Here is a 197,018-nt window from a genome sequence, read left to right on the forward strand (position 1 = left end):
CCCGGGAATCGGCATTTCCATCGGCGTCGCCGCTGCTACTCGCGGGGCGGTGACGACGTGGAACACGGCCTGGGTCCCCTGACCGGGGACTTCGCGCATCGGCGTGGCCTGCATCGAAGGCCTCCGGACGCAGGCGGAAGTGGTGGTCCGGGTGCTGTGCCGTCACTTGTAGGACGGGGCAGGGGTGGGGCCAAGGTGTTCTCGCTCATCCGGACAGTCGCGTCGGGCGTGGTGAGTGTCTGGGCGTCAGTTTCGAGCGGCGAGGCAAGCTTGACGAGACCGACGGGCACGAGAAACCCCGGCGGGCGCGGTGTGCGCGAGCTCGGCGGAGGTGGCGGAGAACGGTCCGGGCGTCGGGTTCGTCAGGCAGGTCCGGTCGAGGCGGTGGTGCCGGAGGGGTCGGTGGAGTCGGCGGAGTCGGCGGGGTCGGCGACGAAGAGGACGGCGCCGAGAGGCGGGATCCGCACCGCTGCGGAATACGGCCGGCTGTAGTGCGGCTGCGCCTCGGCGTGGATCTCACCGAGGTTGCCGACCCCCGAGCCGCCGTAGGCGACGGCGTCGGAGTTGTACGCCTCCCGCCAGCGGCCGCCGCTCGGCAGCGCCAGGCGGTAGGCCTCGTGCGGGATGCCGGAGAAGTTGACGACGACGGCGACGTCGGGGACGTCGACCCCCTTGCGCAGGTACGCGAGGAGGTTGTGGTCGGCGTCGTCCGAGTCGATCCACTCGAAGCCGTCGGGTGTGTGGTCCAGCTGCCAGAGGGCGGGCGTCTCGCGGTAGAGCGCGTTGAGGTCGCGGAGCGCGTCCCAGACACCGTGGTGGCTGGCGTCGAAGTCGAGGGCGCCCCAGTCGATCGACTGGCCCTCGGCCCACTCCGTGCGCTGCGCGAACTCGCTGCCCATGAAGAGCAGCTGCTTGCCGGGGTGGGTCCACTGGTAGGCGAGCAGGAGCCGGACGCCGGCGAGCTTCTGCCAGTGGTCCCCGGGCATGCGGCCGTACAGCGATCCCTTCCCATGGACCACCTCGTCGTGGCTGATGGGCAGGATGAAGCGCTCGGAGTAGGCGTAGACCATCGAGAACGTGATCTCGTGGTGGTGGTAGCGGCGGTGGATCGGCTGCTCGGCGAGGTAGCGGAGCGTGTCGTTCATCCAGCCCATGTTCCACTTCAGGCCGAAGCCGAGGCCGTCGGTGTCGGTGGGGGCGGTGACGCCGGGCCACGCGGTGGACTCCTCGGCGATCATCATCGTGCCGGGGGCGCGACGGTAGGCCGTGGCGTTGGCCTCCTGGAGGAACGAGATGGCCTCGAGGTTCTCGCGGCCGCCGTACTTGTTCGGGCGCCACTGGCCGGGCCGGCGGGAGTAGTCGAGGTAGAGCATCGAGGCGACGGCGTCGACCCGCAGGGCGTCGACGTGGAACACCTCGAGCCAGTAGATGGCGTTGGCGACGAGGAAGTTGCGGACCTCGACGCGGCCGAAGTTGAAGACATACGTGCCCCAGTCGGGGTGCTCACCGAGCAGCGGGTCCGGGTGCTCGTACAGCGAGGTGCCGTCGAAGTGGGCCAGCGACCACTCGTCCTTCGGGAAGTGCGCGGGCACCCAGTCGACGATGACGCCGATGCCTGCGCGGTGCAGGGTGTCGACGAGGTAGCGGAAGTCGTCGGGGTGGCCGAACCGGGACGTCGGCGCGAAGTACGACGAGACCTGGTACCCCCAGGAGCCGCCGAACGGGTGCTCGGCGACGGGCAGGAACTCGACGTGCGTGAACCCGAGGGCCAGGACGTACTCGGTGAGCTGGCTGGCGAGCTCGCGGTAGGACAGGCCCTGCCGCCACGACCCGAGGTGCACCTCGTAGATGCTCATGGGGCCGGTGTGCGGGTCGCGTTGCGCCCGGGCGGTCATCCATTCGTCGTCCGACCACTCGAAACGGGACTCGATGACGACCGAGGCGGTGGCGGGCGGTACCTCCGTGCCCTGCGCGAGCGGGTCGGCCTTCTGCCGCCACGAGCCGTCCTGACCGAGGACCTCGAACTTGTACCGGGCCCCGGCGGTCACGTCGGGCGCGAAGACCTCCCAGACGCCGCTGTCGCCGAGCGAGCGCATCGCGTGGACGGCGCCCTGCCAGTGGTTGAAGTCGCCGACGACCCGGACCGCGCGGGCGCTCGGCGCCCAGACGGCGAACGACGTGCCGTGCACCTCGCCGAGCACACCGGCGTAGGAGCGGACGTTCGCGCCGAGCACCGTCCAGAGCTGCTCGTGGCGGCCCTCGCGGATGAGGTGACGGTCGAGCTCCTGCACCGTGGGCAGGAAGCGGTACGGGTCGTCGACGAGGGTCGCGTGGCCGCCGTACGTGACCTCGATGCGGTAGTCAGGGACGTCGGTGCCGGAGAGGACCGCGACCCAGATGCCGTCCTGCTCGTGCCGTGCGGCGACGCGCGTGTCGGGCGTGATGACGACGACCTTCTCCGCGAGCGGGCGCAGCGTGCGGATCGTCACGCCGCCGTCGCCGACATGCGGCCCGAGGATGCCGTGCGGGTCGTAGTGGGCGCCCTCGGCGACGGTGCGCAGGGTGTCGGGATCGACGGGGACCGGGGAGGGCGCGGCCTGGTTCATCCCCCTACCCAACCACCCGGAGGGGGACCGTGCAGTCGGACCTGCCGACGAATGCGCCGGTCATCGCGCGCGAGGGCCGCGGGAGGGCCGGGTGGGAGGGCCGGGTGCGAGGTCGCGTGCGAGGTCGGGTTCGAGGGCGCGTGCGAGGGCCGCGTGACAGGGGTGCACGCCAGGGCCGGCCGAGAGGTCGGCGCGCGGGTCTGGGCGTGAGGCGACGACGAAGCCGGGGCGCGGGCCGGCACGCGGGCATGGGCGGGAGGCGGTGACGAGGCCGGGCGCGGGCGGGCACGTGCGCGCACGAGGCCGGGTGCGCGGCGCGCGAGGAGCAGGTGCTGTCAGGCGGGCGGGCGCTGGGCCGGGGCGGTGCTGCCGCGCGAGATGAGGCGGGGGAGAGGAGCGGTCGACGACACGACCGTTCCGGACGCGAGGAGGTTGAGCACCGAGTCGGCGACCTGCACGCCCATGCCGTGCACGTCGAGGCTCATGGCCGACAGCTGTGGGTGGGACAGGCGGCACAGCGCGGAGTCGTCCCACGCCAGCAGGGACAGCTGATCGGGGACGGCGATGCCGAGCTCGGCGGCGACCCGCAGCCCTGCGACGGCCATCACGTCGTTGTCGTAGATGATGGCGGACGGTGCGGAGCCGCGGCCGAGGAGGGTCCGGGTCGCCCGGACGGCGGACTCCTCGCCGTAGTCGCCCTCGAGCACGCTGCCCTGCGCGCCCAGGCGGGTGCACTCGGTGACGAAGGCCTCGGTGCGGGCCTGGGTGTGTGCGAGCGAGTGGGGTCCGGAGACGCGGCCGAGCCGGACGTGCCCGAGCCCGACGAGATGGCCGACCGCGTCGCGCATCGCCTGGGCGTTGTCGATCCACACGTTGGACACGGGCATCTCGCGGGTCGGCCCGCCGACGACGACCGTCGGGATGCCGAGCTCGAGGAGGACGTCGAGGCGGGCGTCCTCGACCTCGAGGTTCACGACGACGACGGCGTCGACGAGCTTGCCCTCGCCCCACCGGCGGTATGCGCGGATCTCCGCCTCGTGGTCCGGCACGACGTGCAGGAGCAGCGAGCGGCCCTCGGTGGCGATGGACTCCTCGATGCCGGCGATGAGCTCCATGAAGAAGGGCTCGAGCCCCAGCATGCGGGCAGGCCGGGCGAGGACCAGGCCGACCGCGTCCATCCCTTGCGTCACGTCCGCCAGCGTAGTGGCGGGGTGTCGCAGGTCAGCGCGGAGACTGGGTGAGGTCACGCGCGGCGCCGGTGGGCGGGGACGGCGGGGTCGACGACGGGGTCGACGACGGTGTGGGCGACGGCGTGGACGACGGGCTCGGCGTCGGCTCGGCCGCGACGACGACGTCGTTCGCCGTGCGCAGGACGGGGTACCGGGTGAGCGCGTCCGGGTCGAACCGGCCCTGCGTGCGGACGTGGAAGCTCACCGACGTCCCCGCCGGGACGTCGACGACCGCGTCGTCGACGACGGCGGACGGGTCGAGCCGGTCCACGAGCAGCGTGACCGCGCGGGCGAGCGACGTGGCGTGCACGTCGACCCGGAAGCCGTCCTGCACCGGGCTGACCGTGGCGCGCACGGGCTGCGGGTCGAGCCGCAGGTCGACGTCCTCGACCCACGTGTGCACGGTCGTCACGTCGCCGAGCCGGGCGACGAGAGCCTCGCCCGCCACGTCGTCCGGGACGGCCACGCCGTCGGGCAGCGCGAACAGCCCGACCGACCAGGCACCGACCGCGAGGCCGAGGTCCACGCCGGAGACGACGGCGCCGTCGAGCCGCTGCCGGGACACGTGGACGACGCCCTGCCAGATGGCGGCCGTGTCGTTGACGACGGCGAGCATGAGCCGGCCGTCGCGCGGCTGCACGGTGATCGTCCGCGGCCGGTAGGCGTGCTCGAGGGCGTACCAGAGCGGCTTGGGTCGCTCGTCGCCGTCGATCGCGGCCCACGACGTCACGGGCCAGCAGTCGTTGAGCTGCCACACGATCGAGCCCGCCGTCCGCGGCCACCACGAGCGGTAGTGCTCGATCGCGAACTGCACGGCACGCGCCTGGTTGAGCTGCGTGGCCCAGTGCCAGTCGACGAAGGCGTCGGGCACGCCGAGGTGCGGGGTGAGCCCCCGGTCGAGCTTGCCGTTGCCGTCGTCCGCCTTCTGGTGCAGGAGGAACGCCGGGTCCGTCTTGGTCAGCTCGTCCCCGGCGACCGGGTGCACCGCGCGGGTGAGCGTGGCCCACGTCGGCGGGCCCTGGAAGCCGAACTCCGAGCAGAACCGCGGCACCTCGTCGCCGTACACGGTCCAGTCGACGCGGTTCCACACCTCCCACTGGTGGTGAGTGCCGTGGTCGGGGTCGTTGGGGTGGACCTCGTCGAGCGCGAAGCCGGGGGAGTACGGCGACCCGTCGGCGTACGGGCGGGTCGGGTCGAGCTCGGCGACCACGTCGCGCAGCAGCTCGGTCGCGTACCGCAGGCCCCACGTGCGGCCGTCGAGCTCCTGCGGCCAGCCCCAGTCCATGAAGCCCCACAGGTTCTCGTTGCCGCCGTTCCACAGCACGAGCGACGGGTGCGGGGTGAGCCGGCCGACGTGCTCGCGGGCCTCGGCCTCCAGCTCGTCCCAGATCGGCTGCTCCTCGGGGTACGCGGCGCACGCGAGCAGGAAGTCCTGCCAGACGAGGACGCCGCGCTCGTCGCACAGCTCGTAGAAGTCCTCCGACTCGTAGATGCCGCCGCCCCACACGCGCAGGAGGTTGAGGTGGGCGTCGACCGCCTGGTCGATGCGGTGCGCGAGCCGTTCGCGGGTGATCCGGGTGAGCAGGTGGTCGTCGGGGATCCAGTTGGCGCCCTTGACGAAGATCGGCCGGCCGTTGACGCGGAACGTGAACGGGGTGCCGTCGTCGTCGGGGGTCGTGTCGAGCTCGACCGTGCGGAAGCCGATGCGCCGCGTCCACGTGTCCAGGGCGGCGGCCGGCCGCTCGGCTGCGGGGTCGACGAGCGTCACCGCGAGCTCGGACAGCGGCTGCGCGCCGTGCCCGACGGGCCACCACAGCTCGGCGTGGGGGACCTCGAGGGCGAGCACACCGGTCGAGGTCCCCGCGCTCAGCGTCACCGCGGCCTCGGCGCCCGCGACCCTCGCACGTACCACGAGCGGCACGTCCGACCCGGGGAGCCCCGAGCGCTCCACGTCGACGTGCACGGCGACATGACCGGTGCCCTCGCCGTCGACCGTCACGCGCGGACGCACCGCCGCGAGGCGGGCCACCCGCCAGCGCTCCACCCGGGCGGGCCGCCACAGCCCCGCCGTCTGCAGGTCCGGTCCCCAGTCCCAGCCGAACGAGCACGCCATCTTGCGGACCATGTTGTACGGCTGCGGGTAGGGCGACGGGCGGGAGCCGAGGCGCGCGGCCTCCTCCTCGGCGTGCTCCAGGGCCGATCGCAGGGCGACGCGGAGCCGCTGCGTGGTCGGGCGGACGAGGTCGCGCACGTCGAACCGGTACGACCGGTGCATGTTCGCGGTCCGGCCGAGCACGTGGTCGTCGAGCGTGATCGTCGCGACCGTGTCGACGCCGTCGAGCACCAGGTCGACGCGCTCGTCGGGTGCGGGTGCCGCGAGGTGGAGGTCACGCTCGTACACCCAGTCGGTGCGGCGCATCCACGCCAGCGCCTCCTCGTGCCGGTCGACGTACGGGTCCGGGATCAGGCCGGCGTCCAGGAGGGCGGTGTGGCTGGTGCCCGGCACGTGGGTGCGGATCCGGCGGCCGAGGAGGTCGGCCGGGACCGGCCCGGCGACGGCCGCGACCGTCCAGCCGTCGTACAGGTCCTGCGTGTTCATGGGAGGTGCTCCAGCTTCGTGGGGCCGAGGTGCTGTGCCGATGACGTCGTGGACTACTTCGTGGCCCCTTGCGTGAACCCGTTGTAGATGTACCGCTGCAGGAACAGGAAGAGCACGAGGATCGGGATGATCGTGATCACGACGCACGCGCAGATGGCTTCCCACTGCGAGCCGTACGGTCCCTTGAACGCGAACAGCGCCGTGGAGATCGGCAGCTTGTCCGGGTCGTTGAGGTAGAGGTACGGCAGGAAGAACTCGTTGTAGATGCCGATGCCCTTGATGATCACCACGGTGGCGATCGCGGGCCTCAGGTTGGGCAGGATGATCTGGAAGAAGATCCGCAGGTGCCCGGCGCCCTCGATCATCGCGGCCTCGTCGAGCGAGCGCGGGATGCTGCGCATGAACTGCAGGAAGATGTAGATCGAGACGATGTCCGTGCCCATGAACAGCAGGATCAGCGCCCAGCGCGAGCCGTAGAGCCCGAGGCCGTTGATGATCTGGAACGTCGCGACCTGCGTCGTCACGCCCGGGACGAGCGTCGCCAGCAGGAAGAGCAGGAGCACGATGGTGCGGCCCTTGAACCGGAAGCGGTCGAGCGCGTACGCCGTCGCCGCCCCGATGAGGATCGTGCCGGCGATGGCCGCGACGAAGATCAGCGCGGTGTTGAAGAAGGCCAGCGCCATGCCGCCCTTCGTGAACGCCAGGACGTAGTTGTCGACGTTGAACCAGTCGGCGGGCGGCTGGAACGGGTTCGTCGAGAGGAACTCCTGGTTCGTCTTGAACGACCCGAACAGGATGAGCCCGAGCGGCAGCAGCGTGACGATCGAGGCGACGACGAGGGTCGTGTACTTGGCGGTGACCGCGGCGACCTTCACGTGAGATCCACCTCCTCCTCGGGGACGAGCCTGCGCTGGATCCAGGTGACCAGCAGGACGAAGACCAGCAGCACGACGGCCATGGCGGACGCGAGCCCGACGGTGTTGCGCTGGAAGGCCATCCAGACGGTCCGGATGACGAACGTCTCCGTCCCGTTGGCGCCGTTCGTCATGACGAAGGGGATCTCGAAGACCGACAGGGAGCCGGAGATGCCGAGGATGAAGGCGAGTCCGACGATCGGCCGGATGGACGGCAGGATGATCGACCAGAACTCGTGCCAGCGGTTCGCGCCGTCGAGCGCCGCCGCCTCGTAGATCTCGGAGTTGATGGACTGGATCGCGCCCAGGAACATCACGAACGTGAGACCCGTGTACCGCCAGACGGAGACGGCCGCGAGCGAGTAGTTCGCGATGTCCGGGTCGCCCGTCCACTGGTGGACGAGGCTCTCCAGACCGGTCTTCATCAGGACGGTGTCCAGGCCGCCGCCCGGCTTGAGGAAGTTGAGGAAGATCAGGCCGATCGCGACGCCGTTGATGAGGTACGGGAAGAACAGGATGCCCTTCCACATGTTCTTGAACCGGACCTTGAACGACAGGATCGTCGCGAAGTAGAGCGCGAGCGCCATCTGCACCAACGAGCCGACGACGTAGTACAGCGAGACGTAGAAGACCCGCAGGTTGTCGGGGTCGGTGAAGACCTCGACGTAGTTGTCCAGCCCGACGAAGGCTTTGTGCTTGTCCAAACCGTCCCAGTCGGTCACCGAGTACCAGAACATGTTGACGACGGGCGTGTACGTCAGGAGCAGCAGCAGGCCGACCGGGACGAGCAGGAACAGGTAGGGCGTGAGCCGGCGGTACCACGCCGAGCGGCGGCCCGCCCCACCCGGGGTACGGGTGGGGCGGGCCACGTCAGGCTCGGACGCGGCCGCGATCATCGGGCCGAGGCCCGTGGGTGCGGACGTCATGGCGCGTGACCTCAGGCGCCGGCGTCCGCGCGGCCCTCGGCCCACTTGCCGTTGAGGTCGTCGAAGATCTGCTCCTTCGTGCGGGCACCGGAGCGGGCGTCGTCGATGATCTGCAGGCGGTACTTCGGGTCGGTCGTGACGATGCCGGACGCGGTGTCGATGTCCGCGAACAGCGACTCCTTGCCCGCGGGCGCGGGGTTCATCGTGATCATCTCGACCTGCGACATGAAGCTCTCGAGCGCGGCCGGGACGGCGCCGTCGATGAGCGGGGACAGGCCGACCTGCGACTCGGAGTAGCCCGAGTCGTGGTTGAACCAGTCGATCCACGCACGCGCGGTCGCCTTGTTCTTCGAGTGCACGTTGATGCCGAGGTTGTAGTCGCCGCCGGCCACGGTGTGGAACTTGCCGTCGACCTGGACCGGGACGGGCATGTAGGCGATGTCCGCCGGGTCGGCACCCGCGTCCTTCGCGGCCGCGGCCATCTGCGGGATCGCCCACGAGCCGAGCGCCATGGTGGCGATGTCGCCGACGCCGATCTGGCGCTTGGACCCCTCCCAGTCGGTGGTGGTCGGGTCCGCCTCGGTGAGGCCCTGCTTGACGGCGTCGTAGATCGTGCCGTCGATGACGCCGTAGTCGGAGTCCGGGGTCCACGGGGTGTCCGTCTGCGTCATCTCGTTGAGGGCGTCGGGGTCGGCCGTGACCGCTCCCCGCCAGCCGTCCCACTGCGACAGCGCCCAGGAGTCCTTGTAGTTCGTGTAGAGCGGCGCGACCTTGGCGACGCCCTTGTCCTTGATGGTCTGCAGGTCGTCGAGGAACTCCTGCGGGGTGGTCGGGAACTCGGTGATCCCGGCCTCCTCCCACACGCGCTTGTTGTAGAGGATGCCCTGGACGTTGCCGACGACGGGGATGCCGTAGGACTTGCCGTCGAAGGACTTGTCGTTGAGCCAGCGGTAGTCCTTCTCCATCTCGGCCTGGTCGCCGAGCGGCTCGAAGAAGTCGGGGAGCTGGTCGGGGGTGACCGAGCCGGGGATGGCGAGGACGTCGCCGTAGTCGTCGGTGTTCATCCGGGTCTTGACGGTGCCCTCGTAGTCCTTGACGCCCTCGACCTTGACGTCCGTGACTTCGGGGTACTTCTTCTTGAACTCCGTGACGTACGTGTCGAACGTGCCGTCCTCGACGAGGTCGGTGCGCCACGTCAGGACGGAGATCTTCCCCGAGGGGGTGCCGTCGGCGTTGCCGCTGCTGTCGTCGCCGCTGCCGCTGCCGCCCGAGCACGCTGCGGTGAGGGCGAGGACCGTGCCTGCCGCGGCGAGCGCGAGCAGTCGTCGCTTCTGAGGGAACATCTGTGATCCTCTCGTCGTCCCGGCACCTCCGCGTGCCGGCCGGGTGGAGGGGCGTCGTTGCCGGTGGGTCGGGGACCCTGCTCCGTGTGGCATTCTTAAGCAAGTGAACAAAGTAAGTCAACGGGCGTGTCGTGCCAGAAGCGGCCCGTGCCCGGATCGTTATGGTGAGCGCGGCCCGTGCACCGACCGGAGGGAGCACCCGTGAGCCACTCGCAGGCCGGGCTGGGCGCCGCCCACGCGTCGAGCCGCGCCGCGATCCTCGACCTGATCCGCGCCTCCGGCACGATCAGCCGGGTCGAGCTCACCCGTGCGACCGGACTCACGGCAGCCACCATCTCGACGGTGGTCCGGCGGCTCATCGACGACGGCCTCGTCCTCGAGGTCGGTCGCGCCGAGTCGACCGGCGGCAAGCCCCGCATGCTGCTCGAGCTCGACCCGCTGGCCCGCTACGCCGTCGGCGTCCACCTCGACCACGCCGGCATCACCTACGTCATCGCGAACCTCGGCGGCGCGATCGTCGCGCGCTGGAAGCGACCCGGCGCCGGCTCGGACGACCCGCGCGAGGTCGTCGCCCGCATCGGCGGCGAGATCGCCGCGACCGTCGCGCGCGTCGGCGTCGACCCCGCCCGGCTGCTCGGCCTGGGCGTCGTGTCACCCGGACCGATCTCGGCGTTCACCGGCATGACGCTCACGCCGCCCGTCATGCAGGCCTGGACCGAGTTCCCCCTCGCGGCCGCGCTCGAGGACGCCGTCGGGCTGCCCGTGCTGCTCGACAACGACGCCACCGCCGCGGCGATCGGGGAGTACTGGTCCGGCGGCATCACGTCGGGCGCCGCGTTCGCCGCGCTCTACATGGGCACCGGCATCGGCGCGGGCATCATCGTCGACGGCACCGTCTACCGGGGTTCCAGCTCGAACGCCGGCGAGGTCGGCCACATCTGCGTCGACCTCGACGGGCCGCCGTGCTGGTGCGGCAGCGTCGGGTGCGTCGAGGCGCTCGCCGGCCCCGCCGCCGTCGTCGCCGCCGCCCGGGACGCGGGCGTGGAGCTCCCCGGCCGCGGGGTGTCCGAGGACTTCGCCGTGCTCGCGCGGGCCGCCGCGCGCGGTGAGGAGCAGCCCATGCGGATCCTGCGACGGTCCGCCCGCTACGTCGGGGTCGCCGCGCAGACCCTGGCCAACGTGCTCGACCTCGAGCTCGTCGTGCTCACCGGGCCCGCGTTCGCGCTCGCCGGCTCGCTGTACGTCCCGGAGGTCGAACGCCGGCTGGCGCAGTCGTTCTTCGCGCGTGGCAGCCATCCCGTGCGGGTCGCCATCTCGACGAACGCGCCCGAGGCCGCCGCCGTCGGTGCCGCCGCGCTGGTGCTGCAGAGCGAGCTGGCCCCCCGGCAGGCGGGGATGCGGATGCCCGAACGGTCGCTCGAGGTGCCGACCGGGACCTGAGCCGCGCGACGGCTCGCGACGGTGTGGTCTCAGACCGCGCCGAGCAGGCGGTCGAGCCCGGCGAGCGGGATCGGCACCCACGACGGACGGTTGCGCGACTCGTACACGACCTCGTACAGCGTCTTGTCGAGCTCGAGCGCGCGCAGCAGCACCGGGACCTGCTCCTCGTCGGACCCCGCGGCGTAGCCGTCGAGCAGGGCGGCCCGTGCCTCGCCGGTCCAGCGGGTGGCGGCCTCGCCGGTGAGGCCGCCGACCGCGGCCGCGTAGTCGAACGAGCGCAGCATCCCCGCGACGTCCCGCACCGCGAGGTCCGGCCGGGTCCGCTGCTCCAGCGGCGCCGACGGCTCACCCTCGAAGTCCGTGACGAACCAGCGGTCCGTCGAGCGCAGCACCTGGCCGAGGTGCAGGTCGCCGTGCACCCGCTGCCGCGGCGGGGCCGTCGGCAGCGCCCGGACCTGCGCGAGCACCCCGTCCACGGCCGGCGCGAACCGGGCGAGCGACGGGACCGCGGACGTCGCCCACGCGAACCGGCCGGCGAGCGACGCGGCCACCGCGGCCGGGCCGTCCTCGGCGCGCGTCGTCGCGTCCGTGCCGAAGCCGCGCACGAGGGCGGTGTGCATCGTGGCCACCACCTCGCCGAGCTCGGCGGCGAGCGCCGCGAACGACTCCTCGCGCTCGGCGTACCCGCACGCCAGGACGAAGCCGTCCTGCGCCTGCGGCACGAACGCGCTCAGCACGCCGAGGTACCCGTGGGCCGTCGTGCCGTCCGGCGCCGGCCAGTCCGCCTCGACCCAGGCCAGGGGCTCGGGCACGTGCGTCCAGCCGACCTCGACGAGCCGCCGGGGGACCTCGACGTCCGGGTTCTCGCCGGGCTGCAGCGCGCGCAGCACCTTGAGGATCGCGACCGGGCGCTCCGACCCGAGGACCACCGACGTGTTGGACTGCTCGCCGGACACCGCCCGGGCCGTGGCCGGGTCCGCGCCGGTGCCCGGACCGTCGGCGGCCGCGAGCCACGCCTGCACGAACGCCGGGTGCGCGGCGCCGTCCAGCACCACGCGGTCGCCGAGCACGCCCAGCGCGTCGTCGGGCACGTCCGCGCCCACCGGGACGAGCACCAGCGGCACCTGGAGCAGCGCGTCGATCGAGCCGGCCCGCACCCGGACGAGCACGTCCTCGACGCCGTCCGCGAGGGCGCGCCGCTCGACGACCGACAGCGTCGCCTCCGCCCCCTTCGCCGGGTACCAGCGCCGGGCGGGCAGCCACGCGCGCAGCAGCTCGACGAGACCGTCGTCGTCCGCGCGCGCCTGACCGGCCGTCACGGTGCCGTCAGCTCGAGCCAGTAGAAGTCGCGCGAGCCGAGCGTGAAGAACGCCGTGCCCGCGTCGGACACCGTCGCGAACTCCGCGCCGCCGAACACGTCCCGCATCGACCAGCCCGCGAGCTCGGGGAGCTTGAGGGTCGCCGCCCGGGCCGTCGACGCGAGGTTCGCGACGCACAGCAGCTGCTCGTCGCCCGTCGTGCGCAGGAACGCGAGCACCGCGTCGTTGTCCGACGACACCACCTGGAAGTCGCCCCTGCCGAGCGCGGGGTGCCGGCGCCGCACGGTGAGCATGCCGCGGACCCAGTGCAGCAGCGACGTCGGCTGGGCGAGCTGCGCCTCGACGTTCGTGTGGCTGTAGTGGTGCACCAGCGACTGGACGAGCGGCAGGTACAGCTTGCCGGGGTCGGCCGTGGAGAAGCCCGCGTTGCGGTCCGGGGTCCACTGCATCGGGGTGCGGACCGAGTCGCGGTCCGGCAGCCAGATGTTGTCGCCCATGCCGATCTCGTCGCCGTAGTACAGGCAGGGGCTCCCGGGCAGCGAGAGCAGCAGGGCGTGCGCGAGCTCGATCTCCTTGCGGGAGTTGTCGAGCAGCGGGGCCAGCCGGCGGCGGATCCCGACGTTCGCGCGCATCCGGGAGTCCGGCGCGTACCACCCGTACATCGACGCGCGCTCCTCGGTGGACACCATCTCGAGCGTGAGCTCGTCGTGGTTGCGCAGGAAGGTGCTCCACTGGGCGCCGTTGTTCGGGATCGCCGGGGTGTCGGCGAGGATGTCGATGATCTGCGTCGCCCGCTGGTCCCGGATCGCGTAGTAGATGCGCGGCATCACGGGGAAGTGGAAGCACATGTGGCACTCGGGCTCGTCCTCGGTGCCGAAGTAGTGCACCACGTCCTCGGGCCACTGGTTCGCCTCGGCCAGCATGATCCGGCCGGGGAACTCGGCGTCGATCATCGCGCGCAGGTCCCGCAGGAACGCGTGCGTCTCCGGGAGGTTCTCGCAGTTCGTGCCCTCGGCCTCGAACAGGTACGGCACCGCGTCGAGGCGGAACCCGTCGATGCCGAGGCGCAGCCAGAACCGGGTGACGTCCTTCATCGCCTCGACCACGCGCGGGTTCTCGAAGTTGAGGTCCGGCTGGTGGCTGAAGAAGCGGTGCCAGAAGTACTGGCGACGCACGGGGTCGAACGTCCAGTTCGACGTCTCGGTGTCGACGAAGATGATCCGCGCGTCCTGGTAGCGCGTGTTGTCGTCGCTCCACACGTAGAAGTCGCCGTACGGACCCTCCGGGTCGGAGCGCGACGCCTGGAACCACGGGTGCTGGTCGCTCGTGTGGTTCATCACGCAGTCGATGACGATCCGGATGCCGCGCGCGTGCGCCTTCTCGATGAGCTCGGAGAAGTCGGCCACCGTGCCGTACTGCCCGGCGATCGCCGTGTAGTCCGCGACGTCGTAGCCGCCGTCACGCAGGGGGCTCGGGAAGAACGGTGGCAGCCACAGGCAGTCGATGCCCAGCCACTGCAGGTAGTCCAGCCGGTCGATGAGGCCCCGCAGGTCGCCGCTGCCCGCGCCCGTCGCGTCCGAGAAGCAGCGCAGCATGACCTCGTAGAACACGGCCGTGCGGTACCACTCGCGGTCGTCGACGAGGCCGGGGCTCGGCGTGTCCGCGGGGACGGCCGGCTGCCGGCGCGGCGGCAGCGCGGTCAGGGCGATCTGCCCGGTCGTGGGCGCGGGCTCGCGCACGCGCACCGCCGGGAAGGGTGGCTGCTCGGTGCTCACGGCGCGTCCAGCGACACGACGTGGGCCTGGCGCACGCTCGGGTCGAACCGCACGTACACCTGCGACCCCCACGCGTACGTGTCGCCGGACAGCACGTCGCGGGCCACGACGGGCCGGTCGGTCGGCAGGCCGAACGCGGCCAGGTCGAGCTCGACGCCCGCCTCGCGCGTGTTCCACGTGTCGAGGTTCACCACGACGACGACCGTGTCCGGGCGCCCCGTCGGGGAGTGCGCGGCGTCGAGGTGCCGGGAGAACGCGAGCACCGCGGGGTCCGTCGTCGGGTGCACCCGCAGGTTGCGCAGCTGCTGCAGCGCCGGGTGCGCGCGGCGGATGCCGTTGAGCTTGCCCAGCAGCATCGCGATGCCGAACTGGTCGCCGTGCGACCAGTCGCGGGGCTTGAACTCGTACTTCTCGTTGTCGATCTGCTCGTCGACGCCGGGGCGCGGCACGTCCTCGACGAGCTCGTAGCCCGAGTAGACGCCCCACGTCGGCGAGCCCGTCGCCGCGAGCACCGCCCGCACCGCGAAGCCGCGCACACCGGTGGCCTGCAGGTACGGCGGCAGGATGTCGTGCGTCGTCGGCCAGAAGCTCGGCCGCATCCACGCCGCCTGGTCGCCCGAGACCTCCGTGAGGTACTCGGTGATCTCGTCCTTCGTGTTGCGCCACGTGAAGTACGTGTACGACTGGTGGAACCCGATCTTCGCGAGCGTCTGCATCATCGCCGGCTTCGTGAACGCCTCCGACAGGAAGATCACGTCCGGGTGCGCGGCACGCACGTCGGCCAGGAGCCAGGACCAGAAGTCCAGCGGCTTGGTGTGCGGGTTGTCGACGCGGAACAGGGTGACCCCGTGGTCGATCCACACCTGCAGCACGCGCCGGATCTCGTGCGCGATGCCCTCGGGGTCGTTGTCGAAGTTGAGCGGGTAGATGTCCTGGTACTTCTTCGGCGGGTTCTCGGCGTACGCGATCGTGCCGTCCGCGCGCGTCGTGAACCACTCCGGGTGCTGCGTGACCCACGGGTGGTCCGGCGAGCACTGCAGCGCGACGTCGAGCGCCACCTCCAGGCCGAGCCCGCGCGCCGACGCGACGAACGCGTCGAAGTCGTCGAACGTGCCCAGGCTCGGCTCGATCGCGTCGTGGCCGCCCGCCTCCGAGCCGATCGCGTACGGCGAGCCCGGGTCGCCGGGCTGCGCGTCGAGCGAGTTGTTGCGGCCCTTGCGGTACGTGGTCCCGATGGGGTGGATGGGCGTCAGGTAGACGACGTCGAAGCCCATCTCCGCGATCCGGGGCAGCTCCTCGGCCGCCGTGCGCAGCGTCCCGCTCGCCCACCGGCCCGTGTCCGGGTCGAGCCGGGCGCCCTGCGACCGCGGGAACAGCTCGTACCACGCGCCCGCCAGGGCGAGCGGGCGGTCGACGACCAGCGGGTACCGCTCGGACGCCGTCACCATGTCACGCAGGGGCTGCTGCGCGAGCGCGGCACGGACCTCGGCCGACAGCCCGGCCGCGAGTCGGGCGAGCGGGGGGCGCTTCGTGTCGCGCAGCGCGCTCGCCGCGTCGACGAGCACCTGGGCGGCCGTCGGGCCCATCGTCTCCGCGCCCGTCCGGGTCGCCGCCCGGGTCAGCACGCGCGCGCCCTCGGTGAGCATCAGCTCGACGTCGATGCCCGCCTCGACCTTGATCGCCGCGTCGTGCGCCCATGTGCCGAACGGGTCGGACCAGCCCTCCACGCGGAACGTCCACGTGCCCGTCCGGTCCGGGACGACCCAGCCCTCGAAGCGGTCGAGGCCGGGCGCGACGTCGACCATCCGGGTCCGGGCCTGGTCCACGCCGTCCGGGTCGGTCAGCACGGCGGTCGCCGCGACCGCGTCGTGGCCCTCGCGGAACACCGTGGCGCGGACCGGCACGGCCTCGCCGACCACGGCCTTCGCCGGGAAGCGGCCCTCCTCGGCGACGGGGGAGACGTCGACGACCGGGATGCGGCCGATCCGGGGGGCGGCGACGGGGGCCGAGGCGGGGGCGGGGGTCGCGGGCGTCGCAGCGGGCGCCGGAGCGGGTGCCGGACCTGGTGCCGGAGCGGGTGTCGGGGCGTCCGCGGCGGCCTGCGCAGCGGCGTCGGCCGGCACCGACGACGTCGCGCGGCCGGGGGTGGGCTGCGCGGCGCTCGTCCGGCGGGCGGACGTGCCGCGGGCTCGGGACGGAGGGGGAGTCGTCACGTTCCTGAACCTATCCGCACGTCCACCCCCCGGGCATCCGGTGCGCCTGCGCGCCACCTCCCGGCCATCCGGCGCACGCGCGATCTGCGTACTGTCAGGGGGCGTGAGAGCTATCCGCCGGTTCATCGTCCGCACCGTGCTCCCGGACGAGCTCGCGCCCCTCGACGAGCTCGCGCACAACCTGCGCTGGTCGTGGCACGCGCCCACGCGCGACCTGTTCGCCGCGATCGACGCCGAACGGTGGGCGGCCGTCGGCGGCGACCCCGTGGCCCTGCTCGGCGCCCTCGAGCCGGGACGTCTCGCGGCGCTCGCGGCGGACGCGGCGTTCGTCGGCCGCGTCCGCGAGGCCGCGCACGACCTGCACGTCTACCTCACGGCACCGCGGTGGTACCAGCAGCAGCAGTCGGCGCAGCTGCCGCGGGCGGTCGCGTACTTCTCGCCCGAGTACGGCATCACGTCCGTCCTGCCGCAGTACTCGGGCGGGCTCGGCATCCTCGCGGGCGACCACCTCAAGAGCGCGTCCGACCTCGGCGTGCCGCTCGTGGGCGTCGGGCTGCTGTACGGCTCGGGCTACTTCAAGCAGTCGCTCACCCGGGACGGCTGGCAGGTGGAGACGTACCCGGTGCTCGACCCGGACGGCATGCCGCTCACGCTGCTGCGCGAACCGGACGGGTCACCCGCGGTCGTCACCGTCGAGCTGCCCGGCGGCGGCGCCCTGCACGCGCACGTGTGGCGGGCCGCCGTCGGCCGGGTGCCGCTGCTGCTGCTCGACTCGGACGTCCCGGAGAACGACGACGCGGTCCGGCACGTCACCGACCGGCTCTACGGCGGCGGCGGGGAGCACCGGCTGCGTCAGGAGCTGCTGCTCGGCGTCGGTGGCGTGCGGGCGCTGCGTGTGTGGTCGCGCCTGAGCGGTGCCCCGGAGCCGGAGGTCTTCCACACGAACGAGGGCCACGCGGGCTTCCTCGGGGTCGAGCGGATCCGGGAGCTCGTCGCGACCGGTCTCACGTTCGACGAGGCGCTCGAGGCGGTCCGCGCCGCGACGGTCTTCACGACCCACACCCCCGTCCCGGCGGGCATCGACCGGTTCGAGGCGAAGCTCGTCGCGCAGTACTTCGGCGGCGACAACGAGACGCCCGGCGTCCCGGTCGAGCGCGTCCTCGCGCTCGGGGCCGAGGACCACGAGGGCGGCGACCCGCTCGTGTTCAACATGGCCGTCATGGGCCTGCGGCTCGGTGGCCGGGCGAACGGGGTGTCGCTGCTGCACGGCCAGGTGTCCCGGGGCATGTTCGCCGGGCTGTGGCCCGGGTTCGACGACGTCGAGGTGCCGATCGGGTCCGTGACGAACGGCGTGCACGCCCCCACGTGGGTGCACCGGTCGCTCGTCGAGCTCGTGCAGCGGCGGCTGCGGCCGGACGAGGTCGCGTCGGGCAGCGGGTGGCTGCGCACCGGCGCGATCGGCGACGACGAGCTGTGGTCGCTGCGCGGCGCCCTGCGGGCCGAGCTCGTCGCCGAGGCGCGGGTGCGGCTGCGGCGGTCGTGGCTGCGCCGGGGCGCCAGCGCGGCCGAGCTCGGCTGGGTGGACGACGTGCTGTCGCCCGACGTCCTCACCCTCGGGTTCGCCCGGCGCGTGCCCACGTACAAGCGGCTCACGCTCATGCTGCGCGACCCCGACCGGCTGCGCGCCCTGCTCCTGCACCCCGAGCGTCCCGTGCAGCTCGTCGTCGCCGGCAAGTCCCACCCCGACGACGACCAGGGCAAGCGGCTCATCCAGCAGCTCGTGCGGTTCGCGGATGCGCCGGACGTCCGCCACCGCATCGTGTTCCTGCCGAACTACGACATCGCGATGGCCCAGGCGCTGTACCCGGGCTGCGACGTGTGGCTGAACAACCCGCTGCGGCCGCTCGAGGCGTGCGGCACGTCCGGCATGAAGTCGGCGCTCAACGGCGGCCTCAACCTCTCGGTGCTCGACGGCTGGTGGGACGAGTGGTTCGACGGGGAGAACGGCTGGGCCATCCCGACGGCCGACGGCGTCGACGACGTCGACCGCCGCGACGACCTCGAGGCCGCCGCGCTGTACGACCTCGTCGAGCACCAGGTCGCGGCCCGGTTCTACGACCGGGACGACCGAGGGCTGCCCACGCGCTGGCTCGAGATGGTGCGGCACACGCTCGCGACGCTCGGGCCGAAGGTGCAGGCCACCCGCATGGTCGCCGACTACACGCGCTACCTGTACGTGCCGGCGACGGCCGCGGGCCGGGCGCTGGCGGCGTCCGACCACGAGGGTGCCCGCGCGCTCGCGGCATGGAAGGCCCGGGTGCGGGACGCGTGGGAGCACGTGCACGTCGACCACGTGGAGACCGGCGGCATCGGGGAGGTGCCGCAGGTCGGGGACGAGCTGCACGTCAAGGCGTACGTCTCCCTCGGCTCCCTGGACCCGTCCGAGGTCCAGGTGCAGGTCGTGCACGGCCGGGTGACGGAGGCCGACGAGCTCGACGGGTACGCGGTCGACGCGCTGGTGCTCGCCGAGACGTTCGAGGCAGGACGGCACGCGTTCGCCGGGGACGTGCCGCTGCAGCGGTCCGGTCCGTTCGGGTACACCGTCCGGGTGGTGCCACGGCGGGACGGGCTGTCGTCGGCGGCCGAGCTGGCGCTCGTCGCGAACGCGCCCGCCTGACCTCTTCTTGGACGCGCGTCCAACGACGTACAGTCGGCCGCATGACGCACACCCACGACGTCGTGGTCGTCGGCGCGGGCCTCGCCGGCCTGGTCGCCACCGCCGAGCTGCTCGCCGCCGGCCGGCGGGTCACGCTCCTCGACGCGGAGCCCGCGGCCTCCCTCGGCGGTCAGGCCTTCTGGTCGTTCGGGGGCCTGTTCCTCGTCGACTCGCCCGAGCAGCGCCGCCTCGGCATCACGGACTCGGCCGAGCTCGCGCTCGCGGACTGGTTCGGCTCGGCCGCGTTCTCCGACGACGGGTCCGACCGCTGGGGACGCGCGTGGGCCGAGGTGTTCGTCGACTTCGCGGCGGGGGAGCTGCGGCCGTGGCTGCACGGCCAGGGCGTGCGCTGGTTCCCGTTCGTCCAGTGGGCGGAGCGCGGCGGCTACCTCGCGGACGGCCACGGCAACTCGGTGCCCCGGTTCCACGTCACGTGGGGCACCGGCCCGGGGATCCTCGAGCCGTTCGTGCGGGCGCTGCTCGACGCGCGTCGGGCCGGGCTCGCCGACGTGCGGTTCCGGCACCGCGTCACCTCGCTGGTCACCACCGACGGACGGGTCACCGGGGTGCGCGGCGAGGTCCTCGCGCCGTCCGACGTCGAGCGGGCCGTGCCGAGCTCCCGCGAGGTCGTCGAGCCGTTCGAGATCTCCGCGTCCCACGTCGTCGTCGCGACCGGCGGCATCGGCGCGAACCACGACCTCGTCCGCGCGACGTGGCCGGCGGAGGCCGGTCGCCTGCCGCAGCGGATGCTCTCGGGCGTCCCGGACCACGTGGACGGCTCCGGCATCGCCGCGGCCCGGACGGCCGGCGCCGCCGTCGTCCACGAGGACCGCATGTGGCACTACCCCGAGGGCATCACCAACCACTCGCCCGTGTGGTCGCAGCACGGCATCCGGATCCTCGCCGGACCGTCGTCGCTCTGGCTCGACGCCGACGGTCACCGCCTGCCCGTGCCGCTGTTCCCCGGCTTCGACTCCCTCGGCGCCCTTCAGCACATCACCACCCGGGGCGACGACCACTCGTGGTTCGTGCTCGACAAGACGATCCTCGGCTCGGAGTTCGCGCTCTCGGGGTCGGAGCAGAACCCCGACCTCACCGGCCGGAGCGTGCCCCAGCTGCTGCAGCGGGTGCTCCCCGGCGCCGTCGGCCCGGTCGAGGCGTTCGCGGAGCAGTCGGACGAGTTCATCTGGGCCGACACGCCCGCCGAGCTCGCCGCCCGGATGAACGCCCTCACGGGCACGGACCGGATCGACGCGGCCGAGCTCGAGCGGACGATCGTCGCGCGTGACCGGCAGGTCGCCTCCGGCCTCGGCAAGGACCTGCAGGTCACCGCGACCGCGATGTCCCGCAGGTTCGTCGTCGACCGGCTGATCCGCGTCGCGAAGCCGCACCGGCTGCTCGACCCCGCGCACGGGCCGCTGCTCGCGGTCCGGCTGTCCGTGCTCACCCGCAAGACGCTCGGGGGCCTGCACACCGACCTCGAAGGGCGCGTCCTGCGTCCCGACGGCCAGGTGCTGCCGGGCCTGTGGGCGGTCGGCGAGGCGGCCGGCTTCGGCGGCGGCGGCGTGCACGGCCACCGCGCGCTCGAGGGGACGTTCCTCGGCGGCTGCCTGTTCACCGGGCGGACCACCGGCAGGGCGGTCGCGGCGACGCTGTGAACCGGGCCGGCGCGTGGCTCAGCTCTCGAGCACGTAGACGCGCATGCTCAGCGGCTCCATCACGGCCGGGTCGCCGGACTCGGCGTGCAGCCCGTTCGCGATCGCCGCGGCCCGCTCGTCGCCGGGGCTCTCCCACACGGAGTCCCACGCCAGCCGCCAGCGGCCCGGGTGCCCGTCGCCGAGCACCACGTCGACCGCGTCGAGCGCCCCGTTGATGACCAGGAGCACGGTGTCGACGTCGGGGGGAGCCGCGGTCCGCACCATCTGCAGCGTCCGCACCGACGGGTCGTGCCAGCGCGCGTGGTCGAACGGCGCACCGTCGGCGTCGAACCACGCGAGGTCCTCACGGCGGCCCGGCAGCACCGGCCGGCCCGCGTAGAAGTGCTCGGTGCGCAGCGCGGGGTGCTCCCGGCGCAGCGTGAGCAGCCACCGGGCGGTCGCGAGCAGGTCGTGCCGCCACGTCGACAGGTCCCAGCTCACCCACGACAGCTCGTTGTCCTGGCAGTACGCGTTGTTGTTCCCGCGCTGCGTGCGTCCCATCTCGTCGCCCGCGGTGATCATCGGGGTCCCGGCGGCCAGGACGAGCGTCGCGAGCAGGTTCCGGATCGAGCGCCGACGCAGCGGCACGATGTCCGCGCCCGGCGAGTCCCGGGCGACGGGACCCTCGAGGCCGTGGTTCCACGACCGGTTGTCGTCGCTGCCGTCCCGGTTCTGCTCGCCGTTCGCGGCGTTGTGCTTGTGGTCGTACGCGACGAGGTCGGCGAGCGTGAAGCCGTCGTGCGCCGTCACGTAGTTGACGCTCGCGACGGGTCCGCGGGCCAGCGGCGGGTCCGAGTGCCCGAACAGGTCGACGGACCCCGACAGCCGCGTCGCGAGGTCCCGGACCCGGTGACCGGGCAGGCCGTGCGCCGCCCGCGCCGGGTCGGCCAGCCAGAACGACCGGGCGGCGTTGCGGAACCGGTCGTTCCACTCGCCCCACGGCAGCCCGAACTGCCCCGTCCGCCACCCGCCCGGACCCACGTCCCAGGGCTCGGCGATGAGCTTGAGCGCGTGCAGGCTCGGGTCGGTGCGGGCCGCGACGAGCACAGGGTGGTGCGGGTTGAACCCCGCCGCGTCCCGGCCGAGCGTCACCGCCAGGTCGAACCGGAAGCCGTCGACACCGACGACGTCGGCCCAGTACCGCAGCGAGTCGAGGGTGAGCCGGGTGACCTCGCTGCGGCGGAAGTCGAGCGAGTTGCCCGTGCCGGTGACGTCCGCGAGCGCGGCCGGCACGGACCCGTCGTGCGCGTAGTACAGCGGGTTGTCGAGGCCGCGGAACGCCACGTGCTGGCCGGGGAGGCCCCCTTCGCACGTGTGGTTGTAGACGACGTCGAGCAGCACCTCGATGCCCGCCTCGTGCAGCGTGTGCACCGCGGCCCGGACCTCGTCGAGCACCGCCGCCGGCCCGCCGTCCTGAGCCAGCCTCGTCGCGTAGGCGGCGTGCGGCGCGAAGAAGCCGAGCGTGCTGTAGCCCCAGTAGTTGGTCAGCCCCTTCGCGACGAGGTGCGGCTCGGAGGCGAACGCGTGCACGGGCAGCAGCTCGATCGCGGTGACGCCGAGCCCGAGCAGGTGGTCGATGACGGCCCGGTGCGCGAGGCCCGCGTACGTGCCGCGGAGCCGGGGCGGGACACCGGGGTGCAGCTGCGTGAGGCCGCGCACGTGCGCCTCGTAGACCACGGTCCGCGACCACGGGTGCCACGGCCGGTTCGCGGCCGGGTCGGGGCCGGGCAGCGCGCGCGTGTCGACGACGACCGAGTACGGCACGTGCCCGGCGGAGTCGCGCGGGTCGGCGGGCCCGTACGGGTCGCCCGCGAGGTCGGGGCCGACGACGTGCCCGTACGTCTCGGGTCCGTACGCCACCTCGCCGTCGAGCCCGCGCGCGTACGGGTCGACGAGCAGCTTGGCCGGGTTGTACCGCAGCCCCTGCTCCGGCTTCCACGGCCCGTGCGCGCGGAAGCCGTACCGCTGGCCGGGCCGGATGCCCGGGACGGACGCGCTGAAGACGCCGTGCGCGGGTCCGTGCAGCGTGATGCTCCGCTCGCGCGGTGCGTCCGCCGGTCCGTCGAACAGGCACAGCTCGACCGCGGTGGCGTGCGAGGCGAGGACGGCGACGTCCACGCCCTCGTCCGTGACGTGGACGCCGAGCCGCGGCGGTCGTCTGCGGGCGGGGGTCGCGTTCACCCCGTCATTGTGGAGGACGGGCGGGCCGCGCGTGGGTCGAGAGCGTTTCCGGCAGGCGACACGGCGGTCCGGACGGGGCCTGCCGGGCGGTAACGTTCCGCGCGTGAGGATCGTCGTCTGTGTGAAGCACGTCCCGGACATCCAGTCGGAGCGGGCCCTCGGCCCCGACCGTCGCGTGGTGCGCGACGGCGGTGACGGGACCCTCAACGAGCTGGACGAGAACGCGCTCGAGGCCGCGCTGTCGATCGCCGAGACGGCGGGCGACGCGGAGGTCGTCGTGCTCACCGTCGGGCCGCAGGACGCGGTCGACGCGGTCCGCAAGGGCCTGCAGATGGGCGCCGACGAGGCCGTGCACGTCGTCGACGACGCGATCGCCGGCTCGGACGTGATCGGCACGGCCCGGGTGCTCGCCGCCGCCGTGACGCACCTCGGGTCCGTCGACCTGGTCGTGACCGGCATGGCGGGCCTCGACGGGCTCACGTCGCTGCTGCCGACCGCGCTGGCCCAGCTGCTCGACGTGCCGGCCCTGCCGCTCGCGGCGGAGCTCACCGTCGAGGGCACCACGGTGCGGGTGCGCCGCAACCTCGACCACGCGACCGAGGTGCTCGAGGCGACGCTGCCCGCGCTGGTGTCCGTCACGGACCAGGCGAACGAGCCGCGCTACCCGAACTTCAAGGGCATCATGGCCGCCCGCAAGAAGCAGGTCACGACGCTCACGCTCGCCGACCTCGGGGTCGACGCGTCGTCCGTCGGCGCCGCGGGCGCCCGCACGGAGGTCCTCGAGGCCGCCGCCCGTCCGCCGCGCGAGAACCGGGTGCTGCTCACCGACGAGGGGGACGCGGGTCTGCGGCTCGCCGCGTACCTCGTCGAGCACAAGCTCGTCTGAGCCCCGACCCGCGCCACCGCCGCCCGCGCCACTGCCGTCCCGCGCCACCGCGAAGGAACTGAGAACCGTGACCACCACCGCACCCGTGCTCGTCCTGCTGGACCACACGCCCGACGGCGCCCTGCGCGGGCCCGTCCGCGAGGTCGTCACCCTCGCCCGTGAGCTCGCCGGCGACGCCGGTGTGCACGGCGCGTGGGCGGCCGACGCCGAGCTGGGCGCCGACGTGCTGGCCGACCTCGGGGCGCTCGGCGTCACGCGGGTGCACCGCCTCGTCGCCGACGCCGACACGCACCTGTCGGCCGTCCTGGCCGAGTCGCTGGACGCGGTCCTCACGGCCACGGGCGCCGGCCTGCTGCTGGCGGTCTCGTCGTTCGAGAACAAGGAGGTCGCCGCCCGCCTCGCGCTCAGCGCCGGTGCGGGCGTCGTCACCGACGCGGACGGCCTCGCCGTCGTCGACGGGCGCTACGTCGCGTCGAAGACCGTGTTCGCCGGCACCTGGAACACCCGGTGCGCCGTGACGGCGCCGCTCGCCGTCGTCACCGTCAAGGCGAACGCCGTGCCGGCGAGCCCGGCCGCCGCACCCGTGGCGACCGAGGTCGTCGACCACGCGGTGACGGTCAGCGACGCCGCCCGGCGGGTCGCGCTCGTCGAGCGGGTCGAGCGGCCCGCGAGCGGGCGGCCCGACCTGGGCAGCGCCAACGTCGTCGTCGCCGGCGGCCGCGGGACCGAGGGCGACTTCTCGCCCGTCGAGGACCTCGCCGACGCGCTCGGCGCCGCCGTCGGTGCCACGCGTGTCGCGACGGACGAGGGGTGGATCGGCCACGACGCGCAGATCGGCCAGACGGGCGTGACGATCTCGCCGCGGCTGTACGTCGGCGCGGGAGTCTCGGGTGCCGTGCACCACCGGGGCGGCATGCAGGCGTCCGGCACGATCGTCGCCGTGAACTCCGACCCCGACGCGCCGATCTTCGAGATCGCGGACTTCGGGGTGGTCGGCGACCTGTTCACGGTGCTGCCGCAGGCCGCGGCGGAGCTGCGCCGGCTCAAGGGCTGACGGTCCGGCGGGTGGGCTTCCGCCCGTCAGGACAGGTCGCGCAACCAGCGCAGCGTGGCGACCCCCTGGGCCGCCTGGAAGCGGCGCAGGTTCGGGATGCCGGGCGGCGGCGGCTGCAGCGAGCTCGCGACGAAGTAGCCGGACAGCCCGGCGAGCCCCGCGCGCAGGTCGTCGTCGGAGACGCCCTCCGACACGGCGTGCGACCGGAACACGGCCGCCGGGTCGCCGCCGCCCTGCAGGGCCACGCTCGGCAGCATGAACGCGAGGTCGAGCCACGGTGCGCCGACGCTCGCGTGCGGCCAGTCGATGAGCCACACCCGGCGGTGGTCCTCGTCGATCATCACGTTGTCGGCCCGCAGGTCGCCGTGCACGAGCGAGTCGCCCGCGCACACCCGCAGCGCCTCCTGCTCCCAGCGGACGAGCTGCTCGTGGTGCGCGTCCGCCCAGCGGCCCACGTCGCCGGTGCGGGCGACGATCGTCTCGCGCGTCGCCTCGTCGACGTCGAGCAGCCGCCGCCACCCGGTGAAGTCCTCGGCGAGCTGGTCGTCCGTGCGGGGCAGCCCGTGCCCGGGCAGGGGCTCGACGTCCGCAAGCGCTCCCACGGCGTCCGCGACGAGCACCAGGTCGTCAGGACGCCACGGCAGCTCGGGGGAGCGCCCGTGGACCACCTCGAAGCCGAGCAGCACCCACTCGCCGTCGTCGCTCGACCAGAGCAGCGGCGGGGCCGGGACCTCGGGCGGGAGGGCGGCGGCGACGCGGATCTCGTTGCGGGCGAGGTGCGGGGACACGGGGTTCTGCTCGGCGGACACCGCCTTGACGAACACGCCACGGCCGTCCTGGAGCTCGAGGACCGCCGCGAAGCCCGGGCTGAACCCGGAGGTGGCGCTGATCTCCGCCGTGACCTGCGCACCTGCGAGCTCGGCGATGCGGGTCCGGACGTGCCGGGGGAGGTCACGCCAGTCGAGCCGCTGGCCGCTGAACGCGGGCGGCAGGGCGATGACGTCGTCGGCAGTCACGCGCACATCCTGCCAGGTGCGGCGGTGATCACGGACGGGTGATTCCAGGTGGTGGCCGTCTGCTTCGTAGACTGCTGCGGGTGAGCGTCTACCTGGATCATGCGGCGACCACGCCGATGGTCCCCGAGGCGGCGCGGGTGCTGGCCGACCAGCTGTTCCGCACGGGCAACCCGTCGTCGCTGCACGCGTCCGGCCGGGCGGCCCGTCGCGTCGTCGAGGAGTCGCGCGAGCGCACCGCCGCCGCGCTCGGCGCCCGGCCCAGCGAGGTCGTGTGGACGGCGGGCGGCACGGAGGCGGACAACCTCGCGGTCAAGGGCCTGTTCTGGTCCCGCCGGGCGCAGGACCCGTCGCGTCGCCGCATCCTCGTCTCGGCCGCGGAGCACCACGCGGTGCTGGACCCCGCGTTCTGGATGGCGGAGCACGCCGGTGCCGAGCTCGTCCTGCTGCCCGTCGACGCCGACGGCGTGCTCGTGGTCGACGCGCTGCGCCGCGAGCTCGAGGCGCACGGCGACCAGGCGGCGCTGATCTCGGTCATGTGGGCGAACAACGAGGTGGGCGCGCTGCAGCCGCTCGACGACGTCGTCGCGCTGGCCCGCAGGTTCGGCGTCCCGGTGCACGCCGACGCGGTGCAGGCCGTCGGGCAGGTGCCGGTCGACTTCGCGGCGTCGGGTCTCGACGCGCTCACCGTCAGCGCGCACAAGCTGGGCGGACCGGGCGGTGTCGGCGCGCTGCTGGCCCGCCGGGGGCTCGACCTGACGCCGGTGCTGCACGGCGGCGGGCAGGAGCGCGGCGTGCGCTCGGGGACGCTCGACGCGCCGCTGATCGCGTCGTTCGGCGTCGCCGCCGACCTCGCGGTGACGGGCCGGGCCGAGCACGCCGCACGGGTCGGTGCGCTGCGGGACGACCTCGTCGCGCGGGTGCTCGCGGCGGTGCCCGGGGCCGTGCTGCGCGGTCCGGCGGACACCGCGCGCCGGTTGCCCGCCAACGCGCACTTCACGTTCGCCGGCTGCGAGGGCGACTCGCTGCTCTACCTGCTCGACTCGGCGGGCGTCGAGGCGTCGACCGGGTCGGCGTGCCAGGCCGGGGTGCCGCGGCCGAGCCACGTGCTGCTCGCCATGGGCGTCGACGAGGACGTCGCGCGCGGCGCGCTGCGGTTCAGCCTGGGACGCACGAGCACCGCGGCCGACGTCGAGGCGCTCCTGACGGTGCTGCCCGGCGTCGTGGAGCGGGCCCGCGCGGCCGGTCTGGCCGGGCGCGGCACGGCGGTGCCGGTCTGATGCGGGTCCTCGCCGCCCTGTCCGGGGGTGTGGACTCGGCCGTCGCGGCGGCCCGCGCGGTCGACGCCGGGCACGACGTGGTCGGCGTGCACATGGCGCTGTCCCGCACGCGGGACCAGTTCCGCACCGGGTCCCGCGGGTGCTGCTCGATCGAGGACGCCGGTGACGCCCGCCGGGCGGCGGACGTGCTCGGCATCCCCTACTACGTGTGGGACCTGTCCGAGCGGTTCGAGGAGACCGTTGTCGCCGACTTCCTCGCCGAGTACGAGGCCGGCAGGACCCCCAACCCGTGCGTGCGCTGCAACGAGCACATCAAGTTCAGCGCCCTGCTCGACAAGGCGGTGGCGCTCGGGTTCGACGCGGTCTGCACCGGCCACTACGCGCGCATCGAGGTCGACGCCGACGGGTCGCGGGCGCTGCACCGGTCGGCGGACCCGGCCAAGGACCAGTCGTACGTGCTCGCCGTGATGGGCCCGGAGCGGCTGGCCCGCTCGATGTTCCCGCTCGGCGACGTGCCGTCGAAGGAGCAGACGCGGGCGGAGGCGGCCGCACGTGGGCTGTCGGTGTCCGCGAAGCCGGACTCCTACGACATCTGCTTCGTCGCCGACGGCGACACGCAGGGCTTCCTGCGGTCGCGGCTCGGCGAGCGGCCCGGGGAGATCGTCGACACCGCGGGCGAGGTCGTCGGGACGCACGACGGCGCCTACGCGTACACGGTCGGCCAGCGGCGCGGGCTGGCGCTCGGGCGTCCGGCGCCCGACGGGAAGCCGCGGTACGTCCTCGCGGTGGAGCCGGTGCGCAACCGGGTCGTGGTCGGGCCGGCCGACGAGCTCGAGGTGGCCGTCGTCGAGGCGGACCGGGCCGTCTGGTTCACGCCCGTCACCCGGGGGCCCCTCGCGTGCGCGGTGCAGGTCCGTGCCCACGGCGCGCCCGTCGAGGCGACCGCGTCGGTGCTCGACGACGGCAGCCTGTCGGTCGCCGTCGGGCCCGGGCTGCGCGGCGTCGCACCCGGCCAGTCGCTCGTGCTGTACGCCGGGACCCGGGTGCTCGGCCAGGCGACGGTCACCGGCACACGCCGGGGCGCGTCGCCCGTACGACCGGCACCCGCCGGCGGCCGGGCCTCGTGACGGGGGTCAGCGGCACCGGTGCCTGGCCCGGCGTCGACGCGCTCGACGCCGCGTCCGTGGTCGTCGGCGACCTCGCGGACGCGCCCACCGGCGTCACGGGGCTGCCGTTCACGGTGCTGCTGCCCGACCGGGGGCCGTGGGGCGACCGCACCGGCCACGCCGCCGCCGTGCTCACCGGGCTGCCGACGGAGCTCGGTCCGCACGGGTGGAAGCTCGCCGACCGGCCCGGCGGGGACCTGGCCCGCGCGCGGGCGTTCGTGCGGGAGGACGTCGACGCCGTCGCCGTCGGGGCGCACGGGTACGCCGGTCCGCTGGTCGTCCCCGTGCTCGGCCCGCTGTCGCTCGCCGCGTCCGTGTACCTCGCGCGCGGCGACCGCGTGCTCGCCGACACCGGGGCGGTGCGGGACCTCACCGAGTCCCTCGCGGCCGGCGTCGCCGAGCACCTCGCCGCGCTGCGCGTGGCCGTCCCCGGCGCGGAGCCCACCGTGCTGCTGCACGAGCCGCTCCTCGCACCGGTCGTCGCCGGCGTGCTGCCCACGTTCTCCGGCTACGCCGCGCTGCGTGCCGTGCCCGGACCGGTGGCCGCCGAGCGGATCGGCGCAGTCGCCGCCGGTGCCCGGCAGGGCGGCGCCACGGCCGTCGTCGTGCACGGCGGCGGCTCGTGGGCGTCCCTCCCGGCGATCCGGCACGCCGGCGTGGACGGGCTCGCGCTCGCGGTCGCCGGGTTCGACGAGCGCGCGTGGGAGCGTGTGGCGGAGGCGGTCGAGGGCGGGCTCACGCTGTGGGCGCAGCTCCCGCCGCAGGCGTCCTCGCAGTGCGCTGGCCCGGACGTCGTCGGGCAGGCGGACGTGCTGCTGCGACCCTGGCGGGCCGTGGGGCTGCCGGCTGCGGGGCTGCGCGACGTCGTGGTGCTCGCGGGGGACCAGGGCGGCACGCCCGACGACGCCCGCGCCGGGCTGGCCGGTGTGGTCAAGGCGGCGACGATCGTCGCCGAACGAGCGGAGGACTGACGTGACGAACGACCCCGTGGAAGGGCTGTCGCGGCCGCCGGTCCGGGCCTACCGGCGTGGCACGGGCGGTGCGTTCGCGCTGCTGGTCGCGTCGGGCGCCGCGATCGTCGGCATCGTGGCGCTGCTCGTGGCGTTCGTGTCGATCGGCGTGACGACGCTGAACGCGTCCCGCACCGGCGGGGAGCCGTGCCTCGAGGCCTACGCGGCGGACACGGACGGCGCGTACGTCCGCTACCAGGCGTTCCCGCCGAAGGCGGTGTGCGAGTGGGACGTCGACGGCACGCGCGAGACGGTGGTCGTCGCGAGCGCGTCCGGGCCGTGGGTGGCCGTCGGGGGCGTGCTCGCCGTCGCGGGGGTCGTCACGTCCGTGGCGCTGGTCGTCGTCCCGCGGGTCCGGCGTCGTCGAGCGGCAGCCGCATGATCGGCCGCTCGGGCGAGCGGCGCGTGACCTCGACGAACCCGGCCGCCGCGAACGTCGTCGCGTAGCCGGTGCTCGTCGCGCTGGGCGACCGTGCGGCGTCCAGGGGGTAGGCCTCGACGGCCGGGGCGCCCGCACGGCGCGCGAGGTCGACGGCCGCGTCGACCAGCGCTCGCATGACGCCCGCGCGGCGGCGGCCCGTGCGGACGTAGAAGCACGTGATCGCCCACACCGGGACGTCGTCGACCGGGCGCAGCCGCCACTGCCGGCCGAACTCCGGGACCTGCGCCCGGGGCGTCACCTGGCACCAGCCGACGGCGACGCCGTCGCCGTCGAACGCGAGCAGCCCGGGCGGGGGACCGCGACGGACGACGTCGCGCATGTCGGCCCGGTTCTCCTCGGCCGGCCGGCGGCGGTAGCCGGGGCCGATCCGCCAGGCCATGCACCAGCAGCGAGCGGCGGGGCCGCCGGCGTCCATCAGCTCCTCGAACACCGGCCAGCGCTCGGGTGTGAGCGGCTCGACGACGAGGTCGGTCCGTGTCGCGGCCATGCCTCAGGGAACCTCGTGCGCCGCGGGGCCGCCACGGGACCCGCCGCGGGGTGTCGGCGGCTGTGGGTGGTCCGCGCGATGATGTGCGGGTGACCGACGACGTCTCCGCGCTGGTGAGCGCCTCCGCCGAGCAAGAGATCCCCGCCGACGCGAGGCACCGCTGGACCGAGCTCGCCGACCTGATCCAGGCCGACCAGTTCGCGTACTACGTCCGCGACGCCCCCACGTCGTCGGACGCGGAGTACGACGCACGGCTGCGCGAGCTGCAGGCCCTGGAGGAGGCGCACCCCGGCCTGCGGACGCCGGACTCGCCGACGCAGCGGGTCGGCGGCACGTTCTCGACCGAGTTCGCGTCCGTCGAGCACGTCGAGCGGATGCTCTCGCTCGACAACGCGTTCTCCGACGAGGACATCGCGACCTGGGCCGGCCGCGCGCACCGGGACCTCGAGACGGAGATCGCCCTGCACTATCTCTGCGAGCTGAAGATCGACGGGCTCGCGATCGCGCTGCTGTACGAGAAGGGCCGGCTCGTGCGGGCCGCGACGCGCGGCGACGGACGCACGGGCGAGGACGTCACGCTCAACGTCCGCACGATCTCGACGATCCCCGACGTGCTGGCCGGCGACCCGGCCACGCACCCGGAGCGCATCGAGATCCGCGGCGAGGTGTTCCTGCCGGTCGCGGCGTTCGCGGAGCTCAACGCGTCGCAGGTCGAGGCGGGCAAGAGCCCGTTCGCGAACCCCCGCAACGCGGCGGCCGGGTCGCTGCGGCAGAAGGACCCGCGCGTCACGGCGTCGCGGGACCTGCGGATGTACGCGCACGGCATCGGCGCGCTCGTGTGGGGCGCCGGGCGGGGGACCGGGATCGAGCGGCAGTCCCAGGTGTACGACCTGCTCGCGTCGTGGGGCGTGCCGGTGTCGGGGCACACCCGCGTCGTCCAGGGGCTCGACGGGGTGCGGGAGATGATCGCCTACTACGGCGAGCACCGGCACGACGTCGAGCACGAGATCGACGGCATCGTGGTGAAGGTCGACGAGATCGCGCTGCAGCGCCGGCTCGGGTCGACCAGCCGGGCGCCGCGCTGGGCGATCGCGTACAAGTACCCGCCGGAGGAGGTGAACACCAAGCTCCTCGACATCCGGGTCAACGTCGGTCGCACCGGCCGGGTGACCCCGTTCGGCGTGATGGAGCCGGTGTTCGTGTCCGGGTCGACCGTCGAGATGGCGACGCTGCACAACGCGAGCGAGGTGGCGCGCAAGGGCGTGCTCATCGGCGACACCGTGGTGCTGCGCAAGGCCGGCGACGTGATCCCGGAGATCGTCGGCCCGGTGGTCGACCTGCGTGACGGCACCGAGCGGGCGTTCGTGATGCCGACGCAGTGCCCGTCGTGCGGCACGCCGCTCGCGCCCGCGAAGGAGGGCGACGTCGACATCCGCTGCCCCAACCAGCGGTCCTGCCCGTCGCAGCTGCGCGAGCGGCTGTTCCACGTCGCGTCGCGCGGGGCGTTCGACATCGAGGCGCTCGGCTGGGAGGCGGCGAGCGCGCTGCTCACCGCGGGCGTGGTGGCCGACGAGGGCGACCTGTTCGCGCTCGACGCCGACGCGCTGCGCCGCGTGCCGCTGTTCACGCTGTCGACGAGCTCGAAGGTCGGCGGGGTGGTCCGCGAGGCGGGGGACCTCAACGCCACGGGGACCGCGCTGCTGAGCAACCTCGAGAAGGTCAAGCAGGCGGCGCTGTGGCGTGTGATCGTCGCGCTGTCGATCCGGCACGTCGGGCCGACCGCCGCGCGGGCGCTCGCGCAGCACTTCGGGTCCGTGCCGGCGATCGCGCAGGCCACCGAGGAGGAGATCGCCGCCGCCGAGGGCGTCGGTCCCACCATCGCCGGGGCCGTGCGGGCCTGGTTCGACCAGCCGGGCGAGGACGACAGGTGGCACGCGGCGATCGTCGAGAAGTGGGCGAAGGCCGGGGTCCGGATGCAGGAGGAGCGCGACGAGTCGGTGCCGCGCACGCTCGAGGGCCTCACGGTCGTCGTGACGGGCGGGCTCGAGCGGTTCAGCCGTGACGGCGCGAAGGAGGCGATCCTGGCGCGCGGCGGGAAGTCGGCGGGCAGCGTGTCGAAGAAGACGGACTACGTGGTGGTCGGGGAGAACGCCGGGTCGAAGGAGGCGAAGGCCCGCGAGCTGGGCCTGCGGATCCTCGACGAGGCCGGGTTCGAGCGCCTGCTCGCCGAAGGTCCCGCGGGTGTGGCCGACGCCACCGACGGGGAGGCCTGACGTGTCGGGTGCCGTCGTCCGGGTCGCCCAGGGCCGCCAGGTCGCCGACGCCGGGGCGCTGACCGCGGAGGCGTACCTGGCCGACCGCCTGCTCGACGCCACCGACGCGTACGCCGACGAGCTGCGGGACGCCGCCCGGAGGTCGCGCGAGGCGACGCTGCTGGTCGCCCTGCTCCCGTCCGGCGCCGGGCACGCACCGGCCGACGACGCACCGGCCGACGACGCACCGGCCGACGACGACCGTGTCGTGGTCGGCACGGTGACGCTCGCGCCGTACGGGACGTCGTACGCGGAGGTCGCCGAGCCGGGTGAGCTCGAGATCCGGATGCTCGCGGTCGCACCCGAGGCGCGGGGGCACGGGATCGCCGAGCTGCTCGTCACGACGGCCCTGCGGGAGGCGGTCGCGAGCGGTGCGCGGCGCGTGGTGCTCTCGACCGTCGACTCGATGCACGCCGCCCAACGGCTGTACCGGCGGCTCGGGTTCGTGCCGGCGCCGGAGCGGGACTGGGGTCACGTCGACGTGCAGCTGCGGGTGCACACGTGGACCCCACCGGACGCGCCGGGTGCCCTCGTCGAGCAGGCGACGTGGCCGCCGTCCCGGGTGGTCGACGTCGACGGGTGGCGGGTGGGCCTGTCGGACGGGCTGACCCGACGCGCCAACAGCGTCCTGCCGCTCGGCTCCCCGGCCGACGTGGAGGCGTCGCTCGACCGGGTCGAGGCGCTGTACACCGAGGCCGGTCAGCCGACGGTCGTCCGGGTGTGCCGGGCGTCGACCCCGGGGCTGGAGGCGCGGCTCGACGCCCGTGGCTACACGACGCCCTCGGGGGCGGACGTGCTGGTCAGGCCCGTCGTCGATCCCGACGACGGGGTGAGGCGCGCGCCCGGCGGGGCGGCGCGGACGGAGGCCGGGCCTGTCCGGGTGTCCGTGTCCGACCGCCCGGACGACGCCTGGCTCACGCTGTGGTCGGGCGCGAAGACGCCGCTGCGCACCGGCGCCGCGGATGCGTCGGACGCCGCCGGCGCCCGCGTGAGGTTCGCCCGGGACGTCCTCGGCGGCGCGCCCGCGATCTACCTGCTCGCGACGGACGGCGAGGGTCCGGTCGCCGTGATCCGGGCGGCTTTCGCCGAGGACTGGGTCGCGCTGTCGTGCCTCGTCGTCGCGCCGCGCGCGCGTCGGCGTGGGCTGGGCCGCATGCTCACGGTGCGGGCGCTGGACGAGGCCGCCCGGCGGGGAGCCAGGCGGGCGTTCCTGCAGGTCGAGCCGGACAACACGGGTGCGGCGGCGCTGTACGTGGGGCTCGGCTTCCAGCCGGCCGAGCGGTACGTGTACCGGGAGCTGCGGCCGGTCGGCTGACGGGTGCCGTCAGCTCAGCAGGGCGTCGATCGCGACGGCGGACAGCACGTGGTCGGAGGCCATCGCGGACGCGCCGAGCACCCCGGCCCGTCCCAGGGTGCGTGAGGTGACGATGCGCAGGTGCTGGGTCGCGAGCGGCAGCGACCGGCGGTAGACGACCTCGCGGATGCCGGCGAGCAGGTGCTCCCCGGCCTCGGCGACGACGCCGCCGATGACGATGACCGACGGGTTGAGCATGCTCACGCACGCGGCGAGCACCTCGCCGATGTGCCGGCCGGCCTCGCGCACCTCGCGGCTGGCGGCGAGGTCGCCGGACCGGACGAGGGCGACGACGTCGGCGCTGGTGGTCGCGTCCGGCAGGGCGCTCGCGATGGCGGGCCCGCTCGCGACGGCCTCGAGGCAGCCGGTGTTGCCGCAGCGGCAGGGCCGGTCGGACCCGCCGGGGACGGCGATGTGGCCGAGGTCGCCGGCGGCACCCTGGGCGCCGCGGCGGATCCGGCCGTCGGAGATGATCCCGGCGCCGATGCCGGTGGCGACCTTGACGAACAGCAGGTGGTCGACGTCGGGCCACTGCGACGTGTGCTCGCCGAGGGCCATGAGGTTGACGTCGTTGTCGACGAGCACCGGGACGCCGAGCTTGCGGGCCAGCAGGCCGGGCACGTCGGCGTCGTCCCAGCCCGGCATGATCGGCGGGTTGATGGGGCGTCCGGTGGAGTGCTCGACGGGTCCTGGGAGCCCGACGCCGACGCTGGCGAGGTCGCTCGCGGGGCGGCCGGCGGTGCCGAGCAGGCCGAGGCCGAGCTCGACGACGCGGTCGAGCACGGGGCCGGGGCCTTCGGCGATGGCGATGGGCTCGGCGTGCTCGGCGAGGACCGTCCCGGCCAGGTCGGTGAGGGCCAGGCGGGAGTGGGTGGCGCCGAGGTCGACCGCGAGGACGACGCGTGCGGCCGGGTTGAACGCGAACGTGGCCGGTGGCCGTCCGCCCGTCGAGCTGGCCTCGCCGGCGGGGGAGACGAAGCCGGAGGACAGGAGCGCCTCGACGCGTGCGGCGATGGTCGAGCGGGCCTGGCCGGTGAGTGTGGCCAGGTCGGAGCGGGTGCGGGGCTGCCCGTCGCGGAGCAGCTGGAACATCTCCCCGGCGCCCGTCGGGCGGGCGGCGACCTTGAGGAGCTCGTCCATGCGCACAGTGAACCATCCGGCCTTGTGTAGGTCACGTTCGCGTAACCATGACACATTCGTAGCGGCTTTTGCTTGACCGTCGACAGAAGTGGGTCCTACGTTCGGCCCCATGGTCACCGTGGACCCGCCGCTGCTCCGGATGAGCGGGATCGTCAAGCAGTTCCCGGGCGCGAGAGCGCTCGACGGCGTCGACCTCGAGATCCGGGCCGGCGAGGTGCACTGCCTCCTCGGCCAGAACGGCGCCGGCAAGTCCACCCTCATCAAGGTGCTCGCGGGCGCCCACCAGCCCGACGAGGGCCAGATCCTCCTCGACGGCCGGCCCGTCACCATCCCGGACCCCGTCGCGGGCCTGCGGCTCGGCATCGCGACCATGTACCAGGAGCTCGACGTCGTCGACGGGCTGTCCGTCGCCGAGAACATCTACCTCGGCCACGAGCTCGCCACCGCCGGGTTCTCCCAGCGCCGGGCGGCGACCGCGAGCACCCGCGCGATCCTGCGGCGGCTCGGCCACGGCGACATCTCGCCGCACCGCGAGGTCGGGCGCCTGTCGGCCGCCGGCAAGCAGATCGTCAGCATGGCGCGCGCCCTCTCGCACGACGCGCGCGTCATCGTCATGGACGAGCCCTCCGCCGTCCTCGACGCCGAGGAGGTCGCCAACCTCTTCCGCGTGGTCCGCGAGCTGACCGCGTCCGGCGTCGCCGTCGTCTACATCTCGCACCGCCTGGAGGAGATCCGCCAGATCGGCGACCGGATCACCGTGCTCAAGGACGGCCGGACGGTCGCGACCGGCCTGCCCGCCGCGCAGACCCCGACCGCCGAGCTGATCCGCCTCATGACGGGCCGGACCGTCGAGTACGCGATCCCGCCCCGGCCGTCCGTGCCGGACGACGCCGCGACCGTGCTGCACGTGGACGGGCTCTCGTTGCGGGGCGCGTTCCACGATGTGTCTTTCCAGGTCCGGGCGGGCGAGGTCGTCGGCCTCGCCGGGCTCGTCGGCTCGGGCCGCACGGAGATCCTCGAGACCGTGTTCGGCGCCCGGCACGCGACGTCCGGCACCGTCCGGGTGGGCGACCGTCGGCTGCGTCCCGGCTCGGTGAGCGACGCCGTCCACGCCGGCATCGGGCTCTGCCCGGAGGAGCGCAAGAGCCAGGGCCTCCTGCTCGACGAGCCCGTGTACCGGAACATCACGCTCTCCACGTTCGGTCGCACCGCGAGGGCGTCGTTCCTCGACGAGGGTGCCGAGCGGACCGTCGCCCGGGAGCAGATCGAGGCGCTCGACGTGCGCCCGTCCGACCCCGAGCGCAGCGCGCGCACCCTGTCCGGCGGCAACCAGCAAAAGGTCCTGCTGGCCCGCTGGCTCGTGCACGGCTGCCGCGTGCTCCTGCTCGACGAGCCCACCCGCGGCGTCGACGTCGGCGCGCGCGCCGAGATCTACGCCCTGATCGCGGACCTCGCCGCGCAGGGCACCGCCGTGGTCGTCGTCTCCAGCGAGATCCCCGAGGTGCTCGGGCTCGCCGACCGGGTCCTCGTCGTCTCCGAGGGGCGCGTGGTCCACCACGGGCCCGCGACCGGCATCGACGAGCACCGGGTGCTCGACCTCGTCATGGAAGGAAGTGCCGCGTGAGCGACATCCCAGCAGCCGTGCCGGCCGACGAGTCGGCCCGGATCGAGAAGGCGTCGAGAAGCACCACGACGGCCCGCAAGGGGATCCTGCACGGCGCCACGGGCCGCAACCTCGGGCTCGTGATCGCTCTCGTCGCCCTGTGCGTCTTCGGCGTCATCACCGCCGGGGAGCGGTTCGCGAGCATCGACAACGTGCTCACGATCCTGCGGCTCGCGTCGGTGATCGGGGTGCTGAGCATCGGGATGACGTTCGTCATCACCGGCGGCGGCATCGACCTGTCCGTCGGGTCCGTCGTCGGGCTCGCCTCGGTGTGGGCGTCGACGCTGGCCACGCAGACGATGGCGCAGGACACCCACTGGATCGTCATGGTCGGGTGCGCGCTCGCGGTCGGTCTCGGGGCCGGGCTCGTCAACGGCGTGCTCATCGCGTACGGGAAGGTCGTCGCGTTCATCGCGACGCTCGCGATGCTCGTCTCCGCCCGAGGTCTCGCGGAGATCATCGCCAACCGGCAGACCCAGATCGTCAAGGTCCAGGGCTTCCTCGACTTCTTCCGGGACGACTTCATCGGCATCCCGACGCTCGTCTGGATCTTCGTCGTCGTCGCGGTGGCCGGCTGGATCCTGCTCAACCGCACCACGTTCGGTCGCCGCACCATCGCGGTCGGCGGCAACCCCGAGGCGGCCCGTCTCGCGGGCATCAAGGTCAAGCGCCACACGATGTACCTGTACGCGCTGTCCGGCCTCGCGGCGGGCATCGGCGGGGTGATGATGCTCGGCCGCACGACCGCCGGCAGCTCCACGAACGGCCAGCTCTACGAGCTCGACGCCATCGCCGCCGTGGTCGTCGGCGGCACGCTGCTCATCGGCGGTCGCGGCACCATCGTCGGCACCGTCCTGGGCGTCCTCATCTTCTCGACGCTCACCAACGTGTTCACGCAGAACAACCTGTCCATCTCGGCGCAGGCCATCGCCAAGGGCGTGATCATCGTCGTCGCCGTGCTGCTCCAGCAGCGCATCGCCGAGCGCTCCCGCGCCGGGACCTGACCCCGGACCCTCGTCGCCCCCACCCCGCACGTCCATCGATCAAGGAGGATCGTCATGACTGCTGTGTCGCACACCCTGCGCCGGCGCCGCTGGGCGCTCGCCGGTACCGCCACCGCCCTCGCGCTCGTCGTCGCGGGCTGCACGTCCAACACCCCGGAGGACGAGGGCACGGCCCAGGCCCCGGCCGTCGCCGCGACCGGCAACGACGAGCCCGGCGACAAGGTGACCATCGGGTTCTCCGCCCCGGCCGCGGACCACGGCTGGATGGGTGCCATCACGAAGGCTGCCGTCGCCGAGGCGGCGAAGTACCCGGACCTCGAGCTCGTGCAGGCCGAGGCCACCAACGACGTGAACCTGCAGATCAGCCAGATCGAGCAGTTCATCAACGACGGCGTCGACGCGATCGTGCTGCTCCCGTTCGACGGCGCCGCGCTGACCGAGGTCGCCACCAAGGCCATGCAGGCCGGCATCGCGGTCGTCAACGTCGACCGCGAGTTCTCCGACCCGAACGCGGCCCGCACCACGGTGCTCGGCGACAACTACGGCATGGGCGTCAGCGCCGGCACGTTCATCTGCGAGCAGCTCGGCGGCAAGACCGACGCGAAGGTCGCCGAGATCGCCGGGATCGACTCGCTGCCGCTCACGCAGGACCGCAGCCGCGGGTTCAAGGACGCGCTCGCGGCGTGCGGGCTGACGGTGAGCAACCGCGTCGCAGCCGACTTCACCGTCCAGGGCGGCGAGGCCGCCGCGGCGAACCTGCTGCAGGCCGCGCCGAAGCTCGACGCCATCTGGAACCACGACGACGACCAGGGCGTCGGCGTCCTGGCGGCGATCGAGAACGCGGGCCGCGACGAGTTCTTCATGGTCGGCGGCGCCGGCTCGAAGAACGTCATGGACGCCATCAAGGCCGACAACACCGTGCTCAAGGCGACGGTCATCTACCCGTCGACGCAGGCCGCCGACGGCATCAAGCTCGCCCGGCTGCTCGTGCAGGGCAAGTCGATGAGCGACCTCGTCGAGGTCGAGGTGCCGCGCACGATCCAGCTCTACGCGCCGGTCGTCACCAAGGAGAACGTCGACCAGTACCTGCCGACGGCATTCGAGTCCTGACCGGCCGCACCACCCGGGCGGGCCGTGCTCCGCACACGGCCCGCCCGGGGTCCTCGAAGGAGCTGCTCGTGACCCTCGCACCGCAACCGCGCCTCGGCGTAGGGATGGTCGGCTACGCCTTCATGGGCGTGGCGCACTCCCAGGCCTGGCGCACGGCCCCCCGGTTCTTCGACCTGCCGCTGACCCCGGACCTGACGGTCGTCGCCGGCCGGAACGCCGACGCCGTCCGCGCCGCCGCCGACCGGCTGGGCTGGCGCGACGTCGAGACGGACTGGAAGGCGCTCGTCGCACGCGACGACGTCGACCTCGTCGACATCTGCACACCCGGCGACACGCACGCGGACATCGCCCTCGCGGCGCTCGCGGCGGGCAAGCACGTGCTGTGCGAGAAGCCGCTGGCCAACACGGTCGCGGAGGCGGAGGCGATGGTCGCCGCCGCGACCGGCGCCACAGGGCTTGCGATGGTCGGCTTCACCTACCGGCGGGTGCCGGCCGTGCAGCTCGCCCGGACGCTCGTCGAGCAGGGCCGCATCGGCACCGTCCGGCACGTGCGCGCGCAGTACCTGCAGGACTGGATCGCCGACCCGGCCGTGCCGCTGTCGTGGCGGCTCGACAAGCAGAAGGCGGGCTCGGGTGCGCTCGGCGACATCGGGGCGCACGTCGTCGACCTCGCGCAGTTCGTCACGGGCGAGACCCTGACCGGGGTGTCCGCGATGCTCGAGACGTTCGTGCGGGAGCGCCCCGTCGCGGACCAGTTCAGCGGGCTGTCCGGCACCGGGTCGACGAGCGGCGCGACGGGACCGGTCACGGTGGACGACGCGGCGGTCTTCCTGGCGCGGCTGTCCGGGGGAGGGCTCGCGACGTTCGAGGCCACCCGGTTCGCGTCGGGCCGCAAGAACGCGATCCGCCTGGAGGTCAACGGCTCCGCGGGGTCTCTGGCGTTCGACTTCGAGGACATGAACGTCCTGCACTACTTCGACGCGTCGCAGCCCGCGTGGGAGGCGGGCTTCCGGCGCATCGTCGTCACGGAGCCCGAGCACGCGTACGTCGGCGCGTGGTGGCCGCCCGGCCACGGGCTCGGGTACGAGCACGCGTTCACGCACCAGGTCGTCGACCTCGTCGACGCCCTCGCCGCGAACCGCCAGCCGACGCCGAGCTTCGCCGACGGCCTCCAGGTACAACGGGTGCTCGACGCCGTGGAGCGCTCGGCGGCGGACGAGAGCCGATGGACCCCACTGAACGAGCCGGCCGAAGGAGCTGCACGATGACCCGCCCCGTGACCCTGTTCACCGGCCAGTGGGCCGACCTGCCGTTCGAGGAGGTGGCCCGGCTCGCCGCCGGGTGGGGCTACGACGGCCTGGAGATCGCCTGCTGGGGCGACCACCTGGACCCGTGGCGGTGGGACGACGACGCGTACGTCGACTCCCGCCGCGAGATCCTCGACCGGCACGGCCTGCAGGTCTGGGCCATCTCGAACCACCTCAAGGGCCAGGCGGTCTGCGACGACCCGATCGACCAGCGGCACCGCGACATCCTGTCCGACCGCGTGTGGGGCGACGGCGACCCGGAGGGCGTCCGGCAGCGGGCCGCCGAGGAGATGAAGCACACCGCCCGCCTCGCGGCGAAGCTCGGCGTCAAGACGGTCGTCGGGTTCACCGGGTCGAGCATCTGGAAGTACGTCGCGATGTTCCCGCCCGTCTCCCAGGAGGCCGTCGACGCCGGGTACCAGGACTTCGCCGACCGGTGGAACCCGATCCTCGACGTGTTCGACGAGGTCGGCGTCCGGTTCGCCCACGAGGTGCACCCCAGCGAGATCGCCTACGACTACTGGACCTGCGTGCGGACCCTCGAGGCCATCGGTCACCGCGAGGCGTTCGGCCTGAACTGGGACCCCAGCCACTTCATCTGGCAGCAGCTCGACCCCGTCGACTTCATCCTCGAGTTCCGCGACCGGATCTACCACGTGGACTGCAAGGACGTGAAGCTCCGCCTCGGCAACGGCCGCAACGGCCGGCTCGGGTCGCACCTCGCGTGGGCGGACCTGCGCCGCGGGTGGGACTTCGTCTCGACCGGGCGGGGGGACGTGCCGTGGGAGGCGTCGTTCCGGGCGCTCAACTCCATCGGGTACGACGGGCCGATCTCCGTGGAGTGGGAGGACGCCGGGATGGACCGGCTGCTGGGGGCTCCCGAGGCGCTCGACTTCGTGCGGCGCAACGCGTTCGACCCGCCGACGGCGGCGTTCGACGCGGCGTTCAGCACGCGCTGACCCCGGGGCACGGGGAGGGGCGGCACCGGGACGGCGAGGGGCGTCCCGGTGCCGCCGTCGTTCACTGCGTGCGCGGGCGTTCCCGGTGCGGCAGGACGACGAGCGCGGCGAGCGCGACGACCGCGCCCAGGACGGTGTCGAGCGCCCGGGTCAGCGTGAGGTCGGTCGGCCCGGCCGGTCCGCCGAGCGACGTCATGAGCAGCGCCATCGGCGTGATCGTCAGCATCGCGAGGCCGTAGTGCCGCATCACGATGGTCTCGGTGACGAGCTGCAGCGCGACGACGAGCGCCGCGACCGCCCAGAAGTCGAGGTGCGCCGCGAGCAGCGGCCACGCGACGAGCGCGCCGACAGCCGTCCCGGCGGCCCGCTGGGCACCCCGGACGACGGCGTGCCCGGTCGACGAGCCCTGCAGCGTGGCCGTCGAGCCCATGACCGCCCACGCGCTGTGCGACCAGCCGAGCCCGTGCGCGGCACCACCCGCGACCAGTCCCGCGACGAGGAGGCGCAGCAGCCCGCGCGCGTCGAGGACCCGGGCGCCGTCCCGGACGTCGGTGACCAGCGAACGCCGGCCGGGCAGCGGCTCGTCCGGCACGCCGAGCCGTGCCGTGAGCGGTGCGAGCTCGGCGACGAGGGCAGCGGTGGCGACCCGCCCGCGCGGGTGCGACGCGTCGTCGCCGAGCACCTCGCGGGCCCGGCCGAGCGCGGCGAGCGCCCGGGCGTGCGCGGCGGGGGTGTCGTCCGCCTGCTCGACGGCGCGGACCGCGCGCCGGAGCGCGACCCGCGCGGGACCTGCGGGGTGCAGGACCCGGCCCGCGCAGCACACGAGCCAGGCGAGCGCCGCCCCGACGAGCGCGGCGAGCGCGCGCCGGCCGACGTCGCCGCCCGTCGGCGCCCCGGCGAGCCCGGCACCGACGCAGAAGACGGCGATCGTCGCGCCTGGCGCACCGGTCCGCAGCACGCCGCACAGCACCGCGGTCGCGGTCGCGACGGCTGCCGCGAGCAGCACGGTCACCGCGGCGGGCGCGGCGAGGACGGCGACGGCGGAGCTCAGGACGACGACGGCGACGAGCCACGCCCCGACGACGGCCAGGAGCGTGCCGCGCCACCGGTACGGCTCCCAGCGTCCGTAGAGGGACACCAGCGCAGCCAGGGCGGCGAACCCCGCGACGTCGCGGTGCCCGGCGAGCGCGCACACGGCGAGCGCGAGCGCGACGGCCAGGCCGCAGCGGACGGCGGCGGCGAGCGTCGAGTCGGCGGGCGTGGTGCGGAGTGCGGTGCGCAGGTGGGCGGGGTCGAGGACGTCGCGGGCGGCGGTGGCGTAAGGGGCGAAGGTCGTCATCACCGTTCATGATAGTTCACAAGTAAATTATCGGTGAAGGGTTACGCTCCTCACATGGACGCCGTCGACCGGGCCCGCGCGCAGTGGGCCGCCCAGCGCCCGGACGTCGACACCTCCGGGATGGCCGTCGTCGCACGCGTGCTCCGCCTCGCCGGGCTCGTCGGCCACGGGCACGAGGCCGGCCTCGCCCGCCACGACCTCACGACCGGTGAGTTCGAGGTCCTCGCCGCCCTGCGCCGCGCCGACGAGCCGCTGCGTGCCCGCGAGATCGCGACCCTGACGTCGAGCCCCGGCGCAACCCTGACCAAGCGCCTCGACCGGCTCCACGGCGCCGGGCTCGTCGAGCGCCGCACGCTCGAGCGCGATCGTCGCGGGGTCCTCGTCTCGCTGTCCGACGAGGGCCGCGCGGTGATCGACGCGGCGCTGCCCGAGCAGGCGGCCCGTGAGCGCGACCTGCTCGCCGACCTCACCGACGACGAGCGGACCCGCCTCGCGGACCTCCTGGCCCGCGTCCTGGAGACGGCGGAAGCGCGAGTCCTCCGGGGCTGAAGGCGTCGACGGTTCCGACGCCTGGAGCTCGTGGGAGGAACGCGCCGGAAGCGGCGTTCAGCACTCGCCGACCAGTTGCCCCGGGTCGCCGTCAGCCGGGCGGCCCGGCATCATGCCGACATGAGGGGGCAAGGGGAGCCTCATCGATCGGGGGGCGTCCGGTGGGTGCGCCGGACGGCGGTCGCCGCTGCGCTGGTGCTCGTCGGCATCGTCCTCGGACCGGTGCAGGCGGCCATGGCGGTGCCGGGGATCGAGCTCTCGAAGTCGGCCCCGGGCCAGGCGCTGGCGGGCGAGCCGATCACGTTCACCCTCACGCTGACGAACCCCGACACGAACCCCGACGCGGTGCCGGAGTTCAACGCGAGCTTCCGGGACACCCTCCCGCCGGGGCTGACGTACGTGCCGGGGTCGACGACGCCGTCCGGCGCGGGCGACCCGGTGATCGTGACGGACCCGGTGACGGGTGCGCAGACCCTGACCTGGGCGAACGTCGCCGACATGGAGGTCGGCGGCTCGGTCACGCTGACGTTCCAGGCGCAGCCCGACCCCGCGGTGTACCCGGTCGGTTCGGTGGTGCCGAACACCGCCGACGGGTACGCGAGCACGGACCCGTTCGTCGCGCCGCAGTTCGACGCCGACGGGGCGCTCGTGCCGGGCACGGCGACGGAGACGTCGTCCGACTCGTCGACCACGACGACGATCTCCGCGCTGGAGGTCACGAAGTCCGAGCCGAGCCCCGAGGGCGAGCTGCTGCGCGGGGTGCACGACGAGACGACCGTGTACACCCTGACCGTCCGAGGGTCCGACGCCGGGCCGACGACCGGCCTGGTCCTCACCGACCACCTCCCCGCCCAGCTCGAGTTCCTCGGGTGCGGGGGCGTCGACAGCTCGAGCGCCCCGGAGTACCCGGGGGCGCCCTCGCTCGCCGCGACGCCCGCCGTCGCCGACTGCCCGACGCCCGTCTCGGTGACGACCGTGGTGAACCCTCCGCCCGACGGCACCACCACGTACCCGGCAGGGACGTACACCCGCGTGCAGTGGGCCGTGCCGGACCTGCCGGCGGGCGGCACGTTCACCGTGCGGTACGCGGCGGGCGTCCCGCTGTTCGCGAACGCCGCGTGGCCCGCCGGCACCGACCCCGCGGGCCTCGGGCAGGTCGCGAACCTCGACAACAACACGGGCCCGTCCACCCGCGAGACGACGACCGAGCAGGCCGCGACCAACACGGCCCGCGTGACCGGCACCTACGGCGGACCGCTGGCGCCCGGCGCGGACCCGGCGACCGCCGACGACACCACGCACACCGTGCAGGTCGAGGACGTCCGGATGCGCAAGGCGGTGTCGCCGACGGTGTTCACGGCCGGCAGGATCGCCACGTACACGGTGACCGTCGACTCCAGCGAGTACGTGAGCGCGGACGACGTGGTGCTGCACGACGTCGTCCCGGACGGCCTGTGCCCGCTCGGCGCGCCGGGCACCAACTACGAGAGCGGCGGGATCGCGGAGTGCGACGGCGTCGCGCCGGGCCCGTCCACGCCGTACGCGTCCGTCGCGGAGCACGCGGACGGCACGTTCGACCTGACGTTCGCACCGCTGGCCCTGGGGATCGACGACACGGCCGTCGTCACGTACCAGGCGCGGATGCTCTCGACGTACCTCGGCGGGCCGCTGGGCGGCGACCCGACGGCCGTCGGCGACGCGTTCACGAACCACGTCGACCTGACCGCGACCACGACACCCGACCCGGCGACGGGCCAGACGGGGACCGAGCAGGTGCTCGACGACTCCTCGGCGACGCTGAGCTCGTCGGGCGCGCTCGTCGACAAGCTCGTCGCCCCACGCTCGCTGAGCGGCGGCACCTGCCCGACGTCGCTGGCGGACTACGGCGAACCCGGGGACCCCGGCCTCCCGGCCGCCGAGACGTCGTACCGCGAGGGCGACCTCGCCTGCTTCGCGCTGCGGGTCGACTTCTCCGACGAGACGCAGACCCGCAACCCGGTGGTCGCGGACTTCCTGCCGCCCGCGATGGAGTACGTGGACGGCTCCGCGGTGGAGGCCGACGAGGCGAGCGGCGCGCCGTTCACGGTGCAGGCCACCCCGTCGACGGTGATCTTCGACATCGGGACGGTCGTCGGCGACGCGCGGTTCGCCGCCGCCGGTGCCGTGTTCGCCGTCGTGCTGCAGGCGCGGGTCGTCGAGTCGGCACCTGGCACCACGGCAGAGGTGCAACCCAATCTGCTCAAGGGCACCGGCGACAACTCGGCCGGGCAGTCGCAGGCGTTCCGCGACGAGCTCGACGTGCTGATCGGCCCCATCGCGCCGCTGTCGCTCGTCAAGGGCGTCGAGAGCGTGGACCAGCCCCCGAACGGCCCGAACGGTGTGAACAGCGACGTGGACGGCGTGGACGTGCGGCTCGGCTCCACGGCGACGTTCCGGATCGACGTGACGCACGACGGCACCCCGGGAGCGGCCGACGGGTACGCCGTCGACGGCGTCGACGTGTGGGACGTGCTGCCGCCGCAGGTCCGCTGCGCGCAGGTCTCGGACGTGGTGCCGGACCCGCGGATCCCGGTGCCGGCGGTGGTCACGTGCACCGACCCGGGCGATGCGGGGCACCCGACGTTCGCGGGCGGGTCGACGCACAGCCTGCTGCGCGTCGACTACGTCGTGGACCAGGGCGGTGACCTCGCGGCGCAGAGCACGCTGCCCGGTCAGACGCTCACCACGCTCTACGACCTGACGATCCCGCCGCCCGCCCGCGTGGGGACCGTCTACGACAACACCGCCTACGTGCACAGCTACCAGGCGACGACGAACGTCGACGCGACGCCGACCACGTTCTACCCGCAGGACAACATCGACGCGGACGTCCCGGCCGCCGACCAGACGGCCCCGGCCGCGTCGGACCCGTCGGACGTCGTGGTGCCCTCGCCGGTGGCCGACAAGTCCGTCGCCACCGGGATCGACGAGACGAACAACGACGCACCGTCGCAGGCCACCCTCGGTGAGGAGCTGGCGTACCGCTACGGCGTCACCATCCCGGCGTCCACGTCCGTGTACGACGGCAGCCTCACCGACCGGCTGCCGGCGGGCATCGTGCAGGACGGCCCCGCGACCCTGCTGTTCCACCCGGACGCGGGCAACTCGGCGACGGCGCCCGTGCCCGCCGGGATCACCATCGACACGTCCACCGGCACGGTGACGTTCCCGGAGCTGTACACGAACGGCACGACGGTCGACCAGCGGTTCGAGGTGGTGCTGCCCGTCCGCGTGACGACGGCCGCGCTGCAGCCGACCCAGAACGCGCTCGACGCCACGAACACGGCCCGGTTCGACAGCCTGGAGTCGCCCGGCGGCTCGGCCCTGGCCCCGGCGACCGCGTCCGCGACGGTGAACCTGCGCCAGCCGCAGCCCCTGCTCGCCAAGACCAACGACCAGAGCACGCCGGTCCCGGGCGGCACGCTCGTCACCTACACGCTGACCGCCCGCAACGCGAACACCGACGGCTCGGCGACGAACAGGCCGCCGCTGCACGACACGTTCCTCGTCGACTGCGTGCCGGAGGGCATGACGTTCGACGCCTACGGCGCCGACCCCGGCCGGGCACCGGCACCGGGCGGCGCGGCCAACGGCTGCCCGACGGGCACGACGGCGCTGGTGTGGGCGCTCGACACCCTCGCACCCGGTGCGACCGTCGCGCGGACGTACACGGCGTTCCTGCCGCCCGACGCCGTCGGCGGCACCGCGTACACGAACACCGCGACGCTCTCGGGCTCCACGCTCGACGACGGCAAGGCCGGGCCGACCGACGAGGACAACCCGCTCGAGCGGTCGATGTCGGCCACCGCGTCCTCGACGGTCCGGATCGTCGGCGCCGAGATGCAGAAGTCCGTCACCCCGGACCGGGCGACGATCGGCGAGGAGGTCACCTGGACCATCTCGTACGTGCACCCGCCGAACACGGTGTTCTACGACGGCAGCGTGATCGACCAGCTCCCGGCCGGGATCGAGGGTGCCGAGATCACCTCGGTGTCGTGCGAGATCCTCACGACCCCGACCACCCCGTGCACGCTGAACGCGACCCCGCTCGCCGACGCACCGGGACCGGGCGGCTCGACGCTCGTCGGCTGGACGTTCGGGGACGAGCCGGCGCTCGACGACCCCCGGCTCATCACGGTGACGTTCCGCAGCACGATCGCGGACATCGGCTCGAACGTCGCGGGCGCGGGCGTGACCAACACCGTGGTCGCGAAGTGGAACGTCACGCCGGACGGCCCGAACGACGCACCGACCAGCGCGGGCGACGAGTTCGACCTCACCGGCCCGTCCGGCTCGGCGACGGTGACGGTGCTGGAGCCGAACCTGACCATCGACAAGACGGTCGACGACGTGACGCCCGGCCCGACCGACCGGTTCCGCTACACGCTCACGGTGACGAACGCGATGTCGCCGACGGCCAGCGCCGCGTACGACGGCGTCGTCACGGACGCGGTCCCGACCGGGGTCGTCGTCGACCCGACGTCGATCACGTTCGGCGGCGAGCTCACGGGCGCGGACCCGGTGACGGGCGGCGGCCTGATCACGTGGGACGCGACCGATCTGTCGAACGCCCTGCCGCCCGGCGCGAGCATCGTCCTGTCGTACGAGGCCGTGCTCGCGCCGTCGTCCGGCCTGACGTCGGCCCCGCTGACCAACACGGCGACCGTCGAGTCGTACCGGTCGCTGGACGACGCCGGCCGCGTCTACGCCGGGCCCGACGACCAGGCCGTGGTGAACCCGGCGTTCCCGCACCTGGAGACGACGAAGACGGCGCTGTCGCCGAGCCCGGCGTACATCGGCGAACCCTTCCGCTGGCAGGTGTCGGTCACCAACACGGGTGGCGCACCGGCGTTCGGCATCGACGTGGTCGACACCCTGCCGCCCGGCTGGACGTACGTCCCCGGCTCCACGCTCATCACGGGACCGCGCGGCGGGACGGCCCGCATCGACCCGGTCACGCTGCTCGGGCGGCTCACCTGGTCCGACCTCGGCACGCTGCAGCCCGGCCAGTCCGCGACGGTCGCGTTCGACGCGGTCCCGGGCGACTCGGTCGTGACGAACCCCGGCGTCGGCTCGGGCGTCGCGCACGTCAACACCGGCCAGACGTTCGGTGAGGACGCCACGCAGGCCACCGGCAACGCCGACGGGTCGTACGCCGGGCCGCCCAGCACGGCGCAGACGTTCGTCGACTCGGCCGACGTGCGGATCGCGAAGACCCACACCGACCCCGTCGTCGCGGGCTCGACGGCGACGTGGTCCGTGGTCGTGACGAACGACGGCGGCGACCCCGCGGTCGGTCCGTGGACCGTGACGGACACGCTGCCCACGGGCGTCGGGCTGGTCTCCGCCGGCGGCACCGGCTGGGCGTGCACGAGCACGACGACGACGGTGACCTGCGCCCGCACGACGGCGGCCGAGACCCTCGCGTCCGGCGCTTCGTTCCCGCCGATCACGGTCGTCACGTCGGTCCCGGCCACGACCCCGTCGGGCACGGTCCTCACGAACGCGGTCACGGTCGGCGACCGCACGTTCGACCCGGACCTGGCGAACAACACCACGACGGACGACGCAACCGTGACGGCGTCCGCGGACCTGGCGGTGTCGAAGGCGCACGCCGGGCGGCTCGTCGCGGGCCAGCGCGCCGTGTGGACGGTCGGCGTGGTCAACAACGGACCGTCCGACTCGATCGCGCCCCTCACCCTCACGGACACGCTGCCCGCGGGGACGACATTCGTGTCGGCCCTCGGCATCGGCTGGTCGTGCTCGGCGACCGGGCAGGTCGTGACGTGCACGCGCGGCACCACATTGGCCGCGGGTGCGTCGGCGCCGCAGATCGTCCTGACGGCGGACATCGCCTCCGACGTGACGGGCACGCTCACCAACACCGCGGTGGTCGCCGGGACCACGCCGGACCCGGTGCCGGGGAACAACACGGCCGTCGACCCGGGCCCGGTGGTCACGATCGCCGACCTGGCGATCCAGAAGTCCCACGTCGGCGACTTCCTGGCCGGCACGGTCGGCACCTACCACCTCGTCGTGACGAACTTCGGCCCGTCGGACGCGGCGGCGCCCGTGGAGATCACCGACACCCTGCCGACCGGCCTGTCGTACGTGAGCTCCACCGACGTGACCGGCACCTGGACGTGCGGCGCGGCCGGCCAGGTCGTCACGTGCACCCTCGCGGGCGGCCTCGCGGTCGACGACACCGTCGAGGTCGCGATCGACGTGCTCGTGGACCCGGACCTCGGCACGGGCGAGTTCACGAACACCGCGACGGTCGACTCCGCGACCGACGACCCGAACCTCGCGAACAACACCGACACCGACGACACGGCGTTCGACTCCGAGGCCGACCTGCTCGTCGAGAAGACGCACACGGGCGTGGCGGTCGCGGGGGAGCAGCTCACGTGGACGCTCCAGGTGAGCAACGCCGGCCCGTCGTCCACCCCCGGGGACGTCGTGGTGAGCGACACGCTGCCACCCGGGACGACGTTCGTGTCCGCGACCGGCGCGGGGTGGGACTGCGTCGAGTCCGCCGGGACGGTGACCTGCACGGACGCCGACGGCATCGCCGCGCTGACGGACGCCGCACCGATCACGCTCGTCGTCCGCGTGGCGTCGGACGCGGGACCGTCCGTGATCCTCAACCACGTCTCGGTGGACGGGCCGCTCGTCGACCCGGTGCCCGCCAACAACACGGACGTCGACCTGGTCGTCGTCACCGACCAGGCCGACGTCGGCGTGCAGAAGGCCGTCGTCGGGTCCACCACGGTCGACGCGGGCGCGCGCGTGACGTACGAGATCACCGTGTCGAACGCGGGCCCGTCGGACGCCGACACCGTGGTCCTCACGGACGTGGTCCCGGCCGGCATGAGCCCGCTCACGGCGAGCGGACCCGCGGGCGACGGCTGGACGTGCACGGTCGCGGGCGCGACGGTGACCTGCCACCGCCCGACGTTCCCGGCACCTGCGGCCGGCGACCCGCCGACGACGAGCGTGATCACGGTCGTCGTCTTCGTGGCGACGGGCGTGCCGCCGGGCACCACGCTGACCAACACGGCCACGGTCTCGACCGCGACGCCGGGCGACGACCCCGCCGACAACACCGCGACGGCGACGGTGACGGTCCGGGCGGACGCGGACCTCCGCGTGACGAAGTCGCACGGGCCCGACGACGACCTGCTCGAGGCCGGCACGCAGATGACGTACACCGTCGACGTCGCGAACCTCGGCCCGTCGGACGCGGCGGCGCCCGTCACCGTCGTCGACACGCTGCCGCCGGGGATGACGTTCGTGTCGTCGTCCGGCCCCTGGCAGTGCACCGGCACGACGACCGTCACGTGCGTGCTCGACGGCAGCGGGCCGCTCGTCGCGCTCACGTCCGCGCCGCCGCTGGGCCTGACGGTCGCGCTCGACCCCGACGCGCCCGTCGGGACGCTGACCAACACGGCCGACGTGTCCTCGCCGACCCCGGACCCCGACACGTCGAACAACACGGCGACGGACGACGTCGTGGTCGTGCGGCTCGCCGACCTCGACGTCCGCAAGACGCACGAGGGCCGGGCGCGGATCGGCGACCAGGTGCCCTTCACCATCACCGTGTCGAACCTCGGCCCGTCGTCGGCCGCGAACGTCGGCGTCGTCGACACCCTGCCCGTCGGCCTCACGTTCGTGTCGGCGTCCGGGACCGGCTGGGACTGCCGGGGGCTGCTCCTCGTCGTGAGCTGCACCCGGTCCGACCCGACCGAGCTGCTCGCGCCGGGCGCCTCCGAGCCCGACATCACGGTCGTCGTGCTCGTCGGCCCCCGGGCGTTCTCGTCGGTCGAGAACGTGGTCACGGTCAGCACGACGACGCCCGACGGCGACCGCGGCGCCAAGGAGTGGGTCGACGACCTCGACATCCCGCCGCAGGTCGACCTGGAGATCGTCAAGACGCACGACCAGCCGTTCCTGGTCGGCGAGGACGCCGTCTGGACCCTCACGGTGACGAACCACGGCCCGACGGACGACCCCGTGCCGGTCGTCGTCCGCGACGTGCTGCCTGCGGGCGTCACCTACGTGTCCGCGTCGGGCGACGGCGTCCTGTGCGCCGCGAACGGCCAGACGGTCACGTGCACGCGGCTCGGCGGCCTCGGGCTCGACGAGACGCTGACCATCACGCTCGTGGTGCACGTCGAGGCGGCGGCCTACCCCGAGGTGGTCAACACCGCGACCGTCTCGACCCTCGCGGAGGACACGGACCCGGCGAACGACTCCTCGACCGACCCCGCCGAGATCCCGCCGGTGTCGCTGCTCGCGATCCGCAAGGACCTCGTCTCGCAGGTCGGCGCCGACGGCACGTTCCAGATCGTCGTGACCAACACCGGCCCGCAGGCGACGACGACCCCGGTCGTGGTCACGGACACCGTGCCCGAGGGGCTCACGGTGACCGGCGTGGAGTCCGCGCCCGCCGTGCCCGGCGGCCCCACCTGGTCGTGCGGCACGATCGGCGCGACGGTGACCTGCACGTACGCCTCCACGCTGGCGGTCGGGGCCCAGGCCCCGCCGATCCTCGTGCACACCGACTCCTCCGGCGTCGCACCGGGCACGTCCGTGCGCAACGTCGCGACGGCGTCCGGCGGCCAGCCGCCCGAGCTCTGCCCGGAGTGCGTCCCTGTCACCGACGACGCCGTGCTGGCCGTCCCCGCCGCCGCCGCGGGCGGGCTGAGCGCCACGGGTGCGGCGGCCGTCGCCGACCTGGCGCTGCTCGCGCTCGCCCTGCTGGTCCTCGGCTCGGCGCTGACGGTCGCCCGGCAGCGGTGGCACCGGCCGGACCTGCGCTGACGCATCCTCTGCAGCCCCGGTCGGACGGTCGGATACTGAGTCGATGATCTCCGTCGATCTCGCCCTGCTCCTGCGCAACGCCGGGCTGCGCTGGCACCCCACGTCCGGCGACCGGTTCGCGGTGCTGCAGCCGGAGATGGACGGCGAGGTCTTCACGATCAGCGAGATGACCATCGAGGCGCACACGTTCCCGACGGGCACGGTGCTGGGCTTCAACGGGACGACGGAGTGGGCGCTCGACTCGGTCGCCCAGGACGACGCCATCTGGCTGCCCCGCGAGGACCAGCTCCGCGACCTGCTCGGCGGCACGTTCCGCAGCCTGGCCCGCTCGACCACCGGCGCCTACCAGGTGGTCGTGGAGCGCCCCGGGCACTTCGAGGAGTCCTTCTGGGGCGACACGGCCGAGGAGGCGTACGCCCAGGCGGTGCTGGCCCTCGTCCACGCCGCCGTCGAGCACACGGCCTGAACGCGGCCGCGTCTGGGCCGTCAGCCGTTCTGCTCGTACGCGACCCGGAGCAGCCCGACGAGCTCGTCGTCCACCTCGGCCACGTCGGTGAGGACCAGCCGGTGCGTGGCCGATCCGGGGAACGACGAGACCACCAGGCGATCGCTCGACGGCGCGGACACGAACCGCAGCCCCACGTCGACCCGCGACGCGGTGGCCGCGACCGCCGCGAACTGCCGGGCCCGCACGAACGGCACGTACGTCGAGCGCCCCTCGCGGCGGACGTCGTCCCCGAGCCCGAGCAGGGCCGCCTCGACGGCGTCGTACACGGGTCGGAACGCCGCCTTGCGGCCCGTGTACTGGGAGTCGACGTACTCGTCGACGGTCGGCTGCACCCAGCCCGCACGGCGCGCGACCTCGAACGCGATGGCCCACTGGGTGTTCTGCGGGACGCCGTGCACGTCCCGCAGCCACCGCCGGACGGCCACCTGGTCGAGCGGGTCGACCCCGCTGGAGCGCAGGACGATCGTCGCCCAGCCGTCGAGGTCGCGGCCCGTCCTGTCGACCATGGACGCGGTGACGGCGGCCATCATGTCGTCGGGGCTGCTCATGCCGCCCAGCGTAGGCACGCGGCGCCCGGCGGCGACCTGCGCCCCGTCTAGACTCGTCGCCATGTCCACCCTCTCTCGCGACGAGGTCGCGCGCGTGGCGGGCCTGGCACGGATCGACCTCACGCCGGCGGAGATCGACCGCCTCGCGGGCGAGCTCGACGTCATCGTCGAGTCGGTCGCCCGCGTGAGCGAGATCGCCACGCCCGACGTGCCGGCCACCAGCCACCCCCTCCCGCTGACCAACGTGTTCCGCGCCGACGTGCCCGTGGCGCCGGTCGACCGCGACGCCGTGCTGGCCGCCGCCCCGGCGTCGCAGGACGGCAAGTTCCTCGTCCCGCAGATCCTGGGGGAGGACGCGTGAGCGACCTGACGCGGATCTCCGCCGCGACCCTCGCCGAGAAGCTGTCCGCCGGGGAGGTGTCCAGCGTCGAGGCGACGCAGGCGCACCTCGACCGGATCACCGCCGTCGACGGCGCCGTGCACGCGTTCCTGCACGTCAGCGCTGACGAGGCCCTGGCGACCGCAGCCGACGTCGACCAGCGCCGCGCGGCCGGCGAGGACCTGCACGCGCTCGCGGGCGTCCCGATCGCCGTCAAGGACGTCGTCGTGACGAAGGGCCTGCCGACGACGGCCGGCTCGAAGATCCTCGAGGGCTGGGTGCCGCCGTACGACGCGACGCTCGTCGAGCGGATCAAGGCCGCGGGCCTGCCGATCCTCGGCAAGACGAACATGGACGAGTTCGCGATGGGCTCGTCGACCGAGCACTCCGCGTACGGCAACACGCACAACCCGTGGGACCTCACGCGCATCCCCGGCGGGTCCGGTGGCGGGTCCGCCGCCGCGGTCGCCGCGTACGAGGCCCCGCTCGCCATCGGCACCGACACCGGCGGGTCCATCCGCCAGCCGGGCGCCGTCACAGGCACGGTCGGCGTGAAGCCGACGTACGGCTCGGTGTCCCGGTACGGGCTCATCGCGATGGCGTCGTCGCTCGACCAGGCCGGTCCGGTGACCCGCACGGTCCTCGACTCGGCGCTGCTGCACGAGCTCATCGGCGGGCACGACCCGCTCGACTCCACGTCGATCGCGGAGCCGCTGCCGGGCCTCGTCGCCGCGGCCCGTCAGGGCGCGACGGGCGACCTGACCGGCGTGCGCGTGGGCGTCATCCGCGAGCTGCAGGGCGAGGGCTACCAGGCGGGCGTGCTCGCACGCTTCCAGGAGTCGCTCGCGATCCTCGAGGCCGCGGGCGCGACGATCGTCGAGGTCTCCTGCCCGCACTTCGAGTACGCGCTCGGCGCGTACTACCTGATCATGCCGAGCGAGGCGTCGAGCAACCTCGCGAAGTTCGACGGCATGCGCTTCGGGCTCCGGGTCGTCCCCGAGGACAACCCCACGGCCGAGCGCGTCATGTCGGCGACCCGCGGGCAGGGCTTCGGCGACGAGGTCAAGCGCCGCATCATCCTCGGCACGTACGCGCTGTCGGCGGGCTACTACGACGCGTACTACGGCTCGGCGCAGAAGGTCCGCACGCTCATCCAGCGCGACTTCGACGCCGCGTTCGCGCAGGCCGACGTGCTCGTCTCGCCGACGGCGCCGACCACGGCGTTCAAGCTCGGCGAGAAGCTCGACGACCCGCTGGCGATGTACCTCAACGACGTCGCGACGATCCCCGCGAACCTGGCCGGCGTGCCGGGGCTCAGCCTGCCGAACGGCCTGAGCGACGACGGCCTGCCCGTCGGCTTCCAGGTGCTCGCCCCGGCCAAGGCCGACGACCGGCTGTACCGCGTCGGCGCCGCGCTGGAGGCCCTGCTGGAGAAGAACTGGGGCGGCCCGCTGCTGAGCCAGGCGCCCGAGCTGGAGGTGGCCCGATGAGCACGCTGGTCGACTACGACGACGCGGTGGCCCGGTTCGACCCGGTCATCGGCATCGAGGTCCACGTGGAGCTCGGCACCCGCACCAAGATGTTCGACGGCGCGCCCGCGGGCTTCGGCGAGGAGCCGAACACGTCCGTCACGCCGGTGTCGCTCGGCCTGCCGGGCTCGCTCCCGGTGGTCAACGGCACGGCCGTCGAGTACGCGATCCGCATCGGCCTGGCGCTGAACTGCCAGATCGCCGAGACGTGCCGGTTCGCGCGGAAGAACTACTTCTACCCGGACGTCCCGAAGAACTTCCAGACGTCGCAGTACGACGAGCCCATCGCGTTCGACGGCCACGTCGACGTCGAGCTCGAGGACGGGTCGATCTTCCGCGTGGAGATCGAGCGCGCACACATGGAGGAGGACGCCGGCAAGAACACGCACGTCGGCGGCTCCACCGGGCGCATCCACGGCGCCGAGTACTCGCTGGTCGACTACAACCGTGCGGGCATCCCGCTCGTCGAGATCGTCACGCGGCCCATCACGGGTGCCGGCGCCCGGGCCCCCGAGGTCGCGCGGGCGTACGTGCAGACGCTGCGGGACCTGTTCCGGGCGCTGGGCGTCTCGGAGGCCCGCATGGAGCGCGGCAACGTCCGCGCCGACGTCAACGTGTCGCTCCGGAACACCCCGCAGGACGCGCTCGGCACCCGCACGGAGACCAAGAACGTCAACTCGTTCCGCTCGGTCGAGCGTGCGGTCCGGTTCGAGATCGGCCGCCAGGCGGGCGTGCTCGACGAGGGCGGCAGCATCGTCCAGGAGACCCGGCACTGGCACGAGGACACCGGCACGACGACGTCGGGCCGCATCAAGTCCGACGCCGAGGACTACCGGTACTTCCCGGAGCCGGACCTCGTGCCGATCGCCCCGGACCGCGCGTGGGTCGAGGAGATCCGTGCGTCGCTGCCCGAGCTGCCCGCGGCCCGCCGCCGCCGGCTGCAGGGCGAGTGGGGCTACGCCGACGCCGAGATGCGCGACGTCGTCAACGCCGGTGCCGTCGAGCTCATCGAGGCGACCGTCGCCGGGGGCACCAGCCCGGCCGCCGCGCGCAAGTGGTGGATGGGCGAGCTGGCCCGCACGGCGAAGCAGCAGGAGGTCGAGCTCGAGGCGCTGCCGATCACGCCCGCGCAGATCGCCGCGCTGCAGAAGCTCGTCGACGACGGCCGGATCAACGACAAGCTCGCGCGCCAGGTGCTCGAGGGCGTGCTCGCGGGGGAGGGCGACCCGGAGGCGGTCGTCGTCGCCCGGGGCCTGGAGGTCGTGTCCGACGACGGCCCGCTGCTCGAGGCCATCGACGCCGCGCTCGCCGCCCAGCCGGACATCGCGGAGAAGATCCGCTCCGGCAACCTCGGCCCGGTCGGCGCGATCATCGGCGCCGTCATGAAGGCCACCCGCGGCCAGGCCGACGCCGGCCGCGTCCGCGAGCTCCTGCTGGAGCGCGTCGCCCAGGGCTGACGCACCATCGACGAGGGCCGGGGGCGCGGACCGCGCCGCCCGGCCCTCGTCGCAACATCCCGGTCACACGACGTCCCTACGATCGACGACGGCACCCCGCTGCGGGTGCCGGACGGGAGTGGTCCGATGCAGAAGCCGACGCTGCAGGGCGAGATGCTCGTGCTGCGACCGATCCGGGCCGACGACGCGGACGCGATGTGGGACATGCTCGCGGACCCCGACGGGCGGCGGCTCACCGGCACGACCGCGACGTTCACGCGACCGCAGGTCGACGCCTGGTGCGCGAGCCGTGGGACGGCGGAGGGCCGCTACGACTTCGCCGTGACGGCGAACGGGTCGGACGACTTCCTCGGCGAGATCGTGCTGAACGACATCGACGACGTGGTCCGCAAGGCCAACATGCGGCTCGTGATGCGGCCCGCCTACCGGGGCCGCGGGTACGGCACGGAGGGGATCGAGCTCGTGCTGGGCTTCGCGTTCGACGGGCTCGGCCTGCACCGCGTGGAGCTCGACGTGCTGGCGATCAACGCCCGCGCGAAGTCCCTGTACGAGAACATCGGCTTCCGGGTGGAGGGCCGCCGCCGGGACGCCTACCGCGACGGCGACGGCTGGTGCGACGCGATCGACATGGCGATGCTCGAGGACGAGTACCGGGCGACCCAGGTCGCGTCCTGACCCCGCTGCCGGCGGGTCAGCTCGGCAGGTTCCGCTCGACGGACGCGAGGTAGGCCTCGCCGTCGAACGCGGGCAGGAGCGACGACTGGATGACGTACCCCTGCACGGCGGCGAGCAGGAGCGGCACCTGGTCGGCGGCGATCGCGTCGGCCTCGTCGGGCGGCGTCCCGTGGGTCCGCTGGTGCCAGAGCGACGTGTAGTGCGTGCAGGTGTCGATCAGGCGGACCAGGACGGTCGACGCGAGCTCGGCGATGTCGGTCTCGGTCACGGCCTCGCCCCAGAGCTGGAGCATGACGGAGGGGCTGCCGAGCTCGCGGGTCATCGCCGTGACGAGCACCCGCACGAGTCCCGGCGGGGGCGTCATGGGCGTCGTGTCGACGAGCCGGCCGATCTCCTCGATGCGGCCGCCGACGACGCGGGCCGCGACGTCCACCACGAGCGCGGCCTTGCTGGGGTAGTGGCCGTAGATGGCCCCGGCGGACAGCCCGGACTCCTCGATGATCTCGGCCATCGACGTCGCCTGGAACCCCTTGCGCCGGAAGGCGCGCAGGGCGGCGTCGGCGATCTCGTCGCGGCGGGCCGCGCGGTAGTCCTCGGTGACCTTGGGCACGGCCCACCATAAAAACGAACGAACGTTCTTGACAAGTGGCGACGGCGGTCTACCCTGACAAAGAACGAACGTTCGGTTTAGGAGGCAACCGCCATGTCGCACGACCCTCGTCCCCACACCCCCTGGCGCCGCCTCCTCGGAGTCGGCGTCGCGCTCACGACGCTGGCGACCGTGCTCGTGCTGGCCTTCCTGTGGCCCGCGCACACGTCCGAGCCGCACGACCTGCCCGTCGCGGTCGCCGGCCCCGCCGCCGCCACCGCACCGGTCGCCGCCGCGCTCGAGGAGCGTGCCCCCGGCGCGCTGGACGTGGTCCCCGCCGACGACCGGCAGGCCGCGCTCGACCTCGTCGAGACCCGCGAGGTCTACGGCGCGATCGTCCTCGGCGCCGAACCCGAGGTGCTCGTCTCGACGGCCTCCAGCGCGGTCGTCGCCCAGCAGCTCTCCGCCCTCGCGCCCTTCCTGCAGGCGCAGCTCTCCGCCGCGACCGGCGCCCCCGTCACCGTCGCGGTCACGGACGTCGTGCCTCTCGGCGCGGGCGACCCGCGCGGCGCGGTCATCGGCGCCGTCACGCTCCCGCTCGTCATGGGCGGCATGATCGGCGGCATCGCCGTCTCGCTGACCGTCGTCGGCGTCTGGCGCCGGGTCACCGCCGTCACCGCCTACTCGGTGCTCGCCGGCCTCGCCGTCGCGGGCGTCCTGCAGGGCTGGTACGGCGCGCTCGCCGGCTCCTACGTCGTCGTCGCGGGCATCATCGGCCTCGCCGTCCTGGCGGTCGCCGGCGTGATCGTCGGGGTCGTGTCGATCGTCGGGCGGCCCGGCGTCGCGATCGGTCCCGTGCTGTTCCTGCTGGTCGCCAACCCGATCGCGTCCGCCGCCCAGCCGTGGCAGATGCTGCCCGCACCGTGGGGCGCGATCGGCCAGTGGATGCCGCCGGGCGCCGCCGCCGCGCTCCTGCGCGACGAGTCGTACTTCCCGCGGGCCGCCACCGGGCAGCTCTGGACGGCGCTCGTCGCCTGGGCCGTGCTCGGCCTGGTGCTCGCGACGGTCGGCCACTTCCGCGACGCCGGGGCCGCGTCCCGCGCCGCCCTCGCCGAGGCCGAGGCCGCCGAGCGCACGCACCACGAGCAGGACGTGCGCGAGCGGCCCGCCGTGCACGCCGTCGACGTCCAGGTCTGACCACCGGGACGTCGGCGGACGCCGCCGGCCACCGTGCGGAGGTCATGACTCCCGCGCCGTGACGACCCAGGCCGGACCCGCTCCTAGACTGGCCGAGCCGTCGGCCCGCCCCGCCGCGGACCCCCACCACCTGCGGAGGAGCACCATGCGCGCGACAGTCATCCACGGCGAGAGGGACGTCCGGGTCGAGGACGTCCCGGACCCTGAGCTGCTCGCGGGCGGCAGCGGGCGCGACGCCGTCGTGCGGGTCGTCGCCGCGTGCGTCTGCGGGTCGGACCTGTGGCCGTACCGCGGGGTGCAGCCCGTCCGCGAGCCGCGGCGGATCGGGCACGAGTTCATCGGGGTCGTCGAGCAGGTCGGCGACGCCGTCGAGCGGGTCGCGGTCGGCGACGCCGTGATCGCCCCGTTCTACGTGTGCGACGGCACGTGCACGAACTGCCGCAACGGCGTCAGCACCTCGTGCCAGCACGGCGGGTGGTGGGGCTCGACCACCGGTGAGGGGTCGTCGGCGGACGGCGGTCAGGGCGAGCGGGTGCGGGTGCCGCTGGCCGACGGGACGCTCGCCGCCGTCCCGGGCGTGGACCTCGAGTCCGACGAGGGGCGCGCCCTCGTGCCGCACCTGCTGACCCTGTCCGACGTGATGGGCACGGGTCACCACGCGGCCGTCCAGGGCGGCGTCGGGCCGGGCTCGACGGTCGCCGTCGTCGGCGACGGCGCGGTCGGGCTGTGCGCCGTGCTGGCGGCTCGCCGGCTCGGGGCGTCGCGCGTCGTCGCGATGTCGCGGCACCCGCAGCGCCAGGAGATCGCGCGGACCTTCGGCGCGACCGACGTGGTGCCCGAGCGGGGCGACGAGGGCGTCGCGCGGCTGAAGGAGCTGTTCGACGGCGTCGGGCCGGACGTCGTGCTCGAGTGCGTCGGCACGAAGGAGTCGATGGACCAGGCGCTGCGCTCGGCGCGGCCGGGCGGTCAGGTCGGCTTCGTCGGCGTCCCGGCCGGTGGGCCGGAGCTTCCCGTGCGGACGCTGTTCGACTCGAACGTCGGGGTCCGCGGCGGCGTCGCGTCGGTGCGCGGGTACATCGAGGAGCTGCTGCCCGAGGTGCTCGACGGCCGGCTGCGGCCGGGGGTGGTGTTCGACCTGGAGCTGCCGCTCGAGGAGGTCGCCGAGGCCTACGCGGCGATGGACGAGCGCCGCGCGACGAAGGTCCTCCTGCGCCCCTGACGCCTCAGCGGTCCCGCCGGCGGAAGTCCTCGAGCGCGACCCGGCGCTCCACGTCGTGGTCGACGAGCGGCGCGGGGTAGCCGTCGGGCGCGGCGAGGCCGAGCCGCCACGGCCGGTGCACCGCCGGCCCGGCGACCCCGCGCAGCTCGGGCACCCACCGCCGGACGTAGTCGCCGTCCGGGTCGAACCGCTCGCCCTGGCTCACGGGGTTGAAGACCCGGAAGTACGGCGCCGCGTCCCGCCCGGTCCCGGCGACCCACTGCCAGTTGAGCTGGTTCTGCGGCACGTCACCGTCCACGAGCCACGTCATGAAGTGCTCGGCGCCGCGCTGCCACCGCACGTGCAGGTCCTTGACCAGGAACGACGCGACGACCATCCGCACCCGGTTGTGCATCCAGCCGGTCGCCCGCAGCTGCCGCATCCCCGCGTCGACGAACGGGTACCCGGTGCGGCCCTCCGCCCACGCGGCGAACGCCGCGTCGGCCTGCGGCCCGGACGCCCACGCGTCGTCGGGAACGACGGCGCGCAGCGACCGGTGGGCGGCGCCGGGGTGGTGCCACAGCACGTCCGCGTGGAACTCGCGCCAGGCGAGCTCCGACCGGTAGGTCGCGACGGACTCGGCGCCGGCGCCGGCCGACCGTGCGGCGAGGTCGGCCAGGAGGGTCCTGGGGTGCAGCTCGCCGTACTTCAGGTGCACGGAGATCGCGGACGTGCCGTCGAGGTCGGGCCGGTCGCGGGCCCAGCGGTAGTCGTCGAGCCCGTCGCGCAGGAAGGCGCCCCACCGGCGGAGCGCGGCACGCTCTCCGGCCTCGGGCAGGTCCACGTCGGTCCGCGGCTCGTCGGGCACGCCGTCGGACCGCACGGACGCCCACGGCACCGCGTGCGGCGACCCGGGCGGCGACGCCCACCCGTGGTCCAGCCAGGCCGTCCGGAACGGCGTGAACACCTGGAACGGGGTGCCGCCGCGCGTGCGGAGCCGGCCGGGGGCGACGGCGTACGGGGAGCCCGTCCGCACCAGCGGCACCCCGAGCGCCTGCTCGACGGCGTCGTCGCGCCGCCGCCCGTACGGCTCGGTCGCCGCCGTCACGTGCACGGCCGGCGCGCCGACCTCGCGCACGAGGAGCGGGACGACGAGCGCCGGTGGTCCGTGCCGGACGACGAGCCGCCCGCCGGTCGCCTCGTCGAGCGCGCGCAACGACCGCACGAGGTAGGCGAGCCGCGGCGTCCCCGCGTGCCGCCAGAGCGCCGGGTCGGCGACGAACAGGGCGACGACCTCGTCGTCGGCGGCCCGCGCCTGCGTCACCGCGGCGTGCAGCGCCGGGTGGTCGGCCAGCCGCAGGTCCCGGCGGAACCACAGGACCACGGGCACCGGGCGACGCTACCCCGGCCGTCAGGCGTGCGCACCGGCGGGTGAGCCGCCACGATGGGGACCATGAGCGAGGGGGCTCAAGGAGCGAGCACCACCGACGAGCGCGTGCTGCCGCGCGACCGGGCGTTCTTCGGGCACCCGATGGGGCTGTTCACGCTCTTCAACACCGAGCTGTGGGAGCGGTTCAGCTACTACGGGATGCGCGCCATCCTGCTGTTCTACCTGACCGACACCGCGGCGAACGGCGGTCTCGGGCTCCCGGAGGCGACCGGCGAGGCCGTCGTGGCCGTGTACGGCGCGGCCGTCTACCTGCTGTCGGTGCTCGGCGGGTGGCTCGCGGACCGGTTCATCGGCGGCCGGCGCTCGGTGCTGTACGGCGGGATCGTCATCGCGGCCGGCCACGTCGCGCTCGCCGTCCCGAACCCGCGCTTCTCGTTCCTCGGGATCGTGCTGGTGGCGCTCGGCACCGGCCTGCTCAAGCCGAACGTGTCGAGCATGGTCGGCGAGCTCTACCACCGCGACGACCCGCGCCGGGACTCCGGGTTCTCGATCTACTACATGGGCATCAACATCGGCTCCCTGCTCGCGCCGCTGCTCGTCGGCCTCGCGCGCGACTGGGGCGGGTACCACGCCGGGTTCGCGGTCGCGGCCGTCGGCATGGGGATCTCGCTGGTCGTGTTCGTCATGGGCCGCCGACTGCTCGGCGGCGCGGGCGACGTCCCGCCGAACCCCATGACGGTCGCCGACAGGGCGGGCGCCGTGCGGATCGTCCTCGCCGTCGTGGTCGGCGTCCTGCTCGCCGTCGCGCTGGCCTGGGTGGTGGGCGGCGGGTTCACGGTGAGCACGTGGATCGACGCGCTGTCGTACCTGGCGTTCGCCGCGCCGATCGCGACGTTCTGGGTGATGTTCCGCTCACCGAAGGTCAGCGAGCACGAGAAGCAGCGGCTGCGCGCGTACATCCCTCTGTTCGTCGCGGCGATGCTGTTCTGGATGATCTTCGAGCAGGCGTCGAGCACCCTGTCGAGCTTCGCGAAGAACCGGACCGACCTCACGGTCGGCGGTTTCACGATCTCGCCGGAGTTCTACCAGACGGTCAACCCGGCCTCGATCGTCCTCCTCGCGCCCGTGTTCGCGTGGATCTGGACCAAGCTCGACGACCGGCCGCCGACCGCGGTGAAGTTCGCGCTGGGCCTGACGTTCGCCGCGCTGAGCTTCGTCTTCCTCGCCGGCATGTCGGCGGTGTTCGAGGGGGAGAAGGCGCCCTGGTGGGTGCTGGTCGTCGTGTACGTGATCCAGACGGTCGGTGAGCTGTGCCTCTCGCCGGTGGGTCTGGCGGCGACGACGCTGCTCGCGCCGCGGGCGTTCCGCGGGCAGGCGATGGCGCTGTGGTTCCTCGCGACGTCCGCCGGCAACGCGATCACCGCCCAGCTCGTGCAGGCGACGCAGGACGTCGGCGACACCGCGTACTTCGGGTGGATCGGCATCGTCGCGCTCGCCGTCGCGGGCGGCATGTTCGCGATCGCGCCGTGGGTGACCCGGCACATCAAGGCGGGCGCCGAGTCGGCGAGCGAGGCGGCGCTGCAGCACTGACGTCCGCGCGGGCAGGCGGGTCGCGCCGGCCGGCCGCGCGACGCACCATCGTGGGGTGACCACCACCGTCGAGCGCCGCTCGTCGCTGCGGCGCCGCGCCGGCGACGTGCTGTTCCTACGGGTGTCGGGCGCGGACGGGTTCGCGACGCGCGACCGCATCCACCACGCGCCCGGTCCACGCTGGTTCGCCCCGGGCTCGGCGGTGCAGGTGGTGCATGGGGACGCCGCGATGTTCGTCGGAGGTCTGCGTGCGCTGCTCCTGCAGGCGCTGCACCCGGTCGCGATGGCGGCCGTCGCGTCGTTCTCGGGCTTCCGTGAGGACCCGTGGGGTCGTCTGGCGCGCACGAGCACGTTTCTCGCGATGACGGCGTTCGGGCGGGCGGACGACGCCGAGGCGGCGGTGCAGCACGTGCGCCGGGTGCACGGGCACGTCCGCGGGGTGACCTCGGACGGTGTCCCGTACTCGGCGGACGACCCGCACCTGCTCGCGTGGATCCACGCGGCCGGCGTGGACAGCTTCGTCGCGGCGCACCGCCGGTTCGGCGAGCACCCGCTCGACGCGGCCGGGTACGACGAGTACGTCGCGCAGTCCGCGGTCGTCGCCCGGGGGCTGGGGGTGGTGCAGCCGCCGACGACGACGGGGGAGGTGGACGCGCTGATCCAGGCCTACCGGCCCGAGCTGCGGACCACCGACGAGTCCCGCGAGACGGTCGACTTCCTGCTGCGGACCCCGCCGCTCCCGCTCGCGCTGCGGCCGGCGTACCGAGGGCTCGCGGCGGGGGCGGCGGCGACCCTGCCGGGGTGGGCGCGGTCCGAGCTCGGCCTGCGGTCCCGGCCGGTGCTCGGCGGGGGGCCGTCGCGGGTGGCCGGCGACGTGGTGACCCGCACGGTCCGCTGGTTGATCCCCCCGGTCGACTGACCTCGTACGGGGATGATCCGGACACCGCCATGTTTCGATAGATAACGTTGTCGATAACGATTGAATTCTGGTCGCCAGACTGCCAGGATCCCCGCTGACCAGCACGTCGACGAGGACGACAAAGGGGAATGGACGCATGGCGATGAAGCGCCGGGTGAGCGTGATGGTGGCGCTCGCGACGACGACCGCACTGCTGGCCGCGTGCAGCGGCGGCGGGAACGACGAGGCGGCCGGTCCGAGCAACGACCACGTCACGCTCACGTGGTGGCACAACGGCACGGCCGAGCCGCTCAAGGGCTTCTGGGACTCCGTCGCCCGGGAGTTCGAGGAGGCCCACCCGAACGTCACCGTCGAGGTGAGCGCCGTGCAGAACGAGGAGCTGCAGAAGACGAAGATCCCCGTCGCCCTGCAGTCCGCCGACCCGCCGGACCTGTTCCAGCAGTGGGGCGGCGGCGACCTCGCCGACCAGGTCGTCGACGGCAAGGTCAAGGACATCAGCCGCGACGTGCTCGACGAGATCGGCCTCATCGGCGGGTCGGCGGCCGCCTGGCAGGTCGACGGGGAGACGTACGGGCTGCCGTACAGCGTCGGCGTCGAGGGCTTCTGGTACAACAAGGCGCTCTTCGCCCAGGCCGGCATCGAGACGCCGCCGGTGACGCTGGAGGACTTGGGCGACGCGGTCGGCAAGCTCAAGGAGGCCGGCATCACGCCGATCGCCGTCGGTGCCAAGGACACGTGGCCCGCCGCGCACTACTGGTACAACTTCGCGCTGCGCGAGTGCAGCACCGACACCATGAAGCGCGCCGGCGTCGAGCTCCGGTTCGAGGACCCGTGCTTCACGCAGGCCGGCGAGCAGCTCGCCGCGTTCCTCGCCACCGAGCCGTTCCAGCAGGACTTCCTCGGCACGCCGGCGCAGACGGGCCTGGCCAGCTCGGCCGGGCTCGTGGCGAACGGCAACGCCGCGATGGAGCTCATGGGCCACTGGGAGCCGGGCATCATGCGGGGCCTGACCGGCGGCGACGCCCTCGGCGAGAACCTCGGCTGGTTCCCGTTCCCGACCGTCGACGGGGGCCAGGGTGACCCGGCCGCGGCGCTCGGCGGCGGCGACGGGTTCTCGTGCTCGTACTCCGCGCCCCCGGAGTGCGTCGAGCTCCTGAAGTACATCGCCAGCGTCGACGTGCAGAAGCGGTACGCCGAGACCGGCTCCGGCCTGCCGGTGACGCTCGGGTCCGAGGCGGGCGTCTCCGACCCGAACATGCAGACGCTCCTGCAGTACCGGAACAACGCCACGTACGTGCAGGTCTGGCTCGACGTCGCGTACGGCGGCAGCATCGGCGGGGCGATGAACGACGGCATCGCGGCGATGTTCGCCGGCCAGGGCACGGCGCAGGACATCGTCGCCGGGATGATCGAGGCGTCGTCCGGCAGCAGGTGACCAGCGCGTCCGCCCCGTGGTCGTGGACCACGGGGCGGACGCTCCCCGGTTCGTGCCACGCGCGGACGTAGCCTGACGCGGCAGCCGCGCGGCGCGGCTGCTCTCGCGTGTCGAAGGAGCTGGAATGAGCCGCCCCCTGCGCTCTCGGACGTCCACCCATGGCCGCAACATGTCCGGCGCCCGCGCCCTGTGGCGCGCGACCGGCATGGGGTCGGAGGACTTCGGGAAGCCGATCATCGCGATCGCCAACTCCTACACGCAGTTCGTCCCCGGCCACGTGCACCTCAAGGACATGGGCGACCTGGTCGCGTCCGCGATCCGCGAGGCGGGCGGCGTGTCCAAGGAGTTCAACACCATCGCGGTCGACGACGGCATCGCGATGGGCCACGCGGGGATGCTCTACTCGCTGCCCAGCCGTGACCTCATCGCCGACTCGGTCGAGTACATGGTGAACGCGCACTGCGCGGACGCCCTCGTGTGCATCTCGAACTGCGACAAGATCACGCCGGGCATGCTCAACGCCGCGCTGCGCCTCAACATCCCGGTCGTGTTCGTCTCGGGCGGCCCGATGGAGGCCGGCAAGGCGGTCGTCGCGGACGGCATCGCGTCCACCCCGCTGAACCTCATCAACGCGATCAACTACTCGGCCGACGACAACGTCTCCGACGAGGCGCTGGCCGCCGTCGAGGAGTCCGCGTGCCCGACGTGCGGCTCGTGCTCCGGCATGTTCACGGCCAACTCGATGAACTGCCTCACCGAGGCCCTCGGCCTGTCGCTGCCCGGCAACGGCTCGACGCTCGCCACGCACGCGGCCCGCCGCGAGCTGTTCCTCGAGGCCGGCCGGACGATCGTCGAGCTGGCCCGCCGCTACTACGAGGACGAGGACGACACGGCCGCCCCCCGCGGGATCGCCACGAAGGCCGCGTTCGCCAACGCCATGGCGCTCGACGTCGCGATGGGCGGCTCCACGAACACGGTGCTGCACATCCTCGCCGCCGCCCAGGAGGCCGAGGTCGACTTCGACCTGTCCGACATCGAGGGCCTCAGCCGCCGCGTGCCGTGCCTGTCGAAGGTCGCGCCGAACCACCCGAGCTTCCACATGGAGGACGTCCACCGCGCCGGTGGCATCCCGGCGCTGCTCGGCGAGCTCGACCGCGCCGGGCTGCTCGACCACGACGTCACCTCCGTGCACACGCCGACGCTGCGCGCGTGGCTCGACGACTGGGACGTGCGCGGCGGCAAGGCGACCGAGAAGGCCGTCGAGCTGTTCCACGCGGCGCCCGGGGGAGTGCGCACGACCCAGGCGTTCTCGACGCAGAACCGCTGGAACCGCCTCGACACCGACGCGGCGCACGGCTGCATCCGCGACCTCGAGCACGCGTACACCGTCGAGGGGGGCCTGGCCGTCCTGCGCGGCAACCTGGCCGAGGACGGGGCGGTGCTCAAGACCGCCGGCATCGACCCCGACGTCTTCCACTTCGTCGGCCGTGCGCTGGTCTGCGAGTCGCAGGACGAGGCCGTCGAGAAGATCCTCACCAAGCAGGTGCAGCCCGGCCACGTGGTCGTCGTGCGCTACGAGGGCCCCGCGGGCGGCCCCGGCATGCAGGAGATGCTGTACCCGACCTCGTTCATCAAGGGCCGCGGGCTGGGCAAGGTCTGCGCGCTCATCACGGACGGCCGGTTCTCCGGCGGCTCGAGCGGCATCTCCGTCGGGCACATCTCGCCCGAGGCAGCGGCCGGCGGCACGATCGGCCTCGTCGAGGACGGTGACGAGATCGAGATCGACGTCGAGACGCGCCTCATCCGGGTCAACGTGCCCGACGAGGTGCTCGCGGAGCGGCGCGCCAAGATGGAGGCGTCCGAGCGTCCGTGGCAGCCGCTGAACCGCGACCGCGTCGTCTCGCCCGCGCTGCAGGCGTACGCGGCGATGGCGACGTCGGCCGACCGCGGTGCCGTGCGCGACGTCAGCCGCCTCCGCCGCGCCTGAGCGTCCGGCCGGTCACCGCGCGGGCGAGCGCTCCACCTCGGAGGGCCGGGTGCGCGGGCCCACCGGGGTGGGGATCACGGCCGCGGGGCGAGGTGCGCCGCCGAGCAGGGTGTCGATCTCGTCCCGCGGCACGGGGCGGCCGAACAGGTAGCCCTGGCCGTGCGGGCAGCCGAGCGCGCGCAGGGCGTCCGCCTCGTCGTCCGTCTCGATCTGCTCGGCGACCGCGGGCAGGTCGAGGCTCGCGCACAGGTCGACGATCGCGGCGGCGAGGGCACGACGTCGCCGCGCCTCGTCGCCCGGGTCGGCGGACAGCCGGGTGAACGCCCCGTCGATCTTCACGATGTCCACGGGCAGGTGCTGCAGGTAGGCGAGAGACGAGTAGCCCGTGCCGAAGTCGTCGATCGCGACCCGGACGCCGTGCTCGCGCAGCCGCGACAGCTGGGACACGACGAGCGCGTCGTCCGGCTGGCCTCCGGCGAGCAGGGCGGTCTCGGTGATCTCCAGCACGAGCGCCCGCCCCGGCAGCCCTGAGTCCTCGAGGGCGCTGAGCACCCGGTCGACGGCGTCGGGCTGCCGGAGCTGGCGGCCCGAGACGTTCACGTGCAGCCCGACGCCGTGCGCGTCGTACCAGCGCCGGGCGTCGGCGCACGCCCGGCGCAGGACGTGGTCGCCGACCGGGACGATGAGTCCGGTGTCCTCGGCGACGGGGATGAACCGGTCCGGCATGATCAGGCCGTCGGGCGACTCCCAGCGCAGCAGCGCCTCGACGGACAGCACCTCGCCCGTGTCGAGCGAGACGACCGGCTGGTAGTGCACGACGAGCTCGTCGCGGTTGAGCGCGGCCCGCAGGCCCTCGGCGAGCTGGGTGCGGCCCGTCTGCTCGAGCCGCATCCGCGGGTGGAAGACGCACACCTGGCTCTTGCCGGCGGCCTTGGCCGCGTAGAGCGCCAGGTCGGCGTCCCGCAGGGCCTCCTCGGTGCTGACGGGGCCGTCGACGACGCGGACGCCGACGCTCGCGCTGACCCGGACGACGTGCCCGTCGACGACGAACGGCTCGCCGAGCGCGCGGACGAGCTGCCACGCGCGGTCGCGCGCCCCGGCCTCGTCGGTCCGTTCGAGCACGAGCGCGAACTCGTCGCCACCGAGGCGCGCGAGCGTGTCCCGGTCGCCGACCATGCCGCGCAGCCGCCGCCCGGCCTGCGTGAGCAGGTCGTCGCCGGCGTGGTGCCCGTGGTCGTCGTTGACGCCCTTGAAGCCGTCGAGGTCGACCATGAGGACCGCCCGGTCGCCACCGCCGGCCCGGCCCGGGTCCGCGAGGCGGTCGGTGAACAGGGTGCGGTTGCCGAGCCCGGTCAGGGGGTCGTGGAGCGCCTGGTGGCTGAGGAGCTGCTGGAGGGAGCCCTGCTCGCGCAGGGCCTGCGAGAGCTGTGCCGCCTGCCGGTCGAGCTGGATGGCGCGACGCTGCGCGACGCTCGTCCCGACGACGAGACGGCCCACGAGGAACGCCGACAGCAGCACGACGGTGAGCAGCGGCACCGCCAGGTCGCTCCACGCGAGCGTCACCGTCGAGCCGGCCCGGAACGTGAACAGGAACGTGACGGGCCCGACGGTCGCGAGCACGAAGAAGACGACGCCGCGCACGAGGGTGAGGGCCGGGCTGGGCGTCGCGTCGGGCGAGCCGTCGACGCCGGGGTGCAGCGCGGCGGCCCCGAAGAGCACGAACCAGCAGAGCCAGGCCGCGCTGCCGAACCCCTCCGCGAGGGACGTGTCGAGCAGCGAGATGCCCGGGTTCCCGTCGCCGAGCAGCGTCACGGTGTAGAGCACGTCCCCGACGGTGGAGGCCGCGACGCCCCACCCGAGCAGCGTGTACGCGCCGTTGCGCCCGCCGTACCGGAACCACAGCCGTGACGTCAGGAGGACGACGGCGAGACCCATCGAGAGCGAGACGACCGCGAGGATGCGGGCGGGGTCCTCGAGCGCACGGTCCCCGAGGAACCCGCGGAAGACGAGCACCCAGTAGAGCAGCGCGGCACCGACGACCACGACGACGGCGTCCATGGTCGCGGTCTCGTGCCGTGCGCGCAGGGAGTTGCGGGGGAGCAGCGCCAGGCCGACGACCAGGAGGACGTACGTCGGCGTGTAGAAGCCGTCGAACCACCACGGGACGAGGTCGGCGTCCCCGCCGACGGCGACGTACCAGACCGTCCAGCTCACGTCCGCGACGGCCCACGCCGCCGTGCCGCCCGTGAGCCACCACCACGCCCGCGTCATGGTCGCCCGGTGCCGTCGGACGCCGACCACCATCGCGAGGACCGACACGACGGGGACGACGTCCCAGAGCACCTCCCCGGGCCAGCCGGGAACGACCATGACGAGGGCCGTGAGCAGCAGCCCGCCGACCAGGAAGGCCTGCCACGGGGCCACGCCGAGGCGTCGGCTGCGACCCGGCTGTGCGTCCGGCACGGCCACGGCCGCCTCCCTTCTCGCCGCGGTGTCGTGAAGGCGTGCGGCGGTCGGCCCCGCTGGGGGTCCGACCCACGAATCGGCACGGAAGCCCTCGGGATGAGGGATGCCGCCGGACTCCACGCGTCCGGCGCACCCGCGCACGGGGGTGCCGCGACGGTCGACGCCTCCTACTCTCGGCACATGACGACGACGCAGGACGGTGCCGCACCCGGGGTCGACATCAAGCCGCGGTCGCGGCAGGTCACGGACGGGCTGGAGGCGACGGCGTCGCGCGGGATGCTCCGGGCGATCGGTCTCGGTGACGACGACTTCGCGAAGCCGCAGATCGGCGTCGCGAGCTCGTGGAACGAGATCACCCCGTGCAACCTGTCGCTCGACCGGCTGGCCAAGGCCGCCAAGTCGGGCGTGCACGCCGCGGGCGGGTACCCGCTCGAGTTCGGCACGATCTCGGTGTCCGACGGGATCTCGATGGGCCACGAGGGCATGCACTTCTCGCTGGTGAGCCGCGACATCATCGCGGACTCGGTGGAGACGGTGATGCAGGCCGAGCGCCTCGACGGCTCGGTGCTGCTGGCCGGCTGCGACAAGTCGCTGCCCGGCATGCTCATGGCGGCCGCCCGGCTCGACCTGGCGAGCGTGTTCCTCTACGCCGGGTCGATCGCCCCGGGCTGGGTGAAGCTCGAGGACGGCACCGAGAAGGACGTCACGATCATCGACGCGTTCGAGGCGGTCGGCGCGTGCGCGCGGGGGCTGATGAGCCGCGAGGACGTCGACCGCATCGAGCGCGCGATCTGCCCGGGCGAGGGTGCCTGCGGCGGCATGTACACCGCGAACACGATGGCGTCGGTCGCCGAGGCCATCGGCATGTCGATCCCCGGCTCGGCCGCCCCGCCGTCGGCGGACCGCCGTCGTGACGCGTTCGCGCACAAGTCGGGCGAGGCCGTCGTCGAGCTGCTGCGGCGGGGCATCACGGCGCGCCAGATCATGACGAAGGAGGCGTTCGAGAACGCGATCGCCGTCGTCATGGCGTTCGGCGGCTCGACCAACGCGGTCCTGCACCTCCTGGCGATCGCGCACGAGGCCGAGGTCGACCTCACGCTCGACGACTTCTCCCGCGTCGCCGCGAGGGTGCCGCACCTCGGCGACCTCAAGCCGTTCGGCCGCTACGTGATGAACGACATCGACCGCATCGGCGGCGTGCCCGTGGTGATGAAGGCGCTGCTCGACGCGGGCCTGCTGCACGGCGACTGCCTCACGGTCACCGGGAAGACGGTCGCGGAGAACCTGGCCGACGTGAACCCGCCGGACCCGGACGGCAAGATCCTGCGGGCGCTGGACAACCCGATCCACCGGACGGGCGGCATCACGATCCTGCACGGCTCGCTCGCCCCCGAGGGTGCGGTCGTGAAGTCGGCGGGCTTCGACTCCGACGTGTTCGAGGGCACCGCCCGGGTGTTCGACCGGGAGCGCGCGGCGATGGACGCGCTGGAGGACGGCACGATCGTCGCGGGCGACGTCGTCGTCATCCGCTACGAGGGCCCGAAGGGCGGCCCGGGCATGCGCGAGATGCTCGCGATCACGGGGGCGATCAAGGGCGCCGGCCTGGGCAAGGACGTCCTCCTGCTCACCGACGGCCGTTTCTCGGGCGGCACGACGGGGCTGTGCGTCGGGCACGTGGCCCCCGAGGCCGTCGACGCGGGCCCGATCGCGTTCGTCCGCGACGGCGACCGCATCCGGCTCGACGTCGAGCACGCGACGCTCGACCTGCTGGTGGACGACGCCGAGCTCGAGTCCCGCACGGCCGGGTGGGCGCCGCTGCCGCCGACGTACACGCGCGGGGTCCTCGCCAAGTACGCCAAGCTCGTCCAGTCGGCGTCGAAGGGTGCCGTCCTGATCTGACCCGCGACCCTCAGGGTGCGCGGAGCACGAAGTCCTGCAGCGCGACGACGGCGGCACCGCGTGCCCACTGCCCGAAGTCGCCGGGCCGGACCACGAGGTCGACCGGTGACGCGAGCGGGTCGCGGTCGGCGTCGAGGCCGGCCCGCAGCGCCGCGTCGCCGACCCGGGCGAGCTCCACCCCCTCGCCCGTGATCACCACCCGGTCGGGCATCGTGAGGTTCGCGACCGCCGCGACGAGCCGGCCCAGGGCGCGGGCGCTGTCGTCAACGATCCGGCGGGCGGCGGGGTCGTCGGCGCCGGCGAGCGCGAGGAGCTCGTCGTACGTGACGGCTCGGCGCAGCGCGACGGTCGCCTGGGTCGCGAGCGACTCCTCCGTGAGCATCGCCGTCGCGCAGCCGCGGTGGCCGACGGGGCACGGTGGTCCGGCCGGGTCGAGGGGGAAGTGGCCGACGAGGCCGATGCCCATGTCGGGGTGGGTGACGAGCTGGTCGTGCACCACGAGCCCGTAGCCGACTCCTGCCCCGACGGTGAGCACCGCGAAGCTGCGGGTCCCGCGACCCTCCCCGAACCAGTGCTCGGCGGCGGTGAGGGCGGCGACGTCGTTCTCGACGACCACGGGCAGGCCGGTGCGGGCGGAGAGCAGGGGGCCGAGCGGCACGTCGTGCCAGCCGAGGAACGGGGCGACCCGCACGGTCGACCGGTCGGGGGAGTGGCCGCCGAGGCTCACCCCGACGCCGGTGAGCGTGGTGGCCGACGGGAGCGACCCGGCGGTCTGCTCGACGAGCGCGCCGACGGACTCGACGACGTCGGCCGGTGCGTGCCCGCCGATCGGCGCCGACCGGCCCGCCACGATCGAGCCGCGAAGGTCGACGAGCACCGCGTGCGCGGCGTCGCCCGTGAGCTTGACGCCGACGAAGTGGTGGGCGGCCGCGTCGACGTCCAGCGGCTGGCCGGGGCGGCCGGTGGCGGGGTCGGGCCGGACGGCGGAGTCCACGAGGAGGCCGCGCTCGACGAGGGGCTTGGTGAGCCGGGACAGGGTCGGCTGCGACAGGTCGAGCCGGCGGGCGAGGTCGGCGCGGGACAGCGGGCCGCGCAGGAGGACCTCGAGGGCGACCTGGTGGGCGGTGCCGCCCTCGGGCGACCACGTGCGGACCTGCGAGCTCATGCGCTCCCTCTCCCGACGCCTCGGACGGACCCGAGGCTGCGCTGCCATCCTCGCAGGCGGATAAGTTCCGTGACGGTTCAAACTATCGCACGAAGTGCGCCCGGAAGTGATCGGGGACACACTGTTGACGGTGACTTACTTCCGTGGTGACATGAATGCCTCGTGGAAGACGGGCCAAGCAAGGGCCCGATGCAGGCAGGGGCTCCGGACGGAGACCCCAGGGGGACCTGGAGGGACCACATGAGCTCACATCGGGCGCGCATCGCCGCGTGCCTCGCACTGGCCGGACTCGTCGTCCCGCTCGCGGCGTGCGCCGGAAGCGGCGACGGCCCCACCACGATCACGTTCTTCCAGTTCAAGTCGGAGGCCATCGACTACTTCGAAGGGCTCGCGGCGCAGTTCGAGAAGGAGAACCCCGACATCCGCGTCGTGGTCCAGAACGTGCCCGACCCCGAGACCGCGCTGCGGACCCGGCTGGTCAAGGACGACGTCCCGGACGTGATGACGCTCAACGGCAACGGCACGTTCGGCGAGCTCGCGTCCGCGGGGATCTTCACGGACTTCAGCAAGGACCCGGTGCTCGACGACATCAACCCGGGGTTCGTCAAGGTTCTCCAGAACCTCGGCCAGAGCGCACCGGGAGCGGTCAACGGCGTCCCGTTCGCCGCCAACGCCAGCGGCGTCCTCTACAACGAGGAGCTGTTCGCCCAGCAGGGCATCGACGTCCCGACCACCTGGGACGAGCTCATCGCCGACGCGAAGGCGTTCAAGGCGGCAGGCATCACCCCGTTCTACGGGATGCTCGGCGACTCGTGGACGCCGCAGTCGCCGCTCGCGCCGCTGAGCGCGCAGACGCAGCCGGCGGACTTCTTCCAGAAGCGGTTCGCGGCCCGGACGACGTTCCAGGACGGCTGGCGCACGGCGATCGACGAGCTCGGCGAGCTCTACGACTACACGCAGCCGGACCCGGTGTCGTCGAACTACCAGGACGGCACGCGCGCGTTCGCCGAGGGCAAGTCCGCGATGCTCCTGCTCGGCAGCTACGCCGTCCCGCAGATCCGCTCGTTCGAGCCGACGTTCACCATCGGCAGCTTCGCGCTGCCGGCCACGAACGACCCGTCGAAGACGACGCTCGTCTCGGGCGTCGACGTCCTGATCACCACCGGCGCCAAGGGCGCGCACCCGGAGGAGTCGAAGCGGTTCGTGGACTTCCTGATGCAGCCCGACGTCGTCCAGAAGTACAGCGAGGCCCAGGTCGCCATCCCGGCGATCAAGGGCGCCAGCAACGACGACCCCGCACTCGTCGGGGTCCAGCCCTACATCGACGACGGCAGGCTCGTGGGCTTCACCGACCACCAGTTCATCGCGGCGATCCCGCTCGCCCAGCTCCTGCAGGAGTACCTGCTGAACCACGACGCGTCGGCCATGCTCCGCAAGCTCGACAACAGCTGGGACAAGGTCGCGGCCCGCCGCACCTGGGGCCTGGGGAAGGTGCAGGAGTCATGACGACCACGACCCGCCCGCCGGTGCAGGCGCCGCCCGACCGGCCCGACCAGCCCGTGCGCAGGAAGGGCATCGCGTCCCGCACGCCGCGCGGCTTCTACTGGATGGTCCTGCCCGCGTTCGCGCTGTTCTTCCTGCTGCACACCGTCCCGGTCCTGCAGGGCGTCTTCTTCAGCTTCACCGACTCACCGGGCTACGGGCCGTGGAAGTTCGTCGGGCTCTCGAACTACGCGGCCCTGTTCACCGACAGCCGCGTGCTGCACTCGTACCTGTTCACGTTCCAGTTCGCGCTCGTGTCGACCGTGCTCGTGAACATCATCGCGCTCGCCGTGGCCGTCGCCCTCAACGCCCGGATCAGGTTCAAGTCGACGCTGCGCGGCGTGTACTTCATCCCGTACGTGCTCTCGATCCTCGTGGTCGGGTACGTGTTCCAGTACCTGTTCACGTTCTCGATCCCGGCCATCGCGCAGGCGGTCGGCAACGCGAAGTTCTCCACGTCGATCCTGTCCGACGAGGGCCTCGCGTGGATCGCGATCGTCGTCCTCGCCGTCTGGCAGGCCGCGGCGTTCAACATCGTGCTGTACCTCGCGGGCCTGCAGACGGTGCCCGCCGAGCTCTACGAGGCGGCGTCGCTCGACGGTGCGACGGCGTGGAAGAAGTTCTCGCACATCACGTTCCCGATGATCTGGGGCTTCTTCGTCATCAACATGGTGCTGTCCCTCAAGGGCTTCCTGCAGGTCTTCGACCACGTCGTCGCGATGACGGGCGGCGGGCCGGGGACCGCGACGGAGTCCGTCGGGCTCGTCATCTACAAGGGCGGCTTCCAGGGCGGCGAGTTCGGGTACCAGCTCGCCAACGCCGTGGTGTTCATGATCGTGATCATCGTGTTCGCCCTCGTCCAGTTCCGTGTCCTGCAGCGTGAGGATGTGAACGCATGAGCGCCCCCAGCATCGCCGCACCGGTCGCCGACCGGTCCGAGCAGGCCTTCGGCGCCGGCGAGCCCGACGCCCCCGCACCCCGCCGCCGGCGGATGCGCACGCCCGACCCGGAGGACACCGGCCACCACAACTGGTGGCTCACGGGCCTGATGATCTTCCTGTCCCTGAGCATCCTCGTGCCGATGTACCTCGTGGTCGTCACGGCCCTGAAGACCCCGGACCAGCTCACGGGCGCCGGGTTCAGCCTGCCGAGCCCGGCCCGGTGGCAGAACTTCGCCGACGCCTGGACGCTCACGAGCTTCCCGCGCTCCGCGCTCAACAGCGCGCTCATCACGGTCGGGGCGGTGACGCTCACGCTGCTGACGAACTCGATGGTCGCCTACGCGATCGCCCGGAACATGCACAAGAAGCTGTTCAAGGGCCTGTTCTTCTACTTCATCGCGGCGCTGTTCGTGCCGTTCCCGATCCTCATGCTCACGGTCGCCAAGCTCACCGCGCAGCTGCACCTCGACAACCAGCTCGGCCTGATCCTGCTGTACGTCGTGTTCGGCCTGTCGTTCAACATCTTCGTGTTCGTCGCGTACATCCGCTCGATCCCGCGCGAGCTCGAGGAGGCCGCGATCATCGACGGCGCGAACACGTGGACCGTGTTCTGGAAGGTCATCTTCCCGTTGCTGCGGCCCATGAACGCGACCGTCGGCATCATCACGTGCGTGTGGGCGTGGAACGACTTCATGCTCCCGCTGGTGATCCTGTCCGACCCCGGCGACGCGACGCTCCCGTTGCAGCAGTACATCTTCCAGAGCACCTTCAACACCAACTACACGCTGGCCTTCGCGTCGTACCTGCTCGCGATGATCCCGCTGCTCGTGGTGTACGTGGTCGCGCAGCGCTGGGTCATCTCGGGGGTGACCCGGGGCGCCATCAAGTGATCCGGAGGACCGCATGACGTGGACCGTCGACGACGCGCCGTGGTGGACGAAGGCCGTGGTCTACCAGATCTACCCCCGCTCGTTCGCCGACTCGGACGGCGACGGGATCGGCGACCTGCGGGGGATCCTGGGACGGCTCGACCACCTCGTCGAGCTCGGCGTCGACGTCGTCTGGCTGTCGCCCGTGTACGCGTCGCCGCAGGACGACAACGGGTACGACATCAGCGACTACCAGGACGTCGACCCGGTGTTCGGCACGCTCGACGACCTCGACGAGCTCATCGGTGCGCTGCACGCGCACGGCATGCGGCTCGTCATGGACCTCGTCGTCAACCACACCTCGGACGAGCACCCGTGGTTCGTGGACTCGCGTTCGTCGAAGGGGAGCGACAGGCGCGACTGGTACTGGTGGCGGCCGCCGCGCGCCGGGATGCAGCCCGGGCAGCCCGGCGCCGAGCCGACGAACTGGGGCTCGTTCTTCTCCGGCTCCGCGTGGGAGCTCGACGAGGAGTCGCAGGAGTACTACCTGCACCTGTTCAGCCGCAAGCAGCCCGACCTCAACTGGGAGAACCCGCAGGTCCGCGAGGCGGTCTACGCGATGATGCGCTGGTGGCTGGACCGCGGGGTCGACGGCTTCCGGATGGACGTCATCAACCTCGTCTCCAAGGAGGTGCCGCTGCGGGACGGCCTGGTGCACGGCGGCCTGTGGGGCGACGGCTCGGCGTTCTACACCTGCGGCCCGCGCATCCACGAGTTCCTCGCCGAGATGCACCGGGAGGTGTTCGCCGACCACCCCGAGCGGCTGCTGGCCGTGGGGGAGATGCCGGGCGTGACGATCGAGGACGCGCGCCTGTTCACCGACCCGGCCCGCGCCGAGGTCGACATGGTGTTCCAGTTCGAGCACGTCGGCCTGGACCACGGCCCGGGCGGCAAGTTCGACACGCGGCCGCTGCGGCTCACGGACCTCAAGACGTCGTTCGGACGCTGGCAGGCCGGGCTCGCCGACGCCGGCTGGAACAGCCTCTACTGGGACAACCACGACCAGCCCCGCGTGGTGTCCCGGTTCGGCGACGACGGCCGCTACCGCCGGGAGTCCGCGACGATGCTCGCGACCGTGCTGCACCTGCACCGGGGGACGCCGTACGTCTACCAGGGCGAGGAGCTCGGGATGACGAACGCGCACTTCACGCGGTTCGAGGACTACCAGGACATCGAGTCGCTCCGGCACATCTCGGAGGCCCGCGCCCGCGGCCACTCCAGCGACGACGAGCTGCTCGAGGGGCTCGCCCGGATGAGCCGCGACAACGCGCGGACCCCGGTGCAGTGGGACGCCTCCCCGCACGCGGGGTTCACGACGGGAACGCCGTGGCTGCCCGTCGACGCCAACTTCCTGACGGTGAACGCGGAGGCGGAGCGGGCCGACCCCCGGTCGGTGTTCCACCACCACCGCCGGCTGATCGCGCTGCGGCACGAGGACCCGGTGGTGGCGCTCGGCGACTTCACGATGCTGCTGCCCGACGACGAGCACGTGTACGCGTTCACCCGGCGCCTCGGGGACGAGTCGCTGCTGGTCCTGGGGAACTTCACGGGGGAGGAGCGCCCGTTCGACGTGGCGGACGCGTGGGCCTTCGACGACGGCAGCGCCCTCGTGCTGGGCAACTACGACGACGCCGGGTCGCCGTCGACGCTGCGCCCGTGGGAGGCGCGGGTCTACCGCCGTCCGGCGCCCTGAGCCGCCTGCGGGGCGGCGCCCACCGGGTCGACGATCCGCACCGACGGCAGCCCGCGCCGCCGGACCATCCACTCGGCGACGAGCACGTTCGGCACCCACGCCAGGAACGTCACGGCGTAGTACGCGTTCTGGAAGGCCGCGTCGACGTCGAACGCGCCGTCCCCGGCGGCGAACGCCTGCGCCGCGACCAGCACCCCGGTCCACGTCCGGAGCGTCACGGCGGCGTAGGTGAGCGCGAAGCTGCGGATCATCCACGCCTGGTGCGACCGGACGTCCCCGGAGCGGATGGACCGGTACGCGCGCCACCCGGTCCAGATCCACAGCACCCCGAGCGACCCGAACCCGAGGAACCCGATCATGCCCGCCGTGTTCCAGGGCGCCATGACCAGCGCCGCGAGCCCGCCGACGAGCACCCCCGACAGGTACGTCCGGCCCAGCCACCGGTGCAGGCGCGGGAACCGGCGCCGCGCCCCGGCCCAGAACTGGAACGGACCGGTGAGCAGCGCCACGGCGGCCCCCACCACGTGGACGACGAGCGCGACCTGCACCACGGGCGGCGTCTGCGAGTACGCCGACGCGAGCGGCGCCCGGTCGGGGTCGAGCTCCTCGAGCGAGCCCATCAGGTAGGGCACCGCCGAGTAGGCGACGATCGCGAGCGCGGTCAGCAGGACGGCGACCCACCCGACGCGACCGGTCGCGCGGCGACGTCGTCGGGCGACGGTGGGCGGTCGCTGCGGGCGGGCCGGGGCGTCGGTCGAGGTCGTCATGTCCGACAACGGTAGGTATGTCTCCCGCCGATGTCGGTGGGGCAGACCCACCCGTCCGTACGGTGGCCCGCCCGGTCGCGCGGGTCCGGGTCCACCGGTCGGTGGACCCGGACGCCGGTGTCCCGGTCGTCCCGGCGGGCCCCGCTCGGGAACGACGCTGGGCGCATGACGACGCACCCGAGCACCCCCGCGATCGAGGTCACCGGCCTGCGCAAGCGGTACGGCGACAAGCGGGCCGTCGACGGCCTCGACCTGCAGGTGGACCGCGGAGAGATCGTCGCGATCCTCGGCCCCAACGGCGCGGGCAAGACGACGACCGTCGAGATCCTCGAGGGCTACCGACGTCGCGACGACGGCGTGGTCCGCGTGCTCGGCGACGACCCCGCGACCGCAGGACGCGCCTGGCGGTCCCGGATCGGCGTGGTGCTGCAGGGCACCGACGACCTCGCCGAGGCGAGCGTCGGCGAGCTGGTCCGGCACTTCGCCCGGTTCTTCCCCTCGCCCCGGGACGCCGACGAGGTCATCGACGCGGTCGGTCTGCGCGAGAAGGTCCGCACCCGCGCCCGGCAGCTCTCCGGCGGGCAGCGCCGGCGCCTGGACGTCGCGCTCGGCATCGTCGGTCGGCCCGAGCTGCTGTTCCTGGACGAGCCGACGACCGGGTTCGACCCGCAGGCGCGACGCTCGTTCTGGGACCTCGTCGAGAGCCTGCGGTCGGACGGCACCACGATCCTGCTCACCACCCACTACCTCGAGGAGGCCGAGCGGCTCGCCGACCGGGTCGTGGTCGTCGCCGGCGGCACGGTCGTCGCCCAGGGGCCGCCGGACCAGCTCGGGGGGCGGACGGCCCGCCGCGCCGTCGTCCGGTGGGACGAGGACGGCCGCACGCACGAGGTCCGCACCGACGCGCCGACCCACGTGGTCGCCGGGCTGGCGGCCCGGCTCGACGAGATCCCCGGCCTGCAGGTGCTGCGCCCCACGCTCGAGGACGTCTACCTCGGCCTCCTCCAGGACGCGCACGTGCCGGCCACCGAGCGGCAGGAGGCCGTGCGATGACGACGACGACCACCACCAGGACGACCCCGACCGCACCCGTGGGCGCACTGCCGGGGCCGCTGCCGCTGGGTCTGACCCGCGCCGGGTACGAGCTGCGGCTGTTCTTCCGGGAGCGCGACGCGGTCGTGTTCGTCTTCGCCTACCCGGTGATCATGCTCGCGATCTTCGCGGCGGTGTTCGGGCAGGACGGCGCCACGGTGACGACCCAGGGCGGCGCCGAGATCCCGTTCGCGCAGTACTTCCTGCCCGGCATGGTCGCCACCGGGATCATGCTGTCGAGCTTCCAGTCGCTCGCGATCTCCATCGCCGTGGAGCGGGACGAGGGCGGGCTCAAACGCCTGCGGGGCACACCCCTGCCGGCGACGGCGTACTTCGCGGGCAAGGTCGGCCAGGTGCTGGGCGTGTCCCTGCTGCAGAACGCGGTGCTCCTGGTCGTCGCGGCGTCGGCGTTCGGGGTGACCCTGCCGACCACGGCGACGGCGTGGGCGACGTTCGTGTGGGTGTTCGTGCTGGGCACGGCGTGCGGCTCGGTGTGCGGGGTCGCGTTCTCGTCGGTGCCGCGTTCCGGGCGGTCCGCCAGCGCGGTCGTCACCCCGATCGTGCTCGTGCTGCAGTTCATCTCCGGCGTGTTCTTCCCGTTCGACCAGCTGCCGTCCTGGATGCAGGGGCTCGCCTCGGTGTTCCCGCTGCGCTGGCTCGTCGAGGGCATGAGCGCGGTGTTCGTGCCGACCGGGTCCGGGGCGTCGGGGCAGCACGGCACGACCGCGCTGGTGCTCGGGGCGTGGCTGGCCGCCGGACTCGTCGTGGGCGTCCGCACGTTCCGGTGGCGTCGGCGTGACGACGGCTGACACGCCCTCCGTCGCCGGTCATGGTCGTGGCAGGCTCACGACCATGACCGGCACCGACACGTCCGGCCCTCTGGACCGGCGGGCGTTCTGGTCGCGTGCGCTGCGCGGCTGGGACATCGGCTTCTCCGCGCTCGTCGCGGTGGCCGCGGTGTCCATGTCGCTCGACGCCGGCAGCGTCACCACCGCCGTCGCGGTGCTCGGCGCGCTCGCCGTCCTCGTCGTCGGCTACGTGACCGTCGGTCGTCGCGGGATCCTGCGCGGCGACACCCGGATGACGACGACGTACGTCGTCCTGCTGTGCGTGGTGGTGTGCGTCGAGGTCTGGCTCGTCGACCTCGGCCCGGTCCTGCTGTTCGTCGCGTACTCGCAGATCTGGTTCTTCAGCACCCGGCGGCTGCACGGGATCCTGTGGTCGGTCGCGCTCACGGCCGCGTTCGTCGCGGTGGTCATGCTCCGGGAGGAGCTGCCCGTCTCCGAGCTCCCGGTCGCGGTCGGCCAGGCGGTCGCCGGTCTGGTCTTCAGCATCGTGCTGGGGTTGTGGGTGACCTGGGTCTCGGAGCAGAGCGAGGAGCGGGCGGCGCTGCTGGAACGGCTCGAGGCCGTGCAGGACGAGCTCGCGCAGACGCACCATGCGACCGGTGTGCTCGCCGAGCGGGCGCGGGTCGCCCAGGAGATCCACGACACGCTCGCGCAGGGGTTCACCAGCGTGGTCATGCTCGCCCAGACGGCTGCCGCCGAGCTCGAGCGTGGGCGGCCGGAGGCGGTGCACGACCGGCTCACCCAGATCGAGCACGTGGCGCGCGACAACCTCGCCGAGGCCCGGGCGCTCGTCGCCGCGTTCGGCCCGCCGGGGCTCGAGCACGGCTCCCTCGCGGACGCCCTCGACCGGCTGGCGCGGCGGTTCGAGGCCGAGACGCACGTGCGCGTCGAGGTCGCCGCGCTCGACCCGGCGGCGACCGGGTCGCTCGCACCCGAGTCCGCGGTCGTGCTGCTGCGCGCCGCGCAGGAGGCGCTCGCGAACGTCCGCCGGCACGCGGGCGCCCGCCGCGTGCGTCTGGAGCTCACGGGACAGGACGAGCGCGTGCGCCTCGAGGTCACCGACGACGGCCGGGGGCTGCCGGAGGCGCTCGTCGAGGGGGTCGGGCTGCGCGGCATGCGGGAGCGGGCCGACGCGGGCGGCGGGTCCCTCGAGGTCGGTGCCGCACCGGGCGGCGGCACCCGGGTCCGGGTCACCCTGCCCGCTGGCGGTGCACGATGACGATCCGGGTGCTGCTCGCCGACGACCACCCCGTGGTCCGGTCCGGGCTGGCGGGCATGCTCGCGGTCGAGCCCGACATCGAGGTGGTGGGGGAGGCGGGCGACGGCGAGCAGGCGGTGTCGCTCGCGACGGCCCTGCGGCCGGCGCTCGTCCTGATGGACCTGCGGATGCCGGTGCTCGACGGCGCGGCCGCGACGGCCCGGATCGTCGGCGCCGTCCCGGGCGTGCGGGTGCTGGTCCTCACCACGTACGAGACGGACACCGACATCCTGCGTGCCGTGGAGGCGGGGGCCACGGGCTACCTGCTCAAGGACACGCCCCGGGACCAGCTCGTCGCGGGCGTGCGCGCGGCCGCCCGCGGGGAGTCGGCGCTGTCGCCGTCCGTCGCGCGGCGGCTCGTCGAGCAGGTGCGAGGTCCGGCGGAGCGGCTGACCGCCCGTGAGCAGCAGGTCCTGGCGGGGGTGGCGCGCGGGCTGTCCAACGCGGCCGTCGGGCGTGAGCTCTTCATCACCGAGGCGACCGTGAAGACGCACCTGCTGCGGGCGTTCGCCAAGCTGGGGGTCGACGACCGGACGCGCGCGGTCACGGTGGCGATCGAGCGGGGCATCCTGCCGGGCGCGTGAGCGGTGACCGGGCTCAGCCCGCGAGGAGGTCCGCCAGCCGGTCGAGCTGGCTGCCCCAGCCCCGCTCCGCGTCCGCCCGGAGGGTGTCGCCGAGGTCCGTGACGACGTGCACGTGCAGGATCGTCGTGGTGTCGGCCACGGCGGTGAACGTGACGGTGGTGGTGCCCTTGCCCGTGCCGTCCGGGAACCCGTTGTCGGACCACACGAGCCGCGCCGGCGGGTCGACCTCGAGCACCGTCCCGCTGTTCGGGTAGCGCGCCCCGGTGGCGTCGTCGACCATGTCGAACCGGATCCGACCGCCGGGACGCAGGTCGAGCTCGATGGACTCGCGCGGGGTGCTGACGCCTCGAGGGCCCCACCACTGCGCGAGTTGGTCGGGATCGGTCCACGCGTCCCAGACGAGCTGGCGGGGCGCGGGGTACGTGCGGACGAGGTGCAGCTCCACCACGGTCAGGGTCGCTCCGGCTCCGAAGGGGTGTCGGGCGGTGTCGCCTGCATGCGGGCGAGGTGCTCACCCAACCGGTCCAGAGAATCCTCGTAGAAGACCCGGTAGTGCGCGAGCCAGGCGGTCGCCTCGGCGATGGGCTCGGCGCGCAGGTGCGCGGGTCGCTCCCGGGCGTGCTGCCCCCGCGTCACCAGCGCCGCCCGCTCGAGGACCTTGAGGTGCTTGCTGACCGCCTGCAACGTGATCGAGGGGAACAGCGCGGCGAGCTCGCTGACGCTCGCGTCGCTCTGCGAGAGCCGGGCAAGGATGGCGCGGCGGGTCGGGTCGGCGAGCGCGCCGAACGTGAGGCTGAGGACGTCCTCCTGGGTCGCGACGGGCACGCGTCAGCCCGCGGTGAGCGTGAGCAGGGTGACGCCCGTGGGGGACGTGCGGCTGTCGGCCACGGTGAACGTGCTCGATGCGGACCCGGTGAACAGCCGGCGCCCCTCGCCGCGCACGACCGGGCAGACGAGCAGCCGGTACTCGTCGACGAGCCCGGCGGCACGCAGCGTCTCGGTGAGCTGCCCGCTGCCGTAGACGACGAGGTTCTCGTCGCCCGCCTTGAGGCCGGTGACGGCCTCGACGACGTCGCCGGACAGGAACGTCGTGTTCCACGTCGGCTCGGTGAGCGTCGACGTCGGAACGTACTTGCCGATCGAGTTCATGATGTCGCCGCCGGTCGAGGGGTCGTCGCCGGTCGCGGGCCAGGCCACGCTCATGCCGTCGTAGGTCACCCGCCCGAGCAGCAGCGCGTCGGCCCAGCGCATGGCCTCGCCCTGGAACGCGGCGACCGCGTCGTCGAAGTAGGGCTGCGTCCACGACGGGTCCTCGAAGACGCCGTCCAGGGTCAGGTACTCCACCGCCACGATCCGTCCCATGGTGCCCTCCTCACGAACGTTCAACCGTCGGGTTGAACGTAGTCCCGGGGCAGGACGAGGGTCAACCATCCGGTTGAGCGTCCGGTGCGCGAGAGGCGCCGACGACCACCGCGGTCCTGGTCCTAGGGTCGAGGGAGCGCGACGACGAGGAGGAGCCGATGGGCAAGGTCCACGAGCGGATCGACGAGAAGATCCGTGCGTTCATCGACAAGCAGCACCTGTTCTTCGTCGCGACGGCACCGAGCGGGCCCGAGGGCCACGTCAACGTGTCCCCGAAGGGCATCGGCGGCTCCTTCGTGGTGCTCGACGACCACACGGTCGCGTACGTCGACCTCACGGCCAGCGGCGCGGAGACGATCGCCCACCTGCGCGACAACGGCCGGATCACGCTGATGTTCTGCGCGTTCGAGGGGCCGCCCAACATCGTCCGTCTGCACGGCCACGGCCGGTTCGTCACGCTGTACGACGAGGGCTTCGACGAGCTCGTCGCCCTGTTCCCCGAGACGCGCGGCGCCCGCGCGGTCGTCGTCGTGGACGTGGAGCGGGTCAGCGACTCGTGCGGGTACGGCGTCCCGTTCATGGACTACGTGGGGGAGCGCGACCTGCTGCCGCCGTACATGGAGCGCAAGGGCGTCGAGGGCCAGGCGGACTACCGCCGGCTCAAGAACCGCCGCAGCATCGACGGCCTGCCCGCCTTCGACATGGACCCGGCCCCCGCCGACGAGGAGGCCGCTGTCCACACAGTGGTCTCGTGAACCACGATGTGAGACGGCGTGACATCCCTCGACTCGCGGCGTACTGTCGGCGACGTGCAGACGATCCTCGTAGTACTTCCTGAGCGCGCCGGCTGAGGCCACCCGTCCAGGTCTCGTCAGCGCGCTCACCCCTCGTCAGGCCGATCATGGCCTGGAGGGGTTTTCGTTTGTCCGGCACCTTCTCGCCAGCAGCACCACCCAGGGAGACAACGATGGTCCAGGGTCCCCACCCGGCACCGCCGCGCTCGACAGGACCGGCCGCCCCGCCGGCCACCCCGGCGGTCGTCGTCCCGGCCGCCCGCACGGCGCCGGCCGCCGCCGCGGGCAGCGTGTCCAGCGCCCCGGAGAAGGTCACGGGTGCGAAGTCGATCGTCCGGTCGCTCGAGGAGGCCGGCGTCGAGGTCGTCTTCGGCATCCCCGGCGGCGCGATCCTGCCGACCTACGACCCGCTGATGGACTCGACCCGCCTGCGCCACATCCTCGTGCGCCACGAGCAGGGCGGCGGGCACGCGGCCGCCGGCTACGCGTCCGCCACCGGCCGCGTCGGGGTCTGCATGGCGACGTCGGGCCCGGGCGCGACGAACCTCGTCACGCCGATCGCCGACGCCCACATGGACTCGGTGCCGCTCGTCGCGATCACCGGGCAGGTGGGTGCGTCGCTCATCGGGACGGACGCGTTCCAGGAGGCCGACATCGTCGGCATCACGCTCCCGATCACCAAGCACAACTACCTCGTCACCAACCCGGACGACATCCCGCGCGTCATCGCCGAGGCGTTCCACATCGCCTCGACCGGCCGCCCCGGCCCGGTGCTCGTCGACATCGCCAAGTCCGCGATGCAGAGCCAGACCACGTTCTCCTGGCCGCAGGAGCTCACGCTGCCCGGGTACCACCCGGTCACGAAGCCGCACGCCAAGCAGATCCGCGAGGCCGCCCGGCTGCTCGCGACCGCCCGCCGTCCCGTCCTGTACGTGGGCGGCGGCGTGATCCGGGCCCGCGCGGCCGCCGAGCTCCAGGCGCTCGTCGACGCGTCCGGCGCACCGGCCGTCACCACGCTGATGGCCCGTGGCGCGCTGCCCGACGCGCACCCGCAGAACCTCGGCATGCCCGGCATGCACGGCACCGTGGCCGCCGTCGCGGCCCTGCAGAAGGCCGACCTGGTCGTGGCGCTCGGCGCCCGCTTCGACGACCGTGTGACCGGCCAGCTGTCGAGCTTCGCCCCGAAGGCGACGATCGTGCACGCGGACATCGACCCGGCAGAGATCGGCAAGAACCGCGCGGTCGACGTCCCGATCGTCGGCGACCTGCGCGAGGTCCTCGCCGACCTGCTGCCGGAGCTGGCGCGCGAGCACGGCCAGCACGGCAAGCCGGACCTCGAGGAGTGGTGGACGCAGCTCGACGAGTGGCGCGGCACGTTCCCGCTCGGCTACGACGAGCCGTCGGACGGCCACCTCGCCCCGCAGCACGTCATCAGCCGCATCGGCGAGCTGTCCGGCCCCGAGGCGATCTACGTGGCCGGCGTCGGCCAGCACCAGATGTGGGCCGCGCAGTTCATCAAGTACCAGCGGCCGAACTCCTGGCTGAACTCGGGCGGCCTCGGCACGATGGGCTACTCGGTCCCGGCGGCGATGGGCGCGAAGGTCGGCCAGCCCGACCGGACCGTCTGGTCGATCGACGGCGACGGCTGCTTCCAGATGACCAACCAGGAGCTCGCCACCTGCACCATCAACGAGATCCCGATCAAGGTCGCGATCATCAACAACTCGTCGCTCGGCATGGTCCGGCAGTGGCAGACGCTGTTCTACGAGTCCCGCTACTCCAACACCGACCTCAACACGGGGCACGGCACCGCTCGCATCCCCGACTTCGTCAAGCTCGCCGACGCCTACGGCTGCGTGGGCCTGCGCTGCGAGACGAAGGCGGACGTGGACGCGACGATCAAGCGGGCGCTCGAGATCGACGACCAGCCCGTCGTGGTCGACTTCACCGTCTCGCGCGACTCGATGGTGTGGCCGATGGTCGCCGCCGGCGTGAGCAACGACGACATCCAGTACGCCCGGGGCATCAGCCCGGCGTGGGACCGGGAGGACTGACCCATGAGCCGCCACACGCTCTCGGTGCTCGTGGAGAACAAGCCCGGCGTGCTCACGCGCGTCGCGGGTCTCTTCGCGCGCCGCTCGTTCAACATCCACTCGCTCGCGGTGGGTCCGACGGAGCACGCGGAGATCTCCCGGATCACGGTCGTCGTCGACGTCGACGAGCTGCCCCTCGAGCAGGTCACCAAGCAGCTCAACAAGCTCATCAACGTCATCAAGATCGTCGAGCTCGAGGACGCCGCGTCCGTCCAGCGGGAGCTGCTGCTCGTCAAGGTCAAGGCCGACACCGCGCAGCGCACGAGCGTGCTCGAGGTCGTCCAGCTGTTCCGCGCGCACGTCGTCGACGTGGTCCCGGACACGGTCGTCATCGAGGCGACCGGCAGCCCCGGCAAGCTCGACGCGCTGCTGGCGGCCCTCGAGCCGTTCGGCATCCGCGAGATCGTCCAGTCCGGCACCGTCGCGATCGGCCGTGGCTCACGGTCGATCACGGACCGGGCGCTCGAGCGCGTCACGCGCGCGTCCTGACATCCTTCTTCCCGCACGACCCCACATCACCTGAGGAGATCCACCGTGGCTGAGCTGTTCTACGACGACGACGCCGACCTGTCGGTCATCCAGTCCAAGAAGGTCGCCGTCATCGGCTACGGCAGCCAGGGGCACGCGCACTCCCTCAACCTGCGCGACTCCGGCGTCGACGTGACCGTCGGCCTGCGCGAGGGCTCCGCGTCCCGCGAGAAGGCCGAGAACCAGGGCCTCAAGGTCGCCACGGTGGCCGACGCGGTCCGCGAGGCCGACGTCGTCGTCATCCTGGCGCCCGACCAGGTGCAGCGGATCGTGTACCGCGACGAGATCGAGCCCAACCTCAAGGACGGCGCCGCGCTCGTCTTCGGCCACGGCTTCAACATCCGGTTCGGCTACATCAAGCCGGCCGCGCAGCACGACGTGCTCATGGTCGCCCCGAAGGGCCCGGGCCACCTCGTGCGCCGCGAGTACGTCGACGGCCGTGGCGTGCCGGTGATCGTCGCCGTCGAGCAGGACGCGTCGGGCGCCGCCTGGGACCTCGCGCTGTCCTACGCCAAGGCGATCGGTGGTCTGCGGGCCGCCGGCATCAAGACGACGTTCACCGAGGAGACCGAGACCGACCTGTTCGGCGAGCAGGCCGTCCTGTGCGGTGGCGTGTCGCAGCTCATCCAGTACGGCTTCGAGACCCTGACCGAGGCCGGCTACCAGCCCGAGGTCGCGTACTTCGAGGTGCTGCACGAGCTCAAGCTCATCGTCGACCTCATCTTCGAGGGCGGCATCACCAAGCAGCGCTGGTCGGTCTCCGACACGGCCGAGTACGGCGACTACGTCTCGGGCCCGCGGGTCATCACGCCGGACGTCAAGGCGAACATGCAGGCCGTCCTCGGCGACATCCAGAACGGCGCCTTCGCGAAGCGGTTCATCGACGACCAGGACGCGGGCGCCCCGGAGTTCAAGGAGCTCCGCGAGAAGGGCCAGAACCACCCGATCGAGCCGGTCGGCCGCGAGCTGCGCAAGCTCTTCGCGTGGGTGAAGCCCTCGGACACGGACTACGTGGAGGGCTCGGCCGCGCGCTGACCTCCCGCCTCACGCGACGGGCGTGCGCCCTGGCCTCGGCCGGGTCGCACGCCCGTCGTGTTTGCCGACATGATGGGCCGCACCGACGACGGAGGGACCACGATGACGGACGACGTGCAGGGCGACGGGGTCGAGGACGAGCGGGTCGCCGCGTTCTGGCGGGCCGCCCGCGGGCACCTCGGGTTCGGCAACCTGAGCCCTGTCCTCGGGGAGTCGCCGAACGACGCCGTGCCGCCGCCGTCGTGGTCGTTCGGGGACAACCCGGCGCTCGCCGACCAGCTGCTCGGGCTCGTCCTGGACGGCACGAAGACGGCGACGTCGACCGCGCTGGTCGAGCTCGAGGACGCCGGTCTCGACGCCCCGCGGCCGGGGGACCTGTCGATCGTCGTCGACGCCGACGGCGAGCCGCGGGCGCTGCTGCGCACGACCGAGGTCGAGGTCGTGCCGTTCGACGCGGTGGGCGCGGAGCACGCCGAGGCGGAGGGCGAGGACGACCGCAGCCTGGAGTCGTGGCGGGTCGAGCACGAGAGGTACTGGCGCCGGGTGCTCGGCGACGACCGGTTCAGCACGGACCTGCAGGTGGTCGCGGAGCGGTTCGAGCTGATCTACCCGAAGGACGGCCCGACGCCCGCCGTCGACTGAGCGCGGTCATGACCGCACGGTGAGACGCGGGTCCCGCCAGGTGGGACAGGGTCTACGCTGGCGGACATGGTCGACAGCGCCTCCGCCCAGCACATCCGCCTCGCCGTCGTCGCCGGGGACGGCATCGGCACGGAGGTCGTCGAGCAGGGCCTCCTGGCCCTCGAGTCCGCGCTGCACGGCAGCGGGACCACGGTCGCCACCACCGACTTCGACCTGGGCGCGCGCCGCTGGCACGCGACGGGCGAGACGCTGACGGACACGGACCTCGACGCGATCCGCGCGCACGACGCGATCCTCCTCGGCGCGATCGGCGACCCGACGGTCCCGTCCGGCGTGCTCGAGCGCGGCCTGCTGCTCAAGCTCCGCTTCGCGCTGGACCACTACGTCAACCTGCGCCCCAGCAAGCTCTTCCCCGGCGTGGCCAGCCCGCTCGCGAACCCCGGCGACGTCGACTTCGTCGTCGTCCGCGAGGGCACCGAGGGCCCGTACGTCGGCAACGGCGGCGCGATCCGCGTCGGCACGCCGCACGAGGTCGCCAACGAGGTCAGCGTGAACACCGCGTTCGGCGTCGAGCGCGTGGTCCGCGACGCGTTCGCCCGGGCCGCGGCCCGCCCGCGCAAGAAGCTCACGCTGGTGCACAAGCACAACGTGCTCGTGCACGCCGGTCACCTGTGGCGCCGCACGGTCGAGGCCGTCAACGCCGAGTTCCCGGACGTCACGGTCGACTACCTGCACGTCGACGCCGCCACGATCTTCCTGGTCACGAACCCGAGCCGGTTCGACGTGATCGTCACCGACAACCTGTTCGGCGACATCCTCACGGACCTCGCCGCCGCGATCACGGGCGGCATCGGCCTGGCCGCGTCCGCGAACATCAACCCGGACCGCACCGCTCCGAGCATGTTCGAGCCCGTGCACGGCTCCGCGCCCGACATCGCCGGCCAGGGCAAGGCGGACCCCACCGCCACCGTCCTGTCCGTCGCGCTGCTGCTCGAGCACCTCGGTCACACCGACGCGGCGCGTCGCGTGGAGGCGGCGGTCGCGGCCGACATCGCCGAGCGTCGCGGTGCCGAGCGAGTACGGTCGACGGCCGAGGTGGGCAAGGACCTCGCCGCGCGCATCGCCGGCTGATCCTCCCGGCCGCCGTCCCGGACCTGCCGGGACGGCTCCCGTCGCTCCACCCCTCGGCCGTCGCACCGGACCCGCACGTGCACCGGCGGCGTCCAGGGTCGTACCGGTCCGCCGTGACCTGTCCACCCGGCCGCACGCCCAGGTAGCGTCTGACTCGACCCTGGTGAAAGGCCCCCGACCATGAGCACTCTCGCGACATCGACGTCCGCCGACCTCTTCGAGATCCACCGCACGGACACCCCCGTGCCCGACGCGGTCCGGGAGGCCGCCCTGGCCGCGCCGCGGTTCGGCACGGTCTTCACCGAGCACATGGCTCGGATCACGTACTCGCACGGCCAGGGCTGGCGCGACCGCCGCGTCGAGAAGTACGGGCCCCTGCAGCTCGACCCTGCGACGGCGGTGCTCCACTACGCCCAGGAGATCTTCGAGGGCCTCAAGGCGTACGCGCACGCCGACGGTTCCGTGTGGACGTTCCGGCCGCAGGCCAACGCGGCACGCTTCGCCCGGTCCGCGCACCGGCTCGCGCTCCCCGAGGTGTCCGAGGCCGACTTCCTCGGCGCCATCACGGCCCTCGTGCAGACGGACCGCGCGTGGGTGCCGACGGGCGGGGAGACCAGCCTGTACCTGCGGCCGTTCATGTACGCCTCCGAGAGCTTCCTCGGTGTGCGGCCCTCGCTCGAGGCCGAGTTCCTCGTCATCGCGTCGCCCGTCGGGCCGTACTTCGCGGGCGGGGTCAAGCCGGTGTCGATCTGGGTCGACCAGGAGTTCCACCGCGCCGGTGCGGGCGGCACGGGGGCGGCCAAGTGCGGCGGCAACTACGCCGCGAGCCTCCTGCCGCAGCAGCAGGCCTACGACAAGGGCTTCGAGCAGGTCTGCTTCCTCGACGCGTCCACCAACACCGAGCTCGAGGAGCTCGGCGGCATGAACGTGTTCGTCATCCGGGCCGACGGCAGCGCGGTCACGCCGCCCGTGTCCGGCTCGATCCTCGAGGGCGTCACCCGCGGCTCGATCCTCCAGCTGCTCACCGACGCGGGCCACGAGGTCAGCGAGCGGGCCCTGCCGCTCACCGAGGTGCGCGCCGGGCTGGCCGACGGGTCGATCCGTGAGGTGTTCGCGTGCGGGACGGCCGCCGTGATCACCCCGATCGGACGGCTGGCGAGCGACGACTTCGACCTCACGGTCGCCGACGGCGAGGCCGGGCCCGTGACCATGCGGATCCGCACCGAGCTGACGGACATCCAGTACGGCCGCGCCACCGACCGGCACGGCTGGCTGACCCGGCTCGTCTGACGGCACGCCCCGTCCGGCGGGCCACCCCGGCATCACGGAGACGGCCCCCGCGTTCCCGCGGGGCCGTCTCCGCGCTACGCCGTCAGGCCGCGTGCGAGGAAGTCGTAGGCGAGCTCACGCTCGGGCTGTCGGAACTCGTGCCCGCCGGGCACGTGGTGCACACGGACGTGCTCGACGCCCTTGCGCTGCAGCCGCCGCTCGATCTCCGCCGCGCCGCGGCTCCACCTGTCGTCCTGCGCCGCGATGAGCAGGACCTGGGACCCCGTGGAGAGGGCCAGGACGTCCTCGACGTCGTAGCGGGCGGCGATGCCGGGCACGACGAGCTCGGCCTGGAAACCGGCGTCGCGGGTGAAGGAGTCCCGGTAAGGGATGCATCCGCAGTTCGAGACGCTGGCACGGATCCGTCCGTCCCAGGCGGGGGCCCACATGGCCATCCGCCCACCGTACGAGTGGCCGACGAACCCGATGCGGTCCGGGTCGACCTCCGGCAGGCCGACCGCGTGGTCGAGGGCCAGCGAGACCTCCTGGAGGCAGTCCGCCAGCAGCGTGCGTCCGACGACCAGGCGAGAGGACAGCTCGAACCAGGTGATGTTCGCGGCACCGGCCCAGTTGCGGTCCTCGAACCCGATGGCGTCCGGCGCGATCGTCACGAACCCGCGCTGGGCGAGCTCGGCCGCGTACGCCAGGTCGGGGCTCCCGCGCAGCCCGCAGACCTCGCTCTTGCCGAGGTCGAACTGACCGGCGTGCTGGTGGTGGCAGAAGATCAGCGGCGCCGGGCCGTCGAGACCGTCCGGGACGCAGACGAACGCCGACGCGCGGCCCGAGGGGACGTCGTAGGCGACGTGCCGACGCACGTACCCGTCGCACGGGACCTCGTCGAGGACCTCGGCCGCCAGCGGGCCGGGCGTCGTGACGGGACCGAGCAGCGTGCGCAGGCCCTCCCGGGTGAGGGTCTCGGGCTCGGACACGGCTGTGGGAAGGCCTGAGTTCGACACGGCCCCATGGTGCCCCAGCCTGCGGGGCGCGTCAGACGATCGGGATCGTGCGCTGCGACGTGCGGGCGAGGACCCCCGTGAGCAGGGACCAGACCGCGATGCCGATGAGCAGGTTCACCAGGCCGCTGCACAGCGCGGACGTCGTGTCGTCGGTCCAGGTGAGGGGCAGCAGGGCCACGACGAGGATGCCCAGGCCCATGATCCAGCCGAAGAACGTCGACGGCTCGGGGGTGCTGAGCACGAGCACCTGGAGCAGGAGCGCCGCGACGACGGTCGTCGCCACGGCGCCGACCACGTACGCACCCATCGACGAGCCCGTGCCGAACGGGTCCTTGTTCACGAGCTCGATGTCGAAGATCCGCTCGAAGACCACGACGCCGACGACGCCCACGAGCGCCGCGACGACGGCGGTCGCGGCGGCGCCCGCCCAGTAGCGGCCGGCGTCCACGGCGATGCGTGGGCGCGGGGGTGGCGTCGCGACGGGGACACCGGCGGCGGGCACCTGGGCGACGGGCACCTGGGCGGCCGGTACCTGCGCGGCCGGGACGGCGGGCGGCACCGCCGGCGGCACGGCGGGCGGCGGGCTCTGCGGCACGGCGGGGGTCGCCTGTGGTGGGACAGGCGGCTGCTCGGGGCGGGGGTACTGCGAGTCACGGGGCGGGACGGTCATGCGACCTCCTCGACACGCGGGACGCCGGTCGGGCCGGCGTCGTGGGCCACTCGTCAACGTAGCGAAGCGACGGGAGGGGCGCCCGGGCTGCGGCCATCGCCGGTGTCCAGCACGTGGAACGGATGACCACGACCGGTCCCGTGTGTCACGATGACGGCGTGACCACCATCACGCTCATTATCGAGTAGCGCGTCGGGCAACCTACCGACGCGCAGACCTCCCGTACCCCGGGGGGTCTTTTTGTTGGTCGGGCACCACCCCCGTCCGGCCGGCCGCCACTCGATCTGTACGAGGATCAGCAGGACGCACCGCACGAGCACCACCGCAGCGAAGAGAGCTCATCGTGACCACGAGCCCCACCCCGTTCCACGTGTACGACACGACCCTGCGCGACGGCGCCCAGCAGGAGGGGATGAACCTCTCGGTCGCCGACAAGCTGGCGATCGCGCCGCTGCTCGACGAGCTGGGCGTGGGGTTCATCGAGGGCGGCTGGCCCGGGGCCGTCCCGAAGGACACGGAGTTCTTCAAGCGTGCCGCCAAGGAGCTCGACCTGCGCAACGCCGAGCTCGCCGCGTTCGGCAGCACGCGCAAGGCGGGCACCCGGGCGGTCGACGACCCGCAGGTCCGGGCCCTCGTCGACTCCGAGGCGCCGGTCGTCGCGCTCGTCGCGAAGCACGACCTGCGGCACGCGGAGAAGGCGCTGCGGACGACGGGTGCCGAGAACATCGCGATGATCGCGGACACCGTGCAGTTCCTGGTGCGCGAGGGGCGCCGGGTCGTCGTCGACGCGGAGCACTTCTTCGACGGCTACCGGTTCGACCCGTCGTACACGCGCGCGGCGGTGCTCGCGGGGTTCGAGGCGGGCGCCGAGGTCGTCGCGCTGTGCGACACGAACGGCGGCATGCTGCCGACCTGGGTGGCGGACATCGTGCACGAGATCCGCGGGGCCGTCGGGCCGCACGCGATCCTCGGCATCCACGCGCACAACGACTCGGGGTGCGCGGTCGCGAACTCGCTCGCGGCCGTCGAGGCGGGGTGCACGCACGTCCAGGGCACCGTCAACGGCTACGGGGAGCGGACCGGCAACGCCGACCTGCTGTCGATCGTCGCGAACCTCGAGCTCAAGCACGGGCTGAAGGTGCTGCGCACCGACGACGCCCACCCCGGCGGGCTGCCCGAGCTGACGCGGCTCGCGCACGCCATCGCCGAGATCACGAACATCTCGCCGTTCGCCCGGCAGCCGTACGTCGGCGCGAGCGCGTTCGCGCACAAGGCGGGGATCCACGCGTCGGCGATCAAGGTGGACCCGGACCTCTACCAGCACACCGACCCGGCCAACGTGGGCAACGACATGCGCATGCTCGTCTCCGACATGGCGGGTCGGGCGTCCATCGAGCTCAAGGGCCGCGAGCTCGGCTTCGACCTGTCGGGCCGCCCCGAGCTGCTCGGCCGCGTGACCGAGCGGGTCAAGGACGCCGAGGCCAACGGGTACACGTACGAAGCGGCGGACGCGTCGTTCGAGCTGCTCCTCGTCGAGGAGATCGACGGTCGTCGCCCGCAGTACTTCTCGGTCGAGTCGTGGCGGACCATCGTCGAGCGCGCCGGCGGCCGGGGCACCCCCGCGACCGCCGAGGCGACGGTCAAGCTGCACGCCGGCGGCGAGCGGATCGTCAGCACCGGGGAGGGGAACGGCCCGGTCAACGCGCTCGACCACGCGCTGCGCCAGGCGCTCGTGCGGGTGTACCCGGAGCTCGAGTCGTTCGAGCTCATCGACTTCAAGGTCCGCATCCTCGACTCGATGCACGGCACGGACGCGATCACGCGGGTGCTCATCGAGACGACGGACGGGCAGACGTCCTGGAGCACCGTCGGCGTCGGGCCCAACCTGCTGGAGGCCGCGTGGGAGGCCCTCACGGACTCGGCGATCTGGGGTCTGCGCAACCGGCGGGTGCCGCCGCGCTGACCCGGGCCGCGGCGCGCGCGGGTCGTCGCACGGGTCGCATAGGTTGGTGCGCGTGCACGGCGAGTACAAGGTCCCCGGTGGCAAGCTCGTCGTCGTCGACCTCGAGGTCGTCGACGACGCCCTGAAGGACGTCGTCGTCAGCGGCGACTTCTTCCTGGAGCCGGACGACGCGCTCGCGGTGGTCTCCGGTGCGCTCGACGGGCTGCCGGCCGACTCCACGACCATCGTGCTCGCGGACGCGATCACCTCCGCGCTGGCCGCGGCGCAGGCCGAGGGCACCCTGATCACGCCGGTCGCGATGGTCGGGTTCGACGCGCACGCCGTCGGCGTCGCGGTGCGCCGGGCGCTGGGCCGCTCGACGGCCTGGTCCGACCACACGTTCGAGCTGCTGCACCCGGGGCCGCTGCCGCCCGCGATGCACACCGCCCTGGACCAGGTCCTCACCGAGGAGCTCGCCGCGGGCCGCCGCGGCCCGACGCTGCGGTTCTGGGAGTGGGTCGAGCCGGCGGTGATCATCGGCTCGTTCCAGTCGCTGCGCAACGAGGTGGACCTCGAGGCGGCCGACCGCTACGGGATCACCGTGGTCCGCCGGATCTCCGGGGGCGGCGCGATGTTCATGGAGGCCGGCAACTGCATCACGTTCTCGCTGGTCGTGCCCGCCTCCCTCGTCGACGGCATGACGTTCGAGGAGTCCTACGCGTTCCTCAACCAGTGGGTGCTCGGGGCGCTCGCGGACGTGGGCGTCGAGGCGTTCGTCAGCGGTCTCAACGACATCGCCTCGCCGGCCGGCAAGCTCGCGGGCTCGGCGCAGAAGCGCATGGTCGGCGGTGCCGTGCTGCACCACGTGACGATGTCGTACGACATCGATGCCGACAAGATGCTGCAGGTGCTCCGGATCGGCCGCGAGAAGCTGTCCGACAAGGGCACCGCCAGCGCGAACAAGCGCGTCGACCCGGTCCGCTCGCAGACGCACCTGCCCCGCGAGGACGTCATCGCGGCGTTCGCAGCCCACTTCCGGCAGCGGTACACGACGGTCGACGGCGAGCTGCGTCCGGACGAGCTCGCGCGTGCCGCCGAGCTCATGGGGTCCAAGTTCACCGACCCGGCGTGGACCGCGCGCGTCCCGTAGCGAGGACGTCCCGGGCCGGTCAGAGGCCGCCGAGCACCATGACGACGGACGCGGCGCCGATGACCACCACGGTCGCCGCGCACACCGTGACGAGCCGCCCGCCACCCGCGAGCCCGCCGGTGTGCCGCTGGTAGGCCGCCACGAGCAGCGCCGCGCTCGCGGTGAGCCCGATCCCGCCGAGCGCCCACGCGACACCACCGACGACCTCCTGGAGGAGCCGCGCCGCCGCCACGCTCCCCGCGGCGAGGGCCAGGCCGGTGCGCCGCCACGCGAGCCGGGTCCGCTCGGCAGCGAGCCCGTCGACGGCATCGTCCGGGACGGTCACGCGAGCACCATGCCCACGAGCACGAGAGCGCCGGCGAGCACGACCCCGACGACGAGCAGCCCGAACGACGAGGGCGCGGGCAGGGGGTGCCGCAACCGCACCGCCCGCTCGGCGCGGGCCCAGCCGACCCACGCGAGCACGGGGGCGACGACCCCGACGGTCACGAGGACGAGCGCGGCCGCGAACCGCAGGCCGGCCTCGACGGGCAGGTCGAGGGCTTCGAGCGCGACGCCCGAGGCGAGCAGCGCGAGCGACGTGCGCACCCAGGCGAGGAACGTCCGCTCGTTGGCGAGCGAGAACCGGGCGTCGGGTTCCGAGCCCACGCCGTACACCCAGCGGGGGAAGCGGGGCGGGCGGGGCGGGGGAGCGTCGTCCATGGTGCCCATCCTGACGTCAGCCGCGCCGTTCCAGGACGACGAGCGACACGACCAGGGTCACGGCGAGTGCCAGGACGGTGAGCCCGAGGACGGCGCGGGCGTCGAGCCCCGCCATCACGCAGGCGAGGCCCACGGAGGCGAGCAGGAAGGACACGCCCCCGACGAGCGAGAGCGCGCCGCTGACGATGCTCTTGTCGCGCTCGTCCGGAACTCCCGCGCCGAGACGTGCCGCGGTGCTGACCTGGGCGGGCGAGCGGCGGGAGCGCCAGCGGGCGAGCGCCATGAGGAGCAGCACGACCGCACCGCCGGTGGCCGCACCGCTCGCGGTGTCCGGCTGGTCGAGTGCGACGAAGACGGCCACGACGATGCCGATCGCGACGGCACCGCTGACCAGCGCGACGAGGAACCGGGCTCTCGATGCGAGGCGGGGGGTGCGCGCGGGGGTGTCAGTCGTCGACATGGAAGATCTCCTCGATGGTCGTGCCGAAGTGGTGGGCGATGGCGAACGCGAGCGGGAGCGACGGGTCGTAGCGGCCCGTCTCGAGCGAGTTGACGGTCTGGCGGGAGACGCCGAGCGCCTCGGCGAGCGCGGCCTGCGAGAGACCTGCCTCGTCCCGGAGGCGGCGGATGTCGTTCCTCATCGCAGGGGTGCTCCCGTCGTCGGAGTGTCAAGCGACCTTGACGTGACAAGCGTGCTTGACATCCGACGGAGTGTCAAGTGTCCTTGTCTTCGGGGTGGGCAGAGAGTCCCGTGTATCTGGTGGACCGTCCAGGACTCCTGTGCAGCAACCGGAGGGGAAGCATGGACGAGGACCTGCACGGCACCGACCTTGACCGCACCGACCTTGACCGCACCGACCTTGACCGCACCGACCTTGACCGCACCGACCTGGACCGCGCGCTCCGCCGCATGAGCGTGCTCCACGAGCGCGAGCTCGCCGCGACCCGCCGTGCCCGCGCTGCGGGCGTGGTGCACCGGTCGTCCCGCGCCGCCCGGCTCGTCGCGCTGCGTCAGGCGGTGCGGCTGCCGAACACCGCCGTGCCGACCCGGACGATCGTGGCCCCCTCGGCGACCGCGGCCTCGAGGTCCCGGCTCATCCCCATCGACAGCTCGCGTGCCCCCGCCGTCCCCGGCGCGCCCGAGTCCAGCACCCTGTCGCGCACCTGGCGCAGGAGCGCGTAGCCGGTCCGCACGACGAGGTCGTCGGTCGAGTGCGCACCGACGGTCATGAACCCGACGAGCCGCACACCGTCCAGTGCCACCACACCCAGCGCGAGGTCCACCGCCTCCTCGGCCGGCACCCCGTGCTTCGTCGGCTCTCCCGACACGTTGACCTGCACGCACACGTCCACCGGCCGTTCGCCCGCGCGGGCGGCGATCCGCCGGGCGAGGTCCAGGCTCTCGACGGACTCGACGCACGTCGCCCAGCGCAGGGCTGCGTTGACCTTGTTCGACTGCAACGGGCCGATGAGGTGCGTGGCGGGGGAGAGGTCGACGAGGTCCGGGCCCTTGGCGACGAGCTCCTGGACGCGGTTCTCGCCGATCAGCACCGGTGCGAGCCGGTCGTCGTCCGCCCGCATGGCGGCGTCGGCGGCCAGCGCCGCACGGATCACGGTCGCGGGCATCGTCTTGGTCGCGAGCAGGAGCCGGACGTCGCCCGACGCCCGGCCCGCGGCCACGGCTGCACGGTCGATGCGTTCCCGGACGGCGGTGAGACGCGCGACGAGCACGTCTCGCTCCGGCACGTCGGTCATGGGCCCTGACGGTACCGGCGGTCAGTCGCGCGCGATGTCGGCGACCGTGGCGGCGGTGAGCCGGACCAGGTCGTCGGGGGCGAGCTCGACGTCGAGGCCGCGGCGGCCGCCCGAGACCAGGACCGTGTCGAACAGCCACACGGTCTCGTCGACCACCGTCGGGTGGGCCGTCTTCTGGCCCAGCGGAGAGATCCCGCCGACCACGTAGCCGGTGGCCCGCTCCGCGTCGGGCTTCGGCGCCATCGCCGCCTTCTTGCCGCCGACGGCCTGCGCGAGCGCCTTGAGGTCGAGCTTGCCCGTGACGGGCACGACGGCGACCGTGAGCGTCCCGTCCACGACCGTCATGAGCGTCTTGAAGACCTGCTCGGGCGGCACCCCGAGCACCTGCGCGGCCTCCAGGCCGTAGCCGACGTCGTTCGACGCGTCGTGCTCGTACGGGTGCGCGGTGTGCGGGACGCCGGCGGCCGCGAGCGCGACGAGCGCGGGGGTGCCGGTCGGGGCGTGCTTGGCCACGGCGCCAGGGTAGGCGTCAGACGAACAGGCCGACGAGGCTGCCCACGCCGTAGGTCACGGCCATCGCGATCCCGCCGCCGAGCACGTTGCGCAGCACGGCGCGCGGGACCGCCGCGTTGCCGATGCGGGCGCTGACCGCGCCGGTCGCGACGAGCGCGAGCACCACGGCGAGGACCACCGCCGGGACGCGCGCGGCGCCCCACGGCAGCAGGACGACCAGCAGCGGGACCAGGCCGCCGACGACGAAGGAGCCGAGCGACGCGACCGCCGCGTGCCACGGGTTCGTCTGCTCGTGCTCCGGGGTGCGGGCCGCCCGCTCGGCGTCGCGCTGCGAGCTCACCGACACGTACTCGCCGCTCGCCATCGACAGCGCACCCGCGACCAGGCCGGCCACCCCCGCGGTCACCAGGACCGACCGGGAGGACGACGCGCCCGCGACGCCGACGAGGATCGCCGCGACGGACACGATGCCGTCGTTGGCGCCGAGCACACCGGCCCGCAGCTGGTTGAGGGTGCCCGCCGACGGGGGTGCGTCGACCGGTCGAGGAGTGCCGACAAGGGCGTTCGAGAGCACGGTCATACGGCCACGTTAGGCCGCTCTCCGACGCTTGTCATCGCAGGAAAGGCTGCCCTGACCTGCGCAAACACAGGCAAGCCTTGCCTCAGACGACCCGTCAGAGCGGCCCCACGGCGACGACCCGGAGCTGCACCTCGCCGGTCTCGTCGGACCCCGCGAGGTCGACGACGGCGTCGATCCGCCAGTCGTGGTCGCCCTCGGGGTCGTCGAGGAGCTGACGCACCTCCCACGAGGCCGGGCCGGGCGTCACGAGGAACAGGCCGGGTCCGCGGGCCGGGGGACCGGTGAGCACCACGTCGTGGTCGTCGTAGTACGGGTCCATCGCGGACGCCCAGCGCTCGGACGTCCACGGCGCGTCGTCGGGGTCGCGGTCGCCGAGGGCGGCGAGGGCGCCGTACTGCTCGCGGGCGACGAGCTCCACGCGCTTGAACAGCGCCCCGCGCACGAGCGCCCGGAACACGCGGGGGCTCGCGGTGATCGGCTCGGGGGTGTCGTCGTCCGTGGCTCCGGGCGCGTCGGCACCGTGCTCGTCCAAGGGGTTGCTGAGACGCTCCCACTCGTCGAGCAGGCTCGAGTCCGTGCGGCGGACCAGGTCGCCGAGCCACTCGACGACCTCCCACAGCTCCTCGGTGCGGGCGTCCTCCGGGACCGTCTGCCGCAGTGCCCGGTAGGCGTCCGCGAGGTAGCGCAGCAGCACGCCCTCGGTGCGGTCGAGCTGGTAGTGCGAGACGTACTCGGCGAACGTCATCGCCTTCTCGTGCATCTCGCGGACCACCGACTTCGGGGCCAGCGCGAGGTCGGCGACCCACGGGTTCGTGGTGCGGTACGTCGCGAAGGCCGCCTCGAGCAGCTCGGACAGCGGGCGCGGGTAGGTGACGTCCTCCAGCAGGGCCATCCGCTGGTCGTACTCCAGGCCGTCCGCCTTCATCGCCGCGACCGCCTCGCCGCGGGCCCGGTTCTCCTGCGCGGCGAGCACCTGGCGGGGGTCGTCGAGCGTGGCCTCCAGGACGGAGACGACGTCGTGCGCGTACGCGGGGTCGTCGCGGTCGAGCAGGTCGAGCGCGGCGTACGCGAACGGGGACAGGGCCTGGTTGAGCGCGAAGTTGGGCGGCAGGTCGTGCGTCAGGCGGACCGCGCGGCGGCGGCCGTGGGGTGCCGACGGGTGCTCGACCCACACGCGCTCGACGACGCCCGCGGCGCGCAGCGACCGGTAGACCGCGACCGCCCGGCGCACGTGCCGGCCCCGGGCCGCCTCGGGCTCGTGGTTGTCGGTGAGCAGGCGGACCATGTGCGCCACGGGGTCGCCCGGGCGGGCCAGCACGTGCAGGACCATCGCGTGCGACACCTGGAAGCTCGACGTGAGCGGCTCGGGCGGGGCGTCGCGCAGCCGCTCGAACGTCTTGTCGGTCCAGTTCACGGCCCCCTCGGGGGCCTTCTTGCGGACGATCTTCTTGAGCTTGCGGGGGTCGTCGCCCGCCTTCTCGAGGAGCTTGCGGTTCTCGATGACGTGCTCGGGGGCCATCACGATGACCTCGCCGACCGTGTCGAAGCCCGCCCGGCCGGCGCGGCCCGCGATCTGGTGGAACTCGCGCGCGGACAGGTGCCGCATCCGCACGCCGTCGTACTTCACGAGGCTCGTCAGCACCACGGTGCGGATCGGGACGTTGATGCCCACGCCGAGCGTGTCCGTGCCGCACACCACCGGGAGCAGGCCGCGCTGGGTGAGCCGCTCGACGACCCGCCGGTACTTCGGGAGCATCCCCGCGTGGTGCACGCCGACCCCGTGCCGCAGCAGCCGGGACAGCGTCCGCCCGAACCCGGGTCCGAACCGGAACGCACCGAGCTCGGCGGCGATCGCGTCCCTCTGCTCGCGGCTGGCCAGCGGCGTCGACAGCAACGACTGCGCGCGCTCGACGGCGTCCTTCTGCGTGAAGTGCACGACGTACACGGGCGCCCGGCGGGTCTTCACGAGCTCGTCGAGCAGCTCGTGCAGCGGCTCGACGGCGTACGTGAACGTCAGCGGCACGGGGCGCTCGGCGTTCGCCACCACGGCGACGGACCGGTCCGTGCGACGCGTGAGGTCCTCGGCGAAGAACCCGACGTCACCGAGCGTCGCGGACATGAGCACGAACTGGACCGTGCTGAGCTCGAGGAGCGGGACCTGCCACGCCCAGCCGCGCTGCGGGTCGGCGTAGAAGTGGAACTCGTCCATGACGACCTGGCCGACGTCGGCGTCGTCCCCGTCCCGCAGGGCGAGGTTGGCGAGGATCTCCGCCGTGCAGCAGATGATCGGCGCGCCCGGGTTGACCGACGAGTCGCCGGTCATCATCCCGACGTTGGCCGACCCGAACGCCTCGACGAGCGCGAAGAACTTCTCGCTGACCAGGGCCTTGAGGGGCGCGGTGTAGAACGTGCGTCGGCCCTGGGCGAGCGCGACGAAGTGGGCGGCCGTGGCGACGAGCGACTTCCCCGACCCGGTCGGGGTGGACAGGATCACGTGCGAGCCCGTGACGAGCTCGAGGAGGGCCTCGTCCTGGTGCGGGTACAGCGACAGGCCGCGCTCGGAGGCCCAGCCGGTGAACGCCTCGTAGAGCGCGTCGGCGTCGGTCGGGTCGGCGGGGATCCGGTCGGCGAGGGTCGCGGTCGAGGTGGCGGGCACGCCCGATCCTCGCACGTGGGCACTCGTCGTCGGCGCGCTCGCACGGCCGGGACCCGGACCCTAGCCTCGGTCCATGAAGCCGTTCGTGCTGCTGGCTTCGCGCGCCGAGGACGAGGCCGCCGACGGGGAGTACGCGGCGATGCTGCGCTACGGCGGCCTGCAGCCGCACGAGCTGCGTCGGGTGCGGATGGAGGCGGGGCCGATCCCGCCGCTCGACCTCGACGCGATCTCAGGGATCCTCGTCGGCGGCAGCCCGTTCGACGCGAGCACGCCGGAGGCGGACAAGTCCCCGGCGCAGCGCCGGGTCGAGGAGGAGATGTCGGCGCTGCTCGACGTGCTCGTCGAGCGGGACCTGCCGTTCCTCGGCGCGTGCTACGGGGTCGGGACGCTCGGCGTGCACCAGGGCGGCGTCATCGACCGGACGTACCCGGAGCCCATCGGTGCCGTGACGATCACGCTCACGCCCGAGGGTCGCGCGGACCCGCTGCTGGCGCAGGTGCCGGACACGTTCGACGCGTTCGTCGGGCACAAGGAGGCGTGCACCGTCCTGCCCCCGACGGCGACCCTGCTGGCGTCGTCCGCGACGTGTCCCGTGCAGATGTTCCGGGTGCGGCGCAACCTCTACGCGACGCAGTTCCACCCCGAGCTCGACGTCGCGGGGATCCTCACCCGGATCGGCGTCTACCGCGGGTACGGGTACTTCCGCCCGGTCGAGCAGGAGGAGCTCCGCGAGCGGGTGCGGCACTCGCACGTGTGGGCCCCGCCGCTGGTGCTCGCGGCGTTCGTCCGGCGGTACGCCCTGGACGCGTGACCATCTCACGCCCGCCCGGATCCGACCCCGGGAATCGTTTCAGTCGTTGACGCCGCCGCCGCGGCCCGCCGAGAGTCCTCAACGTTTGGATAACGTTCTACACGCGTTCGTGCACCGTTCACCGGGCGGACCGCAGGGGGGTCGATCCGCATGAACCAGCTCGTGCTCTTCGGCGCGGACGTCGTCGCCGTCAGCGTCCTCGTGTTCGCGCTCTTCTTCCGCCGGCACCGCCGGCGCGACCTCGTCACCGCCTACCTCGGCGTGAACGTCGGGGTGCTCGCCGTGGCGTCCGCCCTCAGCACCGGCACCATGGGGGCCGGCCTCGGGCTCGGGCTGTTCGGGGTGCTGTCGATCATCCGGCTGAGGTCCACGGAGCTCGACCAGCTCGAGGTCGCCTACTACTTCTCGGCGCTCGCCCTCGGGCTCCTCGGCGGCCTCACCGGCGGGCCGCTGTGGCTGCCGCCGACGCTCATGGCGCTGATCCTCCTGGTGATGCTGGTCGCCGACCACCCGCGCCTGCTGCGCCGCTACCACCAGCAGCTCCTCGTGCTCGACGGGGCGATCACCGAACCGCTCGTGCTCGTCGCCCGCCTCGAACAGCTCCTCGGGGCCCGGGTGCACTCCACGTCCGTGCAGCGGCTGGACCTCGTGAACGACACCACGACCGTCGAGGTGCGCTACGAGCTGCGCGGCGGGCCGGCCGGCGCGACCCGGGCCACGCTGCGGACCAGCGCGCACGTCGCACCGCGGACGGGGGCGGCCCGGTGACCGCCGAGGCCGTCCGGACGGCGCCCGTGCTCGACCGGATCGCGCCGATCGGGCTGGACGAGCTCGTGGAGAAGGCCGGGCTGCAGACGCGCGTCGACCGCAAGTACCTCATGCACGTGAGCCACCTCGACGAGCTGGTCTCCGCGATGGCCCCGCACAGCCAGGTCCTCGACATCGACGGGCTGCGGCTCTTCGACTACGAGTCGGTGTACTTCGACACCCCCGACCTCCTGGCGTACCGGCTCGCGGCGCACCGGCGCCGACGCCGCTTCAAGGTCCGGACCCGCAGCTACGTCGACTCGGCGCAGTGCTGGCTCGAGGTCAAGACCCGCGGCCCGCGCGGCAGCACCGTCAAGCACCGGCTCCCGTACGACCCCGCCGACCGCGCGACGATCGCGCCGGGACGCTGGTTCGTCAGCGCCGTCCTCGCCGAGCGGTCCATCCACGGTGTCGACGACCTCGCGCTGAGCCCGACGCTCGTCACCCGGTACCTGCGGTCGACGTTCTTCCTGCCCCGCACGGCGAGCCGCGTCACGATCGACACGTCCCTGACCTGGCAGGGGACCCGCGCCCGCGTCGACCTGCCCGAGCTCGCGGTGGTCGAGACCAAGTCCGGCTCGACCGCGTCCGTGATGGACCGCCTGCTCTGGGCCTGCGGCCACCGGCCCGTCCGCGTCTCCAAGTACGCCACCGGCCTCGCCGCGCTCCATCCCGAGCTGCCCGCGACGCCCTGGCGGCACACCCTGCACCACCACGTGCTCCCGCACGGGCGCACGACCGCACCGACCGACGGACGTCGCTGACGAAGGAGTGGCCGATGCCCCGTACGACCAGCAGTTCCCCGAGGCGCCCGGCGACCGCGCTGCTCGTCGCGCTCGCCGTCGTGGGGGTGAGCGCCGCCGCCGCAGTGCCCGCCACCGCCGCGCCGACCCGGGCCCCCGTCGGCGCGGCGGTGGCCGCCGCCGTCGACACCGGACTGGCCGGTGACATCGTCTACTCGGCGCCGAGCGGGACGTTCCAGGGGCAGCTCTCGGTCAGCCTGAGCACCGCAGCGTCCGGAGCCCAGATCCGGTACACCACGGACGGCACGGCGCCCACCGCCTCGTCGACGCTCTACGGCGGGCCGATCCGGCTCACCCGCAGCACCGAGATCCGCGCGCAGGCCTACGTCGACGGCGCCGCCGCCGGAGCCGCCGGCTCCGCGCAGTACGTGGCCACGGCGGTCACCACCGCGCACGACCTGCCCGTCCTCGTCCTCGACGACTACGGCCAGGGCGCCGCCACCGACGACTGGAAGAACCTCGCCGTCGTGCAGCTCGACCCGAGCGGCGGCACGACGAACCTCGCCGCGACCCCGACGGTCGTCTCGCGCGCCGGGTTCCACCTGCGTGGACAGTCGAGCCGGATGTTCGCCAAGGTCCCGTACCGGCTGGAGCTGCGGGACAACACCGACGACGACCTCGACCTGTCCCTCGGCGGCATGCCGGCCGACTCCGACTGGGTGCTGCGCGGACCGTTCAGCGACAAGTCGCTCGTCCGCGAGGCGTTCACGCTCGACCTCGGCCGCGCGATGGGGATGCACGCGCCGCGCTACAGGCTCGTCGAGGTGTACGTGAACACCGACGCCCAGCCCGTCGCGGCCGACGACTACCAGGGCGTCTACATGCTCGAGGAGACCATCAAGAACTCGAAGGACCGCCTCGACCTCAAGAAGCTCAAGGCCGACGACCTCACCCCACCGAAGGTCGAGGGCGGGTACGTGTTCGCGTTCGAGTGGCAGGCCGCCGAGGAGCCGACGCTCACCTGCACGGGCGCCGCCGCGACGTGCTGGCGCGACCTCGAGGTGAAGGACCCCACCGACCTCGCACCCGCCCAGAAGGCGTACCTCACCCAGTACGTGCAGCAGCTCAACGACGCCCTGCACAGTCCCGGGTACGCCGACCCGGCCACCGGGTACGCGGCCTACCTCGACGTGCCGTCGTTCGTCGACCAGATCATCGTCAACGAGCTCAGCCGCGAGATGGACGCCTACATCCGCAGCCAGTACTTCTTCAAGGACCGCGGCGGCAAGGTCACCGCGGGCCCGCTGTGGGACCACGACCTGACGTACGGCGTCGGCGGGTACTTCAACAACGACCAGATCAGCGGCTGGCAGTACGAGCAGACCCGCACGCCCGTCGCCAACGACTGGTTCCAGGTCCTCATGAAGGACCCCGCGTTCGTGAACCGGGTGAAGGTGCGGTGGCAGGAGCTGCGGCGCGGGCCGCTGTCCGACGCTCAGATGACCTCCCGGGTCGCCGCGCTCACCACGCCGCTCAACGGGGCGGCGAACCGCAACTTCCAGAAGTTCCCCAACCTCACGACGCGGCTGATCGGCCCGTTCGTCACGTCGACGACTGGGACGTGGCAGGGGCAGGTCCAGGAGATGCAGAGCTGGCTGACCCGCCGGGCGGCCTGGCTCGACGGTACGCAGGCGTGGGGCGGGCCGACGACGCCGGTCCCGACGGCGACGCCGACCCCGACGCCGACGCCCACCCCGACGCCGACGCCAACGCCCACCCCGACGCCGACGCCGACTCCGACGCCCACCCCGACCCCGACGTCCTCGGGTCAGGGCTGCGCCGCGGCGTTGACCGTGGTGAGCCGGTGGCAGAACGGCTTCCAGGCGGACGTGAAGGTGACCGCCGGCTCCGCGCCGGTCTCGGCCTGGTCCGTGGCCGTGACCTTCCCGTCCGGCCAGGGCCTGACGCAGGCGTGGAACGTGACCGTGACGACGAGCGGGTCGACGTCGACCGCGACGAACGTCGCCTGGAACGGCGCGCTCGCCGGGGGAGCGAGCACGTCGTTCGGGTTCATCGGGTCGTCGACGGGCAGCACCGCTGCGCCGACGGTGACCTGCACCGCCCGCTGAGGCGACGGACGAGGCCCGCGGCGGGCGCGCCGCGGGCCTTCGCCGTCGGGCTATCGGCGGCCGTCGAGGTGCGCGGCGATCCCCGCGCACAGCAGGTCCACCCCGCGAGCGAACGTCGCGTCCTCGTCGTCGGGCCCGGCGCCCATGCTCTGGAACGTGAGCGGGAACGCGGCGGCGAGCCCCGCGAGGCCGTCGACGTCGGGCGGGCCGACGGGTGCGGCGGTCTGCTCCTGGAGCACGAAGCCGGTGACGTGGCTCAGCACGGCGTCGGCGGCGACCGCGCGCTCGCCGACCGGCACGCCGGCGCGGGCGAGGGTCGCGAGGAGGCGCTCCATGAGCTGCAGGGCTCCGGTGCTCGCCAGCGACGGCGCGGACGCGAGGAGGACGGCGCCCCCGGCGTGCTCCCGGATCGTCGTGCGCAGCGTGGTCGCCTGGACGCGGACGGCGGACCGCCAGTCGTCCGGGTCGGGGAGGTCCGCGAGCTCGCGGGTCCCGGCGTCGTAGGCCCGCTGGGCGACGCGGTCGGCCATGAGTCGCACGAGGTGGGCCCGGTCGGCGACGTGGTAGTAGAGCGAGCCGGCCTGTGCGTCGAGGCGTCGGGCGGTGGCTCGCATGGTCACGCCGGCGAGTCCGTCCTCGGCGAGCACCTCGAGGCCGGCATCGACGACGCGGTCGCGCGTGAGCTTCATGGGCGCAGCATATCGACTCTTTCTAACAGTGTTCGAATCCGCTACCGTCGGGAGGGCGACGACGGACGGAGGAGCCATGGGAGAGCTCGCGGCGACGGCGGTCGTGATGGTGCTGCTGCTCGTGTCGGGCCTCGTGCTCGTCGACGGCGACACCGTCCCGTACCGGCCCGTGCCGTGGTGCGCGGTCGGCCTCACGGCGCTCGCGGTCGCCGGCGTCGTGCTGCAGGCCGTGTGGCCCGCAGCGACCGCCGCGCTCGACGCGGACCCGGCGCGCACGGGCTGGTGGCGGCACGGCACGGCCGTCCTCCTCCAGAACGGGGGACCGGCTGGCATCGCGTTCAACCTGCTCACGCTCGCCGCCGTGGCGGCGCTCGCCGAGTGGTGCTGGGGGAGCCGGGTGCTCGTCGTGCTCGTCGCCTGCGCGGTCGCGGTGCCCGTCCTCGTCGGGTCGACGGCCGGCGGTGCACCGGCCGACGACCCGAGCACCTACGCGGGCAGCTCGGGCGTCACGTTCTTCCTCGGCGGCACCCTCGCCGGAGCGCTCGCCGTGGTCGGCCCGCGGTGGGGCCCACGGCTGCTCGGCCTGGTCACGCTCGTCGCGGCGCTGGCGGCGTGGACCCGGCTCGGGGACGCCCACGGGCTCGTCGCCGCCGAAGGGGTCGTCGTCGGCGCGCTCGCGGCGGTCACCCGACGCGGGACGGCGATCCCGTCGGCTCGTCGCGCGTCCCGACGTCCGCCGCCGCCGTCGACACCCGGTGCAGGAGCCACTCGAACGGTCCGCGCCCCACGGTCGACGCCCACAGCCAGCACAGGGCGACCGTCGTGACGAGGAACGCGAGCCAACTGCCGACCGTCGGGTCGCGGACGACCGCGGGCCCGAGGGCGGCGATCGCCACCAGGTGCACCGTGTAGGCGGACAGGGCCAGCGACCCCACCGCCGCGAGCGGCGCGAGGGCACGCGGCCACCGGTCCGCCGCGACCAGGGCACCGGCCAGCACGAGGAGCGCGACGCCGACGTTGCCGACGACCTCGAACGTGGTGGACGAGTGAGGTGCGGACGTCGCGAACCGCTCGGGCCAGCCGAGCACGTGCCGGGCGACCCACGAGCCGCCGTGGCCGAGCACCACGAGCCCGACGCCGACGAGCGCGCCCGCCGCCCGGAGCCGCGGCGAGCGCAGGTCGCAGCGCCCGACGGCCAGGCCGACCAGCAGGTACGCCGTCCACACGAGCGCCGGGTAGTAGTGCCCGACCGCGAGGTCGGTGACCCCGGCGAACGGCCATCCGTCCAGGGTCGTGGCGAGCGACTGCGCCAGGGGCGGCCCGACGACGGCGAACAGGGCCGCGCCCGCGAGGAGCGACGGCCGTGACCAGCGCAGGGCGACGCACCCGAACGTGAACATCAGCCCGTAGGTCGGCAGGATCACGGCGATCGGGGTGCCGAGCAGCACGAGGAGCTCGCCCAGGCCGAAGAGCAGGAGCGCCCGCACGAGGATCCGCACCCGGGCCTGCACGAGCCGGGTGCCGGTGGCGACCTCCTGCCCGCCCGACAGCAGCGCCAGCGACAGCCCGGCCAGCACGACGAACAGGGCCGCGGGCCGCCCGTCGGCGAGCTGCGCGAGGCCGCCGGGCGGGACCGGGCCGTGGTCGTCCGGGCCCACGTGCGCCGTCATCATCCCGAGGACGGCGAGCCCCCGTGCGGCGTCGACCCCGACGATGCGGCGCATGCCGGGATGCTATCCGCGGGCGTCCGTCGAGGTGCCGGCCGTCAGGGCGTGACGCCGACCGCCCGGCACGCGGCGAGCAGACGCGCCCGCACGGCGTCGGACCGGGCCGCGAAGTCGCGCTGCCGGCGCACGTACTCGGCCTTGCCCTCGGGCGTCTCGATCGCCACCGGGTCGAGGCCGTAGGAGCTCACGTCGTACGGCGACGCCTGCATGTCGAGGGTCCGGATCTCCCGCGCGAGCTCGAACGCGTCGAGCAGCACGTCGCCCGGCACGAGCGGGCCGAGCTTGGTCGCCCACTTGTAGACGTCCATCGCCGCGTGCAGGCACCCCGGCTGCTCGAGCGCGACCTGCGACTCGCGCGTCGGCTGCAGGGCGTTGAGCGGCGTCGCGGACGGGGTGAAGAAGCGGAACGCGTCGAAGTGCGAGCACCGGATGCGGTGCGTCTCGACGACCCGGTCGGTCCCGGCGTCGCCGAGCCGCAGCGGCAGCGGGTGGCGGTGCTCGTCCTGCCGGTAGACCATCGCCCACTCGTGCAGGCCGAAGCAGCCGGTGAACGCCGGCCGCGCCGCGGTCGCCGACAGCAGGCCGACGACGAACCGGACGGTGTCCCCCCGGTCGGCGAGGAACGCGTCGACGTCGAGCGTCACCGCGCCGTCGTCGTCCGTGCGGTACCAGCGCCACGCACCCTGCGCCGCGGGTCCGTCGCCGTCCGGCAGGAGCACGACGCCCGCGCCGGGGTGCCAGCGGCGCAGGGCCGCGGGCTTGGTGGGGTAGTACTCGAACAGGAAGTCCTCGACGGCGTGCTTCTCGCCCGCGGCGCGGCGTGCCCGGTGCGCGGCCGTGAGGGCGTCGGCCCGTGCCGCGTGGTCGGCGGCGAGGGGTGCCCAGGTCCGTGCGTCGAGCGCGCGCAGGCCCAGTGCCGTCGAGGTCATGCCTCCAGGGTAGGTCGGGGTCGTTGCCCGGCGGTCCGGGCACCGGGAGACTGTCCGCGTGCTCGCTGCCGCCCTCGTCCTGGCCGCCGTCGCCGCGGTCCTCCACGTCGTGATCTTCGTGCTGGAGGCGGTGCTGTTCACGCGCCCCGACGTGCACGCCCGGTTCCGGACCCGGCCGCAGGACGTGGCCGCGGTGCGGCCCTGGGCGCTGAACCAGGGCTTCTACAACCTGTTCCTCGCGGTCGGCGCGGTGGTCGGGGTGGTGCTCGCCGCGACCGGCGACGAGTCGGTCGGCCTCGCGCTCGTGCTGCTGGCGTGCGGGTCGATGCTGGCGGCGGCGCTGGTCCTGGTCGCGACCGACCGGCGGATGGCTCGCGCGGCCCTCACGCAGGGCCTCGTCCCGCTGCTCGCGGTGGCCTTCTCGGTGGCCGCGCTCGCCGGGTGACCGTCAGATCTCATCCATCGAAACAAACCGTCCCGGCCGTTGAAATCCACCGGTTCGAAATGGTTACAGTTCGATGTGAACACGCCGGCGAACCCCGATGTCTACACGCACGGGCACCACGAGTCGGTGCTGCGCTCCCACCGGTGGCGCACCGCCGAGAACTCCGCCGGCTACCTCCTGCCCGCGCTCGTGCCCGGCACGCGCCTGCTCGACGTGGGCTGCGGGCCGGGCTCGGTGACGATCGACCTCGCCGCCCGTCTCGAGCCCGGTGAGGTCATCGGCGTGGACACGTCCGAGGCGGTCGTGGAGATCGCGCGCGACGCCGCCAAGGAGGCCGGCGCCTCCAACGTGACGTTCGAGGTCGCCGACGCGTACGCGCTGCCGTTCGAGGACGACACGTTCGACGTGGTGCACGCGCACCAGGTGCTCCAGCACCTCACCGAGCCCATCTCGGCGCTGCGCGAGATGCGGCGCGTGACGCGGCCCGGCGGCCTCGTCGCCGTCCGTGACGCCGACTACTCGGGCATGACGTGGTACCCGCCGTCGCCCGGGCTCGACGAGTGGCTCGCGCTCTACCACGAGGTCACGCAGGCCAACCGTGCCGAGGCGAACGCCGGTCGCAAGCTGCTCGCCTGGGTGCGGGAGGCCGGCTTCGACCCCGCCGGGATCGTGCCGAGCGCCGGCGTGTGGTGCTACGCGACGCCCGAGGACCGGACCTGGTGGGCGGGCCTGTGGGCGGACCGCTCGGTCGCCTCCAACTTCGCGGCGCAGGCCATCGACCACGGTCTCGCCGACGAGGTCGGTCTCGAGCTGCTCGCGGACGCGTGGCGGGAGTGGGGCGAGCAGCCCGACGGCTGGTTCGCCGTGCTGCACGGCGAGGTCCTCGCCCGCGTCTGACCGGCTCCGAACGGGTGGTCGTCGGCACTGCGTGACCGGGACCGGTCAACACTGCCGGTCGGCGGCCGATGGGACCGGCAATGAGGTGCCTGCCGTCGCGCCTCCTTGTACCGGATCGGAATCCTTCATGCGTGGTTGGCGCGGACTGTCCATCGGCCGACGGATGTACTCCGTGTTCGGCGTGCTCACCGCCATGACCGGCCTGGCGATCGGCCTGGGGGTCATGGCGACGCACAGCCAGCACGGGTACGCCACCCGGATCGCCCAGCTCGTCGAGGACGACGCGGCGGTCGCAGCCCTCGCGACCCAGCAGGACGCCGCGCAGCGGCAGTGGTTCCTCGCGATGCTCGCCCTCGGCGTCGTGGCCGTGGGCTTCGCGACGTTCGCTGCGGGCAAGGTCACCCGCGACGTCTCCCGCCCGGCGGGCCGGATCCTCGACGTCGCCGTCGCGATCTCGCGCGGCGACCTGTCCCAGCGCACCGGGCTCGACGGCGGCGGCGAGATCTCGCGCGCCGGGGCGGCGCTCGACGGGGCGATCGCGTCGATGTCCGTCCTCGTCGGGCAGGTGACGCAGACCGCCTCGCACACGTCCGAGACGGCCGACAGCGTGCGCGACGCGTCGCGCGCCGGTGCGCGCGCCGCCGGTGAGACGTCCGCCGAGGCCGAGGCCGTCGCCGTCTCGGCCCAGGAGGTCTCCCGCACCGTGCGGACCGTCGCGGCGGGGGCCGAGCAGATGGGCGCGAGCATCCGGGAGATCGCGCAGAACGCGTCCGAGGCCGCCAAGGTCGCCGCGCACGCCACCGAGGTGGCCGTCGCGACGAACGACCAGGTCGCCAAGCTCGGGCTGTCCAGCCAGGAGATCGGCAAGTTCGTCAAGGTCATCACGTCCATCGCGGAGCAGACGAACCTGCTGGCCCTCAACGCGACGATCGAGGCGGCGCGCGCCGGGGAGGCCGGCAAGGGCTTCGCGGTCGTCGCCGGTGAGGTCAAGGAGCTCGCGTCCGAGACGGCCCGCGCCACCGAGGACATCGCCCGCCGGGTCGAGGCCATCCAGGACGACACGAAGGCCGCGGTCGCGGCGATCGCCGAGATCTCCCAGATCATCGAGCGCATCAACGACTACCAGCTCACCATCGCGTCGGCCGTCGAGGAGCAGACCGCCACGACGAACGAGATGTCCCGCGGTGCGGTCGACGCGGCCGGCCGGGCCGGCGAGATCGCCTCGAGCATCACGTCCGTCGCCACGAGCGCCTCGACGAGCGCCCACGCGCTGTCCACGGTGGACGAGAGCATGGACGGCATCGTGGCGCTCTCCCAGGAGATGGCGGGCACGATGGCGGCGCTGCGGGTCTAGGTCGTCCTCGGGTGGCCGGACGGCGCGGACGCCGGCGCGTCGAGGCCCGGGGGACGCCCTAGGCTTCGAGCGTGCGCATCGCGAGATTCACCACCGGAGGAGACCCCCGCTACGCCCTCGTCGAGGGGGAGCCCGGCGCGGAGGAGCTCGTGGTCATCACGGGCGACCCGCTCTACACGCCGGTGCAGCCCACGGGCGAGAGCATCCCGCTCGACGACGACGCCGTGCGGCTGCTAGCCCCGGTGATCCCGCGCTCGAAGATCATCGGCGTCGGCCGCAACTACGCGGACCACGCCAAGGAGATGGGCAACGAGGTCCCGACGGCGCCGCTGCTGTTCCTCAAGCCCAACACCTCGGTGATCGGCCCGGACGACCCGATCGTGCTGCCGGACTGGACCGAGCACGTCGAGCACGAGGCCGAGCTCGCCGTCGTCATCGGCAAGGTCACGAAGGACGTCAGCCCCGAGCGTGCGCTCGACCACGTGTTCGGCTTCACCGTCGCCAACGACGTCACCGCGCGCGACATCCAGCGGTCCGACCTGCAGTGGACCCGCGCCAAGGGCTTCGACGGCTCGTGCCCCATCGGTCCGTGGATCGTGCCGGGGCTCGACGTCGACGACCTCGGCGTGAGCGCGCGGGTCAACGGCGAGACGAAGCAGGACGGCCGGACGTCGCAGATGATCTTCGACACCGCGTACCTCGTGTCGTACGTGTCCGAGGTCTTCACGCTGCTCCCCGGCGACGTGATCCTCACGGGCACGCCCGCCGGGGTGAGCCCGATCGTGGACCGCGACATCGTCGAGGTCGAGGTCGAGGAGATCGGCGTGCTCCGCAACCCGGTGCTGCGCCGCAGCTGACGGGAGCGCGACGAGGTCGCGGACGAGCGAGCGTGCTCCGCAACCCGGTGCTGCGCCGCATCTGACCGGAGCTCGACGAGGTCGCGGACGAGCGAGCGTGCTCCGCAACCCGGTGCTGCGCCGCAGCTGACGTTCAGCCCTGGCGGCCTGCGGCGAGGACGGGCGACGAGGCGGCGCGCAGCATCCTCAGGTCCGGCGGGTCCCACGGGTCGACGGCGTCGTCGTCGGCGGGTGCCGGTGCGGGCAGCGGGGCGATGTCGGAGGGCAGGAGGACCTCGCGGAGCCACGGCGTCACGTGCGCCGTGGCGCGGGTCGCGCCCGGATGGCTGGACATGGTGCGGACCTCTCGTCGTCGAGCGGGTGTCGGTGACGCCCGTGTGGGAAAGGACCTCGCGGGGCGGCCCGTGATACGTCGACCGGGTCCTCCGCGGACGCAACTACCCTGGTCCCGTGACCACCCCCGCTCCTGCCGGCTCCGCCGTGCGCGTCCGCTTCTGCCCGTCGCCGACCGGGACGCCGCACGTCGGCATGATCCGCACGGCGTTGTTCAACTGGGCGTACGCCCGCCACACGGGCGGCGCGTTCGTGTTCCGCATCGAGGACACCGACGCGGCGCGCGACTCCGAGGAGAGCTACCTGCAGCTCCTCGACGCGCTGCGCTGGCTGGGCCTGGACTGGGACGAGGGCGTCGAGGTGGGGGGCCCGCACGAGCCGTACCGGCAGTCGCAGCGCTACGACCTGTACGCGGACGTGGTGCGGCGCCTGGTCGAGGGTGGGTACGCGTACGAGTCGTTCTCGACGCCCGAGGAGATCGAGGCCCGGCACAAGGCGGCGGGCCGCGACCCGAAGCTCGGCTACGACGGGTACGACCGCGACCTCACGGACGAGCAGAAGGCGTCCTACCGTGCCGAGGGCCGCGAGCCGGTGCTGCGCATCCGGATGCCCGACGAGGACATCACGTTCACGGACCTGGTCCGGGGCGACATCACGTTCAAGGCCGGCTCGGTGCCGGACTACGTGATCGTGCGCGCCAACGGCCACCCGCTGTACACGCTGGTCAACCCGGTGGACGACGCGTTCATGGGGATCACGCACGTGCTGCGCGGCGAGGACCTGCTGTCGTCGACCCCGCGTCAGGTCGTGCTGTACCGCGCCCTGCTGGACCTCGGGATCGCGAGCGTCGTCCCGCAGTTCGGGCACATGCCGTACGTGATGGGGGAGGGCAACAAGAAGCTCTCGAAGCGCGACCCGGAGTCGGACCTGTTCCTGCACCGCGAGCGCGGCTTCACGCCCGAGGGGCTCCTGAACTACCTGGCCCTGCTCGGCTGGGGCATCTCGCCGGACAACGACGTGTTCACGATGGCGGAGCTCGTCGCGGCGTTCGACATCGCCGACGTCAACCCGAACCCGGCGCGGTTCGACCTGAAGAAGGCCGAGGCGATCAACTCGGCGCACGTGCGCCTGCTCGCGGCCGACGACTTCCGCGACCGGCTCGTCCCGTACCTGCACCGCGGCGGCCTGGTCCCGGCGGACTCGTACGCGGACCTGGAGCCGGCGCACCGGGCGCTGCTCGACGCGGGCGCGCCGCTCGTCCAGGAGCGCATCACGCTGCTCGGCGAGGCCGTCCCGATGCTGGGCTTCCTGTTCGTCGCGGACGACGCGCTCACGATCGAGGACGACGCACGGGGTGCCCTGCGCGAGGACTCCGTCGCGGCGCTCGACGCCGCGCACGCCGCCCTCGCCGCGCTCCCCGAGGACGGCTTCACCACGGCGGCGACCCAGGAGGCCCTGCAGGCCGCGCTGATCGACGGTCTGGGCCTCAAGCCCCGGTTCGCGTTCACGCCGCTGCGTGTCGCACTGAGCGGCCGTCGGGTGTCGCCGCCGCTGTTCGAGTCCATGGAGATCCTCGGCAAGGCGTCGACGCTGGCTCGTCTCGCGACGCTGCGCGCCACGCTGTGACGGGGACGCCGCGGGTCGACGGTGTGCTGTTCGACATCGACGACACGCTGGTCGACACCCGGGGCGCGTTCGTCGCGGCGCTCGGGATCGTCACGCGGCGCTACCTGCCGACGCTGCCGCCCGAGCGCCACGACGAGGTCGTCGCCGTCTGGCGGGCGGACGTCAACGGGCACTACGCGGCCTACACGCGCGGCGAGGTCGGGTACACCGAGCAGCGGATGGCCCGCGCCAACGAGCTGCACGCCCGGTTCGGCGGGCCGGCGCTCGACGCCGACGCGTACACCGGGTGGAACGCGGTGTTCGAGGACGGGTTCTCGTCCGCCTGGGCGGCGCACCCGGACGTCGCCGAGGTCGTCGACCGGCTGCTCGGCGCCGGCGTCGCCGTCGGTGCGCTGTCGAACGCGTCGGTCGCGTACCAGACGTCGAAGCTCGAGCGCGTCGGGCTCGTCGACCGGGTCCCGATGCTCGTCGGCGTCGACACGCTCGGCTACGGCAAGCCGCACCCGGACGTGTTCGCGGAGGCGTGCCGCAGGCTCGGCACGGAGCCTGCGCGGACGGCGTACGTGGGCGACGAGCTCGACGTCGACGCGGAGGCCGCCCGTGCCGCAGGGCTGCTGGGGATCTGGCTGGACCGTCCCGGTGGACGGCGGCACCCGATCTCCGACGAGCGGGTCGTGCGGGCCGGCGTCACGGTCGTGCACGCCCTCGACGCGCTGCCGGACGTGCTCGGCCTCTGAGCCGCCGTCAGGCCAGCAGCGCCCGCCAGCACTCGGTGCGGTACGGCAGGTCGACGGTGTCGCGCCCCCGCAGGTCGGGGTGGGTCGCGACGAGCTCGTCGATCGCGTCGAGGAGCGCCTCGCGCTCGTCGTCGGGCAGCACCAGGAGGTGGCTGCGGCTCGCGGCGAGCAGCCGCAGGTCGGCCGGCCGCATGGGTGCCGCCCACCGGAACGTCGCGTGCTCGGGAGCCGTGAAGCGGTCGCCCAGCGCGGGTTCGGCGTACACGGTGGTCAGCGTGTCTCCCCGGTGCACGATCTCCGTCCACCGGCCCACCCAGTCGGTCTCGTCGTCCCGGATGTTCCACAGCACGGCCACCTGCCCGTGCGGCCGCAGCACGCGGGCGAGCTCCGCGGACGCCGTCGGCGGGTCGAACCAGTGCCACGCCTGCGCGACGGTCACGGCGTCGACGGAGGCGTCGGGCAGCCCCGTCGCGTCCGCGGTCCCAGCGCGGGCGTCGACGCCTGGAAGGCTCCCGACGAGCTCGGCGCGCATGGCGTCCGACGGCTCGACGGCCACGACGTGCAGGCCCAGCCCGACCAGCTCGGCGGTGAGCTTGCCCGTGCCGGCGGCGAGGTCGAGCACGTCCCGCGCACCCTCCGGCACGACCCACCGGACCACGTCGGTGGGGTACCCGGGCCGGGCCGCGTGGTAGGCGCCGGCACCGCGCTCGAACGACGCGGCGCGGTCCTCACGGTGCGGTTCGGTCATGCCTTCGATCGTGCCAGCCGACGGCGCCGACGCGACCGGTCAGTCCTCGGGCAGCGGGTCCAGGACCTCGAGCGCCGCCTCGTGCAGCAGCCCGTTCGACACGAGCGCGGACCCGCCGAACGGCCCCGGCACCCCGCGCACGGACGTGAACCGCCCGCCCGCCTCCGTGACGATCGGCACGAGGGCCGCCATGTCGTGCAGCGCGAGCTCGGGCTCGCACGAGACGTCCACGGCGCCCTCGGCGACGAGCACGTGCGACCAGAAGTCCCCGTACGCCCGCGACCGCCACACGGTCCGCTCGAGCGTCAGCAGGTTGTCGAGCTGCCCGTGCTGCCGCCATCCGGACAGGCTCGAGTACGACAACGACGCGTCCGACAGCCGGTCCACCGCGGACACCCGCAGGCGGGACGCCGCCGCGAGCGACTTCCCGGTCCACGCCCCGGACCCCTGCGCGGCCCACCAGCGGCGGCCCAGGGCAGGCGCACTGACGACCCCGACGACGACCTCGTCGCCGTCGAGCAGCGCGATGAGCGTGGCCCACACGGGCACGCCGCGGACGAAGTTCTTCGTGCCGTCGATCGGGTCCACGACCCAGCGGCGCGGCCCGTGGCCCGTGTCGGGCATCTCCTCGCCCTGCACGGCGTCCCGGGGGCGGGCCCGTGACAGCTGGCCGCGGATGAGCTCCTCCGCGGCCTTGTCCGCGTCGGACACGGGCGTGAGGTCCGGCTTGGTCTCGACGCGCAGGTCCTGAGCCTTGAACCGGGACATCGTCAGGCCGTCCACCTGGTCGGCCATCACGTGCGCGAGGCGCAGGTCGTCGTCGTACCCGGGGCGCAGGTTCATGCCGCTCACCGTAGCGGCTGGCGCCTCGCGGACAGGCAGGTCACGCCGGTCACGGACGGGACGGTTCGCGCGGGTCGTCCGCGGTGCCCAACCGGCTCGCCAGGAGACGCCGGAACGACTCGACCCGGGCCGCCCGGGCGGCCCGCGTGACGTCGTCGGGGGAGTCGGCGACCCAGTCGTCGAGCGCGCAGTCCGGGGAGTCGTCGCTGTGCGTGCAGCCGCGCGGGCACTCCTGCGACACCTCCGCGAGGTCCGCGAACGCACCGAGCAGGTGCTGCGGGTCGACGTGCGCGAGCCCGAACGACCGGACACCGGGCGTGTCGATGACCCACGTCGGGCCCGCCGTCGCCGGCACCCGCAGCGCGACCGCCGAGGTCGACGTGTGCCGCCCGCGACCGGTCACGTCGTTGACGACACCCACCGCGCGGTACGCGTCGGGGACCAGCGCGTTGACGAGCGTCGACTTGCCCACGCCGGAGTGCCCGACGAGCACCGACGTGCGGCCGTCGAGCGCCGCGCGCACGTCCTCCAGCCCGTGGATCGTGCGGCTCTCCTTCAGCCCTTCGGTCCGGGTGACCACGACCCGTACGCCGATCGGCGCGTACATCCCGACCAGGTCCGCGGGGTCGGCGAGGTCGGCCTTCGTCAGGGCCAGCAGCGCGTCCATCCCGGCGTCGTAGGCGGCCGCGACGCACCGGTCGATCATCCTCGTGCGGGGCTCGGGGTCGGCCAACGCGGTGACGATGACGAGCTGGTCGGCGTTCGCGACGATGACCCGCTCGACGGGGTCGGTGTCGTCGGCAGTCCGGCGCAGCACCGTGCGACGCTCGCCGATCCGCACGATCCGGGACAGCGACCCGTCGTCGCCCGTGGTGTCGCCCACGAGGTCCACCCGGTCGCCGGGGACCACCCGCTCGCGGCCCAGCTCGCGGGCCTTCATCGCGATGGCCCGGCGCTCGTCGGGCCCGTCGGGGTCCACCAGCACGGCGTACCGGCCGCGGTCGACGCCCGTGACCAGCGCGGTCTCGGCGTCGGCGTGCTCGGGGCGCTGCTTGGTGCGCGGTCGCGACCCACGGCCGGGACGCACGCGGACGTCCCGTTCGTCGTAGCGCCGCGTCGGCATCAGGCGGGCGCCGTCCCCGAGGTGGTGTCGGCACCGCCGGCGAGCATGCTCGTCCACATCCCGACGAAGTCGGGCAGCGTCTTGCCGGTGGTCGCGACGTCCTCGACCTCGAGCCCGGGCACGCGCAGCCCGACGAGCGCGCCGGCGGTCGCCATCCGGTGGTCCTCGTACGTCCGCCACGTGCCCGCGGCGAGCGGTCGCGGCGTGATGACGAGCCCGTCCGCGGTCTGCTCGGCCTGGCCGCCGACGCGCGTGATCTCGTTCGCCAGCGCCGCGAGGCGGTCGGTCTCGTGCCCGCGCAGGTGCGCGATGCCGCGCAGCCGGGTGGGGGAGCCGGCGAGGACCGCCAGCGCCGCGATCGTGGGCGCCAGCTCGCCGGCGGCGTGCAGGTCGAGATCGACGCCGCGGACGACGCCGGTGCCGGAGACGCTCAGGACGTCGCCGTCGAGGCTCGTCGTGCCGCCCATCCGCTCGAGGATGCCCGGCAGCAGGCCCCCCGGCTGCGTCGTCGACGACGGCCAGCCCGGCACCCGGACGGTCCCGCCCGCCACGAGCGCAGCGCACAGGAACGGCGCCGCGTTCGACAGGTCCGGCTCGACCCGCACGTCGCGCGCCGCGACCGGGCCGGGCGAGACGTGCCAGATCGCCGGCCGGGAGTCGTCCACCTCGACGCCGGCCGCCCGCAGCACCGCGACCGTCATCTCGATGTGGGGCAGGCTCGGCAGCGTCCGCCCGGTGTGCCGGACGGTGAGGCCCTGGGTGAACCGCGCGGCCGCCAGCAGCAGGCCCGAGACGAACTGGCTGGACCCCGACGCATCCACGTCGACCTGGCCCCCGAGCAGCCCGCCGCGTCCGTGCACCGTGAACGGCAGGTGGCCCGGCTCGCCGTGCTCGTCGACCCGGACGCCGAGCTGGCGCAGCGCGGCGAGCACGGGGCCCATGGGGCGCACGAGCGCGGTCGCGTCGCCGTCGAACCGGACCGGCCCGTCGGCGAGGGCCGCGACGGCGGGCAGGAACCGCATGACCGTGCCGGCGAGCCCGCAGTGGATCGTGGTCGCGCCCGTGAGCGAACCGGGCGTGACGACCCAGTCGGCGCCCTCGTCGTCGACGGCCACCCCGAGCGAGCCGAGCGCCTGTGCCATGAGCCGCGTGTCGCGCGAGCGCAGCGCCCCCCGGAGCCGGCCCGGGCCGTCGGCGAGCGCGGCCAGGACGAGGTAGCGGTTGGTCAGCGACTTCGACCCGGGCACGTCGACCAGCGCGTCGAGCGGCCCGAGCGCCTGCGGGGCGGGCCACAGGGCGGCGGCCGAAGGGGTCGCGGCGTCGAGGAGCGTCATGGCGCCCAGGTTAGTGCCCCGGCCCCCGGCGACCCCCGGCCGTCCATCGCGGTGCGGGCCGTCAGTCGGTGCTGGTCGCGGCCCGTTCCTCGAGCGCGTGCTGGACCCGCCAGCCGATCCCCGGACGCCCCTCACGGTCCGCGGCGACGAGGACGGCGCCCGCGGCGAACGCCAGCGCCCGGACGAGCCGGTCGCGGCGCTGACGGCGCAGCACCCGGTCGCCGGCGTCCGCGCGCTTGTCGGGGAGGTTGACGACCACGAGGGGCGCCGTCAGCGCGGCCAGGGCGAGCGCCGCGGTCCGCGGGGCCTTGCCGAGCGCGAGCAGCACACCCGCGCCGGCGAGGGCGGCGCCGTGGAGCTGGACGGCGGTCGTGAGCTGCCGGTCGGTGAGCTCCCGGCGCAGGACGCCGCCGGGCACCACGTCGATCGCGGCCTCGGGCAGCCGGGCGCGCCAGGCGGTGAGGGCCGCCGAGGCGTCCGCGGCGTGCGGCGCGGGGTGCCGGACGACCCCCAGGCCCTCCGAGATGAACCAGGAGGCGAACAGCGAGCGGGCGACTCGGCGCAGCAGCACGGGCTTCTCCTCCTCCGGCGCGCGGCGCGCGCCCTGCGGGTCACGCTAGTGCCGAGGTGGGGCCGCCGCACCGTCGCGGGACCGGGTGCTGGACCGGGTGCTGGACCGGGTGCGAGATCGGGCACGGGACCGGCCGCAGGGCCGACCGTGGGACGGCGTGCCGGGCGGGTGCGGGAATGGTCGTCGGTCGGTCGTGGTTGTGCTCCGCATGAGCTGCGCCGCCCCGACGCGACCCGAGACCCGACAGGCCGCCGTCGCGACGCTCGACGCCCTGTTCCGTCCGTGGACCCCGCCCTCAGGTGCCCCCCAGCAAGACGGACTAGGCTCGCGGGCGATGAGCGAGGACATCAACCGCGCCCCCGAGTCCGAGGACGACGCGGCACGCACCGAACGGTTCGAGGCCGAAGCGCTGGTCTACCTGGACCAGCTCTACGGCGCTGCCCTGCGCATGACGCGCAACCCCGCGGACGCGGAGGACCTGGTCCAGGAGACGTTCGCGAAGGCGTTCGCCGCGTTCCACCAGTACCGGCCCGGCACGAACCTCAAGGCGTGGCTCTACCGCATCCTCACCAACACGTACATCAACTCGTACCGCAAGAAGCAGCGCGAGCCGCAGCAGTCCCGGTCGGAGGAGATCGAGGACTGGCAGCTCGCGCGGGCCGAGTCGCACACGTCGAGCGGGCTGCGGTCCGCCGAGGCCGAGGCGCTCGACCACCTGCCCGACTCCGACGTCAAGGACGCCCTGCAGCGGATCCCCGAGGAGTTCCGGATCGCTGTGTACCTGGCCGACGTGGAGGGCTTCGCCTACAAGGAGATCGCCGAGATCATGGGCACGCCGATCGGGACGGTGATGTCCCGGCTGCACCGTGGCCGCGCCCAGCTGCGCGACCTGCTCGCGGACTACGCGCGCGGTCGTGGGCTGGTCGCCTCGGCGCCGACCGCACCGGAGGGTGCTCGATGAGCGAGTGGGAGGAGCCGGCAGAACAGCTCGCCGGCGGCTGCGGCAACAACTGCACCGACGCGTTGGACCGCCTGTGGGAGTACCTCGACTCCGAGCTCCCGGACCTCGACGCCCAGACCGTGCGCTCGCACCTCGCGGAGTGCCGGGGCTGCCTCGAGGAGTACGACGTCGACGTCGTGGTCAAGCACCTCGTGAAGCGGGGGTGCCAGGAGGTGGCCCCCGAGGCGCTGCGCCTGCGCATCCACGAGCAGCTGACGGTGATGCGGGTGACGGTCACCGACTGACCCGGTCGCGGTCGTCGGACCGGACGTGCCGGGGCCTGGTGCCCCAGGACTTGCCGAAGGTCCGGTGCCCAGGACGTGCCGAAGGCCCGGTGCCCAGGACGTGCCGAAGGCCCGGTGCGAGGCACCGGGCCTTCGTGCGTCCCGGTGGCGTGCACCGGGCGGGTCCTGCTCTGCGGATGACCGCCGGACGACTCAGGCGTTCGGGCGGTTGCCGTGGTTGGCGGAGTTGCCCTTGCGGGAACGACGCTTGCGGCCGCGCTTGCTCATCGATGTCTCCTCGGGTTCTGGCGCCCGTGCTGCGCGCCGGACTCGTCCCATGGTCCCACATCCGGCGGGCCCTCAAGTCCGCGTCCCGATCGGCCGATGTTCACTGACGTGACGAAGCCTGCGACGCAGTCCGTGATCCCGTTCCTGCACGCCCTCGCGAGCACGGGTGGCTCCGACCTGCACTGCAAGGTGGGGTCGGCCCCGCGGGTGCGCGTCGACGGGCGCCTGCGCAAGCTCCAGGTCCCGGACCTGAAGCCGGCGGACACCGAGCGGATGCTCGAGGAGGTGCTCCCGGACGACCTCGTGGAGGCCTTCCGCGAGTCGCGAGAGGCGGACTTCGCGTACTCGCTGTCGGGCGTCGGGCGGTTCCGCGTGAACGCCTACCAGGCGCGCGGCACGTACGGCCTGGTGTTCCGGCGGGTCGCCGTGGGCGCCGAGTCGCTCGGCGACCTCGGGATGCCCGAGGTGGTGGGGGAGCTCGCGCTCGAGCCCCGTGGCCTGGTGCTGGTCACGGGCCCGACGGGCTCCGGCAAGACGACGACGCTCGCGTCGATGGTCGACCTCATCAACACGTACCGCGAGGTCAACATCGTGACGATCGAGGACCCGATCGAGATCCTGCACCAGGACAAGAAGGCGATCGTCTCGCAGCGCGAGGTGCGTCAGGACACGGCCGACTTCACGGTCGCGCTGCGTGCCGCGATGCGGCAGGACCCGGACGTGATCCTGGTCGGCGAGATGCGTGACGTGGAGACGGTCCGGGCCGCCCTGTCGGCCGCGGAGACCGGTCACCTCGTCCTGTCGACGCTGCACACGATCGACGCGCCCGAGACGATCAACCGCATCATCGACTTCTTCCCGCCGCACGAGCAGAAGCAGGTCCGGGTCGCCCTGTCGCAGGCGCTGCGCGGGATCGTCTCGCAGCGCCTCGTGCGCAAGGCCGACGGCAACGGCCGCCAGCCCGCGGTGGAGGTGATGGTCAACACGGGCCGCACGGCCGAGGCGATCCTCGAGCCGCAGGACGCGCCGCCGCTGCTCGACCTCATCCGTGAGGGCGACTTCTACAAGATGCAGACGTTCGACCAGCACCTGTTCCGGCTGGTCCGGGACGACGTGGTCACCTACGAGGAGGCCATGGCGGCCTCGTCGAACCCGCACGACCTCACGGTCGAGCTGCGTCAGGCCGGCCTGGCGATGTGACGCCTCGCGACGGCCGCCCTGCGACGGGGCGGCCGTCGCGGCGTGCCCGGAAACGCGATATGACGCGTCACTTGCCTTGCCGCGCAACGCGATATAACGTGTCCGTCGGAACGAGATATATCGCGAAGAGGAGCGTGACATGGCAACCGAGACCTGGGTCGTCGCAGGCCCGCAGATCATCGAGGTCGAGCAGATCGACTCCCTGAGGGTGCAGCTCGTCGGCGGCCGTGTCGACGTCGTCGCGCACGACGAGGACGGCGCGCGCATCGAGGTCCACGACGTCGACGGCCGGCCCCTCGAGATCGGCCTCGCGAACGGGGAGCTCCGGGTGGGCTACGCGTTCACGCTGAGCGGCTGGGAGGGGTTCGTCGAGAAGTTCCTCAACTTCCGGGACAAGGACCGCGCCGACGTGCACATCGCCGTCCCGCGCCACGTCGCGGCCAAGCTCGGCACGGTCAGCGCCGAAGGGCTTCTCGTGGGCATCGCCGAGGACTCGTCGGTCTCCACCGTGACCGGCTCGCTCGTGGTGGACGGCACGCGCGGCCGGCTCGCCGCGAAGACGGTGTCCGGCGAGGTCGTCGTCCGTGACCACGCGGGCGACCTGCGCCTCAACTCGGTGTCGGGCGAGCTCGCCGCGTCCGGGCAGCTGACCCTCGTGCAGGCGAACACCGTCTCGGGCTCGCTCACGCTCGACGTCACGGCCGGCACGTCGTCCGTGACCGCCTCGACGGTCTCCGGCGACGTCACCGTCCGGCTGCCCCAGGGGCACGGCGTGCAGGTCAAGGCGCAGTCCGTCTCGGGGCGCATCGTGATCGACGGCGAGGACTACAAGGGCTCCGGGCCGGGCCAGCGCAAGGTCGACCTCCGCACCGGCGACGGGGCGTGCTTCGTGCAGGCCAGCACCGTGTCCGGGCATGTCACCGTGCTGCGCGGTGCGGGGACGGGGGTCGGCTGATGATGGCTCCGGTGTTCGCGCACGGTCAGCTCCGGCTGTACCTGCTGTCCCTGCTCGAGTCGGGGCCCAAGCACGGCTACGAGCTCATCACGGCGCTCTCCGACCGCTTCGGCGGCACCTACCGCCCCAGCCCCGGCACGGTCTACCCCCGGCTCGCGAGGCTCGAGGAGGAGGGGCTGGTCCGCCGGGTCGACGAGGACCGCAAGAGCACGTACTCGCTCACCGACGCCGGGCGTGCCGAGCTCGCCGCCCGCAGCGACGACCTCGCCCATCTCGAGGAGGGCATCGCCGAGACGGTCCGCGAGCGGGCCGAGGAGGTCCGTGCCGACGTCCGCGGGTCCATGCGCGGCCTGCGCGCCGACCTCGCCGCCGCCGCCCAGCAGGCCCGCGCCTCCGCGGTCCCGCACACCCCGACACCGTCGGACGACCCGCGGCTCGCGTCCCACCTGCGGACGGCCGACGCCGAGGCGATGATCCAGCGGTTCCGGGACGAGATCCGGGCCGACCTGCGACGCGCCGACGCGCGCGGCGCCGTGGAGCAGCTGACGGTCGACACCCTGCGCACCGTGCTGGACACCGCCCTCACGGCGGTGCGCGCCACGCTGCGCTGAGGGTCACCATGCTTCCGTGGCGCTGGCGCAGGCTCCTCCTGCCGGGCGGCCCTGCGGGGTCGTCCGCCGGGCCGCTCGTGCTGAGCGGTCAGGCGCCGTCCTCGGGCAGCCCCAGCCAGGAGTGCCAACCCGTGTGCAGCACGAGCCAGGCCATCAGCCCGTACCCCGCCTGACCGGGCAGCACGCCGTTCCCGGCCGCCAGGTCGCCGAGCCACTGGTCGTGCGCCGCGAGCGGGCTGTACGTGTCGACGAACGGCACGCGGCGACGGTTCGCGACGTCGGCGAACGCCGCCGACAGGTCGGCGAGCTTGTCCGCCTCGGCCGTGCTGCCCGGCGGCGGCCCCACGACGAACGCGGGGATCCGCCGCTGCTCGGCGACGTCGAGGATGTTCGCGAGGTTGAGCCTGCTGCGGGCCAGCGACAGGCCGGCGGCGACGTCGGCCCGGCCGAGCGCCACGACGAGCCGGTTGTCCGCCTCGGGGGAGAGGCGGCGGGCGACCTCGTCCTCCCAGCGGGCGCCGAGGCCGGTGCTCGTCTCGCCGGGGACGGCGAGCGTCAGCACCGTCAGGGGGTCGGGTGTCGGTGTGCGCGCCGACACGCGACCCACCCAGCCCAGACCCTTCGGGTCGCCGACACCGGCGGCCAGCTCGTCGCCGACCACCGCGAGCCGCAGCGGCAGCTCACCCACGTGCACCACTCCTCGCCGTCTGCCCCTGCCCGGGCCCGGTCGGGGCCCGCGGACAAGTGTCGCAGTGCGAGGCGCGAGGCGTCGGCTCATCTCCGGGCCTGTCACGCTTTCGAGGTCCGGGCGAGCGGGAGCCGGACGAGCAACTGCGTGGCAGGCGCCGGGTGGGTCGGGTTGTGTGGCGCGGTTCAGCGCGCGAGGTGGGCTGCGCGGCTCAGGCGGCGCGGTACGGGTGGCTCGGGAGGTCCGTCGCGAGGTCGGACCAGTCGTCGTGCGAACGCGGTGCGCGGCGCTGACCGAGCCCGTCACGCCGGACGGCCGAGACGAGGCGAGCGACCATCCAGGCCGCGAGGACAAGGCCGAGAACAATCCAGAAGGTCGTCATGGCAGAAAGTCTTCTCCCGTCGACTCCCTGCCACGAGTGGCAGAACTGACGGCGACCGTTGATCTTCTGCCAATCCGCACGGATACTGACGAGATGCTCCGCTCCGTCGCCGCGATCGCGCTCCCCAACACCGCACCGTTCGAGCTCGGCGTCCTGTGCGAGGTCTTCGGCATCGACCGCACGGACACGGGGGGCCCGTCGTTCGACTTCACGGTGTGCGGCATCGAACCCGGTGTCGTGCCCACCAAGACCGGGTTCTCGCTCGTCGTCGAGCACGGCCTCGAGGCCACCCGGGACGTCGACCTCGTCGCCATGCCCGCCTACGGCGACACCGGCCCGGTGCCCGAGGTCGTCCTGGACGCCCTGCGCGACGCGCACGCCCGCGGTGCGTGGGTCCTGAGCATCTGCTCCGGGTCGTTCGCGCTGGGACAGGCCGGGCTGCTCGACGACCGGCGCTGCACGACCCACTGGATGTACACCGACGAGCTCGCCCGCCGCGTCCCCGCCGCCCGGGTCGACCCCGCCGTCCTCTACGTCGAGGACGACCGGATCATCACCAGCGCGGGCACCGCCGCCGGCATCGACGCGTGCCTCCACCTCGTCCGACGCGAGCTCGGCGCCGCCGCCGCGTCCGCCGTCGCGCGCCGCATGGTCGTGCCCCCGCACCGCGACGGCGGGCAGGCCCAGTACGTCGACACGCCGCTGCCCTGCGACGCGGACACCCTCGCGCCTCTGCTCGGCTGGATGGTCGAGCACCTCGACGAGGACCTGTCCGTCCCGGACCTCGCCGCCCGCGTGCTCGTCTCGGAGCGCACCTTCGCCCGCCGGTTTCGCGCCGAGACCGGCACCACCCCGGCCGCGTGGATCACCCGGCAGCGGCTCGTGCGCGCGCAGGAGCTGCTCGAGCAGAGCGACGTCGGGATCGAGGAGGTCGCCCGCCTGTGCGGGTTCGGGACCGCCGCCGTGCTGCGTCACCACTTCGCGCGCTCGCTCGGCACGAGCCCGCAGGCGTACCGGCGCACGTTCGCACCGGCCCCGGTGCCCGTCGGCTGAGTGACGTGCCTGTCGGCTGAGCGACGGTGCTGTCTGACGTGACGGCGCCTGTCAGCTGAGACGGCCGAGGCCCGCACCCCGGGACGGAGTGCGGGCCTCGGTGCGTCGACGTCAGCGGGCGAAGGCCTGCGTGACGAGATCGGCCTGCTGGGCCTGGTGCTTCTTGGCCGACCCGGCGGCGGGCGACGCCGACTCCGGGCGGGACACCACGTGCAGCGTCCGGCCGAGCACCTGCGGCAGGTGCATCGACAGGAACGTCCACGGGCCCTGGTTGCGGGGCTCGTCCTGCACCCACACGAGCTCGGCACCGTCGAACGGCGCGAGCGCCGCCTTCAGGCCGTCCTCGTCGAGCGGGTACAGCTGCTCGAGCCGGACGATCGCCGTCTGCTCGTCGCCCGACCGCACGCGCTCCGCGAGCAGGTCCCAGTAGACCTTGCCGGAGCACAGCAGCACGCGGGTGACCTGGCCGGCCTTGGCGGCGGCGAGGTCGTCGGGGATGACCGGGCGGAACGTGCCCGACGTGAAGTCCTCGACGGCCGAGGCGCCGGCCTTCAGGCGGAGCATCGACTTCGGCGTGAACACCACGAGCGGCTTGCGCGGGCGGTTGTACGCCTGACGACGCAGCAGGTGGAAGTGCGACGCGGGCGTCGACGGCTGCGCGATGACCATGTTCTCCTCGGCGGCCATCTGCAGGAACCGCTCGATGCGCGCCGACGAGTGGTCCGGTCCCTGGCCCTCGTAGCCGTGCGGCAGCAGCATGACGACCGACGAGCGCTGGCCCCACTTCTGCTCGGCGGAGGAGATGAACTCGTCGATGACCGTCTGGGCGCCGTTCACGAAGTCGCCGAACTGCGCCTCCCACAGCACGAGGGCGTCGGGTCGCTCGACGGAGTAGCCGTACTCGAAGCCGAGGCACGCGTACTCGGACAGCGACGAGTCGTACACCCAGAACTTCGCCTGGTCGGCCGACAGGTACAGCAGAGGCGTCCACTCGGCGCCCGTCTCCCGGTCGTGCATGACCGCGTGCCGCTGCACGAAGGTGCCGCGCCGCGAGTCCTGACCGGCGAGCCGCACCGGGGTGCCCTCGGCGAGCAGCGAGCCGAACGCGAGCACCTCGCCGTAGCCCCAGTCGATCCCGCCCTCGCGCGACATCTGCTCGCGCTTCTGGAGCACCTGCTGCAGCTTCGGGTGCACCGTGAAGCCCTCGGGCGGCCGCACGTGCGCGCGGCCGATCCGCTCGAGCATCGACGCGTCGACGGCGGTCTTCCAGCCGACCATCACGCCGGCGTCCTCGAGCTGCGACTCCGGGCGCTCCAGGCCGGCGACGGCCTCGGCCTCGGCGGGCGGCGGCGTCCAGCCGTCCTCGCGCGTCTCGGTGAACACCCGCTCGAGCTGCTGCTGGTAGTCCTGCAGCGCCTGCTCGGCCTCGGTGATCGTGATGTCACCGCGGGCGACGAGCGTCTCGGTGTAGAGCTTGCGGACCGAGCGCTTCGCCTCGATGAGGTTGTACATGAGCGGCTGGGTCATCGACGGGTCGTCGCCCTCGTTGTGACCGCGGCGGCGGTAGCAGAGCATGTCGATGACGACGTCGCGGTCGAACTGCTCGCGGTACTCGAACGCGAGCTCCGCGACGCGCACGCATGCCTCGGGGTCGTCGCCGTTCACGTGGAAGACGGGGACCTGCAGGCCCTTGACCACGTCGGTCGCGTACTGCGACGAGCGCGAGGACGACGGGCCCGTCGTGAAGCCGACCTGGTTGTTGATGATGACGTGCACCGTGCCGCCGGTGCGGTACCCGCGCAGCTGCGCCAGGTTCAGCGTCTCGAACACCACGCCCTGGCCCGCGAACGCCGCGTCGCCGTGGATGAGGATCGGGAGCACCGAGAAGCCGTCGCCGCCGAGGTCGATGCGGTCCTGCTTGGCGCGCACGACGCCCTCGAGGACCGGGTCGACGGCCTCGAGGTGCGACGGGTTCGCCGCGAGGTACACCGACGTCGTGGCGCCCGACTCCGACGTGAAGGTGCCCTCGGTGCCGAGGTGGTACTTCACGTCGCCCGAGCCCTGCACGGACTTCGGGTCCTGGTTGCCCTCGAACTCGCTGAAGATCTGCGCGTACGACTTGCCGGCGATGTTCGCGAGCACGTTGAGCCGCCCGCGGTGGGCCATGCCGATGCCGACCTCGTCGAGGCCCGCGTCGGCGGCCTTCGACAGGATCGCGTCGAGGATCGCGATGACGGACTCGCCGCCCTCGAGCGAGAACCGCTTCTGCCCGACGTACTTGGTCTGCAGGAACGTCTCGAACGCCTCGGCGGCGTTGAGGCGGCGCAGGATGCGCAGCTGGTCCTCGCGGGGCGTGCGGGCGTAGCCCGACTCGAGCCGCTCCTGGAGCCAGCGGCGCTGGCGCGGGTCCTGCAGGTGCATGTACTCGATGCCGATGGTGCGGCAGTACGAGTCGCGCAGCAGGCCGAGGACGTCGCGGAGCTTCGCGCGGGGCTTGCCGGTGAAGCCGCCCGTCGGGAACGTCCGGTCCAGGTCCCACAGCGTCAGGCCGTGGTTCTGGATGTCCAGGTCGGGGTGCTTGCGCTGGCGGTAGGCCAGCGGGTCGGTGTCCGCCATGAGGTGGCCGCGCGAGCGGTACGAGTGGATGAGCTCGCCGATCCGCGCCGGCTTGATGGCCTCGGCGTCGGGGTCCGTCGAGGAGTCGCGCACCCAGCGCACGGGCTCGTAGGGCACGCGCAGCGCGGCGAACACGCGGTCGTAGAAGCCGTCCTCGCCGAGCAGCTTGACCGACAGGATCCGCAGGAAGTCGCCCGACTGGGCGCCCTGGATGATCCGGTGGTCGTACGTCGAGGTCAGCGTGAGGACCTTCGACACGCCCATGAGGTTGAGGCGGTCCTCGGACGTGCCCGCGAACTCGGCGGGGTAGTCCATGGCGCCGACGCCGATGATCGTGCCCTGCCCCTGCATGAGGCGCGGCACCGAGTGCACCGTGCCGATGGTGCCGGGGTTGGTGAGCGAGATCGTGGTGCCGGCGAAGTCGTCGACCGTGAGCTTGCCGCCGCGCGCGCGCCGCACGACGTCCTCGTACGCCGTCCAGAACTGCGCGAAGTCCAGCGTGTCGGCCTTCTTGATCGACGGCACGAGCAGCTGGCGGGTGCCGTCGGGCTTGGCCAGGTCGATCGCGATGCCGACGTTGACGTGCGCGGGCTGGTTCACGCCCGGCTTGCCGTCGACGAGCGTGTACGAGGCGTTCATCGCCGGCATCTCGGCCAGGGCCTCGACGAGCGCGAACCCGATGAGGTGCGTGAACGAGATCTTGCCGCCGCGGCCGCGCGAGAGGTGGTTGTTCACCACGATGCGGTTGTCGACCATGAGCTTGGCCGGGATCGCGCGGACCGACGTCGCGGTCGGGACCTCGAGCGAGGCCTCCATGTTGGTGACGACCCGGGCGGCGGGGCCGCGCAGCTTCTGGACGTCGTCCTCGGCCTCGGGCTCGTCCGGGCGGGTGGGGCGCTGGGCGACCTCCGCGTAGGGCGCCGTGGCGGGCTGGGCGGTCGCGATCGGCGACGTGATGGCCGGCGGCTCGACGAACGTCGAGGGTCGGACGGGCGTCGCGACCGGGGCGGCGGCAGGAGCGGGTGGCGCCGCGGGCGGGGCGGCGGCCGGGGCCGGTGCGCTCCCGTTCGTGGCGGCCGGGGCGGGGGATCCGTCCGTGGCGGTCTCGTCGGGCTTGTAGCCCTCGAAGAAGTCCCACCACGCCGGGTCGACCGTGTTCCGGTCCTGGAGGTACTGCTGGTAGAGCTCGTCCACAAGCCATTCGTTCGCGCCGAAATCGGCACGCACCGAGTCAGGCTCCGCCTTCTGGGTCACGCTGGGATCGCCCACTTCCGCCTGCGGTTCGTGACCGCGTCGTCGCCGGATCTGTTGATGACAACACTACGACGTGGGAAGGGTCGGACCCGTTCACGGGACGGCCGGCACCGGGTGTTCTCACGACGGTTTCACCTGGTCGGCACACCAGGGTCAACGATGGGCAACGGGGGCCCACGCGCGACCTCAAGGCAGGGTGCGCCACGTGTCGGGCGAGGTCATGCCTCGACCGGCCCGTTTCATCCTCCGAGAGGGCCAGATCTCACCTGGTGGTACGAGCGAGGGTCACGTGACGTCCTGGCGTACGCGGGTGAACCGCCCGACCACCGCGAACAGGGCGCCGTACCCCAGCAGCACCAGCAGGCCCTGCCACCAGGGCAGGAGCTCGCCGAGCCCGGACTCCGAGTAGAAGCTGCCGCCCGACACCGCCTCGCCCGCTGCGCCCGGCAGGTACGACGCGACACCCGTGCCCCACGACGTGAGCGACAGCGTGAAGCGCAGCACGGGCTCGACGAACTGCGTGAACGCCAGGACGACGACCACCACGGCCACCTGGTTCGTGAGGACCGTGCCGAGCGCGACGCCGACGAAGGCCCACAGCGCGAGCGCGACGGCGGACAGCGCCAGCGTGCGCCACGTCGACGCGGCGTCGAGGAACGTGGGGTGCCCGAGCAGGCTCAGCACGGTCGCGCCCGCGCCCGCCGCGGCGGCGGTGCCGGCCACGCCGAACACCAGCCCCAGCCCGGCGCCGGACACGAGCTTCGCGACCAGCACGACGGTGCGCCGCGGCTCCGCGAGGAACGTCGGCGTGAGGGTCTGGTGGCGCAGCTCGGCCGGGTACGTCAGGGCGCCGACGACCAGCGGGAACACGTACCCGAACGTCACCGCGATCGTGTAGACGGACCGCGTCACGGCCTCGGGGGTCAGGACGAGGTCGTCGCCCCCGCCCTGGCCGGTGCTCGACATGCCGCCGCCCTCGGAGACGCCCCAGGCCAGCAGGGCGGCGAGGAACGCCATGTACGCGACCATCGCGAGCAGCAGGATCCACCACAGCCGGGTGGTGACGAGCTTGCGGTACTCGGTGACGAGCGCGGCGCGCATCAGGCGGCCGTCCCGTCCGTCGTGCCCGCACCCGGCTCCGGGGTCAGATCAGGGCCGGCCGTCGCCGACCGGTCCGCGACGAGCTCGAGGAACAGCCCCTCGAGCCCCGCGTCCCGGCCGGTCAGCTCGTGCAGCTCGACGCCTGCGGCGAACGCGGCCGCCCCAACGGTGGCCGTCGTGACGTCGACCAGCTCCGCGACCCCCGGCTCGTCGGAGCCGGCACGGGCCCAGCCGGCGCGTGCGACGAGGGCTGCCAGACCCGCGCCGTCGGGCGAGACGACGCGCACGCGCGGGCGGGCGAGCCCGGCCAGGTCGCCGAGCGACGAGGCGTGCACGAGGCGGCCGCGGGCGATGATGACGACGTCGTCGACCGTCTGCTCGACCTCGGACAGGACGTGGCTCGAGACGAGGACCGTGCGTCCTTCTGCGGCCAGGGTCCGCAGGAGCACGCGCAGCCAGCGGATGCCCTCCGGGTCGAGGCCGTTCGCGGGCTCGTCGAGCAACAGCACGGGCGGGTCGCCCAGCAGGGTGGTCGCGAGCCCGAGGCGCTGCCGCATGCCGAGCGAGAAGCCGCCGACCCGGCGGTCGGCCACGGCCTCGAGCCCCACCAGACGGAGCACGTCGGACGCCCGCGAGTCGGGGACGCCGACCTGCGGGGCGTACACGCGCAGGTGGTCGAGCGCGGTCCGTCCGGGGTGGAAGCTCGCCGCCTCCAGCGCCGCGCCGACCGTCCGTCCGGGGCGGTCGAGCTCGGTGTACGTGCGGCCGCCGATCGTGGCCGTGCCCGACGTGGGTCGCACGAGGCCCAGGAGCATCCGCAGGGTGGTCGTCTTGCCGGCGCCGTTCGGGCCGAGGAAGCCGGTGACCCGGCCCGGGCCGACCTCGAACGACAGGTCGTCGACGGCGCGCACGGCACCGAACGACTTCGACAGGCGGGCCACGCGGATCGTGCGGTCGTCCGTGCTCGGTGGCATGCCCGCCACCGTACTGTTCTAATCGAGTTAGAACAATGGATTCCGGTCGAACCGCGACGAGCCGAGCGAGCTGCCCGCCGGCAGCGTGACCCGCATCGTGCAGCCCGGATCCACGTCCGCCACCTCGATCCGACCCCCGTGCAGCTCCACCGCCCACCGCACGATCGCCAGGCCCAGACCCGTCCCGCCCGTCGAGCCCTGTCCGGTGATCGCCGGCGTGTTGCCCCGCACGAACCGCTCGAACACGTGCGGACGCTGCGCCGGCGCGATCCCGGGACCGTGGTCGACGACGTCGATCCGCACCTCGCCCGCCACGCGCGACGCCTCGAGCCGCACCTCGTCGTCCGGCGGGGAGTGCCGCACCGCGTTGTGCAGCAGGTTCGCGACCACCTGGTGCAGCCGCTCGGGGTCCGCCGGGACCGTGAGGTCCGGCGGCGTCACCACGACCGGGAAGCGCAGCCGCTTGCTCGCACCCACGAGAGCCGCACCGTCGGCGGCCTCGTGCAGGAACTCCTCGAGCCGCACGTCGCTGATCTCGAGCGGCACGTCGCCGGCCTCCAGCCGCGACAGGTCCAGCAGGTAGGCCACGAGCCGGCCCAGCCGCTCGGTCTGCGCGAGCGCAGCCTGCATCGTCGTCGGGTCGGGGTCGGACACGCCGTCGACGATGTTCTCGAGCTGCGCCTGCAGGGCCGTCACCGGGGTCCGCAGCTCGTGCGACACGTTCGCGATCAGCTCGCGGCGGAACGAGTCCGCCTGCTCCAGGTCGTCCGCCATCGTGTTGAACGCGTCCGCGAGCTGCCCCACCTCGTCCGCGCTCGTCGCCGTCACCCGGCGTGTGTAGTCACCGGCCGCCATCCAGCGCGCCGCCTGCGTCATCTCCCGCAGCGGCGACGTCATGCCCCGCGCCAGGAGCTGCGTGACCACGAGGGAGGCCACGATCGCCAGCGGCAGCGTCCGGCTCGGCCCCAGGTGCCGGGACAGCCCCACCCAGGTGACGAACGACGCCAGCGTCACGCTCGCCGCGACCAGGATGCCCAGCTTGATCTTGATCGAGCGGAACCGGTCGAGCGGACGCACGTCCGGCAGGCGCGAGCGTCCGAGCTCGCCCCGCACGTGCCGCGGGGCGTTCACGCGTCCTCGGGCTCCTGGCTGCCGCCCGCGGGCTCGAACGCGTAGCCGACGCCGTGCACCGTCCGGATGAGGTCGGGGCCGAGCTTGCGACGCAGGGCCTTGACGTGCGAGTCGACCGTCCGGGTGCCGCTCGCGTCGACCCAGTCCCACACCTCCGCGAGCAGGCGCTCGCGCGTCAGCACCGTGCGCGGCGACCCGGCCAGCGCCAGCAGCAGGTCGAACTCCGTCGGCGTCAGGTGCACCTCGTCCTCGCCGCGCAGCACCCGGCGCTGGGCGCGGTCTACCGTCACGTCGCCGATGACGAGCGGCGGGTCCGGGGTCGCCGCCTGCGCCAGCTCGGCGGCCCGCGCGGCCCGCTCCGTGCGGCGCAGGAGCGCCTTCGTGCGGGCGACGAGCTCGCGCATCGAGAACGGCTTCGTCATGTAGTCGTCGGCCCCCACGCCGAGACCGATGAGCATGTCCGTCTCGTCGTCCCGGGCCGTGAGCATGAGCACGGGCACCGGGCGCTCGGCCTGGATCCGGCGGCACACCTCGAGCCCGTCGATGCCGGGGAGCATCACGTCGAGCACGACGACGTCCGGGTGCAGCCGGGCGGCCGCCGAGACTCCCGAGAGGCCGTCGCCGGCCGCCTCGACGCGCCAGCCCTCCGCGGAGAAACGGTGGGCGATGGCCTGCGCGATGGCGGGCTCGTCCTCGACGACGAGCACCGTGGTCGTCGAACCTCCCGCCGCGCCGCCGGAGGTGCCGATGCTGTTCATCATGAGGTCAGCGTGGCACAGCGCACCCCGGACGACCTCGGAAGCCGTGCGCAACTCGTGGGGGTCCCGTGCAGAGCGGTGCTGCTCGTCGCCCGTCACGCGGCGCGTCGTCCTCGTATGATGTCGCCACGATGAGCAGCTCAAGTAGCTGCCGGCCCTCCGGCCGGGCGAGCACGCCCGACGGGAACCGTGCCGGCCCCTCGATGGTCCTGTCCGCTGCACCGCTGCCCACCCGCTCGCCCGGTGGTGACTCATGACCGACTGGTTGTTCGTCGGCCTCGGGGTGCTCCTCACGCTCGGCACCGCGATCTTCGTCGCCAGCGAGTTCTCCCTCGTCACGCTCGACCCCGGTGTCGTCGAGAAGCAGCTGCGCCCGGGCGACCGCCGCGGCCAGTCCGTGCTCGCGGCCCTGCGCCGGCTCTCGACCGAGCTGTCCGGCGCCCAGGTCGGCATCACGCTCACCACGATCCTGCTCGGCTACACGACGCAGCCCGCCGTCGCGCGGCTCGTCGCCCTGCCGTTCGGGTCCTCGCCCTGGAGCGGTGCGCTCGCCGCGGTCGTGGCGCTCGTGCTCGTCAACGGGTTCTCGATGGTGTTCGGCGAGCTCGTCCCCAAGAACTTCGCGATCGCACGACCGCTCGGCACGGCGCGGGCCGTCGCGCCCCTGCAGCGGGCTTTCACCACCGCGCTGCACCCATTGATCACCGTGTTCAACGGCAGCGCGAACGCCCTGCTGCGGTCCGTCGGGGTCGAGCCGCGCGAGGAGCTGTCCGGCGGCCGGTCGCCGCAGGAGCTCGCCGCGCTCGTGCGACGCTCGGCACAGGTCGGGACGCTCGACGAGTCGACCGCCACGCTGCTCACGAACTCGATCGACTTCACCGAGCTCACGGCCGTCGACGTCATGACGGACCGGCAGCGGGTCGTCGTCGTGCGCCGCGAGGACACCGCCGCCGACGTCATCGCCCTCGCCCGCCAGAGCGGCCACTCGCGGTTCCCGGTGATCGGGGAGTCGGCCGACGACATCGAGGGCCTCGTGCACCTGCGTCGAGCGATCACGGTGCCCTTCGAGCGGCGCGGCGAGGTCCCGGCAGCCGCGCTCATGGTCGACGCGCCCCGCGTGCCCGAGACCGTGCACCTCGGCCCCCTGCTCGTCGAGCTGCGAGGGCTCGGGCTGCAGATGGCGGTCGTGGTCGACGAATACGGGGGGACCTCCGGCGTGGTGACCCTCGAGGACGTGGTCGAGGAGCTGATCGGCGACGTCGCCGACGAGCACGACCGGCGGCGCACGTCCACGGCCCGCTCCGAGGACGGCTCGTGGCTCCTGCCCGGCGTCCTGCGGCCCGACGAGCTCGTGGAGACGACCGGTCTGCGGGTCCCCGACGACGGGCCGTACGAGACGCTCGGCGGGCTGCTCATGTACCGGCTCGGGCGCGTGCCCGACGAGGGCGACGCGGTCGTCGTCGACGGCGTCCGCGTCGAGGTCGAGCGGATGGCGGGGCGCCGCGTGGAGCGCGTCCGTGTCTCCGAGGAGGCCGACGAGGACGGTGAGGAGCCGTGAACAGCACCCTCGCGCTCGTGATCGCCGCCCTGCTGCTCGCCGGCAACGCGTTCTTCGTCGGCGCCGAGTTCGCGATCATCTCGGCCCGCCGCAGCTCCGTGGAGCCGCTCGCCGAGGCGGGGGACCGCCGCGCCCGCACCGTGCTGTGGGCGATGGAGCACGTCTCCCTCATGCTCGCCTGCGCCCAGCTCGGCATCACCATCTGCTCGACGAGCCTCGGTGTCGTGGCCGAGCCGGCGATCGCGCACCTCATCGCCGACCCGCTGGCGGCGCTCGGGGTCGACGAGCACCTCACGCACGTCATCGCGTTCGTCCTGGCGCTGGCCCTGGTCGTCTACCTGCACGTGGTGCTCGGCGAGATGGTGCCGAAGAACCTCGCGGTCGCCGGTCCTGACCGCGCCGTGCTGATGTTCGGCCCGCCGCTCGTCTGGATCGCCCGCATGGTGCGGCCCGTGATCTCGGCCCTCAACTGGCTCGCGAACCACGCCCTGCGGCTCGCGGGCGTCGAGCCGAAGGACGAGGTCGCGTCCGCGTTCACCGCCCAGGAGGTGCAGTCGATCGTCGAGCGCTCGCAGGCCGAGGGGCTGCTCGCCGACGAGCAGGGGCTGCTCGCGGGCGCCATCGAGTTCTCCGACCGCACGGCCCAGGACGTGATGATCCCGGTCGGCCGGCTCGTCACGGCGGCGAACGACAGCACGCCCGAGGACATCGAGCAGCTCGTCGCCCGCACCGGCTTCAGCCGCTTCCCGGTGCTCGACGACGACGGCCACCCGACGGGGTACCTCCACGTGAAGGACGTGCTGTACGCGGACGGCCCCGGTCGCCACGTGCCCGTGCCGATGTGGCGGGTCCGCACGCTCGCCGTCGTGCGCCCGGTCGACGAGGTCGAGGAGGCCCTGTCGGCGATGCAGCGCTCGGGCTCGCACCTGGCCCGCGTCGACGCGGACGGCACGACCGTCGGTGTGGTGTTCCTCGAGGACATCCTCGAGGAGCTCGTGGGCGAGGTCCGCGACGCGATGCAGCGGGGGCACACCGCCTGACGTCCCATCCTCGGCGTGTCGCCAAGACGCGCCGGGGTGTGTCGACCCGGTCTGTCCGCCCCTGGCCGCTGGACGCTCGTCCAGGGGGTTGGAAGCGCGACCGCGAGCCGTTATGGTTTCGTGACCGCGGTCGACGAGGCATCCGCAACGACGGATGTCGCGCACGACCGCGGAGGTTCGCCCGAGGGATGCGATCGAACGAGGACGGGAGGTGTCGTGGGGTCTGATCAGGCGGAGTCGAGCACGGCTCTCCCGACGCGCCGCAGCCTCCGTGAGGCCGAGCGGCGAGCCCTCGCGACGCAGGACGCCCCGGCGCCCGCTCCCGCGGCCCGCCCCGCAGCGGCGACCGTGGCTGCCGCCGCCCCGCCGCGGTCCGTCGCCGTCCCCCCGGCGCAGGTCGGCGGGCCGCTGCCGGCCGGACCGGGCCTGCCGCCCGTCGCCGAACGACCGCGGACCCTCGCGGCGCCGCGGCCGACGGTGAGCCACGCACCCGTCACGGACCGGATGCCGCGGATCACGAGCGTTCGTCCGACGCCCGGCCCCGGCTCGTCCACGACCGGCGCCCCGCGGAACGTGACGTCTCCTCCTGCCTCGACGGTCTCCGCCGCACCTGCCTTCGGCGCTGCGCGTCCGAGCGCCGGCGCGCCGCTGCCGGGCAGCCGGGTCGTCGCCGGCGCCGCCCGGACGGCTGCTGCCGCTCCTGCTCCGGCTGCCGGACCCGCGCCTGCCGCACCCGCGCCTGCCGCTCCCGCCGCACGGCAGGCGATGCCAGCGACCCCCACGTGGGCGACCGTGAGGTCGGACTCGGAGGCCCGTCCGGCGTCGTCCGAGCCGCGCCCCACGGCGTCACGCCGGCCCGACGCATCGGCGGCCGTCGCGTCGTCGTCCGGGTCGACGACCACCGCGTCCGCGACCGAGCCGTCGGCGTCCGGGTCGCCCTCGACGACGTTCGACGACGCCGTCACGCCCCCCGCCGACGCCTCGCACGTCGCGTCCACCCGTCACCGGCCCGGTCGGCCCGTCCGCGGCGACGCGACGCCCGTCCGTCGCGCCGGCCGACCCTCGAGGCTCGTCGTGCGCCTCGGCGTGCTCGGGGCGCTGGCCGGCGGCACCGTCGTGATCCCGGCCGTGAGCCAGGGTGCGTTCGCCGGAGCCGACTCCTCGACGTACGACGCGCTCGCCGACTCGACGCTCCCGTCGACGGTGTCCGCCCTCACCGCGGCGTCGCTCTCGGCGCTGCCCCCCGCATCCCTGGCGGCGACCGACGACGCGGTGCTCGACCGCGGCGTGGAGAGCGCGAGCCGGGACGAGCAGCGCTCGATCCTCGCCGGCTGCGACGGCTCCACCCGGGCGGCCGGCCAGAACGGCCTGCTCAAGACCGCCGACCTGTGCACGCTCTGGGACGGGCACACCCAGCTGCGCGCCGACGCGGCCGTGTCCCTCGCGGAGTTCAACCAGGCGTTCACGGCGCGGTTCGGCGTCGACCTGTGCCTGAGCTCGGGGTACCGGACGCTCGCGCAGCAGCGTGCCGTCAAGGCCCAGAAGGGCGGCCTCGCCGCCGCCCCGGGCAAGAGCAACCACGGCTGGGGCCTGGCGGTCGACCTGTGCCAGGACCAGACGTCCGGCGCGAAGTGGACGTGGCTCAACGAGAACGGCCCCACGTACGGCTGGCAGAACCCCGCGTGGGCGCAGCCGGGCGGCAGCGGGCCGCACGAGCGGTGGCACTGGGAGTACGTCAAGGGCGTCAAGGCCGACGGCGAGTACTACGACGGCTGATCCCGCCGTCTGACCGGCCTGCTCGACCGGGCGCCAGCCCGGGTCCGCGTCCCGCTCGACCGGGACCGCAGGTCGAGCGGGACGCGATCCTCGGTCAGAGGAGCGTCAGGCCCCAGCGGACCTCGTGCGTCTCGCCCGGCTCGAGCCGGACCAGCCGGTCGCCCGTGCGGAACGCGTCGGCGATGCACGTCATCGGCTCGGCGGCGACCCCGCCCCGCTCGATGCCCGGGATCCCGTCGCCCGTGCAGACCTGCCACGTGTCGAGGGACGCGTCCGCCCAGAGCGCGGCGGTGCGGCCGTCCGGACCGGCGAGACGGATCCACGACAGGCCCTCGTCGTCACGCAGCACCCCGAGCCAGGCGTCGTCGAGCTCGATGCCGCGCAGCGGCGTCGCCGAACGCAGGTCGTACGGGCCCGCGACCGGCTCGTCGCCGACGGGCAGCAGACGGTCGTCGACCGTGACCCGGCGGGTGGCGTCGACCTGCAGCGTGCACTCGTCGACGGTGCCGTCGCCGGGGGAGAGCCACGGGTGGAACCCGATCCCGTACGGCGCCGTGCCCGTCCCCAGGTTCGTCGCGGCCACGTCCACGGTGAGCCCCGCGTCGCCGAGCGTGTACGTCACGCGCAGCCGCAGCGGCCACGGGTACCCGGGAGTCGGCACCACGACGTGCTCGAGCGTCACGTGCGCGGCGTCGGACGACACGGTGGCGAACGCCGTGTAGGCGACGAGGCCGTGCAGGGCGGTGCTCCGCGCGTGCTCGGTCACCGGCACCTCGTGCTCGACGCCGTCGAACGTGTACTCGCCGTCGCGCAGCCGGTTCGGCCACGGTGCGAGCACCGCACCCGAGAACGCCGGCGCGATGACGCTCGCGTCGAACGGCAGCACGACGTCCCGGCCGTCGACCGTGTACTCCCGCACGCTCGCCCCGACCGCCGCGATTACGGCGCGATGCGTGCCGTGCTCGAGGACGTGCTGGGTGCCGGACGGCACGAACGGTGCGGCGCCGGACGGCGTGAAGGGGGCGGTGCCGGACGGGTCCTGCAGGGTGGGGGTGCTGGTGGCGCTCGTGTTCACGCTCACACGGTAGTGCCCCGCGGAGATCCGCTCGCAGGACCCCCGCCCGGTGTCGTGCCGGTCGTCTGGACTGTGGACAACGCGGCGCACGGCACGACGTCGTGCTCTACCTTCGCCGAGGTCGGAATCGGGCGAAACGGACGGGGGTGGTGGCCGTGGACGGCGTGGCGATCCTCGAGAACGAGGTCCGTGAGCTGATCCGCCGGACCGGGCTCGACCCGGCTCGGGACCGCGCCGGCGTGGTCGCTCTGGTCACCGACGTGATAGCCGACTACGACGAGCGGTCCGTGCTCGGCGCCGTCCCGCCGCTCGCCGACCCCGCCGCCGCGCACAAGGCCGTGGTGGACGCCGTCGCGGGGCTCGGGCCGCTGCAGCGCTACCTCGACGACCCCGAGGTCGAGGAGGTCTGGATCAAATCAAGTCACGTACTACTGCATACGTTCCCCCGGACGCTGCGGACGTGTCCGGACGTGACCGCGGACGTCCGGGCCGTCTAGAGGCCGGCGTCTCGCCGGATCACCCGCATCGGGACCCGCCAGGACCCCCGCGGGCCGACCTTCGCCGGCTCGAACAGGTCCGGGTGCGCCACGATCGCGTGCGGGGTGACTCCGAGCAGCCGGGACGCGGTCTCGAGGTCAACCCAGGCCGTCGGAGCGCCCGCGAGAGCCCTTGGCAGCTCCTCGACGGCATCGGAGTGCTGGCCGGTCACGACGAGGCCCGTGCCGGGCGTCTGGACGCGTTCGGCGTGCCGGGGGATCCGGTAGGAGCGTCCGTCGGGCCACGCGTCGGGCAGCTCACCGGCGGCGAGCCAGCGGCGCACGCTGCGCGTCGTGACGCCCTTCTCGTGGGCGTACTCCTCGACGGTGAGGCCCTGCTGCACGATCTGCACCTCTGGTGTCATGGCGCGCACCGTAGCGGCCACCGCGGACATGTCCGGCCACGTCCACCGGTGTCCGCAGCGACGGGCTGCCGCTGGTCATCACCTGATCTGCCTCCACATCGACCGGGCCCTCGGTGAAAGCGCCCCGAGTCCGTGCAGCAGCTCGTCCGCGAGCTGGTCGCGGGTCGGTGGAGTGGCCCGGGGGATCCGTCCGTGCGGCACGGAGATCGCGGACTCCCCGCGCTGACCGGCCAGCTCGCGGGCGGCGTGCACGAACGCGTCGAGCCGGTCCGGGGACCGTCCCTCGGTGGGGACCCAGCCGGTCAGTTGGGTCTCGAGCTCGGGCATCGTGCCGACGAGGTGCGCGGTGCCCTTCTCGAACTTCGCGGCGATCGGCACGGCTCGGTCGAGCTTGGAGATCCTCGAGGTGACGACCTTGATCCGGTCGAGGTCGGAGTGTCTCGAGGCCCGCAGGTTCTCCGCGACCATGTCCCCGCCGTAGTTGCGTTCCGCGATGACAGCGGACGCGTCGAACCGGTCGTACGCCCGCCACGCCGCAGCAGCCCACTCCGAGGCCGTGTACCGCCCGGACTCGTCGGCCAGCACGTACAGATCGCCGTCGACACCGAGCCCGACGACGACGATCCCGGTCTCGTCGGCACGGGAGCCGGCGCCGCCGGACGGGTCGACCCCGACGACGACCCGCGTCATCACCGGCAGGTCACCGCGGGCGACCCGGGTCTCGTCGAGCACCTGCCAGGTGAGCAGCGCCCCGGCCACGTCCTCGAGGATCTGACCCAGGATCTCCTGCCGGTACAACCTCGAGTTGGGGTCCTCCGCCTCGAGTGTGGCGACGAAGTCCGGGGACAGGTTCTCCCGGTTCGCCCACGTCGGCACGACCCGCAGCTCGGTCGTCTCCGCGACGGAGATCTCCTTGATCCACCGGGACGGCCTCGGGGTGGTGGTCAGCAGGTACCGGATCCGCGGCCCGACGCGCACCGAGTAGCGCAGCACCTCCCAGAGCCGGTCGATGTGCGGGACGACGGCCGGCTCGTCGAGCCACGCCGCACCGAAGTTCCCGCCGCGCAGCCGGTCCTCGTCCTCCGCGGAGTACGTCCACACCTTCGCGCCGTTGTCGAACGAGATCAGGCCGCGCGACGGTTCCCAGGTGACCGACCGGCCCAGCCGGCGGGCCATGCGCAGCACCCCCGACGGGCCTTCGACGCAGATCTCCCGCAGGTGCCGGTGCGACGGCGCCACGATCGCGGCCTCCGGCACTCGGAAGGTCGCCCAGCACGTCCAGGCTGACCCACACCACGTCTTGCCGACGCCTCGCCCGCCGCGCAGCAGCAGGACGGGAGAGTCGGACGGGAGCTGGTCGGCGCGGGCGTGCGGGGACCGGTAGCCGCCGTGGGGTCGGCCGTCGCAGCCCCGTCGGTCGCAGTACACCGGCGACGCCGCCAGCCGGGGGCGTACCTGGTCGAGCAGGGGGCGCCCGGGGCGTGACCACCGCCGAAGCGACTCGCGAACCGCTGCGTCGACCATCAGTACCACCGGTCCCGCGGGTCGGCGTCGTCGACCACGACCGCCTCCGGCGGACGCAACCCGAGCAGGTCACCGCACCGGGACAGGTACATGGGCACCCCGCCGCGCACGATCGGCGTCCGCGGCGGCGCGTCCGCGTCGCCGAGCACGAACCCGGGTGGCGGTTCGACGTCGTCACGCCACCACCGCAGCGGCTCGTCGGTGATGTCGTTCTGCCAGGCGATCTCGTCCTCGCCGGACGCGATCAGCTCCAACGTCGCGTAGTCCAGGCCGGCACGTTCCAGCTCGTCCGGGCGAAGGTCGTTCAGGTCGCCCGCAGCGGCAGCGGCGTACAGGACGTCGCGCAGCCGGCGACGCTCGAGCTGCTCGGCGGCGTCCATCAGCGGACCTCGATCGTGCGCGCGTGCTCAAGCTCGGCCTCCCGCGCCCAGACCGCCCGCAGCTCCTCGCACCGCCTCGGAGTCAGGCGCATCCGGTGCACGTCGTCGGGGTGGAGCTGGTCGAACGGCAGGCCGTCGCGGACGTGGTCGATCCACGTCCGGCCGGGGCCATACTCGGGCCGCGCGTACGGCGACGCCTCCGGTTCCCCCTGGCGCACGACGACCTCCTGCCGCTGCACCGCCAGACCGGGGATGAGGGCCTGCTGCCGGCCGATCGCGCGCTCCGCGACCCGCAGGAACGCGGCCGACCGGGTCTCCTGGAACTCGTTCATCGCGGCGTGGTAGACCGCCGCACCCTGCATCAGCAGCAGCGTGCGGGACAGCTCGACGTCGTCGTTGCGCCACCCCGCGGCGGCACGCTTGGCCGCCATGCGCGCGGCATCCGGGGACGGCAGGTGCGCGACCCGAGCGGCCTCGTTCCACGACGCTCCGAGGAACGCCATGCTCAACGCGACCCTGCCCCGCGCGCCCGCGTCGTTGTCGAGGTCCTCGAGGGCAGCAGCCAGCTCACCGAGCGCGCCGGACGCCGCACCGAGCATGTACTTCGCCACGGCCTCCTCGCGCCGATTCGCGTCGCCCGGCGCGTGCGTCTTGTGGCCGGTCATGGCGTGCCCTGCCCGGTCAGGCGGTGCAGCCGGGCGTCCAGCCCCCTGGCACGCACCTGCCACAGCCGGCGCGCCTGCCCGGTGGACGCGGCCCGCGCGCAGGCGTGCGCGAGCCGCGAGGCCGCCGTCAGCCCCTCGACGGTCGTCGGCCAGCGGCCCTCACGCAGCGCCAGGTCGAGACCGGCGACAGCCTCGTGCGCCGCGTCGGGCCGTGACGGCAGGGCCGGCGGTCCGCCGGCGGCGATCAGCTCGTCGACGACCGCGTGAATCGCGCGGGCGTCTTCGACGCTGTGCACCCCCTTGGTCAGCAGCGCGTCGAACCGGGCGAGCAGCTCGCTGCGGCGCTGCGCGGTCAGGGTCACGAGAACCACCCCCGGTCCGGGTCAGGGGTCGAGGTCATCGGGCGTGAGCCGGCGACGCCGGCGAGCTGCGCCACTGCCAGCGCCCGGGCGGCGGTGTCCTGCGGCGGGCGGGACTCGGCGGCGGCGCGGGCGGCGGCGACCCGCGCCCGCCACGCCGCGGGGACCTCCGGTGACGTCGGGGGTCGGCTCAGGTACAGGGTCAGGCGCAGCTCGTCGAGCCCGTCCGCGTCGAGGAACGCCCACGGGTCCCCGGCCGCCGGATCGCGCCGGTCGTGGTCGCGGGCGAACGGCGGCACGAAGAATCGCGGGACCTCGCCGGAGTGCACCAGGACCCCCGTCGCGGCCCGGATCGTCGAGACCGTGTACCCGTCCCAGGTGGTGTCGTTCATCGACGTGTCGTGGTGCGCGGTCGCGCACGTGACGCAGAACGGCACGTCACCGCCGCCGGGCCACACGGGGGACCCGGGGAACGCGACCCACGCCCGTGCCGCGACCGTCCCGCACATACCGCACGGCCCGTCCTCGCAGGTGGTCAGGGCTGTGCCGGCGGCGACGGCGCGCAGGTCCGGCAGCCGGTCGAGGACAGCGCGCACGAGGTCTCGACGCTGCGCACGGGTGACGTGCGACCACGGTTCGACGACCGGGGACAGGTTCGAGGGGGCGTCCCGCTCGTACGGCATCGGCAGGCGCCCGTCGTGCAGCAGCAGCGCCGCGTCGGCGTCCGTGAGCCGCGAGTCAAACCGGCGACCCATGACCGCGGCGAGGATGACGCCGGCGATCGCGGCATCACCGTGCACGGCGTGCTCGCGGTGCGAGCGCCACCCCGACGCGCCCGGGTACGCCGCGTCGGCCGCCGTGACCGGGCCGCCGCACAGCCAGCACGGCGTGCTGACGTCGGCGTACCGGCTGTCGGAGGTGTCCACGACCCGCTGCTGCGGACCGGTGGGGTTCATCGCCGCGTCACGCAGCGCGCTCGCCTCGAGCTGCTCGAGGCTGTCCGCCCCGGTCAGGGTCAGGACCGGGCCGACCGGTCGCGCCGGCCGGCCGGGCAGTCGCCTACCAGGCATCGGGTGCACCCCCGCAGCAGCGACCGACGACCCCGAGGAACGAGAACGGGCCGTCCTCCGCGAGCACCGCATCGGCGCGGCGCACCGCCCGACGGGTCAACGTCTGCCCGCACACCGCGCACGACAGCGGCCCGTCCGAGGCGAGCACGGCGCACGCCGGGCACAGCAGCTCGAGGGCCGGCAGCGCGACGTACGTCCGGGCCGGGTGCGGGCACCCCCGCGTGCGCGGCTCCGCCCACCAGGCGTCGATGAGGCGCCCGACGATCGAGTCCCGGGCGATCTGCCCGGGCACCACCCCGAGCGCCTCGGAGACGGCCCACAGGCCGTCGCTGCCGGCCCTCACCGTGAGCCCCGCCCGTGCACGGAGCGGACCGCGTCGCGCAGCGTGACGGCGTCGTACGTGCCGTCCGGGCGCACCCGGTACACGCGGTCGCGGGTCGCGGTGGTGACGTCGTACCCGTTCGCGCGGAGCTGCTCGAGGACGACCCGCACCCGCAAGTCGCTCACGTCGGTGCGGGGGTGCACACGAGGTGCGGGGAGGTGGGGGTGGGTGGGTGACATGGGAACGGCCCCTCCGGGCGCGAGCGAACAGGGATGAACCTGTCCGGCTACGCCGGGACGGGGCCGTGCTTCTGGTCGTCAGCATCCACCCGTACCCGGGCCGGCGTCTAGTTCGGAAACTGGGTGGTGTCCGAGCGGTGGTCTCCGAGATCCCCGGTTCGCAGGTCGGGCCCCCGAGGGCGGCTCTGAGCTGCGCCGCCCGTTCGGGGCAGCGAACGGAGCGGGACAGGGACCGGGCCCCGGGGGGCGAACGCGCGTCCCGGCTCAGACCGGGACGTTGGCCTCGGTGACGTCCCGGTCGGGGTCGGCCCACGGGGCGCCGTGGCGGGCACCGTAGGCGTACGCGACGGCCTGCATGGTGGGGCCGCGACCGTCGCGGATGACCTTGTGCATCCGCACGTTGCGGGTCTGGTCGTCCATGCCCGTGTAGAGCACGAGCGCCTCGAGGAGCACGGTCGCCTCGTCGGTCTGCTCGAGGGCGGCGAGCTGCCCGACCGCGGCGAGCGCGGCGGGGACGAGCGGCACGTCCCGGCCGGCGGTCCCGTCGACCTGCCCGCCGGCGGCGTAGGCGTCGACCGCGACCCGCACGAGGGCGGAGATCCCGCCCAGTCCGTGCTGCTCGGCTAGCTCCGACCACTGCGCCTGCTGCTCGTCCGTCAGTCGCACGTTCACCTGGCCCACGAGGACCCCCATCGCGTCTAGCGCAGCCCTGGCCGGAGCGTCTATCACTCGCCGCGATCCCTCGAACGTAGGTCCCGCAGCTATACGGCGGGAAGGGGTCAGGAACCTGCTCGTCGCAGCCCGTCCCGCGGGCGCGTCCGCGCACGTGAGAGGCGCGAGCGGCGGCCGTCTGACGGAGCCGGAGAGCACCGTGACCAGCACAGCGCGACGTACGTCGAGCACAGCGCGTGATCCTCTTGCACACGTACTTCTGCACTCACCCCACCCACCCCCGCACCCCACCCACAGACCCACCCACCAACCCCCGGGGCCACCCCCACCCGGCACCAACCCCCCCAGGCGTCGTGGCACACGCGCGCGGGCCCCCACGGAAACTCTCCGTGGGGGCCCGGTGGTGGGGTCGGCTGTGCTCGGCGGCGTGAGCGGGCCTACAGGCCGATCATGCGGACCGGGGAGTCCTCGAGCGCGTCGCGGCCTCGGGCGTACCGGGCGGTCGTGCTGACGGACTTGTGCCGGGCGACACGCTGCGCCTGCGGCAGGGACGCGCCGGCCTCGATCATCGCGGTGATGAGCCCGGCCCGCAGAGAGTGCGCGGTCAGGGACAGGGACGACAGGCCGGCGGCGTCGGCACGGCGGATCAGGACGTCCCCGACGGCGTGCCCGCTCATCGGGGTGCACGGGCGCAGGTTGCCGCCCTTGTTGATCGGAGCGAACACGGCGCAGTCGGGCCGGTCGAGCGCGTCTGCCGCGACGAGCCAGCGGTGCAGCGCCTCGACGGGGTCACTCGCAGCATAAGCACCGCGCACGACACCGACGACCTGACCGGCGCCCTCCTGGTCACCCTTGGAGACGCGGATCGTGACGAGCAGGTCCCCGCCCTTCCACTCGAGGTCGCGGACCATGAGCGCGCCCAGCTCGGAGCGACGCATCCCGGTCGCGAACCCGAGCAGGATCAGGGCCCGGTCCCGCAGCCCGACCAGCTCGGAGGTGTCGATCGCGGCGACGATGCGGTGCACGTCCTCGACCGTCACGGCATGAGCAGGCTTGGTCGCGGCGGTCCCTCGGGGGCCGCGTCGCAGACCCTTGCGGGTCTCGACGACGAGCGGGTCCGTCGTCGGGTCCGGCAGCCGGGTCCGCTGGTGGTGGTAGGAGATCGACGCGAGCACCTGCCCGACCCCGGACGCGCTCATGCCGGTGTGAGCACGCGCGGCGATGTACCGGGCGACGGTGTCCGGGTCGGCCGGCAGCGACGCCCGGTCGCGGTCCTCGCACCACGCGACGAACCCGCGCCAGTACGACGCGTACGTGCGCAGCGTCCCCGGCGAGCGCGACGCCATGAGCGCGGCGCCGACGAGCTGCGCGTCCGCGACGTCCTGGTCAGCCGGCATGAGCACGGCGTCGGGCGTGGGCACGATCTCGGAGCTGGTGACGTTCTCGGGCGTCATGGTGGTCATCCTCCCAGGGGTCAAGGGTGTGAGCGTGTGAGCACGGCGGTATGAGCGCGGTGGTATGAGCACGGGCGGGCCGGGGGGCGGTGATGACGACGACCGACCGACGACGCCCCGACGAGGCGGCCCGCCGGAGCGGGCCGCCGGCGTCACTGCGCGGCGTACGTGTCGTAGAAGTCGGGCCAGTCGTCGCGGATGTCCTGCGCCCAGGTCCGCACGACCGCCGCGACCAGGCGCCGACGCTCCGCCGGGGAGGAGGTCGGTGGTATGAGCGCGCGGCCGGCGGCGTAGTCCCAGACGTTGACGACCTCGACCGCGCGGCCCGGGCGACCGAACGAGAGATCGACGTACGGGCCGCCGGTGTAGGTCGCGTGCACCTCACCCTCAGGCAGCGGGACGACCACGACGTGCCCGAGGCACGTCGGGCACGCGCACCCGCACTCGGGCCCGCTCACCGGTCACCACCGTGGTCCGGCAGGCGCCAGCACTCGGGCACGTCCGGCACGGTCGTGTCGCACACGACGTCGCCCGGACCCACGTAGGACCACACCTCACGCTCACCGCGCGCGTGCCCGACGGTCAGGCCCGCCACGGCAGCGCCGGACACCAGGGCCACGGTCACGGCCGCGCCGATCGCCCGGCGGATCACCAGGCACCGCCCAGCAGACCCGCACCAAGCTCGGAGGCGAACCGGTCGAGGCCCAGCCGCGCGCGCTGCGCGTCGAGGCGTAGCCCGCACTCGCACCACGTCGAGTCGTCGTCATCGGGCACGGCCGGGTGCTCGACGTCGCCGCACTCGCACATGAACGTCTCAGGGGTCATCGCGTTGCACTCCGCCCACTGGCGCAGTGCGTCGGCCGGGCGCATGTCACGCGCGGCAGGGGACAGCGAACCGGCATCGATCAGTGCGCGGATCGCGAGGCTCATGGCCCGCTCATCGGTCATCGTCATAGCCTCAGAATAGCCCACGCAAAGAGGAACTTGCGTAGGCAACGGATCGGTTCACCCGACCGGCGTTAGCCCGCCTAAAGCCTGTGACCCACGTCACACACCGCCCGATCCGCCCGACTCGCCCGACACCCCCCACCCCACCCGATTCGCCCGAATCGGCCCACACCCAACGCTCACCGCCGTTGCGTGTTGGGGGAGTAGGCGAGGGATCCTCGAGGGGTTGACCCGGCCCACCGGGCGGCCCACCGGCACCACCACCACCATCCGGGGCGTCGTGGCGGCCCCGTCACCGGGCAACCCCCGAACCCCTCCGGGACCACCAGAAGAGGGGCCCCACCCCGCTAAGCCCCGAGCGTGTCAGAAGAGGGTTTGGATGACGGGGGTGCCGGTGGTGGGCCGGCTGTGCGGTGGGGGTGTGTGGCGCTGTGCGGCGCGGCGGGCGAGGCGGCGCTCGAGGACGTCGTGGGCGGCGTGGCAGGCGGGGCAGCGGGGTCGGTAGGCGTCGGTGTCGAGGACGTACCGGTACCCGCCGGGTGTCGTCAGGGTGCGGGGGTCGTCGAGGGGGACGTCGAGGGACCAGTGCCGGGCGGGCCGGCCGCAGTCGACGCACGCGTGCTCGCGGGCGGATCCGAGCTGCACGCCGAGACGGTCGTGCCAGGCGTCGTAGGAGGTGACGTCGCGGACGTACCGGTGCGCCCCGCATGTCATCGCCAGGCCCTCGAGGAGCCGACCGGCGGGGACGGTCACGGTCTCCCCGCAGTCGCAGACGCATTCCCACCGGGCCCGTGTCCCGTGACCGTCGGGGCGGTGCAGGGACGTCGCCCGGCGGACGACGGTCAACTCTCCGAACCGTCGCCGGCGAAGGTCCCGCACGGGCCGGCCCATACCCCCTAAGGGTATATCCCTGTACCTACCAACTACATGGTCGACGATCGTCTCGACGAGGCGCCGCTGCGGGACTCACACGGTCGCGGCGGGTGTCACGACACCGGGATCACCCTCGTCCTCCTCGTCCGGCGGTCGCAGGCCCAGCTCTGCCTGCACGGCCGTCACGAGGGCGGACAACGCCTTGTTGAGGTCCTCCTGGACCCGGCGCTGGAGAGCTTCCATCTGCGGCGCGTGCAGGAACTGCACACCGTCGAGCGCCTCGCCGGCGCCCTTGCCGATCACCTGCGCGGCTTCGACGAGCGACGAGGGCGCGTACAGGTAGGCGGCGGACTCCGCGCTGGTCAGGACGGCGCCGTGGGCGTTGAACGCGGTCTGCGCCACTTCGATGTCCGCGGGGTACCCCTGGTTGTCCCGGCGGAACGCCATGATCACGTCGTTGGTCAACAGGATGTGCCGGGTCGCCTCGTCGATGAGCCGCAGCAGTACCTGCACCTTCTCGTTGCGCGTCGCGACCGCATGCGCCTCGTCGACGACGTTCTTGTGCCGCAGGACCTCGGTCTCGGTGATCGTCTGCGCGTTCTTGTTCGACGACCACACGACACCGGCGAGCGCGACCAGCGCCACCACCAGCGAGCCGAAGAACGGCAACCACGTCGCCGTCCAGGGGGCCGAAGCCTGCTCCGCCGCGAGGATCATGCTCGGACCCTAGGGCTCGCGCGCGGTCTGGACTCGAGTACGCGCCGACCCCGCGGGCATGGGACCCCCGTAACCGGGGAACCGACCCATCGTGGCGACCATGTCCGCTGGCTCGGTGGTGGGGGCGTACTTCCCCCACCACCGAGATAGCGGAGCACCCGCCACGACCACGGTGACGGGCGGGTCAAGGGGGGCCGCAGGCCCTCGCGCAGCGACGCCGCAGGCGCCCTTGACGCGCCGCGCGGAGCGGGGCACCGCCCAGGGGGCGAGGGGGCGGGGCGCCCCCACTACTCCTCAGTCCTCCTCTGTCTGTCCTACTAGGCCCCTACGTGACGTGGGGCCTTAGCCCCTACGTCACATGGGGGCTGAGCCCCTACGTGACGTAGGGGCTGAGATGCCGAGTAGCCCCTACGTCACGTAGGGGCTACTCGATCGACGCGGGTGTCGCTCGATGTCCTCGGGGGTGTTACGACCGGGGGTCGAGGTGCAGCTCGTACTCCGCGCGCCGGCCGTTGTGGGCGTCGACGATGACGGTCATCGCTCGGTGCTCCCGCAGCTCGCGCATGACGGCCTCGACGATCTTGAATGCGCGTTGTCGCGCTCGACGTGCCTCGGTCGCAGCCGAGGTCATGTCAGACCTGAGCGGCTCGGGAGGCAATGGGCGACCGAGGATCTCCGCGATGCCCTCGCGACCGCCGAAGTAGCGGCACGCCAGCTTGCCGGCAGGTGCCTTGCCGGGGTCGTACGCGGTCACCGCCATGCCGAGGAGAGCGCGCATCGCGCGGTGCTCGAGCGTTGCGTGGAGTTCGAGGGCCGCCTTGACGTTGGACGCGCCCACTACCGACTCCGCGGCGCGTCGTCGCGCCCGCCTGTCGGCGTCGTTGCGTATCGTGTGGGCCAGGCCACCGCTCACCGCCCGAATCGGTGTCGTGGTCGAGAGGTCCCGGGTTCGCTGCCTGGGACCTCTCGCGTTGTCGGGGCCCACCTTCTCGCGGCCGACACGCTCTCTGAGGCATTTCGTGGCGTGTCGGGCGTGTCATTCGAGGCCAGCGGGACTTCATTTACCTGACACGACACAGGATCCGTTGTCGCAGGTCACACGCACACGTCTAGACGATCAGGTATGGGTTCAGTGGCGACCGAAAGTGTCGTCGGGGCACTGGTCAGGCATTTTGCACACGTGGCTTGTTCTGGAATTGATCCTGGCGTTTGATAATTTGCTTGATGAATGGGTCGCTGGTGCACAGTTCGGCCCATGACGTTGTCGGATGCGGCGCGCGCGGCTGCGCGACAGTGCGGGCAGGACGCCCCGCCGCTGTCCCCGGAGCAGGTGGTGCGCCTCGGTGTGCTGCTGGCCGGCGCGACGTCCGAGCGCGGCTAGCGCCAGACGATCTGGACGGTCTCCGGGCGGAACGTGCGGGCACCGCGCCCGGGCGACGTGACGGTGATCGTCTCGACGGTTGCGGTGATCACGGCGCGGCGCCGGTCGAGGCTCAGCCCCTCCCACGCGGCCCGGACGTCCCCGGTCAACGCGTGCAGCACGCTCCCGGCGTGTGACGTCGCGAGCTTGGTCTCGAGCTGGCCCTGCCGGGACCGGAGCGCCTCCGTCGCGGTCGTGAGCTGCGTCAGCGTGACCCTGTCGGCCGCGTACGCGGCTGCGAGGTCGTCGAGACGGTCCCGAACGGTCTGTAGCTCGCGGACCGCGTCGGCGTCGATGCCCGCGACGGGCAGGTCGACACGCTCGAGACGGGACAGGACGGCCTCGGTGACGTACTCGTCGATCGCCTCCGCCGCGCGGGACAGGTGACGGGTCGACCAGCACACGTAGGTGCGGATGCCCTTCCCGCTGCGGCCGGTCGTCATCGACGCACCGCACACGCCGCATGTGAGCAGGCTCGGCAGCAGGTACTTGCGCCGTCCGTCGCTCGCGACGTTGCGCCGGCGGGCCGGGTCGGACAGGAGCGCCGTCATTGCGACGTGCGTCGCCTCCTCGACGATCGCCGGCCACGTCCCGCGAGCGACGACCTCTCCGTCGTACACCGACAGGCCCGCGTACACCGGGTTGCGCAGCACCGAGCGGATCGTGGTGGACGCCCACGGGTTGCCGAACGTCGTCGTGAGCCCGGCCGTGTTCCATGTCCGCGCGAGGTGCGACAGGGACCCTCCGGCGAGGATGGCGGCGAACCCTTCCGCGACCGCGGCGGCCTCCTCAGGGATCAGCTCGAGCCCGTTCTGCGTGTACCCGAACGTGCGCTGCCCGCCACCGCTGCGCAGTCCCATGAGGCGGCGCTGGCGGTTGGCCGCACGCTGCCGCTGCGCCTTGTGTTCAGTCTCATGGGTCGACCAGGCCGCCACGGTGCGGGCGACGGCCCGGCCCGTCGGCGTCGCCAGGTCGAGGGTGCCGGCCTGCACCGAGTGCACGACCATCTCGGTCGCCAGGACCCGCTCGAGGTCGCGGGAGACGCGCAGCAGGCGGTCCTGGTGCCAGACGACGACCTCCGTGGGCCGGTCCGCCAGCAGCGCCTCGAACCCGGGCCGGCGAACCCCTGTCGTCGCGGACAGGTCGTTGTCGGAGTAGACGAGGTCGACGACCTTGCCGTGGTCCGCGGCCCACGCGCGGATCTCGGACTCCTGGCGCTCGACACCGAGCGCCTGACCGGTTGGGTCCGACGAGATCCGCACATAGGCCGCTGTCACCACGTGTGCAGTATCGCATCCTGTGCCGACGCCCCGACCCAGGTGTTCGTGGCGCGCCGAGGCGAGGCGGAGCTGACCACGACGATGCTGACCGACGGGCAGGTGCGCGACCTCGTCGAGCAGATGCTCAAGGTCTCGGGGCGGCGGCTCGACCTGTCGAGCCCGTTCGTCGACGCGTCGCTCCCCGGCGGGGAGCGGCTGCACGCCGTCATCCCCGACGTCACGCGACGCCACTGGAGCGTCAACATCCGCAAGTACGTCGTGCGGGCGACCACGCTCGACGACCTCGTCGCCCTCGGGTCGCTCCCGCCGCACGCCGCGGCCTTCCTGCACGCCGCCGTGCGGGCCGGGCTCAACGTGCTCGTGTCCGGGTCGACGCAGGCGGGCAAGACGACGATGCTCAACGCGCTGTGCGGCGCGATCCCGCCCCGGGAACGGGTGATCTCGTGCGAGGAGGTCTTCGAGCTGCGGCTGAGCGCCCGGGACTGGGTCGCGATGCAGTGCCGGCAGCCGAGCCTGGAGGGGACCGGGGAGATCCCGTTGCGCCGCCTGGTCAAGGAGGCGCTGCGCATGCGCCCGAGCCGGCTGCTCGTCGGCGAGGTGCGCGAGGCGGAGGCGCTCGACCTGCTCATCGCGCTCAACGCCGGGGTCCCCGCGATGTGCACCATCCACGCGAACTCCGCCCGGGAGGCGCTCACGAAGCTCTGCACCCTCCCGCTGCTCGCGGGTGAGAACGTGTCCGACCGGTTCGTGGTGCCGACGGTCGCGTCCGCGGTCGACCTCGTGGTGCACCTCGGCGTCGAGGTGGACGGCCGCCGTCAGGTGCGCGAGATCGTGGCCGTCCCCGGGCGGGTGGAGCAGGGGGTCGTGGAGACGGCGGACGTGTTCACCACCCGTGCGGGGCATCTCGTGCGGGCTGAGGGGTACCCGCCGCACCCGGAGCGGTTCGCCCGCACCGGCACCGACCTGGCCGCGCTCCTGCGCGGGCGGGGCTGAGGGCGTCGTGGGGGTCGTCGTCGGCCTGCTGCTCGGTGCGGGCCTCGCGTGCGTCTGGTGGTCCTGGTGGGCGCCCGTCGAGCGCCCGGCGACGGCGCGGCCGGGGTGGAGCGCCCGGACCCGCGACGCGCTCGTCCAGGCCGGGATGGACGGGGTGACCCCGGGTGGGCTCCTCCTGACCAGCATCGGGCTCGGCCTCGTGGCGCTGCTCGTCGGTCTCGTGCTCACCCGGGTCCCGTCCATCGCGCTGTGCTTCGGGGTCTTCGCCGGGCTCGCACCCTCGGCACTGGTGCGGGGTCGGGCGCGACGCCGACGAGCGCGCCTGCGGCAGCTCTGGCCCGAGGTCGTCGACCATCTCGCGTCGGGAATCCGTGCGGGACTGTCCCTGCCCGAGGCCGTCGCCCAGATCGCCGAGCGGGGCCCCGTCGAGCTGCGCGACCCGTTCCTCGCGTTCGCCGAGGACTACCGGGCGACGGGACGGTTCGGGGAGTGCCTCGACGCCCTCAAGGTGCGGCTCGCCGACCCCGTCGCCGACCGCATCGTCGAGGCCCTGCGCCTCACGCGCGACGTGGGCGGCACCGACCTGGGGCGGCTGCTGCGCACGCTGTCGACGTTCCTGCGCGACGACCTGCGCACGCGGGGCGAGCTCGAGGCGCGGCAGAGCTGGACGGTGTACGCCGCCCGGCTGGCCGTCGCGGCACCGTGGATCGTGCTCGCGCTGCTGTCCACCAGGCCGGAGGCGGCGCGGGCGTACGACACCCCGACAGGTCTGGCCGTCCTCCTCGCGGGCGGCGCGTGCACGGTCGTCGCGTACGTCCTCATGCTGCGCATCGCGCGGCTGCCCGAGGACCCGAGGGTGCTGCGGTGAGCCCGACGGCGCAGGGCGCACTCGTCGGCCTGCTCGGCGGCGTCGGGATCCTGCTCGTCGTCGCGCGGCTGCGTGCACGCAGGATCGGGCTCGACCAGCGCCTCGCACCGTACCTGCGGCCGAGGAGCACCGGGTCGCGACTGCTGCGAGCCCCCGCCGCGCACACCGCCCTGCCGACCGTCGAGCGGCTGATCGCCCCCGTGATGGCGGACGCCGTGCGGTTCGTCGCGCGGTTCGGGTCGACGACGTCCGACCTGCGACGGCGGCTGTCCCGGGCGGGCCGTCCCGACACCGTCGAGCAGTTCCGTGCGGGCCAGGTCGTGTGGGGCGTCGTCGGGCTCGCCGCCGGCCTGGGGGTCGCGCTCGCGGTGGTGTCCGTCCGGCAGACGTCGCCCGTGGCGCTGGTCGTGCTCGTCGTGCTGTCCGGCATCACCGGCGTGCTGGGCCGTGACTGGCTCCTGACCCGTGAGGTGTCGCGGCGTGAGGCGCGGATGCTCGCGGAGATGCCGACCGTCGCCGAGCTCCTCGCGCTGGCCGTCGGTGCGGGGGAGGGGGCCGTCGGCGCGCTCGAGAGGGTCGTCCGCAGCACCCGCGGCGAGCTGACCGGCGAGCTCGCCCGGACGCTCGCCGACGCGCGTGCGGGCGCGCCGCTCACCGTCGCCCTCGACGGCCTTGCGGACCGCACCGGCCTGGCCGCCCTCGCGCGCTTCGCCGAGGGCGTCGCCGTCGCGGTCGAGCGGGGCACGCCCCTCGCGGAGGTGCTCCGGGCGCAGGCCCAGGACGTCCGCGAGGAGGGCCGGCGCGCGCTCATGGAGTCGGGCGGCCGCAAGGAGGTCCTGATGATGGTGCCGGTGGTGTTCCTCATCCTGCCGATCACCGTCGTCTTCGCCGTGTTCCCGAGCCTCGTCGTGCTGAGGGTCGGTCTGTGAGACGTGCAGCCGCTCCGGCACCGACGACGCGTGCGGGTACCGGGAGGCGGCGTGCGAACGACAACGAAGGAGACACCGATGACCGACGCCAGGACGACAGGCCCGCGCGCGCCCCTCGGGGTGCGCGCGACCCGGTGGAGCCGTGCCGTGGCGGCCCGGTGCCACCGCCGGTGGACCGCGCAGGTCGGGCCGGCCGACCGCGGCGACGTCCCCGGCTGGGTCCTCGTCACGTTGATGACGGCGGGGCTGGTGACGGCGCTCTGGATGATCGCGGGCCCCGCGCTCGGTGGTGTGTTCGAGGACGCGATCTCGAGCGTCACCGGTCCCTGATCGGCGGGGACGAGGGTTCCGCGATCGTCGACTTCGCGCTCGTGGGAGCGCTCGTGACGGTGCTGTTCGCTGCCGTGCTGCAGCTCGCGGTCGTCCAGCACGTGCGGAACACCCTGGTCGACTGTGCAGCCGAGGGTGCCCGGTACGCGGCCCTCTCCGGTCACGTGCCGTCCGACGGGGAGGCACGCACCCGGGCCCTGATCGAGCAGGCACTCTCGGCGACGTACGCGCGTGACGTGACCGCGGTCCGGACGACGGTGGACGGGGTGGACGTCGTGGACGTGAGGGTGACGAGCCCGCTGCCCGTCGTCGGACTCGTCGGTCCCGGTGGTCAGCTCACCGTGCACGGCCACGCGCTCGAGGAGAACCCGTGACCCGGTGGCGTCGGACGTGGAGCCGGTTCCTCGCCCGCGTCCGGGCGCGGGACGGGGAGGCCGGCAACGCGGTCCTCGAGTTCCTCGGCGCGTCGCTCGTCCTGCTCGTGCCGATCGTCTACCTGGTGCTCGTGCTCGGCCGCGTCCAGGCGGCGACGTTCGCCGCCGAAGGAGCGGCGCGGGAGGCGGCTCGGACGTACGTGACCGCGGACTCGTCGGCCGTCGGCACACGGCAGGCGGTGTCGTCCGTCAGGATCGCGTTGCGCGACCAGGCGTTCGACGACGACCCGGCGCAGGCGCTCACCCTGAGCTGTTCGACGACGCCGTGCCTCGTACCCGGGGGGCGGGTGGAGGCCCACGTCGAGATCCGGGTGCCCCTGCCGTTCGTGCCGGCGTTCGTCCGAGGTGCCGTGCCGCTCGAGGTGCCGGTGAGCGCCGAGCGGGTCGCTGCGGTCGACGAGTTCCGGAGCGCCCGATGAGGTGGTGGCGCGAACGTGTCGCTGCGAGCCGGCGCGACGACGGCCAGATCATGCTCCTGACCATCGGTTTCGTGGCCGTTGCGCTCCTGCTCGTCACCGTCGTCGTGTCGGCGACGGCCGTGCACCTCGAGCGCAAGCGCCTCCTCGCCCTCGCGGACCTCGTCGCCCTCGAGTCCGCGGACGCGCTCGCGGAGCAGGGGTACTTCCCGGACCGGGGTGACGGCGGTGGGCTGCCGCTCTCGGACGCGAGCGTCCGAGCAGCTGTCGAGGACTACCTGCGCGACAACCCGGGCGCCGCCGACGGGCTGCACGGGCTGACCGTCCTGTCGGCGACGACGCCCGACGGGCGCTCGGCCGAGGTCCGGCTCGGTGCCACCGCCAGGCCGGTGCTGCTGAGCTGGGTGCTCGCGCCCTGGTCGGACGGCATCGCCCTCGAGGCGGAGTCGGTCGCCCGCGCGTCCTGAGCGTGCGCGGTCGGCGGTGTCGCTCCGCGCGCGCCGACAGGGTGACGATCACCGGTAGCCTGGACAGTTGTGGCCACCACCGACTTTCCTTCCGAGATCCGCAGCCTGCGCTCCACGCTGGAGTCCATCCAGGCCGTGAGCGACCCGACGGCGCTGAAGGCGAAGATCGCCGAGCTCTCGGAGCAGGCGTCGGCGCCGGACCTGTGGGACGACCCCGAGGCGGCCCAGAAGGTCACGAGCGCGCTGTCCTCGACGCAGTCGGAGCTCGAGCGCGTCTCGAAGCTCGGAGGGCGCATCGACGACCTCGAGACGCTCGTCGAGCTCTCGGTCGAGATGGAGGACGAGGACGCGCTGGCCGAGGCTGAGCACGACCTGATCGCGATCCGGAAGGACCTCGGCGAGCTCGAGGTCCGCACGCTGCTGTCGGGGGAGTACGACCAGCGCGAGGCGGTCGTCACGATCCGTTCCGGCGCGGGTGGTGTGGACGCCGCCGACTTCGCCGAGATGCTCCTGCGGATGTACCTGCGCTGGGCCGAGCGCCACGGCTACCCCACGGCGGTGCTCGACACGAGCTACGCCGAGGAGGCGGGCCTGAAGTCGGCGACGTTCGAGGTCAAGGTGCCGTACGCGTTCGGGAACCTGTCCGTCGAGGCCGGGACGCACCGGCTCGTGCGGATCTCGCCGTTCGACAACCAGGGTCGGCGGCAGACGAGTTTCGCGGCCGTCGAGGTGATCCCGCTCATCGAGTCGAACGACTCGGTCGACATCCCGGAGTCGGAGATCAAGGTCGACGTGTTCCGCTCGTCCGGTCCGGGTGGGCAGTCCGTCAACACGACGGACTCCGCGGTCCGCATGACGCACATCCCGACCGGCATCGTCGTCTCGATGCAGAACGAGAAGTCGCAGATCCAGAACCGCGCCGCGGCGCTCCGGGTGCTGCAGTCCCGGCTGCTCCTGGTCCGCAAGGCGGAGGAGGACGCGAAGAAGAAGGCGCTCGCGGGCGACGTGAAGGCGAGCTGGGGCGACCAGATGCGGTCGTACGTCCTGCAGCCGTACCAGATGGTCAAGGACCTGCGGACGGAGCACGAGGTCGGGAACCCGAGCGCGGTGTTCGACGGGGACATCGACGACTTCATCGAGGCCGGGATCCGCTGGCGCAAGTCGCAGGAGCTCGACGCCTCCTGAGGCCGCACGACGACGAGCCGCGGGCCGAGCCCGCTCACGGACGACCTCGACGCCCCCGACGCGACCGCGCCGGGGGCGTCGCGCGTCTGTGCCGGGCGCGGGTGCACGAGACGAGGCGGACGCGCGTCCTGGTCAGCGGTCCGGTGACCTGGACGGACGTCCGTCGACGAGTGCCGGACGGGTGCGTCAGGACCCGTGCGAGGGGGCCACCGCGGCGGCGCAGGGATATGTTGCCTGCCGCAACATGAGAGCCGGATGAGCGAACCGGACAACTCGTTCGAGTGGCGGAAAGGTCACAGTTTGACCACGGAACACCCGAAACTGCTTGTGACCTGGGGCACTCGCTCATATGTTGTGGCACGCAACATATGTCCGAGCGCCCAGCGCCGGGTGGAGACGAGCGCAATGGGGCGTCGTCACGAGAGGGAGACCGATGCGACGAAGCATGTTCCTGGGGACGGCGGCCGTGATGGCCACCGGGCTGCTGCTGGCCGGCTGTTCGAGCGGCAACGACAACGCGGGGAGCGACGACACCGCGAGCAGCGGTAGCGGCGACAAGCCGTCGGTGGGCGTGATCCTGCCTGACACGAAGTCCTCCGCCCGCTGGGAGACGGCCGACGCGCCTCTCCTCAAGGCAGCGTTCGAGGCGGCCGGCGTGGACGCCGACATCCAGAACGCCCAGGGCGACAAGACGCAGTTCCAGACGATCGCGGACCAGATGCTCACCAACGGCGTCGACGTCCTCGTGATCGTCAACCTCGACTCCGGGTCCGGCAAGGCCGTCCTCCAGAAGGCCAAGGACCAGGGTGTCCCGACGATCGACTACGACCGACTGACCCTCGGCGGCGGCGCGGACTTCTACGTGTCGTTCGACAACACGGAGGTCGGCCGCCTGCAGGGTGCCGGGCTGCAGAAGTGCCTGGACGAGAAGGGCAAGACGCAGGCGAAGATCGCGTACCTCAACGGTTCCCCGACCGACAACAACGCGACCCTGTTCAACGCCGGTGCCGTCGAGGCCCTCAAGCCGAAGATGGACTCGGGCGACTACACGAAGGTCGCCGACGACGCGGTCCCGGACTGGGACAACAAGCAGGCGCAGACGATCTTCGAGCAGCAGTGGACGACCACCGGTGGCCAGATCGACGGCGTGCTCGCCGCGAACGACGGCCTCGCCAACTCGGTGATCAACGTCCTCAAGAAGAACGGCGTCAACGGCACGATCCCCGTGACCGGTCAGGACGCGACCGACCAGGGCCTGCAGAACATCCTCGCGGGCGACCAGTGCATGACGGTCTACAAGGCGATCAAGAAGGAGGCCGACGCGGCCGCCGGACTGGCCGTCGCGCTCGCCAAGGGTGAGGACGCCTCCAGCCAGGCGACCGGCACCGTGGAGGACACCGAGACGGGCAAGGAGGTCAAGGCCGTGCTGCTCAAGCCGGAGGCGATCTACTTCGACAACGTCAAGGACGTCATCGCGGACGGCTTCACCACCAAGGAGAAGGTCTGCACCGCGGAGCTCGCCGCCAAGTGCACGGAGGCCGGCATCTCCTGAGCACGGACCCGTCGGTGGTCGCCCCGCACCGGGCGGCCACCGACGGGAGCACCCGGCCGGTCCGTTCACCGCGGACCGGCCGGGCGCGCGTCGCTCGGCGCGTCTCCCGGTGCGACCGGGGACGCAGGGCGTGGCGCGCGCAGGCCGCAGGAGCACCGGACGACGGACCGCGGCCACGCACACCGGGCGAGCCCCCGACCGCGACGGAGCGGACGACGACGGCTCGACCCCCCAGGCAGCGGTGACCCCGACGATCAGGGGAACCGCAGGACACGACGAGGTGGACGATGAGAACCCCAGCGCAAGGCGCACCCGACCTGGCCCCGCCGCCGAGCCTCGAGGTCCGCGGCGGGCGGAAGAACTTCGGCGCGGTGCACGCCCTGCGGGGCGTGGACCTGGTCGCGCGGGCCGGTGAGGTCACCGCCCTGGTCGGCGACAACGGTGCCGGCAAGTCGACGCTCATCAAGTGCATCGCGGGCATCTACCCGTTCGACGCCGGTGAGGTGTTCTTCCAGGGCGAGCCCGCCCACATCTCCGACCCGGCGAAGGCCAGCGACATGGGCATCGAGGTCGTGTACCAGGACCTCGCCCTGTGCGACAACCTCGACATCGTCCACAACATGTTCCTCGGCCGGGAGCTCAAGAAGGGCATCCGGCTCGACGAGGCGAAGATGGAGACGCGGGCGGCCGAGGTCCTCGCGAGCCTGTCGGTGCGGACCGTGCGGTCCATCCGGCAGCACGTCGCGAGCCTGTCCGGCGGTCAGCGCCAGACGGTCGCGATCGCCCGCGCCGTGCTGTGGAACAGCAAGGTCGTCATCCTCGACGAGCCCACGGCCGCCCTCGGCGTCGCGCAGACGGAGCAGGTGCTGCAGCTCGTGCGCCGGCTCGCCGATGCCGGGCTCGCCGTCGTGCTCGTCTCGCACAACATGAACGACGTATTCGAGGTCGCCGACGTCATCAACGTCCTCTACCTCGGGCAGACCGCCGCGCAGGTCCGCACGGCCGAGAGCTCGCGGGCCGAGGTCATCGAGCTCATCACGAGCGGCTCGTCCTCGAACGCCCCGGCCGTGCCGGTCGCCGCGGCGAGCGCCCCGGTCGCCGACGCACCCACCACCGACGCGAACGGGAGCACCCTCGCATGAGCACGCCGACCCTCTCCTCGTCGGACAAGCCGGCCCAGTCGCTGTCGCACCTCGCCGGCAACGTCGAGCAGCCGACGTTCTCCGAGGCCGTCCAGGGCTACATCAGCAAGGTGCGCGGCGGCGACATGGGGTCGCTGCCCGCGATCGCCGCGCTCGCCGTGCTCGGCCTCGTGTTCTTCGCGCTGCGGCCCGAGAAGTTCATCACCAACGTCAACGTCGCGAACCTGTTCCAGCAGGGCGCGGTCGTGATGCTGATGGCGATGGGGCTCGTGTTCGTCCTGCTCCTGGGCGAGATCGACCTGTCGGCCGGCTTCACGTCGGGTGTCTGTGGCACGGTCCTCGCGCTCACCCTCACCAGGTACGGGTGGCCGTGGTACCTGGCCGTCATCGCCGCGCTCGTCACCGGCGCGGTGATCGGCATCATGCTCGGGTTGCTGGTCGCGAAGGTCGGCATCCCGTCGTTCGTCGCGACCTTGGCGGCGTTCCTCGCCTTCCAAGGCGTGGTGCTGCTGATGATCGGCAACGGCGGCAACATCTCGATCACCGACAAGGTGATCCTGTCGCTCGAGAACAACAACGTGCCGCCGCTGCTCGGCTGGGTCCTCGCCGTCGTGGGCGTCGGTGCGTACGCGTTCAGCGGGCTGTGGAACTGGAGCCAGCGCCGCAAGCGTGGGCTGCTGGCGCAGCCGATCCAGCTCGTGGTCCTCAAGATCGTCGTGCTCGCGATCGTCGTGTTCGTCGCCGTCTACGAGCTCAACATGGAGCGCGGGCCGCGACCCGACCTCAAGTCGATCAAGGGCGTCCCGATCGTCGTGCCGTTCATCATCGTCATCGCGCTGCTGCTCGGCTTCGTGCTCACCCGGACCGCGTTCGGCCGGCACATCTACGCGGTCGGCGGCAACGCCGAGGCGACACGCCGGGCGGGCATCCGGGTGTCGTGGGTGCGGATCTCGTGCTTCATGATCTGCTCGACGATGGCGGCGACGGCCGGCATCTTCGCGGTGTCCCGCGCCAACTCGGTCGACCCGAACCAGGGCGGCTCGAACGTGCTGCTGTACGCGGTCGGTGCGGCCGTCATCGGTGGCACGTCGCTGTTCGGCGGCAAGGGCCGCATCATCGACGCCATCATCGGTGGTCTCGTGATCGCGGTCATCGACAACGGCATGGGCCTGCTCGGATACTCGGCTGGCATCAAGTACGTGGTCACGGGCATCGTGCTCGCCGCCGCCGCCGCGGTCGACGCACTCTCGCGCCGCCGGGCACGGGCGACAGGACGGGGCTAGCGCACGGAGCTGGCGAGCTGAAGGGGGCAGGCGGTGCGGCTCGGTGCAGGTCCTGTCGTGCGGCGCGCGGACGCGTCCGCGCAGGACGAGGTGCGTCGGCAGAACCTGTCGGCGGTGCTCCGTCTGCTGCACTTCCACGGCCCGGCGTCCCGGTCGGACATCGTCGCCTCCACCGGTTTCAACAGGTCGACCGTCGGGTCGCTCACGTCGGAGCTCGTCAAGACGGGCCTCGTGCGGGAGCGGCCCGGCGTCGTCCGGGGCAAGGGGCGGCCGTCGAACGTCGTCGAGCCGGTGAGCACGAGCGTGCACGTGCTGGCGTTCGACGTCACGCAGTCCGGGGTCGGCGCGGCGCGTGTCGGCCTGGGCGGGTACATGCTTCAGGTCCGCCGGCGGCTGCACCAGACGACGCCGATGGACGTGCCGGGCGTCGTCGAGCTCATCGCGACGCTCGCCCGGGAGATGGACAGCCGGGCGACGCCCGGGTCGGTGTGCCTGGGGATCGTGGTCTCGATCCCGGGCAGCGTGCGGCAGCCGGACGGGCTCGTGCGGCGCTCGCCTCCGCTCGGGTGGCACGAGGTGCCGCTCGCCGACCTCCTGCGGGTCGCCACCGAGCACCGGTTCCCGGTCGCCGTCGGCAACGACGGCGACCTCGGCGTCGTCGCGGAGTACCTGCGCGGGTCGGCGCGCGGCCAGCAGGACGTGCTGTACGTGCGCGGCGAGGCCGGTGTCGGCGGTGGCGTGGTCGTCGACGGCGAGCTGCTCAAGGGGGCCGGCGGGTACGCCGGCGAGGTCGGGCACATCGTCGTGAAGCCGGGCGGCCGGGTCTGCTCGTGCGGGGCGCGCGGCTGCTGGGAGGCGGAGATCGGCGACGCGGCGATCATCCGCTCGGTCGGTCGCGACCCGCGGGAGGCCGAGATCGACGACGTGCTGTCGGACGTCGCGGTCGGCAACCGCCGGGCCGTCGCGGGTGTGCGCAAGACGGGGGAGTGGGTCGGCATCGGGCTCGCGAGCCTCGTCAACCTGTTCAACCCGCGGGTGGTCGTGCTCGGCGGCACGCTCGGTGCCCTCTACCCGACCATGGAGCCGACGCTCGCGGAGGCGTTCGCCCGCGCGCTCGGACCGATCCGGGAGCAGGCGCTCCTGGTGCGCTCGGAGCTCGGGTCCGACGCGCAGCTCATCGGCGCGGCCGAGGTCGCGTTCGCGGATGTCCTGGAGGACCCGCTCGGGACGCTCGAGGCCCGTCGGACAGGTGGCGACGAGGCGGACGAGGACGTCGCCGACGTGCCGATGCCCCGTTCCGCTGGCACGCAGCGCAGCGCTTCCCGCTGAGCGTTCCGCTCCGGGCGTCGCCGCGCTGACCTGGGCAAATACGGACGAACAGGATCGGTGCCCGTTCTCACAGGCAACGGACGGCGTGTCACGCGGGGGTGGGGCACCTCACGTTGCCTAGTCTCGACGAGGCCAGCAGCAGTTCCCCGCCTGTCCCCGAACACTGGCCCCCGATGTCGTGATCCGATTCGAGAACGTCACCAAGGTCTACGCGCGCGGCGCCCGACCAGCGCTGGACCGCGTGTCCCTGGACGTCGAACGGGGCGAGTTCGTCTTCCTCGTCGGGGCCTCGGGCTCGGGCAAGTCCACGTTCCTGCGGCTCGTGCTGCGCGAGGAGCGGGCGTCCGCGGGGCGCGTCTTCGTCGCCGGCAAGGAGCTCGGCAACCTCTCGTCGTGGAAGGTCCCGCACCTGCGCCGCCAGATCGGTGCCGTGTTCCAGGACTTCCGGCTGCTGCCCAACAAGACGGTGTTCGAGAACGTCGCGTTCGCGCTGCAGGTCATCGGCAAGCCCCGCCACCACATCCTCACCACCGTGCCCGAGACGCTCGAGATGGTCGGCCTGGCCGGCAAGGAGAAGCGCCGCCCGCACGAGCTGTCCGGCGGTGAGCAGCAGCGCGTCGCCATCGCGCGCGCGTTCGTCAACCGCCCGAGCATCCTGCTCTGCGACGAGCCCACGGGAAACCTCGACCCGACGACCTCCCTGGGGATCATGCGCCTGCTCGACCGCATCAACCGCACCGGCACCACCGTGGTCATGGCGACGCACGACGACGAGATCGTCGACCAGATGCGCAAGCGCGTCATCGAGCTGTCGACCGGCGAGATGGTCCGCGACCAGTCGCGTGGCGTCTACGGGTCGGACCGCTGATGCGTCTCCAGTTCATCCTCTCCGAGATCGGCCAGGGGCTCCGCCGCAACCTGTCGATGACGATCTCCGTCATCCTCGTCACCTTCGTGTCGCTGACGTTCGTCGGCTCCGCGGCGCTGCTGCAGCTGCAGATCGGCAAGATGAAGGACGACTGGTACGACAAGGTCGAGGTCTCCGTCTTCCTGTGCCCGCAGAACTCGTCGAAGCCGACGTGCGCCGCCGGCGAGGTGACCGACGAGCAGAAGGCCGACATCCAGGCCGCGCTCGACGCCCCCGAGATCAAGCCGTGGGTCGAGAAGGTCTACTTCGAGACCAAGGAGCAGGCGTTCGAGGCGTTCCAGAAGCAGTTCAAGGACCAGTTCTGGGCGTCGGCGGCCACCGCCGACGACATGAACTCCTCGTACCGCATCAAGCTCACCGACCCCGAGAAGTACCAGGTCGTCGCGGACGTCGTGTCCGGCCGGCAAGGCGTCGAGGAGGTGCAGGACCAGCGCAAGCTGTTCGACAACCTGTTCCTCGTGCTCGACCGGGCCACGCTGCTCGCCGGTGGCCTCGCGATCGTCATGCTCGTCGCCGCGGTGCTGCTCATCACCACGACCATCCGGCTGTCCGCGCTGTCGCGTCGCCGCGAGACGGGCATCATGCGGCTCGTCGGCGCGTCGACGATGTTCATCCAGCTGCCGTTCATGCTCGAGGGCGCGATCGCCGCGACCGTCGGAGCGCTGCTCGCCGTCGGCGGCCTGTGGGTCGGCGTCGAGTACCTCGTGACCGACTGGCTCGGCGCGTCCGTCACCTGGATCCCGTACGTCAGCACGGCCGACGTCCTCACGGTGGCCCCCGCGCTGATCGCCGTCGCGATCCTGCTCTCCGCCATCTCGTCGCTCGTCACCCTCAGCCGCTACACGAAGGTGTGATGTGACCCGCCACCTGCGACTCACCGCCGTCGTCTCCGCGATCGCCCTCCTGCTGGGCATCGGGCTCGCGACCCCGGCGGGCGCCGACGCGATCGACGACAAGCGCAAGGCCGCCGAGCAGAAGAAGGCCGCGAACGCGAAGGCGCGCGACGACGCCGAGGACGCCATGGAAGGCCTCGACGCGAGCCTCCAGACCGTCATCGCCGCGCTCCAGGACCTGGAGGCCCAGATCCCCGCCGCCCAGGCCACCCTCGACGCCGCGAACGCGTCGCTCGAGAAGGCGCAGCGGGAGGCCGCGATCATCGCCGCCCGCCTGCAGGACGCGACCGAGCAGCAGACCACGATCACCACCACGATCGACCAGGACGCGCAGAAGGCCGCCGCCCTGCGCGGCGCCATCGGCCAGATGGCCCGCGAGGCGTACCGCAGCGGCGGGGAGGTGTCGGGCGTCGGCATGATCCTCGACGCCGACAGCACCGAGGACTTCGTGCAGCGCTACGGGCTCATGTCGACCGCGCTGCGCACCCAGGCGCAGGTGCTCGACGCGCTCAAGGCCACCGAGGCGAAGAACAAGAACGCGCAGGCCCGGCTCGTCGCCGTGCAGGAGCGGGTCACCGAGCTCAAGGCCGCCGCCGACCAGAAGGTCGTCGAGGCCGACGCCGCCCGCGCCGCCGCGGCAGCCGCCCGTCAGACGCTCGACGACCTGCTCGCGCAGCAGGTGGCCCAGCAGCAGAACCTCGAGGCGCAGAAGGCCGCCATCGCCGCGCAGCTCGCCGCGATCGACGCCGAGGCCGCCCAGGTGCAGGCCGAGCTGCAGGCCGCGATCGCCGAGCAGAAGGCCCGCGACGCCGCCGCCGGGGTGTCCCAGGGGCCCGCCGGCCCGATCGGCAACGGGCTGTTCGGTAACCCGACGGCCACCAACCCCATCTACGTGACGTCCGAGTACGGCATGCGGTTCCACCCGATCCTGCACTACTGGCGCCTGCACGCCGGGATCGACCTGCGCGACCACTGCGGGCAGCCGGTGTACGCCGGACGTGCCGGAACCGTGCAGTGGGCGAAGGCCCGGACGGGGTTCGGGAACCAGGTCATGATCGACCACGGGTACGTGAACGGGAACGCCCTGTCGTCGTCGTACAACCACCTGACGAGCTTCGCCGTGGGCGCCGGGCAGCACGTGAACGCCGGCCAGCTCGTCGGGTACGCCGGGAACACCGGCACGTCCGCCGCGTGCCACCTGCACTTCGAGGTGTACGTCAACGGCGCCACCGCCAACCCGCGGCCGCTGCTGGGGCTCTGACCTCTCCCGCCACGTCACGCCGGTCCGTGCGGATCGGCAATCCGGTGGACGTCGCGGGTACGCTCGTCCGGCGGTGCGCGGACGTGCGCGGCGTGATCGCAGCAGGACGACGCAAGGACGGAGGCCGCGGCAGTGGCCAAGGAGATGGGGCGCAAGGTCGTCGCCTCGAACCGCAAGGCGCGGCACGACTACACCATCGAGGACGTGCTCGAGGCGGGCATGGTCCTGTCCGGCACCGAGGTGAAGGCACTCCGGCTCGGCCGCGCGTCCCTCGTCGACGGCTGGTGCGAGATCGAGGGCGACGAGATGTGGTTGCACGGCGTCCACATCCCCGAGTACTCGCAGGGCACCTGGACCAACCACGCGCCCCGCCGCAAGCGCAAGCTGCTGCTGCACCGCGAGGAGATCGACCGGCTCGCGTCGAAGACCCGCGAGAAGGGGCACACCATCGTGCCGCTGCAGCTGTACTTCCTCGACGGTCGGGCGAAGGTCGAGATCGCGCTCGCCCGGGGCAAGAAGGACTGGGACAAGCGGCAGGCCCTGCGGGAACGGCAGGACAACCTCGAGGCCCAGCGGGCCATGCGGGAGAAGCGGGACCTCTGACCGCGCACGTGCCCGGGTGGACGACGGCGGGCTGGGCCGGGTCGCCGCCGAGCGGTCAGTGCCTGCCGAGGATCTCCGCCAGGTCGAACTTCACCGGCTCGTCGAGCTGCTCGTACGTGCACGACCGAGGGTCCCGGTCCGTGCGCCACCGGCGGAACTGGGCGGTGTGCCGGAACCGGTCACCCTCCATGTGGTCGTACGCCACCTCGACGACGAGCTCCGGCCGCAGCGGGACGAACGACAGGTCCTTCTTCGCGTTCCACCGGCTCACCGCACCCGGCATCCGGCTCTCCGCGTGCGCAGCCTGGTCGGCCCACTGCCCCCACGGGTGCTCCGCGAGGTCGACGTCACGGTACGGCGCGAGCTCGTCGAGCAGGCTCTTGCGTCGCGCCATCGGGAACGACGCGGCGACACCGACGTGCTGCAGGTGCCCGTCGTCCGCCCAGATGCCCAGCAGCAACGAACCCACGACATCCCCGGTCTTGTGCCAGCGGAAACCCGCCACCACGCAGTCAGCGGTGCGCTCGTGCTTGATCTTGAACATCGTCCGCTTGTCCGGCTGATAGGTGCCGTCCAGCGGCTTCGCGACGACGCCGTCGAGCCCCGCACCCTCGAACCGCGTGAACCAGTCCTGAGCCTCGGCCAGATCGGCCGTGGCCGGCGTGACGTGGATGGGTGCGCTCGCGCTCGCGAGCGCCTCGACGAGACGGGCACGGCGCTCGACGAACGGGTGCTGCGTGAGGTCCTCGTCGCCGACCGCCAGCAGGTCGAACGCCACGAACGACGCCGGCGTCTCCTGCGAGAGCTTGCGGACCCGGCTCTCCGCCGGGTGGATGCGCTGCTGGAGGGCGTCGAAGTCCAGGCGGTCGCCCGTGACCAGGATGATCTCGCCGTCGATCACGCACCGTTCCGGGGTGTTCGCCTTGATGGCCTCGACCACCTCCGGGAAGTACCGGGTCATCGGCCGCTCGTTGCGGCTGCCCAGCTCGACCTCGTCGCCGTCCCGGAACACGATCGTGCGGAACCCGTCCCACTTCGGCTCCACGTGGCCGACGTCAGGGATCTGCGGGACCGACTTCGCGAGCATCGGAGCGACCGGCGGCATCACAGGAAGCTGCATGTCGCCCATCCTGCCGGGTCACACCCACACACGGGCGCTCAGCAGTCGTCCGGCTTCGGGATGTCGGTGCACAGGCTCGTCACCAGGTGCGAACGCCGCTCCTGGACCTCGAACGGTGGTGTCGTCGCCGACGTCTGCGCGGTCCCGTCGACCTCACGCCACACCGGAGAGCCGTCGACGCGGTAGCGGCCCGTCCACGTCGTCGTCAGCGTGATCTGGCGAGTGCCCGGCCGCTGGTACACGTGGTACGTGTCGTGGTCCGGCCACGGGTGGCCCGGGCTCGTCGTGGTCAGAGGATCCAGCTCGTCACCGAACTCGTAGCGGTACCTCGTCGGGGTCGCGACGACGTCGATCCCGTGGCCGAGCAACGTCGTCCGCAGCGTCTGCTCCGCCGGATCGGTCATGACGATCGTCTCGATGTTGACGAGGACCCAGCCGCGGTCGGGCTGCATCCTGAGCGCCGGTGCGGCGAGGGGGAGGCGGCGGAAGTCGGCCTGGGTCAGGACCGGCAGCAGGTCCGCGGCGCAGCCGCCCTGGTCGACCTGAGTCCACGGGGTCCAGTCGTCCGAGGTCGGGGTCGATCGCACTCGCATCCACAAGGGGTCAACGACGGCATCCTCGCCACAGGCGTCGGGGCCGGTGTCGCCGATCGCCGGCGGGCACGGGCCGTTCAGCGGCGTCGTGCGAACAGCGTTCGTGACATTGCAGAGCGGGGCGCGTTCGTACTCGTAGCGGCCGGCGTCCGGATCTGCTCGTACCAGGTGGGCCTGCCGCTGTGCTTCACCTTCGGTGACGGTCAACAGGACCGCTCTGCGGTCCTCACTCACACGCCCGCCAAGGCCGGAGGAGTCATCGGGGTGTCCCAAAGCAGGAGGTGCGATGGAGAGAGTGGCTGCACACCCAATCGACAGTACGAGCACGAAACCGCGAATGAATCGGCTCATGGCGTCGGAGCGTCGTGCACGTCTACCTGACGGACCAGCCAGGCGTTGTCGGTCCAACCGAGCGCGAAATACATCTGAACGCTGGAAGGACCGCCGCGGTCTGTGACCTTTCCGGTGCTGTCCACTTCGGTCCAGGCGCCCTGATGAACCTCAAGGTCTGCTCCGTACGACTGCCCCGGGACGACCTCGATTCCGTTGGCCCGAGCGAACTCGATCGTGGCTGGCGGGTTTGTGTGCTTCACCAGAACCATCTGTTCGATGTCCCCGATAACGTCTGCGCAGAACGTGCAGTCTGTCGCCGACATGGCGGTGAAGCCTTCGAGATCGCCTGTAGCAAAGGCGTACCTGTAGAGCTCCAAGTAGTACTTCGCAGCAGCGACGGCGCCGCCTGCGCTTGGCTGCGCCATCTCGGCCGAGGGGACTGGCTGAACCGCCGTCAGCTCGGGTGTTGGCTCAGGTGATGCCACTGCCGTGCTCGGGCCGGAAGGGGAGGCGCTCGCGGATTGGGCCGGATCATCGGGCGGACCCCCGGTGCAGCCGGTCGCCGTGAGCGCGAGTGCGCCGAGCGCTGCCCAACCCCATGCCCCCTGACGAATCCGCATGGCGGGGAACCTACCGAAACCGGACACGCCGCGGCGGGCGGATCTCACAACCTGTGGACGAGTGGCTGGAGGTGAGCCGCACGGGAGGACCGACGTGGGACGTCTCGGTCGTCGCGGAGTCGAGCGTCGGGACCCGGACGACGAACTGGGCCACGCATTCACAGCGCGCTCTCTGGTGGCGTCCGGGGTTCGTCCGGGTTGGAGGAATTACCTAGGTCTCAGCGGCACCGACCCGGTGCCATGAGGAGGCGACAGAGATGGACGACCAGACGACGCCCAGCGCGACCCCGGAGCCCACGAAGCCCACGGGAGAGCCGGCCGACGCGACGACCCCGACCCCCGTCGCTCCGCAGCAGCCGGCCCCGCAGCCGGTGGAGCCGCCGGCGGCGGTGACCCAGCCGCTGCCGCCCACGGCCACGCCACCGGCGCCCGCCGCACCGCAGCCCCCGGCCGCTCAGCATGCCGGACCTGCGTACCCGCAGTCGGCCCCGCACCCGTCGGCCCCGATGCCCGGTGCCCCGCAGGCTGCACCGCACTCGCCGTACCCGGCGCCGCAGCACTACGGCCCGTACCCGGCGGCCGCGCAGCACGGGCACGCACCGCACCCCGCCGCGGCACCGCACGGCCAGTACCCGCCGGGCGCGAGCTTCGGTCCTTACCAGCAGACGGCCGTCGCGTCTGCCCCGAAGGCTCCGAAGCCGCCGCTCCGCGTGAAGCGGGGTGCCGCGGCGGGTGCGCTGTCCGGTGCGCTCGCGCTCGGCCTCCTCGTCGGCGGTGGCGCGGCGTGGGGCATCGCGTCGCTGCACGACGGATCGAGCGACCGGTCGGGGGTCCAGGACGCCGACTGGCCGAACGGTCAGACGTGGCAGGGTCCGGGCGACGGCATCCCGAACCCTGGCCAGGGCCCTCAGAGCGGGGGAGGCTCGGACGGCCAGACCGACCCCGGGACGACGAGCAGCCGGACCACGAGCCCCGCGACGGACGACCAGCAGGTCGGCGTCGTGACGATCGCGAGCACGCTGGGCTACCAGGGTGGCGAGTCGGAGGGCACCGGCATGGTGCTGACGTCGGGCGGCCTCGTCCTCACGAACAACCACGTGGTGGAGGGCGCGACGGCGGTCCAGGTGACCGTCGAGTCCACGGGCACCACGTACGAGGCGACCGTGGTCGGCTACGACGCGTCGGCCGACGTCGCTCTCCTGCAGCTCAAAGACGCGTCCGGTCTGAAGACGGTCACGTTGGACGACGACAACGGCGTGACCACGGGCGACACCGTCACGGCCATCGGCAACGCCGAGGGTGGCGGCGACCTCGTGGCGGCGTCGGGCGACGTCACCGGCACGGACCAGACGATGACCGCGCGGACGTCGTCGAGCTCGGGGGAGACCCTCAGCGGGCTCATCGAGTTCTCGGCGGCGGTCGTCTCGGGCGACTCCGGCGGCCCCGTGCTGGACGACGAGGGCGAGGTCGTCGGCATGACCACGGCCGCGTCCGTCGGTGGCACGACGACGGTCGGGTACGCGATCGACATCGTCGACGCCCTCGCCGTCGCCCACCAGATCCAGTCCGGCACCGAGACCGGCACCGTCCAGATCGGCCTGCCGGCGTTCCTCGGCGTCGGGCTCGCCCAGGACACCGGTGCCGGCGCCGTCGTCCAAGGGGTCATCGACGGCACCCCGGCGGCGACCGCGGGTCTCGGCGCGGGCGACGTCATCACGGCGGTCGACGGCACCGCGATCACGTCGTCGGACGACCTGCAGAACGCTCTCTCCTCCCACGAGCCGGGCGACACCGTGACCCTGACCTGGACCGACGCGCAGACCGGCGCGAGCCAGCAGGCGACGGTGACGCTCGTCGAGGGGCCGGTCGGCTGAGACACCCTGTCCCCGGGTGAGACCGACCTCTCCGCGACCGCCGGCCGACGTCCCCCTCGTCGGCCGGCGGTCGTTCGTGCTCGAGCGGAGAGGTGCGGCGGCTCTGCGTGGCGGGGGAATGTGGACGACTCGAGGGTCGTTGGAAGGTAGGCTTGCCGCGCTGTCGCCGTCCCTCGGGTCGTTCGGCAGCGGTTGAAAACTGAACATGGGGGTGATCGGTTTCGACGGTGATCGTCGAGCCAGGAGAAGCGGGTCGAGGACGCACGGTTATCTCGTCAACGCTCCGTGCAAATCATAGGTGCCGATAACACGCGCACCGACTTCGCCCTCGCCGCCTGAGCGAGCCTCGAAGTCCGTCGGCCTAAGTACGCTCTCGACTTAGTTCCCGGCGTCATCTAGAGAGCCACTGCTGGTAATCCTCGTCAGTGGGGTTATCGGGACTTCTAGCTGACTGGGCCTGTCCACCTTCTCGTCCGTGGGAGTGGTGGAGGCCGAGAAAATCCATCACGGACTGCACCCGGAGAATACCTGGTTCCACGTCATCGGACGCGGGTTCGATTCCCGCCACCTCCACCGTCGAGGCCTTCGCCGAATGCGAAGGCGCTCATCGTAGATTGCGACGAGGCCCGTCCCCGCTGGGGGCGGGCCTCGTCGTGTCCCCGGTGGGTTCTTCTACGCCGTCAGGCCGCCGACGGGGTCGGCCATGAGCAGGTGGCACGTGCCCGTCGCGCTCGCGATGACGACCGGGGTGCCGCCCGCGCACCGCAGGATGCCCACCAGGTCGGCGAGGTCCGTCATCGCCCGCTCGGTGAGCCGCCCGTCATGGCTGCTGACCGTGTAGTGCCGGAGGCGCTGGGCGCCGTCGTCGGTCCGGGCGGCGGACACGAGCAGGCCTGCCGACGTGGCGTGCACGTGCGGGCCGGCGCCGTCGACGGCGAGCACCGCGTCGAGATGGTCGAGCAGCTCGGCGAACTCGCGGAGGCGGCGCGGGGTCGCGAGCTGCCACAGGCCCCGGCGCCGGCTCAGCCGGTAGGTGCCGACAGCGGCGGTCAGGACCAGCCCGACGACAGCGACGCCCAGCTGCCAGCCGGTCCAGGGCAGCACCTGAAGTGCCGTCAGGACGCCGACGGCGGCGAGCACGACGACGGACAGCCACTGGGCCTGGGAGAGGCCGAGGAGGTACGCACGCCCGGAGTCGCCGCGGAGCGGTTCGGTGAACAGCCTGCCGACGGCGTAGCCGGTGACGCCCACCGTGAGACCTGAGCCCGCGGGGCCTCCGGCGAGCACCACGCCGGCGGTGACGACGGTCATGCACACGGCCCAGCCGGCCTCGACGACCTGCACCGGGAACGTCCGGACGCCGACGTAGCACGACGGGAACCCTGCTTCGGCGTGGGTGGGGCGGTAGCGGATGCCGCGGTGCGCGGGGCGCCCGTAGCAGCACCCGACGAAGAGGCAGCCGAGCTTCACGACGATGAGCGCGCCCAGCGTCCCGGCGACGGTGAGGTCCAGGTACGGCAGCACCGGGGCACCCGCAGCCCAGATCACGACCACCGCGGCGCCGACGGTCGCCAGCGCGTGGTGGAAGAAGACGTAGACCTCGTCGCCGTACACCACCTTCGTGGCGAGCCCGACGACGAAGAACGCCACCACCGCACCCAGGAGGATCGCGGCCATGAGACCCGGAGAACGTCCGGTCGCGGCCGCGAGCACCGTCGCGAGGGTCCCACCGGTCGCGAAACCGGCGCCGACGCAGAACGCGAACGGGGCCACCGTCCACGGCCCGAGCCGCAGCGCCGTGCGCGGGAGGCGGTCGAGAGGCCCGGCGTCGACCGTGCTGTCCACCGTCATCGCTGCTCTCCCGGTTCGTCCTCGTCCCGCCGCACGGGCGGGGGTGCGCCGTCACCCGTGAACCCGAGCTCGAGGACCGTCGCGCCCGCCTCCGGTCCCTGGCCCTCGCCGAGCACCGCCGCTCGCGCCGTCTCGCCGTCGAGCCTGCCGGCAAGCCGGAGGTACACGGCGTAGGACTCGATGTCCGCGGTGAGGAGCCGCACCACGAGGTACGTGTCCGCGTCGCTCCACCGGACCGGCAGCTCACCCGTCAGCCAGGGGATGACGTCCACGTCGTCCGAGGAGAGCCAGGCCGGTCGCCCGAGGAGAGCGGCGAGCTCGGTCACCGTCGTCGCGCCGGGACGGACGTGTCGCGCCAGCAGGTGCTCGACGGCGAGGGCGCGACGCCGCGGCGAGAGGGCGGGATCTCCGGCGACGTCGCGCCAGAACGACGGCGGTTCGTCGCCCGGCGGCAGGCTGCCCATGGCTGCGACCGCGGTCGCCTCGTCCACCGACGGGTCGGCGATCCTGGTCAGGTTGGTGTCCACGGGCCCTCACACCGTCGTGATCCTGGTCGTGCGGTCTGTCGAGGTCGGGGTGCAGTCCCAGGTGGCCGTGATGTTGTGCTGCAGGGCGCCGGTGCCGCCGGGCAGCCCCGCGTCGCCGGCCACGACCGGCAGCGCCCACGCGGGTGCGGCGTTGCGCACGGCGAAGCTGGACGGTAGCGACGGGATCGCGTGGTAGTCGGCGGTTCCGAGGATAGACAGCGAGCCCTTCGTGCCGTCACCCAGCCCGGGGTTGGCGTACGTGTCGGCGCTGTGCGGAGAGGTCGTGGTGCCGACGAAGACGGCGCCGTTGCGGACCTGCCAGGCCTCCGAGAAGTCCGTCCACGCGGGGTCGATCCCCAGGCGGGCCGGGGCGTCGACCGCGGCGTTCGCCGCGTCCTTGACGTCGAAGACCCATCGCACGTGCTGGACGACGAAGCCGTTGGCCCCGGCGCCGTTGTTGATCGACCACCGGCTGCCCCAGGAGAAGCTCCCGAACGGGTGAGCGGTGGGACCGCTGACGGTCGTCTTGGCCAGTGTCGGGACCGTCGCCGACGCGCGGCCGCAGCGCTGGACGGACAGGCCGCCGCGCGCCCTGTCGACGGCTTGCGCGACCATGCCGCGCACGCCACGCGGCGCGGGAGCGGACGGGCGCGGCGTCGGCGGCCCGTGCACGGGCCGGGCGCCGGCGTGCGCCGCCTCCTGGGCAACCAAGGAGCTCGACAGCCCGGGGTTGGTCCCTACCGGTTCGGGCGCGACGCCGGGCTGCTCGGGCGCCTCGGGGCGGGCGCCGGCTTCCGTCCCGTCCCTGACTGCGGCCTCCGGGTCGAGCCCGGTGTCCACCTCGCCTCCGATCACGGCGTCCGGGCCGAGCGCGCCCACTGCCTCGCCCGACGCCGGGGTGCTCGCAGGGAACAGCCCGGCGACGGCGGCGTTGCCCGCCGTCCGTTGCAGCCGCAGGAGACGACCCGCGGTGAGCTCCGCGGAACGGCGTTCGTGCTGCGGGGCTGCCGAGAGCCCGGGCGCGGGCTGCCGGTCCCCGGTCGGGGACTCGGGGCCCGCGACGGTCGGTCGACGCGCGTCCAGGCCTTCGACGTCGCGCGCGACGTGCTCGCTCACCGATTCAGGGTGCACCCCTGCGCCCTGGGGCTCTGCTGCGGACCCGGGCAGCGGCGAGGGAAGCGCCGGTGCCCGATGGTGCACGGCCGCCGACCTCCGCGAGACGCAGGGCCCGGGCGCCGTCGCCGCCCTGCGCGCTCGTCGTCGCGCGGGCTCGTTCCGCCACGCCAGGCTACGCACACCTCACCACTCTGACCAGGGGAGACGCGGTCGACCAGAGGTGGCCGTCCGTCGAGACGGACGGCGACCTCCGGCCGTGCGACCTAGATCCAGAAGTCGCTGAGCGCTCCCGCCAGGGCTCGGCCCTGGTCGTGGCCGGCGCGTGCCGCGGGTGGTCGCGTCGTCGGGTCCATCATGTTGTCGCCGAACGCGGCGAGCGAGCGGGCGTCCGGCAGGATCGTCTCGACCGTGCTGCCGCTCGCGCGCAGCTCGTCGACCTGCACGGCGAGCTGCTGGCCCCACTCCAGGGGTGTCAGGGTCCGGCCGCCCAGCGGGGACAGGACCAGCACCCGCTCGTACCCGGCGGCCAGGTCGGCGTTCTCGTTGCGTCGGTAGCCGCCGTCGAGATAGCGGTGGTCGCCGATCCGGTAGGGCCCGGACCCGAGGCCGTTGGACGTGCTGGCGGCGACGGCGTCGACGAGCTCGACGCCGCTGTGACGGTCGAAGACGACAGGGTCGGCCGTGTCGGCGTCGATCGCCGTGAGGAGCACCGCGCGTTCGGGCCAGTGCAGGCGGGGGAGCCTGGGGGTGACGACGGCGCGCCACCGCGCCGTCCCCGAGCCGTCGGACGCGGCCTCCAGCTCGCGCGTCGCCGCACAGATCCGGCGACGGTAGTCGGCCGGGCTCCGGGAGGCGTCGATGAGTCCGAGCAGCGTCTCGACGGGGTTCGCCGCGGGCCGGGCCGGCACACGTCCGGGCTCGGGTCCGACCGGTGCGGGGCGTCGCGGGGGTACGCCCTGGACGGTCTGCGCGAACAGCTCGGCGGGGGTGGCGGAAGTGATCTGTGCGGCGGCCGTCGCTCCGGCCGAGGTGCCGATGACGAGGTCGGCGTCCGTGACGTCGAGGCCCGCGTCGACCAGGCCGGCGACGACGCCGATCAGCCAGGCGTTGCCTGCTGATCCGCCGCCGCCGAGGACGAGGGCGCGCCGGCCCGCGGGGATGCGCCCGGTGGCGTCGACCAGCGGCCGGTCGGTGTCTGGCGTCGGGGCGTCGGGTGACGTCGTCGACGTGGGACGAGGGTCCGGGTGGGGTGTGGTGCTCATGGGAGTCGCCTTTCGCGAGGTGCCTGGCGGCGCTCCCGGGGCGACTACGTCAGTCGCTGATCGTGCACTGCGAGGGAGCACCCATCATGGTTGCTGCGGTCATGGGTCTCACCTCCTGCGGGTCGGTCACGATCGCCCGAACAATGGCACGCCGACGGCGACGCACGCAAACGACTTTCCCGCACCGGGCCCGTCGGCCGTTAGGGTCGCGGAGGCAGGATCGACATCGTTATCGATGCCGCCGGAGCTCCTGTCGACGTCCCCGAAGGAGATGACGATGTCGCCCGACCAGCTCACGTTCGACAACCCCGTCGAGCGCCACTCGCACATCAAGCCGCACGCCTCCTGGCAGCCGGTGCCGGGCCTCGACGCGGAGCTCGACCCGAAGGCCGACCACGGCGAGACGAGCTACCGCGGCACCGGGCGCCTGCCCGGTCGCAAGGCCCTGATCACGGGCGGCGACTCGGGCATCGGCGCGGCGGTGGCCATCGCGTTCGCACGCGAGGGGGCCGACGTCGCGCTCAGCTACCTGCCGGAGGAACAGGTCGACGCCGAGGCCATCGCGGAGCACGTCCGCGCGGCGGGCCGCACGGCGGTGCTGCTGCCGGGCGACATCCGGGACCGTGAGTTCTGCCGCACCCTCGTCGCCGACGCCGTCGAGGGCCTCGGCGGGCTCGACATCCTGGTCAACAACGCGGCGCACCAGGTGTACCACCAGACGTTCGACGAGCTCGACGAGGACGACCTGCACCGCACGATCCAGACGAACCTGTACGCGATGTTCTGGATCACGCGCGACGCCCTGCCGCACCTGGGTCCCGGCTCGACGATCATCAACAGCACGTCGGTGCAGGGGTACAACCCGTCGCCGATGATCATCAACTACGCGTCGACGAAGTTCGGCATCATCGGCTTCACCAAGGCGCTCGCCGCCGACCTGGCGCCTCGCGGGGTCCGTGTCAACGCCGTGGCGCCTGGGCCCGTATGGACGCCGCTGCAGGTGTCCGACGGGCAGCCCGCGGAGAAGCTGAACGGGTTCGGGGAGTCGTCGTGGCTCGGCCGGACGAGCCAGCCGGTCGAGCAGGCGCCGGCGTACGTGTTCCTCGCCTCGCCCGAGTCCAGCTTCGTGGTGGGGGAGGTTATCAACGTCAACGGCGGGGCGAACGTGCCCTGACGGGCGCGGACCCCGTCGTGGCGTCGCCTACCGTGGACCGCGTCCTGCGGACTGGTCGGAGGCGTGGCATGCGGGTGCTGATCACGGGGGCGACGAGCGGGCTCGGGCTGGCGATGGCGTCCGCCCTGGCGTCGTCGGGTGCGACCGTCTCGGTGGGCGGCCGGTCGGTGGAGCGGGCGCAGCAGGTGGCGGCCGGGCTGCCGGGGGCCGTCGGTGTGGAGCTCGACGTGCGCGACGAGTCGTCCGTCGCCGCGGCGGTCGAGGACGTGTGGTCCCGGCTCGGCGGCGTCGACCTGCTCGTGAACAACGCGGGCCTGGGCATGCGTGCCGTCAACCCGGACTTCATGACGGACCCCCGCGGGTTCTGGGAGGTGCCGGTCGACGGGTTCCGCGCCGTGGTCGACACGAACCTCACGGGCTACTTCCTGGTGGCCCGGGAGGTCGTGCCGCGGATGCTCGCCGCCGGCGGTGGTCGCATCGTCAACGTGGCGGTGAGCGAGTCGACCATGGTCCGGGCGGGGTTCGTCCCGTACGGGCCGTCGCGGGCGGGGAGCGAGGCGCTCTCGCGCATCATGGCGGCCGACCTGCGGGGCACCTCCGTCACGGTCAACCTCCTGCTGCCGGGCGGCCCGACGGACACCGGGATGCTGCCCGCGCACGTCAGCCGGGGTGGCGGCCGGTTCCTCGACGCGGAGGTCATGGGGCCGCCGATCGTCTGGCTGGCGTCCCCTGAGGCGGAGAGCGTCCACGACCAGCGCATCGTCGCCGTCGACTTCGAGCGGTGGCTCGCCGAGCGGCGTGGCTGACCTCGACGAACCGGACTCTTGACGCGGATCGGGCGTCGGGCCGTAGGGTAAGGACATCCGCATTAGGTAAGAGTCTTTACTAACTACCCCCGGTCAGAGCTGCCCGAGCGTCAGGGAGTGCCCCATGCGTCGTTCCCGTCGGTTGTCCGTCTCCGCCGCTGTGGCCCTCGTGGCCGTCGCGGCCCTCGTCGCGCCGCTGCCCGCGCAGGCCTCGTCGAAGCCGCCCAGCGACGTCCCGAACAAGGTCGTGACGGCCTACTTCGCCGACTGGGACGTCTACGGCCGCGGCTACTTCGTGAAGGACATCCCGGCAGACCAGCTCAACGTCATCCAGTACGCCTTCGGCGTCCCGGGGTACGACGCGGCGACCGGCAAGGCGAGCTGCGACGTGCTCGACCCGTGGGCCGACTACCAGCAGGTCTACTGGACCGGGGACAACACCGTCGACGGCGTCGCGGACGACCCGTCCAACCCCGACCAGCACCTGTTCGGCAACTTCAACCAGCTCCGCAAGCTCAAGGCCGCGAACCCCGGGCTGAAGGTCGAGATCTCGCTCGGCGGCTGGACGAAGTCCACGTGGTTCTCCACGCTCGCGTCGACCCCGCAGCTGCGGCAGGCGTTCGTCGCGTCCTGCATCGACACGTTCATCAAGGGCGACCTGCCCGGGGGCGGCTGGCCCGAGAACGCCGGGGGAGCAGGTGCCGCAGCCGGGCTGTTCGACGGCATCGACCTCGACTGGGAGTACCCCACGCAGGTCGCCGACGGGAACGTCAACCCCGGCCCGGCCGACCGGCACAACGCCACGCTCCTCGCCGCGGAGTTCCGCCGGCAGCTCGACGCGTTCGGCGCGACGACAGGCAAGCACTACCTGCTCACCGCGGCGCTCCCGGCGGCCACCAGCTCGACGAAGTACTACGAGCTCAAGGAGATCACCAAGTACTTCGACTGGGACAACGTCATGACCTACGACTTCAACGTGCCCAGCGGCCCGAAGGCGTCCCACAACACCCTGTTCACCCCCGACCCGCGCGACCCGAACATCCGCAACCTCACCTGGAACACGACCGGCACGGTCGCGTACTACCTGGCTCAGGGGGTGCCCGCGAACAAGATCGTCGTCGGGGTGCCGTTCTACGCGCAGCAGTACCTGCGCACCGGTCCCTCGAACCACGGCCTGTACACGGCGTTCGACAACACCGGGACGGACTCGAACTCGCTGACCGTCGACGTCACGCCGCAGCCCAGCTACCACGCGCTCGTCGACGAGGGCGGGTACGTGGACGCGGCCGGAGTCACGGGCGGAGCCGGGTACACCGCGTACTGGAACCCGCTGGCGGGGGAGCCGTACCTGAACAACCCCGCGGCGTCGCACCCGAACCTGACGACCGGGCCGGCGACCGTGCCGACGACGATCGTCTACTCCAGCCCCCGGTCCATCGGGGAGCGGGTCAAGCTCATCAAGGCGCTGCACCTGCGCGGGGCGATGGCCTGGGAGCTCAGCCAGGACTCGAACAGCGGGGCCCTGATCGGGGCGCTCGCGCCGGTGCTGCAGTAGTCGCGGAACCCGCGCCGCTCACAGGTCCTCGGTCGCCACGTGCGTGACAGGCACGTGGAACCGGTGGGCCAGCCGGTCGGGCAGGTCGGTGTGCAGCCAGTGGGAGAACCGGGACGGGAGCGTCACGACGATGATCTCGTCGTACGCCCCCTCGGCCATCGCGGCCTCCACCCCGTGCATCGGGTCCGGGTCGGACACGGCCCCGGTGGCGCTCGCCCCGGCGGCGGCGAGCTTCTTCAGCGCCGCGTCGAGCTTCGCCTGCGCGAGCTTCTGTGCCTCGGCGGGTGGGTGGGGCAGGTTGAGGGTGCCGCCCATGACGGGCATCGGGATGGCGACGGCGTTGGAGGCCAGGTCCTTGACCGGCGTGGCCGGCACGACCAGGCGGAACTCGGAGGGGTCCTCGGTGCCGGTTCGATCAGCGATGACGTGCATGAGCTGGTCGCTGTCGAGCGTCTGGTTCGCCACGATCAGGTAACGCCGCATGATGACCTCCGGTCACAGCCCGTTCAGCGCACGCTACCGCGTCTCGGTCGATGTGGAGGGGTGGGCCTCGTCGACCGGGTGTAGGAACGGGGTATGAGCGAACCGGACGAAGCTGACCGACCGCTTTTCCTCGTCGTGAGCATCAAGCCGCGCCTGGACCGCCTCGACGAGGCCGAGGCGCAGCTGCAGTCGATGCGTCACAACACGCTCAATGAGCCCGGGTGCGTGTTCATGCATCTGACGCAGCCCCAGGATGACCCCGACTCGTGGGTGATGCTGGAGATGTTCCGGTCGCGCGCCGCCTGGGACGACCACATGCTGCAGCCGTACAACACGGAGGGGAACCGCATCCTCGAGGACCTTCTCCGCGAACCGTCCGACCTTCGTCTGCTCGACGAGAAATGACCTGATCGACCCGACGCGCGGCCGTCGAAAACTGCCGCACGACGCACAGGTGCTCGCATCTGTGGGCGGGGGGTAGTGCCGCATGGACCGACCGACTGTCATCAAGCCGGAGCCCGACGTCGAGAGTGCAGGGAAGAAGAAGAGCAGTCTCGTCTTCCCGGGCCTGACCGTCCCCTTCATCATGATCGTCGCGTGCTTCGCGGCCTGGGGGTCGGCGGCGAACCTCACGGATGTGCTCGTCGGCGTGTTCCGGCACATCTTCCTGATGTCGAACTTCCAGTCGGCGCTCGTGCAGTTCGCGTACTACGGCGCGTACTTCGCGCTGGCCATCCCGGCGGCCCTGATCAACAAGCGGTTCGGGTACAAGGTCGGTGTTCTCACCGGTCTCGGGCTGGCGACCGTCGGTGGGTTCCTGTTCATCCCCGCCGGCCGGCTGCTCGAGTACGGGTTCTTCCTGATCGCGCTGTTCGTGCTGGCAGCGGGGCTCTCCATCCTGGAGACGTCCGCCAACCCGTTCGTGATCTCGATGGGCCCCGAGCGGAGCGCGACGCAGCGGCTCAACCTCGCGCAGGCCTTCAACCCCGTCGGCGCGAACATCGGGGTGCTGCTCGGTGCCGTCCTGATCCTGCCGAACATCACGCCGGAGGCCGAGAAGGCCGACATGACGGCGCAACAGCTGGAGCAGACGCAGGAGCAGGACCTGTCGCTCGTGCTCGGGCCGTACACCGGCATCGCGCTGGCGCTCCTGCTGATCTGGCTCCTCATCGCGTTCCGCAAGATCAACGTGCCCGACGAGCACGCCCACTTCGGCGTCGAGGAACGGTCCGGGGGAGCGTTCAGCCGGCTCTGGCACAACCGCCACTACCGCTTCGGTGTGCTCGCCCAGTTCCTCAACGTCGGCGCGCAGGTCTGTGCGTGGTCGTTCACCATCCAGTACGCCCAGGACGTCGTCGGTGTGCCCGCGTCGCAGGCCGGGTGGTACCTGCAGGCCAGCCTCATCCTGTTCCTGATCTCACGGTTCGTGATGACATACCTGCTGGGCATCATCCGGCCGACCAAGCTGCTGTTCGCCATGGGGCTGCTCGGCGTGGTGCTCGCACTCATCGCCGTGATCTCGCCGAACATGCTCGGCCTGATCTGCGTCGTCGCGATCTCCGTCTCCCTGTCGCTGATGTTCCCGACCATCTACGGCGTCGCCCTGCACGGGCTCGGGCCGGACACGAAGTTCGGCGCCGCCGGGCTCGTCATGGCGATCCTTGGCGGCGCGCTCCTGCCGCCGGTCCAGGGGCTGATCATGGACCGCGCGAGCACCAACTGGGGGTTCATCGTCCCGGCCGTCTGCCTCGCGTTCGTCGCCGGGTACGCGCTGTTCGACCTGCGGTCCGCCAGGCACGCCGGTCCGCTCGTCTTGGAGGGTGCCGCGCACTGAGTGCCGGTTCCGCCCAGCGCAACAGATTCGTGAGCGCTCCGTACCCGAGCTGATTCCGTTCGTTGTCGTGGTTCACAGTCGAATCTCGTCCGGCACCAGAGCCTGTGACGCCCACAGGACGCCGTCGTCGTCGAGCACCCAGAGCGAATCCTCGAGGTGGGTCGCGATGACCTGCACCCAATGCGTGAACATCTCCTCCCACCGGCACTCGACCCAGCACGACGATGCTGTCGAGAGGTCCGGCACGACGCCGGTTCCGCGGATGGCGCTCGGGATCTCGAGTTCGTCGCGCACGGTTCGCGGGTCGAGCCTTTCGAACACGGTGAAGTAGCGCTGCTGAGCGTCCACGAGCTGGACGACGCGACCTGACGCAGGCAAGGCACCCGCCTCGACCAGCACGCGCTCGACGTGTTCGAAGAGATCCTGCGACTGAGACACGATGAATGCCCCCTTCATGACAGCTCCTTCACACCCCCCCATGCCCGTCCGACTTGCCCGATCGAGGGACGGTAGCGCGAGGACGATGTTGCCCATCCGCGTGATCCACAGGCGCAGTCGGTGGCCTTACAAGCGGTGTGTGACCAACCCGATCGATACTCGCAACGACGGCAACGCGCCTAAGAGCGCCGGGCGATGGTGGAGCGCTGCTCGGAGTCGTTCGTCGGAACTCGAGCTCGCCGCGGGCCGGGGCGCGAGCTCCCCAAGATCGCCAGTGTCGCGAGGTGCAAGCGATCGAGCGGACGCCAATGAGCGAACATTGCCTCCAGTGAGCGCTCGGTTCCCCACCAGGACGCGGTCGACCGATCCAGTCGGCGGGTTGGCTCGGGTCAGTCCTCCTCAACCACGACGACCGGGCGCGGGCGCGTGTCGACGGCGAGCCGGAACACGTCCGGCCGGTTGTAGTGGCCGACCGGGTCGAACAGGCGGCGGGCGGCCCGGACCGCGTCGAGGTCGACGTCGGCGGTGAGGATCGTCTCCTCATGTCGGGCGGGGCCGGCGAGCAGGTCGCCGTTCGGGCCGACGATGACGCTGTTGCCGGGCTCAATCCAACCGTCGTCACCGGCCTTCACCGTCCAGACCTCGTCGCGGTGCGGGAAGTCGGTGGGGAGCTGGTCGACGTGCAGGCACGGGTTGACGGCGATGACGTAGCAGCGGCCCTCGCGGGCGATGTGGCGCATGCTCGACACCCACCCGTCGCCCTGCGCCAGCGTCGGCGCCGCCCAGAGGTCGACGCCCTGGGAGTAGAGGTAGAAACGGGCCAGCGGCATGTAGTTCTCCCAGCACGTCAGCCCGCTCAGCCGGCCGTGCTCCGTCTCGACCACCGGCAACGTCGACCCGTCGCCCATGCCCCACACGGTGCGTTCGGAACCGGTCGGCATGAGCTTGCGGTGCTTGCCGAGCAGGCCGCCGTCGGGGCCGAAGTAGAGAGTGGTGTTGTAGATCGTCGTGCCGTGCGGCTCGCGTTCCTCCACGCCGATGACGAGGTAGACGCCGGCGTCGCGCGTAGCGTCGCCGAGCGCCTCCGTGACGGGACCGGGGACGACGACGGCCTGGTCGACGAGGAGCGCGTACCACTGCTCGTCGCCGTCCCAGATCGGGCGCGAGTCGATCCAGATCGGGGTGCCTGGAATGAACGCCTCCGGAAGGACGACGACGCGGGCGCCCTCTGCGGCCGCTCTGCCGACGAGCTCGACCGTCCTGGCGAGGCAGGCCTGCTGGTTCATGAGCACGTACGCCGCCTGGACCCCGGCGACCTTCACGGTGGCCATTCGCCACTGTAGCCCTGGCGTCAGGGCCGCGGCCCGGTGGCGAGCGTGCGGCGCGAAGTCCGGGTTCGCACGATTCTGTTCACAGTGTAGTGCGCAGGGCTACACTTCGAGCATAATCCTGACCAGGGGGTGCGATGAGCGAACGAAGGGCAGTCGATACTCGGCTTGCCGTGCGACCGATGCGTACTGTGCGACCCGCCGACCTGGAGAAGACCTACGTCAACCCGCGGGCGGTCCTTCGTGACCGCGCCGCGAAGGGAGCGGTGCACCGGCTCGCGTACGGCATCTACGTCGCCGTGCCGGACGACGCGCACGACCAGACCCGGTGGCGTCCTGGGCTGGAGGCGGCCGCCGCCGCGGTAGCGACGGCGATCTTCGGGGATCGCGGCGCGGCGCTCATGGGCATGACCGCTGCGCGCCTGCTCGGGGCAGTGCCGCGCGCCGGAGGGCACGCCACGGTCGCGGCACCGCGACGCCACCGCGACGTGGTGCTGACCGACCGTCGCGATGCCGTGGTCCGCTTCGTGCCGAGGGACGTCGACGCGATCGACACGCAGCCGATCGCCACCGAGCTCGGGGTGGCGCTGGTGACGACCCCCGAGCAGACCCTCGTCGACCTCGCCCGTGACCGCACCGTCAACGAGGCGGACCGGCACGACACGATGCTGGCGCTCGGGCGGACTGCCGACTGGGAACGCGTCGAGGTACTCGCTGCCGGCCAGCGTGGACGCACGGTGACCGAGCCGGTGCTGCGAGGCGTGAGGCACGAGGTCGCGCGATGACCGAAGCGGCCATCTACGACGTCGCGGACCAGTTCGGTGTGGACCTGGAGCAGGTGCGCCGGGACCATGTCATCTCCCACGTCCTCGCGTCGATCTCGCGTCGAGCGCAGGACCGGTTCATCTTCTATGGCGGGACCGCGCTGTCGCGCACGTGGCTTCCCGACGCCCGGCTCAGCGAGGACGTCGACCTCATGGTGATCGGTCGCCGGCGTGACGGTGCCGACGCCCTCGTCCGGGCTGTCGACGCCGACATTGCCAAGCCGTTCCTCGGTGCGACGTGGTCGACCGACCCGCGCACGGCACGCGACGCCGAGGCCGTCATGCTCTCGACGGGCACCGGGGCCATCATCAAGTTCCAGCTTGCCGACGCCGAAGGCCGTCCCCCGTGGCCGACCGTGCTCGAACCGATCCTGCAGCGGTACCCGGACGCGCCGCCGGCGACGTTGCGCGTGCCGACGCCCGACGCCGCCGTCGCCATGAAGCTGTCCGCCTGGTTCGACAGGCGTACCGAACGCGACCTCTTCGACCTGTGGGCGATGGCGGTGCGTGGTCTCGTCACGCCCGGCGCCCTCACGCTCTACCGTCGGTACGGGCCATCCTCTCGTGGGCCGGCGGCGTCGGTGTTCCAGCCTGCGCCGAACGAGGTGGCGTGGCGTGCGGCGCTCGGACACCAGACGGTCCTCGACGTCACCGCAGCCGAGGCGGCGGACATCGTCGCGGACGCGTGCTCGGCGGCCGGATCCGACACCTAGCGCCCACTCACCGCGCGCCGCCCTCCGCGCCCCGCCAGACTGGCGACGACCCGTCCCGACGTCGAGGGGTGCAGCCGTGAGCCTGCTGCGGACGAAGAGCATCGAGCAGTCGCTCGCCGACGCGGACGAGCCGGAGTACCAGCTCAAGCGCAGCCTGAGCGCCCTCGACCTGGTGGTCTTCGGTGTCGGCGTCGTGATCGGTGCCGGCATCTTCACGCTCACGGGCAGGGCCGCGCACCAGGTGGCGGGCCCGGCGATCGTGCTGAGCTTCGTCATCGCGGCCTTCTGCTGCGCGCTGGCGGCGATGTGCTACGCGGAGTTCGCGTCGACGGTGCCGGTGTCGGGGTCGGCGTACACGTTCAGCTACGCGAGCCTCGGGGAGCTGGTCGCGTGGATCATCGGGTGGGACCTGCTGCTCGAGATGCTGCTGGGCGCGAGCGTGGTGGCGCAGGGGTGGAGCGCGTACCTGGGGGTGTTCCTCGGGAATCTCGGCATCACGATCCCGGAGGCCATCGGGTACGGCGGGACGATCGACCTGATGGCGGTGCTGCTGATCCTCGTGCTGGCTGTGCTCATCACGGTGGGGATCAAGGAGTCGTTGCGCGTCAACATGGTGCTCGTCGCGGTGAAGGTGTTCATCGTGCTGTTCGTGATCGTGGCGGGCATCGGGTTCATCGACATGGCGAACTACCGCCCGTTCGTGCCGCCGTCGCAGACCACCGAGGCGACGACGGGTCTGACGCAGCCGCTCATCCAGGCGTTCCTGGGGCTGACGCCGTCGACGTTCGGCGTCGGCGGGATCTTCGCCGGCGCGGCCCTCGTGTTCTTCGCGTTCATCGGGTTCGACGTCGTCGCGACGACCGCGGAGGAGACCGTGAACCCGCAGCGGAACCTGCCGCGGGGCATCATCGGCTCGCTCGCGATCTGCACGGTCCTGTACTGCGCCGTCTCGCTCGTCGTGACCGGCATGGTGTCGTACGACAAGCTCGACCCCGCTGCGGCGCTCGCGAACGCGTTCGAGGTGCACGGCCAGACGTGGGCGGCGACGCTCATCTCCGCGGGGGCCGTCGCGGGCCTCACGACGGTCGTCCTGACGCTCCTCATCGGAGCGAGCCGCGTCATCTTCGCGATGAGCCGCGACCACCTCCTTCCGCCGCAGGTCGCGAAGGTCCACCCGCGGTACCGGACGCCCTACATCATCACGATCATCGTGGCCGTCATCACCATGGTCGTCGCCGGGTTCACGCCCGTCGGGGTGCTCGAGGAGATGGTGAACATCGGGACGCTGAGCGCGTTCGTGGTGGTCAGCATCGGCGTGATCTTCCTGCGCCGGTCCCGTCCCGACCTGCCGCGGGCGTTCCGGGTGCCGTGGGTGCCGTTCCTGCCGATCGTCTCCGCGGGGATCTGCCTCTACCTGATGATCAACCTGTCGGTGGAGACGTGGCTGCGGTTCCTCGTGTGGCTGCTGATCGGGCTGGTCATCTACTTCACGTACTCGATGCGGCGTTCGCGGCTCGCGACGGGTGAGGGACAGCGACCGCACTCGGTGGCGACAAAGCTCTGACGATCGAGCCGCGCCTACTCGAGGTTCCTGAGATCGTCGAGCTGCGCGATGAGCGCTTCCCTCCCCGCCGACTCCGGCAGCCGCGCTCGGCCGAGGTCGGCCGCTGCGTGCAGGATCTCGAGAATGTCGTCATGGCCCTCCGGCGAGAACTCCTCGAGGTCGAGCCAGTGCACGCCCGCCTCTGAGCGCTCGTGCAGCTGTCGGCCGAGGTCCTTGTCGTGGATCGCTTCGGCCACGGTGTCGAGCGTCCAGAAGAAGGCCCCCTTCGACCCGTCCCAGACGGTGCCGTTCCGGCCGAAGATGGTCGCACTCACTGTTCCCCCACGATGAAGACCCGCTCACCCAGCGGCTCGATGTACGCGCGGACGCGCGCTACCTGTTCGGGCGTAAAGCCTGACACGTCGACGGGGACGAGCTCCGCCTTCTCGAGGTGACGGTCGATCTGTCCGAGAAGGTTCGTCCAGTCCCGCCTGCCGTGGAGGTAGGCGCCGTCGAAGCCGCCGACTGCGTCGTAGGACCGGCCCTCCGAGTCGAGCCAGTCAGCCCGCGATCCCTGTGGTGCGCGCTCCAGGTGCACGCCGCGCTCGTCGATGATCCGCGTCGCCGTCCTGTACTCCAGCATGCGCAACTTGCCCACATCGGGGTCGAAGCCCAGGGAGTACTCCCAGGTCCCCGGTTCGAGTGCGGCGGGCCACGTCCGTGGACGTGCTGTTGCGACGCCTTCGACGAGCGCCAGCCGCTCTCCGGCGCGCGCGAAGCCGAGAACTCGACTGCCCGCGCCAACGCCCGCCACCGCTGCGAGGGCCAGGTCCGGCGCCAGCTCTCCCCACCAGCGTGCCGGGTCATCGCGCAGGCCGTCGACGTCCGCGAGCGCTGGCCCGGCCCGCAGTGGGTCGGACGTGACGATGCGGAAGACACCGGCGGCGTCGTCCCACTCCGACCGGGCCCCGCTGAGCCAGCCGAGCGGATCCACGAGCGAGCGGACGCCGTTCAGCTTCCATACCAGCGCTGCCGACGACGTGAGCCAGTCCCAGACGCCAGCAAAGAATGACGTGCCGTGAAACCGGCCGTCAGGCATCCCGGACGTGAACTCGTCCATGACTCGCGCGAGACACGCACCGGAGATGGTCGCCTCCCGCCGACAGCGTTCGAGGATGCGACTGGCTGCCTCGCGCGTCGGCGACCCGGGATCGGTGAGTGCACCGGTGCTCACGGTGGCGCCGACCCAGGCGACCCCGGCCGTGCGGCTCAGGGCAACTCCGTGGGCCCAGAGGTCGACGGACGTGCTCGCTCCAGCCTGTGCCCATTCGACCGTGTCCGCATGAGCCCGCACGGCTCGTGCGACCGCGCGATAGATCTCAGCGATCGCTGCAGGACTCGTCAGAAGGACGTCTCGTCGTTTCGCCCACTCGTCGCGGGCCCAACCATGCCAGCTCGGGGTCGCTGAGCGGGCTGCGGCGTGATCGCTGACCGACTCCAGAGCGGTCGCGACGTTCTCCAGCAGGGACGCATCGGTGCGCAACGAGCTCGGACGACCGGCGACGAGCAGCGTGACGTCGGTCGTGTTCCCCAGGTGCCATAGCGGCTCCGTCATGGCCAGGACTGCTCGCCGAGCGACTCGAGCCGCATCCGGACGATCTCGTCGGCCCAGTCGTAGCCCTCGGCGGTGAGCCTGAGCTCATGTCCAGCGTCGTCGAGCTCGCGCGCGATCCCCTTCAGCAGGTGGTCGAGCCGATCCCGGAACTGGGCGGCTGCCGTCGCGACTTGGTGTTCGCCCCACAGGTCGACGTCGAGTCGGCTGCCGGCCGCCCGCGCCGTGTGGACGTCGTCCACCAGTCCGAGCAGGACGTTGCCCGCAAGGCGGATCTCGTCTTGGTTCACCCAGAAGAAGTCGGGAATCGCCCCGCCGTCACCTGCCGCGTCAGGCATCTTGCCTACCTCCCGTGGTTCGCCGATGGCGGCACGGTAGTGGGCGGTTCCGTCGGGCGACTCTCACGATCCACAGGTCATCGCGGCGCTGATGCCTGCGCAGCGCGTGGGTGTCGAGCGTGCCGTGAGGCGGAGCCGCCAGGGATCGGCCCGACCGTCCTCGTCGAGGTCGGGCCGATCAGTCGGTGGGGAGAGCGATCTCGCGGATCAGTCGAAGAACGGCGGCAGCAGGTCGGCGTCCAGGTCGTCGGGCGTCGTCCGGGCGGCGTCGGTCCGGGTGCTGATGTTGGTGTACTGCTGCGTCGATGCGGGGCGCCACCACGGTGCGTTCATGTCCTCGATCCTTCCGCCCTCACCGTCTCGGATGGTGGGACGAAGGGCCTGGTCGCGGGTCATCGTTCCGCCCGGTGCAGGACCTGCTCGGCGTGCCGGAGGACGGGGCCGTCGACCATGCGCCCCTCCCACTGGAAGACCCCGTGCTGGCCCTCGGCGGCGGCCAGGACGGCACGCGCCCAGGCCACGGACGTGTCGTCCGGCCGGTAGGCCTGCCGGACGACGTCGACCTGGGTCGGGTGGATGCACGCGGTGGCGGTGAAGCCGCAGGCGGCGGCGTCGATGGCCTCGTCGCGGAGCCCGTCGACGTCGCCGATGTCCATGTGGACCGCGTCGATCGCGGCGCGGCCGCACGCGCCGGCGGCGACCAGGACGGTCGAGCGGGCGTGCACGGCGACGTCCCGGTAGCGGCCGTCGGGGAAGCGGCTGGAGGTGCCGCCGAGGGAGGCGACGAGGTCGTCGGCCCCCCACATGAGGGCGACGACGTTCGGTACGGCGGCGATCGCCTGGGCGTTCGCGACGCCGGCGGCTGTCTCGACGAGCGCGACGACGTCGTACTCCGCGAGGGCGCGCACGTCGGCGGCGGATGCGGTCTTGGCGAGCATGAGGGTGCGGTAGGGGGTCGTGCGGAGCGCGACGAGGTCCGCGGTGAAGTCGGGGGTGCCGACGGGGTTCAGCCGGACGACCGTCGTCGCGGGGTCGAGGGCCACGGATGTGAGCGCCGAGCGGGCGGACGCCTTCGACGGGGGTGCGACGGCGTCCTCCAGGTCGAGGATCACACCGTCGGCGAGCGCGGACGCCTTCGCGTACCGATCGGGGCGGTCGGCGGGGCAGAACAGCAGCGCGGGCCCGAGCGTGAACGCGCTCATCGTGCCGCGTCCTGGCACCACCAGAGCACCGAACGGGTGGCGGTCGCGACGACGACCCCATCCTGGTTCTCCCCGGTGTGCTCGAGCGTGACCACGCCCTGCCCGGGCCGCGAGGACGAGAGGCGCTTCGACGTGACGACCGTCGACGAGTACAGGGTGTCGCCGTGGAACAGCGGGTGCGGGAACCGCACGTTGGTGAACCCGAGGTTCGCGACGATCGTCCCCTGCGTGAGCTGCGCGACGGACGACCCGACCAGCACCGACAGCGTCATGAGCGAGTTCACGAGCCGCGCCCCGAACGGCTGGGACGAGGCGAACGCCGCGTCGAGGTGCAGCGCCTGCGGGTTCATCGTCAACGTCGAGAACAGCACGTTGTCCGCCTCGGTCAGGGTCCGGCCGGGCCGGTGCACGTACCGCACGTCGAGCGCGAGCTCCTCGTAGAACAGCCCCCGCTGCACCACGTCAGACGTCATCGCGGCGCCCCGGCGAACCCGAGCTCGCGCGCGATCACCATGAGCTGGACCTCGGTGGTCCCCTCGCCGATCTCGAGGATCTTCGAGTCGCGGTAGTGCCGGGCGACGGCGTTCTCGTTCATGACGCCGTTGCCGCCGAAGATCTGCGCGGCGTCGTGCGCGTTGGCCATGGCGGCCTCGCTGCCGATGAGCTTGGCGAGGCTGGCCTCGAGCTTGAACGGCTGGCCGGCGACGAGCCGCTGGGCGGCGTCGAGCCATGCGAGCCGCGCGGAGTGGGCCCGGGACTCCATGCGCGCGAGGGTGAACGCGATGTGCTGGTTCGAGCCGATGGGGTGGCCGAACACGTTGCGGCTGCGCGCGTACCGCACGGCCTCTTCGAGGCAGCCCTGGGCGGCACCGGAGCACAGGGCGGCGAAGGCGACGCGACCTTCGTCGAGCGTCTGGATGAACTGCGCGAAGCCGCGGCCGCGCTCGCCGAGGAGGTTCGCGGCGGGGACGCGGACGTCGTCGAAGGCCAGGGGGTGGGTGTCCGACGTGTGCCAGCCGACCTTGTCGTAGGGGGGCAGGACGGTGAACCCGGGCGTTCCCGAGGGGACGAGGATCGCGGTGAGTTCCTTCTTCACGGACCCGTCGGGGCGCGTCGACATCCCGGTGACGGCCGTGATCGTGACGAGCCGGGTGATCGCCGTCCCCGAGTTGGTGATGAACTGCTTGGTCCCGTTGATGACCCACTCGTCACCGACCAGCTCGGCCGTCGTCTTCGTGCCCGCCGCGTCGGAGCCCGCGTCCGCCTCCGTCAGGCCGAACGCCGCCAGCGCCCGGCCCGAGGCGAGCATGGGGATCCACTCCTCCTTCTGCGCGTCGGTCCCGGACCGCCAGACGGGCATCGCCCCGAGCCCGACCCCGGCCTCGAGCGTGACCGCGATCGACTGGTCGACGCGCGCGAGCTGCTCGACCGCGAGGCACAGGTCGACGTAGTCGCGGCCCTGACCGCCGTGGGAGCGGGGGAACGGCAGGCCGAACAGCCCCATGTCGCCCATCTCGGAGAGGATCTCGTACGGCAGCTCCCGCTTGGTGTCGTACTCGTACGCGGCGGGGGCGACGACGGTGTCGGCGAAGTCGCGCACCTCGTCGCGGAGCTTCTGCTGCTCAGGGGTGAGGTCGTGGCTCATTCCGGGGTCCCTTCGTGGGGGTGGCCGCTGATGGTGGCCACCACGTGGTCGAGAGCCACCCGGTCGGTCGGTCGGACCGTGAGGGTGACGATGCCGTCGCCTGGGGCGACGACCCGGTGCTCCATCTTCATCGCCTCGATGACGAGGAGGGTCTGCCCGGCGACGACCTCGTCGCCGGACTCGACGTCGACCGAGACGACGATGCCGGGCATGGGGGAGCGGACCACGGGGTCCGCGGGGAGGTCGCCGCGCACGAGGGCGGCCAGGGAGTCGGCGACGCGCTCGGCGCGCGTGCGGAACCGGAGCTCGGTCGACGTGCCGTCGGCGCCGACCCAGGTGACGGGGCCGTCCGTCGCGAGGCGCACGGGGTGGACGACGCCGGCGAGCTCGACCTCGGCCGCGTCAGGGCCGCGCCGCACGAGCGCCGCGGCGAGGGGTGCGCCGCCGTCGACCGTCACGGTCGCCGCGTGCGCGGGGCCGAGCACGCGGACCTCGACGGCGGAGTCGGGGCCGGTCACGACGTCGTAGCGCACCGGGAGGGGGTCGCCGAGCCGCCAGCCGTCCGAGCGCCACGCGAGCGACCGTGGTGCAGAGGCGTCCCGCGAGGGTGCGCTGCCGTCCGGGAGCGCGGCGACGCCGGACGTCGTCGATCCCAGGAGGTCGTCGGCGGTCAGCGACGCGTGCCGCCACAGCACGGCGGCGACGGGGGCGACGGGGTCGACGGGCCGGGCGGCGGTCGCGGTCGGGATCAGGCGGGCGAGCAGCCCGGTGTCGAGCCGCCCGGCGCGCACGTCGGGCGACGCGAGCACGGACCGCAGGAACGCGATGTTCGTCCGGACGCCGAGCACGGTCGTCCGGGCCAGCGCGGCGTCCAGCCGGGCGAGGGCCTGCGCCCGCGACGGCGCCCAGGCGACGACCTTCGACAGCATCGGGTCGTACGCGGACCCGATCTCGAGCCCGGGCCGCAGCGCGCTGTCGACGCGCACGCCCTCCCCGGTCGGCTCGTCCAGCAGCAGGACGGACCCGGTCGTCGGCAGGAAGTCGCGGGACGGGTCCTCGGCGTAGACGCGGGCCTCGACGGCGTGCCCGGTGAGCCGCACGTCGTCCTGCGCGAACGTCAGGGGCTCGCCGGCGGCGACGCGGAGCTGCCACTCCACGAGGTCGAGCCCGGTGACGAGCTCGGTGACGGGGTGCTCGACCTGGAGCCGGGTGTTCATCTCCATGAAGAAGAACTCCGTGGGGTCGTCGTCGGACACCAGGAACTCCACGGTCCCCGCGCCGACGTACCCGACGCTGCGGGCGACGTCGCAGGCGGCCTCGCCGATCCGTGAGCGGGTCGCGGCGTCGAGCAGCGCGGACGGCGCCTCCTCGACGACTTTCTGGTGCCGCCGCTGCAGCGAGCACTCGCGCTCGCCGAGGTGGACGACCGTGCCGTGCGTGTCGGCGAGCAGCTGCACCTCGATGTGCCGCGGCGCGTGCACGAACCGCTCGATGAGCAGGGTGTCGTCCCCGAACGCTGCACCGGCGACCCGGCGGGACGCGGCGAGCGCGTCGGGCAGCTCCGACGGCGACTCGACGACCGTCATGCCCTTGCCGCCCCCGCCGGCCGAGGGCTTGACGAGCACCGGGTAGCCGACGGCGGCCGCGGCGGCGACCACGTCGGCGTCGGAGAGCCCGGGCAGCGCGACCCCGGGGATCACGGGCACCCCCGCCGCGGACACGTGCTTCTTCGCCCGGATCTTGTCGCCCATCACTGCGAGGGCGTCGATCCCGGGCCCGACGAACACGACGCCCGCCGCCTCGCACGCCTTCGCGAGGTCGGGGTTCTCGGACAGGAACCCGTACCCGGGATGGATCGCGTCGGCGCCGGAGGTGCGCGCGGCGTCGAGCACCGCGTCCACCGACAGGTACGACGCCCGTGGCTCGGTGGGCCCGAGCCGGACCGCGGTGTCGGCGAGCGCGACGTGCCGGGCGTCCCGGTCGGCGTCGCTGTAGACGGCCACGGACCGGATGCCCATCCGGCGCAGCGTCGCGATCACCCGGCAGGCGATCTCGCCGCGGTTGGCCACCAGCACGTTCCGGAACATCGCGCTCACATCCGGAACAGCCCGAGGCGGGGCTCGCCGAGGGGGACCGTCGCGCACACGTCGAGCGCCATGCCGAGCACGCGGCGGGTGTCGAGCGGGTCGATGATGCCGTCGTCCCACAGCCGTGCCGTCGAGTAGTACGGGCTGCCCTGCGTCTCGTACTGCGCGCGCAGCGGGGCGCGGAACGCCTCCTCGTCGTCGGCCGACCACACCTCGCCGCGTGCCTCGAGCTGCTCCCGACGGACCGTGGCGAGCACGGCCGACGCCTGTGCGCCGCCCATCACCGAGATGCGGCTCGCCGGCCACATCCACAGGAACCGCGGCGAGTACGCCCGCCCGCACATCGAGTAGTTCCCGGCCCCGAACGAGCCGCCGATGACGACCGTGAGCTTCGGGACGCGCGTCGTCGCGACGGCGGTGACCATCTTGGCGCCGTGCTTCGCGATGCCGCCCGCCTCGTAGTCACGGCCGACCATGAACCCGGAGATGTTCTGCAGGAACACCAGGGGGATGCCGCGCTGGTCGCACAGCTCGACGAAGTGCGCGCCCTTGAGCGCGGACTCGCTGAACAGCACCCCGTTGTTCGCGACGATCCCGACGGGGTGCCCGTGCAGGCGGGCGAACCCCGTGACGAGCGTCGGGCCGTACTCGCGCTTGAACTCGTGCAGCTCGCTGCCGTCGACGAGCCGGGCGACGACCTCGCGGACGTCGTAGGCGGTCTGCAGGTCGGTGGGGACGACGCCGTACAACGACGCCTCGTCGACCTTCGGCGGCCGTGTCTCGGCGACGTCCCAGGCCGTGGTCCGGGGTGCCGGGAGCGTCGAGACGATGTCGCGGACGATCTGCAGCGCGTGCGCGTCGTTCTCCGCGAGGTGGTCGGTGACGCCCGACGTCCGCGCGTGCAGCTCGCCGCCGCCCAGGTCCTCGGCCGTGACGACCTCGCCGGTCGCCGCCTTCACCAGCGGTGGGCCGCCCAGGAAGATCGTCCCCTGACCGCGCACGATCACCGTCTCGTCGCTCATCGCCGGCACGTACGCGCCGCCGGCCGTGCACGAGCCCATGACGCACGCGACCTGCGGGATGCCCTCGGCGGACATCCGGGCCTGGTGGAAGAAGATCCGGCCGAAGTGGTCGCGGTCCGGGAACACCTCGTCCTGCTTCGGCAGGTACGCCCCGCCGGAGTCGACGAGGTAGACGCACGGGAGGCGGTTCTCGAGCGCGATCTCCTGCGCCCGCAGGTGTTTCTTCACCGTGAGCGGGTAGTAGGTGCCGCCCTTCACCGTGGCGTCGTTGGACAGGACCATGACGTGCCGGCCGTGTACGAGGCCGATGCCGGCGATGACCCCGGCGCCCGGGGCGTCCCCGTCGTAGAGCTCGTGGGCGGCGAGGGGGGCCACCTCGAGGAAGGGGCTGCCGTCGTCGAGGAGCACGTCGATGCGCTCGCGGGGGAGCAGCTTGCCGCGGGCGACGTGGCGCTCGCGGGACCGCTCGGGGCCGCCGAGGGCTGCGGTGCGGATCGTCGCGCGGAGCTGTGCGACGAGGGTGCGTTGGGCGTCGTCGTTCGCGAGGAACGCCGGCGCGGACGGGTCGGCGGCGGTGCGCAGTGTCTCCATCGACGGGGTCTCCGGGGGATGACGGAGTGGACTGAGTTAGTGATCGCTAACTGAAATGACGCTAGTCTGCGGGCACGCAGTTGTCCACGGATGAGCGGGGTGGAGATGGCCGACGAGCCGCTCGCGGTCGACGTGCGGCCCACGGCCCGGCTCCGCGCCAAGGCCGAGCGTCGCAGCGCGCTCCTCGAAGCTGCTGCCCGGCTGTTCGCCCGTCACGGGTTCGAGGGGGTCTCGATCGAGGACCTCGGGTCGTCCGCCGGCGTCAGCGGGCCGGCGGTCTACCGGCACTTCCCGAGCAAGCAGGCCGTGCTCGGCGCGCTCCTCGTCGAGGTCAGCGACCGGCTGCTCGTCGGGGGCCGCGCCGTGGTGGACACCGCGCCGTCCG

Annotated in this window: 180 protein-coding genes, 1 other RNA gene and 2 pseudogenes; 96 read left to right on the forward strand and 87 right to left on the reverse strand. The window is 72.9% G+C overall.

Features of this window, described 5'->3' with window-relative positions; all coding sequences use genetic code 11:
- Window positions 1-362 precede the first annotated feature (362 nt).
- The 6 genes from glgB to Cch01nite_RS15380 all read right to left on the reverse strand — a co-directional run bounded on the left by glgB (window position 363) and on the right by Cch01nite_RS15380 (window position 9,617).
- Window positions 363-2,606, reverse strand: a complete 2,244-nt coding sequence (glgB, locus tag Cch01nite_RS15355) for a 1,4-alpha-glucan branching protein GlgB (protein ID WP_203756931.1) — start codon at window positions 2,604-2,606, stop codon at window positions 363-365.
- A gap of 335 nt (window positions 2,607-2,941) precedes the next feature.
- Window positions 2,942-3,796: a LacI family DNA-binding transcriptional regulator gene (locus Cch01nite_RS15360; RefSeq protein WP_239070728.1), complete on the reverse strand. Its 855-nt coding sequence runs from the start codon at window positions 3,794-3,796 to the stop codon at window positions 2,942-2,944.
- A gap of 31 nt (window positions 3,797-3,827) precedes the next feature.
- A complete protein-coding gene (locus Cch01nite_RS15365) occupies window positions 3,828-6,434 on the reverse strand; it encodes a glycoside hydrolase family 2 protein (RefSeq protein ID WP_239070732.1) in 2,607 nt (868 codons plus the stop codon).
- 53 nt (window positions 6,435-6,487) lie between these two features.
- Window positions 6,488-7,309, reverse strand: a complete 822-nt coding sequence (locus Cch01nite_RS15370) for a carbohydrate ABC transporter permease (protein WP_203756933.1) — start codon at window positions 7,307-7,309, stop codon at window positions 6,488-6,490.
- Entirely contained in the window at window positions 7,306-8,274 is a 969-nt protein-coding gene (locus Cch01nite_RS15375; protein WP_203756935.1) for a carbohydrate ABC transporter permease, read from the reverse strand. The genes Cch01nite_RS15370 and Cch01nite_RS15375 overlap by 4 nt, the downstream gene beginning before the upstream one ends.
- Window positions 8,275-8,285: 11 nt before the next feature.
- Window positions 8,286-9,617, reverse strand: a complete 1,332-nt coding sequence (locus tag Cch01nite_RS15380; protein WP_203756937.1) for an ABC transporter substrate-binding protein — start codon at window positions 9,615-9,617, stop codon at window positions 8,286-8,288.
- A 201-nt stretch (window positions 9,618-9,818) separates the two neighbouring features.
- Here Cch01nite_RS15380 and Cch01nite_RS15385 point away from each other — a divergent pair, with 201 nt between their 5' ends.
- On the forward strand, window positions 9,819-11,057 hold the full coding sequence (locus Cch01nite_RS15385; protein WP_203756939.1) for an ROK family transcriptional regulator: 1,239 nt from the start codon (window positions 9,819-9,821) through the stop codon (window positions 11,055-11,057).
- Between the two features lie 29 nt (window positions 11,058-11,086).
- Here the strand turns inward: Cch01nite_RS15385 and Cch01nite_RS15390 are convergent, their stop codons facing one another.
- The 3 genes from Cch01nite_RS15390 to Cch01nite_RS15400 are packed head-to-tail and all read right to left on the reverse strand — an operon-like array spanning window position 11,087 to window position 16,364.
- Window positions 11,087-12,376, reverse strand: a complete 1,290-nt coding sequence (locus Cch01nite_RS15390) for a maltokinase N-terminal cap-like domain-containing protein (RefSeq protein WP_203756941.1) — start codon at window positions 12,374-12,376, stop codon at window positions 11,087-11,089.
- Entirely contained in the window at window positions 12,373-14,121 is a 1,749-nt protein-coding gene (gene treS, locus Cch01nite_RS15395) for a maltose alpha-D-glucosyltransferase (RefSeq protein ID WP_373309951.1), read from the reverse strand. The genes Cch01nite_RS15390 and treS overlap by 4 nt, the downstream gene beginning before the upstream one ends.
- A 26-nt stretch (window positions 14,122-14,147) precedes the next feature.
- Window positions 14,148-16,364, reverse strand: a complete 2,217-nt coding sequence (locus Cch01nite_RS15400; protein WP_239070741.1) for an alpha-1,4-glucan--maltose-1-phosphate maltosyltransferase — start codon at window positions 16,362-16,364, stop codon at window positions 14,148-14,150.
- Between the two features lie 103 nt (window positions 16,365-16,467).
- Here Cch01nite_RS15400 and glgP point away from each other — a divergent pair, with 103 nt between their 5' ends.
- Window positions 16,468-19,041 (forward strand): alpha-glucan family phosphorylase, encoded by a 2,574-nt coding sequence (gene glgP, locus Cch01nite_RS15405; RefSeq protein ID WP_203756953.1) that lies wholly within the window; start codon window positions 16,468-16,470, stop codon window positions 19,039-19,041.
- Window positions 19,042-19,082: 41 nt separating this feature from the next.
- A complete protein-coding gene (locus tag Cch01nite_RS15410) occupies window positions 19,083-20,738 on the forward strand; it encodes an FAD-binding dehydrogenase (protein ID WP_203756955.1) in 1,656 nt (551 codons plus the stop codon).
- An 18-nt stretch (window positions 20,739-20,756) separates the two neighbouring features.
- On the opposite strand, the gene glgX is transcribed toward Cch01nite_RS15410, so the two are convergent.
- Window positions 20,757-22,958 carry a glycogen debranching protein GlgX gene (gene glgX / locus Cch01nite_RS15415; RefSeq protein ID WP_239070745.1) on the reverse strand — a complete coding sequence of 734 codons (2,202 nt, stop codon included), beginning with the start codon at window positions 22,956-22,958 and terminating at the stop codon, window positions 20,757-20,759.
- Window positions 22,959-23,061: 103 nt separating this feature from the next.
- Between glgX and Cch01nite_RS15420 the strand changes: the two genes are divergently transcribed.
- Both Cch01nite_RS15420 and Cch01nite_RS15425 read left to right on the forward strand, forming a co-directional pair.
- A complete protein-coding gene (locus tag Cch01nite_RS15420; RefSeq protein ID WP_203756959.1) occupies window positions 23,062-23,844 on the forward strand; it encodes an electron transfer flavoprotein subunit beta/FixA family protein in 783 nt (260 codons plus the stop codon).
- A gap of 67 nt (window positions 23,845-23,911) precedes the next feature.
- Window positions 23,912-24,898 (forward strand): electron transfer flavoprotein subunit alpha/FixB family protein, encoded by a 987-nt coding sequence (locus Cch01nite_RS15425; RefSeq protein WP_203756966.1) that lies wholly within the window; start codon window positions 23,912-23,914, stop codon window positions 24,896-24,898.
- Between the two features lie 26 nt (window positions 24,899-24,924).
- Here the strand turns inward: Cch01nite_RS15425 and Cch01nite_RS15430 are convergent, their stop codons facing one another.
- Window positions 24,925-25,914: a phosphotransferase family protein gene (locus Cch01nite_RS15430; RefSeq protein WP_203756968.1), complete on the reverse strand. Its 990-nt coding sequence runs from the start codon at window positions 25,912-25,914 to the stop codon at window positions 24,925-24,927.
- Between the two features lie 80 nt (window positions 25,915-25,994).
- Between Cch01nite_RS15430 and Cch01nite_RS15435 the strand changes: the two genes are divergently transcribed.
- Genes Cch01nite_RS15435 through Cch01nite_RS15450 form a run of 4 tightly spaced genes read left to right on the forward strand, consistent with a single transcriptional unit; the run spans window position 25,995 to window position 29,749 of the window.
- A complete protein-coding gene (locus tag Cch01nite_RS15435; protein WP_203756969.1) occupies window positions 25,995-27,191 on the forward strand; it encodes a cysteine desulfurase family protein in 1,197 nt (398 codons plus the stop codon).
- Window positions 27,191-28,318: a tRNA 2-thiouridine(34) synthase MnmA gene (gene mnmA / locus Cch01nite_RS15440; RefSeq protein WP_203756970.1), complete on the forward strand. Its 1,128-nt coding sequence runs from the start codon at window positions 27,191-27,193 to the stop codon at window positions 28,316-28,318. The genes Cch01nite_RS15435 and mnmA overlap by 1 nt, the downstream gene beginning before the upstream one ends.
- Window positions 28,315-29,328, forward strand: a complete 1,014-nt coding sequence (locus Cch01nite_RS15445; protein ID WP_203756971.1) for a uroporphyrinogen decarboxylase/cobalamine-independent methonine synthase family protein — start codon at window positions 28,315-28,317, stop codon at window positions 29,326-29,328. The genes mnmA and Cch01nite_RS15445 overlap by 4 nt, the downstream gene beginning before the upstream one ends.
- Before the next feature lies 1 nt (window position 29,329).
- The gene (locus Cch01nite_RS15450) at window positions 29,330-29,749 is read left to right on the forward strand and encodes a hypothetical protein (protein ID WP_203756972.1); all 420 of its coding nucleotides are present in this window, start codon (window positions 29,330-29,332) and stop codon (window positions 29,747-29,749) included.
- Here Cch01nite_RS15450 and Cch01nite_RS15455 read toward each other — a convergent pair.
- A complete protein-coding gene (locus tag Cch01nite_RS15455; RefSeq protein WP_203756973.1) occupies window positions 29,688-30,296 on the reverse strand; it encodes a GNAT family N-acetyltransferase in 609 nt (202 codons plus the stop codon). The genes Cch01nite_RS15450 and Cch01nite_RS15455 overlap by 62 nt on opposite strands.
- An 89-nt stretch (window positions 30,297-30,385) precedes the next feature.
- Between Cch01nite_RS15455 and ligA the strand changes: the two genes are divergently transcribed.
- Window positions 30,386-32,569: an NAD-dependent DNA ligase LigA gene (gene ligA / locus Cch01nite_RS15460; protein WP_203756974.1), complete on the forward strand. Its 2,184-nt coding sequence runs from the start codon at window positions 30,386-30,388 to the stop codon at window positions 32,567-32,569.
- Window position 32,570: 1 nt separating this feature from the next.
- On the forward strand, window positions 32,571-33,923 hold the full coding sequence (locus Cch01nite_RS15465) for a GNAT family N-acetyltransferase (RefSeq protein WP_203756977.1): 1,353 nt from the start codon (window positions 32,571-32,573) through the stop codon (window positions 33,921-33,923).
- A 9-nt stretch (window positions 33,924-33,932) separates the two neighbouring features.
- Here the strand turns inward: Cch01nite_RS15465 and Cch01nite_RS15470 are convergent, their stop codons facing one another.
- Window positions 33,933-35,102, reverse strand: a complete 1,170-nt coding sequence (locus tag Cch01nite_RS15470; RefSeq protein ID WP_203756979.1) for an ROK family protein — start codon at window positions 35,100-35,102, stop codon at window positions 33,933-33,935.
- Between the two features lie 109 nt (window positions 35,103-35,211).
- On the opposite strand from Cch01nite_RS15470, the gene Cch01nite_RS15475 reads away from it, so the two are divergent.
- The 5 genes from Cch01nite_RS15475 (at window position 35,212) to Cch01nite_RS15495 (ending at window position 41,145) form a co-directional block, all read left to right on the forward strand.
- Complete coding sequence (locus Cch01nite_RS15475; protein WP_203756981.1) at window positions 35,212-36,726, forward strand: sugar ABC transporter ATP-binding protein; 1,515 nt, start codon at window positions 35,212-35,214, stop codon at window positions 36,724-36,726.
- Window positions 36,723-37,769, forward strand: a complete 1,047-nt coding sequence (locus Cch01nite_RS15480) for an ABC transporter permease (RefSeq protein WP_203756983.1) — start codon at window positions 36,723-36,725, stop codon at window positions 37,767-37,769. The genes Cch01nite_RS15475 and Cch01nite_RS15480 overlap by 4 nt, the downstream gene beginning before the upstream one ends.
- Window positions 37,770-37,823: 54 nt before the next feature.
- Entirely contained in the window at window positions 37,824-38,879 is a 1,056-nt protein-coding gene (locus Cch01nite_RS15485; RefSeq protein WP_203756985.1) for a substrate-binding domain-containing protein, read from the forward strand.
- 104 nt (window positions 38,880-38,983) lie between these two features.
- Window positions 38,984-40,147, forward strand: a complete 1,164-nt coding sequence (locus Cch01nite_RS15490) for a Gfo/Idh/MocA family protein (protein ID WP_203757333.1) — start codon at window positions 38,984-38,986, stop codon at window positions 40,145-40,147.
- The gene (locus Cch01nite_RS15495; RefSeq protein WP_203756987.1) at window positions 40,144-41,145 is read left to right on the forward strand and encodes a sugar phosphate isomerase/epimerase family protein; all 1,002 of its coding nucleotides are present in this window, start codon (window positions 40,144-40,146) and stop codon (window positions 41,143-41,145) included. Before Cch01nite_RS15490 ends, Cch01nite_RS15495 begins: the two co-directional genes overlap by 4 nt.
- A gap of 61 nt (window positions 41,146-41,206) precedes the next feature.
- Here the strand turns inward: Cch01nite_RS15495 and Cch01nite_RS15500 are convergent, their stop codons facing one another.
- Window positions 41,207-42,484, reverse strand: a complete 1,278-nt coding sequence (locus Cch01nite_RS15500; protein WP_203756988.1) for an FUSC family protein — start codon at window positions 42,482-42,484, stop codon at window positions 41,207-41,209.
- A gap of 54 nt (window positions 42,485-42,538) precedes the next feature.
- Here Cch01nite_RS15500 and Cch01nite_RS15505 point away from each other — a divergent pair, with 54 nt between their 5' ends.
- From Cch01nite_RS15505 to Cch01nite_RS15515, 3 genes are all read left to right on the forward strand, one after another.
- Window positions 42,539-43,033: a MarR family transcriptional regulator gene (locus tag Cch01nite_RS15505; protein WP_203756990.1), complete on the forward strand. Its 495-nt coding sequence runs from the start codon at window positions 42,539-42,541 to the stop codon at window positions 43,031-43,033.
- A 120-nt stretch (window positions 43,034-43,153) separates the two neighbouring features.
- Window positions 43,154-51,895, forward strand: coding sequence for a DUF11 domain-containing protein (locus tag Cch01nite_RS15510; protein ID WP_203756992.1), 8,742 nt, complete (start codon window positions 43,154-43,156; stop codon window positions 51,893-51,895).
- A 43-nt stretch (window positions 51,896-51,938) separates the two neighbouring features.
- A complete protein-coding gene (locus tag Cch01nite_RS15515; protein ID WP_203756994.1) occupies window positions 51,939-52,361 on the forward strand; it encodes a pilus assembly protein CpaE in 423 nt (140 codons plus the stop codon).
- Between the two features lie 20 nt (window positions 52,362-52,381).
- Here the strand turns inward: Cch01nite_RS15515 and Cch01nite_RS15520 are convergent, their stop codons facing one another.
- On the reverse strand, window positions 52,382-52,951 hold the full coding sequence (locus tag Cch01nite_RS15520) for a DUF5655 domain-containing protein (protein WP_203756996.1): 570 nt from the start codon (window positions 52,949-52,951) through the stop codon (window positions 52,382-52,384).
- 61 nt (window positions 52,952-53,012) lie between these two features.
- On the opposite strand from Cch01nite_RS15520, the gene gatC reads away from it, so the two are divergent.
- The 4 genes from gatC to Cch01nite_RS15540 all read left to right on the forward strand — a co-directional run bounded on the left by gatC (window position 53,013) and on the right by Cch01nite_RS15540 (window position 56,991).
- Complete coding sequence (gene gatC, locus Cch01nite_RS15525) at window positions 53,013-53,312, forward strand: Asp-tRNA(Asn)/Glu-tRNA(Gln) amidotransferase subunit GatC (protein WP_203756998.1); 300 nt, start codon at window positions 53,013-53,015, stop codon at window positions 53,310-53,312.
- Window positions 53,309-54,820: an Asp-tRNA(Asn)/Glu-tRNA(Gln) amidotransferase subunit GatA gene (gene gatA / locus Cch01nite_RS15530; RefSeq protein ID WP_203757000.1), complete on the forward strand. Its 1,512-nt coding sequence runs from the start codon at window positions 53,309-53,311 to the stop codon at window positions 54,818-54,820. Before gatC ends, gatA begins: the two co-directional genes overlap by 4 nt.
- On the forward strand, window positions 54,817-56,316 hold the full coding sequence (gene gatB, locus Cch01nite_RS15535) for an Asp-tRNA(Asn)/Glu-tRNA(Gln) amidotransferase subunit GatB (RefSeq protein ID WP_203757002.1): 1,500 nt from the start codon (window positions 54,817-54,819) through the stop codon (window positions 56,314-56,316). Before gatA ends, gatB begins: the two co-directional genes overlap by 4 nt.
- Window positions 56,317-56,442: 126 nt before the next feature.
- Complete coding sequence (locus Cch01nite_RS15540; RefSeq protein WP_203757004.1) at window positions 56,443-56,991, forward strand: GNAT family N-acetyltransferase; 549 nt, start codon at window positions 56,443-56,445, stop codon at window positions 56,989-56,991.
- A 16-nt stretch (window positions 56,992-57,007) separates the two neighbouring features.
- On the opposite strand, the gene Cch01nite_RS15545 is transcribed toward Cch01nite_RS15540, so the two are convergent.
- The gene (locus Cch01nite_RS15545) at window positions 57,008-57,601 is read right to left on the reverse strand and encodes a TetR/AcrR family transcriptional regulator (protein ID WP_203757006.1); all 594 of its coding nucleotides are present in this window, start codon (window positions 57,599-57,601) and stop codon (window positions 57,008-57,010) included.
- A 93-nt stretch (window positions 57,602-57,694) separates the two neighbouring features.
- On the opposite strand from Cch01nite_RS15545, the gene Cch01nite_RS15550 reads away from it, so the two are divergent.
- Window positions 57,695-58,777, forward strand: a complete 1,083-nt coding sequence (locus tag Cch01nite_RS15550) for a hypothetical protein (RefSeq protein WP_203757008.1) — start codon at window positions 57,695-57,697, stop codon at window positions 58,775-58,777.
- A gap of 145 nt (window positions 58,778-58,922) precedes the next feature.
- Window positions 58,923-59,996 (forward strand): zinc-dependent alcohol dehydrogenase family protein, encoded by a 1,074-nt coding sequence (locus Cch01nite_RS15555; RefSeq protein WP_203757010.1) that lies wholly within the window; start codon window positions 58,923-58,925, stop codon window positions 59,994-59,996.
- Between the two features lie 4 nt (window positions 59,997-60,000).
- Here the strand turns inward: Cch01nite_RS15555 and Cch01nite_RS15560 are convergent, their stop codons facing one another.
- Window positions 60,001-61,365 carry a cryptochrome/photolyase family protein gene (locus Cch01nite_RS15560; protein WP_203757012.1) on the reverse strand — a complete coding sequence of 455 codons (1,365 nt, stop codon included), beginning with the start codon at window positions 61,363-61,365 and terminating at the stop codon, window positions 60,001-60,003.
- Between the two features lie 63 nt (window positions 61,366-61,428).
- Between Cch01nite_RS15560 and Cch01nite_RS15565 the strand changes: the two genes are divergently transcribed.
- The 4 genes from Cch01nite_RS15565 (at window position 61,429) to ilvD (Cch01nite_RS15580) (ending at window position 67,296) form a co-directional block, all read left to right on the forward strand.
- On the forward strand, window positions 61,429-62,955 hold the full coding sequence (locus Cch01nite_RS15565; RefSeq protein WP_239070747.1) for a peptide MFS transporter: 1,527 nt from the start codon (window positions 61,429-61,431) through the stop codon (window positions 62,953-62,955).
- 55 nt (window positions 62,956-63,010) lie between these two features.
- Entirely contained in the window at window positions 63,011-63,874 is an 864-nt protein-coding gene (locus Cch01nite_RS15570; protein WP_203757016.1) for an oxygenase MpaB family protein, read from the forward strand.
- Window positions 63,875-64,010: 136 nt separating this feature from the next.
- Window positions 64,011-65,309 (forward strand): extracellular solute-binding protein, encoded by a 1,299-nt coding sequence (locus tag Cch01nite_RS15575; RefSeq protein WP_203757025.1) that lies wholly within the window; start codon window positions 64,011-64,013, stop codon window positions 65,307-65,309.
- A 124-nt stretch (window positions 65,310-65,433) separates the two neighbouring features.
- Window positions 65,434-67,296, forward strand: coding sequence for a dihydroxy-acid dehydratase (gene ilvD, locus Cch01nite_RS15580; protein ID WP_203757031.1), 1,863 nt, complete (start codon window positions 65,434-65,436; stop codon window positions 67,294-67,296).
- Between the two features lie 12 nt (window positions 67,297-67,308).
- Here the strand turns inward: ilvD (Cch01nite_RS15580) and Cch01nite_RS22940 are convergent, their stop codons facing one another.
- Complete coding sequence (locus Cch01nite_RS22940; RefSeq protein WP_275407217.1) at window positions 67,309-69,765, reverse strand: putative bifunctional diguanylate cyclase/phosphodiesterase; 2,457 nt, start codon at window positions 69,763-69,765, stop codon at window positions 67,309-67,311.
- A 177-nt stretch (window positions 69,766-69,942) separates the two neighbouring features.
- On the opposite strand from Cch01nite_RS22940, the gene ilvD (Cch01nite_RS15590) reads away from it, so the two are divergent.
- Window positions 69,943-71,661, forward strand: coding sequence for a dihydroxy-acid dehydratase (gene ilvD / locus Cch01nite_RS15590; protein ID WP_203757032.1), 1,719 nt, complete (start codon window positions 69,943-69,945; stop codon window positions 71,659-71,661).
- A 10-nt stretch (window positions 71,662-71,671) separates the two neighbouring features.
- On the opposite strand, the gene Cch01nite_RS15595 is transcribed toward ilvD (Cch01nite_RS15590), so the two are convergent.
- On the reverse strand, window positions 71,672-72,826 hold the full coding sequence (locus Cch01nite_RS15595) for an ROK family transcriptional regulator (RefSeq protein WP_203757033.1): 1,155 nt from the start codon (window positions 72,824-72,826) through the stop codon (window positions 71,672-71,674).
- Window positions 72,827-73,066: 240 nt separating this feature from the next.
- Between Cch01nite_RS15595 and Cch01nite_RS15600 the strand changes: the two genes are divergently transcribed.
- From Cch01nite_RS15600 to Cch01nite_RS15615, 4 genes are read left to right on the forward strand one after another with little or no spacing between them, the layout of a single operon-like run.
- The gene (locus Cch01nite_RS15600; protein WP_203757039.1) at window positions 73,067-74,332 is read left to right on the forward strand and encodes an ABC transporter substrate-binding protein; all 1,266 of its coding nucleotides are present in this window, start codon (window positions 73,067-73,069) and stop codon (window positions 74,330-74,332) included.
- Window positions 74,329-75,267 (forward strand): carbohydrate ABC transporter permease, encoded by a 939-nt coding sequence (locus Cch01nite_RS15605; protein ID WP_203757047.1) that lies wholly within the window; start codon window positions 74,329-74,331, stop codon window positions 75,265-75,267. The genes Cch01nite_RS15600 and Cch01nite_RS15605 overlap by 4 nt, the downstream gene beginning before the upstream one ends.
- A complete protein-coding gene (locus tag Cch01nite_RS15610) occupies window positions 75,264-76,199 on the forward strand; it encodes a carbohydrate ABC transporter permease (protein WP_373309946.1) in 936 nt (311 codons plus the stop codon). Before Cch01nite_RS15605 ends, Cch01nite_RS15610 begins: the two co-directional genes overlap by 4 nt.
- A gap of 13 nt (window positions 76,200-76,212) precedes the next feature.
- Window positions 76,213-77,931, forward strand: a complete 1,719-nt coding sequence (locus Cch01nite_RS15615) for a glycoside hydrolase family 13 protein (RefSeq protein WP_203757049.1) — start codon at window positions 76,213-76,215, stop codon at window positions 77,929-77,931.
- Here the strand turns inward: Cch01nite_RS15615 and Cch01nite_RS15620 are convergent.
- Window positions 77,910-78,698 carry a DUF2306 domain-containing protein gene (locus Cch01nite_RS15620; RefSeq protein ID WP_203757051.1) on the reverse strand — a complete coding sequence of 263 codons (789 nt, stop codon included), beginning with the start codon at window positions 78,696-78,698 and terminating at the stop codon, window positions 77,910-77,912. The genes Cch01nite_RS15615 and Cch01nite_RS15620 overlap by 22 nt on opposite strands.
- A gap of 165 nt (window positions 78,699-78,863) precedes the next feature.
- On the opposite strand from Cch01nite_RS15620, the gene Cch01nite_RS15625 reads away from it, so the two are divergent.
- From Cch01nite_RS15625 to Cch01nite_RS15640, 4 genes are read left to right on the forward strand one after another with little or no spacing between them, the layout of a single operon-like run.
- The gene (locus tag Cch01nite_RS15625) at window positions 78,864-79,751 is read left to right on the forward strand and encodes an ABC transporter ATP-binding protein (RefSeq protein WP_203757053.1); all 888 of its coding nucleotides are present in this window, start codon (window positions 78,864-78,866) and stop codon (window positions 79,749-79,751) included.
- Complete coding sequence (locus tag Cch01nite_RS15630) at window positions 79,748-80,599, forward strand: ABC transporter permease (RefSeq protein ID WP_203757055.1); 852 nt, start codon at window positions 79,748-79,750, stop codon at window positions 80,597-80,599. Before Cch01nite_RS15625 ends, Cch01nite_RS15630 begins: the two co-directional genes overlap by 4 nt.
- A 43-nt stretch (window positions 80,600-80,642) precedes the next feature.
- Entirely contained in the window at window positions 80,643-81,857 is a 1,215-nt protein-coding gene (locus tag Cch01nite_RS15635; RefSeq protein ID WP_203757057.1) for a sensor histidine kinase, read from the forward strand.
- Entirely contained in the window at window positions 81,854-82,480 is a 627-nt protein-coding gene (locus Cch01nite_RS15640) for a response regulator (RefSeq protein ID WP_203757059.1), read from the forward strand. The genes Cch01nite_RS15635 and Cch01nite_RS15640 overlap by 4 nt, the downstream gene beginning before the upstream one ends.
- A 13-nt stretch (window positions 82,481-82,493) precedes the next feature.
- Here Cch01nite_RS15640 and Cch01nite_RS15645 read toward each other — a convergent pair whose 3' ends face one another.
- The 3 genes from Cch01nite_RS15645 to Cch01nite_RS15655 are packed head-to-tail and all read right to left on the reverse strand — an operon-like array spanning window position 82,494 to window position 83,842.
- Window positions 82,494-82,925 carry an SRPBCC family protein gene (locus Cch01nite_RS15645; protein WP_203757061.1) on the reverse strand — a complete coding sequence of 144 codons (432 nt, stop codon included), beginning with the start codon at window positions 82,923-82,925 and terminating at the stop codon, window positions 82,494-82,496.
- 5 nt (window positions 82,926-82,930) lie between these two features.
- Entirely contained in the window at window positions 82,931-83,305 is a 375-nt protein-coding gene (locus Cch01nite_RS15650) for an ArsR/SmtB family transcription factor (protein WP_203757063.1), read from the reverse strand.
- Window positions 83,306-83,308: 3 nt separating this feature from the next.
- Entirely contained in the window at window positions 83,309-83,842 is a 534-nt protein-coding gene (locus tag Cch01nite_RS15655) for a dihydrofolate reductase family protein (RefSeq protein ID WP_203757065.1), read from the reverse strand.
- 158 nt (window positions 83,843-84,000) lie between these two features.
- Here Cch01nite_RS15655 and Cch01nite_RS15660 point away from each other — a divergent pair, with 158 nt between their 5' ends.
- The 7 genes from Cch01nite_RS15660 to Cch01nite_RS15690 all read left to right on the forward strand — a co-directional run bounded on the left by Cch01nite_RS15660 (window position 84,001) and on the right by Cch01nite_RS15690 (window position 91,355).
- Window positions 84,001-84,597: a pyridoxamine 5'-phosphate oxidase family protein gene (locus Cch01nite_RS15660; RefSeq protein ID WP_203757067.1), complete on the forward strand. Its 597-nt coding sequence runs from the start codon at window positions 84,001-84,003 to the stop codon at window positions 84,595-84,597.
- 212 nt (window positions 84,598-84,809) lie between these two features.
- Window positions 84,810-86,690: an acetolactate synthase large subunit gene (locus Cch01nite_RS15665; protein WP_203757069.1), complete on the forward strand. Its 1,881-nt coding sequence runs from the start codon at window positions 84,810-84,812 to the stop codon at window positions 86,688-86,690.
- A 3-nt stretch (window positions 86,691-86,693) separates the two neighbouring features.
- Window positions 86,694-87,218 (forward strand): acetolactate synthase small subunit, encoded by a 525-nt coding sequence (ilvN, locus tag Cch01nite_RS15670; protein WP_203757081.1) that lies wholly within the window; start codon window positions 86,694-86,696, stop codon window positions 87,216-87,218.
- A 45-nt stretch (window positions 87,219-87,263) separates the two neighbouring features.
- Window positions 87,264-88,292, forward strand: a complete 1,029-nt coding sequence (gene ilvC, locus Cch01nite_RS15675; RefSeq protein ID WP_203757083.1) for a ketol-acid reductoisomerase — start codon at window positions 87,264-87,266, stop codon at window positions 88,290-88,292.
- Window positions 88,293-88,394: 102 nt separating this feature from the next.
- A complete protein-coding gene (locus Cch01nite_RS15680) occupies window positions 88,395-88,934 on the forward strand; it encodes an ASCH domain-containing protein (RefSeq protein WP_203757085.1) in 540 nt (179 codons plus the stop codon).
- Window positions 88,935-89,000: 66 nt separating this feature from the next.
- Window positions 89,001-90,065 (forward strand): 3-isopropylmalate dehydrogenase, encoded by a 1,065-nt coding sequence (locus tag Cch01nite_RS15685; protein WP_203757089.1) that lies wholly within the window; start codon window positions 89,001-89,003, stop codon window positions 90,063-90,065.
- 180 nt (window positions 90,066-90,245) lie between these two features.
- The gene (locus tag Cch01nite_RS15690) at window positions 90,246-91,355 is read left to right on the forward strand and encodes a branched-chain amino acid aminotransferase (RefSeq protein WP_203757091.1); all 1,110 of its coding nucleotides are present in this window, start codon (window positions 90,246-90,248) and stop codon (window positions 91,353-91,355) included.
- 74 nt (window positions 91,356-91,429) lie between these two features.
- Here Cch01nite_RS15690 and Cch01nite_RS15695 read toward each other — a convergent pair whose 3' ends face one another.
- The gene (locus tag Cch01nite_RS15695; RefSeq protein WP_203757093.1) at window positions 91,430-92,350 is read right to left on the reverse strand and encodes a dienelactone hydrolase family protein; all 921 of its coding nucleotides are present in this window, start codon (window positions 92,348-92,350) and stop codon (window positions 91,430-91,432) included.
- Between the two features lie 31 nt (window positions 92,351-92,381).
- Window positions 92,382-93,020: a hypothetical protein gene (locus tag Cch01nite_RS15700; protein ID WP_239070749.1), complete on the reverse strand. Its 639-nt coding sequence runs from the start codon at window positions 93,018-93,020 to the stop codon at window positions 92,382-92,384.
- Between the two features lie 343 nt (window positions 93,021-93,363).
- Here Cch01nite_RS15700 and cimA point away from each other — a divergent pair, with 343 nt between their 5' ends.
- Together cimA and lplB are read left to right on the forward strand one after the other, a co-directional pair.
- Window positions 93,364-94,983: a citramalate synthase gene (gene cimA, locus Cch01nite_RS15705; protein WP_203757095.1), complete on the forward strand. Its 1,620-nt coding sequence runs from the start codon at window positions 93,364-93,366 to the stop codon at window positions 94,981-94,983.
- Window positions 94,984-95,035: 52 nt separating this feature from the next.
- Window positions 95,036-96,112: a lipoate-protein ligase small subunit gene (gene lplB, locus Cch01nite_RS15710; protein ID WP_203757097.1), complete on the forward strand. Its 1,077-nt coding sequence runs from the start codon at window positions 95,036-95,038 to the stop codon at window positions 96,110-96,112.
- Between the two features lie 19 nt (window positions 96,113-96,131).
- Here lplB and Cch01nite_RS15715 read toward each other — a convergent pair whose 3' ends face one another.
- From Cch01nite_RS15715 to Cch01nite_RS15730, 4 genes are read right to left on the reverse strand one after another with little or no spacing between them, the layout of a single operon-like run.
- The gene (locus tag Cch01nite_RS15715) at window positions 96,132-96,437 is read right to left on the reverse strand and encodes a DUF202 domain-containing protein (RefSeq protein WP_203757099.1); all 306 of its coding nucleotides are present in this window, start codon (window positions 96,435-96,437) and stop codon (window positions 96,132-96,134) included.
- The gene (locus Cch01nite_RS15720; protein WP_373309947.1) at window positions 96,434-96,823 is read right to left on the reverse strand and encodes a YidH family protein; all 390 of its coding nucleotides are present in this window, start codon (window positions 96,821-96,823) and stop codon (window positions 96,434-96,436) included. Before Cch01nite_RS15720 ends, Cch01nite_RS15715 begins: the two co-directional genes overlap by 4 nt.
- A 7-nt stretch (window positions 96,824-96,830) precedes the next feature.
- Complete coding sequence (locus Cch01nite_RS15725; RefSeq protein WP_203757103.1) at window positions 96,831-97,274, reverse strand: hypothetical protein; 444 nt, start codon at window positions 97,272-97,274, stop codon at window positions 96,831-96,833.
- Entirely contained in the window at window positions 97,261-97,455 is a 195-nt protein-coding gene (locus Cch01nite_RS15730) for a helix-turn-helix transcriptional regulator (RefSeq protein ID WP_203757106.1), read from the reverse strand. Before Cch01nite_RS15730 ends, Cch01nite_RS15725 begins: the two co-directional genes overlap by 14 nt.
- A gap of 161 nt (window positions 97,456-97,616) precedes the next feature.
- Here Cch01nite_RS15730 and Cch01nite_RS23055 point away from each other — a divergent pair.
- Window positions 97,617-97,703 (forward strand): annotated as a pseudogene (locus Cch01nite_RS23055) (pentapeptide repeat-containing protein); the annotation flags it as partial.
- A gap of 122 nt (window positions 97,704-97,825) precedes the next feature.
- Here the strand turns inward: Cch01nite_RS23055 and Cch01nite_RS15735 are convergent.
- The 4 genes from Cch01nite_RS15735 to Cch01nite_RS15750 all read right to left on the reverse strand — a co-directional run bounded on the left by Cch01nite_RS15735 (window position 97,826) and on the right by Cch01nite_RS15750 (window position 102,318).
- Window positions 97,826-98,569: a YggS family pyridoxal phosphate-dependent enzyme gene (locus tag Cch01nite_RS15735; protein ID WP_203757108.1), complete on the reverse strand. Its 744-nt coding sequence runs from the start codon at window positions 98,567-98,569 to the stop codon at window positions 97,826-97,828.
- 21 nt (window positions 98,570-98,590) lie between these two features.
- Window positions 98,591-99,082 (reverse strand): Cys-tRNA(Pro) deacylase, encoded by a 492-nt coding sequence (gene ybaK / locus Cch01nite_RS15740; RefSeq protein WP_203757116.1) that lies wholly within the window; start codon window positions 99,080-99,082, stop codon window positions 98,591-98,593.
- Between the two features lie 16 nt (window positions 99,083-99,098).
- On the reverse strand, window positions 99,099-99,662 hold the full coding sequence (locus Cch01nite_RS15745; protein ID WP_203757118.1) for a VIT1/CCC1 transporter family protein: 564 nt from the start codon (window positions 99,660-99,662) through the stop codon (window positions 99,099-99,101).
- A gap of 94 nt (window positions 99,663-99,756) precedes the next feature.
- Window positions 99,757-102,318 carry a DEAD/DEAH box helicase gene (locus tag Cch01nite_RS15750; RefSeq protein WP_203757120.1) on the reverse strand — a complete coding sequence of 854 codons (2,562 nt, stop codon included), beginning with the start codon at window positions 102,316-102,318 and terminating at the stop codon, window positions 99,757-99,759.
- 73 nt (window positions 102,319-102,391) lie between these two features.
- On the opposite strand from Cch01nite_RS15750, the gene Cch01nite_RS15755 reads away from it, so the two are divergent.
- The 4 genes from Cch01nite_RS15755 (at window position 102,392) to Cch01nite_RS15770 (ending at window position 106,808) form a co-directional block, all read left to right on the forward strand.
- Window positions 102,392-103,129, forward strand: coding sequence for a glutamine amidotransferase (locus Cch01nite_RS15755; protein ID WP_203757122.1), 738 nt, complete (start codon window positions 102,392-102,394; stop codon window positions 103,127-103,129).
- 150 nt (window positions 103,130-103,279) lie between these two features.
- The gene (locus tag Cch01nite_RS15760) at window positions 103,280-103,897 is read left to right on the forward strand and encodes a DUF4956 domain-containing protein (RefSeq protein ID WP_203757124.1); all 618 of its coding nucleotides are present in this window, start codon (window positions 103,280-103,282) and stop codon (window positions 103,895-103,897) included.
- Window positions 103,894-104,700, forward strand: coding sequence for a polyphosphate polymerase domain-containing protein (locus tag Cch01nite_RS15765; RefSeq protein ID WP_203757126.1), 807 nt, complete (start codon window positions 103,894-103,896; stop codon window positions 104,698-104,700). The genes Cch01nite_RS15760 and Cch01nite_RS15765 overlap by 4 nt, the downstream gene beginning before the upstream one ends.
- Window positions 104,701-104,714: 14 nt before the next feature.
- Window positions 104,715-106,808 carry a CotH kinase family protein gene (locus tag Cch01nite_RS15770; RefSeq protein ID WP_203757135.1) on the forward strand — a complete coding sequence of 698 codons (2,094 nt, stop codon included), beginning with the start codon at window positions 104,715-104,717 and terminating at the stop codon, window positions 106,806-106,808.
- A gap of 50 nt (window positions 106,809-106,858) precedes the next feature.
- Here Cch01nite_RS15770 and Cch01nite_RS15775 read toward each other — a convergent pair whose 3' ends face one another.
- The 3 genes from Cch01nite_RS15775 to Cch01nite_RS15785 all read right to left on the reverse strand — a co-directional run bounded on the left by Cch01nite_RS15775 (window position 106,859) and on the right by Cch01nite_RS15785 (window position 110,153).
- Window positions 106,859-107,497, reverse strand: coding sequence for a TetR/AcrR family transcriptional regulator C-terminal domain-containing protein (locus Cch01nite_RS15775; RefSeq protein WP_203757137.1), 639 nt, complete (start codon window positions 107,495-107,497; stop codon window positions 106,859-106,861).
- A gap of 683 nt (window positions 107,498-108,180) precedes the next feature.
- Window positions 108,181-109,221 carry a heparan-alpha-glucosaminide N-acetyltransferase domain-containing protein gene (locus Cch01nite_RS15780; RefSeq protein ID WP_203757139.1) on the reverse strand — a complete coding sequence of 347 codons (1,041 nt, stop codon included), beginning with the start codon at window positions 109,219-109,221 and terminating at the stop codon, window positions 108,181-108,183.
- 41 nt (window positions 109,222-109,262) lie between these two features.
- On the reverse strand, window positions 109,263-110,153 hold the full coding sequence (locus tag Cch01nite_RS15785) for a 3-methyladenine DNA glycosylase (RefSeq protein WP_203757141.1): 891 nt from the start codon (window positions 110,151-110,153) through the stop codon (window positions 109,263-109,265).
- A 58-nt stretch (window positions 110,154-110,211) separates the two neighbouring features.
- On the opposite strand from Cch01nite_RS15785, the gene Cch01nite_RS15790 reads away from it, so the two are divergent.
- From Cch01nite_RS15790 to Cch01nite_RS15805, 4 genes are all read left to right on the forward strand, one after another.
- Window positions 110,212-110,598, forward strand: coding sequence for a DUF1304 domain-containing protein (locus Cch01nite_RS15790; protein ID WP_203757144.1), 387 nt, complete (start codon window positions 110,212-110,214; stop codon window positions 110,596-110,598).
- 75 nt (window positions 110,599-110,673) lie between these two features.
- Window positions 110,674-111,495, forward strand: coding sequence for a methyltransferase domain-containing protein (locus Cch01nite_RS15795; protein WP_203757146.1), 822 nt, complete (start codon window positions 110,674-110,676; stop codon window positions 111,493-111,495).
- 127 nt (window positions 111,496-111,622) lie between these two features.
- The gene (locus Cch01nite_RS15800; RefSeq protein WP_203757148.1) at window positions 111,623-112,849 is read left to right on the forward strand and encodes a methyl-accepting chemotaxis protein; all 1,227 of its coding nucleotides are present in this window, start codon (window positions 111,623-111,625) and stop codon (window positions 112,847-112,849) included.
- A 71-nt stretch (window positions 112,850-112,920) separates the two neighbouring features.
- A complete protein-coding gene (locus Cch01nite_RS15805) occupies window positions 112,921-113,706 on the forward strand; it encodes a fumarylacetoacetate hydrolase family protein (RefSeq protein WP_203757150.1) in 786 nt (261 codons plus the stop codon).
- Window positions 113,707-113,839: 133 nt separating this feature from the next.
- Here the strand turns inward: Cch01nite_RS15805 and Cch01nite_RS15810 are convergent, their stop codons facing one another.
- On the reverse strand, window positions 113,840-114,040 hold the full coding sequence (locus Cch01nite_RS15810; RefSeq protein ID WP_203757151.1) for a hypothetical protein: 201 nt from the start codon (window positions 114,038-114,040) through the stop codon (window positions 113,840-113,842).
- Between the two features lie 116 nt (window positions 114,041-114,156).
- On the opposite strand from Cch01nite_RS15810, the gene gltX reads away from it, so the two are divergent.
- A complete protein-coding gene (gene gltX / locus Cch01nite_RS15815) occupies window positions 114,157-115,665 on the forward strand; it encodes a glutamate--tRNA ligase (RefSeq protein WP_203757153.1) in 1,509 nt (502 codons plus the stop codon).
- Window positions 115,662-116,402 (forward strand): HAD family hydrolase, encoded by a 741-nt coding sequence (locus Cch01nite_RS15820; protein ID WP_203757155.1) that lies wholly within the window; start codon window positions 115,662-115,664, stop codon window positions 116,400-116,402. Before gltX ends, Cch01nite_RS15820 begins: the two co-directional genes overlap by 4 nt.
- A gap of 7 nt (window positions 116,403-116,409) precedes the next feature.
- Here Cch01nite_RS15820 and Cch01nite_RS15825 read toward each other — a convergent pair whose 3' ends face one another.
- From Cch01nite_RS15825 to Cch01nite_RS15845, 5 genes are all read right to left on the reverse strand, one after another.
- On the reverse strand, window positions 116,410-117,150 hold the full coding sequence (locus Cch01nite_RS15825) for a class I SAM-dependent methyltransferase (RefSeq protein ID WP_203757157.1): 741 nt from the start codon (window positions 117,148-117,150) through the stop codon (window positions 116,410-116,412).
- 39 nt (window positions 117,151-117,189) lie between these two features.
- Window positions 117,190-117,993, reverse strand: a complete 804-nt coding sequence (locus tag Cch01nite_RS15830) for an inositol monophosphatase family protein (protein ID WP_203757159.1) — start codon at window positions 117,991-117,993, stop codon at window positions 117,190-117,192.
- Window positions 117,994-118,042: 49 nt separating this feature from the next.
- The gene (rsgA, locus tag Cch01nite_RS15835; RefSeq protein WP_203757167.1) at window positions 118,043-119,116 is read right to left on the reverse strand and encodes a ribosome small subunit-dependent GTPase A; all 1,074 of its coding nucleotides are present in this window, start codon (window positions 119,114-119,116) and stop codon (window positions 118,043-118,045) included.
- Window positions 119,116-120,450, reverse strand: a complete 1,335-nt coding sequence (aroA, locus tag Cch01nite_RS15840) for a 3-phosphoshikimate 1-carboxyvinyltransferase (RefSeq protein ID WP_203757169.1) — start codon at window positions 120,448-120,450, stop codon at window positions 119,116-119,118. Before aroA ends, rsgA begins: the two co-directional genes overlap by 1 nt.
- A 61-nt stretch (window positions 120,451-120,511) precedes the next feature.
- Window positions 120,512-121,021, reverse strand: coding sequence for a DoxX family protein (locus tag Cch01nite_RS15845; protein ID WP_203757171.1), 510 nt, complete (start codon window positions 121,019-121,021; stop codon window positions 120,512-120,514).
- Window positions 121,022-121,229: 208 nt separating this feature from the next.
- Here Cch01nite_RS15845 and Cch01nite_RS15850 point away from each other — a divergent pair, with 208 nt between their 5' ends.
- Both Cch01nite_RS15850 and rsrA read left to right on the forward strand, forming a co-directional pair.
- Window positions 121,230-121,982 carry a sigma-70 family RNA polymerase sigma factor gene (locus tag Cch01nite_RS15850; RefSeq protein ID WP_275407219.1) on the forward strand — a complete coding sequence of 251 codons (753 nt, stop codon included), beginning with the start codon at window positions 121,230-121,232 and terminating at the stop codon, window positions 121,980-121,982.
- Window positions 121,979-122,266 carry a mycothiol system anti-sigma-R factor gene (gene rsrA, locus Cch01nite_RS15855; RefSeq protein ID WP_203757175.1) on the forward strand — a complete coding sequence of 96 codons (288 nt, stop codon included), beginning with the start codon at window positions 121,979-121,981 and terminating at the stop codon, window positions 122,264-122,266. The genes Cch01nite_RS15850 and rsrA overlap by 4 nt, the downstream gene beginning before the upstream one ends.
- Window positions 122,267-122,458: 192 nt before the next feature.
- Here the strand turns inward: rsrA and Cch01nite_RS23060 are convergent, their stop codons facing one another.
- A complete protein-coding gene (locus Cch01nite_RS23060; RefSeq protein WP_373309952.1) occupies window positions 122,459-122,533 on the reverse strand; it encodes a 50S ribosomal protein bL37 in 75 nt (24 codons plus the stop codon).
- Window positions 122,534-122,641: 108 nt separating this feature from the next.
- Here Cch01nite_RS23060 and Cch01nite_RS15860 point away from each other — a divergent pair, with 108 nt between their 5' ends.
- The 3 genes from Cch01nite_RS15860 (at window position 122,642) to Cch01nite_RS15870 (ending at window position 125,299) form a co-directional block, all read left to right on the forward strand.
- Window positions 122,642-123,733, forward strand: a complete 1,092-nt coding sequence (locus Cch01nite_RS15860) for a type IV pilus twitching motility protein PilT (protein ID WP_239070752.1) — start codon at window positions 122,642-122,644, stop codon at window positions 123,731-123,733.
- Window positions 123,734-123,872: 139 nt separating this feature from the next.
- Complete coding sequence (locus Cch01nite_RS15865) at window positions 123,873-124,688, forward strand: DUF4097 family beta strand repeat-containing protein (protein ID WP_203757179.1); 816 nt, start codon at window positions 123,873-123,875, stop codon at window positions 124,686-124,688.
- A complete protein-coding gene (locus Cch01nite_RS15870; RefSeq protein WP_373309949.1) occupies window positions 124,688-125,299 on the forward strand; it encodes a PadR family transcriptional regulator in 612 nt (203 codons plus the stop codon). Before Cch01nite_RS15865 ends, Cch01nite_RS15870 begins: the two co-directional genes overlap by 1 nt.
- An 88-nt stretch (window positions 125,300-125,387) precedes the next feature.
- Here the strand turns inward: Cch01nite_RS15870 and Cch01nite_RS15875 are convergent, their stop codons facing one another.
- Both Cch01nite_RS15875 and Cch01nite_RS15880 read right to left on the reverse strand, forming a co-directional pair.
- A complete protein-coding gene (locus Cch01nite_RS15875; RefSeq protein ID WP_203757182.1) occupies window positions 125,388-125,987 on the reverse strand; it encodes a GDSL-type esterase/lipase family protein in 600 nt (199 codons plus the stop codon).
- Window positions 125,988-126,198: 211 nt separating this feature from the next.
- Window positions 126,199-126,369 carry a hypothetical protein gene (locus Cch01nite_RS15880; protein WP_203757184.1) on the reverse strand — a complete coding sequence of 57 codons (171 nt, stop codon included), beginning with the start codon at window positions 126,367-126,369 and terminating at the stop codon, window positions 126,199-126,201.
- A 93-nt stretch (window positions 126,370-126,462) separates the two neighbouring features.
- On the opposite strand from Cch01nite_RS15880, the gene Cch01nite_RS15885 reads away from it, so the two are divergent.
- Window positions 126,463-127,422, forward strand: a complete 960-nt coding sequence (locus Cch01nite_RS15885; RefSeq protein WP_203757186.1) for a GlxA family transcriptional regulator — start codon at window positions 126,463-126,465, stop codon at window positions 127,420-127,422.
- Between the two features lie 111 nt (window positions 127,423-127,533).
- Here the strand turns inward: Cch01nite_RS15885 and Cch01nite_RS15890 are convergent, their stop codons facing one another.
- The 5 genes from Cch01nite_RS15890 to Cch01nite_RS15910 form a co-directional block, all read right to left on the reverse strand.
- Window positions 127,534-131,292, reverse strand: coding sequence for a multifunctional oxoglutarate decarboxylase/oxoglutarate dehydrogenase thiamine pyrophosphate-binding subunit/dihydrolipoyllysine-residue succinyltransferase subunit (locus tag Cch01nite_RS15890; protein WP_203757188.1), 3,759 nt, complete (start codon window positions 131,290-131,292; stop codon window positions 127,534-127,536).
- A 285-nt stretch (window positions 131,293-131,577) separates the two neighbouring features.
- Window positions 131,578-132,393: an ABC transporter permease gene (locus Cch01nite_RS15895; protein ID WP_203757190.1), complete on the reverse strand. Its 816-nt coding sequence runs from the start codon at window positions 132,391-132,393 to the stop codon at window positions 131,578-131,580.
- Complete coding sequence (locus tag Cch01nite_RS15900; RefSeq protein ID WP_203757198.1) at window positions 132,393-133,367, reverse strand: ATP-binding cassette domain-containing protein; 975 nt, start codon at window positions 133,365-133,367, stop codon at window positions 132,393-132,395. Before Cch01nite_RS15900 ends, Cch01nite_RS15895 begins: the two co-directional genes overlap by 1 nt.
- 27 nt (window positions 133,368-133,394) lie before the next feature.
- Window positions 133,395-134,498: a HAMP domain-containing sensor histidine kinase gene (locus Cch01nite_RS15905; RefSeq protein ID WP_203757200.1), complete on the reverse strand. Its 1,104-nt coding sequence runs from the start codon at window positions 134,496-134,498 to the stop codon at window positions 133,395-133,397.
- A complete protein-coding gene (locus Cch01nite_RS15910; protein ID WP_203757343.1) occupies window positions 134,495-135,256 on the reverse strand; it encodes a response regulator transcription factor in 762 nt (253 codons plus the stop codon). The genes Cch01nite_RS15905 and Cch01nite_RS15910 overlap by 4 nt, the downstream gene beginning before the upstream one ends.
- A gap of 253 nt (window positions 135,257-135,509) precedes the next feature.
- Between Cch01nite_RS15910 and Cch01nite_RS15915 the strand changes: the two genes are divergently transcribed.
- The 3 genes from Cch01nite_RS15915 to Cch01nite_RS15925 all read left to right on the forward strand — a co-directional run bounded on the left by Cch01nite_RS15915 (window position 135,510) and on the right by Cch01nite_RS15925 (window position 139,630).
- A complete protein-coding gene (locus tag Cch01nite_RS15915) occupies window positions 135,510-136,814 on the forward strand; it encodes a hemolysin family protein (RefSeq protein WP_203757201.1) in 1,305 nt (434 codons plus the stop codon).
- Window positions 136,811-137,854, forward strand: a complete 1,044-nt coding sequence (locus Cch01nite_RS15920; protein WP_203757202.1) for a hemolysin family protein — start codon at window positions 136,811-136,813, stop codon at window positions 137,852-137,854. Before Cch01nite_RS15915 ends, Cch01nite_RS15920 begins: the two co-directional genes overlap by 4 nt.
- Window positions 137,855-138,646: 792 nt before the next feature.
- On the forward strand, window positions 138,647-139,630 hold the full coding sequence (locus Cch01nite_RS15925) for a M15 family metallopeptidase (protein ID WP_203757203.1): 984 nt from the start codon (window positions 138,647-138,649) through the stop codon (window positions 139,628-139,630).
- Window positions 139,631-139,724: 94 nt separating this feature from the next.
- On the opposite strand, the gene Cch01nite_RS15930 is transcribed toward Cch01nite_RS15925, so the two are convergent.
- Window positions 139,725-140,705 carry an aldose 1-epimerase family protein gene (locus Cch01nite_RS15930; protein WP_308439308.1) on the reverse strand — a complete coding sequence of 327 codons (981 nt, stop codon included), beginning with the start codon at window positions 140,703-140,705 and terminating at the stop codon, window positions 139,725-139,727.
- A 155-nt stretch (window positions 140,706-140,860) separates the two neighbouring features.
- On the opposite strand from Cch01nite_RS15930, the gene Cch01nite_RS15935 reads away from it, so the two are divergent.
- Window positions 140,861-141,202: a hypothetical protein gene (locus tag Cch01nite_RS15935; RefSeq protein WP_308439309.1), complete on the forward strand. Its 342-nt coding sequence runs from the start codon at window positions 140,861-140,863 to the stop codon at window positions 141,200-141,202.
- Here Cch01nite_RS15935 and Cch01nite_RS15940 read toward each other — a convergent pair.
- The 16 genes from Cch01nite_RS15940 to Cch01nite_RS16015 all read right to left on the reverse strand — a co-directional run bounded on the left by Cch01nite_RS15940 (window position 141,199) and on the right by Cch01nite_RS16015 (window position 151,742).
- Window positions 141,199-141,606: a MerR family transcriptional regulator gene (locus Cch01nite_RS15940; protein ID WP_203757204.1), complete on the reverse strand. Its 408-nt coding sequence runs from the start codon at window positions 141,604-141,606 to the stop codon at window positions 141,199-141,201. The genes Cch01nite_RS15935 and Cch01nite_RS15940 overlap by 4 nt on opposite strands.
- 78 nt (window positions 141,607-141,684) lie before the next feature.
- Window positions 141,685-143,130 carry a terminase large subunit domain-containing protein gene (locus Cch01nite_RS15945; RefSeq protein ID WP_203757205.1) on the reverse strand — a complete coding sequence of 482 codons (1,446 nt, stop codon included), beginning with the start codon at window positions 143,128-143,130 and terminating at the stop codon, window positions 141,685-141,687.
- Window positions 143,130-143,510 carry a hypothetical protein gene (locus tag Cch01nite_RS15950; protein WP_203757208.1) on the reverse strand — a complete coding sequence of 127 codons (381 nt, stop codon included), beginning with the start codon at window positions 143,508-143,510 and terminating at the stop codon, window positions 143,130-143,132. The genes Cch01nite_RS15945 and Cch01nite_RS15950 overlap by 1 nt, the downstream gene beginning before the upstream one ends.
- The gene (locus Cch01nite_RS15955) at window positions 143,510-144,175 is read right to left on the reverse strand and encodes a hypothetical protein (RefSeq protein WP_203757210.1); all 666 of its coding nucleotides are present in this window, start codon (window positions 144,173-144,175) and stop codon (window positions 143,510-143,512) included. The genes Cch01nite_RS15950 and Cch01nite_RS15955 overlap by 1 nt, the downstream gene beginning before the upstream one ends.
- A complete protein-coding gene (locus Cch01nite_RS15960; protein ID WP_203757212.1) occupies window positions 144,172-144,537 on the reverse strand; it encodes a hypothetical protein in 366 nt (121 codons plus the stop codon). The genes Cch01nite_RS15955 and Cch01nite_RS15960 overlap by 4 nt, the downstream gene beginning before the upstream one ends.
- A complete protein-coding gene (locus Cch01nite_RS15965) occupies window positions 144,534-145,604 on the reverse strand; it encodes a hypothetical protein (RefSeq protein ID WP_203757214.1) in 1,071 nt (356 codons plus the stop codon). The genes Cch01nite_RS15960 and Cch01nite_RS15965 overlap by 4 nt, the downstream gene beginning before the upstream one ends.
- Entirely contained in the window at window positions 145,594-145,947 is a 354-nt protein-coding gene (locus tag Cch01nite_RS15970) for a hypothetical protein (RefSeq protein WP_203757216.1), read from the reverse strand. Before Cch01nite_RS15970 ends, Cch01nite_RS15965 begins: the two co-directional genes overlap by 11 nt.
- Window positions 145,944-146,165, reverse strand: coding sequence for a hypothetical protein (locus tag Cch01nite_RS15975; protein WP_203757218.1), 222 nt, complete (start codon window positions 146,163-146,165; stop codon window positions 145,944-145,946). Before Cch01nite_RS15975 ends, Cch01nite_RS15970 begins: the two co-directional genes overlap by 4 nt.
- Before the next feature lie 264 nt (window positions 146,166-146,429).
- Window positions 146,430-146,858, reverse strand: a complete 429-nt coding sequence (locus Cch01nite_RS15980) for a hypothetical protein (RefSeq protein WP_203757220.1) — start codon at window positions 146,856-146,858, stop codon at window positions 146,430-146,432.
- 416 nt (window positions 146,859-147,274) lie between these two features.
- A complete protein-coding gene (locus Cch01nite_RS15985) occupies window positions 147,275-148,291 on the reverse strand; it encodes a site-specific integrase (RefSeq protein WP_203757229.1) in 1,017 nt (338 codons plus the stop codon).
- A 152-nt stretch (window positions 148,292-148,443) separates the two neighbouring features.
- A complete protein-coding gene (locus tag Cch01nite_RS15990; protein WP_203757231.1) occupies window positions 148,444-148,749 on the reverse strand; it encodes a hypothetical protein in 306 nt (101 codons plus the stop codon).
- Complete coding sequence (locus Cch01nite_RS15995; RefSeq protein ID WP_203757233.1) at window positions 148,746-148,943, reverse strand: hypothetical protein; 198 nt, start codon at window positions 148,941-148,943, stop codon at window positions 148,746-148,748. The genes Cch01nite_RS15990 and Cch01nite_RS15995 overlap by 4 nt, the downstream gene beginning before the upstream one ends.
- Window positions 148,940-149,245 carry a hypothetical protein gene (locus tag Cch01nite_RS16000; protein WP_203757235.1) on the reverse strand — a complete coding sequence of 102 codons (306 nt, stop codon included), beginning with the start codon at window positions 149,243-149,245 and terminating at the stop codon, window positions 148,940-148,942. The genes Cch01nite_RS15995 and Cch01nite_RS16000 overlap by 4 nt, the downstream gene beginning before the upstream one ends.
- 357 nt (window positions 149,246-149,602) lie before the next feature.
- A complete protein-coding gene (locus tag Cch01nite_RS16005) occupies window positions 149,603-149,992 on the reverse strand; it encodes a hypothetical protein (protein ID WP_203757236.1) in 390 nt (129 codons plus the stop codon).
- Window positions 149,993-150,205: 213 nt separating this feature from the next.
- Entirely contained in the window at window positions 150,206-150,829 is a 624-nt protein-coding gene (locus Cch01nite_RS16010; RefSeq protein WP_203757237.1) for a hypothetical protein, read from the reverse strand.
- 466 nt (window positions 150,830-151,295) lie between these two features.
- Window positions 151,296-151,742 (reverse strand): hypothetical protein, encoded by a 447-nt coding sequence (locus tag Cch01nite_RS16015; protein ID WP_203757238.1) that lies wholly within the window; start codon window positions 151,740-151,742, stop codon window positions 151,296-151,298.
- 342 nt (window positions 151,743-152,084) lie between these two features.
- Between Cch01nite_RS16015 and Cch01nite_RS22945 the strand changes: the two genes are divergently transcribed.
- Window positions 152,085-152,210 carry a hypothetical protein gene (locus Cch01nite_RS22945; protein ID WP_275407220.1) on the forward strand — a complete coding sequence of 42 codons (126 nt, stop codon included), beginning with the start codon at window positions 152,085-152,087 and terminating at the stop codon, window positions 152,208-152,210.
- On the opposite strand, the gene Cch01nite_RS16020 is transcribed toward Cch01nite_RS22945, so the two are convergent.
- Window positions 152,207-153,529: a recombinase family protein gene (locus Cch01nite_RS16020; protein WP_239070761.1), complete on the reverse strand. Its 1,323-nt coding sequence runs from the start codon at window positions 153,527-153,529 to the stop codon at window positions 152,207-152,209. The two genes, Cch01nite_RS22945 and Cch01nite_RS16020, sit on opposite strands and share 4 nt — an antisense overlap.
- Window positions 153,530-153,553: 24 nt before the next feature.
- Between Cch01nite_RS16020 and Cch01nite_RS16025 the strand changes: the two are divergent.
- The 16 genes and pseudogenes from Cch01nite_RS16025 to smpB all read left to right on the forward strand — a co-directional run.
- A pseudogene (locus Cch01nite_RS16025) lies at window positions 153,554-154,522 on the forward strand (TadA family conjugal transfer-associated ATPase); the annotation flags it as partial.
- 7 nt (window positions 154,523-154,529) lie between these two features.
- Window positions 154,530-155,390 (forward strand): type II secretion system F family protein, encoded by an 861-nt coding sequence (locus Cch01nite_RS16030; RefSeq protein WP_203757241.1) that lies wholly within the window; start codon window positions 154,530-154,532, stop codon window positions 155,388-155,390.
- A complete protein-coding gene (locus tag Cch01nite_RS16035; protein ID WP_203757247.1) occupies window positions 155,387-156,319 on the forward strand; it encodes a type II secretion system F family protein in 933 nt (310 codons plus the stop codon). Before Cch01nite_RS16030 ends, Cch01nite_RS16035 begins: the two co-directional genes overlap by 4 nt.
- Before the next feature lie 147 nt (window positions 156,320-156,466).
- Window positions 156,467-156,649: a hypothetical protein gene (locus Cch01nite_RS16040; protein WP_203757347.1), complete on the forward strand. Its 183-nt coding sequence runs from the start codon at window positions 156,467-156,469 to the stop codon at window positions 156,647-156,649.
- Between the two features lie 41 nt (window positions 156,650-156,690).
- Entirely contained in the window at window positions 156,691-157,023 is a 333-nt protein-coding gene (locus Cch01nite_RS16045) for a pilus assembly protein (RefSeq protein ID WP_239070766.1), read from the forward strand.
- Complete coding sequence (locus tag Cch01nite_RS16050) at window positions 157,020-157,502, forward strand: pilus assembly protein (RefSeq protein WP_203757249.1); 483 nt, start codon at window positions 157,020-157,022, stop codon at window positions 157,500-157,502. Before Cch01nite_RS16045 ends, Cch01nite_RS16050 begins: the two co-directional genes overlap by 4 nt.
- Complete coding sequence (locus Cch01nite_RS16055) at window positions 157,499-157,966, forward strand: pilus assembly protein TadG-related protein (protein ID WP_239070769.1); 468 nt, start codon at window positions 157,499-157,501, stop codon at window positions 157,964-157,966. The genes Cch01nite_RS16050 and Cch01nite_RS16055 overlap by 4 nt, the downstream gene beginning before the upstream one ends.
- A gap of 69 nt (window positions 157,967-158,035) precedes the next feature.
- A complete protein-coding gene (prfB, locus tag Cch01nite_RS16060; protein ID WP_203757251.1) occupies window positions 158,036-159,151 on the forward strand; it encodes a peptide chain release factor 2 in 1,116 nt (371 codons plus the stop codon).
- 433 nt (window positions 159,152-159,584) lie between these two features.
- A complete protein-coding gene (locus Cch01nite_RS16065) occupies window positions 159,585-160,703 on the forward strand; it encodes a sugar ABC transporter substrate-binding protein (protein WP_203757252.1) in 1,119 nt (372 codons plus the stop codon).
- Window positions 160,704-160,990: 287 nt separating this feature from the next.
- Entirely contained in the window at window positions 160,991-161,845 is an 855-nt protein-coding gene (locus Cch01nite_RS16070; protein WP_203757254.1) for an ATP-binding cassette domain-containing protein, read from the forward strand.
- Window positions 161,842-163,128 (forward strand): sugar ABC transporter permease, encoded by a 1,287-nt coding sequence (locus Cch01nite_RS16075; RefSeq protein ID WP_203757256.1) that lies wholly within the window; start codon window positions 161,842-161,844, stop codon window positions 163,126-163,128. Before Cch01nite_RS16070 ends, Cch01nite_RS16075 begins: the two co-directional genes overlap by 4 nt.
- 57 nt (window positions 163,129-163,185) lie before the next feature.
- Window positions 163,186-164,457 (forward strand): ROK family transcriptional regulator, encoded by a 1,272-nt coding sequence (locus Cch01nite_RS16080; RefSeq protein ID WP_203757258.1) that lies wholly within the window; start codon window positions 163,186-163,188, stop codon window positions 164,455-164,457.
- Window positions 164,458-164,635: 178 nt separating this feature from the next.
- Window positions 164,636-165,325 carry a cell division ATP-binding protein FtsE gene (ftsE, locus tag Cch01nite_RS16085; protein ID WP_203757260.1) on the forward strand — a complete coding sequence of 230 codons (690 nt, stop codon included), beginning with the start codon at window positions 164,636-164,638 and terminating at the stop codon, window positions 165,323-165,325.
- Window positions 165,325-166,239: a permease-like cell division protein FtsX gene (ftsX, locus tag Cch01nite_RS16090; protein WP_203757262.1), complete on the forward strand. Its 915-nt coding sequence runs from the start codon at window positions 165,325-165,327 to the stop codon at window positions 166,237-166,239. The genes ftsE and ftsX overlap by 1 nt, the downstream gene beginning before the upstream one ends.
- Window position 166,240: 1 nt before the next feature.
- Window positions 166,241-167,539 (forward strand): M23 family metallopeptidase, encoded by a 1,299-nt coding sequence (locus Cch01nite_RS16095; RefSeq protein ID WP_203757264.1) that lies wholly within the window; start codon window positions 166,241-166,243, stop codon window positions 167,537-167,539.
- Between the two features lie 132 nt (window positions 167,540-167,671).
- Window positions 167,672-168,142, forward strand: coding sequence for an SsrA-binding protein SmpB (smpB, locus tag Cch01nite_RS16100; protein ID WP_203757271.1), 471 nt, complete (start codon window positions 167,672-167,674; stop codon window positions 168,140-168,142).
- Window positions 168,143-168,197: 55 nt separating this feature from the next.
- Here smpB and Cch01nite_RS16105 read toward each other — a convergent pair whose 3' ends face one another.
- From Cch01nite_RS16105 to Cch01nite_RS16115, 3 genes are read right to left on the reverse strand one after another with little or no spacing between them, the layout of a single operon-like run.
- Window positions 168,198-169,262: an ATP-dependent DNA ligase gene (locus tag Cch01nite_RS16105; RefSeq protein WP_203757273.1), complete on the reverse strand. Its 1,065-nt coding sequence runs from the start codon at window positions 169,260-169,262 to the stop codon at window positions 168,198-168,200.
- Window positions 169,263-169,300: 38 nt separating this feature from the next.
- Window positions 169,301-170,206, reverse strand: a complete 906-nt coding sequence (locus Cch01nite_RS16110) for a hypothetical protein (protein ID WP_203757275.1) — start codon at window positions 170,204-170,206, stop codon at window positions 169,301-169,303.
- Entirely contained in the window at window positions 170,203-170,808 is a 606-nt protein-coding gene (locus Cch01nite_RS16115; RefSeq protein ID WP_275407222.1) for a DUF6318 family protein, read from the reverse strand. Before Cch01nite_RS16115 ends, Cch01nite_RS16110 begins: the two co-directional genes overlap by 4 nt.
- A gap of 257 nt (window positions 170,809-171,065) precedes the next feature.
- Here Cch01nite_RS16115 and Cch01nite_RS16120 point away from each other — a divergent pair, with 257 nt between their 5' ends.
- Window positions 171,066-172,682, forward strand: coding sequence for a S1C family serine protease (locus tag Cch01nite_RS16120; protein ID WP_239070772.1), 1,617 nt, complete (start codon window positions 171,066-171,068; stop codon window positions 172,680-172,682).
- 207 nt (window positions 172,683-172,889) lie between these two features.
- Window positions 172,890-173,258, forward strand: a transfer-messenger RNA (tmRNA) gene (ssrA, locus tag Cch01nite_RS16125).
- Between the two features lie 96 nt (window positions 173,259-173,354).
- Here the strand turns inward: ssrA and Cch01nite_RS16130 are convergent.
- The 4 genes from Cch01nite_RS16130 to Cch01nite_RS16145 all read right to left on the reverse strand — a co-directional run bounded on the left by Cch01nite_RS16130 (window position 173,355) and on the right by Cch01nite_RS16145 (window position 177,438).
- Window positions 173,355-174,533: a prolipoprotein diacylglyceryl transferase family protein gene (locus tag Cch01nite_RS16130; RefSeq protein ID WP_203757279.1), complete on the reverse strand. Its 1,179-nt coding sequence runs from the start codon at window positions 174,531-174,533 to the stop codon at window positions 173,355-173,357.
- A complete protein-coding gene (locus Cch01nite_RS16135; protein WP_203757281.1) occupies window positions 174,530-175,060 on the reverse strand; it encodes a hypothetical protein in 531 nt (176 codons plus the stop codon). The genes Cch01nite_RS16130 and Cch01nite_RS16135 overlap by 4 nt, the downstream gene beginning before the upstream one ends.
- 6 nt (window positions 175,061-175,066) lie before the next feature.
- Entirely contained in the window at window positions 175,067-176,176 is a 1,110-nt protein-coding gene (locus tag Cch01nite_RS16140; RefSeq protein ID WP_203757283.1) for a hypothetical protein, read from the reverse strand.
- 263 nt (window positions 176,177-176,439) lie between these two features.
- Entirely contained in the window at window positions 176,440-177,438 is a 999-nt protein-coding gene (locus Cch01nite_RS16145; RefSeq protein WP_203757290.1) for a patatin-like phospholipase family protein, read from the reverse strand.
- 277 nt (window positions 177,439-177,715) lie between these two features.
- Here Cch01nite_RS16145 and Cch01nite_RS16150 point away from each other — a divergent pair, with 277 nt between their 5' ends.
- The 3 genes from Cch01nite_RS16150 (at window position 177,716) to Cch01nite_RS16160 (ending at window position 180,973) form a co-directional block, all read left to right on the forward strand.
- A complete protein-coding gene (locus tag Cch01nite_RS16150; RefSeq protein WP_203757292.1) occupies window positions 177,716-178,612 on the forward strand; it encodes an SDR family oxidoreductase in 897 nt (298 codons plus the stop codon).
- A gap of 68 nt (window positions 178,613-178,680) precedes the next feature.
- Window positions 178,681-179,418, forward strand: a complete 738-nt coding sequence (locus Cch01nite_RS16155) for an SDR family NAD(P)-dependent oxidoreductase (RefSeq protein WP_203757294.1) — start codon at window positions 178,681-178,683, stop codon at window positions 179,416-179,418.
- A gap of 124 nt (window positions 179,419-179,542) precedes the next feature.
- On the forward strand, window positions 179,543-180,973 hold the full coding sequence (locus Cch01nite_RS16160) for a glycoside hydrolase family 18 protein (protein WP_203757296.1): 1,431 nt from the start codon (window positions 179,543-179,545) through the stop codon (window positions 180,971-180,973).
- An 18-nt stretch (window positions 180,974-180,991) separates the two neighbouring features.
- Here Cch01nite_RS16160 and Cch01nite_RS16165 read toward each other — a convergent pair whose 3' ends face one another.
- Window positions 180,992-181,456, reverse strand: coding sequence for a hypothetical protein (locus Cch01nite_RS16165; RefSeq protein ID WP_203757298.1), 465 nt, complete (start codon window positions 181,454-181,456; stop codon window positions 180,992-180,994).
- Window positions 181,457-181,549: 93 nt separating this feature from the next.
- Between Cch01nite_RS16165 and Cch01nite_RS16170 the strand changes: the two genes are divergently transcribed.
- Together Cch01nite_RS16170 and fucP are read left to right on the forward strand one after the other, a co-directional pair.
- Window positions 181,550-181,861, forward strand: coding sequence for a putative quinol monooxygenase (locus tag Cch01nite_RS16170; protein WP_203757305.1), 312 nt, complete (start codon window positions 181,550-181,552; stop codon window positions 181,859-181,861).
- 82 nt (window positions 181,862-181,943) lie between these two features.
- The gene (fucP, locus tag Cch01nite_RS16175) at window positions 181,944-183,290 is read left to right on the forward strand and encodes an L-fucose:H+ symporter permease (RefSeq protein ID WP_203757308.1); all 1,347 of its coding nucleotides are present in this window, start codon (window positions 181,944-181,946) and stop codon (window positions 183,288-183,290) included.
- A gap of 72 nt (window positions 183,291-183,362) precedes the next feature.
- Here fucP and Cch01nite_RS16180 read toward each other — a convergent pair whose 3' ends face one another.
- Together Cch01nite_RS16180 and Cch01nite_RS16185 are read right to left on the reverse strand one after the other, a co-directional pair.
- Window positions 183,363-183,746 carry a hypothetical protein gene (locus tag Cch01nite_RS16180; RefSeq protein WP_203757310.1) on the reverse strand — a complete coding sequence of 128 codons (384 nt, stop codon included), beginning with the start codon at window positions 183,744-183,746 and terminating at the stop codon, window positions 183,363-183,365.
- 371 nt (window positions 183,747-184,117) lie between these two features.
- Window positions 184,118-185,059 carry a carbon-nitrogen hydrolase family protein gene (locus Cch01nite_RS16185; protein ID WP_203757311.1) on the reverse strand — a complete coding sequence of 314 codons (942 nt, stop codon included), beginning with the start codon at window positions 185,057-185,059 and terminating at the stop codon, window positions 184,118-184,120.
- A gap of 179 nt (window positions 185,060-185,238) precedes the next feature.
- Between Cch01nite_RS16185 and Cch01nite_RS16190 the strand changes: the two genes are divergently transcribed.
- The 3 genes from Cch01nite_RS16190 to Cch01nite_RS16200 all read left to right on the forward strand — a co-directional run bounded on the left by Cch01nite_RS16190 (window position 185,239) and on the right by Cch01nite_RS16200 (window position 188,157).
- Complete coding sequence (locus Cch01nite_RS16190; RefSeq protein WP_203757312.1) at window positions 185,239-185,841, forward strand: type IV toxin-antitoxin system AbiEi family antitoxin; 603 nt, start codon at window positions 185,239-185,241, stop codon at window positions 185,839-185,841.
- Complete coding sequence (locus Cch01nite_RS16195; RefSeq protein ID WP_203757313.1) at window positions 185,838-186,593, forward strand: nucleotidyl transferase AbiEii/AbiGii toxin family protein; 756 nt, start codon at window positions 185,838-185,840, stop codon at window positions 186,591-186,593. The genes Cch01nite_RS16190 and Cch01nite_RS16195 overlap by 4 nt, the downstream gene beginning before the upstream one ends.
- 76 nt (window positions 186,594-186,669) lie before the next feature.
- The gene (locus Cch01nite_RS16200) at window positions 186,670-188,157 is read left to right on the forward strand and encodes an amino acid permease (protein WP_203757314.1); all 1,488 of its coding nucleotides are present in this window, start codon (window positions 186,670-186,672) and stop codon (window positions 188,155-188,157) included.
- Window positions 188,158-188,171: 14 nt separating this feature from the next.
- Here the strand turns inward: Cch01nite_RS16200 and Cch01nite_RS16205 are convergent, their stop codons facing one another.
- The 9 genes from Cch01nite_RS16205 to Cch01nite_RS16240 all read right to left on the reverse strand — a co-directional run bounded on the left by Cch01nite_RS16205 (window position 188,172) and on the right by Cch01nite_RS16240 (window position 196,633).
- Window positions 188,172-188,393 carry a hypothetical protein gene (locus Cch01nite_RS16205; protein ID WP_203757315.1) on the reverse strand — a complete coding sequence of 74 codons (222 nt, stop codon included), beginning with the start codon at window positions 188,391-188,393 and terminating at the stop codon, window positions 188,172-188,174.
- A 74-nt stretch (window positions 188,394-188,467) separates the two neighbouring features.
- Window positions 188,468-189,751 carry a putative T7SS-secreted protein gene (locus Cch01nite_RS16210; protein WP_203757317.1) on the reverse strand — a complete coding sequence of 428 codons (1,284 nt, stop codon included), beginning with the start codon at window positions 189,749-189,751 and terminating at the stop codon, window positions 188,468-188,470.
- Entirely contained in the window at window positions 189,748-190,086 is a 339-nt protein-coding gene (locus Cch01nite_RS16215; protein WP_203757319.1) for a hypothetical protein, read from the reverse strand. Before Cch01nite_RS16215 ends, Cch01nite_RS16210 begins: the two co-directional genes overlap by 4 nt.
- A 207-nt stretch (window positions 190,087-190,293) precedes the next feature.
- The gene (locus tag Cch01nite_RS22950; protein ID WP_275407223.1) at window positions 190,294-190,419 is read right to left on the reverse strand and encodes a hypothetical protein; all 126 of its coding nucleotides are present in this window, start codon (window positions 190,417-190,419) and stop codon (window positions 190,294-190,296) included.
- 59 nt (window positions 190,420-190,478) lie between these two features.
- A complete protein-coding gene (locus Cch01nite_RS16220) occupies window positions 190,479-191,288 on the reverse strand; it encodes an HpcH/HpaI aldolase/citrate lyase family protein (RefSeq protein ID WP_203757321.1) in 810 nt (269 codons plus the stop codon).
- Window positions 191,285-191,761, reverse strand: a complete 477-nt coding sequence (locus Cch01nite_RS16225) for a MaoC family dehydratase (RefSeq protein ID WP_203757323.1) — start codon at window positions 191,759-191,761, stop codon at window positions 191,285-191,287. The genes Cch01nite_RS16220 and Cch01nite_RS16225 overlap by 4 nt, the downstream gene beginning before the upstream one ends.
- A complete protein-coding gene (locus Cch01nite_RS16230) occupies window positions 191,758-192,933 on the reverse strand; it encodes an acyl-CoA dehydrogenase family protein (RefSeq protein WP_203757325.1) in 1,176 nt (391 codons plus the stop codon). Before Cch01nite_RS16230 ends, Cch01nite_RS16225 begins: the two co-directional genes overlap by 4 nt.
- The gene (locus Cch01nite_RS16235) at window positions 192,930-195,020 is read right to left on the reverse strand and encodes an ATP-binding protein (protein ID WP_203757327.1); all 2,091 of its coding nucleotides are present in this window, start codon (window positions 195,018-195,020) and stop codon (window positions 192,930-192,932) included. The genes Cch01nite_RS16230 and Cch01nite_RS16235 overlap by 4 nt, the downstream gene beginning before the upstream one ends.
- A gap of 5 nt (window positions 195,021-195,025) precedes the next feature.
- The gene (locus Cch01nite_RS16240) at window positions 195,026-196,633 is read right to left on the reverse strand and encodes a carboxyl transferase domain-containing protein (RefSeq protein WP_203757329.1); all 1,608 of its coding nucleotides are present in this window, start codon (window positions 196,631-196,633) and stop codon (window positions 195,026-195,028) included.
- A gap of 90 nt (window positions 196,634-196,723) precedes the next feature.
- On the opposite strand from Cch01nite_RS16240, the gene Cch01nite_RS16245 reads away from it, so the two are divergent.
- Window positions 196,724-197,018, forward strand: a 295-nt coding sequence (locus Cch01nite_RS16245) for a TetR/AcrR family transcriptional regulator (RefSeq protein WP_239070776.1), incomplete at its 3' end; no start/stop codon positions are given.

This window comes from Cellulomonas chitinilytica (assembly GCF_016862675.1).
Classification (GTDB): Bacteria; Actinomycetota; Actinomycetes; order Actinomycetales; family Cellulomonadaceae; genus Cellulomonas; species Cellulomonas chitinilytica.

Bases quoted from the DNA above. Each gene is read 5' to 3' on its own strand.
- glgB (WP_203756931.1), bottom strand. From the start codon at position 2,606: ATGAACCAGGCCGCGCCCTCCCCGGTCCCCGTCGATCCCGACACCCTG.
- Cch01nite_RS15365 (WP_239070732.1), bottom strand. From the start codon at position 6,434: ATGAACACGCAGGACCTGTACGACGGCTGGACGGTCGCGGCCGTCGCC.
- Cch01nite_RS15375 (WP_203756935.1), bottom strand. From the start codon at position 8,274: ATGACGTCCGCACCCACGGGCCTCGGCCCGATGATCGCGGCCGCGTCC.
- Cch01nite_RS15380 (WP_203756937.1), bottom strand. From the start codon at position 9,617: ATGTTCCCTCAGAAGCGACGACTGCTCGCGCTCGCCGCGGCAGGCACG.
- Cch01nite_RS15410 (WP_203756955.1), top strand. From the start codon at position 19,083: ATGACGCACACCCACGACGTCGTGGTCGTCGGCGCGGGCCTCGCCGGC.
- mnmA (WP_203756970.1), top strand. From the start codon at position 27,191: ATGCGGGTCCTCGCCGCCCTGTCCGGGGGTGTGGACTCGGCCGTCGCG.
- Cch01nite_RS15455 (WP_203756973.1), bottom strand. From the start codon at position 30,296: ATGGCCGCGACACGGACCGACCTCGTCGTCGAGCCGCTCACACCCGAG.
- Cch01nite_RS15470 (WP_203756979.1), bottom strand. From the start codon at position 35,102: ATGGACGAGCTCCTCAAGGTCGCCGCCCGCCCGACGGGCGCCGGGGAG.
- Cch01nite_RS15475 (WP_203756981.1), top strand. From the start codon at position 35,212: ATGGTCACCGTGGACCCGCCGCTGCTCCGGATGAGCGGGATCGTCAAG.
- Cch01nite_RS15485 (WP_203756985.1), top strand. From the start codon at position 37,824: ATGACTGCTGTGTCGCACACCCTGCGCCGGCGCCGCTGGGCGCTCGCC.
- Cch01nite_RS15490 (WP_203757333.1), top strand. From the start codon at position 38,984: ATGGTCGGCTACGCCTTCATGGGCGTGGCGCACTCCCAGGCCTGGCGC.
- Cch01nite_RS15495 (WP_203756987.1), top strand. From the start codon at position 40,144: ATGACCCGCCCCGTGACCCTGTTCACCGGCCAGTGGGCCGACCTGCCG.
- Cch01nite_RS15500 (WP_203756988.1), bottom strand. From the start codon at position 42,484: ATGACGACCTTCGCCCCTTACGCCACCGCCGCCCGCGACGTCCTCGAC.
- Cch01nite_RS15505 (WP_203756990.1), top strand. From the start codon at position 42,539: ATGGACGCCGTCGACCGGGCCCGCGCGCAGTGGGCCGCCCAGCGCCCG.
- Cch01nite_RS15510 (WP_203756992.1), top strand. From the start codon at position 43,154: ATGAGGGGGCAAGGGGAGCCTCATCGATCGGGGGGCGTCCGGTGGGTG.
- Cch01nite_RS15515 (WP_203756994.1), top strand. From the start codon at position 51,939: ATGATCTCCGTCGATCTCGCCCTGCTCCTGCGCAACGCCGGGCTGCGC.
- Cch01nite_RS15520 (WP_203756996.1), bottom strand. From the start codon at position 52,951: ATGAGCAGCCCCGACGACATGATGGCCGCCGTCACCGCGTCCATGGTC.
- gatC (WP_203756998.1), top strand. From the start codon at position 53,013: ATGTCCACCCTCTCTCGCGACGAGGTCGCGCGCGTGGCGGGCCTGGCA.
- gatB (WP_203757002.1), top strand. From the start codon at position 54,817: ATGAGCACGCTGGTCGACTACGACGACGCGGTGGCCCGGTTCGACCCG.
- Cch01nite_RS15540 (WP_203757004.1), top strand. From the start codon at position 56,443: ATGCAGAAGCCGACGCTGCAGGGCGAGATGCTCGTGCTGCGACCGATC.
- Cch01nite_RS15550 (WP_203757008.1), top strand. From the start codon at position 57,695: ATGTCGCACGACCCTCGTCCCCACACCCCCTGGCGCCGCCTCCTCGGA.
- Cch01nite_RS15555 (WP_203757010.1), top strand. From the start codon at position 58,923: ATGCGCGCGACAGTCATCCACGGCGAGAGGGACGTCCGGGTCGAGGAC.
- Cch01nite_RS15565 (WP_239070747.1), top strand. From the start codon at position 61,429: ATGAGCGAGGGGGCTCAAGGAGCGAGCACCACCGACGAGCGCGTGCTG.
- Cch01nite_RS15575 (WP_203757025.1), top strand. From the start codon at position 64,011: ATGGCGATGAAGCGCCGGGTGAGCGTGATGGTGGCGCTCGCGACGACG.
- ilvD (WP_203757031.1), top strand. From the start codon at position 65,434: ATGAGCCGCCCCCTGCGCTCTCGGACGTCCACCCATGGCCGCAACATG.
- ilvD (WP_203757032.1), top strand. From the start codon at position 69,943: ATGACGACGACGCAGGACGGTGCCGCACCCGGGGTCGACATCAAGCCG.
- Cch01nite_RS15595 (WP_203757033.1), bottom strand. From the start codon at position 72,826: ATGAGCTCGCAGGTCCGCACGTGGTCGCCCGAGGGCGGCACCGCCCAC.
- Cch01nite_RS15600 (WP_203757039.1), top strand. From the start codon at position 73,067: ATGAGCTCACATCGGGCGCGCATCGCCGCGTGCCTCGCACTGGCCGGA.
- Cch01nite_RS15605 (WP_203757047.1), top strand. From the start codon at position 74,329: ATGACGACCACGACCCGCCCGCCGGTGCAGGCGCCGCCCGACCGGCCC.
- Cch01nite_RS15610 (WP_373309946.1), top strand. From the start codon at position 75,264: ATGAGCGCCCCCAGCATCGCCGCACCGGTCGCCGACCGGTCCGAGCAG.
- Cch01nite_RS15615 (WP_203757049.1), top strand. From the start codon at position 76,213: ATGACGTGGACCGTCGACGACGCGCCGTGGTGGACGAAGGCCGTGGTC.
- Cch01nite_RS15620 (WP_203757051.1), bottom strand. From the start codon at position 78,698: ATGACGACCTCGACCGACGCCCCGGCCCGCCCGCAGCGACCGCCCACC.
- Cch01nite_RS15625 (WP_203757053.1), top strand. From the start codon at position 78,864: ATGACGACGCACCCGAGCACCCCCGCGATCGAGGTCACCGGCCTGCGC.
- Cch01nite_RS15630 (WP_203757055.1), top strand. From the start codon at position 79,748: ATGACGACGACGACCACCACCAGGACGACCCCGACCGCACCCGTGGGC.
- Cch01nite_RS15635 (WP_203757057.1), top strand. From the start codon at position 80,643: ATGACCGGCACCGACACGTCCGGCCCTCTGGACCGGCGGGCGTTCTGG.
- Cch01nite_RS15640 (WP_203757059.1), top strand. From the start codon at position 81,854: ATGACGATCCGGGTGCTGCTCGCCGACGACCACCCCGTGGTCCGGTCC.
- Cch01nite_RS15655 (WP_203757065.1), bottom strand. From the start codon at position 83,842: ATGGGACGGATCGTGGCGGTGGAGTACCTGACCCTGGACGGCGTCTTC.
- Cch01nite_RS15660 (WP_203757067.1), top strand. From the start codon at position 84,001: ATGGGCAAGGTCCACGAGCGGATCGACGAGAAGATCCGTGCGTTCATC.
- Cch01nite_RS15665 (WP_203757069.1), top strand. From the start codon at position 84,810: ATGGTCCAGGGTCCCCACCCGGCACCGCCGCGCTCGACAGGACCGGCC.
- ilvN (WP_203757081.1), top strand. From the start codon at position 86,694: ATGAGCCGCCACACGCTCTCGGTGCTCGTGGAGAACAAGCCCGGCGTG.
- Cch01nite_RS15680 (WP_203757085.1), top strand. From the start codon at position 88,395: ATGACGGACGACGTGCAGGGCGACGGGGTCGAGGACGAGCGGGTCGCC.
- Cch01nite_RS15685 (WP_203757089.1), top strand. From the start codon at position 89,001: ATGGTCGACAGCGCCTCCGCCCAGCACATCCGCCTCGCCGTCGTCGCC.
- Cch01nite_RS15690 (WP_203757091.1), top strand. From the start codon at position 90,246: ATGAGCACTCTCGCGACATCGACGTCCGCCGACCTCTTCGAGATCCAC.
- Cch01nite_RS15700 (WP_239070749.1), bottom strand. From the start codon at position 93,020: ATGACCGTCCCGCCCCGTGACTCGCAGTACCCCCGCCCCGAGCAGCCG.
- Cch01nite_RS15720 (WP_373309947.1), bottom strand. From the start codon at position 96,823: ATGGGCACCATGGACGACGCTCCCCCGCCCCGCCCGCCCCGCTTCCCC.
- Cch01nite_RS15725 (WP_203757103.1), bottom strand. From the start codon at position 97,274: ATGTCGACGACTGACACCCCCGCGCGCACCCCCCGCCTCGCATCGAGA.
- Cch01nite_RS15730 (WP_203757106.1), bottom strand. From the start codon at position 97,455: ATGAGGAACGACATCCGCCGCCTCCGGGACGAGGCAGGTCTCTCGCAG.
- Cch01nite_RS15735 (WP_203757108.1), bottom strand. From the start codon at position 98,569: ATGACCGACGTGCCGGAGCGAGACGTGCTCGTCGCGCGTCTCACCGCC.
- Cch01nite_RS15745 (WP_203757118.1), bottom strand. From the start codon at position 99,662: ATGACCGTGCTCTCGAACGCCCTTGTCGGCACTCCTCGACCGGTCGAC.
- Cch01nite_RS15755 (WP_203757122.1), top strand. From the start codon at position 102,392: ATGAAGCCGTTCGTGCTGCTGGCTTCGCGCGCCGAGGACGAGGCCGCC.
- Cch01nite_RS15760 (WP_203757124.1), top strand. From the start codon at position 103,280: ATGAACCAGCTCGTGCTCTTCGGCGCGGACGTCGTCGCCGTCAGCGTC.
- Cch01nite_RS15770 (WP_203757135.1), top strand. From the start codon at position 104,715: ATGCCCCGTACGACCAGCAGTTCCCCGAGGCGCCCGGCGACCGCGCTG.
- Cch01nite_RS15775 (WP_203757137.1), bottom strand. From the start codon at position 107,497: ATGAAGCTCACGCGCGACCGCGTCGTCGATGCCGGCCTCGAGGTGCTC.
- Cch01nite_RS15780 (WP_203757139.1), bottom strand. From the start codon at position 109,221: ATGCGCCGCATCGTCGGGGTCGACGCCGCACGGGGGCTCGCCGTCCTC.
- Cch01nite_RS15785 (WP_203757141.1), bottom strand. From the start codon at position 110,153: ATGACCTCGACGGCACTGGGCCTGCGCGCGCTCGACGCACGGACCTGG.
- Cch01nite_RS15800 (WP_203757148.1), top strand. From the start codon at position 111,623: ATGCGTGGTTGGCGCGGACTGTCCATCGGCCGACGGATGTACTCCGTG.
- Cch01nite_RS15810 (WP_203757151.1), bottom strand. From the start codon at position 114,040: ATGTCCAGCCATCCGGGCGCGACCCGCGCCACGGCGCACGTGACGCCG.
- Cch01nite_RS15825 (WP_203757157.1), bottom strand. From the start codon at position 117,150: ATGACCGAACCGCACCGTGAGGACCGCGCCGCGTCGTTCGAGCGCGGT.
- Cch01nite_RS15830 (WP_203757159.1), bottom strand. From the start codon at position 117,993: ATGAACCTGCGCCCCGGGTACGACGACGACCTGCGCCTCGCGCACGTG.
- rsgA (WP_203757167.1), bottom strand. From the start codon at position 119,116: ATGCCGACGCGGCGCTACGACGAACGGGACGTCCGCGTGCGTCCCGGC.
- aroA (WP_203757169.1), bottom strand. From the start codon at position 120,450: ATGACGCTCCTCGACGCCGCGACCCCTTCGGCCGCCGCCCTGTGGCCC.
- Cch01nite_RS15850 (WP_275407219.1), top strand. From the start codon at position 121,230: ATGAGCTGCGCCGCCCCGACGCGACCCGAGACCCGACAGGCCGCCGTC.
- rsrA (WP_203757175.1), top strand. From the start codon at position 121,979: ATGAGCGAGTGGGAGGAGCCGGCAGAACAGCTCGCCGGCGGCTGCGGC.
- Cch01nite_RS15865 (WP_203757179.1), top strand. From the start codon at position 123,873: ATGGCAACCGAGACCTGGGTCGTCGCAGGCCCGCAGATCATCGAGGTC.
- Cch01nite_RS15870 (WP_373309949.1), top strand. From the start codon at position 124,688: ATGATGGCTCCGGTGTTCGCGCACGGTCAGCTCCGGCTGTACCTGCTG.
- Cch01nite_RS15880 (WP_203757184.1), bottom strand. From the start codon at position 126,369: ATGACGACCTTCTGGATTGTTCTCGGCCTTGTCCTCGCGGCCTGGATG.
- Cch01nite_RS15885 (WP_203757186.1), top strand. From the start codon at position 126,463: ATGCTCCGCTCCGTCGCCGCGATCGCGCTCCCCAACACCGCACCGTTC.
- Cch01nite_RS15895 (WP_203757190.1), bottom strand. From the start codon at position 132,393: ATGCGCGCCGCGCTCGTCACCGAGTACCGCAAGCTCGTCACCACCCGG.
- Cch01nite_RS15900 (WP_203757198.1), bottom strand. From the start codon at position 133,367: ATGCCACCGAGCACGGACGACCGCACGATCCGCGTGGCCCGCCTGTCG.
- Cch01nite_RS15910 (WP_203757343.1), bottom strand. From the start codon at position 135,256: ATGAACAGCATCGGCACCTCCGGCGGCGCGGCGGGAGGTTCGACGACC.
- Cch01nite_RS15915 (WP_203757201.1), top strand. From the start codon at position 135,510: ATGACCGACTGGTTGTTCGTCGGCCTCGGGGTGCTCCTCACGCTCGGC.
- Cch01nite_RS15940 (WP_203757204.1), bottom strand. From the start codon at position 141,606: ATGACACCAGAGGTGCAGATCGTGCAGCAGGGCCTCACCGTCGAGGAG.
- Cch01nite_RS15945 (WP_203757205.1), bottom strand. From the start codon at position 143,130: ATGGTCGACGCAGCGGTTCGCGAGTCGCTTCGGCGGTGGTCACGCCCC.
- Cch01nite_RS15950 (WP_203757208.1), bottom strand. From the start codon at position 143,510: ATGGACGCCGCCGAGCAGCTCGAGCGTCGCCGGCTGCGCGACGTCCTG.
- Cch01nite_RS15955 (WP_203757210.1), bottom strand. From the start codon at position 144,175: ATGACCGGCCACAAGACGCACGCGCCGGGCGACGCGAATCGGCGCGAG.
- Cch01nite_RS15965 (WP_203757214.1), bottom strand. From the start codon at position 145,604: ATGCCTGGTAGGCGACTGCCCGGCCGGCCGGCGCGACCGGTCGGCCCG.
- Cch01nite_RS15975 (WP_203757218.1), bottom strand. From the start codon at position 146,165: ATGTCACCCACCCACCCCCACCTCCCCGCACCTCGTGTGCACCCCCGC.
- Cch01nite_RS15980 (WP_203757220.1), bottom strand. From the start codon at position 146,858: ATGGGGGTCCTCGTGGGCCAGGTGAACGTGCGACTGACGGACGAGCAG.
- Cch01nite_RS15985 (WP_203757229.1), bottom strand. From the start codon at position 148,291: ATGACGCCCGAGAACGTCACCAGCTCCGAGATCGTGCCCACGCCCGAC.
- Cch01nite_RS16000 (WP_203757235.1), bottom strand. From the start codon at position 149,245: ATGACGATGACCGATGAGCGGGCCATGAGCCTCGCGATCCGCGCACTG.
- Cch01nite_RS16010 (WP_203757237.1), bottom strand. From the start codon at position 150,829: ATGATCCTCGCGGCGGAGCAGGCTTCGGCCCCCTGGACGGCGACGTGG.
- Cch01nite_RS22945 (WP_275407220.1), top strand. From the start codon at position 152,085: ATGACGTTGTCGGATGCGGCGCGCGCGGCTGCGCGACAGTGCGGGCAG.
- Cch01nite_RS16055 (WP_239070769.1), top strand. From the start codon at position 157,499: ATGAGGTGGTGGCGCGAACGTGTCGCTGCGAGCCGGCGCGACGACGGC.
- Cch01nite_RS16065 (WP_203757252.1), top strand. From the start codon at position 159,585: ATGCGACGAAGCATGTTCCTGGGGACGGCGGCCGTGATGGCCACCGGG.
- Cch01nite_RS16070 (WP_203757254.1), top strand. From the start codon at position 160,991: ATGAGAACCCCAGCGCAAGGCGCACCCGACCTGGCCCCGCCGCCGAGC.
- Cch01nite_RS16075 (WP_203757256.1), top strand. From the start codon at position 161,842: ATGAGCACGCCGACCCTCTCCTCGTCGGACAAGCCGGCCCAGTCGCTG.
- ftsX (WP_203757262.1), top strand. From the start codon at position 165,325: ATGCGTCTCCAGTTCATCCTCTCCGAGATCGGCCAGGGGCTCCGCCGC.
- Cch01nite_RS16105 (WP_203757273.1), bottom strand. From the start codon at position 169,262: ATGCAGCTTCCTGTGATGCCGCCGGTCGCTCCGATGCTCGCGAAGTCG.
- Cch01nite_RS16110 (WP_203757275.1), bottom strand. From the start codon at position 170,206: ATGAGCCGATTCATTCGCGGTTTCGTGCTCGTACTGTCGATTGGGTGT.
- Cch01nite_RS16115 (WP_275407222.1), bottom strand. From the start codon at position 170,808: ATGCGGATTCGTCAGGGGGCATGGGGTTGGGCAGCGCTCGGCGCACTC.
- Cch01nite_RS16120 (WP_239070772.1), top strand. From the start codon at position 171,066: ATGGACGACCAGACGACGCCCAGCGCGACCCCGGAGCCCACGAAGCCC.
- Cch01nite_RS16130 (WP_203757279.1), bottom strand. From the start codon at position 174,533: ATGACGGTGGACAGCACGGTCGACGCCGGGCCTCTCGACCGCCTCCCG.
- Cch01nite_RS16145 (WP_203757290.1), bottom strand. From the start codon at position 177,438: ATGAGCACCACACCCCACCCGGACCCTCGTCCCACGTCGACGACGTCA.
- Cch01nite_RS16150 (WP_203757292.1), top strand. From the start codon at position 177,716: ATGTCGCCCGACCAGCTCACGTTCGACAACCCCGTCGAGCGCCACTCG.
- Cch01nite_RS16155 (WP_203757294.1), top strand. From the start codon at position 178,681: ATGCGGGTGCTGATCACGGGGGCGACGAGCGGGCTCGGGCTGGCGATG.
- Cch01nite_RS16160 (WP_203757296.1), top strand. From the start codon at position 179,543: ATGCGTCGTTCCCGTCGGTTGTCCGTCTCCGCCGCTGTGGCCCTCGTG.
- Cch01nite_RS16165 (WP_203757298.1), bottom strand. From the start codon at position 181,456: ATGCGGCGTTACCTGATCGTGGCGAACCAGACGCTCGACAGCGACCAG.
- Cch01nite_RS16170 (WP_203757305.1), top strand. From the start codon at position 181,550: ATGAGCGAACCGGACGAAGCTGACCGACCGCTTTTCCTCGTCGTGAGC.
- fucP (WP_203757308.1), top strand. From the start codon at position 181,944: ATGGACCGACCGACTGTCATCAAGCCGGAGCCCGACGTCGAGAGTGCA.
- Cch01nite_RS16180 (WP_203757310.1), bottom strand. From the start codon at position 183,746: ATGAAGGGGGCATTCATCGTGTCTCAGTCGCAGGATCTCTTCGAACAC.
- Cch01nite_RS16185 (WP_203757311.1), bottom strand. From the start codon at position 185,059: ATGGCCACCGTGAAGGTCGCCGGGGTCCAGGCGGCGTACGTGCTCATG.
- Cch01nite_RS16190 (WP_203757312.1), top strand. From the start codon at position 185,239: ATGCGTACTGTGCGACCCGCCGACCTGGAGAAGACCTACGTCAACCCG.
- Cch01nite_RS16195 (WP_203757313.1), top strand. From the start codon at position 185,838: ATGACCGAAGCGGCCATCTACGACGTCGCGGACCAGTTCGGTGTGGAC.
- Cch01nite_RS16210 (WP_203757317.1), bottom strand. From the start codon at position 189,751: ATGACGGAGCCGCTATGGCACCTGGGGAACACGACCGACGTCACGCTG.
- Cch01nite_RS16215 (WP_203757319.1), bottom strand. From the start codon at position 190,086: ATGCCTGACGCGGCAGGTGACGGCGGGGCGATTCCCGACTTCTTCTGG.
- Cch01nite_RS22950 (WP_275407223.1), bottom strand. From the start codon at position 190,419: ATGAACGCACCGTGGTGGCGCCCCGCATCGACGCAGCAGTACACCAAC.
- Cch01nite_RS16220 (WP_203757321.1), bottom strand. From the start codon at position 191,288: ATGAGCGCGTTCACGCTCGGGCCCGCGCTGCTGTTCTGCCCCGCCGAC.
- Cch01nite_RS16225 (WP_203757323.1), bottom strand. From the start codon at position 191,761: ATGACGTCTGACGTGGTGCAGCGGGGGCTGTTCTACGAGGAGCTCGCG.
- Cch01nite_RS16230 (WP_203757325.1), bottom strand. From the start codon at position 192,933: ATGAGCCACGACCTCACCCCTGAGCAGCAGAAGCTCCGCGACGAGGTG.
- Cch01nite_RS16235 (WP_203757327.1), bottom strand. From the start codon at position 195,020: ATGTTCCGGAACGTGCTGGTGGCCAACCGCGGCGAGATCGCCTGCCGG.
- Cch01nite_RS16240 (WP_203757329.1), bottom strand. From the start codon at position 196,633: ATGGAGACACTGCGCACCGCCGCCGACCCGTCCGCGCCGGCGTTCCTC.